Source organism: Kordiimonas aestuarii, from assembly GCF_025574465.1.
Classification (GTDB): Bacteria; Pseudomonadota; Alphaproteobacteria; order Sphingomonadales; family Kordiimonadaceae; genus Kordiimonas; species Kordiimonas aestuarii.
On the sequence record NZ_JAOBPP010000021.1, the window covers coordinates 1,031,845 to 1,262,530 of the forward strand.

The 230,686-nt window shown below is 57.0% G+C and carries 203 protein-coding genes, 4 tRNA genes and 1 pseudogene (2 of these 208 running past the window's edge); 89 read left to right on the forward strand and 119 right to left on the reverse strand.

Annotated features, from left to right (window positions below):
• The 6 genes from OEU85_RS17300 to OEU85_RS17325 form a co-directional block, all read right to left on the reverse strand.
• Positions 1–1,176, reverse strand: the 5' end (the start) of a protein-coding gene (locus tag OEU85_RS17300) for an efflux RND transporter permease subunit (protein WP_262692783.1). It extends 2,016 nt beyond the left edge of the window; 1,176 of the gene's 3,192 nt are visible here — the first part of the coding sequence; the start codon lies at positions 1,174–1,176; its stop codon lies off the left edge, out of view.
• Positions 1,173–2,336, reverse strand: coding sequence for an efflux RND transporter periplasmic adaptor subunit (locus OEU85_RS17305; RefSeq protein ID WP_262692784.1), 1,164 nt, complete (start codon positions 2,334–2,336; stop codon positions 1,173–1,175). Before OEU85_RS17305 ends, OEU85_RS17300 begins: the two co-directional genes overlap by 4 nt.
• Positions 2,337–2,520: 184 nt before the next feature.
• Complete coding sequence (locus tag OEU85_RS17310) at positions 2,521–3,585, reverse strand: NAD-dependent epimerase (RefSeq protein WP_262692785.1); 1,065 nt, start codon at positions 3,583–3,585, stop codon at positions 2,521–2,523.
• Between the two features lie 76 nt (positions 3,586–3,661).
• A complete protein-coding gene (locus tag OEU85_RS17315; RefSeq protein WP_262692786.1) occupies positions 3,662–6,004 on the reverse strand; it encodes an oxidoreductase in 2,343 nt (780 codons plus the stop codon).
• Positions 6,005–6,034: 30 nt separating this feature from the next.
• A complete protein-coding gene (locus OEU85_RS17320) occupies positions 6,035–6,430 on the reverse strand; it encodes a RidA family protein (protein WP_262692787.1) in 396 nt (131 codons plus the stop codon).
• Positions 6,427–6,855, reverse strand: coding sequence for an acyl-CoA thioesterase (locus tag OEU85_RS17325; RefSeq protein ID WP_262692788.1), 429 nt, complete (start codon positions 6,853–6,855; stop codon positions 6,427–6,429). The genes OEU85_RS17320 and OEU85_RS17325 overlap by 4 nt, the downstream gene beginning before the upstream one ends.
• Positions 6,856–7,073: 218 nt before the next feature.
• On the opposite strand from OEU85_RS17325, the gene OEU85_RS17330 reads away from it, so the two are divergent.
• From OEU85_RS17330 to OEU85_RS17340, 3 genes are all read left to right on the forward strand, one after another.
• Complete coding sequence (locus OEU85_RS17330) at positions 7,074–7,688, forward strand: hypothetical protein (RefSeq protein ID WP_262692789.1); 615 nt, start codon at positions 7,074–7,076, stop codon at positions 7,686–7,688.
• Positions 7,689–7,802: 114 nt separating this feature from the next.
• The gene (locus OEU85_RS17335; protein WP_262692790.1) at positions 7,803–7,925 is read left to right on the forward strand and encodes a hypothetical protein; all 123 of its coding nucleotides are present in this window, start codon (positions 7,803–7,805) and stop codon (positions 7,923–7,925) included.
• A 54-nt stretch (positions 7,926–7,979) separates the two neighbouring features.
• Positions 7,980–8,471 carry a hemerythrin domain-containing protein gene (locus OEU85_RS17340; RefSeq protein WP_262692791.1) on the forward strand — a complete coding sequence of 164 codons (492 nt, stop codon included), beginning with the start codon at positions 7,980–7,982 and terminating at the stop codon, positions 8,469–8,471.
• A 34-nt stretch (positions 8,472–8,505) separates the two neighbouring features.
• On the opposite strand, the gene OEU85_RS17345 is transcribed toward OEU85_RS17340, so the two are convergent.
• The 5 genes from OEU85_RS17345 to OEU85_RS17365 form a co-directional block, all read right to left on the reverse strand.
• Positions 8,506–10,110, reverse strand: coding sequence for an AMP-binding protein (locus OEU85_RS17345; RefSeq protein WP_262692792.1), 1,605 nt, complete (start codon positions 10,108–10,110; stop codon positions 8,506–8,508).
• A gap of 38 nt (positions 10,111–10,148) precedes the next feature.
• Positions 10,149–11,333 (reverse strand): acyl-CoA dehydrogenase family protein, encoded by a 1,185-nt coding sequence (locus tag OEU85_RS17350; RefSeq protein WP_262692793.1) that lies wholly within the window; start codon positions 11,331–11,333, stop codon positions 10,149–10,151.
• Positions 11,333–12,142: an enoyl-CoA hydratase family protein gene (locus tag OEU85_RS17355; protein WP_262692794.1), complete on the reverse strand. Its 810-nt coding sequence runs from the start codon at positions 12,140–12,142 to the stop codon at positions 11,333–11,335. The genes OEU85_RS17350 and OEU85_RS17355 overlap by 1 nt, the downstream gene beginning before the upstream one ends.
• 11 nt (positions 12,143–12,153) lie before the next feature.
• The gene (locus OEU85_RS17360) at positions 12,154–12,627 is read right to left on the reverse strand and encodes a MarR family winged helix-turn-helix transcriptional regulator (protein WP_262692795.1); all 474 of its coding nucleotides are present in this window, start codon (positions 12,625–12,627) and stop codon (positions 12,154–12,156) included.
• 89 nt (positions 12,628–12,716) lie between these two features.
• Complete coding sequence (locus OEU85_RS17365; protein ID WP_262692796.1) at positions 12,717–13,478, reverse strand: SDR family NAD(P)-dependent oxidoreductase; 762 nt, start codon at positions 13,476–13,478, stop codon at positions 12,717–12,719.
• A gap of 231 nt (positions 13,479–13,709) precedes the next feature.
• On the opposite strand from OEU85_RS17365, the gene OEU85_RS17370 reads away from it, so the two are divergent.
• From OEU85_RS17370 to OEU85_RS17390, 5 genes are all read left to right on the forward strand, one after another.
• Positions 13,710–14,336, forward strand: a complete 627-nt coding sequence (locus OEU85_RS17370; RefSeq protein WP_262692797.1) for a hypothetical protein — start codon at positions 13,710–13,712, stop codon at positions 14,334–14,336.
• Between the two features lie 178 nt (positions 14,337–14,514).
• Positions 14,515–15,288: a metallophosphoesterase family protein gene (locus OEU85_RS17375; protein ID WP_262692798.1), complete on the forward strand. Its 774-nt coding sequence runs from the start codon at positions 14,515–14,517 to the stop codon at positions 15,286–15,288.
• A gap of 167 nt (positions 15,289–15,455) precedes the next feature.
• Positions 15,456–16,751: an outer membrane beta-barrel protein gene (locus OEU85_RS17380; RefSeq protein ID WP_262692799.1), complete on the forward strand. Its 1,296-nt coding sequence runs from the start codon at positions 15,456–15,458 to the stop codon at positions 16,749–16,751.
• Between the two features lie 75 nt (positions 16,752–16,826).
• On the forward strand, positions 16,827–17,363 hold the full coding sequence (locus OEU85_RS17385; RefSeq protein ID WP_262692800.1) for a polysaccharide biosynthesis/export family protein: 537 nt from the start codon (positions 16,827–16,829) through the stop codon (positions 17,361–17,363).
• 22 nt (positions 17,364–17,385) lie between these two features.
• On the forward strand, positions 17,386–19,650 hold the full coding sequence (locus tag OEU85_RS17390) for a GumC family protein (RefSeq protein ID WP_262692801.1): 2,265 nt from the start codon (positions 17,386–17,388) through the stop codon (positions 19,648–19,650).
• 133 nt (positions 19,651–19,783) lie between these two features.
• Here OEU85_RS17390 and OEU85_RS17395 read toward each other — a convergent pair.
• A tRNA-Ser gene (locus OEU85_RS17395) sits at positions 19,784–19,872 on the reverse strand.
• A gap of 284 nt (positions 19,873–20,156) precedes the next feature.
• Here OEU85_RS17395 and OEU85_RS17400 point away from each other — a divergent pair.
• Complete coding sequence (locus OEU85_RS17400) at positions 20,157–20,552, forward strand: energy transducer TonB (protein WP_262692802.1); 396 nt, start codon at positions 20,157–20,159, stop codon at positions 20,550–20,552.
• 347 nt (positions 20,553–20,899) lie between these two features.
• Here OEU85_RS17400 and OEU85_RS17405 read toward each other — a convergent pair whose 3' ends face one another.
• Positions 20,900–23,197, reverse strand: a complete 2,298-nt coding sequence (locus OEU85_RS17405; protein ID WP_262692803.1) for a methyl-accepting chemotaxis protein — start codon at positions 23,195–23,197, stop codon at positions 20,900–20,902.
• Positions 23,198–23,456: 259 nt separating this feature from the next.
• Between OEU85_RS17405 and OEU85_RS17410 the strand changes: the two genes are divergently transcribed.
• From OEU85_RS17410 to OEU85_RS17420, 3 genes are all read left to right on the forward strand, one after another.
• The gene (locus tag OEU85_RS17410; protein ID WP_262692804.1) at positions 23,457–24,626 is read left to right on the forward strand and encodes a BaiN/RdsA family NAD(P)/FAD-dependent oxidoreductase; all 1,170 of its coding nucleotides are present in this window, start codon (positions 23,457–23,459) and stop codon (positions 24,624–24,626) included.
• A 332-nt stretch (positions 24,627–24,958) separates the two neighbouring features.
• A protein-coding gene (locus OEU85_RS17415) for an IS3 family transposase (RefSeq protein WP_262692805.1) occupies positions 24,959–26,310 on the forward strand; the annotation gives its coding sequence in 2 pieces (ribosomal slippage) (positions 24,959–25,295 and positions 25,295–26,310; 1,353 coding nt in all).
• 303 nt (positions 26,311–26,613) lie between these two features.
• Complete coding sequence (locus tag OEU85_RS17420; protein ID WP_262692806.1) at positions 26,614–27,843, forward strand: polysaccharide pyruvyl transferase family protein; 1,230 nt, start codon at positions 26,614–26,616, stop codon at positions 27,841–27,843.
• A 54-nt stretch (positions 27,844–27,897) separates the two neighbouring features.
• On the opposite strand, the gene OEU85_RS17425 is transcribed toward OEU85_RS17420, so the two are convergent.
• Genes OEU85_RS17425 through OEU85_RS17435 form a run of 3 tightly spaced genes read right to left on the reverse strand, consistent with a single transcriptional unit; the run spans position 27,898 to position 31,046 of the window.
• Positions 27,898–28,689, reverse strand: a complete 792-nt coding sequence (locus OEU85_RS17425; protein ID WP_262692807.1) for a phytanoyl-CoA dioxygenase family protein — start codon at positions 28,687–28,689, stop codon at positions 27,898–27,900.
• 14 nt (positions 28,690–28,703) lie between these two features.
• A complete protein-coding gene (locus OEU85_RS17430) occupies positions 28,704–29,564 on the reverse strand; it encodes a phytanoyl-CoA dioxygenase family protein (RefSeq protein ID WP_262692808.1) in 861 nt (286 codons plus the stop codon).
• Positions 29,565–29,597: 33 nt separating this feature from the next.
• Positions 29,598–31,046, reverse strand: a complete 1,449-nt coding sequence (locus OEU85_RS17435; RefSeq protein WP_262692809.1) for a hypothetical protein — start codon at positions 31,044–31,046, stop codon at positions 29,598–29,600.
• Between the two features lie 195 nt (positions 31,047–31,241).
• On the opposite strand from OEU85_RS17435, the gene OEU85_RS17440 reads away from it, so the two are divergent.
• Positions 31,242–32,906: a tetratricopeptide repeat protein gene (locus OEU85_RS17440; RefSeq protein WP_262692810.1), complete on the forward strand. Its 1,665-nt coding sequence runs from the start codon at positions 31,242–31,244 to the stop codon at positions 32,904–32,906.
• On the opposite strand, the gene OEU85_RS17445 is transcribed toward OEU85_RS17440, so the two are convergent.
• From OEU85_RS17445 to OEU85_RS17455, 3 genes are read right to left on the reverse strand one after another with little or no spacing between them, the layout of a single operon-like run.
• Entirely contained in the window at positions 32,903–33,775 is an 873-nt protein-coding gene (locus tag OEU85_RS17445) for a glycosyltransferase family 2 protein (protein WP_262692811.1), read from the reverse strand. The genes OEU85_RS17440 and OEU85_RS17445 overlap by 4 nt on opposite strands.
• A gap of 1 nt (position 33,776) precedes the next feature.
• Positions 33,777–34,031, reverse strand: coding sequence for an acyl carrier protein (locus tag OEU85_RS17450; protein ID WP_262692812.1), 255 nt, complete (start codon positions 34,029–34,031; stop codon positions 33,777–33,779).
• A gap of 13 nt (positions 34,032–34,044) precedes the next feature.
• Positions 34,045–35,754, reverse strand: coding sequence for an AMP-binding protein (locus OEU85_RS17455; RefSeq protein ID WP_262692813.1), 1,710 nt, complete (start codon positions 35,752–35,754; stop codon positions 34,045–34,047).
• Between the two features lie 129 nt (positions 35,755–35,883).
• On the opposite strand from OEU85_RS17455, the gene OEU85_RS17460 reads away from it, so the two are divergent.
• Positions 35,884–37,029: a cytochrome P450 gene (locus OEU85_RS17460; protein WP_262692814.1), complete on the forward strand. Its 1,146-nt coding sequence runs from the start codon at positions 35,884–35,886 to the stop codon at positions 37,027–37,029.
• Positions 37,030–37,055: 26 nt separating this feature from the next.
• Here OEU85_RS17460 and OEU85_RS17465 read toward each other — a convergent pair whose 3' ends face one another.
• From OEU85_RS17465 to OEU85_RS17480, 4 genes are all read right to left on the reverse strand, one after another.
• Entirely contained in the window at positions 37,056–38,294 is a 1,239-nt protein-coding gene (locus OEU85_RS17465; RefSeq protein ID WP_262692815.1) for a polysaccharide pyruvyl transferase family protein, read from the reverse strand.
• A 76-nt stretch (positions 38,295–38,370) separates the two neighbouring features.
• Positions 38,371–41,106 carry a glycosyltransferase family protein gene (locus OEU85_RS17470; protein WP_262692816.1) on the reverse strand — a complete coding sequence of 912 codons (2,736 nt, stop codon included), beginning with the start codon at positions 41,104–41,106 and terminating at the stop codon, positions 38,371–38,373.
• Positions 41,107–41,195: 89 nt separating this feature from the next.
• On the reverse strand, positions 41,196–41,924 hold the full coding sequence (locus OEU85_RS17475; protein ID WP_262692817.1) for a class I SAM-dependent methyltransferase: 729 nt from the start codon (positions 41,922–41,924) through the stop codon (positions 41,196–41,198).
• 81 nt (positions 41,925–42,005) lie between these two features.
• Positions 42,006–42,698, reverse strand: a complete 693-nt coding sequence (locus OEU85_RS17480; protein WP_262692818.1) for a class I SAM-dependent methyltransferase — start codon at positions 42,696–42,698, stop codon at positions 42,006–42,008.
• A gap of 318 nt (positions 42,699–43,016) precedes the next feature.
• Here OEU85_RS17480 and OEU85_RS17485 point away from each other — a divergent pair, with 318 nt between their 5' ends.
• The 4 genes from OEU85_RS17485 (at position 43,017) to OEU85_RS17500 (ending at position 47,935) form a co-directional block, all read left to right on the forward strand.
• Positions 43,017–44,957: a RiPP maturation radical SAM C-methyltransferase gene (locus tag OEU85_RS17485; protein WP_262692819.1), complete on the forward strand. Its 1,941-nt coding sequence runs from the start codon at positions 43,017–43,019 to the stop codon at positions 44,955–44,957.
• Between the two features lie 120 nt (positions 44,958–45,077).
• Complete coding sequence (locus OEU85_RS17490) at positions 45,078–45,734, forward strand: class I SAM-dependent methyltransferase (RefSeq protein ID WP_262692820.1); 657 nt, start codon at positions 45,078–45,080, stop codon at positions 45,732–45,734.
• A gap of 188 nt (positions 45,735–45,922) precedes the next feature.
• A complete protein-coding gene (locus OEU85_RS17495; protein WP_262692821.1) occupies positions 45,923–46,291 on the forward strand; it encodes a metallophosphoesterase in 369 nt (122 codons plus the stop codon).
• Between the two features lie 555 nt (positions 46,292–46,846).
• Positions 46,847–47,935 carry a hypothetical protein gene (locus OEU85_RS17500; protein ID WP_262692822.1) on the forward strand — a complete coding sequence of 363 codons (1,089 nt, stop codon included), beginning with the start codon at positions 46,847–46,849 and terminating at the stop codon, positions 47,933–47,935.
• Between the two features lie 6 nt (positions 47,936–47,941).
• Here OEU85_RS17500 and OEU85_RS17505 read toward each other — a convergent pair whose 3' ends face one another.
• The 4 genes from OEU85_RS17505 to OEU85_RS17520 form a co-directional block, all read right to left on the reverse strand.
• The gene (locus OEU85_RS17505) at positions 47,942–48,796 is read right to left on the reverse strand and encodes a MipA/OmpV family protein (protein WP_262692823.1); all 855 of its coding nucleotides are present in this window, start codon (positions 48,794–48,796) and stop codon (positions 47,942–47,944) included.
• A 96-nt stretch (positions 48,797–48,892) separates the two neighbouring features.
• Positions 48,893–51,403, reverse strand: a complete 2,511-nt coding sequence (locus OEU85_RS17510; protein ID WP_262692824.1) for a TonB-dependent receptor — start codon at positions 51,401–51,403, stop codon at positions 48,893–48,895.
• A 24-nt stretch (positions 51,404–51,427) separates the two neighbouring features.
• Positions 51,428–52,462: a FecR family protein gene (locus OEU85_RS17515; RefSeq protein ID WP_262692825.1), complete on the reverse strand. Its 1,035-nt coding sequence runs from the start codon at positions 52,460–52,462 to the stop codon at positions 51,428–51,430.
• Between the two features lie 68 nt (positions 52,463–52,530).
• Entirely contained in the window at positions 52,531–53,070 is a 540-nt protein-coding gene (locus OEU85_RS17520; protein WP_262692826.1) for an RNA polymerase sigma factor, read from the reverse strand.
• A 185-nt stretch (positions 53,071–53,255) separates the two neighbouring features.
• Between OEU85_RS17520 and OEU85_RS17525 the strand changes: the two genes are divergently transcribed.
• From OEU85_RS17525 to OEU85_RS17535, 3 genes are all read left to right on the forward strand, one after another.
• A complete protein-coding gene (locus tag OEU85_RS17525; RefSeq protein ID WP_262692827.1) occupies positions 53,256–54,419 on the forward strand; it encodes an inositol-3-phosphate synthase in 1,164 nt (387 codons plus the stop codon).
• A gap of 78 nt (positions 54,420–54,497) precedes the next feature.
• Positions 54,498–55,409 (forward strand): CDP-alcohol phosphatidyltransferase family protein, encoded by a 912-nt coding sequence (locus OEU85_RS17530; protein ID WP_262692828.1) that lies wholly within the window; start codon positions 54,498–54,500, stop codon positions 55,407–55,409.
• A complete protein-coding gene (locus OEU85_RS17535; protein WP_262692829.1) occupies positions 55,402–56,859 on the forward strand; it encodes a lipopolysaccharide biosynthesis protein in 1,458 nt (485 codons plus the stop codon). The genes OEU85_RS17530 and OEU85_RS17535 overlap by 8 nt, the downstream gene beginning before the upstream one ends.
• Here OEU85_RS17535 and OEU85_RS17540 read toward each other — a convergent pair.
• Together OEU85_RS17540 and OEU85_RS17545 are read right to left on the reverse strand one after the other, a co-directional pair.
• The gene (locus OEU85_RS17540; RefSeq protein WP_262692830.1) at positions 56,837–57,571 is read right to left on the reverse strand and encodes a phosphocholine cytidylyltransferase family protein; all 735 of its coding nucleotides are present in this window, start codon (positions 57,569–57,571) and stop codon (positions 56,837–56,839) included. The genes OEU85_RS17535 and OEU85_RS17540 overlap by 23 nt on opposite strands.
• Positions 57,564–60,017 carry an efflux RND transporter permease subunit gene (locus OEU85_RS17545; protein ID WP_262692831.1) on the reverse strand — a complete coding sequence of 818 codons (2,454 nt, stop codon included), beginning with the start codon at positions 60,015–60,017 and terminating at the stop codon, positions 57,564–57,566. The genes OEU85_RS17540 and OEU85_RS17545 overlap by 8 nt, the downstream gene beginning before the upstream one ends.
• Positions 60,018–60,456: 439 nt before the next feature.
• Between OEU85_RS17545 and OEU85_RS17550 the strand changes: the two genes are divergently transcribed.
• The 3 genes from OEU85_RS17550 to OEU85_RS17560 all read left to right on the forward strand — a co-directional run bounded on the left by OEU85_RS17550 (position 60,457) and on the right by OEU85_RS17560 (position 65,660).
• Positions 60,457–61,668, forward strand: coding sequence for a TolC family protein (locus tag OEU85_RS17550; RefSeq protein WP_262692832.1), 1,212 nt, complete (start codon positions 60,457–60,459; stop codon positions 61,666–61,668).
• Between the two features lie 98 nt (positions 61,669–61,766).
• A complete protein-coding gene (locus OEU85_RS17555; RefSeq protein WP_262692833.1) occupies positions 61,767–62,582 on the forward strand; it encodes an efflux RND transporter periplasmic adaptor subunit in 816 nt (271 codons plus the stop codon).
• A gap of 3 nt (positions 62,583–62,585) precedes the next feature.
• Entirely contained in the window at positions 62,586–65,660 is a 3,075-nt protein-coding gene (locus OEU85_RS17560; RefSeq protein WP_262692834.1) for an efflux RND transporter permease subunit, read from the forward strand.
• A 134-nt stretch (positions 65,661–65,794) separates the two neighbouring features.
• On the opposite strand, the gene OEU85_RS17565 is transcribed toward OEU85_RS17560, so the two are convergent.
• The 4 genes from OEU85_RS17565 to OEU85_RS17580 all read right to left on the reverse strand — a co-directional run bounded on the left by OEU85_RS17565 (position 65,795) and on the right by OEU85_RS17580 (position 70,986).
• Positions 65,795–67,207 carry a P1 family peptidase gene (locus OEU85_RS17565; protein ID WP_262692835.1) on the reverse strand — a complete coding sequence of 471 codons (1,413 nt, stop codon included), beginning with the start codon at positions 67,205–67,207 and terminating at the stop codon, positions 65,795–65,797.
• A gap of 119 nt (positions 67,208–67,326) precedes the next feature.
• Positions 67,327–68,295 (reverse strand): LysR substrate-binding domain-containing protein, encoded by a 969-nt coding sequence (locus OEU85_RS17570; RefSeq protein ID WP_262692836.1) that lies wholly within the window; start codon positions 68,293–68,295, stop codon positions 67,327–67,329.
• A gap of 157 nt (positions 68,296–68,452) precedes the next feature.
• Positions 68,453–69,823, reverse strand: coding sequence for a peptide MFS transporter (locus OEU85_RS17575; protein WP_262692837.1), 1,371 nt, complete (start codon positions 69,821–69,823; stop codon positions 68,453–68,455).
• 17 nt (positions 69,824–69,840) lie between these two features.
• The gene (locus OEU85_RS17580; RefSeq protein WP_262692838.1) at positions 69,841–70,986 is read right to left on the reverse strand and encodes a serine hydrolase domain-containing protein; all 1,146 of its coding nucleotides are present in this window, start codon (positions 70,984–70,986) and stop codon (positions 69,841–69,843) included.
• Positions 70,987–71,296: 310 nt separating this feature from the next.
• On the opposite strand from OEU85_RS17580, the gene OEU85_RS17585 reads away from it, so the two are divergent.
• The 7 genes from OEU85_RS17585 (at position 71,297) to sigJ (ending at position 81,333) form a co-directional block, all read left to right on the forward strand.
• A complete protein-coding gene (locus tag OEU85_RS17585; protein WP_262692839.1) occupies positions 71,297–73,411 on the forward strand; it encodes a TonB-dependent receptor in 2,115 nt (704 codons plus the stop codon).
• Between the two features lie 208 nt (positions 73,412–73,619).
• Complete coding sequence (locus tag OEU85_RS17590) at positions 73,620–74,360, forward strand: FMN-binding negative transcriptional regulator (protein ID WP_262692840.1); 741 nt, start codon at positions 73,620–73,622, stop codon at positions 74,358–74,360.
• Positions 74,361–74,541: 181 nt separating this feature from the next.
• Positions 74,542–75,915 (forward strand): aspartate aminotransferase family protein, encoded by a 1,374-nt coding sequence (locus tag OEU85_RS17595; protein WP_262692841.1) that lies wholly within the window; start codon positions 74,542–74,544, stop codon positions 75,913–75,915.
• A 304-nt stretch (positions 75,916–76,219) separates the two neighbouring features.
• Positions 76,220–77,740, forward strand: coding sequence for a glucan biosynthesis protein G (locus OEU85_RS17600; RefSeq protein ID WP_262692842.1), 1,521 nt, complete (start codon positions 76,220–76,222; stop codon positions 77,738–77,740).
• Positions 77,706–79,859, forward strand: coding sequence for a glucans biosynthesis glucosyltransferase MdoH (gene mdoH, locus OEU85_RS17605; protein WP_262692843.1), 2,154 nt, complete (start codon positions 77,706–77,708; stop codon positions 79,857–79,859). The genes OEU85_RS17600 and mdoH overlap by 35 nt, the downstream gene beginning before the upstream one ends.
• Before the next feature lie 87 nt (positions 79,860–79,946).
• Entirely contained in the window at positions 79,947–80,378 is a 432-nt protein-coding gene (locus OEU85_RS17610) for a carboxymuconolactone decarboxylase family protein (protein WP_262692844.1), read from the forward strand.
• A gap of 10 nt (positions 80,379–80,388) precedes the next feature.
• Positions 80,389–81,333 (forward strand): RNA polymerase sigma factor SigJ, encoded by a 945-nt coding sequence (sigJ, locus tag OEU85_RS17615; RefSeq protein WP_262692845.1) that lies wholly within the window; start codon positions 80,389–80,391, stop codon positions 81,331–81,333.
• Between the two features lie 24 nt (positions 81,334–81,357).
• Here sigJ and OEU85_RS17620 read toward each other — a convergent pair whose 3' ends face one another.
• Entirely contained in the window at positions 81,358–82,020 is a 663-nt protein-coding gene (locus OEU85_RS17620; RefSeq protein ID WP_262692846.1) for an FMN-binding negative transcriptional regulator, read from the reverse strand.
• Between the two features lie 606 nt (positions 82,021–82,626).
• Positions 82,627–82,968 carry a PilZ domain-containing protein gene (locus OEU85_RS17625; protein WP_262692847.1) on the reverse strand — a complete coding sequence of 114 codons (342 nt, stop codon included), beginning with the start codon at positions 82,966–82,968 and terminating at the stop codon, positions 82,627–82,629.
• A gap of 138 nt (positions 82,969–83,106) precedes the next feature.
• Here OEU85_RS17625 and OEU85_RS17630 point away from each other — a divergent pair, with 138 nt between their 5' ends.
• The 3 genes from OEU85_RS17630 to cysK all read left to right on the forward strand — a co-directional run bounded on the left by OEU85_RS17630 (position 83,107) and on the right by cysK (position 85,819).
• A complete protein-coding gene (locus OEU85_RS17630; RefSeq protein WP_262692848.1) occupies positions 83,107–83,874 on the forward strand; it encodes a lysophospholipid acyltransferase family protein in 768 nt (255 codons plus the stop codon).
• A gap of 121 nt (positions 83,875–83,995) precedes the next feature.
• A complete protein-coding gene (epsC, locus tag OEU85_RS17635; protein WP_262692849.1) occupies positions 83,996–84,859 on the forward strand; it encodes a serine O-acetyltransferase EpsC in 864 nt (287 codons plus the stop codon).
• Positions 84,860–84,904: 45 nt separating this feature from the next.
• Positions 84,905–85,819 (forward strand): cysteine synthase A, encoded by a 915-nt coding sequence (gene cysK, locus OEU85_RS17640; RefSeq protein ID WP_262692850.1) that lies wholly within the window; start codon positions 84,905–84,907, stop codon positions 85,817–85,819.
• Between the two features lie 31 nt (positions 85,820–85,850).
• Here cysK and OEU85_RS17645 read toward each other — a convergent pair whose 3' ends face one another.
• The 5 genes and pseudogenes from OEU85_RS17645 to OEU85_RS17665 all read right to left on the reverse strand — a co-directional run bounded on the left by OEU85_RS17645 (position 85,851) and on the right by OEU85_RS17665 (position 90,692).
• Positions 85,851–86,204 carry a hypothetical protein gene (locus tag OEU85_RS17645; RefSeq protein WP_262692851.1) on the reverse strand — a complete coding sequence of 118 codons (354 nt, stop codon included), beginning with the start codon at positions 86,202–86,204 and terminating at the stop codon, positions 85,851–85,853.
• A gap of 78 nt (positions 86,205–86,282) precedes the next feature.
• Positions 86,283–87,356 (reverse strand): AI-2E family transporter, encoded by a 1,074-nt coding sequence (locus OEU85_RS17650; protein WP_262692852.1) that lies wholly within the window; start codon positions 87,354–87,356, stop codon positions 86,283–86,285.
• A gap of 80 nt (positions 87,357–87,436) precedes the next feature.
• Complete coding sequence (locus tag OEU85_RS17655) at positions 87,437–88,201, reverse strand: SDR family NAD(P)-dependent oxidoreductase (RefSeq protein ID WP_262692853.1); 765 nt, start codon at positions 88,199–88,201, stop codon at positions 87,437–87,439.
• 87 nt (positions 88,202–88,288) lie between these two features.
• Positions 88,289–89,380, reverse strand: a complete 1,092-nt coding sequence (locus OEU85_RS17660; RefSeq protein ID WP_262692854.1) for a ZIP family metal transporter — start codon at positions 89,378–89,380, stop codon at positions 88,289–88,291.
• A 193-nt stretch (positions 89,381–89,573) separates the two neighbouring features.
• A pseudogene (locus tag OEU85_RS17665) lies at positions 89,574–90,692 on the reverse strand (serine hydrolase domain-containing protein).
• Between the two features lie 111 nt (positions 90,693–90,803).
• On the opposite strand from OEU85_RS17665, the gene OEU85_RS17670 reads away from it, so the two are divergent.
• Positions 90,804–91,034 (forward strand): winged helix-turn-helix domain-containing protein, encoded by a 231-nt coding sequence (locus OEU85_RS17670; protein WP_262692855.1) that lies wholly within the window; start codon positions 90,804–90,806, stop codon positions 91,032–91,034.
• Positions 91,035–91,212: 178 nt separating this feature from the next.
• Here the strand turns inward: OEU85_RS17670 and OEU85_RS17675 are convergent, their stop codons facing one another.
• On the reverse strand, positions 91,213–92,184 hold the full coding sequence (locus OEU85_RS17675; protein ID WP_262692856.1) for a GNAT family N-acetyltransferase: 972 nt from the start codon (positions 92,182–92,184) through the stop codon (positions 91,213–91,215).
• Between the two features lie 28 nt (positions 92,185–92,212).
• Between OEU85_RS17675 and OEU85_RS17680 the strand changes: the two genes are divergently transcribed.
• The gene (locus OEU85_RS17680; RefSeq protein ID WP_262692857.1) at positions 92,213–92,416 is read left to right on the forward strand and encodes a hypothetical protein; all 204 of its coding nucleotides are present in this window, start codon (positions 92,213–92,215) and stop codon (positions 92,414–92,416) included.
• Here the strand turns inward: OEU85_RS17680 and OEU85_RS17685 are convergent.
• Positions 92,413–93,381, reverse strand: a complete 969-nt coding sequence (locus OEU85_RS17685; protein ID WP_262692858.1) for an FKBP-type peptidyl-prolyl cis-trans isomerase — start codon at positions 93,379–93,381, stop codon at positions 92,413–92,415. The two genes, OEU85_RS17680 and OEU85_RS17685, sit on opposite strands and share 4 nt — an antisense overlap.
• A 98-nt stretch (positions 93,382–93,479) precedes the next feature.
• Between OEU85_RS17685 and OEU85_RS17690 the strand changes: the two genes are divergently transcribed.
• A complete protein-coding gene (locus OEU85_RS17690) occupies positions 93,480–93,737 on the forward strand; it encodes a DUF3253 domain-containing protein (RefSeq protein WP_262692859.1) in 258 nt (85 codons plus the stop codon).
• Positions 93,738–93,807: 70 nt separating this feature from the next.
• Positions 93,808–94,146 (forward strand): Hpt domain-containing protein, encoded by a 339-nt coding sequence (locus tag OEU85_RS17695; protein WP_262692860.1) that lies wholly within the window; start codon positions 93,808–93,810, stop codon positions 94,144–94,146.
• Positions 94,147–94,148: 2 nt separating this feature from the next.
• Here OEU85_RS17695 and OEU85_RS17700 read toward each other — a convergent pair whose 3' ends face one another.
• The 8 genes from OEU85_RS17700 to rpmH form a co-directional block, all read right to left on the reverse strand.
• Complete coding sequence (locus tag OEU85_RS17700; RefSeq protein ID WP_262692861.1) at positions 94,149–95,396, reverse strand: RNA polymerase sigma factor; 1,248 nt, start codon at positions 95,394–95,396, stop codon at positions 94,149–94,151.
• Positions 95,396–95,746, reverse strand: a complete 351-nt coding sequence (locus OEU85_RS17705; RefSeq protein ID WP_262692862.1) for a YciI family protein — start codon at positions 95,744–95,746, stop codon at positions 95,396–95,398. The genes OEU85_RS17700 and OEU85_RS17705 overlap by 1 nt, the downstream gene beginning before the upstream one ends.
• A gap of 99 nt (positions 95,747–95,845) precedes the next feature.
• A complete protein-coding gene (locus OEU85_RS17710; RefSeq protein ID WP_262692863.1) occupies positions 95,846–96,295 on the reverse strand; it encodes a hypothetical protein in 450 nt (149 codons plus the stop codon).
• Between the two features lie 31 nt (positions 96,296–96,326).
• Positions 96,327–96,980: a ribosome biogenesis GTP-binding protein YihA/YsxC gene (gene yihA, locus OEU85_RS17715; protein WP_262692864.1), complete on the reverse strand. Its 654-nt coding sequence runs from the start codon at positions 96,978–96,980 to the stop codon at positions 96,327–96,329.
• A 7-nt stretch (positions 96,981–96,987) separates the two neighbouring features.
• Positions 96,988–98,733 carry a membrane protein insertase YidC gene (gene yidC / locus OEU85_RS17720; RefSeq protein ID WP_262692865.1) on the reverse strand — a complete coding sequence of 582 codons (1,746 nt, stop codon included), beginning with the start codon at positions 98,731–98,733 and terminating at the stop codon, positions 96,988–96,990.
• Positions 98,726–99,094, reverse strand: coding sequence for a membrane protein insertion efficiency factor YidD (gene yidD / locus OEU85_RS17725; RefSeq protein ID WP_394805428.1), 369 nt, complete (start codon positions 99,092–99,094; stop codon positions 98,726–98,728). Before yidD ends, yidC begins: the two co-directional genes overlap by 8 nt.
• Positions 99,094–99,498: a ribonuclease P protein component gene (gene rnpA, locus OEU85_RS17730; RefSeq protein ID WP_262692866.1), complete on the reverse strand. Its 405-nt coding sequence runs from the start codon at positions 99,496–99,498 to the stop codon at positions 99,094–99,096. The genes yidD and rnpA overlap by 1 nt, the downstream gene beginning before the upstream one ends.
• A 133-nt stretch (positions 99,499–99,631) precedes the next feature.
• Entirely contained in the window at positions 99,632–99,766 is a 135-nt protein-coding gene (gene rpmH, locus OEU85_RS17735) for a 50S ribosomal protein L34 (protein WP_262692867.1), read from the reverse strand.
• Between the two features lie 293 nt (positions 99,767–100,059).
• On the opposite strand from rpmH, the gene OEU85_RS17740 reads away from it, so the two are divergent.
• Both OEU85_RS17740 and OEU85_RS17745 read left to right on the forward strand, forming a co-directional pair.
• Positions 100,060–101,460, forward strand: a complete 1,401-nt coding sequence (locus OEU85_RS17740) for a HAMP domain-containing sensor histidine kinase (protein WP_262692868.1) — start codon at positions 100,060–100,062, stop codon at positions 101,458–101,460.
• A gap of 1 nt (position 101,461) precedes the next feature.
• The gene (locus OEU85_RS17745) at positions 101,462–102,361 is read left to right on the forward strand and encodes a P1 family peptidase (protein ID WP_262692869.1); all 900 of its coding nucleotides are present in this window, start codon (positions 101,462–101,464) and stop codon (positions 102,359–102,361) included.
• A 20-nt stretch (positions 102,362–102,381) separates the two neighbouring features.
• Here the strand turns inward: OEU85_RS17745 and OEU85_RS17750 are convergent, their stop codons facing one another.
• Positions 102,382–102,948, reverse strand: coding sequence for a hypothetical protein (locus OEU85_RS17750; protein ID WP_262692870.1), 567 nt, complete (start codon positions 102,946–102,948; stop codon positions 102,382–102,384).
• A 125-nt stretch (positions 102,949–103,073) separates the two neighbouring features.
• Here OEU85_RS17750 and OEU85_RS17755 point away from each other — a divergent pair.
• Positions 103,074–103,150, forward strand: a tRNA-Arg gene (locus tag OEU85_RS17755).
• 200 nt (positions 103,151–103,350) lie between these two features.
• Here the strand turns inward: OEU85_RS17755 and guaD are convergent.
• The 4 genes from guaD to OEU85_RS17775 all read right to left on the reverse strand — a co-directional run bounded on the left by guaD (position 103,351) and on the right by OEU85_RS17775 (position 108,020).
• On the reverse strand, positions 103,351–104,652 hold the full coding sequence (gene guaD / locus OEU85_RS17760) for a guanine deaminase (RefSeq protein ID WP_262692871.1): 1,302 nt from the start codon (positions 104,650–104,652) through the stop codon (positions 103,351–103,353).
• A 186-nt stretch (positions 104,653–104,838) separates the two neighbouring features.
• Positions 104,839–105,849: a hypothetical protein gene (locus OEU85_RS17765; RefSeq protein WP_262692872.1), complete on the reverse strand. Its 1,011-nt coding sequence runs from the start codon at positions 105,847–105,849 to the stop codon at positions 104,839–104,841.
• Positions 105,850–105,966: 117 nt separating this feature from the next.
• Positions 105,967–107,178, reverse strand: a complete 1,212-nt coding sequence (locus tag OEU85_RS17770; protein WP_262692873.1) for a glycosyltransferase family 4 protein — start codon at positions 107,176–107,178, stop codon at positions 105,967–105,969.
• A 293-nt stretch (positions 107,179–107,471) separates the two neighbouring features.
• A complete protein-coding gene (locus tag OEU85_RS17775) occupies positions 107,472–108,020 on the reverse strand; it encodes a PAS domain-containing protein (RefSeq protein WP_262692874.1) in 549 nt (182 codons plus the stop codon).
• A 410-nt stretch (positions 108,021–108,430) separates the two neighbouring features.
• Here OEU85_RS17775 and OEU85_RS17780 point away from each other — a divergent pair, with 410 nt between their 5' ends.
• Entirely contained in the window at positions 108,431–108,622 is a 192-nt protein-coding gene (locus OEU85_RS17780) for a (2Fe-2S)-binding protein (RefSeq protein WP_262692875.1), read from the forward strand.
• 112 nt (positions 108,623–108,734) lie between these two features.
• On the opposite strand, the gene bfr is transcribed toward OEU85_RS17780, so the two are convergent.
• Positions 108,735–109,214: a bacterioferritin gene (gene bfr, locus OEU85_RS17785; RefSeq protein ID WP_262692876.1), complete on the reverse strand. Its 480-nt coding sequence runs from the start codon at positions 109,212–109,214 to the stop codon at positions 108,735–108,737.
• A 316-nt stretch (positions 109,215–109,530) separates the two neighbouring features.
• Between bfr and trhO the strand changes: the two genes are divergently transcribed.
• The 3 genes from trhO to OEU85_RS17800 all read left to right on the forward strand — a co-directional run bounded on the left by trhO (position 109,531) and on the right by OEU85_RS17800 (position 111,739).
• On the forward strand, positions 109,531–110,496 hold the full coding sequence (gene trhO, locus OEU85_RS17790; RefSeq protein WP_262692877.1) for an oxygen-dependent tRNA uridine(34) hydroxylase TrhO: 966 nt from the start codon (positions 109,531–109,533) through the stop codon (positions 110,494–110,496).
• A gap of 5 nt (positions 110,497–110,501) precedes the next feature.
• On the forward strand, positions 110,502–111,152 hold the full coding sequence (locus OEU85_RS17795; RefSeq protein ID WP_262692878.1) for a glutathione S-transferase: 651 nt from the start codon (positions 110,502–110,504) through the stop codon (positions 111,150–111,152).
• Between the two features lie 158 nt (positions 111,153–111,310).
• Complete coding sequence (locus OEU85_RS17800; protein WP_262692879.1) at positions 111,311–111,739, forward strand: OsmC family protein; 429 nt, start codon at positions 111,311–111,313, stop codon at positions 111,737–111,739.
• Positions 111,740–111,763: 24 nt separating this feature from the next.
• Here OEU85_RS17800 and OEU85_RS17805 read toward each other — a convergent pair whose 3' ends face one another.
• Together OEU85_RS17805 and OEU85_RS17810 are read right to left on the reverse strand one after the other, a co-directional pair.
• Positions 111,764–112,480 carry a metallophosphoesterase gene (locus OEU85_RS17805; RefSeq protein ID WP_262692880.1) on the reverse strand — a complete coding sequence of 239 codons (717 nt, stop codon included), beginning with the start codon at positions 112,478–112,480 and terminating at the stop codon, positions 111,764–111,766.
• A 24-nt stretch (positions 112,481–112,504) separates the two neighbouring features.
• Positions 112,505–114,295, reverse strand: coding sequence for an aminopeptidase P family protein (locus OEU85_RS17810; RefSeq protein WP_262692881.1), 1,791 nt, complete (start codon positions 114,293–114,295; stop codon positions 112,505–112,507).
• A gap of 179 nt (positions 114,296–114,474) precedes the next feature.
• On the opposite strand from OEU85_RS17810, the gene OEU85_RS17815 reads away from it, so the two are divergent.
• Both OEU85_RS17815 and OEU85_RS17820 read left to right on the forward strand, forming a co-directional pair.
• On the forward strand, positions 114,475–116,538 hold the full coding sequence (locus OEU85_RS17815; protein WP_262692882.1) for a S9 family peptidase: 2,064 nt from the start codon (positions 114,475–114,477) through the stop codon (positions 116,536–116,538).
• 105 nt (positions 116,539–116,643) lie between these two features.
• Positions 116,644–117,150: a cupin domain-containing protein gene (locus OEU85_RS17820; protein WP_262692883.1), complete on the forward strand. Its 507-nt coding sequence runs from the start codon at positions 116,644–116,646 to the stop codon at positions 117,148–117,150.
• A gap of 9 nt (positions 117,151–117,159) precedes the next feature.
• On the opposite strand, the gene OEU85_RS17825 is transcribed toward OEU85_RS17820, so the two are convergent.
• From OEU85_RS17825 to OEU85_RS17850, 6 genes are all read right to left on the reverse strand, one after another.
• The gene (locus OEU85_RS17825) at positions 117,160–117,639 is read right to left on the reverse strand and encodes a TIGR01244 family sulfur transferase (RefSeq protein ID WP_262692884.1); all 480 of its coding nucleotides are present in this window, start codon (positions 117,637–117,639) and stop codon (positions 117,160–117,162) included.
• A gap of 27 nt (positions 117,640–117,666) precedes the next feature.
• Positions 117,667–118,299 carry a DNA-3-methyladenine glycosylase family protein gene (locus OEU85_RS17830; protein WP_262692885.1) on the reverse strand — a complete coding sequence of 211 codons (633 nt, stop codon included), beginning with the start codon at positions 118,297–118,299 and terminating at the stop codon, positions 117,667–117,669.
• A gap of 30 nt (positions 118,300–118,329) precedes the next feature.
• Positions 118,330–118,590 carry a hypothetical protein gene (locus tag OEU85_RS17835; protein ID WP_262692886.1) on the reverse strand — a complete coding sequence of 87 codons (261 nt, stop codon included), beginning with the start codon at positions 118,588–118,590 and terminating at the stop codon, positions 118,330–118,332.
• 181 nt (positions 118,591–118,771) lie between these two features.
• Positions 118,772–120,400, reverse strand: a complete 1,629-nt coding sequence (locus OEU85_RS17840) for a serine hydrolase (RefSeq protein WP_262692887.1) — start codon at positions 120,398–120,400, stop codon at positions 118,772–118,774.
• A 79-nt stretch (positions 120,401–120,479) separates the two neighbouring features.
• Entirely contained in the window at positions 120,480–121,358 is an 879-nt protein-coding gene (locus tag OEU85_RS17845) for a MipA/OmpV family protein (RefSeq protein WP_262692888.1), read from the reverse strand.
• A 203-nt stretch (positions 121,359–121,561) separates the two neighbouring features.
• Positions 121,562–122,932 (reverse strand): MATE family efflux transporter, encoded by a 1,371-nt coding sequence (locus tag OEU85_RS17850; protein WP_262692889.1) that lies wholly within the window; start codon positions 122,930–122,932, stop codon positions 121,562–121,564.
• A gap of 153 nt (positions 122,933–123,085) precedes the next feature.
• Between OEU85_RS17850 and OEU85_RS17855 the strand changes: the two genes are divergently transcribed.
• The 5 genes from OEU85_RS17855 to OEU85_RS17875 all read left to right on the forward strand — a co-directional run bounded on the left by OEU85_RS17855 (position 123,086) and on the right by OEU85_RS17875 (position 128,737).
• A complete protein-coding gene (locus OEU85_RS17855; protein ID WP_262692890.1) occupies positions 123,086–124,825 on the forward strand; it encodes an OPT family oligopeptide transporter in 1,740 nt (579 codons plus the stop codon).
• Positions 124,826–124,839: 14 nt separating this feature from the next.
• Positions 124,840–125,385 (forward strand): hypothetical protein, encoded by a 546-nt coding sequence (locus OEU85_RS17860; RefSeq protein WP_262692891.1) that lies wholly within the window; start codon positions 124,840–124,842, stop codon positions 125,383–125,385.
• A 20-nt stretch (positions 125,386–125,405) separates the two neighbouring features.
• Positions 125,406–125,855, forward strand: coding sequence for a RidA family protein (locus OEU85_RS17865; protein WP_262692892.1), 450 nt, complete (start codon positions 125,406–125,408; stop codon positions 125,853–125,855).
• Positions 125,856–126,148: 293 nt separating this feature from the next.
• Entirely contained in the window at positions 126,149–127,429 is a 1,281-nt protein-coding gene (locus OEU85_RS17870; RefSeq protein ID WP_262692893.1) for a Xaa-Pro dipeptidase, read from the forward strand.
• A gap of 24 nt (positions 127,430–127,453) precedes the next feature.
• Positions 127,454–128,737 (forward strand): M24 family metallopeptidase, encoded by a 1,284-nt coding sequence (locus tag OEU85_RS17875; RefSeq protein ID WP_262692894.1) that lies wholly within the window; start codon positions 127,454–127,456, stop codon positions 128,735–128,737.
• A 149-nt stretch (positions 128,738–128,886) separates the two neighbouring features.
• Here OEU85_RS17875 and OEU85_RS17880 read toward each other — a convergent pair whose 3' ends face one another.
• Positions 128,887–129,990: a phospholipase D-like domain-containing protein gene (locus OEU85_RS17880; RefSeq protein ID WP_262692895.1), complete on the reverse strand. Its 1,104-nt coding sequence runs from the start codon at positions 129,988–129,990 to the stop codon at positions 128,887–128,889.
• 158 nt (positions 129,991–130,148) lie between these two features.
• On the opposite strand from OEU85_RS17880, the gene OEU85_RS17885 reads away from it, so the two are divergent.
• Positions 130,149–130,856 carry a class I SAM-dependent methyltransferase gene (locus tag OEU85_RS17885; protein ID WP_262692896.1) on the forward strand — a complete coding sequence of 236 codons (708 nt, stop codon included), beginning with the start codon at positions 130,149–130,151 and terminating at the stop codon, positions 130,854–130,856.
• Between the two features lie 42 nt (positions 130,857–130,898).
• On the opposite strand, the gene OEU85_RS17890 is transcribed toward OEU85_RS17885, so the two are convergent.
• Positions 130,899–132,470: an MFS transporter gene (locus OEU85_RS17890; protein ID WP_262692897.1), complete on the reverse strand. Its 1,572-nt coding sequence runs from the start codon at positions 132,468–132,470 to the stop codon at positions 130,899–130,901.
• A gap of 459 nt (positions 132,471–132,929) precedes the next feature.
• Between OEU85_RS17890 and OEU85_RS17895 the strand changes: the two genes are divergently transcribed.
• The 3 genes from OEU85_RS17895 to OEU85_RS17905 all read left to right on the forward strand — a co-directional run bounded on the left by OEU85_RS17895 (position 132,930) and on the right by OEU85_RS17905 (position 136,811).
• Entirely contained in the window at positions 132,930–133,364 is a 435-nt protein-coding gene (locus OEU85_RS17895; RefSeq protein ID WP_262693036.1) for a PAS domain-containing protein, read from the forward strand.
• A 121-nt stretch (positions 133,365–133,485) separates the two neighbouring features.
• Positions 133,486–135,069: a response regulator gene (locus OEU85_RS17900; protein WP_262692898.1), complete on the forward strand. Its 1,584-nt coding sequence runs from the start codon at positions 133,486–133,488 to the stop codon at positions 135,067–135,069.
• Positions 135,069–136,811, forward strand: coding sequence for a GAF domain-containing sensor histidine kinase (locus OEU85_RS17905; protein ID WP_262692899.1), 1,743 nt, complete (start codon positions 135,069–135,071; stop codon positions 136,809–136,811). The genes OEU85_RS17900 and OEU85_RS17905 overlap by 1 nt, the downstream gene beginning before the upstream one ends.
• A gap of 48 nt (positions 136,812–136,859) precedes the next feature.
• On the opposite strand, the gene OEU85_RS17910 is transcribed toward OEU85_RS17905, so the two are convergent.
• The 4 genes from OEU85_RS17910 to mobA form a co-directional block, all read right to left on the reverse strand.
• Positions 136,860–138,590 carry a dipeptidyl-peptidase 3 family protein gene (locus OEU85_RS17910; RefSeq protein WP_262692900.1) on the reverse strand — a complete coding sequence of 577 codons (1,731 nt, stop codon included), beginning with the start codon at positions 138,588–138,590 and terminating at the stop codon, positions 136,860–136,862.
• A 26-nt stretch (positions 138,591–138,616) separates the two neighbouring features.
• A complete protein-coding gene (locus tag OEU85_RS17915) occupies positions 138,617–141,892 on the reverse strand; it encodes a S41 family peptidase (protein ID WP_262692901.1) in 3,276 nt (1,091 codons plus the stop codon).
• A gap of 240 nt (positions 141,893–142,132) precedes the next feature.
• Positions 142,133–142,339, reverse strand: coding sequence for a cold-shock protein (locus OEU85_RS17920; RefSeq protein ID WP_262692902.1), 207 nt, complete (start codon positions 142,337–142,339; stop codon positions 142,133–142,135).
• A gap of 226 nt (positions 142,340–142,565) precedes the next feature.
• Complete coding sequence (mobA, locus tag OEU85_RS17925) at positions 142,566–143,105, reverse strand: molybdenum cofactor guanylyltransferase (protein WP_262692903.1); 540 nt, start codon at positions 143,103–143,105, stop codon at positions 142,566–142,568.
• Between the two features lie 585 nt (positions 143,106–143,690).
• Here mobA and OEU85_RS17930 point away from each other — a divergent pair.
• From OEU85_RS17930 to OEU85_RS17945, 4 genes are all read left to right on the forward strand, one after another.
• Positions 143,691–144,383 (forward strand): RNA polymerase sigma factor, encoded by a 693-nt coding sequence (locus OEU85_RS17930; protein WP_262692904.1) that lies wholly within the window; start codon positions 143,691–143,693, stop codon positions 144,381–144,383.
• 34 nt (positions 144,384–144,417) lie between these two features.
• Positions 144,418–145,416, forward strand: a complete 999-nt coding sequence (locus tag OEU85_RS17935; protein ID WP_262692905.1) for a FecR family protein — start codon at positions 144,418–144,420, stop codon at positions 145,414–145,416.
• A 92-nt stretch (positions 145,417–145,508) separates the two neighbouring features.
• The gene (locus OEU85_RS17940) at positions 145,509–148,694 is read left to right on the forward strand and encodes a TonB-dependent receptor domain-containing protein (RefSeq protein WP_262692906.1); all 3,186 of its coding nucleotides are present in this window, start codon (positions 145,509–145,511) and stop codon (positions 148,692–148,694) included.
• 73 nt (positions 148,695–148,767) lie between these two features.
• The gene (locus OEU85_RS17945) at positions 148,768–149,664 is read left to right on the forward strand and encodes a LysR family transcriptional regulator (RefSeq protein WP_262692907.1); all 897 of its coding nucleotides are present in this window, start codon (positions 148,768–148,770) and stop codon (positions 149,662–149,664) included.
• Here OEU85_RS17945 and OEU85_RS17950 read toward each other — a convergent pair.
• Positions 149,661–150,020 carry an energy transducer TonB gene (locus tag OEU85_RS17950; RefSeq protein ID WP_262692908.1) on the reverse strand — a complete coding sequence of 120 codons (360 nt, stop codon included), beginning with the start codon at positions 150,018–150,020 and terminating at the stop codon, positions 149,661–149,663. The genes OEU85_RS17945 and OEU85_RS17950 overlap by 4 nt on opposite strands.
• A 211-nt stretch (positions 150,021–150,231) precedes the next feature.
• Here OEU85_RS17950 and OEU85_RS17955 point away from each other — a divergent pair, with 211 nt between their 5' ends.
• The 4 genes from OEU85_RS17955 to OEU85_RS17970 all read left to right on the forward strand — a co-directional run bounded on the left by OEU85_RS17955 (position 150,232) and on the right by OEU85_RS17970 (position 154,662).
• The gene (locus OEU85_RS17955; protein WP_262692909.1) at positions 150,232–150,777 is read left to right on the forward strand and encodes an NAD(P)H-dependent oxidoreductase; all 546 of its coding nucleotides are present in this window, start codon (positions 150,232–150,234) and stop codon (positions 150,775–150,777) included.
• Entirely contained in the window at positions 150,770–152,566 is a 1,797-nt protein-coding gene (locus OEU85_RS17960) for a monovalent cation:proton antiporter-2 (CPA2) family protein (RefSeq protein ID WP_262692910.1), read from the forward strand. The genes OEU85_RS17955 and OEU85_RS17960 overlap by 8 nt, the downstream gene beginning before the upstream one ends.
• A gap of 71 nt (positions 152,567–152,637) precedes the next feature.
• Entirely contained in the window at positions 152,638–152,910 is a 273-nt protein-coding gene (locus OEU85_RS17965) for a hypothetical protein (RefSeq protein ID WP_262692911.1), read from the forward strand.
• A 198-nt stretch (positions 152,911–153,108) separates the two neighbouring features.
• A complete protein-coding gene (locus tag OEU85_RS17970) occupies positions 153,109–154,662 on the forward strand; it encodes a SulP family inorganic anion transporter (protein ID WP_262692912.1) in 1,554 nt (517 codons plus the stop codon).
• Between the two features lie 4 nt (positions 154,663–154,666).
• On the opposite strand, the gene OEU85_RS17975 is transcribed toward OEU85_RS17970, so the two are convergent.
• Positions 154,667–155,227, reverse strand: coding sequence for a PAS domain-containing protein (locus tag OEU85_RS17975; RefSeq protein WP_262692913.1), 561 nt, complete (start codon positions 155,225–155,227; stop codon positions 154,667–154,669).
• Positions 155,228–155,310: 83 nt separating this feature from the next.
• Complete coding sequence (locus OEU85_RS17980; protein ID WP_262692914.1) at positions 155,311–156,456, reverse strand: glycosyltransferase family 2 protein; 1,146 nt, start codon at positions 156,454–156,456, stop codon at positions 155,311–155,313.
• A gap of 116 nt (positions 156,457–156,572) precedes the next feature.
• Between OEU85_RS17980 and OEU85_RS17985 the strand changes: the two genes are divergently transcribed.
• Positions 156,573–157,787, forward strand: coding sequence for a M24 family metallopeptidase (locus tag OEU85_RS17985; protein WP_262692915.1), 1,215 nt, complete (start codon positions 156,573–156,575; stop codon positions 157,785–157,787).
• Here OEU85_RS17985 and aroQ read toward each other — a convergent pair.
• From aroQ to OEU85_RS18005, 4 genes are all read right to left on the reverse strand, one after another.
• Complete coding sequence (aroQ, locus tag OEU85_RS17990; RefSeq protein WP_262692916.1) at positions 157,784–158,308, reverse strand: gamma subclass chorismate mutase AroQ; 525 nt, start codon at positions 158,306–158,308, stop codon at positions 157,784–157,786. The two genes, OEU85_RS17985 and aroQ, sit on opposite strands and share 4 nt — an antisense overlap.
• Positions 158,308–158,817, reverse strand: a complete 510-nt coding sequence (locus OEU85_RS17995; protein WP_262692917.1) for a SixA phosphatase family protein — start codon at positions 158,815–158,817, stop codon at positions 158,308–158,310. The genes aroQ and OEU85_RS17995 overlap by 1 nt, the downstream gene beginning before the upstream one ends.
• Before the next feature lie 33 nt (positions 158,818–158,850).
• On the reverse strand, positions 158,851–159,738 hold the full coding sequence (locus tag OEU85_RS18000) for an alpha/beta hydrolase family protein (RefSeq protein WP_262692918.1): 888 nt from the start codon (positions 159,736–159,738) through the stop codon (positions 158,851–158,853).
• Between the two features lie 63 nt (positions 159,739–159,801).
• The gene (locus OEU85_RS18005) at positions 159,802–161,028 is read right to left on the reverse strand and encodes a TIGR03862 family flavoprotein (RefSeq protein ID WP_262692919.1); all 1,227 of its coding nucleotides are present in this window, start codon (positions 161,026–161,028) and stop codon (positions 159,802–159,804) included.
• Positions 161,029–161,292: 264 nt separating this feature from the next.
• Between OEU85_RS18005 and OEU85_RS18010 the strand changes: the two genes are divergently transcribed.
• The 3 genes from OEU85_RS18010 (at position 161,293) to OEU85_RS18020 (ending at position 164,365) form a co-directional block, all read left to right on the forward strand.
• Complete coding sequence (locus OEU85_RS18010) at positions 161,293–162,216, forward strand: hypothetical protein (protein ID WP_262692920.1); 924 nt, start codon at positions 161,293–161,295, stop codon at positions 162,214–162,216.
• Positions 162,217–162,350: 134 nt separating this feature from the next.
• Positions 162,351–163,403 (forward strand): pseudaminic acid synthase, encoded by a 1,053-nt coding sequence (pseI, locus tag OEU85_RS18015; protein WP_262692921.1) that lies wholly within the window; start codon positions 162,351–162,353, stop codon positions 163,401–163,403.
• Complete coding sequence (locus OEU85_RS18020; protein ID WP_262692922.1) at positions 163,403–164,365, forward strand: ATP-grasp domain-containing protein; 963 nt, start codon at positions 163,403–163,405, stop codon at positions 164,363–164,365. Before pseI ends, OEU85_RS18020 begins: the two co-directional genes overlap by 1 nt.
• A gap of 46 nt (positions 164,366–164,411) precedes the next feature.
• Here OEU85_RS18020 and OEU85_RS18025 read toward each other — a convergent pair whose 3' ends face one another.
• The 4 genes from OEU85_RS18025 to OEU85_RS18040 all read right to left on the reverse strand — a co-directional run bounded on the left by OEU85_RS18025 (position 164,412) and on the right by OEU85_RS18040 (position 167,330).
• Positions 164,412–165,602, reverse strand: coding sequence for a type III PLP-dependent enzyme domain-containing protein (locus OEU85_RS18025; protein WP_262692923.1), 1,191 nt, complete (start codon positions 165,600–165,602; stop codon positions 164,412–164,414).
• Between the two features lie 100 nt (positions 165,603–165,702).
• Positions 165,703–165,849 carry a hypothetical protein gene (locus OEU85_RS18030; RefSeq protein WP_262692924.1) on the reverse strand — a complete coding sequence of 49 codons (147 nt, stop codon included), beginning with the start codon at positions 165,847–165,849 and terminating at the stop codon, positions 165,703–165,705.
• A 269-nt stretch (positions 165,850–166,118) separates the two neighbouring features.
• Entirely contained in the window at positions 166,119–166,781 is a 663-nt protein-coding gene (locus OEU85_RS18035; protein WP_262692925.1) for an RluA family pseudouridine synthase, read from the reverse strand.
• 3 nt (positions 166,782–166,784) lie between these two features.
• The gene (locus OEU85_RS18040; protein ID WP_262692926.1) at positions 166,785–167,330 is read right to left on the reverse strand and encodes a GNAT family N-acetyltransferase; all 546 of its coding nucleotides are present in this window, start codon (positions 167,328–167,330) and stop codon (positions 166,785–166,787) included.
• 161 nt (positions 167,331–167,491) lie between these two features.
• On the opposite strand from OEU85_RS18040, the gene OEU85_RS18045 reads away from it, so the two are divergent.
• Positions 167,492–169,201 carry a formate--tetrahydrofolate ligase gene (locus OEU85_RS18045; protein ID WP_262692927.1) on the forward strand — a complete coding sequence of 570 codons (1,710 nt, stop codon included), beginning with the start codon at positions 167,492–167,494 and terminating at the stop codon, positions 169,199–169,201.
• Between the two features lie 119 nt (positions 169,202–169,320).
• Complete coding sequence (locus OEU85_RS18050; protein WP_262692928.1) at positions 169,321–171,378, forward strand: hypothetical protein; 2,058 nt, start codon at positions 169,321–169,323, stop codon at positions 171,376–171,378.
• A gap of 7 nt (positions 171,379–171,385) precedes the next feature.
• Here the strand turns inward: OEU85_RS18050 and OEU85_RS18055 are convergent, their stop codons facing one another.
• From OEU85_RS18055 to OEU85_RS18125, 15 genes are all read right to left on the reverse strand, one after another.
• Complete coding sequence (locus OEU85_RS18055) at positions 171,386–172,165, reverse strand: sulfotransferase (RefSeq protein WP_262692929.1); 780 nt, start codon at positions 172,163–172,165, stop codon at positions 171,386–171,388.
• Positions 172,166–172,264: 99 nt separating this feature from the next.
• Entirely contained in the window at positions 172,265–173,095 is an 831-nt protein-coding gene (locus OEU85_RS18060) for a hypothetical protein (RefSeq protein WP_262692930.1), read from the reverse strand.
• The gene (locus tag OEU85_RS18065; protein ID WP_262692931.1) at positions 173,088–173,906 is read right to left on the reverse strand and encodes a sulfotransferase family protein; all 819 of its coding nucleotides are present in this window, start codon (positions 173,904–173,906) and stop codon (positions 173,088–173,090) included. Before OEU85_RS18065 ends, OEU85_RS18060 begins: the two co-directional genes overlap by 8 nt.
• 5 nt (positions 173,907–173,911) lie before the next feature.
• The gene (asnB, locus tag OEU85_RS18070; RefSeq protein WP_262692932.1) at positions 173,912–175,657 is read right to left on the reverse strand and encodes an asparagine synthase (glutamine-hydrolyzing); all 1,746 of its coding nucleotides are present in this window, start codon (positions 175,655–175,657) and stop codon (positions 173,912–173,914) included.
• A gap of 3 nt (positions 175,658–175,660) precedes the next feature.
• Entirely contained in the window at positions 175,661–176,926 is a 1,266-nt protein-coding gene (locus OEU85_RS18075; RefSeq protein WP_262692933.1) for a glycosyltransferase, read from the reverse strand.
• Positions 176,923–177,816, reverse strand: coding sequence for an FkbM family methyltransferase (locus tag OEU85_RS18080; RefSeq protein ID WP_262692934.1), 894 nt, complete (start codon positions 177,814–177,816; stop codon positions 176,923–176,925). Before OEU85_RS18080 ends, OEU85_RS18075 begins: the two co-directional genes overlap by 4 nt.
• Positions 177,816–179,150: a glycosyltransferase family 2 protein gene (locus OEU85_RS18085; RefSeq protein ID WP_262692935.1), complete on the reverse strand. Its 1,335-nt coding sequence runs from the start codon at positions 179,148–179,150 to the stop codon at positions 177,816–177,818. The genes OEU85_RS18080 and OEU85_RS18085 overlap by 1 nt, the downstream gene beginning before the upstream one ends.
• A 5-nt stretch (positions 179,151–179,155) precedes the next feature.
• A complete protein-coding gene (locus OEU85_RS18090) occupies positions 179,156–180,283 on the reverse strand; it encodes a hypothetical protein (RefSeq protein WP_262692936.1) in 1,128 nt (375 codons plus the stop codon).
• Positions 180,283–181,212, reverse strand: coding sequence for a hypothetical protein (locus tag OEU85_RS18095; protein WP_262692937.1), 930 nt, complete (start codon positions 181,210–181,212; stop codon positions 180,283–180,285). The genes OEU85_RS18090 and OEU85_RS18095 overlap by 1 nt, the downstream gene beginning before the upstream one ends.
• A 5-nt stretch (positions 181,213–181,217) precedes the next feature.
• Positions 181,218–182,036 (reverse strand): class I SAM-dependent methyltransferase, encoded by an 819-nt coding sequence (locus OEU85_RS18100; RefSeq protein WP_262692938.1) that lies wholly within the window; start codon positions 182,034–182,036, stop codon positions 181,218–181,220.
• On the reverse strand, positions 182,036–183,304 hold the full coding sequence (locus tag OEU85_RS18105) for a hypothetical protein (RefSeq protein WP_262692939.1): 1,269 nt from the start codon (positions 183,302–183,304) through the stop codon (positions 182,036–182,038). The genes OEU85_RS18100 and OEU85_RS18105 overlap by 1 nt, the downstream gene beginning before the upstream one ends.
• Entirely contained in the window at positions 183,295–186,117 is a 2,823-nt protein-coding gene (locus OEU85_RS18110; protein ID WP_262692940.1) for a glycosyltransferase, read from the reverse strand. The genes OEU85_RS18105 and OEU85_RS18110 overlap by 10 nt, the downstream gene beginning before the upstream one ends.
• A 69-nt stretch (positions 186,118–186,186) precedes the next feature.
• Complete coding sequence (locus OEU85_RS18115) at positions 186,187–186,978, reverse strand: glycosyltransferase family protein (RefSeq protein WP_262692941.1); 792 nt, start codon at positions 186,976–186,978, stop codon at positions 186,187–186,189.
• Between the two features lie 103 nt (positions 186,979–187,081).
• The gene (locus tag OEU85_RS18120) at positions 187,082–188,716 is read right to left on the reverse strand and encodes a tetratricopeptide repeat protein (protein ID WP_262692942.1); all 1,635 of its coding nucleotides are present in this window, start codon (positions 188,714–188,716) and stop codon (positions 187,082–187,084) included.
• Between the two features lie 4 nt (positions 188,717–188,720).
• Positions 188,721–189,809, reverse strand: coding sequence for a class I SAM-dependent methyltransferase (locus OEU85_RS18125; RefSeq protein ID WP_262692943.1), 1,089 nt, complete (start codon positions 189,807–189,809; stop codon positions 188,721–188,723).
• A 262-nt stretch (positions 189,810–190,071) separates the two neighbouring features.
• Between OEU85_RS18125 and OEU85_RS18130 the strand changes: the two genes are divergently transcribed.
• On the forward strand, positions 190,072–190,857 hold the full coding sequence (locus tag OEU85_RS18130; RefSeq protein WP_262692945.1) for a hypothetical protein: 786 nt from the start codon (positions 190,072–190,074) through the stop codon (positions 190,855–190,857).
• A 25-nt stretch (positions 190,858–190,882) separates the two neighbouring features.
• A complete protein-coding gene (locus OEU85_RS18135; protein ID WP_262692946.1) occupies positions 190,883–191,515 on the forward strand; it encodes a class I SAM-dependent methyltransferase in 633 nt (210 codons plus the stop codon).
• 158 nt (positions 191,516–191,673) lie between these two features.
• Here OEU85_RS18135 and OEU85_RS18140 read toward each other — a convergent pair whose 3' ends face one another.
• The 14 genes from OEU85_RS18140 to OEU85_RS18205 all read right to left on the reverse strand — a co-directional run bounded on the left by OEU85_RS18140 (position 191,674) and on the right by OEU85_RS18205 (position 201,685).
• The gene (locus tag OEU85_RS18140) at positions 191,674–192,492 is read right to left on the reverse strand and encodes an SDR family NAD(P)-dependent oxidoreductase (protein WP_262692947.1); all 819 of its coding nucleotides are present in this window, start codon (positions 192,490–192,492) and stop codon (positions 191,674–191,676) included.
• Between the two features lie 242 nt (positions 192,493–192,734).
• A tRNA-Phe gene (locus OEU85_RS18145) sits at positions 192,735–192,810 on the reverse strand.
• Positions 192,811–193,024: 214 nt separating this feature from the next.
• The gene (locus OEU85_RS18150) at positions 193,025–193,198 is read right to left on the reverse strand and encodes a DNA gyrase inhibitor YacG (protein WP_262692948.1); all 174 of its coding nucleotides are present in this window, start codon (positions 193,196–193,198) and stop codon (positions 193,025–193,027) included.
• Between the two features lie 11 nt (positions 193,199–193,209).
• On the reverse strand, positions 193,210–194,625 hold the full coding sequence (locus OEU85_RS18155; RefSeq protein WP_262692949.1) for a ribonuclease E/G: 1,416 nt from the start codon (positions 194,623–194,625) through the stop codon (positions 193,210–193,212).
• Positions 194,589–195,161, reverse strand: coding sequence for a Maf family protein (locus OEU85_RS18160; protein WP_394805446.1), 573 nt, complete (start codon positions 195,159–195,161; stop codon positions 194,589–194,591). The genes OEU85_RS18155 and OEU85_RS18160 overlap by 37 nt, the downstream gene beginning before the upstream one ends.
• A gap of 112 nt (positions 195,162–195,273) precedes the next feature.
• Entirely contained in the window at positions 195,274–195,492 is a 219-nt protein-coding gene (infA, locus tag OEU85_RS18165; protein WP_020400497.1) for a translation initiation factor IF-1, read from the reverse strand.
• A 338-nt stretch (positions 195,493–195,830) separates the two neighbouring features.
• The gene (locus OEU85_RS18170) at positions 195,831–196,286 is read right to left on the reverse strand and encodes an arsenate-mycothiol transferase ArsC (RefSeq protein ID WP_262692951.1); all 456 of its coding nucleotides are present in this window, start codon (positions 196,284–196,286) and stop codon (positions 195,831–195,833) included.
• Entirely contained in the window at positions 196,283–196,780 is a 498-nt protein-coding gene (locus OEU85_RS18175) for a UPF0262 family protein (RefSeq protein ID WP_394805447.1), read from the reverse strand. The genes OEU85_RS18170 and OEU85_RS18175 overlap by 4 nt, the downstream gene beginning before the upstream one ends.
• Before the next feature lie 4 nt (positions 196,781–196,784).
• On the reverse strand, positions 196,785–198,086 hold the full coding sequence (gene hisD / locus OEU85_RS18180) for a histidinol dehydrogenase (protein ID WP_262692953.1): 1,302 nt from the start codon (positions 198,084–198,086) through the stop codon (positions 196,785–196,787).
• The gene (hisG, locus tag OEU85_RS18185; RefSeq protein WP_262692954.1) at positions 198,070–198,738 is read right to left on the reverse strand and encodes an ATP phosphoribosyltransferase; all 669 of its coding nucleotides are present in this window, start codon (positions 198,736–198,738) and stop codon (positions 198,070–198,072) included. The genes hisD and hisG overlap by 17 nt, the downstream gene beginning before the upstream one ends.
• Positions 198,739–198,854: 116 nt before the next feature.
• Complete coding sequence (locus OEU85_RS18190; protein WP_262692955.1) at positions 198,855–199,289, reverse strand: DUF2948 family protein; 435 nt, start codon at positions 199,287–199,289, stop codon at positions 198,855–198,857.
• 121 nt (positions 199,290–199,410) lie between these two features.
• Positions 199,411–200,691 carry a UDP-N-acetylglucosamine 1-carboxyvinyltransferase gene (gene murA, locus OEU85_RS18195; protein ID WP_262692956.1) on the reverse strand — a complete coding sequence of 427 codons (1,281 nt, stop codon included), beginning with the start codon at positions 200,689–200,691 and terminating at the stop codon, positions 199,411–199,413.
• Positions 200,692–200,804: 113 nt separating this feature from the next.
• Positions 200,805–201,359, reverse strand: a complete 555-nt coding sequence (gene dcd / locus OEU85_RS18200; protein ID WP_262692957.1) for a dCTP deaminase — start codon at positions 201,357–201,359, stop codon at positions 200,805–200,807.
• A 164-nt stretch (positions 201,360–201,523) separates the two neighbouring features.
• Positions 201,524–201,685 carry a hypothetical protein gene (locus OEU85_RS18205; RefSeq protein WP_262692958.1) on the reverse strand — a complete coding sequence of 54 codons (162 nt, stop codon included), beginning with the start codon at positions 201,683–201,685 and terminating at the stop codon, positions 201,524–201,526.
• A gap of 173 nt (positions 201,686–201,858) precedes the next feature.
• On the opposite strand from OEU85_RS18205, the gene OEU85_RS18210 reads away from it, so the two are divergent.
• Both OEU85_RS18210 and OEU85_RS18215 read left to right on the forward strand, forming a co-directional pair.
• A tRNA-Thr gene (locus OEU85_RS18210) sits at positions 201,859–201,933 on the forward strand.
• A gap of 238 nt (positions 201,934–202,171) precedes the next feature.
• Positions 202,172–205,594 carry a beta strand repeat-containing protein gene (locus OEU85_RS18215; protein ID WP_262692959.1) on the forward strand — a complete coding sequence of 1,141 codons (3,423 nt, stop codon included), beginning with the start codon at positions 202,172–202,174 and terminating at the stop codon, positions 205,592–205,594.
• A gap of 97 nt (positions 205,595–205,691) precedes the next feature.
• Here the strand turns inward: OEU85_RS18215 and OEU85_RS18220 are convergent, their stop codons facing one another.
• Complete coding sequence (locus OEU85_RS18220; RefSeq protein ID WP_262692960.1) at positions 205,692–206,231, reverse strand: methylated-DNA--[protein]-cysteine S-methyltransferase; 540 nt, start codon at positions 206,229–206,231, stop codon at positions 205,692–205,694.
• A 262-nt stretch (positions 206,232–206,493) separates the two neighbouring features.
• On the opposite strand from OEU85_RS18220, the gene OEU85_RS18225 reads away from it, so the two are divergent.
• Both OEU85_RS18225 and OEU85_RS18230 read left to right on the forward strand, forming a co-directional pair.
• On the forward strand, positions 206,494–209,271 hold the full coding sequence (locus tag OEU85_RS18225) for a response regulator (RefSeq protein WP_262692961.1): 2,778 nt from the start codon (positions 206,494–206,496) through the stop codon (positions 209,269–209,271).
• Positions 209,272–209,399: 128 nt separating this feature from the next.
• On the forward strand, positions 209,400–210,296 hold the full coding sequence (locus tag OEU85_RS18230) for an ROK family protein (RefSeq protein ID WP_262692962.1): 897 nt from the start codon (positions 209,400–209,402) through the stop codon (positions 210,294–210,296).
• A 7-nt stretch (positions 210,297–210,303) separates the two neighbouring features.
• On the opposite strand, the gene OEU85_RS18235 is transcribed toward OEU85_RS18230, so the two are convergent.
• Positions 210,304–210,723, reverse strand: a complete 420-nt coding sequence (locus OEU85_RS18235) for a DUF1801 domain-containing protein (protein ID WP_262692963.1) — start codon at positions 210,721–210,723, stop codon at positions 210,304–210,306.
• 131 nt (positions 210,724–210,854) lie between these two features.
• On the opposite strand from OEU85_RS18235, the gene OEU85_RS18240 reads away from it, so the two are divergent.
• Positions 210,855–211,757 (forward strand): diacylglycerol/lipid kinase family protein, encoded by a 903-nt coding sequence (locus OEU85_RS18240; protein ID WP_262692964.1) that lies wholly within the window; start codon positions 210,855–210,857, stop codon positions 211,755–211,757.
• Positions 211,758–211,797: 40 nt separating this feature from the next.
• Here the strand turns inward: OEU85_RS18240 and OEU85_RS18245 are convergent, their stop codons facing one another.
• On the reverse strand, positions 211,798–212,265 hold the full coding sequence (locus OEU85_RS18245; RefSeq protein ID WP_262692965.1) for a glyoxalase superfamily protein: 468 nt from the start codon (positions 212,263–212,265) through the stop codon (positions 211,798–211,800).
• 245 nt (positions 212,266–212,510) lie between these two features.
• Between OEU85_RS18245 and OEU85_RS18250 the strand changes: the two genes are divergently transcribed.
• On the forward strand, positions 212,511–213,794 hold the full coding sequence (locus tag OEU85_RS18250; RefSeq protein ID WP_262692966.1) for an NRAMP family divalent metal transporter: 1,284 nt from the start codon (positions 212,511–212,513) through the stop codon (positions 213,792–213,794).
• Between the two features lie 3 nt (positions 213,795–213,797).
• On the opposite strand, the gene OEU85_RS18255 is transcribed toward OEU85_RS18250, so the two are convergent.
• On the reverse strand, positions 213,798–214,166 hold the full coding sequence (locus tag OEU85_RS18255) for a DUF2794 domain-containing protein (RefSeq protein ID WP_262692967.1): 369 nt from the start codon (positions 214,164–214,166) through the stop codon (positions 213,798–213,800).
• A gap of 179 nt (positions 214,167–214,345) precedes the next feature.
• On the opposite strand from OEU85_RS18255, the gene OEU85_RS18260 reads away from it, so the two are divergent.
• The 8 genes from OEU85_RS18260 (at position 214,346) to htpG (ending at position 223,575) form a co-directional block, all read left to right on the forward strand.
• The gene (locus OEU85_RS18260; RefSeq protein WP_262692968.1) at positions 214,346–215,041 is read left to right on the forward strand and encodes a head GIN domain-containing protein; all 696 of its coding nucleotides are present in this window, start codon (positions 214,346–214,348) and stop codon (positions 215,039–215,041) included.
• 36 nt (positions 215,042–215,077) lie between these two features.
• Positions 215,078–215,779 carry a head GIN domain-containing protein gene (locus OEU85_RS18265; protein WP_262692969.1) on the forward strand — a complete coding sequence of 234 codons (702 nt, stop codon included), beginning with the start codon at positions 215,078–215,080 and terminating at the stop codon, positions 215,777–215,779.
• Positions 215,780–216,097: 318 nt separating this feature from the next.
• A complete protein-coding gene (locus tag OEU85_RS18270; RefSeq protein ID WP_262692970.1) occupies positions 216,098–216,784 on the forward strand; it encodes a glutathione S-transferase N-terminal domain-containing protein in 687 nt (228 codons plus the stop codon).
• 145 nt (positions 216,785–216,929) lie between these two features.
• Positions 216,930–217,910, forward strand: coding sequence for an ABC transporter ATP-binding protein (locus tag OEU85_RS18275; protein WP_262692971.1), 981 nt, complete (start codon positions 216,930–216,932; stop codon positions 217,908–217,910).
• A 1-nt stretch (position 217,911) separates the two neighbouring features.
• Complete coding sequence (locus OEU85_RS18280) at positions 217,912–218,649, forward strand: ABC transporter permease (protein ID WP_262692972.1); 738 nt, start codon at positions 217,912–217,914, stop codon at positions 218,647–218,649.
• A complete protein-coding gene (locus OEU85_RS18285; RefSeq protein ID WP_262692973.1) occupies positions 218,649–220,511 on the forward strand; it encodes a GldG family protein in 1,863 nt (620 codons plus the stop codon). The genes OEU85_RS18280 and OEU85_RS18285 overlap by 1 nt, the downstream gene beginning before the upstream one ends.
• 33 nt (positions 220,512–220,544) lie before the next feature.
• Positions 220,545–221,579 (forward strand): DUF4340 domain-containing protein, encoded by a 1,035-nt coding sequence (locus OEU85_RS18290; RefSeq protein ID WP_262692974.1) that lies wholly within the window; start codon positions 220,545–220,547, stop codon positions 221,577–221,579.
• Positions 221,580–221,691: 112 nt separating this feature from the next.
• On the forward strand, positions 221,692–223,575 hold the full coding sequence (gene htpG / locus OEU85_RS18295) for a molecular chaperone HtpG (protein ID WP_262692975.1): 1,884 nt from the start codon (positions 221,692–221,694) through the stop codon (positions 223,573–223,575).
• Between the two features lie 60 nt (positions 223,576–223,635).
• Here htpG and OEU85_RS18300 read toward each other — a convergent pair whose 3' ends face one another.
• From OEU85_RS18300 to OEU85_RS18320, 5 genes are all read right to left on the reverse strand, one after another.
• Entirely contained in the window at positions 223,636–223,899 is a 264-nt protein-coding gene (locus OEU85_RS18300) for a hypothetical protein (RefSeq protein WP_262692976.1), read from the reverse strand.
• A 276-nt stretch (positions 223,900–224,175) separates the two neighbouring features.
• Positions 224,176–224,346: a hypothetical protein gene (locus OEU85_RS18305; protein WP_262692977.1), complete on the reverse strand. Its 171-nt coding sequence runs from the start codon at positions 224,344–224,346 to the stop codon at positions 224,176–224,178.
• 461 nt (positions 224,347–224,807) lie between these two features.
• Positions 224,808–226,118, reverse strand: coding sequence for an HlyC/CorC family transporter (locus tag OEU85_RS18310; RefSeq protein ID WP_262692978.1), 1,311 nt, complete (start codon positions 226,116–226,118; stop codon positions 224,808–224,810).
• A gap of 43 nt (positions 226,119–226,161) precedes the next feature.
• Positions 226,162–227,283: a 3-dehydroquinate synthase gene (aroB, locus tag OEU85_RS18315; protein ID WP_262692979.1), complete on the reverse strand. Its 1,122-nt coding sequence runs from the start codon at positions 227,281–227,283 to the stop codon at positions 226,162–226,164.
• Positions 227,280–227,867, reverse strand: coding sequence for a shikimate kinase (locus OEU85_RS18320; RefSeq protein WP_262692980.1), 588 nt, complete (start codon positions 227,865–227,867; stop codon positions 227,280–227,282). The genes aroB and OEU85_RS18320 overlap by 4 nt, the downstream gene beginning before the upstream one ends.
• 238 nt (positions 227,868–228,105) lie before the next feature.
• Between OEU85_RS18320 and OEU85_RS18325 the strand changes: the two genes are divergently transcribed.
• The 3 genes in view from OEU85_RS18325 to xerD are tightly spaced (at most 14 nt apart) and all read left to right on the forward strand, a layout consistent with a single transcriptional unit that may run on beyond the window.
• Entirely contained in the window at positions 228,106–228,246 is a 141-nt protein-coding gene (locus OEU85_RS18325) for a hypothetical protein (RefSeq protein ID WP_262692981.1), read from the forward strand.
• Positions 228,227–230,323 carry a hypothetical protein gene (locus OEU85_RS18330; RefSeq protein WP_262692982.1) on the forward strand — a complete coding sequence of 699 codons (2,097 nt, stop codon included), beginning with the start codon at positions 228,227–228,229 and terminating at the stop codon, positions 230,321–230,323. Before OEU85_RS18325 ends, OEU85_RS18330 begins: the two co-directional genes overlap by 20 nt.
• 14 nt (positions 230,324–230,337) lie before the next feature.
• A protein-coding gene (gene xerD, locus OEU85_RS18335) for a site-specific tyrosine recombinase XerD (RefSeq protein ID WP_262692983.1) crosses the window boundary here: on the forward strand, positions 230,338–230,686 show its 5' portion. Its footprint extends 560 nt past the window's final position; the window shows 349 of its 909 coding nt (coding positions 1–349); its start codon is at positions 230,338–230,340; the stop codon falls past the right edge of the window.

Consider the following 230,686-nt stretch of genomic DNA (forward strand, 5'->3'; position numbering starts at 1 on the left):
CACCATGTTCAGCGATACACCCAGGCTGCCGAAAATCAGGAAGCCGCCCAGAAAGCTGATCGGAATACCCATGGCAACCCAGAAGGCCAATTTGAAATCAAGCGTGATCACCAGCATCAGGAACACAAGCGCAAACCCGAGCAGGGCGTTGCTGGTGAGGAGGCTGATACGGTCGGCAAGAATTTCGGTCTGGTCGCGAAAGATAATCAGGGCCTGGCCCTCGGGCAGCTTGACGGTTTTCACATAGGTCGCGACCTCTTCCTTTACGAGCAGGATGTCCTTGCTTTCGTTCCGGAGGATGTCGAGAAAAATAGCCGGGGCGCCGTTATAGGTGTTTACCAGCTCGTCGTCGGTAAGCCCGTCCTCAATGCGCGCGATATCGCCCAGGCTGATCAACTGGCCGCTGGTGGTCGAGCGCAGCGTGATGCTCTCGAACTCCGTGCCGATACGGGCCTTGGCATCGGTACGCAGGAGAATCTGGCCGCTGTCTGTTTTTATGGTACCGCCGGAAAGCTCGATCGAGGACTTGCGCACAGCGTCGGCCACTTCACCAAACGTCAGGCCATATTTACGCAGTGTGTCCTCACTGACCTCGATGGATATTTCCCGCGCCCTGGTGCCGCGCAGGTTTACGGCGGAGACAACTTCAAGGGTCAACAGGTCGCGTTCCAGCAGTTCAGCCGTTTCGCGCAGGTCTTCCTCCGCGGCTTGTCCGGCCAGCACAAGCGTCAGCACGTTTGATAGCGACTGTGTGACGTTGACAATGGGTTCTTCCGCGTTCCCGGGCGGGAAATCGATCAGCGCGTCAATCTCGGCCTGTACTTCGTCCTTGATGCGGTAGGCGTCGACAAAATCTTCCAGTTCAAGAACAACACTTGCGCGGTTTTCAAAAGCGTAGGAGCGAACCCGTTCCACCCCATTGATGCCGAGAACGGCCTCCTCCACCCGGCGGGTAATACTGTCCTCGACCTCAAGCGGGGTGGCGCCGGGGTAGTTGACGCTGACGGTAATTGTGCCGACATCAACCGTTGGAAACACTTCGGAGCGCATGGTAACAGCCGTCATCAGGCCGCCGAGAATCAGGAAGACCATCAGCAGGTTGGTCATCACCGGGTTTTCGAGGAAGTTGGCAACGAGCGAAAGTATGCCCCGCCCTTCAAGCTTCTCCTCTTTCATGAAGCGTCTCCAGCCCGGCGGCGTACCTTGACGGGTCTGTTGATAAAGCTTGTTGGAACCTCGGTTGTTACAACACCCTCACCGGCGTCGAACGGGCGAGTGAAAAGCTGGCCCGCTTTGATGTCGACAATATCAACTGTTACGCGCTTGAGTTTGCCGTTCGCGACGGTCCATACGGTGTTGGTTGTCGCAAGCGCAGAAGCTGGCAGCTCAAATACGTCACCGTCCACCGCCTTTGTTGCTTTTATCGTGGCGAAGGTGCCGGGTACCAGCGCGGTATCCCTCGGCAGTTCGATGAAGATATTTTGCAGCCGGGTTGTGCCGCTCAGATCGCCACCGATGCTGGTGATGGTGGCTGGCATGCCGCCATCAGTTGCGCGGTCCGGGACAATGGTAACCTGCGTGCCCTGGTTCAGGCCAAGCAGGGACAACTCGTGCGGGGTAATACTGGCGCGAATGCGCAGGCCGTCAAGCGCATAGAGGCTACCATACTGACCTGCCGCGCTTACCTGTTGGCCGCGCTCGATCCGGCTTTCGGTGATGCGGGCGTCGTAGCTGAGGCTGTACGCGGTGCGCGCCAGGTTGAGTTTTGCCTGTTCCACCATTGCCGTGGCAGACAGCAACTTGGCCTGAAGGGCCTTCACTTGCGGCTCCTTGGCAACAAGGGCGGGGGTCGGCTCATTGGGGAAAACGCGGCGCCAGTCCTTGATGTAATTGTCTGCCGTCGCCTCGGTCTGCAGCAGTTCTGCTTCCGCGCTGGCGACCTGAGCCTCCGCCTGCTTGAGTGCCAGTTCATAGTCGGTGGGATCGATGCGGAATAGCGTTTCTCCCGCGCGGACCACTTTGCCGGGCGCCATATTGGGACTGAGCTCTGTGATGCGCCCGGAGACCTGTGGGGCGATGCTTACACTGGCGCGGGCCTCTACTTCACCGGTCAGGGTGCGGGCGAGCGTATGGTTTGTCCGCTTGGGGGTAACCGTATCAACAACGACATTCTCAAGGATGCCGGAAATACCCGGGCCCGAAGCGGCGTTGTGACGGATCAGTCTGGTGATGCCGATGGTCCCGCCGATGACCAGAATAACAAGAAGAATTTGCAGGAAACCGGCAGTCCTTTCAGACTTGCGCTTGACATGGAAGGCCTCAATAACCCGTTTCATGAAAACCCCTTGATTAGCATCGTTTCAATTCAAACACCCCGAACCCGCGTTGCCGAACGCTGTGTTATATACGCACGGCAAATGCAATTCCGTCAAAAAAAGTGATAAAACGCGCGCGATTTGACTTTGTATATAAGGATGTAGCGCCGATCTGCGATGAAACCAGCCCGTGTGTCGGAGGGCGTTACAGGTAGTAGGCCCGGTACCAGTCGACGAAGTTTCTGATACCCACTTCGATCGAGGTGTCGGGGGTGTAACCGGTTGCGGCGGTGAGGGTTTCCACGCTGGCGCTGGTGTCGGGCACATCCCCTGGCTGCATGGGCAGGAAATTCTTCTGCGCCTTTTTGCCAAGGCAGTCTTCCAGCACTTCAATATACCGCATCAGCGGTTCGGGTTTGCCGTTACCGATGTTGTGAAGCCGCCAGGGGGCCGAAGACGATGCCGAAGCCGGGGCGTTGCTGTCCCATGACGGGTCTGTAGAGGCAGGGCTGTCCAGTGTGGCAACAACACCGCGCACGATGTCGTCCACATAGGTGAAGTCCCGCATATGATGGCCGTTGTTGAACACATTGATCGGCCTGTCGTTCAGGATCGCGTCGGTGAACAGGAACAGGGCCATGTCAGGTCGGCCCCAGGGGCCATAGACGGTGAAGAACCTGAGGCCGGTTGTCGGCATGCCAAAGAGATGCGAATAGCTGTGCGCCATCAACTCGTTCGCGCGCTTGGTGGCGCCATACAGCGCGACCTGATGGTCGGCCGGGTTATGCACGCTGAACGGCATATTGGTATTCGCCCCGTAAACCGAACTGGTTGAGGCATAGACAAGATGGCCAACCTGGTGGTGGCGGCAGCCCTCAAGCACACTCAGGAAGCCGGTGATATTGCTGTCAATATAATCAAAAGGCGCATTCAGCGAGTGGCGAACGCCGGCCTGCGCCGCAAGGTTGATGACGCCGTCGAACTTTTCGCGCTCAAACAGCCCAGCCATGCCCTCGCGGTCTTCCAGCGCCATTTTTTCGAAGCGGAACCGCCCGGTGGGTATGCTTTTTTGCCGGGCTTCCGGGTATATGGCGGCTGGGTTTTTTCCTGCGGCAAAGTCTTCGATCCGGGCAAGCCGGGCTTTTTTCAGGGCCACGTCATAATAGTCGTTCAGGTTATCGAGGCCAACGACGTCATCACCGCGCGCCAAAAGATAAAGCGCGACATGGCTGCCGATGAAACCCGCTGCCCCTGTAACCAAAACCTTCATATCTAAACCCTGATCGCTGTCTGGTAATGCGTTATTTGCCGCGCAGTCTCTACCGAAGATATGACAAGTTCAAGTCCTAACCTTGGGCGCGCACATAGTGCCGCCGCGCCGGGCGCAGTTTTTTTGCGGTCTCCGCCGTCTTCTCGTTTTCCTTCTCGGCCTCGCGCAGCTGCTGGAATTCGCCGGTTTTATACTGCATCGGCCAATGCGGGTCGGAAACACCGTAATGTGCCGCCGCACGCCGGGTGAAGGCCGGGTCGTTGAGGTGTGGCCGGGCCAGCGCCACAAGGTCTGCCCGCCCCGACGCCAGAATGGTGTTTATTTGTTCCGGCAACGTAATAGAGCCTACTGTCATCACGGGGATACCCACCTCATGTCGGATGAAGTCGGCAAAGGGCACCTGATACATGCGGCCATAGACCGGTTTCTGGTGGGGCACCGTCTGACCGGTGGAAACGTTGATCAGGTCAACGCCTGCCGCCTTGAAGGCGAGGCTGATGGTCTTCAGGTCATCCCAGGTCATGCCGCCTTGCGCCCAGTCCCACGCTGAAAGCCGAACTGATATCGGACGATCGTTCGGGAATACCTCGCGCATGGCCTGAAATACCTCGACCGGGTATTTTGCGCGGTTTTCCGCGCTGCCGCCATAGCCGTCGGTGCGGGTGTTGGTCAGCGGCGAGAGGAAACTGGCGATCAGATACCCATGGGCGGCGTGCAGTTCGATCATGTCAAACCCTGCGTTCGCGGCGCGCTCCGCAGCGTCCACAAACTCGCCCTTCACCCGGTTCATATCAATGCGGTCCATGGCTTTGGGTACCGCGTTGATTCCCGCCTTGAACGGGATGGCTGAGGCGCTGAGGAGGGACCAGTTTCCGTCCTCTTTTGGTAGGTCAGACCCTTCCTTTGGGTGTTTGGTAGAGCCTTTGCGCCCGGCGTGACCGATCTGCATGCAGACCTTCGCGCCTGAATTTTCATGAATGAAATCAACGATTTCTTTCCAGGCCTCCTCCTGCCGGTCATTCCAGATGCCGGGGCAGAAATCCGTGATGCGGGCATCGGGGGACGGGCAGGTCATCTCGGTGAAGACAAGGCCCGCGCCGCCGGTGGCTCGTGCACCCAAATGCACAGTGTGCCAAGGGGTAGGCATGCCGCCATGGGCCGAGTATTGCGCCATTGGTGCCACGACAACCCTGTTGCTCAAGGTAATGTTTCGAAGCCGTAACGGTGTAAACATGGGGGTGGGACGCTGTTGCACACTGTGCGAAAACTGTGCGGGAAGTGTGCGATAAAATTCGTCTTCCACATGAGCGAGAAAATCAGCGTCACGAAGCCCAACATTATCCCATGTGATGCTTTTTGACCGCGACATCAGCGCAAAGGCAAATTCATACCGACGTTTATCGAAATGCCGTGGCATATCTTCAAACCAGCGCAGGGATACGTCCGCCGCGTGCTGGATGATCTCCACCGGCGTACGGCGGTTTTTCTCGTACCCGGCCTCGACCGCGTCGATGTCATCCGGGTTTGCAAGCACGGCGTCCGACAGGCCGATGGCGCATTCCATGGCGAGCTTGGTGCCCGACCCGATGGACCAGTGCGCGCTTGCCTTGGCGTCGCCCAGGATGAGGGTCTTGCCAGCGCGCCAATTTTCGCAGCGTACGCGTGGGAATTGCCGCCAGATGGAACGGTTGGTGATCAGGCCGTGGCCAGCGAGCTCGTCGCTGAACACATCTTCGAGGTAGCGCGCGCTTTCATCCTCGCTCATGGTGGCAAAACCGCAAGCGTCGAAGGCCGCAGGCGTACATTCGATCACCCAGGTCGATTTGCCCACCTCATATTCATAGGTATGAGCGCAGAAATGGCCTTCGGTGGTTTCCTTGAAGAAGAAGGTGAAGGCATCCAGAGGTCGCGTTGAGCCCATCCAGGTGAAATAGTTTTTGCGCATTTCCACCGTGCGGCCAAAGGCTTCCGCGCGGGCTTCCCGGATGGCACTGCCGATACCGTCCGCCGCGACAATAAGGTCGCTTGCGGCATAGTCGGCCTCCACCGTCTCAGGGTTGATGCGTGTACCATACGACAGGGTGACACCCACGTCGCGGCAGCGCCGGGTGAGTATCTCAAGCAGCTTGAAGCGCGAACAGCCGGCAAAGCCATTACCGCCGATGAGGGTGCGCTCGCCGCCCTTTTCAACCACAATGTCCTGCCAGTAGGCGAAGTGATCGCGGATCAGGTCATAGCTTTCAGCATCGGCGGCAAAAAATTCGTCCAGGGTTTCGTCCGAGAACACAACACCAAAACCAAAGGTGTCGCCTTCCCGGTTCTGTTCAATGACTTCAATGTCAAAATCAGGCCGCGCCTTTTTGGTCAGAAGCGCAAAATAGAGCCCGCCCGGGCCGCCGCCGATCACGGTGATTTTCATGGTTTGCTCCTCCCCCGGCCGGTCTGGCCCTTACGCGTTTGGCAAAACGGCGGTGGTCTCAATTTCGATCTGTGCCTTGTCTTCCATCAGGCGGGAGACTTCCACACACGCCATGGCCGGATAGTTCCTGCCCATCAGCTCGCGCCAGATCTGCCCCATGCCGCGCAGGTTGGCGAGATAGTCATCCCTGTTGGTGACATACCACGTCATGCGGGCGATATGCTCGGGTCCGGCGCCGGCTTCGGCAAGCACAGCCATGGTATTCTCCAATGTCTGGCGCACCTGCCCCAGGAAGTCATCGGCTTCAAACACCATGTCTTTTGTCCAGCCGATCTGGCCTGCGACAAAGATCGTGCGGCCCTCCGCCATGACACCATTTGAATAACCGCTTGGGCGCGGCCAGCCTTCAGGGAGCAGGGTTTTCATGCGTCCTCTCCGGTCTCGTTGGTCCATTTGCCGATCTCGGCGCGAAGGGCATCCGGCCACGGCAGGCTTTTGCCAGTGTTCATATCCATATGGACCAGTATGAGTTTACCGCTCAGGCGCGTTTCCTCCCCACAGCGGGCAGCGATATTCAGGTCGCAACTGGTGCGGCCCAGCCTTGCAACCGAAAGCTCAAAAACCAGGTGGTCCTCAAGCTTGCTGGGGGCATGGAAATCCACCTCGATATGCGCGGTGGGGACCGCGCGCTTTTCCTTCAGGTGAAGCTGCCTGAAGCTGGTGCCAAGGCCGCCGGCGAACCAGTCTTCGACAAGGTCGTTGATCAGGCCGAAGTAGCGTGGGTAGAACATGATGCCCGCCGCATCCACATGGGCAAACCGTACTTGCACATCATTTTTGAACACTGCCATAGCCTGTCCCCTTGGTGTCGATCCGGCATTTATTTTAGCACTAAATTATTTTTCAGACAAGTATGGTGTCGAAGAAGCACGAGGGACAGCGAAACGCCGGAATGCCGGGGTTTCAGATAAGAAAAGGTGATTCGCGAGCGACAAGGTACCATGAGATAATTGGCGTATCTGGTGGGCCGCTGGTGTGGACCGGCGCCGCCATTGCGGAGCTTCATAACATGAGAATGGTTATCCTGGTGGCTGCCTTTGGTATGCTGGGGGGTACGCTTGTCCTGTCACCAGTGGCGAGTCCCGCAGTCCATGCGCAAACGGTCACGGCCGAACGGGCTGTGCAGGCGCAACTGATAGCATTGGCACAATCTGGTGATTGGGATGGTTTTGGTGACCTTGTCGATACACAGGTTGCCGCTGGCAACACTGCCATGCTGGTCCGGATTGCCGGAAATCTGGCGGATATGGGGCTGACGCTTGCTGACGCGGACGACGAAGCAGCTGTTGCGCTTGAGCTGGCCGCGCTGGCGCTGGCGGACAACGCCAGTATCGCGGGCGCGGATCAGGGACTTGCCGCACGGGTTGGCAGCGCTGCAGGGAAGGTACGGACCAAAATTGCAGGGCGTAACCCTTCGGGCGCAGCCGCACTTGCGTCAGCAGCAGCGCGCAGCAGCGCCACAGGGCTCTTTGCGGCCTACAGCAGCGGTGCGCTGGCCGCGCAGAACACGGGCAACACTTCCGCCACGGTGCTGACGCGTTTGAGCCCACCCCGTCCAGACCAGGAAGAGGTGCCTGTGATTGTGGAGGCCAACCCGTCACAATCAGGTAGCCCAACCTCATAGGCGGTCGGCTTTCGTCCCGAAGGTCGGGGCTATGCTCCGGCCTTTTTAATGGCAGCCTTCCCCAGAATGACTTTATCGCGCCATGGTTTTGCTGCGAGAGGGAAACGCGGGGGTATGGGTATGTTATCTGATGGCACCCTCAAGCGCCGGGCGTGGCTGAAGGCGGATAATGCCTCCTTTGATGCCGCCCTTATGTCTGCTTTACAGGGGCGGGCAGCTGCTCCCATCGATATTTGACGTGTGACTTGGCAGCATGTTCCTTCCAAGCCACAGACGATCGGGAGTATAGCCATGAGCATCTACACGAAAATCAAGGAAGACCACGACGAGATGCGCGATCTCTTGCAGCGGATTGAAGCCCTTGGCCCGCACGAGAATGACGCGCGTGATAACCTTTTCAATATGTTGAAGGAGAAGGCGATTGTACACAGCAAGGCGGAAGAGAAGGCTTTCTATAATCCGCTCAAGCGGTTCAAGGGCCTGAAGGAAGAGATCGAACACGGCAGGGAGGAGCATGAGGAAGCTGAACAACTGCTGGAGGAGCTGACAGACACGTCGCTCGGCGGTACAGCCTGGATGCAGAAGTTCCGCAGCCTTAAAGACTCGCTCGAGCATCACATGAACGAGGAAGAACGTGAAATCTTCCCCGATGCTGAGGAAGTTCTCTCCCGCGAGCGTGAAGAGAATATGGAGCAGGAGATGATCGAGCGGGAAGACAAGGAAAAGTACGACAGCGATATCGACCATCGCCGTCATGCCCATGTATGGGATAGCTTGCTCTAAAGGGTATATATTTTCCTCGTGAAAGGAGGCGCTGTCATTCGCACGGCGCCTCTTTCAGTTTGAAACGCTGCAGTTTGCCGGTCTGGGTTTTTGGCAGCGCCTTCTTGAATTCGATGGCACGCGGGTATTTATAGGGTGCAATGGTCTGTTTCACGTGAAGCTGCAGCGCTTCCTTGAGCGCGTCATCCCCGTTTGCCCCGGGTGCCAGTACCACAAAAGCTTTGACGATCTGTCCGCGGGCTTCATCAGGTACGCCGACAACCGCGCATTCGGCAACCGCAGCATGTGCCAGCAGCGCGGCTTCCACCTCCGGCCCGCCGATGTTGTACCCCGACGAGATGATCATATCGTCCGACCGTGCGATGAAGGTGAAATAGCCATCTTCGCTCTCATGGTAGGTATCGCCCGTGATGTTCCAGCCGTTTTGCACATAGCGCGCTTGCCGCTTGTCCGCCATATAGCGGCAGCCGGTTGGCCCCTTGACTGCCAGCCGCCCGGTGGCGGGCGGCGTGAGAATGTTGCCGTCCTCGTCCTGCACGCAGGCTTCATAGCCCGGGACCGGCTTGCCGGTTGATCCGGGACGGATTTCATCTTCCCGCGCGGCGATGAAAATATGGATCATCTCGGTCGCGCCGATGCCGTCCATCAGCTTGAGGCCCGTCTGGTCGAACCACGCCTGCCAAGTGGCTTCGGGCAGGCTTTCGCCGGCCGACACGCAGCGCCGCAGGCTTGAGATATCGCGCCCGTCCAGCTTGGCCAGCAGCGCACGGTAGGCGGTGGGCGCGGTGAACAACATGGTCACCCCGGCGTGCTCGATAATATCCATCAGCGCCTCAGGCGTGGGCGCGCCGGGCAGGGCGGTGGCAGCGCCAAAGCGGGCGGGGAAGACCACCAGCCCGCCCAGGCCAAAGGTGAAAGCGATAGGGGGCGAGCCGCAGAAAACGTCGGTCTCATTGGGGGCGAGGATATGGGCGGCGTATGTGTCCGCCATCGCCAGCACGTCGCGGTGGAAATGCATGCAGGCCTTGGGGGCACCCGTCGTGCCGGAGGTGAATGCCAGAAGCGCCACATCATCCTGCGCAGTATCGACCGGGTCAAAACCGCGGTCCTTGCCCGCCATGCGGGCTTCAAGTGCCGCGCCTTCTTCGCCAAATCCGATGACGACCACGCTGTTCCTGGCTTGTGTTGCGGCGGCGGACAGCTCGTCCATCAGGATATTTTCTGTCAGTGCAATGGTGACGTCGGCTTTGTCGCATATTTTCACCAGCTCCGGCGCGCGCAACAGCGGCATGGTCGCGACCGCCACCCCGCCCGCTTTGAGGGTGGCGTACCAGCAGGCGATCATCATCGGGGTATTGCGGCCACGCAGGAGCACGCGCCCGCCGGGCACAAGGCCCAGGTCTTCGGTCAGAACGCGGGCAATGCGGTTTACCGTTGCTGTCAGCGCCGCATAAGTCCACTGGCCCTCGGGCCAGATGACCGCAGGCCGGTCAGGCTTGCCGGTGCTCAACAGTTCATGCGCGGCGTTCAGCCGCTCGGGGTAGGCAAGGGTGGGCAGGTCGAACTTCAGTTCGGGCCAAAGCGCCTTGTCCGGCAGGTTGTCGCGCGTGAAGCTGTCTGTGTGCGCTGAGGTGTACATGGTTCCGGGCTCCCCTCCCAACATGTTTTTCCGGCGGTTTAATCCGCCAGTAGTTGCCTGGCGATCACCAGTTTCTGCACTTCTGACGCGCCCTCATAGATCCTGAGTGCGCGGATCTCGCGGTATAGTTCCTCCACCTTCACGCCCTTTGTGACGCCCATGCCGCCAAACATCTGCAACGCCTTGTCGATCACGCTTTGCGCGCTGTCGGTGGCGTATAGTTTGGCCATGGCCGCTTCGCGGGTGACGCGCGGGGCGCCGCTGTCCTTTGTCCATGCGGCGCGGTAGATCAGCAGCGCGCTGGCATCGATATCAAGCGCCATCTCTGCCAGCCGTTCCTGCGTGATCGGCAGGTCCGCGAGCGGAGCACCGAACAGCTCGCGGCTGCGGGTACGCGATAGGGCTTCATCAAGCGCACGGCGGGCAAAACCAAGCGCGGCCGCGCCGACGGTGGAGCGGAAGATATCAAGGGTGGCCATGGCCAGCTTGAAGCCTTCGCCGCGTTTGCCCAGAAGTTTGTCCGCGCCTACCTTGCAGCCATCAAACGTGAGGCGGCCCAAGGGGTGCGGCGCGATGACCTCAATACGTTCCTTCACCGCAAAGCCCGGCGTGTCGGCATCCAGCACCACGGCAGACAGGCCCCGCGCGCCCGGTGCTTCGCCGGTGCGGGCGAACACGCAGTAAAAGTCGGCAATGCCGCCATTGGAGATATAGGTCTTCTCACCCGTCAGCTTGAAGCCGCTTTTGCTTTCCTTGAGCCTGGTGGTGATCTGCGCCACATCGGACCCGGCCTCGGGCTCCGTGAGGGCAAAGGCGGCTATTTTCTCGCCCGACGCCACGTGTGGCAGATAGCTGGCCTTGAGGTCGTCGCTGCCCGCCAGCGTTATGGCACCGGAGCCCAGCCCCTGCATGGCGAAGGCGAAATCGGCAAGACCGGAGTGCCGTGCCAGCGTCTCGCGGATGATGCACAGCGAGCGTACGTCAAGCTGGTCGTGCATGCCGCCGTACGCCTTGGGCACGGCATATTTCAGCCAGCCACCGGCACCCAGTGTGTGCACAAGGATGCGGCAGGTGGCATCCACATCGTCATGGGCGTTGGGGGCGTCCACGATGGGCGGCAGATATTCGCTGGCCCATGCATCAAGCTCACGCGCCAGCACGCGGTGGTGGTCGTCGAAAAACGGCCAGGAAAGGAAACTTCTGTCTGCTGTCTGCTTTGCCATCAGTCGCCCTCAAACACCGGTTTCTGTTTGGCGACAAAGGCGTGGTAGGCGCGTTCAAAATCCTTGGTCTGCATGCAGATGGCCTGTGCCTGTGCCTCGGCCTCGATCGCGGTATCAAGGCTCATGTCCCATTCCATGTTCAGCTGGTTTTTGGTCATGGCGTTGGCGAATGTTGGCCCGCTTGCCAGCCGCGCGGCCAGTTCCTTCGCCTCGCTCATCAGCTTGGACTTGCTGACAACGCGGTTGAAGAAACCCCAGCGTTCGCCTTCCTCGGCGCTCATGGTGCGGCCGGTGAACAGCAGGTCCGACGCGCGGCCCTGCCCGATGATGCGCGGCAGGATGGCGCAGGCTCCCATGTCACAACCCGCCAGCCCGACGCGGTTAAAAAGAAACGCGGTGCGCGCCTCCTTGGTGGCCAGCCGCATGTCTGACGCCATGGAGATAATCGCCCCCGCGCCAACGCTGATGCCGTCCACGGCCGCGATGATCGGCTGCGGACAGCCGCGCATGGCCTTGACAAGGTCCCCGGTCATGCGGGTGAACTTCAGCAGGTCCGGCATGTCCATTTTTACCAGCGGGCCGATGATCTCATGCACGTCCCCGCCTGAGGAGAAATTGCCGCCCGCGCCCGCCATAATGATGGCCTTGACCTCGGGCACATACACAAGGTTGCGGAACATGTCGCGCATCTCGGCGTAGCTCTCGAACGTCAACGGGTTCATGCGGTCCGGGCGGTTGAGGGTGACGGTGGCGACACCGTCCTTGAAGTCCCACAGGAAATGCTCGGGGTTGAAAGTTTTCGGGTCCATCGGGCTGTCCTTTATTCTGTGCTGGCTGTAGGGGCGGCGGTGCCAAGTTTGTCGAGGATGCCTTGCAGCGTCCGGTGGTCTTTGTCGCTCAGCATGCCGAAGATATCGTCGACCCACGTGGCGTGCTCTGCCGCCATGGCTTCGAACATGGTGCGGCCGGCGTTTGACAATTGTGCGACAGCCGCGCGGGCGTCGTCGGGGCAGGGTTTGCGTTCCACCAGTCCCTCTTTCATCAAGGGCGCCATTACCTGGGTGACATTGCCGTTCGATACCATGAGCTGTTTGGAAAGCTCCGACAGGCGCACGCCACCCCTGGGCGCGCGGTAAAGGTTGGCAAGGATATCAAAACGCGAGAGCGAAACGCCGTGCGCGGCCTGCATGCGCGCCGTCAGCGCCTTCCTGATCGCATTGCTGGAGCCCAGAAGCTTCAGCCAGCTCCTCAGGGCCTGCTGCTGCTGTTCGTCTATCCCCGGATGATGTGCCATCAATTTCTCCCGCCTGATTATTTTATTTTAGCACTAAATTAAATGCGCATCAAGCGACGCTGTGTGCCGTCTTTTAGCTTGCTGGTGGCTTACATGACTTCGCCGCCTGCGACGGCGATTGCCTGCCCGTTCATGGCGGCGGCCCCGGCGCGCGCGAGCCAGTAGATAGTGTCGGCCACTTCCTCGGGGCGGATCAGGCGGCCTTCGGGATTGTGCTTGGTCAGTTCCTTCAAGGCCTCGTCAGCACCGCGACCGGTCTTTTCGACAATGTTGCTGACGGATGCGCGCACGATGTCGGTATCGGTGAAGCCGGGGCAGACGGCATTGACGGTCACGCCGCTGCCGGCCAGTTCAAGCGCCAGCGCGCGCGTCATGCCCACCACGCCGTGTTTCGCGGCGGTGTAGGCGCTGGTGTAGGCATAGCCCTTGAGCCCTGCCGTGCTGGCAACGGTAATAATGCGGCCAAAGCCCGCCTTTTTCATGTGTGGCACCACGGCGCGGGTGCACAGGAAAACCCCAGTCAGGTTGACATCCAGCGCCGCGCGCCAGTCATCCAGGCTGATACGGTGCAGCGGCGCGGTTTTGGCTGCTCCCGCGTTATTAATGAGCACATCAGGCATCATATTCTGGCTGTCCAGATTCTCAAATGCGACGGTCACGGCGGCTTCGTCCGTCACATCAAGCGGCAGCGCGGTGCTGCCGGGCAAATGATTGGTGGCAGCTTCAAGGCGGGACTTGCTGCGCCCGGCCAGGATAATCTTGTGTCCGGCGTTTGCGAACTGCCGTGCGGTGGCAAGGCCGATGCCGGAGCCACCGCCGGTGATCAGTACGACGTGTTGTTTGTCAGCCATTTTTGTCCTCCGGTCCGGCAATAGTTTAGAGCTAAATTATTATGCCTGCAAGCGCGATGGTCGGGCCGGGCGTGTGGCAAAAAGGCACCACGCGTTCGCATGTGCCGCTCATGTGCTTGATTTGCTGAATTTTTTTTTGACTCATGTCGGGCCATGTGGGAGACTTAAGCGGAATTTTGTCTACCGTGTACGTCCACCGTGATGGGGCGGTGAAATTTATGGAGCAAAATAATGCGTTTGGCAATTTTAGTTGCAGCACTTGGTATTGTGACCGGCCTACCGGCGCTTTCACCATCTCTTGCCCCTGCCGCGACGGCGCAGTCGACGGCAATGACGATGGAAGAGCGCGCCCTCCAGGCGCAGGTTGTCGCGCTGGCTCAGGCTGGTGACACAGCAGGCCTTCAGGCATTGATCAACCGGCAGGTTGCGGCAGGCAAAGCAGGGCTGCTGGCGAAAGTGGCAAAATCTGTTGCCGCGATGGCTGAACAGCTTGCCGAGAGCGACTCCGCAAGCTCAGCGGCGTTGGTTTCCGCTGCGGTTGTTGTTGTGTCTGACGCGTCGGTGTCGGCGTCTGATGAGGATGCGGCGACGGCGGTTGGGTCCTCTGCGTCAGCTGTCGTGACAGCGGTGGCTGAAAGTGATCCGGATGCTGCGGCGTCGGTCCAGATTGTGGTGTCGGCGAGCGGTAGCTCTTCCGTGCAGCAAGCGTTTATGGCGCCAACCACCACGACCACCACCACGCAGCAACAAACCGGGTCGACGCAGACGGTTCGGCGGAGTGGTCGTTTAGGGTCAACAGATTCGGAGGTGCCGGTTGCTGAAGAGCCAAGCCAGGCGCAGGCGGGTAGCCCGACCTAATCAGTTGACTTTGCCGTTTAGCGGTGGGGTGCAGACAAAGGTGAAGGTTGATGACCTTCGCCTTTTTTGTTGCTATGACGCCCTGATGTTATGGCTTTATGCCATACGGTGTGCGTATTGACGGGGTAGATGGTTGGCATCTTTTTGGCGAAAATTTCTCAGGCTTGGGGCGGGCGCAATGAACCCTGCACCGCATGCTGCCGGGGGAGCCGCGCCGGAGCCGGTCCGGCGTGACTGGCGGTTGCCGGAGGATGTACTGGTATATGCCATTGGCGATATCCACGGGCGACTTGACCTGCTTGAGCAACTGCTGGAGAAAATCGAGGCAGACAGGGCGGCCCAGTGGGGCGTATGGGATGCCTATGTCGTTTTCCTTGGCGATTATGTCGACCGCGGGTTCCAGTCCCGCGAGGTGATTGAGTATCTGTTGGCCTTCCGGCCCGCCGGGGTGACGCCGATTTTTCTGCGCGGCAACCATGAAGACCTGCTGCTGCGTTTCATCGATGACCCGATGATGGCGGAGGTCTGGCTGAATGTAGGCGGCGTGGCAACGATGTCGAGCTATGGTGTCGACATCCAGGCCCCTGATATCGCCGGGGATATTCTTGCGGCGTCTGACGGTTTTTCAAAGGCGTTTCCGGCACGGCACCGGGCGTTCCTTGAAGGGCTGCCGGTCAACTGGCAGAAAGGCGATTATTTTTTTGTGCATGCAGGCCTCAGGCCAGGTGTGCCGCTGGCGCAGCAGCGACCGCGTGACATGACCACGATCAGGCAGGATTTTACACTGACAAACCATGATTTTGGCGTGTGTGTTGTTCATGGTCACACAGGTGTCAGAAATCCAGAGCATAACGGCAACCGTATAGCAGTAGATACCGGGGCCTTTGCCACCGGTGTTTTAACTGCTGTTGCATTACAGGATGAAGATGTGCGATTTATCTCCACCACCTAAATAAAATAGTGTTGCATTAGCGCAACATCTGAAACTATTATTGTTTTCATATACTTCGGGCCCTGTTTGCATTGATTAAACAAGGTTTGATCCGTGTATATTGTGCAAAGATTCAAGACATTGACGCGCCCTGTATTTCAGGCACTCTTCCAACTGGGGTAAGATAGATGAAAAATCAGAAGACCATGATTGTGGCCTCCATTCTTATGGGCGGAACAGCATTGGCACCAGCCGCTTTCGCTCAAGACGCTACAGCTGAAGGCGACGCTGTACGGTCTGTTTATGAGCGTTACCGCCCGGACTATGATGCACCGGGTGTGCGATCGGGCAGCTTTCTCTTTTACCCCTCAGCAACAGTTGCGGGCAAATACAGCTCAAACATCTACGCGGAGGAGAGCGGTGTGACCGACGATTTCATCGTCAACGTCAAGCCATCGTTCAATCTTGTCTCGGACTGGAATACCAGCTATTTCAGCCTGTCGGCTAAAGCCGATATCGGGCGTTATGTTGATAACGGCTCGGAGGATTACGAGGACTACGGCCTGAGCATGAATGGCCGCAAGGATATCTCCTACGGCACGGACCTTCATGCCAGTGTATCCTATGACCAGTTGCACGAAGATCGTGGTTCGGCGGATTCGCCGGGTGCCGCGGCCGAGCAGACCAAATACAGCGTCTTCAAGGCGGGTGCTGGTTTCAAGCGTGACGTGTCTGTGATGTCTCTGGCTGTCGACGGCGAGTTTGCGAAGCGCGACTATGATGACAGCGCGGTATTTGGCGGCGGCACGCCAATCAACAACGACGATCGGGACCGTGATCGCTGGACCGGTAAGGCACGGGTTGGCTATGAAATGGCGAATGGCTATGAAGCCTTTGTTCGTGTCGTGGGCGACCGCGTGGAATATGACAATTCGAAAGAAGATGGCGGTCCAAACCGTAACTCCGACGGCTATGAAGCTGTTGCGGGTGCCGCATTTGACCTCACCGGCAAGTCCAAGGGCGAATTCTACGTCGGTTATATGAAACGGTCTTATGACTCAGACACCATCGGTTCCATCGACGGGCTGAATTATGGTGCCGACCTGCTGTGGAATGTGACCGGGCTGACCTCTTTCCGTGCGACGGTAAAACGTTCGATCGAAGAGACAACGGTTGGCGGCCTGAACGGCAATGGTGTGCCGACGCTGGCTTCAGGCGTTGTGACCAGCCTTTATTCGGGCCGCGTAGAGCATGAGCTGCGCCGCAACCTGCTGCTCAACGGTGTCCTGAGCTATACCACGCAGGATTATCGCCGGACGGTTCGGGAAGACGATATTATTGGTGCTAAACTCGGCATGAAATATCTGCTCAATCCGAATTTCAACGTCAATGCGGGTTATAACTATGATTACCGTTCGACCAATCAACAGGGCCAGGATTATCAGCGCCATTCGTTTATGGTTGGTGTAACGGGTCAATGGTAAGTATACTCCTCGACCATACTGAAAGTTTCATGGTTACGGTTGGTTGAGGTAATGCTTAAAACAAGAATCATTATAATGTTGTTCGTGGCGAATCTGTTTGGGTTCGCCACGACTGTTGCTGCGCAGGACGCATCGGCACAGGCGTTGGATGTTGCCCGGTATCAGTTGGGATCGGGCGACAAGATCCGTGTCACCGTTTATGGCGAAGAAGATCTCTCGGGCGAGTTCGAGCTTGATGGCACCGGGCTGGTGGCGCTGCCGCTGATCGGCCCTGTCAGCGTTGGTGGCAACGATGTTGCGACCGCTGAAAAAGCCATTGGTGAAAAACTGGCGGATGGCTACCTCGTCAACCCGCGGGTGAGTATCGAGGTTCTCAACTATCGTCCGTTCTATATATTGGGCGAAGTCAAGCAGCCGGGTAGTTACCCCTATGTGAACGGCATGACGGTTTTGAACGCGATCGCGCTGGCCTCGGGCTTTACCTATCGTGCAAACGAAAAAAAGATCGTGATTACACGAAAAGTGAATGGCGAAGAGAGAAAGGTTACCGTTGAAGATACGACGCTGGTCTATCCAGGTGACATCATCCGCGTGCCAGAGCGCTTCTTCTAAGCGTATAGTTAGGTGTTAACTCATGTACGACAATCCATATTCTGGCCCGGACAAAAGCTCCGCTGAAAGCGTGGCGCCGCAAGAAGAAACGCCGATCGATATCCGCGCCATTGCCCTTGTGCTCTGGCGGCGGAAATGGGTCATTGTCAATACGGCGATTTTGATAACCCTGTTGACAGCGGTTGTCGTCTTTCAGTTGAAACCCAGGTATACGGCGGCAACGATGCTCGCTATGGAAACACGGCAGAACCGCGTTGTGGACCTTGAGGCCGTGATGTCAGGCCTTGGCACCGACCAGTCGGCGATCAAAACCGAAATCGACGTTCTGAGCTCGCGGCGGCTTGCCGGCAAGCTTGTTGATACCCAGAAGCTGGTGGAAGACCCGGAATTCAACCCGGCGCTGAAAAGCAAGGGCGGGATACTTCATGCGCTGAACCCAATGACGTATCTGCCGGACGCCTGGCGTGATGCGCTGCTTGGCGGCGGCACGGACGGCCTGTCGGCGGCGGATATCCAGGCCGCGGAACGCGCGCAGGTGGTCAACAATGTACTGGCGGGTCTGACCGTTACAAACCCGCCGCGCTCCTACACGCTTATTATTGCGTTTGAATCCCTGAGTGCCAAGAAGTCGGCGAAGCTCGCCAACTCGCTGGCCAATCTTTACCTCACCGACCAGCTGGAAGTGAAATTCGAGGCGACAGAGCGCGCCAATGAATGGCTGAACGAGCGGGTTTACGAGCTGCGGGAGAAGGTGCGGATTTCCGAACAGGCAGCGCAGCAGTTTCGTGAAGTGAACAGGTTGGTTCAGACCCAGTCGGCCGGGCTTGTCAGCGAACAGCAGTTGGCGCAGCTCAATACGCAGTTGGTGACGGCCCGCACGGAACTGGCACGCATTGAAGCACGTGAGCGCCAGATAGAGCAGAATGTGGCGTCGGGGACAGTGGAAGAATCAGGGCTTCTTGAGGTTGTGCAGTCGCCGCTGATCCAGCGTCTGAAGGAACAGGAATCAGAGGTCCGCAGACGCCGTGCCGAACTGGCAACCCGCTATGGCCCCAAGCACCCCCGCATGATGAATGTGGAAGCGGAGCTCGGCGACCTCAAAAACAAGATATCGCTGGAGATCAACAAGATCGTTTCCGGTATTCGAGGCGAGGCTGAAGTTGCAGCCATCCGGGTACGTACCCTTGAGGAAAACCTGGAGGCGCTCAAGCAGGAAAGCTTCACGGTCAGCCGGGCTCAGGTCCAGATGCGCGAACTTGACCGCGAAGCGGAAGCCAACCGGCTCCTGCTGCAAACCTTCCTGACCCGCTTCAAGGAAACGTCAAGCCAGGACGGCATTCAGCAGGCGGATGCCCGGGTGATTTCGCAGGCAGATGTACCAACGTTCCCATCCTTCCCGAAAAAGAAGGTCATCCTTCTGGTGGCGATGGTGGCCGGTGTGGCAGCAGGCGTTGGCCTTGCCTTCCTGCTGGAGACGCTCGACAACGGCTACCGCAGCCCCGAGAACCTTCGCCAGGACCTCAACCTGCGGCCGCTTGGCATGATACCGCTGGTTGGCAAGGCTGTTTTGCAAAGCGGCGGGCCTGAGAAATATATCATTGCGAAACCCACGTCTTCTTTTGCGGAGGCTCACCGCAGCATCCATGCGTCGCTGATGTTCAGCGGCCCCGGCGGCATCACACCAAAAGTTCTGGCGGTGACCTCCTCCATTCCGGGGGAAGGCAAGTCGACGGCGACACTTTGTCTCGCGCACATACTGGGTCGCACCGGGATCAAGGTACTGGTTGTGGAGGCCGATTTGCGTCGCCCGGTCCTGCGCAAGCGTCTCGGCATCGACAAGGATGATTATGTCAGCCTGAACAATGTGATTTCGAGCGAGCCGATAAAGCCCGGCATGTCCATCTACAAGGATGAGACAAGCGGTATCGATGTGATGTGGGCCGACAAGGAAGACAACCCGCAGAAATGTTTTGCCGCACCTGAATTCCAGTCCTTTCTCAGTGAAGCTCGCCAGCAGTATGATCTTGTCCTGATCGATACCCCACCGGTTATGGCGGTTTCGGACGCGATGATCATCTCGAAATATGCTGAGAGCATCATGTTTGTGGTGCAATGGGAAGCGACCGCCAAAGGTATTGTGAAGACAGCCGTGAAGCAGCTGACACAGACCGGGGTACCGCTCGTCGGTGCTGTGCTCACTCAGGTGGATGTGAAACGTCACCGTGGGTACGGTTACGGCGACCAGGGCTACTATTATGGTGGCAAGAGCAACTATTATACAAACTAGCATGCTTGCTAAGGTGCTGGGGCGGCGCGCCTGCGCCGCCATGCGACAATATTCGCCACAGCGGAACGGGAAAGGCGCCATTCGGGCGTCTTTTTTATGGCTTCTTTTTGTCGGTTTCCTGAAGGCTGTGTGATGGCGGAGCCGGAGGGATTCGAACCCTCGAGGGGCAGGACCCCAACACGCTTTCCAGGCGTGCGCCTTAAACCGCTCGGCCACGGCTCCGTCTCAAGGCAGCCCCGGTTTCATCCTGCTCAACACCGGGTGCGGGGCGCACTATAGCCATGTTGTACTCAAAGGCAAGCGCGAATTTTACCTGCCAAATGATCGTCATTTGAGTTGCCGCGGTGGTGCGACGGGCCCAAGCGCGCGGCGGAAGATAACGGACGCGTGACAAGCGCTCCGGCTGCGTGGTAACCTTAACGCGCATTAACTATAATAATTATCACAGTTTTTACCGGATATGCGTATACCGGTTAGTGGGAGCAAAAATTTGGAGGAGGAATGGGATGGTTTTTGCAGTGTTATTAACTAGGTTAGCCCGTCAGTTTCGGGTTGTTTTGGGAGGGACAATCGCACTGGTGTTTCTTGCGGGGGCCACGCCGGCTTTTGCAGACGATATACAGGACTGGCAGCGCGAGATTGTTAAAAAAATCATCAAGACCCACATCTACCCAAGGTCTGCGATTGCGCGGGAAATCGAGGGTAGTGCCAAGGTACAGGTGACAATTGACCGGACCGGTAAAATCACCGCCTACGACATTCTCGAGCCGACCGGGGAAGATCAGCTCGACAAGGTTATTCCTAAGATGATGGAAAAGCTGGACCCCCTGCCGGAGCCCCCGGCAAGCCTGCCGGATGGCAACCTCCAGTTTGTTATTCCGATTGCATGGCGCCTGCAATAAAGCAGGAACATCACAGCAGCTGTCAAAAGGGCCCTCCGGGGCCTTTTTTTATTGCCGACCACGGCCACGCGGGCTGCCAGATGAAGATGGAAGATGGAAGATGGAAGATGGAAGATGGAAGAGGGTCGGGGGAGCCCGAAGCCTGCGCGGCAGGCAATAAGGTCGCCCAGCCTGCTTTTAAACGCATACGGGCTATGGATCTCCGCCCAACAGCGGCCCGGTGCTCTGTTTCCCGGCTGGCGCGCTGTTCGCCTGCTGCCCGCCGGGGGGGCGTCTCACCCAGAACCAAAAGAAAAGGGCCCGAAGGCCCTTTAATCAATCTGGAAATTTGGCTTGTCGCGCGCGGATTATTCTTCCTCACGGATGGTGCGCAGGAAGGCTTCTACCTGGCCACGCAGCTCATCTGATTGCTGTGTCAGCAGTTGCGCCGCGGTGAGCACTTCGGTTGCCGCCGCCCCTGTGGAGGTTGCACCCTGGTTCACGGCGTGGATGTTCGAGGTCACTTCTTCTGTGCCGGTGGAAACCTCGGATACGTTCCGGGCAATTTCCTGCGTGGAGGCGTCCTGCTCCTCGACAGCCGATGCGATGGAGACCGATGTTGACTCGATGGCACCGATGATGCCCTTGATCTCGTCCATCGCGCGCACCGCAAGGTTTGTCGCCTGCTGCATACCTTCAACTTGTTCGCTGATTTCCTGTGTGGCTTTCGCTGTCTGGTTCGCGAGGCTCTTCACCTCGCTCGCCACAACGGCAAAGCCTTTACCGGCGTCACCAGCCCTCGCAGCCTCGATGGTCGCGTTCAGGGCAAGCAGGTTGGTCTGTTCGGCAATGTCGTTGATAAGCTTGACGACATCCCCAATCTTTTGCGCCGCATCGACAAGTTCGGCGACATCCTTGCCAGCGTTTTCGGTACGGTTCACTGCGTCGCGCGCCGATGCGGAAGACTGGTTGGTCTGGCCGGTGATCTCGCGCACCGATGCCGACAGTTCTTCTGCGGCGCTGGCCACCATCTGCGCGTTCGAGCTGGCCTGCTGGGCCGCGTTAGCCACCACTTCCGACTTCTTGGACGTGTCGTCAGCGGTTTCGGCCATGCCGCGGGCCGCATTTTCCATCTCGGTCGCGGAGTTGGAGACACCCTGCACCACGGCCATAACAGACGCCTCGAACTTGTCGGCGAGGTCGAGCATGGCCTGACGGCGTTCATGGCGGGCTTTTTCCTCACGCTCCTGTTCGCGTTGGCGCTGCGTCTCTGCTTCTTCCCGTTTGGTGCGCTCTTCTTCCTCGGCACGCTCGCGCTCTTGCTCTTCGCGTTCGCGTTGTTTGGCTTCAAGCTCCTGGCGTTCGATGGCGTTCTCTTTAAAGATCTGCACAGAACGCGCCATATCGGAAACCTCGTCGCCACCCTCGGTATAGGGCACTTCCACATCGAGGTTGCCTTTTGACAGCACCATCATGGTATCGGAAAGTGCGTTAACCGGGCGAACAACCTTGAACATCACGACCCACACGGCCACGCCGCCGATCGCGATAACAAAGACCATAAGCACAATCGCAAGGGTCACATTGGCCGCCGCTGTGCCAACGGCCTCATCATTGAGGCTGGCGGACAGCTCTTTGGCGTAGGCGTTCATGTTCATGACCGGCTTGGCGGCGTTTTCGGCAAGGCGTACCCATTCAATTGGCGTAACACCATAGTCGACGATCGTCTGCATTTCCTCGTTTGGCTCGGCCTCGTCAGAAAGATCATAAAGGTCAAAGCGTGTGAGCTCAAAGTCGTTGAAAAAGGCTTTCTGGATGGCTTCGATTTGCGCGTCACGAGATTCCGGCGTGGTATCTTCGCGTGCGAAGGAGACCGAATTGGCAATCCCCATCACCTGCGACCACGCGGCCTGGCCATAACCGCCATAGCGAGAGCCCTGGTCGCGCTTGATTGAGGAAATCTGTTCACCGGAGGCGACGTTTTCACCAAGAGAGGCGCTTTCGCGCGTGGCATATTCAAGCATCAGCCACAGCTGGTGCTTGAGCCGGATAACCTGTGAAATGCGATCATCGCCGAAGTCATAGTTTTCCTCGAGCGCGATGCGCACCTTTGCGGCTGCTTCAACAAGGTCGGTCATCACGTTGGTCGCGCTTCGGCCGTTGAGGTCACGTGCGCCTTCCATCTTGCCGAGGTCCTCGTCAATGGTGGAGAGCTGTGATTCGTATTTACCGAAAGCGTCGCGGAACTTCTGTTTGGTCTCTTCAAACCGGGCGGTCACCCCTTCATAGATTTTTTCATTTACGTCTTGCCCGTCAAAGGGTTCGATCTTTTCAAGCTTCTCGACAATATTGCCATAGGCGTCATCCACGTCCTGGCGACTATTGCTGATGATCTTTTCAAAATCGCTGCTTGCTGGCTGGGGCGAACCATAGGACGTGTAGGTGGCGCCGCGTTCATCACTCAGCGCCAGCTTTAACTGGACAATGTCGTCGATAAGGGCGTTGACCTCCATCGAGCGTTCGGCGCGCGCACTATTCTCAAGGGCAGTATCCATCCGCGCCCAGGTGAGCGAGATAACAATGACCATGAGCGTCGCGGTGACGAACAGTAGAAGGTTTCGAATACTAAAGACTTTATTTTGCAGGATGTTATCAAGCGCCGCCATTGTGGAGAGCCCCTCGTTTTTCAGCAAGCCTAGCTTTAAGATTATACGCTAACGTGCTCAATTCATTGCATAGTACAGTTAACGAAACTTAAAGACGGTACAATATGGGTGACATTTTTCGACGCCACCTCCCCCTAGTCGCGATAGTAACGCCTGATTTCTTGTTATCAACCGTATCCTTCTATAAATATCGCTGCATTGCGCCGATTGTTGCACATGAAAGGCCATCCGTATCGCTATGGTTGATAAGATTGTAAAAATGCAAGATTTAGTTGTTGTTGGCGGTGGGGCGGCGGGCCTTATGTGCGCCGCGGTTGCGGCAGCGCGGGGCCGGTCTGTTGTGCTTTATGAGCATAATAAAAAACCGGGTGCCAAAATTCTGATCTCCGGTGGCGGTCGCTGTAACTTTACCAATGAGGATGCAACGGCGACGGCTTATCTGAGCGAGAACCCGCATTTCGCCAAATCCGCGTTAAGCCGCTATACGCCGTGGGACTTTATGGACCTGCTGGGCAGGCATGGTGTGACATGGCACGAAAAGACACTGGGGCAGCTGTTTTGTGACCAGGGCGCCCGCCGGGTGCTCGAGGTCTTGCTGGCGGAATGTGAAAGCGCGGGCGCGGACGTACAAACCGGCGTGGCGGTCAAATCGGTACGGTATGAAAGCGGTCGCTACGAGCTGGTGACAACATCCGGGCTGGTCTCGGCCGAGGCGCTTGTCGTGGCAACCGGGGGCTTGTCGATCCCGAAAATGGGCGCGACATCTTTTGCCTATGATATTGCCCGCCAGTTTGATGTGCCGGTCGTCGAACCGACGCCCGCGCTCGTCCCCTTCACTTTTGCCGACAGGGACCTTGCGTTCATGAAACCGCTTGCGGGGGTGGCGGCGGATTCCGTGGTGTCGTGCGGCAAGTCCAGTTTCCGCGAAAACCTGCTGTTCACGCACCGGGGCCTTTCCGGCCCGGCGATTTTGCAGATATCCAGTTATTGGCAGCCCGGGGAAGCCATCGCGCTGAATTTGGTGCCGGACGAAGCTGATATCGCGGGCTGGTTGAAGGCCGCGCGGGATAGCAGGCCCAAAGCCGTGCTCAGGACGGTCCTCAGCGAAAAGCTGCCCACCCGGCTTGCCGAAGCGCTGGCAGAAGCGTGGCCTGGGATCATGGCGTCCATGTCGAACAAGACGCTGGAGGCCATCGCGGAAAAACTGAGCCGCTGGCAGCTCGTGCCCTCAGGCACTGAAGGCTTTGCCAAAGCGGAAGTAACACGCGGCGGCATCGACACCGCCGCCCTCAGCTCCAAAACGCTTGAAGTCAAAAGCCAGCCCGGATTGTATTTCATCGGCGAATGCGTGGATGTGACCGGCTGGCTGGGGGGCTATAATTTCCAGTGGGCATGGGCAAGCGGCTGGGCCGCCGGTCAATATGGTTGATTTGTGTGTAGAAACAATAAATTATGAAAATTATTAATATTATTTGAACATTATGCTTAATATCTGAAAAAAGAATGAAAAATGAGTTGTGTTTTGGTATGCTTCCTGCCGGGAGTGCTCAGGAAACATGGCAAGCTATCGACAACTAAAGTCACTTGATGACTATCGTAGGGCGATCAGGAACGGTTATGGCTTGGGGTCTGGGGAAAACTATAAACCCTGGCTCCGGGTCCAAGATGTCAAAAGCTGTTCCCCATCAGCGCCTATGAGACAGATTTGAGATATTGTTAAAGGAGGATTTTGGTCTCATCGTAATGACGTAAGGAATGAGGATGAGAGCAAAATCAGCAAGTTCAAAAAGCGGCGCCGAGAAGGCGGTCAAGGACATCCGTTGGGCCAACCGGCGCAAGTTCAGCGCTGAAGAGAAGATCCGTATCGTGATCGAAGGCCTGCGCGGTGAAAGTAGCATTGCGGAGCTGTGCCGCAGGGAAGGCATCGCCCAGAGCCTCTATTATAGTTGGTCGAAAGAGTTCCTTGAGGCTGGCAAGAAGCGCCTTGCAGGCGACACTGAACGCGCCGCCACCACCGACGAGGTCAAAACCCTGAAGCGCGAGACACGCGACCTCAAGGAAGCGCTGGCGGAGCAGATGCTTGAGAACCGGTTGCTCAAAAAAAGCATGATCGGGGATGGGGAAGACCCCGCATGAGGTATCCCGGCGCTGAGAAGCGTGAGATCATCCGGCTGGTGGGCGAGAGCCACCTGCCGGTCAAGCAAACACTGGAGATGTTGGGCGTGTCGCGCCCGACGTTCTATCGCTGGCTGGACAAGCTGGAGACGGACGGCCCGGACGCACTGGATGACAAACCATCTGTGCCCGGCAAGGTCTGGAACCGCATACCAGAGAAAATTCGGCAGCAGGTCACTGACATGGCCCTTGAACAGCCTGATCTGTCACCCCGCGAACTGGCGGTGCGCTTCACTGATACACAGAGATATTTTGTCTCTGAGGCCAGTGTGTATCGCATGCTCAAGGAACAGGATCTGATCACCAGCCCCAACTGGGTGGTGATCAGGGCGGCTGATGAGTTCCGGGACAAGACAACGGCATCCAACCAGATGTGGCAGACGGATTTCACTTACCTGAAGGTCATTGGCTGGGGCTGGATGTATCTGTCCACCATCCTGGATGATTACAGCCGTTATGTGATCGCCTGGAAGCTATGCACGACCATGAAGGCCGAGGATGTGAAGGATACGCTCAAGCTGGCCCTGAAGGCGTCAGGCTGTGACAGAGCGAAGGTCAGCCATAGGCCGAGACTTCTCAGTGACAATGGTTCGTCCTATGTGGCGGAGGAATTGGCCCACTTCCTGGAACGCCAGAAGATGAGCCATGTGCGCGGTGCCCCCTATCATCCGCAGACGCAGGGAAAGATCGAGCGCTGGCACCAGACGCTGAAGAACCGACTTCTGCTGGAGAACTATTATCTGCCGGGGGACCTCAAGCGGCAGATCGCCAGCTTCATCGGGCACTATAATCACCAGCGGTATCATGAAAGCCTGAACAATCTGACACCTGCCGACGTCTACTTCGGTAGAGGACAAGCCATTCTGGAGAAAAGGAGAAAGATCAAGGAAGACACCATCAGGCAAAGACGCTTGCTTCACCAGATGCAAGCTGCCTAAACTGAAACACAAACCTGAGACCAAGCCTCCTGAGCAATGGGGAGAAAATGTCTCAAATGTTCTGACGACGGACATATACGAACCCCAAGCCATCGTTTTCACAGGGTTGCCTCTTGAAACCCCTTGGAACCCTCAGCCAATATGGCGTATGGAAGTTGATGCAACTACCGTAAGGCCGACGGGCCGAACGTTTCCGGGGGCCTTAAAGAATTGTTGTAAGATGCTTTTACGGCTGCAATTATGCTGTTAATTGTACGTTGTTTTCTTGCCCTTGTAACTCCTTGTGCAGAGGAAATCCCTTAGATGAGCTTTTCGAAACACCCCGTCGGCGTCGTGGGGACATTCGACGTTCCAAACTATGGGGATTTGCTTTTTCCATTGGTCGCATCCTTCAAGCTTGGTCTCGGGGATCACGAACTTCTCGCTGTATCACCCAGTGACAACAAAGTTTATTTCGAGGACGCGAAACCGGCAACCACGCTGGATAACCTTTTAAAGCATGACATCACCCCGACAGCTTTCTTGATTGGAGGCGGAAACATTGTTCATGCCGGTACTGCGAACATGCCCGAACATTATGCAGGTGACCTCGACCGATCCGCTTATGCGTCGTTATGGCTCGGCACTGCGACCATGGCCGCATTCTATAATTCTCCCTTGATCTGGAATGCTCCTGGCGTCCCTCTGCCGTTTAGCCAGATGGCAGGTCATGCAATGAAGCATGTCTTGAGAGCCAGTAGTTATGTTTCGGTAAGGGATCAGAAGAGCCTCGATAACCTTGACGCGCCAGAAGACGTGGATGTTGCCCTGGTGCCCGACACCATTTTCAGCCTGCCTGAACTTTGGCCCAAGAATGGCTTGAAGGAGCGCTTCCGTACGCTGGTGCGTGAACATGGCGGCTCGGTTGCAAAGAGATATATGGCTGTCCACGTAAAGGCACGTTCGCTGGACCGGGACTATAAGTTTATGGCCGAACAATTGGATGGGTTCTCCAGCAAAATGCAGGTCATACCGGTCCTTCTCGCGCTGGGTCATTGTCATGACGATCACCTGGCTGCGGATAAAATTTCTGGCCTGATGACAGCCAGTCATCTTAATTTCGCCCGGTTGACCAGCCTCGCGGACGTTGCCGCGACGCTTGCAGGCAGCTGCGCCTATGTTGGTGCGTCAATGCACGGGTACATAACCGCGGTCAGTTACGGGAATCCGGCACGGATTATCGGCAAGCCAGACCTTCCGAAGAACCGTGCGGTTACAAAAATGCTGAACAGGGAGCAGGATTTTCTGGGAAGCTGGGAGGTGGCGCTGGACCTACCCCTGTCCTGGATGCAGGAGGACGCGAGCGCGACACTCGCATTGATCGCGGACGATATCGTGCCGCGGCTGGATCAGCACTGGACTACAATCGGCCAGATCATCCGGGAAGGAGATGATGCAAGGGTTGTCTTCAGAAACAGGTTGGCGCGGTTGCTGCTCCGGTATCAGATCAGGCATTCGGGCATCAGCCAGTTTATGACCATCTTCACTGAGTAGGGCATCGCTGCTCAACATTGTCTGGGAGACTGAGGCGCTGTCTTTTGCGCCGGGTCAAAACGCGACCTTGAAGAAGCGGCGGGAAAGGTCAGTATAAGCTCGAATATCAGCAGGATTCAAGAGGCCTCGCGGCGCGGATTCAAGGTCGAATGTGCCGTGGTCGCGCCCCGAGATCAATGTTGCGCTGCCCCTTTGCTCGCCTGTCTGGGCAACACTTCCATCAATGTACCGAATGGTCAGGCCGATCCTGCGGTCTTCCCCTGCGGCCGGTTTTGATCCGTGAATGATCTGGCAGTGATGCAGGCTCATCTCACCGGGGTTGAGCACTAGTGGCGCGGCAGAACCGACTTCGCCGTCTGCAGCGACATGTTCGCCTGCGGGCAGCATGTTACTCGGTGTCGGGCTGTTGGTATGGGGCAGAAGTGACCGGTGGCTGCCCGGTATCACTTCGAGGCAACCGTTTTCCGGCACCGACGGAGTCAGTGCCAACCAGGCTGTCAGGCCCTTTGGTTCGGTCAGGTTCCAATAATACGCATCCTGATGCATTGATACGAACTGTCGGTCATTTGGCGACTTGGCAAAAAAACCGACTCCCCAGCACAACAGATCCTCGCCCAGCACGGCTTTGACCGGTTCAATAATGCGTCGGTCGTGAACCAAGTTCCATATCCAGGGCACCAGCAGGTGTATTTTGATATTCCACAGCGGCTTGATCCTGCCGTGCGATCTTGTTTCGAGTTCGGCAAACGCGGCCAGCACGCGCACTACCTCTTGCTCGTCGAGCACAGGATAGGGCGAAGCATAACCGTTCTCATGGAAAAATTCTGGTGTAGTGCAGGATTGCATATTGACTGCTCTGGTTACCACGTTGTTTCGGCTGTGCGCGTCAGGTGATAGGTTTGTTTGCTCTGCATCAAATGTTTCCCCAAACGGCGTACGCTTTCCTGGTGGCATGCTTTCGCTTGCTCAGGCGTCTGATTATCTGGTGCTGACGCATGTGCTGCCAGTGTGTTGTCGACGCCGGTGACTGGGGAACAGATCAGATCCCCAAGCATAGCTCCGGTTTCATGTTCAGCTGAGCTGACGAAACGCATGGAAAAGCCAACACGGTTTAACGCTGAACGATTTCTATCGGAGCCGTGAACTGTAAGGCTGTCATGAACCGATGCTTCGCCAGGGCGGAGTGTCATGGTAACCGTGCGGGTTTCGTCGGGTGACACGGACAGCACTTCGTTCAGGCCGAGCATGTTGGCGGCGGTGCGGCAGGTCTCATGGTCCAGGAGCTTGTTATGGCGTCCGGGCACCACCTGTACAGCGCCGTTTTCGGCTGTGCTAGGAGTTAGTGCGAGCCAGATCGTGATGGCGCGTCGTCCCCCTAGTCCCCAGTAGGTTGCATCCTGATGCCAGGCGACATGGCTGGTCTTATCCGCAGGCTTGTCGATGATACTGGTCGCAAAGCAAATAGCGTCGGGCCCGAGTATATGATCAACGATCTTCAGGACATTGGGATGGGAAACCACGTCCCAAAAAGGTTGAAACAGGATATGTGGATTGCGCTTTTGCAGCGAGGTCATTGGTTTTCGGCCAGAGCCATAACCTTCCAGCAGGTTGGTGAGTTCTGCCACATTGTGTTGGTCGACGAGTTGCAGTGGGAAACTGTAGCCCTGTGTGTTAACCTCATTTGCAGCCTTTTCGATCGCTGATATTTGTATACTGCTCATGTCATCAAGGTCCGTATGCGGGTGTAGCGGTGGTTACGTGGCAACCTTGTGCAATACCCAGCTCTGCCGTTTGCTTTCCACCTCGAAGCCGTGAGCGGCGGCGAGGTTCTTGACGATATCCTGCATGACAAACTTGCCGTTGGCATCCGGCCACAGCCAGTCATCCCCGCACAGAATAGCATGAGGAAACAATTCATGCGCTGTTTCGAGGTCGATACTGCGCTTGAACGCATCGATGTAGATAAGGTCCACTTTGATCCGTCGCTCTTTCAGGTAAGCAAGAGCCTCGGGCGAGAAACGCCGTACGGGGATGAACCTATCCCTATAGGCCCACATGTTATTCAGGCAGACCTGGTAATTTCCATATGTTCGGATATCTGACACAATTTTCGTAATCTCGTCCTCGGTGAAGGCGGAAAAACTGCGTGACTGAACCGGGTCTTTTGACGTGTCCTCGATATAATCGCCCCAGTTGTGGTTCCATGGGTCAACACCGATGACGATCAGGTCTTCCTTGGTGTTCAGCCATTGACGGGAGGACCCGCCGAGGAAGACTCCTATTTCCACCACTGTTTTCACATCATTCTCGAGAATAACCTTTTCGACGATCTCGCGACCAGCCTGACCGTTGCCATCGAGTGAAAGGTGAAAGGGCTTGATTGCACCGCACCTGAAGTCCGGCCAAGGATTGTCCCGCCGCAAACGCTCAAGGCCGTGACGAGTGTCGGTGTCGTGGCACTGGTGGGCCTTTGGGGTTGCTTTGTGCAGGACCCAACATTGGTGTTCGGCTTCAATCTCGAAACCGTGCTCGGCAGCGAAAGCCTTCACCATTTCCGGCTCGACCGGGCTGTCTAGCGTGCTCCGCGATAGCGCATACTCTCCGCACAGGATGGCGTCCGGAAATAGCTGATGTACCCGCTCGAGATCGCTGCTGCGCTTAAACTCACCAATATGAAGGAGATCCACCTTTACCTGCCGCTCTTTCAGGTAGGTAATCGCGTCTTGCGAAAAGCGGCGAACCGGGATGAATCTATCTTTATAAGCTCGCAGGTTGTTGAGGCAGGTTTGGTAATATCCATGGGACCTGACGCCAACTGCAATTTCGGCAATCTCAGCTTCTGAAAGGGCCGATAAACCGTATGGCGGGGGCGCATGTTTTTCCGCGCCCTCGATGTGCTCGGACCAGTCATCGTCCCATGGATCGACACCGATGACGGTAAGGTCTCCCTTGGTGTTCAGCCACTGAAGGCATGCCCCGCCGAGAAAGACCCCGATTTCCAACATTGTTTTCGCATCATTTGCGACAATGGCTTTTTCGATGATCCGGCGACCATCAAGGTCGGTGCCGGCAGAAAGGTCGAAGGGTTTGATCGCTGCATAGTCGATCGCAGGCCACGGATTGTCCCGTCGCAAATTTTCCAGACCCAGATTGATAGCCGCGTCGCGGTATTGCAGGAGCTTTTTGGAAACAACCCTTGTCATTAGCGGGTCCCCGCGCTGTTGAATTTATGTATTGCCAGTTGTTTTTTTTTCGGCACGATGAAGTATCCTTTGCGGAATGACGTGACCAAGGGCATGAGTCGCCGCGCCGCGACGATCAGGATTTTGGCCTATTCCATAGCAGGTTAAGCAAAAAAACTTTCAAGACCAACGGGATTTTTAGATGTGGGGAAACAAGTGAGCGATACGGCGATTTCGTTTGATCGGGATATTATCCAGCGGCAGATCCAGAACGGAGATTATGATCTCGCGCGTGCGGGGCTGGAGGGTGCGTTGGCCATTTCTCCGCAGTCTGTTGGCCTGACACTGACGAAGGCGGACCTGCATATCGCACGTGGTGATTTTTCTGACGCAGTCAGTGTGCTGGCAAGCCTCGTCCAAACGCCCTCCGCCATCCGTTGGGCGGTGCCAAGGGTATCGACGATGTTGGAGACCAAGCCAGACTTTTTCAACACCACAGGTTCACAACTACTCTTCCAATGCGTGGACGCCACGCAGAGCGCCGATATGCCGGCGATAGAGAAGAGAAATTTCTTTGATGCGATCCTTAGGGCACGGCTTGGCTGTGGAATTGACTTACTTGGCCGTATCGCCGCGCTCGCGGCAGACCCCAAATACTCCCTGCGGCTGGCGACCGCGTTGGCTGAGGCCGCACGAGTTGACGAGGCGATTGATGTTCTTGTTCGTTTGCAGCGTGGTGGGCACGAAAGCGATGAGGTGCTGATGATCCTTGCGGATCTTTATTACGTGGTGGGAGACAAGGGAAGGGCACGAGACCTTGCAGACGAACTGCTAAATAGAACAGATTTGCGCCCCCTGTATCTGGGCCGGGTCATTGCCTTGTTGCGCCGGTTGGGCCTGACTGAACTTGCACTGGCGCATACCATCAGGGCGCTGGAAGCAGGCAAGCTGGATTTCAGATTGATGGATCATGCTGTGCGTGTGGCCATGCCTGATCAGCAGCGTTCGGAAATGGTTCGGCTTCTGAGCGCCATTCCTGCCGCGATGAAACCCCCGCTCCTTTTTTATACGGCCATCGCACATTTGCTGAATGGCGATGTCGGGACAACTTTGAAACTGTTGAGTGAGGAGCTGCCGTCAGCGACGGAAGCCATGGCTGGACCCTTGCGTCAGATTCTGACCCAAAAATCTGTGGGGGACTGGAAAAGCGAAGAGCGTGCGGCAGTCAATTTCGGTCGTGATGTACAAGTGCGGAAAGGCTCTGCGGGGAGGCCGGTTGTTCTCTGGGTTTCGGGCGTCAAGGCGTCGCTCCTGCCCCAGTATGTTATTGACGCCGCGTTACAGGATTTGGACTATACGGTCGTGTATTTTAACCTGCACACGACAGTCCAGGGAAATCAAACAATCTCTACACTCCTGGAGCAGCACCGCCACGATATTGAGGAGTATCTCGGCTGCAGCTTGGCAGGTGCAAGCATGGTTGTCGGAGTATCGGGGCGAGTTGGGCTTGCGCTGGAGATGGCGCTCTTGTTGAAGGTGCCGACCGTGTTGGGTTTTGGCTCAATTATTGATGCGGATACTTATTATTCAGACACCAAACCTTCTCTCTGGAATCCGGAATTTTTGCGGGCCTTGGCGTCACGAATGGGAGACAACGTGGGCACCAATGTGCTGCGCCTGTTGACGGACAACCCTCAAACGTCGCTCATCAACTATCTTGGTGCAGACTATGCACGGGACGTGTCGCAAGCGCGCTTGCTGGACGGGTGCAAAAATGCGCGGTCGATATATGTCGAGGGTGTCGCCGACCATCTGATCCTCAATCATTTGTATGCGAGTGGCCAGTTGCTGGATGTTTTCCGCTCTCTCGTCGAGAGTTAGGATGGTGGCGGCAGATATTTATCTTTTTTCAGTATGATCCCGGGTTGCCGGACCATGCCCGCAGGCTTGCCCCGCAGGTGCCGGTATTTAACGCCTGCCTGTTTCAATAGGCTGATTAATCCTTCCTCTGTGCTGGTACTGATGCCTCCGTGGCACTGGTGGAACGTGCCTTCATCCACCAACTTCACCAGTTCCGTGTCCGGCAGGTCAACAGCCCGGCGCAATAGATCCGGATTGGCATAGCCTCCGCCGGGTTCATCAAATGCTTCGTCATAGCCGCCAAGCCTTATCCAGGTCGATTTCCTCATGAATATGCCATTGCTCTCAAGGAGCGGACCGGACGGCGACCGCATTTCAGACGTTGCGATATCAAAGAGCCTGTAACCGTCATCAGGCCAATTTATTGAGCCTAGTAAAGCGTCTTCCACTTCGCTGGAATAGGCTGCTGACTTTTGCGCGGCGTGGTGGGCTGTTCCCAATTGATAGTTTGGTGTGACAATCACTGGGTTTCTGTACTGTCTTGCAGCTGACAGGGCACCGGCAAGAACGCCTGGTGATGCCATGCGGGCCCCATCGATCCACACACCAACAAGGTCGCCCTGGGCCATAACGAGTCCCTCATTGATTGCATGAACCGGCGATGGCCGCGGATTGTTCGATCGCAGGTGGCGAAGCTCTGCGATCGGGGGCAGGGCAGCTGGCGCGTCACGTGATCCGTTGTCTATTGAAATAATCTCTATGTCCGAGGGTGCGATGCCAAGTTGATAGCCTGCGGACAGGCTATGGAGTGTGCGGGGCAACTCCCGAGCCATATTGTATGAGATGACAATGACGCTAAGGCGCGGGTTATTTATCGACAGTGACGGCATCTCAGGTTTTTTGATTTAGGGCGTCGGACAAGTACTGCGAAAACGTGCTGATGGTCGAATATTCGATAAGTATATGTGGATCTACCGCGATGTCGAAGTCATCCTCCAGCACGCCGGCCATGATAACGAGCTCCACCGAGTCCAATCCCAGATCAGTCCAGTCAGTGTCGGTTGGTAAGGCATCGGAGCCCGTTTCCAGTACTGACCGAATATATTTTTGAATCCAACCTTCAATTTCGACTTGTGATTTTCCCATTTTTTTTCCTGAATTAGTGAATTTTATTGGCTTGATACCAGTGCGCAGCCTCACCCCTGCCCAATTTGCCGCTGGAGGTTCGTGGCAGCGATTTGGTGACCTCCAGATCCATGGATATCCTGATCCCGAAATAACCCGCCAGATAGCGTTCGGCGCGCGTGCGTAAAGCAGATAGCTCGTCGGGGGGCAGAATGTTCCTGAGCCCTTCCGCGACGAGAAGGAGGTCCAGGGCGGTTGCGTTCCCAAAATTTATGATCAGGCAGGAAATGATGCGGCGTGACTTGTATCCCAGCGCGTCCAGTTCCTGCTGGAACCAATGCTCCATTGTTCGCTCAATATCGGCCAGGCCTATATTCTGGGCATTGACGCTGATCATGTTTGACTGGCGATCAAGTATGAAAAGTCCGGAACCGTCCATATAGCCTATATCGCTTGTCCTCAAATATGTCTGACCGTCACTATCGACAATTGATGCATGTGGCACCAATTGTTGGGGGTTGCCCGCCCGGACAAGGCCCGGCGAGACATGCCTGCCCGCAATGCATATTTCGCCAACGCCGTAATCGGACAGGAATTCAGCTCCCTCTCCAAGTATTTTGACTAGCCCGGGCGCTACGGGCGGGCCGCAGTTTACCACCGGCATATTCATGCCGAGTTCCCTCATGACTGCGGCGGGCATGGTGGATGGAGGCTGGCCCTTCCTTGAAACACTGATCATCAGGGTGCCTTCCGCCATACCAAAGCAGGGGCGAAATGCGGAGCGTCTCAGTCCGTGGGGTTCGAGGTGAGCAATGAGTGTCGACATGCTGTGGGCTGATATGGGCTCGGCGCCACAGAAAATATCGGTAAGGCTGGAAAGGTCCAGCTCCGAGATATCACTACTGCCTAGCTTGCGGTTTAGAATTTCGACGCCAAAGTTCGGCAGGGTCGCGGCTGTCGCGCGAACCCGGCTCATGGCGGCAAGCCAGGCCTGTGGCCGCTGAATAAAATGTTTTGGCGATGCACCATAGCATGTGCCGCCACTCATGAGAGGGGTCATCAGAGACCCAATCAATCCCATATCATGAAAAAGCGGCAGCCAGTTGACGAGTGCCACTTTTTCGCTGGTGTGAATTGCGCCAAGGATAATTTCTTCCACGCCGGATGTGATATTATCAAACGTGATGGAAATACCCTTGGGGCTGGACGTCGACCCTGAAGAAAATTGCACCACGGCAAGCTCCAAAGACGTGTCGTCGGCGCGCTCCTCGACCATGCGGGGCATGAACTCGGGTGCCTCTTCGGATAGGCCTATTTCATGGGTGAGTGTCTCAACGTCGCCAATATGCTGTTGAAAACCGATACTGGACAGCACCAGCGATGGGTTTACGGCTGCGATTATGCTCTTGAGCCGTGCACGGTGCAAATCACTGTCGGGGGCGGGACAAGGGACGGGAACTATGCCGGCAATCCAGCAGGCGATAAGGCTGACAGTGAAAACTGTGTGGTCCTGCTCGGCTAGGAGGGCAATACTCCCCGGCGCCGCGTTGGCCGCCAAAACTTGTGCATAATCGCAGGAATTACGGGCCAGCATTGCATAGGTCAGGTTGGAGCCCGGCTCATTGTCAGTCTGAAAGCGGCTATCGAGATTGCATACTGCCAATTGATCATGGTTCGCGGTCACCAAACCGAAAAATCGCTCAAGAAAAGCCAGCCTTCCGGTTTTGGATGGGGTACCGCTCATTTAGCGCTCGTTTTTTGTTTTTCTCTGTGAATCCGCCGGACATCGGCACTGACAGTTGATGTTCGAAAACCCAAGAAATGAACTCTAAAAAAACTGGCTTTCAATAACAAGAGTTGATTAGAGTAAAGGGTGCCTGAATACCTCAATTTCACGGTGGTAATCCTTTCCATGAGCCCTTCAAGTTTTTCGCAACAACGGCACTGTTCTTATGCCGACGCGGTCATGAACTTGAAGAATGGCGACAGCCTTCCATACCGCCCTTTGCGAGACATGGTCGAACGTGTCTCATCCCGCGCGTATAGCCCGCTCGACAGTCTTGTAAAGTTCGCGACATTGCTGCCCTGCGATATCGATGATCTTGGTGATCTTGATGTCGTGCAGGAGCGTTTGTTTTTGCGTCGAGCACTGATGGCTCTTGTCGTTGGCGCACAGCCAGTTGCTGACGACAGACTGCTGCCTCTCCTGGGTCAGCTGTTGCCTATGGATAGCGAGCAGACGGTCGACATCTCGTCGACCGTGGCACTGCCTGTTGCAGCTCTCATCCATGCCGCCCCGCTTGGAATTGCGTTCGAGGCCAGCCAGGAACTTTTTAAGTCAAAACTGGATGTCTTTGACCTTTTGGTCGAGGGGACGGGTCTGCAGCGTTTTCACGAGGCCGATCAGGCCGCGGCAAAATACATTAGTCTCAGCAGTTCTGCCGTTGAACGGGTCGAGAACATAGTGCGGGAGACATACGAGGCGCGGGAGTTCATGCCGGGTCATCCGTGGCGCGTATATAATATGTGGACCCTGGGCCTGTTCCCGCTCATCACGCTAATCTGCGACATGGTCCTTTGCCTTGGCGAACATCCTGAATTGCAGCTGGAGCTGAGGGACGATCGGAGTGGGGTCAGGCGTTTCATCGACGAATGCCTCAGATTGTACCCTGGAATACCAACTCTCTGGCGATCCAGCGGTGCCCCTCAGTCCGCGGCAGATAAACCGCCCTTGCACAGGATTGATATAAAAGGAGCCATGCGCGACGCCAGCCTATATGACCAGCCGGATGAGTTTATGCTTTGGCGCGACAGTCCGCGAGGACTGGCCTTTGGTGTGGGTGCTGCCGCTTGCCTCGGCAAACAGCTTTCCTACTCGCTTGCCCAGTCCTGTCTGGAGCATCTGCTGAACACGTTTGATATCAGTTCCTCTGCGGAACCGACCGAGCACTTCAGCTTCGATATGTTATCGTTTTACAGGAAATGCCCGGTTGTCCTGACGCCGAGGCATACACGTTAGCTGCAGATATTTGGCCAATCCAGACCTTAATAAATTGGAGAATATAGCCAGTTGGTGGCGTTGCCAGATTGCAAGTTTTCCTCGTAACAGGCGACGAAGTCCCTTTGGGGAATGGATTTTTCCTCCGGGGCATGCTGTGTCAGGCGGGTCGTCATGCATGAGAAATGCTGCTTGATTGCCCGTTTCAGAGCTTCATGGTTCCGGCGGGCGACAACGGCTTTACCCTCGTGTCGGGATTGGCCAAGCCTGGGAGCCAACCCTGCCAAACCAGTTTCCCAATCTGCAAATAGATTTTCGTATTGCTTGGAGTGGTCAAGATATCCGGCAAACTTTTTGTAGGCCGGTTTGCCGATCAAGACTGCCGGTTGCCCATAGGCCTCCGCCACAATGTAACCATGCAGGGACGAACCGATATAGGCTGCCGAGTTGGCCAACAAGCTGACGACTTCCCTCAGTGTTTCCGGCTGATCATAGACGATATGCCGGCAAGCCATGTTCCTACCCAATTTTTGGGCTGTCTCGTCATCCTTATGTGCCTGTCCCAATCCGTGCAATACAGGTACAAAATCGAGCTTCAGGGCCAGATCAGATACAGCCTTCGCAAGGCTCTCAGCGTCGCCATTGGGCAGTGATCTGTCTCTCGCATGGACAGAGACAAGGCGCTCGTCGCCTGACAAGCCTGTTCTGCGGCAGAACGCACGGAAATCGGCGGTCAGGCTTTCTCGCAGCCAAACTTCATCGATCAACCCTATTGTATCGGGAACGATCTCAATTTGGCCGGAGCCGGTCTGTAGCAGCATGTTGGCGCTACCTTTGTCGCGGACACTACAATAGTTGGCCGCCTGCATTGCCAAATTCGCAAGCTTGTGCCGGCTTTGTGGCAGAGGATGGGGCATGCCTGGGGCATTCCACAGGATTGGCAGATTCTTTTTTGCTGCAAGAAATGATGATCCGAGCCACAGGCCCGAGCCGGTCCACGAGGGCATGCGCTCCCGTGAGTCAATAAAGTGCTCGATCTGCTGGGTGTGGATCATATGGCCGCCACCAATCACGAGGCCCGAAAAATGATCGATCGACCGCTCGAAGTCATCAAGCCCGATGGGCCGCAAGGCATTCAATATTGCAGGCTCTTCCGCAGTGGACGCGACAGGCACAACCGAAAATCCCAGAGGGGCCAACATATGGTCGGCGACGACGGGAAACAGCAGATCGCCAAAGTTGTTCATGTTGAACATTCCGGCCAATGCAATTGCTTTGGTCATCATTCTTTTCCTACGGCGGGTAGGTCCTCAGACAATTGAAAGGCAATTGCGGCGGCGCCGGACAATTTGTTCGTGGATATCATCCCCCATTGGCGTCAGCCGTTTGCTCCTCCTCGGTGCTCACCTGTGCGGTACCTTCAAGGTGGAGCAATTTAATCCAGTAATTGTCCTCCTCTTTGAGGAGATATTCATCAATGATTGACCGATATTTTTTCGCTTCGTGCAGGGCAGAGCCCTCCTGAGGGATTGGCTGTATTTTGTCCCGCTCAAGGATAGTATTCAGGCGTTGAATCAGGTCGTTGTCATTTTCACAGATATGAGACGACCCATTTTGCAGTGTGATGCCCTCAATCTGCGCAGAAACCCAAGGCAGGCCGATTGCCTCATACATGAATACTTTCAGCGGGTTCATGAATTTGGATAGCTCATCGTTCTCGTGGCAGATGAGCGCTACATGCGCTTTTGAGGCCAGCTCAATTGTCTCATCTTCCTGCAGCATACCGTGGTAGACGCAGTAAGGGTGCGTTATGAGTTGTTCGAGGGGAGCCGGCTTTCTGCCACAAGGGCCAACCAAGTGCAGGGTGACACCCTCCCGGCAAACATTGTTCAGAATTTTGCTCAGGAGCGGCCAGTTAACCCGGTCGTTCATGTTGCCGGTATAGATAATCCGTTTTTCGAGCGCTGCCTTTTCGCGAGGAGTGGTAGAGATGCTGGGATGCCAATACCAATTGGTAATGACCATGCTCTTGTCCTCGGGAATGGCACCAGCCTCGACAAGGTGGTCCCGGTTATTTCCCGAGTTCAAAATTATTTTCTCCGCGATCGTCCCCATTTCATGGATCTGTTTTAGATATTGACGCTGGTCGTGCAATTTCCTCAGCCAGCCAGATTGGTTGTCGACAATGTCCACGAGTACCTTGAAGTATCCAAGAATGGCCCGCAGTGGGGGGAACTGTTGCAGGAACGGGTACAGGATGAAGACGCTGTTTGACGGGCGAATATCCTTGGCGTCGAGGAAATTTGTGAAGACGGTCGAAAACGACATATCTGCTTTGGCATCTCTGTATTCTATCGTGTGGTACCGGACATTATTTTGTTCATAGCCAAAGCTCTTGCGCCGCAGCATCGTGTTCTGCAATTCCACTTCATTCCCGAACGACGCCTCTCGGGAGAGGAAGGATTGGGTCTGAACATCTGACAATAGCTCAATGACATAGACTTCAACCTCGGGGCGGGTGCAGGCATAGTACCGGGCAATCTGGTCGATCCGTCGGCCATACATTGCGGCATCATGTTGTTTCCAGACCAACACCAGCTTTTTCTTCTTGGATGCCTTCTGAGCAGTAAGCTGTGACATCAGATAAGGGAAAACCTGTCCTGCGCGCGGCGATTGACGAGCGGCCCCCTCGAGGGCCAAAAAAGTATCATAGGCGTAGGGCGTGGAAAACTCCGGCGGCAGTTCAACTTTCTCACGAAGCTCGAGAACTGTGCACAGCTTCTCGACGAAATTATAGTCGGAAAACAAGATGATGCCCAAGTGGTCCAGGTCGGCAACGGACGGGGTGTCGGGAACGAGCGCTGGCAGGCCTACGCGGAGCGCGTCACCAATTTTGGACGAGATCTGGTAATCGGTTATGTCACGCTTTGCCGGGTGTGTGGGAAAGCCTGTTATGACAGCATCATAGTTTGCCAACAACCCAGGCAGGTCGCCCTCTTTCACCTTGTCAAGGCATGTAACGTTCAGACTTTCCAACTCGGTCTTCAGGTCCTTCGGTGTGAACTCGCCTCCCACAACAAGCTCGACCTTCTTGCTTGTGATGAAGTTGAAAATATTTATCGCATTTGCGAGTTCGATCAGGCCTTTATGAGGTTTCACGCTCCCAAAGAAGATCAGCCGGAAATTTTCCGACTCCTGCTGGTTCTCGAGGCTTTTGGGCGCGAGTTCTGTCTCGGCAAGTGGTGTTCTGACGTGTCGAACAATGGTGCCTTTGTATTTGTCGGCGAGAGATTTGCTGGCGCACGACCGGGTCGGGATGTGGCTGAGCAGGTTTTCCGCCAGGTTGATGGAGAAACGACCGTAGGGTTTCAGACGTGATGCATCAGAGCTGGCGAATAAAACCTCATTGTCATCAAGGTCAACAATACAAGCTGTTTCCCGATGGCTGATCGCCTGCGCCAAGTCAAAGCTATGCTTTCTGGGCTTGCAAATCCAAACCGTATCAAAGCGAACGCCTTCTTCGGCAAGGTAGCGGAAGACTTGGTCACGCTTGTGAAACGGAATTGTGACGACATTGGCACCCGACTCCCGGAGCGGCTCCCATAATTGGTGGCCAAACTCTGGGAAGAGAAACGAGAATATCACTGCAGGGCGCTTTTCCTGAACGATATCATACAACACTTTCGCCCGGCCGATGGGATTGTGGCCGCCATCCCAAACCGTTATGGCAACGGCGTCTTGCTGCCTTGCAACTTCCTTCGCAACTTTCAACTGGGCATACAGATGATTGGAGAGATAGTTGCCGTCGAGTGTGCGGACCGCCACGGGCACAACAGCATCATTCACGACAGCCAACAGCTCGACATGCAGTTCTTCGAAGGCTAGGGAAATGGGTTCTGCGATAAAGCCGCACAGATGGGTTATCCGTACAGCTTCTGCCACGTCTGGCCGGGGTACTGGATACTCTACTATTCTGGCTGGAAAGCCGTTGACGCGAATAATAGGGGCGACTTTCCCATGCGAGCTGTAGAGCCAGCCATGAATATGGCCGTCTTCAAAACCATCGATATAGCCAATTACGGTTTGGTGCTTTGCCATGGATTGCTGCCCTTATGAACCTATCCAGATAACGGTCAGAGTGTATCAGTATTAGTATTTGGTGCGGTTGGATTTCCGGTGTTGCATCTCTATGTCTTTATTGCTGCGAATGTGTAATTGCGCAGGCAAGTGTCGATAGGGGCGCTGCGTCGGCTGATCATCAGGCGCAGACCGGCTTGTTCCGCCAGCGTCGCAATCTCTTCACCAAAATCGGTAAATACAAGCGTTTTGCCCTTCGTCCCGGACACATGATAATGGGGCTCAGCGATATGATGTATGCTGCCTTCCCGCATGCAGGCTCGTATGAAATTCTCCTTGGGAATAGGATATCGCACAGGAATCGAAAAAACGTGAACGCCTCCCGGCTTCAGGACGCGACGGCTCTCGTTTAAGGCAGCGCTCACGTCTGGGACATGCTCAAGGACGTCGCTTGTTATGATGAGGTCCAACGAGTTGTCGTCGAAGGGCATGGACATAATGTCGACATGCATAACCTTATTCTGCTGGGCCTGCTTTTCCTCCTCGGATTCGAAGAAATAAGCCTGTTGGTAATGCGGAAGTCGATAGAGATAGCGGATGAAAGGGCCGCCTAAGGCGAATTCGACAATATGCTTTTCCTGCATTGATGGATGCGCGGCAAGCTTGTTGAAAGATTCAACTGCGCCATTGCCGAAAAAGTCAAGAATGACGGCCGCTTGATCCCTGTATCTGAGCGTGAAACGGCATTCAGGGCATGGATAACAATCGCGGGGGGAAGAATTGACCGGCTCAAAGGTCCCCCTGAATCCGCAAATTGAACACTGTCCCGAAAACGTCATCAAACTTTCCTTGTATCCTTGATACTGAACCCTGTGCTGTCTCGGGGCCTGATCTTCAAGTATTGAGCACCGCAGCGGCGCCTAGTTGCTATATCGAAAAAGCGAATGCCCGGACAACTGCGCGGGGTCGAACGGAAAACCCATCTGGCGCACCTCTTGAGGAGCAAACAGCGCCGAACTGTTGACAACTTCGACCTTGGGGCCAAGCCAGTCTTCAAAGATGGTCAGAGTGTCTGAACCAAACATCCTAACATGATCATGTTGACCGAACTGTCTTTGACGGTCTTCATCTGATAACTCCGGGCTCCAGTCCTCCGTTGTTAAGCTTGACATACGGAGCGGTACGGAAAAATACATTTTGCCACCCGTGTTCAATATCGAGACCAGATTTTTCACAACAGGCCCCAACTCACAGGGCACGTGTTCAAGCACGTGGTTATGGATGATAATGTCAAACTTGCCCAAGTGTTCAGGTTCAAAAGAACACAGATCAATTTGCTGTATCTCCGGGAGGAAATGTTGGTATTGCGCAATATTGATGTCGGCAGGAACATAGCGGCCAGCAAGGTCGCGCAATCTTTTGGCTAGGCCAGGCTCGGGTGCAAGGTGCAGGATCGAGATTCCCTTTTTCAGCACACCTTCCCGGTTCAGGATACCAAACAGCAGTCGGGTGCGTTCCATTGCACCACAGTTGCTGCAGCGCGCGGCACGCCTTCCATTAAAATCCCGAAACTCCTGAGAACCGCACAGAGGGCAAAAAACCGTGAATTTCATATCAAACCTTAGGTCGCCGTCACAAAATGCATTTGACGCGCGATGGAAAAATTGGAGTATCGATAAATCTAGTCAATTTTTAAATAATACGCAGTTCGTTGACGGCTGTGCAAGTACTGAAATTTGTTGATATTGCCGAGTGAGTATCCCTCTGGGGTCTACCCCGATTGGTAATAAATTCAGTGTTTTTATGGGATTATTGGGGTCGGGTGGATAGTTCCGCTGGTGGTTGGGTATCCAGTCGTGAAATACATTGCGGGCACCGGCTAAAGTGGGCATTTTGATTTCGGCGAATGAAGATGGGGGCGTTTGATTGCTATGACACACTTGCTGGTTGCGGCGCCTAGCGCCATGACGCGTGCTAAATCAGAGATTGATGTTGTCCTCGTCATGATGCCGTTCGGCCCGTCCCGGATGCCGTCTCTGGGGCTGTCGATGATTGCGCAGGTCTTGCGTGCGGCAGAGGTGTCGGTTCAGGTCTCATACCCATTGGTCGATTTTATCAAGGCGATGGGCGAGCGAGATTTTGACATGATCAGCAATGCCTTCGGCAAGCTCTCACTTGGTGAATGGCTTTTTTCCCGTGCCGTTGACCCGGTCGGATCGGTTGAGGACTTTCTCTCACTCTCCAATGAAAGCATCCGACCTGCACAGGTGCCGGTATTACGTCAACTGGTTGAAAAGGCTATTCCGATTGCGGCCAAGCTGGTTGAGGATACCGCGCAGCGTATCGTCAAGCTTGCACCCCGCATCGTTGGTCTCAGTTCGTCTTTTCAACAGCAGATGGCTTCAATTGCACTCGCCCGGCGGCTGCGTGAACTGATGCCGGATGTCATAATCGTTATGGGCGGCGCGAATTGTAGCTCCCCGATGGGTGAAGCCATGTTCAGGGCTTATCCGGAGCTTGACGGGGTTCTCGTCGGGCCAGGCGAGATTTCCTTTACACAGCTTGTTCGGGCGATCCTTGACGATGAGAAAAATATTTCCATTCCCGGCCTTTATTGGCGTGCTTCCAGCACCACGCCTCTGCAGGACCCAGGTATTGCGCCTGAGCCAAAGATGGATGATCTTCCGTTTCCCTATTATGACGATTTTTTTGAGGTATGGCCGCTTGACACCGCGACACCGCCAATGATCCCCTTTGAGGGGTCGCGCGGCTGCTGGTGGGGGCAGAAGCAACACTGTGTATTCTGTTCACTCAACCACTCAATCACTTACCGGGCCAAAAACCCGGAACGCCTTTATAGCGAACTTGTATACCTCAATGATCGTTTTCCCGGCCTGCAATTTTTTGCCACGGACGACATTTTGGACCACCGGATTATTGGAACAATCACGGATCGACTCGCGGCGCTGCCGGTACGTCCGAAGATATTCTATTCCGTGAAGTCCAACCTTAAAAAAGACCAGCTTCGTGCACTCAATGAGGCTGGCGTGAACGCCATTTTGCCAGGAGTTGAGAGCCTGGCGGACGAGGTGCTGACCCTGATGCGCAAGGGGGTTACCGGTCTTCGCAATCTTCAGCTGCTGAAATGGTCAAGGGAATTCGGCCTGCGTGTCAGTTGGTCGATCCTTTATGGCTTCCCTTTTGACAAGGCTGAATATTACCAGCGCATGTTGGATTGGCTCCCAAGTCTCACTCATTTGCCGGCGCCGAGAGGGTTGAACGACGTTCGTATTCAGCGGTACAGTCCGCTCTATTCGCAGGCCGAGCATTTTGGTGTCACAAACCTGCGCCCGCGCGCAGTATACTCGCTCATTTATAATGTCTCACCGGAACTCGTGGAGGAACTTGCCTATAATTTCGATTGGGATCCACCTGAGGATCAGTCGAGTTATATCGATCCTTTGCGCGTGGAAGTCATAGGCTGGATGGCGAACGAGAAGTCCGGCGCGTCCCAGCTTTTATTTGAGGAGACTGCGGGGGGAATGGTTATCGGTGACACCCGTAAAGTCGCTCCTCGTGCAGTCTACCGTCTGGACCCAGTGGATGCAGCGATTTGTCTGGCTTGTGATGGGGTCGCGAAACGTCATCAGATTGCAAGTGTGCTGGAGCACGCCGGTCACGTTCTGAATGCTGAAGCGCTAGAGCAACGCCTTATGCGCCTCGTGGAGGGTCGCCTGCTAATCGAACATGATGACTTCTTCCTATTTCTGGCTGTGCCTGTGCCTGAGGATGGGCCCGCCTCTTCGGTGGCGGCGATTGTTCAACAGATGCGTGCCGAAGTACAGCAAGGGCCCGCTTTGGTGATGGCTTAGGTCTGCTGGTGGGATGATTTTTCTGGTTTCCTGAAGCTGGAAAAGCAGTTAATTTTTTGTTTTGCAGACCTCTTGCATTGATACAAGGGCGCTTCTTCAGGTCAGTCCGGCGAGGTTGTGATGGAGGTAAGTGCTATTCGTAAGGATATAATCGATACCAAGTGTGAAGATGAAGAGCTCGGCATACTGCGTATCAAGATCTTTGTGCACTTGATGAGGACATTTTTCCCTTCCCCGATGCACCTTGCGGATCTCGGGGCGGGGCATTGCTCCTTTTCCCGTTGGGCCAGCCGACTTGGGCATGAGGTAACGGCTTTTGACGCCCGTACCGTCCGTAAGCCCGATGATACAGAACTGGGTACGATCCGTTTTGTTCATGCAGATGTCCGCGACGTTGACCTGGCACCCTTCAATCTCATCCTTGTTCTTGGGCTTTTCTATCACCTGACGCTTCAGGACCAGATTTCACTGCTCAAAAAATGTAGGGCAGCGGGGCCGGTCATTCTTGATACGCAGGTCCATGTACCGTCTGCCTTTCCGGGGAATAGTACACTGGAGCCCTGGCAGGCAGCGCTGCTGCAGGAGCAGGGGTATGAAGGCGTGCTCTATCCTGAGAAGGACAATCCCATGGCATCCGTCGGGAATGCGACATCGTTCATCCATACACCAGAATCTCTTGAGCGCCTTGTGGCGGAATCCGGTTACGCGCATATGACCTTCGTCAAACCCATGTATCAAACGCACCTGGGCGCCCGCAGTTTCTATCTCCTTCGCTAGGTTTGAGCAAGGACCATAGATGCGTGCTGGTCGGTCTACCGTATGATTGCGTCCACATCCGTGTGCATTTCCGGCTTGGAGGATGCTCCCCCTGACGTGCTCCCCAATGCGACCTCACTCAGATAGTCGGTCGCATATGTATTTAATCGGCACTAGAATACTGATGCACCAGCAAAGAGCCGATGACCATGAAAATAGCCTATGGCAGCGACCTGCACTTTGAGTTCGGCGGCCCGAGACCTTCCTATGAAGGCCTTGAAGACGCCGACGTACTCGTGCTGGCTGGCGACATTGCCAAGGGCCGGAGCGGTCTCGACGGCAACCCGCTGATCATCGATTATGCGCGTTCTTATGCCGACGATCTCGGCATCCCGATCATAGCGGTTGCCGGAAATCATGAGCTTTACAGCGAAGAATATTATTGTTTCATAGAGGACTGCCGTCAGATAGCTGATCTTGGCGGACCGGTACTCTTCCTTGAGAACAATGCCATCACGCTTGGCAATGTGCGTTTTCTTGGCAGCGCTTGTCACGTTCGACTTTGGGAAGGGCGATGATGGTGGAACACTGTTGACGCTTAGCAGGCAGGTAGTCACTTAATTCGGAAGGAAATAAAATTTCTTTTTTAACAATATTCTTATAGAAACGCCTCGATTTGATGCGCCTCAGAATGGTGCAAACCCTTCCTAAAATTACTCGCCCGTGAAATATCCTGAACCAGTGACCAAAGTCCGGCGGTCTCCCGCACACCATACTGTGATGTCATTTTCCATGAACCAACTTTATTGTTAGAGTATCGGTATTCTGAACCAACTTTATTGTTCCTATACAATTTGTGTAATGCGAACCAGGGTGTGAATCCAATTCAAGGGATTGTTTTTACCGCGCTTATTGTGGTTCAAGGCCCCACAATAAGGAGTTTTGTATGGCACGGCTTGATTTGCCAGAGCGCTATGTGAATAGCCCCCGGATTTGTAGACGCCTTACAGGGTAAAACTGAAGCAGGCCGACTCTATTTTGCCCCGCGGCGCAGATCCAGATGTGAAATCACTGCGCCTGATGTGGAGGTTGCAGGCAACGTGCAACGTCTTCTCCGTAAACAGGAGAAACCATTGCAAACCTCAGTACGCCTTTTCTTGCTCGTCCTCACAATCCTCAATAGCGGTACGAGCAGAGCCAAGGACGCCATTTCAGCGCCCCAATTAAGGGAGAACAGCAATTACAGCGAGTTCTGGGAAGCCCAGTTTCTGTTCGAGAGCGGCGCGTATTCGGCAAGTGAGTTTTTGATCACGAGTTTTCCTCTTAGCAAACATCATGGCCTGATGATCTCCACCCTCAAGCCGCCGCAGGGTACGGACGGCTTTGGCAAACAAATCATTATCAAGAACGGGCGAAAACGGTCGGGATGGCATTATGACGGCAGTGCCGACGCCCTTAATATCTATCAACATGAGTTGTCGGGCAGGCGGCCGGAATATCTCCTTCGTCTCAATAATACCGCGGCGGAGGTTGACATTGCTTTTAAAAGCGAATTGAGGTCCATTCCCATTATTCACTCTGACGCAGCGAACGGGCTGCCGGAAGTCACCCTGGTGGCGCCAGCCGCGTACGCCCTTGGACGGTGGCGTGCTGGGCCGGAGATCGGCGGCAAGGGGCATGCCGACCAGTGGCGGGAACTGGGCCACGGCGTCGGATATGCCTTGCACATCGTGCAGGACAGGGACCTGAGCGAAAGTCTGGTGCGCTGGCAGCGGTTCAGTTCTATACCGGCGTTTCGCACCGGTGGTGCTGCGGACCATACCATGCCTTTCCTCCATGTTTTCACGCGTCCGGACGATACCGTCGCAGCCGTTCTGGTTCTGGTAGGTCCGGACGGCACACATATGCGTTTTGATAACGTCAAGCTTGAACTGGTGCGCACAGGCACATGGATGCTTGTTGCCACAAGTGATGTTGCCATTGTGCGGGGCGAGATAGAAACCACAACGCCGATCGAAAAGTTTGTTTTGAAAGATCACCTGAACGGTATTGAGCGAATGATGGCCGGGACGCTGAGCACGATTGAACGTAGCCGGGACCAGGTGAACTATCGCCTTGAAATCTCGCAGGCAGGCAATACGGATGTCGTATCCGGTACAATGATTTATGAAGACATCACTCTCGAAGCGAAGAAAGAACGGCCGCGCCGGATGCGGCGCTAGCGGAGGCTAAAAGTCTACGGTGAAGCCTATGCCGGCTTTTATCTGGCGGGTACTACCGAAATCGCCTGACGCTAGGGGACTGTCGGCGGCGTTACCGAGGAGCCGCGTGTAACTCACAAGGCCAACCAGGCGATAACCTTCAGCCAATTCATAGCGACCAAAAATGTCTGCCGACACCTCTGATACGCCTCTCTGGGCGGCGTAGGCCGGGAGGCCTCTTTCGGAAGCTGCAGCTTGTTCCGGGGTTATGCCAAAATGGGTCTGCATCGCGGAGTTGGACATCCACTTACCTCGAAGCGCACCAGCGAGAACAAAATCGCCAGCCTTAAACAGGGCATGCCCGAGGGTGAGGCGTATGCTGTCTCCCTGTTCTTCTTTGAGGGCATGGCGATATTCGGCGCGAAACAGCATACGGTCGGTCCGGTATTTCAGGAAAGCTCCCAATTGTAGAGACGGATCAATGTCGCCGAGCCCCTGAAGAACAGCGCTTCGGCTTTCCTTCCGGCCAGCCTTGTATTTCACCATGGGACCGAATTGCCATGCCCCGCTGGACAGCGCCGAATAGGACAGGCTGTTGAAATTCAGGTGCCATCTTTCTCCGTACCGGATATCGACCACCGGAAGAAGCTTGAGCCGGTGCTCCTGCGCGCCGACGTAATCCGGGACGGTTCCCAGCGCGGCACCGAGGCGTATCCGCCAGCCGCGCCGCTTTAAATCGTCTTCCGTCAGGAGCTCGTTTGCCTCGCTGACCGCACTGAGTGCGGCTGCAGCTGAACCGGTAGACTCTGATGCGCTTGCGGGAACAACAAAACTCATGGTCCCGGCAGTCAGCATAACCCCCCTCAGAAATATATCTTTCATCGCTCACTCCGTGCTCAGCCCTTTGTTAAAAGAAACGGAGTGATAGCGTCCGCGCCTCCAGACAGAAAGGTACAAGGCGCCATTTGGGGAGTGGGCTTAAAATACATACTCGAGGAAGATCCCGAGCGTGCGGGGGCGCGGAGGTGTGATCTGATCGCTTTTGCCGAGCGTGAAGCTGTTGCCGTACGAGAAAGTGTTCGCTCTTGTGTCTGTAAGGTTCTGGCCATACAGACCCGCGCGCCATCGCTCGTGCGAGATGACAACTCTTGCATTGAGAATGCCGTATTGCCCCATCGCAGGCGAATGATCCTCATCAAAGGTCAAGGCGGACTTACCGATGTAAGAATAGTCGGCGCTGATTGTCGCATAGAGAGAGGCATTGAGCGGAAATTCATAGAGCGCTGCCACGCTTGCCGAGTTTTCCGCTATGGCTGGCAGATGGTCCCCTGCTTTAATGCCTAGATATGCATTGTCCTCCAACAGTTCGGAGTCGTTCCAGAAAAAGGAGCCCCTGATTTCAAGGCCTGCGAGCGGAAAGGCGGCAAACTCGATCTCGTGCCCCAGGTTCCTGGCATGCCCGACATTGGTGACATAGGGGAAACCTGCAGCACTGATCTGGTCAGACTGGATATCGTACCATTCCACGTAAAAGGCAGATACATTCAGTGATAACCGACGATCAAACCAATAGGTCTTGGCACCAATTTCAAAGTTGATCAGGGTGTCACTCTGAAAGTCTGCGGCCACATCGGTCGGCAATGTTTCATCCGGGTCGGCCGCCACAAGGGCCTCCAGCGGCGTGTTGATATTGAGCCCCCCGACGCGATAGCCGGTGGAAACCTGCATGTAGGTCTGCACATCGTCGGACCACTGATAGCGGGCGGCAACTTTGGGGATGAGCTTGTCCGTGGTTTTGGAGCCCTCAATCAACTGGGTATCTTCATCGAGTACGAAATTCGACATATAATCAAGTTTCAGGATGTTGTGAGAATAACGCACGCCAGCAGTCAGGCTGAACCGGTCACCGAACCAGTAGGTCGCTTCGCCGAAGAGCGCAATATCGGAAGTGGTCTCGATACGCCTTTGAGTTAAAGCCACCAAGGCTTCCTCATCATCAAAAGCTAGTGCAAGCACGCTATTCATCTTTTGCTGGCGGTGCAGGAAGAATCCGCCCAGCAACCATTCAAACGATGTGCCCGCTTTGGATTGCAGGCGCGTTTCATGGCTGAACGCCTGAATATTGTCGCGGGTGAAATAAGCGATAGCATCCTGCTGGAAGTTATCCAGAAAATCCTCAGCCCCAAAAAAATGGTCCAGATTACTTGGCGGCAGTGTTCCGTCCTGGAGGCCCTCCAGTTCGTCGAGAAATGGTAATCCCTTGCTGGCGTCTGCCGTTTCATGAATGTCCCGGTCGACATAGGTGTTTGCGCTGGTGAGCACGGCGGCCCCCAATTCACCGCGGATGGTCAGACCGGCATTGATAAAATTATCTACATACGGCTCCTGAACAAGACCAACCCGCCGGTCGCGGCCAAGGCCTGCTGTATAGTATTGAGAATCCTCATAGTCGATGGACTGCAAGGTTACCGTGCTGTCAACAGTCCAATCGTCGCTCAACCGCCAGCGTAAAGCCGGGCGGACACCATAGATCTGCAAATCGTTTATATTCTGGCGGGCAGGCTCGATATTATCGATGTAGCCGCCTCTGACGTCAGTATAGGTAGTCAGCCGGAAGGCAAGCCGGTCCTCCACGATCGGTGTATTGAAGACCGCGTCCAGCTGCTTGGTTGGCCCGCCTCCATGGGTCAGGGCAAAAGCCGCGCGTGTTTTCAGAAAAGTATCGGTCAGGTCAGGTTTATTGGTGATGACGCGGTAAATACCGCCAAGCGAGCCGGCGCCGTACAGTGTGCCCTGTGGCCCGCGTATCAATTCAATCCTGTCCACATCGAACAGCCGGATATCCGGGTTGGTGTCGTTGAAATTGATGGGAGCCTCATCGATATAGACGCCGACCATAGACTGCGTACGGTCCGCAAACGGTCCATCCGATAGGCCGCGAACAAAAATCTTGTTGCGTCCAGGCCCAAGGTTGGTGGTTGTCACGCCTGCCAGGTGAACGGAAAGGGACTGGAAATCATAGGCTCCCAGGTCGTCAATAGTAGTGGACGAAACCGCCGACACACTGACCGGAAGGCGAAAATTGGCGGAAGGTCGTTTCGCTGCCGTAACAACAAGATCCTCAATGACAGGCTCTGCCCCACCTTGCGCTATTTGACTTTCAGGTGCTGGCGCCACCGCATCCATGCTTGTTATAGGCAGTTTAAAGATTTTTCCCGAGCTCTCGTCCAGGATTTTAAATCCAAACCCGGTGTCCCTTAAGAGCATTCTGAGAGCCGCGCTTTTCGATAGTTGCCCCGAGGTGCCGGACGAAAAAACCCCTTTGAGGTGAACGCCGGAATAGTCAATCGACATATGCGCTTTTCTGGCAAATTCGATCAGGGCAGGTTCAAGAGGTTGCGGTGCTATTTCATAGGTCTGAAAATCTGCGTGAGCGGTTGCGGAGCAGCTTAGCGCGACGACTGTCAGCACAGATTGCCATAAAGGCACCCATTCCCCCACCGGCCCGGCCCCCTACCTTGCCGTAACGATAAATTCACTGTCGGTCACCGTCAGTGTCAGGGAAAGCAGGTTGGTCAGGTGTCGGAGCATGGTTTCAGCATCTGCAATGGCAATGGTGCCGGAATAGGTCCTGTCGGCAAGCGAGGGGTCAAGGGCAATCGGCTTTTCCGGATGCAGTTGATGTATCTCCTGCATGACCTCACCCAGGCGGCTGTCGGAGAAAACCAGCACGCCGCTGGCCCACGCGCCAACCTGATCCGGGCTTTTCATGGATATTTGAGGGTCTTCCTTGCCATCCTGATACAGGGCAACCATACCGGGTTCGATCATGATGCCGGCACGCGGCGTGCCTTCAGCAGCAGCGCGTTTATCGCTTACCGACACCAGCCCTTCATTGACAGCCACCCGGTCGAAGTCGGCTGCCGCGTAGACCTCAAAGCGGGTTCCCACAACGCGTACCAGGCGCTGGCCCGTGTCAACGTAGAAGGGTTTTGACTTGTCTGACACCACCTCAAAAAAAGCACGTCCGCCCTTGAGCGACACTTCACGCTTATCAGCCAGCATGCGTGAGGAGATCGTTGCACCCGGCATCAGCGAGACCCGGGAACCATCCGCAAGTTTTATCTGTTTCACGGCGCGCGCATCGGCTGAATATATATGCTCCGCTTCCGGTGCGTCATAAAAGGATGTGAGCGGCAAGACCGAGATAAAGGCCACTGCCGCGGCGACGGCAAGGGCAGTAGCAACCTGCGGCCATTCCCACTTTGGAAGCAGCTTGTGAAGGAAGGAAGCAGGTGTCTGCCTGTCTATCCCGCCGGCAAAATCGTCTGCAAACCGTACACGTGCTTGCGGCTCGAAGTCTGTGGCGTCACGAACCGTTGACGCAACAATCTCATAAGCATCTGCATGTAGCGGGTTGCCCAGTAACCAGTCCATATGACGTTCAATATCAGAATCAGACACGGTATCGCTGGTCATGCGAACATGCCATTCGGCAGCTTCCGCAAGAAGCTTCTCCGATAGTGTGTCTGATTTCTTTTCGTCCATTTAATTTACTCTTTTGTCCTGACCTAGTAACGGAATGGGCCGACTTTCGCCTCCACTCAGGCCGTGTTTTATTCGCGTTGCCGCAGCGGCGCCAGCGCCTTGATAGCGCGGATCATATGTTTCTCAATGGTGCTTTTGGGTATACCTGTGCGTGCCGCCACTTCCGCGTGGCTCAATCCTTCAAACCGGTGGAGGAGAAATATCTGTCTTGTTTTGGACGGCAAGGCCTCCAAGACCTGAAGCGCAGCCTGAACATCCTGCTTGGCGGCCAATGCACGCGCCGGGTCGAGGCTGGCGTCCTTGGCTGAACATTCGTCCGCGCCCTCGATATGTATCTTGCCCCAGTTTTCCTCTCGCGTCGCCCGCGCTCTCGCTCCCCGGACCCGGTCAATAACCAGATTGGAGGCGATTCTGGCCAGCAGTGCTTCGGGTGCCGCGACCTGAGCCGGATCATATGCCGCGCGAAATTTTATGAACACTTCTTGCACGATTTCTTCGGCTTCAGCTTGATTGTGTATCTTGGAATCGACAAAGCGCACTAGCGCCGCTCGACGCTTTTGAAACAGCTCGTCAAAGGTAGTGTGTTCCGAGCCCGAAACATCGGACACCCGCTGCCCTTCTTGCGCCTTCTGTTTGTTTTTTACCCGATCAAGCATGACCCAAGAGTATATAAAAGCAGCGTTGTCGCAATCCATATCGTGTTTGTTACAAAAAAAATCACCTCGACTGGAGGTGTGCGGCTGGTGGCTCCGTTTGATCTTTCAAGCATGTAATTTTGGCTTGGAGATATTATATGAGCTCAGATAACAACACCATCAACGTCGCCATCATAGGCCTTGGAAACTGCGCATGTTCGCTTATTCAAGGTATCCACTTTTATGGTGAGGGTCAGCACACCGACGCGTCCGGCCTGATGCACGCAGACCTGGGCGGATACCGCCCCTCCGACATCCGCGTTGTCGCAGCCTTCGACATCGACCGCCGCAAGGTCGGCAAGGATGTCTCCGAGGCTATTTTCAGCGCACCGAATTGCACCAAGGTGTTTCACAAAGATATTCCCCATATGGGGGTCGACGTGACGATGGGTCGTATCCTCGACGGGTACTCGGACCATATGGCAGCGCATCCGGAGCACCGCACCTTCCTTCCGCTTGAGGCGCCGGAACCAAGTCAGGCGGACGTGGTCAAGATCCTTCGGGACGCCAACGTGGATGTCCTGATGAACTATTTGCCCGTGGGCAGCCAGAAGGCGACGGAATTCTATGCCGAATGCGCACTTGAAGCCGGTGTTGCCTTTATCAACAATATTCCGGTCTTCATTGCCAGCAACCCGGTTTGGGCGGAACGCTTTAAGACGGCAGGTGTTCCGATTATCGGTGATGACATCAAGTCCCAACTCGGCGCGACGATTGTTCACCGCATCCTGACCGACCTTTTTGCCAAGCGGGGAGTGGCGGTTGACCGCACCTATCAGCTCAACACCGGCGGCAATACGGATTTCCTGAACATGAAAAACCTTGAGCGATTGGAATCAAAGAAGATTTCCAAGACCGAGGCTGTGCAATCTGTATCGGCTCATCGGATGGAAGATGAAAATATTCACGTTGGCCCCAGCGACTATGTCGCTTGGCAGAATGACAACAAAGTATGCTTCATTCGTATGGAAGGCAGGCTTTTTGGCGATGTACCGATGAACCTTGAGCTACGACTTTCTGTTGAGGACTCGCCGAATTCTGCTGGTGTTGCCATCGATACAATCCGCTGTGCCAAGGTTGCGCTAGACCGGGGCCATGCAGGAGTCATCGAAGGGCCGTCGGCATACTTCTGCAAACATCCGCTCACGCAGCATACAGACGACGAAGCGCGCCTGATGACAGAGGCCTTTATTGCGGGCTCCGCGCTCAAGGCAGTACGTAGTACAGTGGAAACCGAAAAATCGAAGGCCATGGCAGGTTAAACCTGCACCCAGCACCTCAAATCAGTAGATGCTGCAGCTTCATTGTTGTGGAGCTGCAGCGAGAACAGGAAGTGTGCAATGAACGAGAGCACTATACACCGTTCGAAGCAATCGCCCCCCAAAGCTCATGAATACGGCCGACCGGAGACCATTGAGGACGCCTCGAACCGCTATATTGTGCACCCCCTGTCCGATCAGGCTGTGAAAATCGCGTTGCGGCTTGGCTTTTCTCCCAATTTCGTGTCAATCCTCGGATTGTTGTGCGGTATTCTCGCCGGTTATTGCTATTATCACTTACCCCAGACATCCATGGTTTACGGCGGCTTTCTGGCGATGGTTGCATGGCATGTGCTTGACGGCGCCGATGGCCGCCTCGCTCGCGCAACCGGGCGCACCAGTGCCTTCGGTCGCATCATTGACGGCATTTGCGATCATGTGGTTTTTGCCGCCGTATATATTGCGCTCACCTTACACGTTATCGAAACCGGATACGCCCTGTCGGTCTGGTGGCTTGTGGTTGGCGCAGGTCTCTCCCATGCGGTACAAGCCGCGGGTTATGAAGAGCGGCGCCAGAAATACCAGCGACGGCTCAAAGGGGTCGCTCGCTCGAGCGCACAGGCCTCGCTCGTTGTGGTGGGCGGTAAGAAATCTTTCCTCGCCGGTTTGTATGACAAGGCACAAATGCTTGTTGCGGGCCGAGAAAGCGAATTTGACATTCGGCTGGAGCAACTGCGTAAGATTGGCAGTGATCGGCCTGCCATTGCACTTGTGGGGAAAACAGCGCCGATGGTTCGTGCGTGGGGCATCCTCAACGCCAACAACCGGACGCTGCTGATTTTCCTATTCTCACTTGTGGGGCAGCCGGCCTTCTATTTCGCTGTCGAACTCTTTGCCTTTAATGTCATTCTTGCCATCCTGATGTTCACCGAAGCCCAGCTTGAGAAAAAGCTGAGCGGTGAAGCCCGTGCGCTGATCGACGCCTGTGGGTAATATCTCGGACATACGTGATATTCTTCGCGGGGCGCTGGCGTCTCTTGGTGGCTTCGGTGGGCGCATGATTGCGCGGCTGATCCTGATGATTGTCGCCGGAAAGTTATACGGGCCATCGCCACTTGGCCTGCTTGGCCAGATTGCGGCAATTACGGAAATTTTGGCGGCGATCGCGGTACTGGGCCTGAAAAGAAGCTTGCCGGAGATGCTAAGTGCCATACAGGGCGAGGCACGGCAGGCAGTTGTGATCAAGGAAGCGTTGATCGCCTGTCTGGCCATCGCAACCCTGCTCACGGCTATTCTTGGCGTGGTATGGCCTTTTCTCTTCACGGATATTAGCATGCCGACGGCCCTCTACTTCGCTATTCCGGCCATTGCTTTTTCAGATACGGCGGGTGCGGCAATCCGCTTCAAAAGGATCATTCGCTGGGAAATTCTCGCCCGCTGCGTCATCGAACCATGGGTATTCCTTGGTGCCGCCGTCATCCTGTATTTGCTGAAGGTGCCAGAAACGGGTTTGATTGTCGCGTTTTCCCTCTCATGCCTCGGGGCGGCCGCGGGCATCTCGATTGGACTTGGCAATGCCTTCGGATGGCGCGGTATTCTCGCGGCACCCGTTCGGCTGACCTCTGTGCTTCGCATACCGCGAAAAAGTTTGCCTGTCGGCGTGACGGACATCGGCATCATGATGTTCAGAAGACTGGATATCCTCGTGCTGTCCATCGTTGCGGGCCACGGTACGACGGGCATCTATTATATGGCACAGCAGATTGTCACCATCCCACACAAAATATACCAGTTGTTTGAACCCATGATGGTTCCTGTACTGGCAAAACTTCACCACAGCCTTCGGACAGACATCATTGGAAGCAAACTGGCCGGGTTTTGTCGATGGACGTTCATGCTCCAACTGGCCATCACCATACCCTTCGCCATATTCGGCGGACAGTTGCTTGGCCTTTTTGGCGATGAGTTTGCATCAGGTGCGATTGTGCTTGCTTTTCTGCTCCTCGCCGAACTTTTTGACGGCAGCTTTGCGCTGACCGAGACAGCCCTATTGTATGCGAAACCCGGAATACCCCCAAGGCTTGTCATCGTCTCACTAGTCACGGAAGTAACTTTCATAGCGCTCCTCGCCCAGGTTTGGGGGGCAGCGGGGGCGGCCAGCGGTTTTATGCTCTCGATGGCGGGGTTGGCGCTAATGCGGCTTTTCATGCTGCGCCGGCATCTGGCTATTTCGATTCTGGATACCGGTTTTCTGCCACCTCTCATATTTGCCGGCATTCTGGCCGGCCCACTTATGATGATTAGCCGTCTCAGCGAGGCCGAGAATCTTTATGTATTTGGCCCGGCGATCCTGTTCTTCATTGGCGCCTATCTAGTAATGGTGCGTTTCCTCGCGCTCACAACTGCTGATAAAAAACTGCTCAAACGGCTAAGGGCTGGTTAGCGGTCAGCCAGCCGGTCGCCAGATCATACATCTCCGGGCTGTCCACATCGATCCAGAATTCACCGCCGACATCAATGGCGACGGCGTTTTTTTCGAGCGCCAGCTCGGCCATGCCGCCGGATATGGAGTAGTCGCCCCGTTCGCGTCCGCTTTTCGCAATGGCATCAAAGAGGGCCGGATCGGCGGCGAAAACCCCGGTATCAAACGCATTATAGACGGGAATTTCCTTGCCGATTTCAAGAATATGACGCCCTGCGTATCGTACCTTGGTCACATCATCCAGATCGACAAACCCATTGCCAAGAACGGTATCTATCGCAAGTGCTACCTCACCCTTCATACGGTCACCGGCCAACAGGGTCCGATACAAGGACGGAGCAACGAGGTGATCACACATGGCAAGGCAGAAGGGGCCGGATAGCGCGTTTCTCGCCTTGAGCACGGAAAGACCATTGGGGTGCTTGTATTCCGCATTATGCACTGTTTCTATTCGCCAGTTGTGCCGTTTTACCAACTGGTCCAGATGATCCTCCAGCACGGGCGCGTTATAACCGGTCACCACGGTTGCCCGTGCAAGGCCGGCCTTGAAGGCAGATGCCAAGGCCCGTTCTATCAAGCTGGTTCCGCAAATCTCGACAAGGGGCTTCAGGTCGCCTTTGGCTCTCAGCCGTGATCCTGTACCCGCGGCAACAATTAGTAGGTCTTCAATCATAGAGGATGCTTTCTTTCATGTTCGTGGGCATGCTTTGCGCTTTTTTTCTCGCGGTCAGCGGCAACAGGGCAGGTAACAAGAACCACGTCAGCAGCAGGCAGATGCTGAAGCCGATAAGGGCGAGGCATCCCATGGACCGGAGGCCACCCATTGACGCGGTGACAAGACCGCCGAAGCCCATCAATGTGGTGAGTGTAGTGAGGGTCGCGGCGCGGCCTGTCGTTGCCATGGTCTGGCCGATCCCTTGATTGTCTTCCTGAAACCGTTCAACGATATGAATGCTGTTGTCGACCGATATCCCGACAAGGGAAGGCAGAATGACCATATTGATGATGGAGAGCGGCAAGCCCGCAATCGACATGATCGCCAAGGTGAAGACCATGCCTATCGCCGTCGGGACCAGAATAACAACTGTCGACAGCACCGAACGGGTAAAAACCAGGACGGCAAGAAGAGTGACGATGCTAACCAGGCCGATAGCGCGAAGCGCATCCGCCTTCATAAGCGCAAGCATCTCGACAAAGATGAAGGCTTCAGATGCAGGGTGATATGTTTTTCCGTTTACGGTGAAACTGGATGCGTCATCGTAGAACTGGCGCGCAAGGTCTGCGTCATCCATCGTGACGGAATTATAGATATACATCAGGTAACCGGGCTTTTGGGCGTCGCCCAGGAACACCCGCTTCATGCCAGCCGGCAGATCGTTGGCATCCAAGGTTCCGATACGCAGATATTTAACCTTGTCGGCCAGATTATTCGGAAGCGGACCCCCATCGGAAACACGTTCCCACATGCGATTGATCACTCTGAGACGTTCTGCCTGCTCGGCCGGGTCCGGCACAAAATTGCGTATGCTCGTGATCTTCGCGACAGTCGGTGTATCTTTATCGTTCGCGGTATAGCTCTCAAAGTAGTTTTCAATCGCCTTCACTTCATCAAGCGTATCCACCACAAGGATTGCGCGGTCATGGCCGCCCTTGAAGATATTTTTTGAGCGCTCGGTCGCCCAGATATGTTCGGTGCTTCGCGCAGCCTGTATGTTTTTGAAATTCTTCTCGAATGCGAGCCTGCTTGCAAAGGGCAATGCCGCTGGCAAAAGCACACTCACAAGAACCGCCACACAGATAGCATGCTTTCTGCTTCCCAACTGCCGCATCCAGCCACGACCTTTTTGGGCATTTGCAACCTTCGGCCAGCTCATGTGACGGTGCACGACGGACAGAAAAGCGGGAAAGATGCTGAACATGGAAACATAGATCAGCACGACACCACTGCCGGCGATGAGTCCAAATTCTCGGAAAGCCCGAAATTCTGTGAAGCCCAAGACGAGAAAGCCTGCAGCAGTGGTGATGCCCGCGACAAGCGATGCCTTGCCGGTATGGCCGAGAATGGTTGCCAACGCTTCCCGGTGGCCCAAACCCTCACCGCGGCTCTCAGCGTAGCGACTGAAATTATGAATGCCGAAGTCGATACCAAGCCCAAAAAGAATGAGCGCCAGGAAAATGGTGATCAGATTGAGGCCACCAATAACCAGCACGGTGATCCCCACAGTCCACAGGATGCCGACCACAAGCGGCAATACAATCAAGGGAATAGCCATGAGGCGCCGGTAGTGCAGCAGTAAGAGCAGTATGATCAGGGTTACCGAACTACCAAGCCCGATTACCACATCATGAATAACTGCATCAAACTGGGCAACCTTGTTGCGAATTCTGCCCGCGATACCAACATGGATATCGCTATCCGGGCTGTTTAGCTCAAGCGCCTGGATAATGGCAGCGATGTCACCGATCATTTTCTTTGCAGCCGCCAAGCCCTCGTTCCCGGCCTTGGGCCATATTACGAGCGCCTGCGACCTGCCGTCGTCTGAGACGAATCGCCGTTCCGTCTCCACAGGTGCCAGCAAGGCGTCGACCGAAGGTTGGTCGTCGGGGGCGCGGGTTGTCGTCGCGCGACTGGGGACATGCTCCCCGGCCCCGCGGAGGGTGATGCTGATGGGAATTCCGGTCGTCGCCGTTATACTGTCGGCGGCGGCCTTCAGGCTTTCATGCTCCAGCTTTTGTTCCACCTGTTCAAGCTGCGGGACGCTGAGTTGCAACAGTTTATGCCGCTCCAGAACAGAGATATCTTCAAATGACTGCACACTCTCACTCCAGGCGAGTGGGCGCGTGACAGCCTCCAGCACCAGAAGGGTCTGCTCGACTTTTGTCCGGTTGTCTCCTTCAACGATCACTTGAACTGCGGAAAAGCTCCCGGCTTTTTCCATTGCGTCATTGAGGGTGCGCACGCTGGGCGCGCCTTCCGGCATCAGGGCTTCGAGTTTGGTGGAGACCTTGATCTGTTTGCTTGCCTGCCATGCGCACATGGACAGCACGCTCCCGATGATCAATATCAGCCACCGAAACCGGTCCATAAACGCAGCCAGTTGCGTGTTCCACCCTTTCACAAACATACTCCAGCCATTACAGAAGCGCGTATATTGTTGACGGAGCAAAGCTTGGGTCGCCTCCATGGGGAAGTGCAGATTGTTGCAAGGGGGAGGAGGCAGCGATCGGCAAGCGGGTCGTGCAGCAGTCGTGTCGCAGAAAACTTTTGGAGGTCATGGCTGGATGGTGTCGTTATGGAAATAACAGCGGGAGCACCGCGCGCGTATGCCTGACCTTAAGGACTTGTGCTCAATGATTTTAAAATGGTGCCAACGCCAGCCTCCTAATTGGGCCGAAAGCGCATTCCGCCGAGACCGGGCGTCCGCATTAACCGCCACCGTCGCGATCGCGCTCTGCTGTTTCCTCTGGGGCTGCGCGCACTACGAAGCGCAAAACGTCGACATCCGGGCATTCGCGGCTCTAACGCCTGAACCTGAGCTGGAAAATAACCACGGCCCGGTGGCATATACCGATTTGCTGGCTATTGCCGTCAGGCGCAGTCCCGGCATCAGCCAGGCGCAAAGCGAATACCGCGCCTCTCAGGCGCGTGCGGATGCCGCGGGGCAGATGCGACCTCTTGGCCTCACGTTGACGGCCGAATATTCAAAGGGTGCTGACGCTGCCAAGCCTTGGCTCTTTGGCACCTCAGTTGATATTCCGCTCGACCTTGCCGGGCAGAGGGAGGCGCGCATGGCTGAAGCGCGTTTCGTGAGCCTCAGTGCCCATTTTGTTATGGCTGCGGCGCTTTGGGACGTCAGGTCGCAGCTCAGGGCGGCTATTACCGAGGTTCATGCCGCGCGTCAAATACTCGTCTTCAGCCGGGACGCATACGATCTCCAACGCGCTCTCGCAGACCTTGAGCAACGCAAATTCGACGCAGGGGAAACACCGGTTGGTAGCGTTATCGCATCACAGCAAATGCTCGATGCGTCAAGGCAAGACCTTCAGCAGCAGCAGGTTGACCTGGTCAATGCCCAGATCCAACTGGCTGGCGTGCTCAATATACCCGTTGAACAGGCCAGAACTCTCGCTGTCGACAACATACCGTTGCCTGAGCTTGACCGGGAAACCATCGCTGACAATGAAGAGCGGTCCCTCTACACCCATAGCGAAATTTTTGCTGCCATCAGCGCCTATGACCTCGCGGAAGCACGACTAAAAAGTGAGGTAGCCAAGCAATACCCGGACATCCACCTCAGCCCGGGCATTGTCTGGGAACGCGGTGTCTTCAAATGGCCCCTCTCTGTTGGATTCTCCTTGCCACCGCTCGATATGAACAAGGCCAACATTGGAGCAGCAGAACAAGACCGGATAGCCGCTGCGGAAAAACTGGATGCCGCGGTCGATGCGCTTGGAAGGAACCAGCGTGTGGCCGCTGAAACATATTTTCAGCAGCGCCAGAATTACGACCTCTACAACACCCTAAGCGTAACGCTTGCGGCGAAAGAGCTCTCGAACGCCAAACATCTCGTTGCGTCAGGGTATAGCAGCGCAGACACGCTTCTCGCGGCGAAATACAAATACTATCAGACGCTCCGCACAGCGGCTCAGAAGCGCGCAGATTTTCTGCGGGCATCGAACGCCCTTGAAAACACCTGGAACCAGAGCGCAACGACAGAGGAAAACGATCAGTTGTCGCGGATTCTTTTAGACCTGGAGAACGATTTGTGAATGCTTCAAACCTGCATCGCCCCCTTTTTCTCCTGTTGTTTTTGGTTTTCACACACGCACAGCAAGTCTGCGCTGACGATGTGAAAATTGGGGTCGACATGCAAAAACGACTTGGCATTGTCACGATGCCTCTTGAGGAGCGACAGGTCTCGCATTCCTCGCCCATGTTCGCGACTGTGCTCGATCCGTCCCCGCTCGTTACCCTGTTCTCAGACCGGCGCATCGCCCGGCTCACACTGGTCAATGCCAGAACGGAAGCGGCGCGCACAAAGTCTCTCAACAAAAATGGCAATGCGATTTCTACCAAGGATATGGAAGCCGCTGGCCTGACCGCCGCTGTCGCCAGGGAGCGGTTATTATCCCTCAATCAACGCATCATGCTGGAATGGGGGCCTGCTGTTGGCAAAATGGATGAAGCCGAACAAACGCGGATCGTTGCCGCACTGGTTGATGGTAAAGCCGCGCTGCTGCGCGTGGATGCATCTGCAGGGCACGGTTTGACGGAAACAGAATTTGTGCGTCTCCGGTTAGCTGACGGAGAAACCTTGGAGGCACGAGTGCTCGGTCCGGCGCGGTCCGCCGACACCTATTTGCAATCGGCGGGTATAATCGCCCTTGTTGAGCAAGACAGGGTCTTGCCGCTCAGCGCAGGCCTGATGCTGAACGCCGCGACGAAGGCAGAGCAACAACGCGGTGTTTTTGTCCCTGAGACCGCACTTCTCTATATGGGAGGGCAAATTTCGGTTTACGTTGCAACAGGGCAAGAGAGCTTTGTTCAACACATTCTCACCAACTATCAGCCGGCAGCCGATGGCTTGCTCGTCAAAGCCGGGCTTAAAGCTGGCGATCTTGTGGTCACGAGCGGCGCCGCGATTCTCTACAGCACGGCGACACCCCAGGAGGGTGAGGACTGACCGATGCTGGAAGCAATTGTCAGCTTTTGCCTCAGGAAGGCAGGCCTTGTGCTCATCGCCACCGTGGTCGTCATTGCGGCAGGTTTTCTCTCGCTCAGGACCGTTCCTTATGACGTGTTTCCCGACTTTGTGCCGGCGCAGGCGGTTGTGCAAACGGAAGCGCCAGGCCTTTCTGCCACGCAGGTCGAGCAGATTGTGACCCGGCCCATAGAACAGTCCGTGAATGGGGCGGCAGGTGTTCAATCCGTCCGGTCTGAATCGATTCAGGGGTTGAGCATCGTAACTGTTGTTTTCAATAGCGACGCCGATCCCTTCAGGGCCCGACAGGTTGTTGCGGAAGGCCTTGGCGAAGTTACGTCCGCGCTCCCCAAGGGAGTAAAGGCCCCGAAGGTCAGTCCCCTTACTTCTTCTACGATGGATTTGTTGAAAGTTGGCTTTACCAGCGAAAAACTAAATCCTGCCGAGCTTAGGGACTGGGTACAGTGGGAACTGAAACCCCGGCTTCTTTCTGTGCCGGGCGTTGCCCGTGCGACGGTATATGGCGGTGTGGTAAGGAGGATCAACGTCATTGCAGATCCGGAGAAACTGGCCGCGAACCAACTCGGTTTCAATGATCTCATCAAGGCGGTTCAGGCCAGCGCGGTTGTCAGTGGCGGCGGCTTTGTCGATACCACGGAGCAGCGTATTCTGGTTGAACCAAGCTCACCAGTGAAGCGGCCGCAGGACATAGCCTCAGCCCTTATTCCGAGGATGGCAAAACCCGTCAGAATTGGGGATGTGGCCACTGTCGAGGAAGCCGCTGCTCCCGATTTCGGTGACGCAGTCATTATGGGCAAGCCGGGGGTTCTGATCAGCCTCTCAAGCCAGTATGGCAGCAACACGCTGGACACGACATACCGGGTCGAGGAGGCGCTGGCGGAAGTTGCCCCGGCTCTAGCGGGGCTGGGTATCGAGATGCATTCAGGGCTTCACCGGCCAGCAAATTTTGTGGAGACAGCCCTGAGAGGTATTGTAGAGGATCTTCTGATCGGGGCGCTTCTCATTGCCCTCATCCTGTTTCTGTTTCTCCGCAACCTGCGCACGGTGCTCGTTTCCTTCGTGAGCATTCCCCTGTCTCTCTTGCTCACCGTTATGCTGCTCACGAAATTCGGCATGAGCATCAATACCATGACACTCGGAGGCCTTGCGGTCGCTCTCGGGGTGGTGGTTGATGATGCGGTGATTGACGTTGAAAATATTGTCCGGCGATTGAGACAGCGGGGGCCTGAGGAATCTGTTCCTGGTGTTATTCTTCATGCGTCGATGGAGATACGTGGACCCGTCATATATGCCACGCTCATTGTGGCGCTTGTCCTGTTACCTGTCCTGATGATGACGGGATTGCAGGGGGCGTTCTTTGCGCCGCTCGCCACGGCCTTCATTCTGGCAACCCTTATCTCGCTCGTTGTGGCCATGACTGTCACTCCGGCCCTTTGCTATCTGTTTTTAAGAAACACCGCGCTGCCGAATGAAGCCGGGACCCTCTCTCGCTTCAAGGATTGGCACGGAAAGCTGCTGCAGTATTCTTTCCGGTTTCCCTGGCGTTTCATCGTGCCTGCCGGGTTGATATCGATGCTGTCGGTCGGGGCGCTGTTCCTGTTTAATTCCGAGCTTTTGCCCGCATTCAGAGAAGGGCATTACGTGTTGCAGGCCGCGGCGCACCCCGGAACCAGCCTTGCGGTCTCCCGGCAGTATGGCTCGGCGATCTCGCGCGACCTGCTGGATATACCGGGTGTTGCCACCGTCGAGCAACAGATTGGCCGATCCGAGGGAGGTGAGGATACATGGGGACCAGAAAAAAGCGAGTTCCATCTCGAGCTTACGCCTAACCTTTCTGCACAAAAGCAAGATGAAATTGAAGCGCAGATTCACAACGTGCTGGATAGTTATCCGGGCCTTCAGACAGAGGTGCTTACGTTTTTGGGCGACCGCATTGGCGAGTCACTGACCGGTGAAACGGCGGCGCTCGTTATAAATATTTATGGTGGTGACAGCGCGGCTCTGGAAAAAACCGCCAGTGCCATCGCGGCCAGGATCTCGACTGTCCCTGATGCAACTGACGTGAAGATCAAGACACCACCCAAGACGCCATCTATTCAGATTACCGTCAATCCTGATGCTGCGGCCTTTTACGGATTGACCCCCACAGACGTGCTGGATGCCGTCCAAAGTGTTTACGCGGGCAGCACCGCAGCTCAGGTTTTCAGGGGTGACAGGGTTATCGATATCGCCGTCACGGTTCCATCGTCTATTCAGAAAAGTCCGGAAAGTGTTCGGGATCTCTTGTTGCGGGGTGCCTCAGGCACACTTGCGCGGCTTGAAGACGTCGCGTCTGTATCCCTTTCGGAAAGCTCAACCTCTGTTTTTCATAGTGGCGGCCGGTTGGTCTTCACCGTGACAGCCAATCCGGAGCCGCAAAATGTTGCTATCGTAACCGGGGCAGTCCAGCGCGCGGTCCATGAGCTGACCCTGCCGCCTGGGGTGTATGTCGAATACTCCAGTATCGCGGACGATGCGGTGCGCGCCCGGAACGAGCTTCTCCTGCATTCCCTGCTGGCATTCGTCGGTATTGTCGCACTCCTTAGTCTGGCCTTCAACAGCAACAGGGCCGTTCTCCTTGTTATCAGCACGGCTCCCTTTGCGTTGGTGGGTGGCGTGGTCGCAATCGCCCTCTCGGGCGCCAATCTCTCTCTTGGCGCGCTGGTGGGCTTTGTCACGCTGTTCGGCATTGCCGCCCGCAACGCCATCTTGCTGGTTGATCATGCGGACCAGCTGGCGGTTGAAAAAGGTGAATGGTCACTTGCCGTTGTGCTTGTCGCCGCGCGCGAACGCGTCACGCCAATTTTAATGACGGCGCTTGTGACCGGTCTTGGCTTGTTGCCGCTTGCGATCGAGACCGGGCAGGCGGGCCGCGAAATTCAAGGGCCCATGGCCATTGTTATTCTAGCGGGTCTCGCAAGTTCCACGGTGATGAGCCTGCTGATCCTGCCTGCGCTCATATGGCGCTTTCGGCAAGCACATACTTCCTCGAAACCATAGCTGAGCAATGTTCCTGACGAGGAGACGGCGGGATGCTCGCGACGGTGCCGATGGCGAGAGGCACTAATTACCTTCTGTTTTTTTGGCCTATTCCGTTGAAGAACTCTTCGGCGGCTCGCCGGTGGCTGTCGGGTTCATTCGCTGGCGGTGCGGTGGCCGGTTTGCTCCCAGTGACCGGGGTTCAGCACAAGTGTTTGCGCATCGACGAATCGAAAGGTCAGCGGGTAGCGGCCCGGCACCATAAACTCGGTGTCGGAGACCGGTACAAGCTCTGTGGCCTCTTCATGCCCGATCCCGAAAACGGTGCGCTGGCCCGTTGCCCTTGCATGGAGTTTACCGTCCTTTGTGCCCACGTTCAGGCTGGCGAAGCGGCTGAATTCATAGTTACCCGCAAAGCCCTTGAGCGTGGCCGCGCTATAGTTCTGCGCCGGGTTCGGTATGGCGGTTACAGGTTGCGCGGGCACTGACCTCAAAAGCGCATCCCACATGACTTCCGAGGCAATCACACCAAGATCGGGCGACATGAAGGCAGGTTCCGCGAGTTCGCCTGTGGAGACAGCATAGAGCACGTCACCGTCAAACTGGGTGGCAAACGGCTGGATGCCGCGCCCCATGGAGGTATGCACCTGCACCGCAAGGCGCTTGAGGTCCGCCGGGTCCATCTTCTGGTTCACCACAATCAGGCTGACAGTGGTGTTTTTGGCGCTCGCGGTCTCTTCCACTGCAGCCGTGCCGGTCTCGCGGCTTTCCGGGAAGCCTTGCATCAGCTTGGTGGTTTTCACGTCGCCTTCCGGCCATTTGTCAGACGTGTAGCAGGCGGCGGCGTTGCCGTCCCGGTCGGTTATGACACCGTAGGGGTTCGCGATCACGAAGGCGGCGACCTTCAGGTCACCCACCTGCTTGAACGCGCCGCCCTGGCCAGAGAAGGCGTTGCAGCCAAAGAAACCACCACTTTTGGCGAAACGGCCGGCGCCATATGCGCCAAGCGGGAAGGTGCCTGTTTTCGCAGCGCGGAAGGCCGCCTGCGCCAGCCGTTTATCGGGGTAAATCTCGTTAAGCCGCCGGGTGCCGAAATCGAAGATGATCGAGCCCACAGACATGGCGATATTGACATCCTCGCTGAAGACGTTGCCGTCGCGGATGCCGTCATCCTTCAGCGCGGAGGCAACAGCCGTCACAGCTTCAAGCCCGTACCAGGAGCCGCCGGCGAATACCACCGTATCCAATTCGGCATAGTTATAGCCAAGGTCCATGTATGGCGCGTTCACGGTGCCGGGGCCGCCGCCACGCACGTCTGCCGCCACAAGCACTTTCTTGTCGAACTGGAAGACGGTGACACCCGTAGGCCCAGCCTCATAACTGCCGGTGCCAACCTTGAGGATCGGCCAGTCGTAGGAGAGCATGCGTTCGCTTTCCGCATTGATGCTCATGGGTTCCTGCTGCTGGTCGTCGACCGCAGCGCTGCTTGCGCTCAATACCGCTACCATGGCGAGGGCGGAAAGGCCTGCCTTGCCGAATGCCCCGATTGTGTGTGTCAGTCCCCGCATGGTTCGCTCCCCTTCTCAGATACAGGATCAATTGCTTGCCAGTTTCCGGCACCGGCATAAAAGGCGCAAGATGCGTCATGGGTCGGGGCCGGTGCACGGCAGGCACCATGGTGAAAGGCTCAGGGTAGTTCCTTGGTGATGGCGGTGTGCAGCCAGGTGCGGAAACGGCGGATTGACGGCAGTTCCCACCGGTCCGCGCGGGCGAGGAACAGATAGTCGCCCGGCGTTTTGCTGGCGAAGGCGTTTTTGCCCGCGCCGACCTCCACAAGCCGCCCGGCCTTGAGGTCTTCCGCCGCGACAAGATGGTTGCTGAGCGCGATGCCCCGACCGTGGCGCGCTGCGTCCATCGTCAGGTGTACTTGCCACAGAAGCGGCCCGCCAAGTTCACCCTCTCTCGTGACGCCATAAGCCGCGAGCCAGTCCCGCCAGTAAGAGGCATCTTCTTCGTGCAGCAGTTGGTGGGCCAGCAGGTCGGTGGGAGTCTCGAGCGCCGGGTTGTCGTCCAGATATTCGGGGCTGGCAACCGCGATGATGGGCAGCCGCGCGAGCTTGAGTTTCCTGATCCCCTGCGGCACATGAAAAGCGCCACCATATTGCGGTACAAACCGGATATCCACGTCTGCCTCGTTGGCGACAAGGTCCGGGCTGATGTCAGTCGGTCGCACCTCCGTCCGCACGCCGGGGTAGGCGGCTTCGAACGCGCCCAGCCTGCCCGTCAGCCAGTGAAAGGCGAGGCCGGGCATGCACCATATCTGCACAGGCTGGTTGTCGCTTTTTTTCATCATGTCGAGCGTGGCGTTGGCAAGCGCGTCGATCGCTTCCGCGATTTTTTCGTGGTATTCGCGCCCCTCGGGGGTAAGCGCAATGCCTGTCGGTGTGCGCTCGACAAGCACCGAGCCGGTCCAGCTCTCGATCGTACGGATATGGCGGCTGATCACTGCGTGGTCGCGCTCAAGCCCTTGCGCTGCCTTTCTGATGCCGCCAAGCCGCGCGACGGCGTCAAAGGCGCGCAACGCCTCAAACGGAGGCAGGGCCTTGCGGGAGGGCAGGTGCGGGCTTATGGCCGGTTTTTGGCTTGGAGCGGTCATATTATTTCTGGCAACTTCTTAAAAACTGATAACGACTATCAAGTGCAATATACGATATTGGTTGTGCTTGCCCGTCGATGTCAAGCGATTGAACCGGTGACACGAGTGCGAAATGTGTGCGGCAGGTGTGCGTGACCTGTGCTGGATGTGTGCAACATCAGTGCAGTTTCAGCACAGTCCTGAATGGACGATGCAATAGCAGCACCAGCACAGCGGCAAGCCCCACAATCGCGCCATGCATCAACCAGAAACCGGCGTCGGACATGGGCTCATAGAACCGACCCAGCCACCCGCTCGCGATACCGCCAAAGAAAAGTGACAGATAGTAAGAGCCGACCATCATGGCGTTCACGGCCTCCGGCGCGGTGGAGGACACAAGCGCGAGCATGATGGGCCCCACATAAAGGTAGCCAATCGCGCAGATGAAATGGAATACGACCGGCCAGAAGAGCGAGACCTGACCGCCCCCCGCCGCAAATTCACCAAGCGCCAGCCACACGCAGGCAAGGGTGAACACCGCGCAGCCAAGGATGACTTTCATCAGGTCACCGGGTTCGGCCTTGCGGTCGCGCTGGCGTTTCCAGTACCACATCACAAAGGGACCGAGTACGAGGACAGCAAGGCTGTCGAACGACTGGAACCATGTGACGGGGATGGTGAGATCAAAAATCTCCCGGTCCACCCGGTCACGAATCCACAAGGGGTAGGTGTTCCACACCTGTGTCTGCGCGGTCCAGAACAGGGCGGCGATGACGAAGAGCAGCAGAATGGCGGCGATGACTTTGCCGTCACCTTTCTGAAGCTTCGGCCTCGTGGCACCCGCATCCGCCATGGTGTCAGGCGGCAGGAAGTGCTGGCCGCGCAGGTAAATGACAATGCCGACCATCATGCCCACGCCTGCGGCGCCAAAGCCATAGTGCCAGCCGTAGAGCTCCCCCAGGGTGCCGCAGATAAGCGGGGCCACGAAGGCGCCCACATTGATCGACATGATATAAAGCGAATAGGCGGTGTCGCGGCGCTGGTCGCCCTTGGCGTACAAGCGCCCGACCTGTGCAGCGAGGTTGCCCTTGAGAAGCCCCGCGCCAAGGATGAGCGCAGAGAGCGCGAACAGGAAAACGGTCTCGAACGCCATCAGGAAATGCCCCAGCGCCATCAGTGCCGCGCCAAGCAGTACCGCTTTTTTCTGCCCCATTACCCGGTCGCCGATGAAGCCGCCCAGCACCGGCATGAAATAGATGAGGCCGATATAAAGCCCGAATATCTGGGTGGCGAGAGCCTGTGTGCTGAGCGGGCCGAACACTGTCTCAAGCAGGCTATGGAAGCCGCTGAACGCAATCACGCCCTCAACCGCGCCAGGCTTCAGGAGATGGCCAGCCATATAGAGAACAAGAAGCGCCTGCATGCCGTAGAAGGAGAAACGCTCCCACGCCTCGGTGAAGACGATATAGGCAAGCCCGCGCGGATGACCAAGGATATCTGTCCTGCCCGGCATGTCCTCCGCAGCGCTTGTGTTCAAGTCGTTTTGCATGACGTCTCCCGGCTGCCCTAGCCTATTGTTTTCACGACGGCGTTAAAAAAGTCATTATCCGGGATGACTTCGGAGCCAAGCGGCTTTGCCCGCGCGCTCCAGACCACAATGAGGATACGCCGCGCCGGGTTGATATACATATATTGCCCGAAGATGCCGCGTGCGCTGAAACCGTCCTCGAACCCCGTACCCGCAGGCGCGCGCACCGGCCACCACATGAAACCGTAATCAAGCGTTTGCCCGCCAATCTCGCGCGCGCTTCCGGCCTCCGTCACCCAGCCTTCCGGCAGGATGCGCTCACCCGCGATGACGCCATCATTCATGATGAAATGGCCGAAGCGCGCATAGTCACGCAGCGTGGCGGCCATGCCACTGCCGGCTACTTCAAGCCCATCTGGTGCTTCAAGCCACCATGTGGCGTCGGACTGCATGCCAAGGCGCGCCCATATCTTGCGCGTAAGGTAGTCCGCCAGATATTCCCCCGTCGCGGCATGAAGAAGTTCACCCACCACATGCGTCTCGCCCGTGCTGTAGTTCCAGTGCGTGCCCGGTGCCGCCACCCGCTTGAGGCCCGACATGAATTTGAGGATTTCGCCCGGCTTTTGTGCGAGCTGAAGGTCAAGGACGCGGCGGCGTTCGGAATTGGGGTCGGTATGTGTTTCATCCCAATGCGCGCCGGATGTCATCTGCAGAAGCTGGCGGATGCTCACCCCGTCATAGGCGCCGCCCTTCAGTGTTGGCAGGTATTTGGTGAGTGGGTCCTCAAGGCTGCCGATTTCCCGGTCATGGATCGCCGCGCCAACAAGCGTGGTGCTGACCGATTTCGCCATCGACATGGACATCCAGCGGGTATCGGGTGTGTTGCCATATTCATACTGTTCAAGGGCGATCTTTTCGTCCTTTGCGATCAGGAGGGCCGTCACCCGGTTGCGCGCAACATAGTCATAAAGGTCATAATCACCCTGGTCGGTCTCGATCGTCATGTCGTCAAGAGGCAAGGGACGGGCCTTAAGCTCGCTTACCGGTGTGCCGGTCCCGCGTGAGATGGTGCGGCTGGGGAACAGCCGGTCGATATGCCTGAAGGTTTCTATTTGTGCCGAGGGGAACAACCTGCCCGCATAGGCATCCGTCGCGGAGCCGATCTTTGACGCGCGTTTATTCATATAATACTTCCCATCTCCATTAGTCCTGATATCCCAGTTTCGACCCTAGCCCGGGCAGGGGCCAGCGTGACAGGTGCGAACGGGGCAATATGTGGTGCGCGCGTCGCACCAGTGCGGTGACGGGTGGATGACGGTGCTTTACGAACCGCCGTTTTGCGGGCGCTTCGGGGCTGGTGCCTCCTGCGCACCGTTCGTTGCACTATTGGCATCTGCCCTTGTGCCTGTCGGCTTGCATACTCTGGGATTGTGAGGAAATCCCGGGTAGCGCTTCCTGATGGCAGGTGCGGCTGACCGGTCACGGAGGGGAAACATGAAAAAATACAGCAAACATTATCTGGCTTCCCTGTCCACGCTGGCGCTTTTGCAGTCGCCCGTGTTGGCACAGGAGACAGTCGCAGACACCGCAGACTTCACCCTTGAAGAGATCGTGGTGACTGCCCAGAAGCGCGAACAGCGCCTGATTGAAGTGCCGATGAGCATCACCGCCCTTGGCGGCACCGAGCTTGAAGAGCGCGGCATCGACAGCATCCAGGACCTGTCGTTCGCAGTGCCGGGCCTGACGATGCGTGAGGATGGTCCGGGTAGCTACCAGATCTTCCTGCGCGGTATCGCCAACGCCTATGGTGGCGGCTCGCTCGTGAGCGTGTACCAGGACGAAGTGCCGATGAACCTGACGGGCTATGACGTGCTGCCGACCCGCACGCTGGATATCGCGCGTGTTGAGGTTCTGAAGGGCCCCCAAGGCACACTGTACGGCCAGGGCGCGGTTGCGGGCACGGTGCGCTATATCACCAACGACCCCAACCTTGAAGATTTTGAAGGCCATGTGGACGCGACGCTGACGTCTGTGGCAGGCGGCGAGCTCGGGACCGAGTTTACCGGCATCGCCAACGTGCCGCTTGTGCGCGGCAAGTTCGCCGTGCGCGTTGCCGCAACTGTGAAAAACGGTGGCGGGTGGCAGGATCAGCCCGAAGCCGGGATCGAGGACGGCAACGACGAGGAGCTGACCAACCTGCGCTTCAAGGCGCTGTGGCGCCCCAATGAGGATTTCGAGCTGATGGCGACCTTTGTGTCCTATCACGCGGAATATGAACTTGGGCAAGGCTACGAGCAGCCGGACCGCACGGTGTTTGTGGCCATCGATCCGTCCAAGGAACTGATCCCCAAAATCTGGGACTATGAGCTTTATAACCTGACCATGAGCTATGACCTTGGCGCTATGGAGATCATGAGTTCCACAAGTTATGTGGACCAGTATCACCAATACCCGTTTGCGTACCGTGGTGGTGAGGACACCATTTACCTCGGCCAGTATGAAGGCAATGACCTGCGCTATAACCCGGGCGAGCAGTTCACCCAGGAAGTGCGGCTGTCATCCACCGGCGAGGGGCCGTTCCAGTGGACTGTTGGCGGTTTCTACCGCGACATGAAACGCTCGCTGACCGCATATTTCGAGTATGACTATTTCGGCTTTGTGGTCACCGATCAGGAATTCTTTTCGGAAAACACGTCCAAGTCCTACGCTGCGTTCGCTAACGCGTCCTACAAGTTGACGGACCGTCTGGAAGTAGGTGCGGGTGTGCGCTACTTCGAAGACAAGGGCTCTGAGACCAATGGTTTCGCGCCAGCGGCGGTTACTGAGGAAGGCAAGTTCGACACGGTAAACCCGCGTTTCTACCTGTCCTACGCCGTGACGGATGACCTCAATTTCTATGCAAGCGTGGCCAAAGGCTTCCGCAGCGGCGGCTTCAACACCGGTGGCAACCCGCCGTTTAACCCGGAATCGCTATGGTCTTATGAGGCTGGCCTCAAGGGCACGGCACTTGACGGCGCGCTCTATTTCGATCTTGCCGCTTACTATACCGAATATAACGATATGCTGCGCCGGGGCCTTGTGTTCCTCGGGCCCGAGCTTGGGCTGCAACAGCTTGTCTCGAACGTAGGTGCGGCTGAGGTGAAGGGACTTGAGGCTTCCTTCTCATGGCGGGCGACGGATGCGCTGACCTTCAGTGCTTCCGGCACGGTGATCGACGCGGAAGTGACGGAGATTACGGCGGATGATACCGCGAATATCGTCGGTGACCCCATCGACTATGTGCCGGACTTCAGCTTCACCCTTGGTGCGAACTATGACTTTATGTGGTCGGCGGATATGCCGGGCTTCTTTCGGGTGGATTATAGCTACCGGGATGAAATGCCCTATGTGGACCGCACCAGCTTCCCGGGTGACAATGTACCGCAATATTCCGACAGCATCGGCCTTCTTGATGCGCGTATCGGGCTTACGAGCGGGAACGTGAAATTTGAGCTGTTCGCGCAGAATCTGACGAACGAAAACAAATGGATCGACCCCTACCACGAGTGGAACAATGCGAACCGTACGCGGCCTCGCACCATTGGGGTCAAGATAGGGCTGGATTTCTAAGGGCCTTCCCACCTCATCCAGCCGGTCCACCGCCATAGTCCCTGCCGCAGGCGGCGGCGCGCGGCGGTGGATTTGCCCTTTGTAGCCGGAAACTTCGGGAACCTCGGGGCGGTGTCTGCCGGTCACCGCAGAACGCACGGTTAGCGTCCCCCCCGGTGTCGCCGAGTGCGGCAGTTTTCAACCACCAACTGTCAGGACGAGGGTTAAAATGCCAGAGGAAACACCACCCTTACAATCAGGGCCAAAGGGGCAACCAGGGCTCGCGCGGTCATGGGACAATGTCGGCAAAAACACATTCGTGCCCGAGCATTATGAGTTTTCAAACCCGGATGCCCTTATGGCCTATATCGCCGCCAACCCGATGGCGCAGCTATCCTCGGCGGGGGAAGGCGGATTATATAGCTCGGTCGTGCCTTTTGTGCGGGCACCTACGCACGGTGGTAGAGCACTGCGCCTTGCCGGTCATATGGCGGTCCGAAACCCCCACGCGAGACATATAGCGCCGGGCGGGTGTGATGCCATTGCGCATTTTGTCAGCCCCGGCGCCTATATCTCACCGCGCTGGTTTCGCAAGAATATCACCGCCCCCACCTTCAGCTACGTGTCTGTGCAGGTGCGTGGGCGGCTTGTCCCCGTGCATGACCCGGACGAAAGCCTGCTCGTGCTTGCACGCACGGTTGACCATATGGAAGCCCTGACCGGTACGCAGGCGGATGATGAAGCCTGGAGCATGGGCGCGCTGACACCCGAACAGATCGAGCGTTACGTGCCGATGGTGCACGCCTTCTATCTGGAAGTGCATGACATTGAAGGCATTGCCCGGCTCAACCAGGAAAAGGAACAACCGGATATGGAGGGCATTATTGAGGGCCTGGCCGCACAACCGGGGACAGGTGCCCAGCATATCGCGGCGCTGATGCGGCGAAATTTGCGGCTGATCAGGGGATGAGCCAGCATTCGGTGCCCTAAGCGCACCGCCTGTGCCTTGCTTCGCACCTTCCGCGATGCAGCGAGTTTTTTTACCCCTGTTGATAGGGCTGTCGCCACCTCTGTCAGGAGAAGGGTCCGGGGTGCGGCGGATGGAGGGAAGCGCCGTATTCCGGCAACGATAATAAGAAGTGGAATGATCTATGTCTCGTCCCGAACGGAAAACAAAAGAGTGGCAGGCGCTTGATGTCGCGCACCATCTGCATCCTTTTACCGACCCGAAATATTTTGACACCAAAGGGCCGCTTGTTGTCACGCAGGCCCAAGGGTCGCATGTCTGGGATTCGGACGGCCGAAAGATCCTTGACGGTATGGCGGGCCTGTGGTGTGTGAATGTCGGCTATGGCCGCCAGGAACTTATAGAGGCATCGCACAGGCAGATGCAGGAACTGGCCTATTATAACGTCTTTTTCCAGAGCGCGACACCGCCCCAGATTGAACTGTCCCGCGTGCTGGCGGAGCTGACACCCGGCGGTCTCAATCATTTCTTTTTCACCAATTCCGGGTCCGAGGCAAATGACACCATCATCCGCATGGTGCGTCATTACTGGGAAGTGGAGGGCAAGCCCTCAAAGCAGATATTCATCGGCCGCACCCTTGGCTATCACGGCAGTACACTGGCAGCCACCAGCCTTGGTGGTATGTCGGCCATGCATGCGATGGGCAAATCGCTGCTGCCGGGGTTTGACCATATCATGCATCCGCACTGGTATGCGAACGGGGCTGACCTGACGCCGGAGGAGTTTGGTCTCAGGGCCGCGCGCGCGCTTGAAGACAAGATCCTCGCGCTCGGGGCGGACAATGTGGCCGCTTTTGTGGGGGAGCCGGTACAGGGTGCGGGCGGGGTGATCGACCCACCAGCCACCTATTGGCCGGAAGTCCAACGCATCTGCCGCAAATATGACGTGCTGCTGGTGGCTGACGAAGTGATCTGTGGGTTTGGTCGGCTTGGCCACTGGTTCGGGTCCGAAGCTTACGGTATTGAGCCAGACCTGATGCCCATGGCCAAGGGCCTGTCATCCGGCTACCTGCCCATCGCCGCTGTCGCCTATGGCGACCGGGTGCAGCGCGCCATGCAGCGTGGCGGGGTCTTTTCGCACGGGTACACCTATTCCGGGCATCCGGTTTCGTGCGCCGTGGCGCTTGCCAATATCCAGTTGATCAAAGACGAAGGGTTGATCGACCGCGTGCATGACGACACGGCGCCCTATTTCCGCAAGCGACTGTATGACGCGGTAGCGGACCATCCGCTGGTGGGGGAAGTACGCGGGGCCGGGCTTCTTGCCGGTATCCAGCTCGTGCAGGACAAGGCCACGCGGGCGTTGTTCCCGGCGGAGGACAATGTGGCGATGAAATGCCGTGACCATTGTCTGGATGGTGGTCTGATTATGCGCGCGGTTGGCCAGTCCATGGTCGCCAGCCCGCCGCTCATCATCAGCCATGAAGAGATCGACCGCATGGCCGCTATCCTGAAGGAAAGTCTGGACCGAACCGCCGCTGAAACAGGGGCCGCGTGATCGCGGTCCCGGCGGGCGGCGCTGCCTGCCCGTGGGGTGGTGGGTATTCAGGCTAAGGGGCTTTCGCTCACCAGCCACTGACCTGGCACCTATTTATCCTGCCATGCAGGTGACCGGCAGATCGCATGATTTTTCTATGATTGGCTTTACACACCCTGTACGCTAGAAAGCGGTACAGGCCAAATTTCCATACGTCCGTTTAGTGTCCGCTGGGCAAATGTGCCAAACCTCATTTTTTTGCCATGATGTAGAGGCATTTATCTAATTCTGACTTGATTTTAAGTATTAGATCCAGGGGCTAATCATGGGTAAACCACTGCCGCAGACCGCCTTCAAGGCATGCCTGACAGGCATCCATGCCGTGATGTTTTTATGCGGTGTTACACTGGCCGTCCAGGCCGAGCCAACGGCTTTTTCCCGTCAGGTGGTGCTGGATGAAGCAAAGAGATTGTCCGAGGACGCTTTCGTGCCGCCAGCCAAGGTGCCGGACGCGTTGCTGGGTCTCGACTATTCGGAATACCGGCGTATCAACTACCGCAAAAAAGCTGCAATATGGGGCGGCACGCCCACGCGCTTTTCTGTGGAGATGTTTGCACCTGGTAACCTTTATGCCAGCGGGGTTGATATCTCGGTCGTGGAAAATGGAAAGGCATTTCCGGCCCCGGTCAATGAAACCTCGTTTGATACGCCAAGGAAGGAAATCTCGGCGCTTCTGGCCAAGGTGGGGCAGCTTGCCGGTTTTCGCCTGCATTATCCGCTGAACCGCGAAGATTATGAGGACGAGTTTATAGTTTTCCAGGGCGCGAGTTATTTCCGTGCGGTGTCGCGCGGGCAAACCTATGGTTTGTCTGCCCGCGGCCTGGCCGTGGATGTGGCGGAACCCACAGGCGAAGAGTTTCCTATCTTTCGCAAATTCTGGATTGAGCGTCCCTCCTCCCATGCGGATAGTATTGTTGTGCATGCGTTGCTGGACAGCCCGCGGGTATCCGGCGCCTACCGTTTTGGTATTTACCCTGACGACCCGACGCGCATGGATGTGGAGGCAACATTGTTCCCGCGCGCGCCGCTTAAGCATGTGGGGCTTGGGGCGCTGACCTCGATGTTTTACTTTGGCAGCATTGATCGGTCAGACAGGCCCGACTACCGCGAAGCTGTGTATGATTCCACCGGGCTTGCCATACATACCGGCTCGGGCGAGCGGTTGTGGCGGCCGCTTAGCAACCCGAACGACCTGCAGGTCAGCGCGTTCATGGACAAAAGCCCTAAGGGGTTTGGCCTGATTCTCCGGGACCGCCGCCCGGAGGCGTTTGAAGATCAGGAAGCCGGTTATCATACCCGCCCATCCGCATGGGTTGTGCCCCGTGGCGATTGGGGCGAGGGGCATGTACAGCTTGTCGAAATTCCAACACCGTTGGAGACGAATGACAATATTGTCGCCTATTGGCGCCCGAAGGCACCGCTTCAGCCGGGCATGCCGTATCAGTTTTCTTATCGCCTGACGTGGCCGAATGACAATCCGTTGCCTGCGGGCTTTGGCCGGGTGCGCCGCAGTGCCTACGGTCTCAAGCTTGGGACAGAATACCCGCAGATGGTGATCGACTATCGCGGAATGCCAAAAAATGTGCCGATAAAAGAGATAAAGTTCGATAGAAGTGTCAGCCGGGGCCGCATTGTTGAGGTAGTTGCACAAAGGGTTGATGAGGAACACATGCGGGTATTTCTGACATTTGAGCCGGGCACTGCCGGGCCGGTGGAAATCAGGATCCAACCCAAATACCAAGGAGCGGCCGTTGGCGAAACCTGGCTTTACCGTTGGACCAGCTGAGATGGGAGTGGCGCCGTCTTTGAAGGCCTTGCCCGATGAGAACCGGCTTGAAATGCCGCGTCAGGGCGTGCATGCGCCGAAGTCAAAGGACCGGGGGCGTATGGCGCCTGTGCGCCTTGTGGGCACGCTGCTTGCCCGGATACTGTTGTTTGGTGGCACGGCGGCTGTGACCGCCTACGGCGTGCGAGAAATGTATGCCGTGATGAGTACCGGCGATATCACTTTGTTGCAGTGGCTGTTTCTTATCCTTTTTGCGCTTAACTTCGCTTGGGTCAGTTTTGCGGCCTGTCAGGCGGTGCTTGGTTTTTTGTTGATTCTCAAGCGCGATATTCTTGGTCGCCGCCATATCCACGAAAATCCCCCAGGTATAAAAACAGCGGTCCTTGCGCCGGTTTATAACGAGGATCCTGCGCGCGTGGCCGCGGCGATTGAGGCCATGGCGGAAGGGCTGGCCAAAGAGGCACCGGGGCAGTTCTGCTTTTTTATCCTGAGCGACAGCAACAAGCCGCGCGCCTGGCTTAAGGAGGAGCATGTTTTCCACCAGTTGATCGCGCGCGCGCCTGCTGAGTGCCCGGTTTATTACCGGCACCGGGCGCATAATACGGAGCGCAAGGCCGGCAATATCTCGGACTGGGTCACCCGCTGGGGCGGTGCCTATGACGCCATGCTTATTCTGGATGCGGACAGCATCATGAGCGCCGAAACAATGGTTGAAATGGCGCGCCGCATGGAGGCGGACGAGGGGCTTGGCCTGCTGCAGACCCTGCCGTCCATTGTACTGGCAGAGAGCCTTTATGCCCGCCTGCAGCAATTTGCCAACCGGGGCTATGGCCTTATTTTCGGCAATGGCCTGTCGGGCTGGCACGGCAACGGCAGCAACTTCTGGGGCCACAATGCGATCATCCGCACCAAGGCGTTTGCCAGCGCGGCACATCTGCCGATCCTCAAGGGCAAGGCGCCCTTTGGCGGCCATGTGATCAGCCACGATTTCATCGAGGCCGCGCTCCTGCGTCGGGCAGGATGGGGCGTACGCTTTGATACGGACCTCCAGCACACCTACGAGGAAGCGCCGCCGTCGGTCAGCGACGTTATCACGCGGGACCGTCGCTGGTGCCAGGGCAACCTGCAGCATATCAAATTCCTGTTCGCCCGCGGGCTGGCGGTGACTACCCGACTGCATATTCTATCGGGCATCATGGCCTATATGAGCGCGCTGTTCTGGTTTCTGCTGCTGGCGGTCGGTTTGACGCTTGCGGTGCAGGCAAGTTTCACGCGGCCCGAATATTTTGCGCGGCCATCGCTATTCCCCACATGGCCCGTGTTTGACAGCGTGCGCGCGGTGGAACTGTTCATCCTTTCGATGGGCATCGTGCTTGCGCCCAAGGCGCTTGCATGGGTATCGGCCATCGTCAACCCGATGCGTTGCCTGCGCTATGGGGGGCCGATCCTCGTGACCCTCAGCGTGCTGACCGAAGTCCTGCTCTCCGCGCTTTATGCGCCGGTGATGATGCTGGCGCAAAGCCGTATCGTTTGGGAGGTTATCACCGGCGGCGACAGCGGCTGGCAGCCACAGCGCCGGGGTGATGGGTCGATCAGTTTCGCAACTGCACTGAAGGCGCACAGGTGGCACACCGTCATCGGTGTTGTTGCTGCCATTGTGACCTTTTATCTGCATAAGGATCTCTTTTTGTGGATGCTGCCGGTTACGGGCGGTTTGATGCTTGCCGCGCCCTTGTCCTGGGTCAGCGGTCGCAGTGATGTGGGGCTTGCCCTGAGAAAAATCGGCCTCCTGCGCACACCGGAAGAAAAGCGCAAACCGCCTATTCTGGAAGCCGTGACAGCGCGGCTTGATGGGGAGCACCTGCGCACCGCCAAGTCCCCGCTTGGGGCTTTGGCTGCGGAGGATGACTTTCGCGCCTGGCACCGTGCGCAACTGATGGAACAGGAAGCCGACGGCGAGTTTGACCCGGACCTTATCCTGGCGGAAGCAAAGCTGGAGCGTGCAAAGACGGTGGCCGAGTTGGAAGAATGGCTAAACGACCGTGAAGAAATGGCACTTCTGAACAGCCCGGTGCTTGTCGATGCAGTGCCCGAATGGGTGAAAACCCATAACAGGTAAAAAACAGTCAGCCACGTCACAGCCCGTCAGGCTGGTTCGTCTCCTTTTTGAAAACGGTAGTGAAGCCGTACTGAAAAGGAGAGACCGATGTCACAGACAGCCCCTGTTAATATCTACCATCATGGCAAAACGATTATTTCAGCTCTCGCCGAAGTGGAAAAGCTGATTGCGGAAACCAACATTGATGAAAGCCTGCGCCATCTTTTGAAGTTGCGCGCTTCGCAGATGAACGGCTGTGGGTATTGCGTCAAAATGCACACCACCGATGCCCGCAGGCATGGTGAAAGCAACGAAAGGCTCGACCGCTTGGTTGTCTGGCGCCATGTCAATGATTTCACTGATCGGGAGAAAGCGGCCTTTGCCTATATCGAGGCCCTGACCGAATTGAAGCCGGATGCCCGGTTTGCGGACCATCGTGCCCGCCTGCGCGAGCATTTCTCGGATGAGGATATCACGGCGTTGACAGCCTTGTCGGCAATGATCAATCTGTGGAACCGTATCCAGGTTTCACAGCACTGATGGAAGCCAGATGAACACGGAGACTATCGAGATTTTTGAACAGCACCGGCCCAGCCTGATGGGGCTGGCCTACCGGGTTCTGGGCTCGGTGGCGGAAGCCGAAGACGTGGTGCAGGATACCTTGATCGCGTGGCTCGGCACGCGGGATGATGAAATTGAAAACCCGCAGGGCTGGTTGACCACCGTGTGCGTGCGCAAGGCGGTGGATGTACTCAAGTCCGCGCGGCATACCCGCACGAGCTATATCGGCGCATGGTTGCCGGAACCGATGCATACCGAAAATCTCGACGACCCGGAGGCACAATTGTCGCTTTCGGAAAGCGTAACCATGGCGTTCATGCTGGTGCTTGAACGGCTGGCGCCAAAGGAACGCGCGGCATTCCTGCTGCATGACGTGTTCGAGATGGACTATGCCGATATTTCGAAAAGTCTGGATGTCAGTGAAAACGCGTGTCGCAAGCTGGTGTCGCGCGCGCGGGCCAATGTGCAGCGCGAGGAAACCCCGCGTCATGCCCCGCCAGAACGACAGGACGCCTTCGTGGATGCGTTCATGACGGCGGTCAAAACCGGTACGACAGAGGGGTTGGTGCAATTGTTGGCTGAAGATGTAACATTGCATGCCGACGGGGGTGGCAAGGCCACATCTATCAACCGTAAGCTGGCAGGCAGGCGTGAAGTGCTTGCCTTTATCACCAGAGTGCTTGGCCGGTACTGGCAGCCCGGTACGGTGAGCGAGCAGGAGCTGAACTCTGGCCGTTCGCTCGTGGTCAGTGCAAACGGTGTGGTGGATACCGTTGTCACCTTTGGCTACACCGCGGACCTGACGGTCAACCGCATCTTCATTACCCGCAATCCGGACAAGCTGGCCCGGATTACCGGTAATGAAACCCCTGATGAAGCCCCCAACGAAGTCCCTGGCGAATCCCCTGATGGAACCCCTGCGGCGATGCATTGAGCCGGGATATACCGAAACCAGGCATCAGGCGGAACGCCGTGTCCCGCGGACGCCGGTTTTTTCCCGGATGACCTCCGCAATCAGCCTGCCGCCTTCGTCCTGGCTTTGCGCCAGGTGGTCGGCAACCAGAAGGGCGTCTTTGGGAGGAAAGTCCTGATGCACTTTTGAAATTGCCTCAACGCGGGTGACTTTAATTTCAAAACCTGTGAGGTGGGGAAACAAGCGGTCTACATAGGCCTCCGGCGCGTCCTCGAGAGTCCATTGCGGGTGCTCGGACAAAGCCTGGTATCGGTGCTCGGGCGGTGCCGCCAGATCACGGATCAGCGACGCAAAAAACGCTCGTTCCTGCCTGATGCACGCACGGCCCCACATATGTACAGCCGTATAGTCCCATGTCGCCCCGCGGGCACGGTCACCGCGCCAATTGGGGGACACATAGGCATGCGGCCCGGAAAACGCCACCAGCATATCGCCGCCATCAAGCTGGGCGCATTGCGGGTTGTTGGCATCCATATGGGCCCGCAAAGTGCCGGTGCCGTCGCCGTGATCGTCAAAGACAAATGGAAGCCGGGTTACACGTTGGCTCCCGGCTGCGCCGGAGAAGATGTGCGCAAAGGGCGCATCTGCCACCAGGCGTGTGATGCAACCCCAGTCATGTTCCACATGTGGCTTCGGGGGATAAGCCATGGTTTCTCCTTTTCAAATAAATATAAAGAAATCTTTATATTTATGATGATGGTGATAGCGCAAGCCACCCGAAAAGGCAAGATGCTGTGAAACCTTTCTCCGTCAGACTGTTCAAAAACGAACAGAAACCCTGTCCGATAATGAACAGTTCATAGATCTCTTGAAATGGAATAAATATTAAGTATTTGATTATAAATGTCTTTGTCATCTGGCACACCGCTTGCTGTTATCAAGGCAACAAAACAACAATCACAAGAATACAGTGACAGCGCAGGGCATAAGCCCGAACAAATAGATGACCGGCCCAAAAGAGGTACGGCAGCGAGGAGTAGAAAAATGGTATTCATCAATGAAGTTATGCCAGCAAGTCCAGCAATCGTCGTGTACGCCAGCTTTGGCGCAACCGAGGCAAAATACAGCCGCCGCCGTGAGCGCCGCAACAAGACCCGCCGTTAGAAGACGGGCACAGGGGCAAAAACGACACGATAATAACAATAAGACAATAGTGACCTAAAGAGCACTCAGCAGGATAGCACTCGGCAGTTTTGCTCACTAAAAAGGCGGTTTACCCTTGTGGTAGCCGCCCTCTTTTTTGGCGCATGCCCCCTAGCTTGCGAGCGGGTCTGTGCCCAGATCATGCGGGCTGTCAGAGACCTTGCCGCCAGCGCCTTCGGCAAATTTCTTCAGCACAAGGTCAGGCCCCGCGAGGATCATGAGGCCAAGGCCCTGCGAGCCCTGCCACTTGACCACGCTGGCGAACTCGCCGATCTTGTCAATGGTCAGAAGAAGCTCCTCACCCATTTTGATGTCTGCGTCGCAGGTGATCAGCGTGCCCGCGAGGCTCACGTCCCTGATCTGGCAATCAAATTCCCGATCATCCTCCGTGGTGAGCTTGCCGTGCCATAGCACTGGCAGCCGGTCGTCGCGGCGTTTATCCTGGTCCGTCACCTTGCATTCCTTCTTTGCGCGCTGGCTTACGGCATTACGCTAACTGATTTTTTTCTTGAGTTAAACCTGTGTAAAGTGGCAATGGCTAATCGGGCGCAAACTATTGTCGCCAAAACTACAATGAACGGGAGATATGAAGTGACAACTCTGATCAACGGCATTCGCTCCATCCTGTTCAATATAATCTTTTATCCCTTTACGGTGCTTTATTGCGGCGGGGTTCTGATGCCGCTGTGCCTTGCCAAGACGGATTATGCCGTTCGGCGCGGTATCCTTGGCTATTGCCTGTCATCGCTGTGGATCGCCCGTTTCACACTGGGCCTCAAGTATGAGTATCGCGGCGCGGAGAAGCTGCCGAAAGAGGGAGCTTTCATTCTGGCGGCCGCACACCAGAGCAATATGGACCCGATCCTTACCTTCCCTCTGCGCAATGATGTGACGGCGCTGGCAAAAAAGCAGCTCTTCAAGGTCCCCTTTATCGGTACGGCCCTGCGCAAGGCGAAAATCGTTCGGATCGACCGTGAAAGTCGGACGGCGCATAAAGGGATGGAAGATGTGGCGAAACACATTCAGGAGCTGGGCCGTCCGCTCATTGTGTACCCGCAAGCCACCCGCGTGCGCCCCGGCCATTACAAGCGGCTGAAAAGTGGTGCCTATTATCTGCAGGCCGACACCAGTCTGCCGGTATATACGGTGTCAACCAACACCGGTCTTTTCTGGACCAAAGGTTTCTGGCATCGCGGCGGTACAGCCGTATACGAGATTAACGGCCCGCTGCCACACGGTCTTGATAAGACTGAATTCATGGAAGCCATCGACAAGGCCGTGGTCAGGCGGTCTGATGAATTGATGCTGGAAGCCGGGTATGGATACCTGCTTGAGCAGCGTGTGGATGACGACGCCTGAGCCGCCTTTACCTCAGGCACAAGCTTTCCTCGCATGAAAGTGAAGAATTTCTCGCGCGCGCGGGGCTTGTAGATGGCCCCGGTCCTCCTAAACTGTTATACAGGAAAAAGAGGGCCAAGCCATGAGCACCAAGCCGATGACCGACACGAGCCTTGATCACATCGCAGCCAAACTGCAGGAGCATCATCAACGATATGGTGACTTGTCCGGCATGTCTCTGGCCAAAATCGGTAACCTTCTTAAAAAAACCGCCGCCGTCATGTTCCCGCACTATGCTGTGGCGGAAGATGACGACCTGACGCTTGAAGCACGCCTGTCGCTTCTCGAGCGGGAGCTTTATCAACTGGTGGAGCGCCTGTGCAAAGGCCGTGACGTGGGCTGTGAGCGGCTTCTGGTGCAGGGCTTCCTGTCAGACCTGCCGTCGATTGCGGATGACGCCTATCTGGACGCACAGGCAATTTTCGACAGTGACCCGGCGTCATCGTCCGTGGAAGAAGTGATCCTGTGTTATCCGGGCTTTTACGCGATCATGGCCTACCGGCTTGCACATGCGCTGCACAGGCGGGATGTGCCGTTGCTGCCGCGGATGATTGCGGAATACGCCCACCAGAAAACCGGCGTGGATATCCACCCGGGCGCGACCATCGGCAAATCATTCTTCATCGACCATGCCACCGGCGTCGTTGTAGGTGAAACTGCAATCATCGGCAATAATGTCAAAATCTATCAGGGTGTTACCCTTGGCGCACTGCGCGTTGACCGCGACCAGAAGTACCAGAAGCGCCATCCCACCATTGAAGACAATGTTGTCATCTATGCGGGGGCAACCATTCTGGGCGGTGAAACCATCGTCGGCAATAACTCGGTGATTGGCGGGAACGTCTGGATAACGCGCTCGATCCCGGCATGGTCGCGGGTGATGTTTCGCCCCTGTGACACCGATGAAATCGTTTCAATCAAATCGCGGCAGAAAGCGCGCGTCTGAGCGCGTCAAACTGCTGCAGTCATACACCTGAAGAAGGGGGACCTGATGAAAGCTGACTCCATTCTGGATACTATTGGCAATACACCGCACGTGCGTCTGAAAAAGCTGTTTCCGGACCATGAGGTCTGGATCAAGCAGGAACGAGTAAACCCAGGTGGCTCAATCAAGGACCGCATTGCACTGTCCATGATTGAGGAAGCCGAGAAAGACGGTTCCCTCAAGCCGGACGGCGTGATTATCGAGCCGACATCGGGTAATACCGGCATCGGCCTTGCCATGGTCGCCGCAGTGAAGGGCTACCGGCTGATACTGGTCATGCCTGAGTCCATGTCCATTGAGCGCCGCCGTTTGATGCTGGCGTACGGCGCGGAATTTGAGCTGACTCCCAAGGAATTGGGCATGAAGGGTGCCATCGCCAAAGCGGGCGAGCTTGTAGAGGCGACAGACGGTGCGTGGATGCCGCAGCAGTTCAAGAACCCGGCCAACGTGAAGGTGCACCGCGAAACAACCGCGCAGGAAATCCTGGCTGATTTCCCTGACGGGCTGGATTATATGATCACCGGCGTTGGTACTGGCGGGCATATCACCGGATGTGCGGCTGTCCTGAAAAAGGCATGGCCTGCGTTCAAGGTTTGTGCGGTGGAGCCGACCCTGTCGCCCGTGATGTCAGGTGGCGAACCCGGCCCGCACCCGATTCAGGGCATTGGCGCGGGTTTTTTGCCCGAGGTGCTGGATATGGACCTGATCGACGAAGTGCTGAAGGTTGAACCGGCTGATGCCAAGGACATGGCACGCCGGGCGGCGCGTGAGGAGGCGATGCTGGTGGGGGTTTCGTCCGGTGCCACATTGGCGGCCATTGCGTCCAGGGTGAAAGACCTGCCTAAGGGCAGCCGCGTGATTGGCTTCTGCTACGATACCGGGGAGCGTTATCTCTCCGTGCCGGACTTTCTGCCGGAATAGGCTGATAACGACAAAGAGATGAGGGCGAAGGCTATTCTTCGTCCTCGTCTATGCTTGAACTCATCGAGCCTGATTCCAGGCGCACGATCAGCGCGATATGCGAACCACGGATCGCCAGTTCCTTATAGGAACCACGCGGCAGCGGAATACCTTGGTCGATACAGTGGTTCAGCACTGCCGCCCCCACTTCCCGGCTGTTGAAAAACACGGGGTCGGACCCATCCGACAGGATGAAGCGCACAGTTACTTCGCCTTCGGCGTCGAGCTCTGATTGTATGGTCTTGATGGGGAGGTTGGCTGAAGAGCCTCGGCTTTCAAGCACGGGGCGCATCGCCAAAACCAGTTCCTCATCGGAGAAGATGATGCTGCGAGATTCCAGTATCATAAGTCGATCTTGCCAGTCCTTCTTTTGACGCACAGGTATTTAGGCAGAAATCGCCCCGGATGAAAAGGTTTTTTAAAATCAGACCTTAAAGGCTTCCGACGCTCCGGCGGACCGCTCTCGCCAGCCGCGCAGCACGGCATTGGTCACGGTGGCCAGCGGGATGGCGAAGAAAACGCCCCAGAAGCCCCAGATGCCGCCAAATACGAGTATCGCGATGATAATGGCGTTGGGGTGCAGCTTCACAGCTTCGGAAAACAGCAGCGGCACAAGCACGTTGCCGTCCAGCGCCTGCAGCACAAGGTAAGCGATGACAGCGACGGCCATCTCATGTCCAAAGCCCCAATGGAAATAGGCCACAAGCGTCACCGGAAAGGTGACGGCCGCCGCCCCAAAATACGGGATAATGACGCTAAGTCCCGTCGCGACGGCAAGCAGTGTCGCGTAGGGAAGGCCAAGCACGCGGTAGGTGACATAGGCCGCGAGGCCAACGATCAAAATTTCGTACACCTTGCCGCGGGCATAATCCCCGGCGCGGTCAAGTATTTCCCGCCATACCTGCTCCAGCAGGGGCTTGTCATTGGGGAAAAAACGGCCGAACCAGCCAAGGATCTGGCTTTTGTCCTTCAGGAAGAAAAACACCATCACGGGGACAAGAACAGCGTAGACCACAAAGGCGACAGCGCCGGTCAGGCCGGTGAGGGAGTATTGCACCAGGCGCGGCCCCAGGTTGGTTATCTCGTTTCCAAGGCCAGCGAGCCATGTTTCCACCTGCGCTTTGGAGATCAGGTCCGGGAAGCGCGCTTGAAGGTCCAGCAGCGCGTCCTGCACCGCGCCAACCATGGCGGGGGCATCGTTGATAAACTGGCCAACCTGTCGGAATAAAGGCGGCACGACGGCCAGCAAGGTGATGAGAGAGACTGCGAGGAAGCCGAGATAAACAGTAATGACCGCGACAAGCGGGTGCATGCCGCGTCGCTTGAGCCAGTTCACCGGGCCGTCAAGCAGGAAGGTAATGACAACCGCGGCAATCGCTGGCGCCAGCATATGCCCGAAAAAAGAGATGCCGATCAGCGCTATAATCAGCACGATGACGAGCAAGACCATCTGTGGGTCTGAGAAGGTTCTGCGGAACCAGTCGGTTACCAGTTTCATGATCGGTGCACTCCCATCGGCGCGAGCGCCATCCTGTTATCTGTCGGTAATGGCCTCGTGTTTCAAGGCCTTGCTTGTTTTTATCCGTGCTGGCCGGATGACGTGCCGCCGTCCACCACCACATTGGCGCCGTTCATATAGGCCGCCTCTTCACTGGCAAGGTATAACACCGTACGCGCCACGTCAGCGGGGTTCGCCGGTCCGCCTTTTGGCAGGCCGCCGGCGAATTTGCTCATATCACCGCCAATATCGCTGAGGGCGCGTTCAAACATGGGGGTCAGCATTGGCCCTGGCGAAACCGCATTGATGCGGATGCCATGGTCGGCGTAATCAAGCGCCGCGCTTTTGGTCAGGCCGATCACCGCGTGCTTGCTGGTGCCATAGGCTGCCATCCACTCCGCCCCCGACTTTGACAGGATGGAAGCGGTGTTGATAATCGCGCCGCCGCCGGACTTGAGCATCACCGGGATTTCATGACGCATGGCATGCCAGATACCCATGACATTGGTGCGCCAGACATCTTCCACCATTCTCATATCCTGGTCGGCAAAGCGGGCGGATGTATGGCTGATTCCGGCGTTGTTGACCGCAATATCGATCGTGCCTGAAGCGGCCGCCGCCTCCTTGACAAAGGCTTCCACGTCGGTTTCGACCCGTACGTCCGCGTGCTGGTACCGTGCGGTGCCGCCGTTTGCCTTGATCTCGTCGGTTACCCGTTGGCCCTCCGCGTCGATCAGGCCGCAAAAATGTACGGTTGCCCCCTCGCGCGCAAAGGCCTTGACGATGGCTTCGCCAAAACCTGATGTGCCGCCGGTGACAAGTACGGTTTGCCCGTCAAATCGCATGGGTAAAATCCTTGTGTTTGCTGGGCGCATGGCTAGCGTTCTTTGCCGCTTTGGGCAAGGAAAACCTTACGGTTTTGACCGTTTTGACTAGTGGCTGTGGCTATGGCCGTGTTTGTGCATGGTGACACGCGGCATCAAGGTGGTGAAAAAGGCGCGTGCCCCCATCTGGATCAATAGCGCACATACCGATATCAGCCACAGGGCAAAGAGCAGCAACCCGCCAGAGGTGCTGGGCACCGCAAACGGACTCAGTTCGACAAATACAGCAGTGCCAAGCCACAGCAACATGGTCCAGGGCGCCACTTTTTGCAGGCTCGCAAGCGTATTGCCCATGCCCTTGCCGTAAACGTGGGGCAGCACCGCTGCCACCAGCAATACCAGCAGCAAAATTGGTGCAATGAGCCGCCCGACAGCGCTTAGAAGGTCTACCGCATGATGCATGCCGTGGACCGGCATGTCGCCAAGCGGACCGGGGGTGTGGTGCAGATAATGTGCGCTGATGAGCGCCAGCACAAACACAAGGCCAAGGGCCGTGCCGATGCGGTGGGCGGGAAGGGTGTCTTTGCTGGGGGCTGCACTATGGTCTTCAAGCGGGTGTAGTACCACATGCAACAGCGACCCGGCGGCAAATGCCTGCCAGTAGCCGACAAGGGGGAAATTATACCATTCGCCAGCAAAGAGCGCGAGCAGGTAGCCAACAATGGTCATCGCGCCAAGCCCTGCGAGGACCAGCAGGCCACCACCGGTGGACAGCACTGGCCGCAACAGCCACCATACGGCCACGGCAACGCCTACGCGGTGCAGCAGTACGCCCACGGCAATAAAGTTACCGGTTTCGCTTTCACTGGCGAAGGCGAGGATGGCACCGTCAGATGCGGCATGGACCACAAGGGCCAGCGAGGCGACCAGCATGACCACGCGGTGGGTCATTTCTTCAGCACGGTGGAATACAAACTCTGTGATCCAGGGCAGCGAAAAACCGATCGCGGCGATGATCAGCCCCCAAAGACCGCCATGCGTCAGCGCTTCAGGCAAAAGAGTGAGCGTGATGAGGCCCAGCACGGTAATCAGCACAAAGCCGTCCAGCGCACCCTTTATGTGGGGCGCACGCGCAACAAGCCGCGCCAAAAGCGGTGCGGCCAGCAACACAACAACCGATAATACCAGTGCCCAGTCCAAAACTGTTCTCGTCTCGTTCGAAGATGCATAGTTATAATATCACAATTTGGAAAGCCAACTCAATTCTTGTGAAGGCGTACGATTTTTTTGTATTGGATGGGTATAGGGCCGCTGAAAACCCGTGGCACCACGGGCGCCACGGGATAGACGTTTATGACGGTTATTTAATTCAGGGGCTACCGCAATTCGCAATTCAGGGAGTTACCGGCTCCGGCGTTTTTCCATGCAGGATAAGCGCGAGACCGTCCGCGATTTTGTATGGCTCGACACGGGGATCGTGGGTCGCGACGAAAAAAGCGGTGCCATCTTCAGGGAATCGCCACAGCTCCGCCCGGCTGAAATAGCCGCCACCATTGTGCCAGACCAGTTTTTTGCCGTCATAGTTCGGCACGACCGACCAGCCATACCCATAGTGATACACGCCGTCCGCATCCTCTGGTACGTGCGCACTGAACAGAAGTTCCCTTGAGGCGCCCGACAGGATCTTGTCGCCAAGCAGGGCGCGGTGCCAGCGCAGCATGTCGCCTACTGTGCTTAATACACCACCGTTACCAAACAGATGCCAGGCATCGCCGTGGGTGCGGTCGAGCAGTCCTTCGCGGTGAACAGGCCTTCCACGGGTTTGCTGAGGTGTGGCAGTGTATGGCCCTGCCAGTCGGGGCGGTCATAGCCGGTGGTGAACATGCCCACCGGTTTCCACAGGTTCTCAAAAAGGGTAGGTTTCGTAACTTTGTGCCGAGACCTTCTCGATCACCGCAGCAAGCAGGCTGAAACCCACGTTGGAATATTCGTACCGCTCGCCAGGTTTCAGGATGAGAGGGGCTTTAAAGGCACGCGCCAGATAGTCCTGCCTGCTGATGGCTTCTTGATCCTTTCCGATCCCGTCGGGGAAGCCAGCGGTATGTGTCAGCAACTGATGAAGGGTAATTGCCGCCTTGTCCTCCGGCACCTTGGGGAAAAAACGGTCAAGCCGATCATCAAGGGCCAGTTTGCCTTGTTCCCTCAGCTTAAGAATGGCGGCACCTGTGAACTGTTTGGTGATCGACGCAATGTCGGCGATGGTACTCTCATCATAAGGTTTGCCCGCGGCCGCGTCGCCAAAACCGCGCATATAGACCGTGCCGTCGGCGTTTGAGACACCGACAACCCCAACGAAGCCTTTGCTGTTTGCGTCGCTCAGGAAGGAATCCAGTGCCTGGCGGTCCAGCCAGTCGTTGTCAGGGTTGTCATCTGCCGCCGAAGATAAGCTCGCCGCCAGCATGACCAGAAAAACGTAAGCAGTCGCATCATGTCCTCGCTTTATTTGTACCATTGCTCGTTTGACAGATCGGTAATACGCGCCGTATCTGTGTTGTAGAGGGCCCCGAAAGTGGCCGCTTTGTCCTGACGAAAAGGTTGAGAAACATTGCGAGAGATTGCGGGCATGGGCCGAAAACTGATCGGTGAGGTGGTTTTTGATCCAAACGGAAACCGGCTTCTGGTCGGCAGGGAAACAAGACCGCTTGAACCGCGCCTTGTGCGTCTTCTGGAAGAGTTATGCGCGGTCGGAGGTGAGCCGGTCACGCGCGAGGCGCTTTTGGAGGCGGTATCCAGCTTGCCTTATGCCGGGGACGAAGCGCTTACGCAGGCAATCTCGAAACTGCGGCAGGTCTGAAGTCTCGCGATATTTTTTGGTATTCCGCCACAGCGGCGGTGGTCTTTCTCGCGCTTTTGGTGGGGTATCTGCTGCATCTGTCGCGGACCTCGGAAATCGAAATTGAGTTCAACGAAAAGCCGCAGCAGGAATTCATCGAAAAAAAAGAGACAGAGACCGGCGAACCATCACCTTGAGGTCAGATATAGGTGCCGATAAGCGTGACCGGCTTTGCCCCGGTGCCCAGCTTAAAGCGCGCGATGCCTGCGCCGTCTGACGTGTTGATGCCGCCGAGGTCAAGGAAGCTGATACCACGGTCCCTGAGCGCTAGCATGCCTTCAAACAGCACACGGTTCTGGGCATGTACCGCGCGGGCCTCCTCGCCTGCCCAGCCAATGTGATAGGTGGCGCTGTTGCCGTGCAGCAGGAACAGGGCGCCGGCGATCTTGCGTTTGCCGGAAAGGGCGGTGACCGATAGCGCTGCCTGCGCCCCCGTATCCCCAAGAGCCCTGGCGAAAAGCGGGACCAGCCCAAGCGGCACGCCGTGATAGCCGCGTCCCTTGCGTTGCTCTGCCTCTTTTTCAATGAGCCAGCTGTATTGGTGGTCTTTCCGGCCACCAATGCTGATCGTCAGGTGTGCGTCTTCAGCGCGGCTCAACTGGTTCCGCCATTTGCCAATGAGGCTGGCACGCAGGTCTGAAACGGTCGGCCTGAGGTCTAGCCACGGGGTGGAATAGCCGGTGATGATACGCTTGAGTTTTGCGCGTTTCAACTGCTGCAGGGCGTCTTCCGACCGCTCGATTTCAGGTTGCTGCATCAGGAAACGCCACCGCCAGGGGTTTGCCTGCGCCTTGAGCGCTGCAAGCAAGGCGGCCTTGTCCTTTAGGCTGGTGTCGGGCGCCAGCCAGAGCGGCCCGCGCATGATGCTGGTGATTTTGATGACGCCCGCAAGGCTGCGCTTGGCTGCAAGGCAAAAAGCTGTTGGCTTGTCATCCATAGCCGTCTGCCACATCTCAACCGGTACGCCGATCGCCTCAAGCGCCCGGCCGTAAGCCCAGTGTTGTTGCAACGGAAGCGGCATACTCTCCGGCAAGGCACGCCAGACATCCGGCTCAATCGGTCCCTTGCTGATGTGGTATTCGGTCAGGGGATTGCGATCTGCGCTAGGCATGCTGTGTCGCCCCGGCTATGATCGCGGCATGATCAAACGTCATGACAATGCGGAAGAAGTAATGGGGCAGCGCATCGCGCCACCCCGTATAACTTTTGGGGCCGTGGGGGCTGTGCTCAAATATATTGCGCTGCCAGTTTTTCTGATACTGGCGCTGCTGGATATCGGATTTTACTTCTTTTTCCAGCATGTGCTTGAGCGTTGCTACGGCGTCCTCTGTTATTTCTCTTAGCTGTCCACCGAAACCAGTTCGACAGTAAAGACAAGCGTCGCATATGGCGGGATGGAGCGTGACCCTCGTTCACCATAGGCAAGATGATAGGGGATAAAGAGTTCGTATTTGGCGCCCTCTTTCATCATCTGCAAACCTTCGGTCCAGCCCTTGATCACGCCGTCCAGCGGGAATTTTGCCGGTTCGCCGCGCTTGTAGCTCGAGTCGAACTCTGTGCCGTCTGTCAGTTTGCCTGCGTAATGCACGGTTACCATTGATGTGGCTTCAGGCGACTGGCCTTCGCCTTCTTCGACCACCCGGTACTGAAGGCCGCTTTCGGTCTCTTCAACGCCGTCCTGCTTTGCGTTTTGCTCAAGGAAGGCAAGTTGCTGGATCTTGAACGCTTCAGCCTGCTTCTGTGCTTCGGCTTGTGCTTCCTCCAGTGTCATTACGCCAAGAAGTTCAACGTCAAACACAAGGGTCGCATCACCCGGGATGACGCCGCCGGCGCCGTCCGGGCCGTAAGCGATATCGGCCGGGATCGCCAGTTCCCACTTGTCACCAACCTGCATCATCTGCAGTGCTTCGGTCCAACCCTTGATCAGGCGGCCAGCGGGGAAAGTGGCCGGTTCGCCGCGTTTGTAGCTCGAATCAAATTCGGTGCCGTCAATCAGGCGGCCAGCGTAATGCACCGTGACAAAATCTTCGGCGGTCGGGCTTTTGCCGTCGCCGCTTTCGATCTCACGGTACTGGAGGCCGGAAGCCGTAACCTCTACGCCGTCTTTCTTTTTGTTTTCTTCGAGGTAGGCGAGGTTGGCAGCCTTGAACTCGGCTTGTTCAGTCATTGTATCAGGTGCTTTCTGGTCTTGGGTTTGAGGGGCGCCATCTTTGGCGTCTTCTGTTTTTTCGTTTTCGCTGCTATCGTTACTGCAGGCAGCAACGCCGAGGATTGCGGCGATCGCTGCGAATTTCAGTGCTTTTTGCATGAAAGACCCCTTATTGATCATTGGCGGACACTAGCCCGGCATGACCATAGGGGAAAGCAAAAAAGCGCCGAAAAGATGGTAATTTGAAGGGAAATAAGGTGACAGTGGCAGATACAGCGGTACGTGACGAGATTGTACGGCAGATAGGTGCCGAGAAAAGCGTCGCACCACGCGATGTTGCACAGGCGCTGGCCGGTGAAGACGAGGACTGGCGCAAGTATCTGCCGCGAATCCGTGCGGAAGCGACAGCGCTTTACCATGCAGGAGAGCTTTCCTTCCTGCGCAAACGCAAGCCCGTGTCGCCGGACGGCCTGAAGGGCGTCTACCGGCTGAGTAAACCGCTCGCGCCTGAGTAGCGTATACCTGAGCAGCATATAGCAGAGAGGGCCTGGTGTCCTTACTGCCATTTTAATGAGGGAGAGCATTATGGGGGGTCAGATGCCGCTTCTCGATCAGCCTACACTGGATAAACTCACGGCAGATGTCGGTGAGGAATCCGCGGCATTCTTGATTGGATCACTCAAGCAGGAAATTGAACGCACGGGGTCTGCCCTTGCCGAACACGCTTTGAAGGGCGAGCTTGAACAGGTGGAAATTCAGGCCCACGCCCTTAAAAGTGCAGCGCGCAGCTTTGGTGCGATGCGCCTTGGCGAGACCTGCCTGGCCATTGAAGAGGCCGCACGCGCCGCACGTGCGCCGGAAATGGAGGGCCTGATAAGCCGGTTTCGTTTAATCTCGGCAGAGACAATCGCCGCATTTGGCTAGCGTCAGTCGAAGCTGCTGAGGCGTAGGTCAAGATATCTCATGTCAGGGTCGCTGCCGCCGCTGAAACGGGCCTTGTTAAAGGCTACCCGTGCGTCATCACTGCGACCGAGGCGATGCAATATTTCCGCGCGTGCGGTGTGGAAATAGATATTTCCTACAAGTGCCTTTTGTTCGGACAGTGCTTCAAGCTTTGTTATGGCACCCGCGTTGTCGCCAGCCATTGATATGGCTACCGCATGGTTAAGGGCTACAACAGGCGAGGCAGTCATGTCCGAGAGAGCCTGATAATACTTCAGAATCTGCTGCCAGTCCGCCGCTTCGGCCGACGGAGCGAGCGCATGTAATGACGCGATGCCAGCTTCAAGGTGGTAGCGGCTCACTTCCCTTGCGGCGCTGGCACGACGCAGATGATTGAAGCCCCGGGCAATTAACCCTTCATCCCACCTTTTCCTGTCCTGGTGCTGGAAGGGTACAAATTTGTCCGCTGTGTCCGTGCGGCTTGCCAGCCGCGATGCCTGAAAGCTCAGGAGCGCGGCAAGCGCGCTTGCCGTGCCGCCGGATGTCTCGGGTATCTGCGTCAGGTTTTCCGCCAGCCGTAAGGCCTCAAAGGCGATGTCGCTGCGGACAGCCTTTGACCCATGCCCGGGGCTATAGCCCAGCGAAAAAGCCAGATAAACAACTTTCTGCACGGACGACAGGCGTGGGGTCAGCTCCCCTGCGGTTGGCATGTCGAAGGATAGACAGCGCGCCTTGATTTGATCTTTGGCGCGGGTGAGCCGCGCAGACATGGCAGCAGGCCCGGTATAAAACAGCCGCGCAATTTCCCGGGCGCTGAAGCCGAACGCGATATGGAGGGTAAGGGCAAGGCGATCTTGCTCGGGGATCGCCGTATGACAACACAGGAAGACCAGCCGCAACTCGGCATCGGTGATGCCGGCTAAAGAATCTGGCGTATGGGCTGTCGCGGTCTCAAGGGCAGGCATGGCGTTTTCCGCCACTTTCTGGTGCCGTAGCAGGTCAATCGCTTTCCTATAGGCAACGGTGTGCAGCCAGGCGGATGGATTGTCAGGGATGCCATCAAATGGCCAGCTACGGCTTGCTGAGAGCAGGGCCTCTTGCGCTGTGTCCTCAGCGAGTGTGAGGTTGTGGGCACCGAGCTTCCGGGTGAGCGTCGCAACCAGCCGTCCCGCCTCGCGGCGGAACAGCCGGTCCAGTGTTTGTTTTACCTCGGTGTCGGGCCCGGCGCTCATTATTTGATCGGGTCTATCTCGCGCAGTTCGATACGGCCATATTTGGCGTGTGGGCAGGTCTTGGCGATCTTGACCGCCTCGTCATAGTCGGCTGCTTCGATACTCATGTAGCCGCCGATCATTTCGTTGGTTTCAGTGAAAGGGCCTGCGTGCGTTTCGATGCCGTCCGTGCCAGCAAGTAGATTACGGCCCGGTTCGTCCTTGAGTTTCTCGCCACCCAGAAATCGGCCTTCGGCGATCATCTTCTCTGTCCAGGCGGTGTATTCCTTGATCACCGACATCATCTCATCGTGGGAAAGCGCTGAAAAGCCATCCAGCTTGTCGTGTAGCAGCATCATGAATTGTGCCATGGTCGTCTCCGGTACTGTGGGCGACGGGCGATATGCCCTTTTACCCCTTATACCGTGTTGACGTGTGGCAGGGATGTACTTTCGACATGGGCCTGTGTTTTATTTGCGTATCGCGGTCGCCAGCGCGCGCTCAACAGCGGTACTGTATGCTGCCTGTTCAAACACAAGGTCCGGGAAATCCCTGTAGCGCCAGTAGAGGCCGTCTTTTGCCTTGCTCTTGTCGTCTCGGTAGGGGTTTGACCATCTGTGCCAGCGCACAAAACCATATTCTGACGCGGCGTCAAAGGTGAGAAACCAGCAGAACGGTTCGCCGCAATCACAGGCGTAGGGCGTGATGCCATTTCGTGGAAGCTGCAGGAGCGCCCGTGTGTGTTCCAGCGTCAGGTAGGGCACATAAGCCCCGGCGATGGTGTCAGTATGGCCGGCTTCAAACGCCCTGACGCGTTCAAGGAAATTAACGCCGTCAACATAGATATCAAATACCGGGCCGTACGGACCACCCTCTGGTGAAAGCCTCAGCTCAAGCCTGTTAACGGGGGAAGCTGCCACGGTATTTCCTTGGCCCTAGCTGGTAGGGAGATCAGAAGGCCATTGTCTGTGCCAGCTCGGCCCGAAGCTCCGGGATACCCCAGCCCTTTTCGCTTGACGTGGCGAGGATGATCGGGTGGCAGGCGATGAACTTCTTGGCATCTTCCTGGGTTTTCTTCAGGATCTTGTCGCGGTCGGCGACCTTGAGTTTATCGAGCTTGGTCAGCACGATCTGATAGTTAACAGCGGCCTCATCCAGCATGGTCATGATCTCGCGGTCATTTTCCTTGAGGCCATGGCGGCTGTCGATCAACAGCATGATGCGCCGGAGATTTGGGCGGCCACGCAGGTAGTCTTTCACGAGCCGTGTCCAGGCGTGCACCTTCTTGCGTTCGATTTTGGCGTAGCCATAGCCGGGCAAATCCACGAGGTACGAAAGCTGGTCAGCTTCGCGGCCGATCTCAAAATAGTTGAGTTCCTGCGTGCGGCCCGGCGTGTTGGAGGTGCGCGCCAGTGTCTTGCGGCCTGTCAGCGCATTCACAAGGCTTGACTTACCCACGTTCGAACGGCCGGCAAAGGCAATTTCCGGACGGTCGGCGCCGGGCAGCGTTTGTAGGGATACAGCGCCCATGACAAAGTCCACGGGGCCGGCAAAAAGAAGCCGGCCACGTTCCATATCTGCCTGGGTAAAGCGCTCTTCTTCCATTTACGGCTTAGGCTTTCGTTTTTTCTTTGGCGGCCTGGCGGGCATCTTCCCGGCGCATGATCACCCATTGCTGTCCGATGGACAACGTGTTGTTCCATGTCCAGTAAAGCACAAGGCCTGCGCTGAACGGTGCCATGATGAAGGTGAAGATGAGGGGCAGGAAGCTCATGATCTTCTGCTGGGTCGGGTCCATGGCCGCAGACTGCGGGTTCAGCTTCTGTTGCAGCCACATGGAAATGCCCATCAGGATCGGCAGTACGCCAATGGCCAGGAAGGCGGGCGGGTTCCAGTCAAGGGCACCAAACAGCGTGATAGGAGTCAGCGGGTCAGGTGCCGAGAGATCCTGAATCCAGCCCACAAACGGCTGGTGACGCATCTCGATGGTGACATACAGCACTTTATAAAGCGCGAAGAAGATCGGGATCTGGACGAGGATCGGCAGGCAGCCCGCCATCGGGTTGATCTTCTCTTTTTTGTATAGCGCCATCATCTCCTGCTGCAGTTTCTGGCGGTCATCCTTGTAGCGTTCCTGCAGCTTTTTGATCTTCGGCTGTGCTTTTTTCATGTGGCTCATGGACACATAGGACTTGTTGGCCAGCGGAAACAGCGCAAGCTTCAGGATCACGGTCATCAACAGGATGGCGACACCGTAGTTGCCTGTGAAGTTGAACAGCATATGCAGCCCCTTGAAGATCGGACGGGTCAGCCAGTAAAACCAGCCCCAGTCGATCGTGCGGTCAAACAGCGCGATGCCGAACTTTTCCTGATAGTGGTCGATCGTGCCGACAATCTTGGCGCCTGCATAGAAATGGCTGGAGCTCTCAAGAGTGCCGCCTGCTGGCAGGGTTTGCCAGTTCTCAACATAGTCAACGCGGTAGCTGACGTCGCCACCTGTCGCGCGGCGGACAAAACGGGCGCGGGAAAGTTCGGCCTCCTGCGCCGGGATCAGCGTGGTCATCCAGTATTTGTCGGTGATGCCCATCCAGCCACCGGTGGAGCTGACTTCAAAATTGCCGTCGTCCTCAAGGTCGGAATAGGACTTTTCTTCAAGCGTGCCGTTGAAAACGCCGATGGGGCCTTCATGGAGGATATACAACCCGGCGGTATCCGGCTCACCGCGGCGGCTGATAAGGCCATAAGGCGCTATCTGCAAGGTGGCGTCAGTGGAATTCAGGACGCTTTGCGTGATGGTGAACATGAATTCCTTGTCGACTTCGATTTTCATGCGGAACTCAAGGCCTTCGCCATTGTTCCAGCTCAGGGTCACCGGCTTGCCGGGGGCCAGTGTGTCGCTGTCTGCGCTCCAGATGCTGCTGGCGTTCGGCACGGCATCCGGGTTCTGACCGGACGCGGACCAGCCGTAGCGGACGAAATAGGCGCCGGGTGCCCCAACGGGGGACAGCAGACGTACATTCTGTGCACCCTTTGCCTTGCTGACCTTGTGTTTGGTCAGCAACAGATCATCAAAGCGGGCGCCGCGCAGCGCAAGCGAGCCTGAAAGCTCCGGGGTTTCGATCCTGACGCTGCCAGCCTCTTCGAGAACCGGTTCGTTTTCCACCACCTCTGCTGTGGTGTCGTCCTCAGGGGCAACCTCGCGGGGGGCCAGCGCCTCTTCTGTGGCTGCGCTGGTGCGGGCTTCTTCCACTTCCTGACGAGCGGCCTCCATTTTGGGGCCAGCGTAAAAATACTGGTACCCGAGAAGGATCGCCAGCGATAGCGCGGCAAAAAGCACAAAATTCTTATTGTCACCCATGAGATGTCATACCCTGATCATGCGGCCGTTCCACTTCGGCCTCTTCACTCTTCTTTATTGTGCTGCATGCACACTCTTGCGACCCATCGGACGCGTTATAGCGTGCGCTTTGTGGCACAGGATCGTAACCAAATCCACCCCAAGGATGGCATTTGAGGATGCGACGAATTGTCAAGTACCCGCCCCGGATCGCGCCGTGCAGCCGGATCGCCTCAAGCCCATAGGCGCTGCAGGTTGGCTGAAAGCGGCAGCTCGGCCCAAGGATGGGGGAGATAAATAGTTGATAAAACTTGATAAAGCCAAGGATAACCCAACCCAGGGGTGAGGTGCGGGAGGTGCGTATGTTGCCAGTCTCCTGCATTATTTTCCCTTGCTGCGATTGTGGGGCCCGCCGCGCCGTGCTTGCCTTTTGTCGGACTTTAAGTCGGCGCCCGATGCCAGTTTTGCAAGAGCCCAGCGCATATCCGCGCCTAATTTCTCAAAATCATAGCTTATGGCAGCCTGCCGCCCGATGAACACGTAGGCCCATCCGGGGGTGCCGTGGGCCGGCAGCACAGCACGGGCGACTTCCTTGAGCCGCCTGCGCGCCCGGTTGCGGGCCACAGCGTTGCCAACTTTCTTCGAGACCGTGAACCCGGCACGGGGAGGCTCATCCGATTCGCCCGGCATGGCCTGAACGATAAAAGCCGGGGTCACCCACTTGCGCTGGGTGTCTGCTACCGCCAGATATTCAGGCCGTTTTTTGATGCGGTCGAATGGTGCCATGTCTGTCTTGCTTTGTCTGGGCATTCTCAGCCGGTCGGCCAACATAAGCCCAAAAACAACGAAAGCCGACCGGATATCTCGCGGTCGGCATTTCATCTGTGTTACGCGGTACGCGTGAGCGCCCCAAAGACCTCTACGCCGAAAGGCGTTTCCGGCCTTTCGCGCGGCGTGCGTTCAGCACCCGGCGACCACCAACGGTTGCCATGCGGGCACGGAAACCGTGACGACGTTTGCGAACGAGCACACTTGGTTGATAGGTCCGTTTCACTTGTCTTACTCCAGCTTTATCGCCTAGCCTTGTATCTCAGTCACGGCCCGGCGTTCAAATTTCGAGCGCGCTGTATACTCGCAGGTCAGCCCCAAGTCAACAGCGCATGACCGCAGTTATTAACATAATTTCGGCGCCTTTTCGCGAAATTTTGGTTGTAGGCCACAAAAATGTAGCCAAATCTACAGGAGGGAAGGACTTCAGCCGGGATTGTTCAAGCGAAGCCAGCGCCGATTCGCGTGGTGACATTAGTTTACTTGCAATTACAGGCAGGATGGGATTCAAGACATTTTATGCCCGAGCATTACAGACCATTTACATCCAGTCTCAGGTCTCGCCTGCTGATTCTCACCTTTATCTTTGTGATGGGGGTGTCGGTCTTTGTTTATTTGCCGTCCATCGCCACCTTTCGCCAGGACTATATAGAGACACGGCTGGAGAACGCGCAGATCGCTGTACTCGCGCTTGAGGAAGCGCCCAATAATATGGTCAGCCCTGATCTGGAGCAGCGGCTTCTCAGGCAATCAGGTGTGATCGCTATTATCGTCCGGCGGGAGGACAAGAGCCTTGTGCTGGGTTTTGATGTGATGCCGGACGAGGTGAACGCGACCTATGACCTCAGAAACCCGTCGCTTGGCATGTTGATCATGGAAGCCTTTGACACACTTGAAGCCGGGGGCAACCGCGTGATCCGGGTGATCGGGGACCCCATGCTGCCGGGTACCCGGCTTCTGGAAGTCACGATGGACGAGGCGGGGCTGTACCGGGCGCTGGCCAATTATTCCAACAATATACTGGTGTTGGCGATTCTCACGTCACTTTTCACCGGTATCCTTGTGTATCTGGCGCTGCACTGGATGCTTGTGCGCCCCATGCGGCGGGTGAAAGACCGAATAGTCGCGTTCCGACGCCAGCCCGAAGCGGTGCCTAAACGGTCCCGTGAAAGCCGTCGCCCGGACGAGATTGGCCTTGTGGAGCGCGAGCTTGTCCGTATGCAGGATGAACTCAGGCAAAACCTTCGACAGAAATCCCACCTTGCCGCCCTGGGTGAGGCAGTTGCCAAGATCAATCATGATCTCAGGAACATCCTCGCGACCGCACAGTTGGCGTCGGACGCGTTGCAACGGGTTGACCACCCCGGCGTGCAGCGTGTGTCGCGGCGCCTTGTGTCTGCCGTCAGCCGGGCTGTGGCGCTGTGCGAAAGCACGATCAGGCACGGCAAGGCAGACGACCCGTTGCCGGAAAAACGCTGGAGCTCGCTGCTTGATATTGTGCGTGATGTAGCCATGTCACTGGGTATTCTTGACGCGGATGAGTTCACCTTCGACTGCGCGGTTGACGACGACCTCCAGATTTACGCAGACCCCGAACAGTTGCACCGGGTGCTTCTGAACCTGTGCCGGAATGCCCACGAGGTGCAGGGCGCAGGAGGGCGTGTTGCGGTCAGCGCGCGCCGCGATAGCGACGGGACTGTGCACATCACGGTAACGGACAGTGGCCCGGGCATCCCGGAACATGTGCGGCCGAGCCTCTTCAAGGCCTTCTCCAGCGCGCGCGCGGGCGGCACGGGCCTTGGCCTCGCCACCGCACGCGATATTGTGCTGGCCCACGGCGGTCAGATCGGGCTTGAAGAGACCGGCCCCGATGGCACCACCTTCGTTATGTGCATCCCCGGTGAGGAAGCGGACGACTGACATGCGTATCCAAGCACAACCGGGACCAACAGATTCGCTCACGGATGTGGGCGGGCTGAAGGTCGGGCAAGCCCATGATGCGGATGCCTGCACCGGTGTGACGGTAATTGTGCCCGACCGACCTGCCGCCATGGGGGTGGATGTGCGGGGTGGCGCGCCCGGCACGCGGGAGATTGAGGCACTTGACCCCACTTGCCTTGTCAGCCACGTCCATGCGGTTGTGCTGTCGGGTGGTTCAGTGTTTGGTCTCGCCGCGGCTGACGGGGTCACGGTGGCACTGTCGCAGCGGGGGATTGGTCTGAAAGTCGCACCGCAGGCAGTGCCGGTGGTGCCTGCGGCGATCCTTTTTGATCTCACCAATGACGGGAACAAGGATTGGGGCCTGGAGCCCCCATATCGCCAGTTGGGCATCAAGGCGGTTGACGCGCTGGCGACCGAGGTAGAGCAGGGCCGCGTTGGTGCAGGCTTTGGCGCCCGGGCGGGCGGTGTGCAAGGCGGTATCGGAAGCGCCAGTTATGTAATGGATGATGGCACCGTGGTCGCGGCCCTTGTTGCCGTAAACAGCTTTGGGCGCGCCGGGGACGGCGAACCCTTTGAGGCCGGTACCATTGATATGCCGAAGGTTGGTTTTGTTGGTACCAACACCACAATCGCTGTAATTGCCACGAACCTGACGCTTGACAAGGCAGCCTGCAGGCGACTTGCGATCATGGCACATGATGGTCTCGCACAGTCCATCAAGCCCATTCATTCCCCCTATGACGGCGATACGATCTTTTGCGTGGCAACAGGCGAGGCGCCGGTGCCTGAAAATCTTGCCGGCTGCCTGACCGTTGTCGGCACGCTGGCCGCGGACTGTATGGCAAGGGCAGTACAAAAGGCGGTCATGGCAGCAGGTTGAAAAGCCTTTTTTGCCGGCGTTTACTGGGGTTCGCTATCGGCAAGACGCTGGCGTTCGCCGACCACAAAACGTTCGATAATATCTGCCTCGGTTAAGGCTTCGCTCTTCACCCTTGGCATTTCCAATTCCGTCAGCGGATCAAGGCGGGACGCTGTGCGGCTAAGACGCGTGAGCGCAAGCTGGGCACTGAACCACGCATCCTGCACATCACCGTCTGCGACAGTGCCCAGTTTGGCGACAGCCTGCCGGTATGCCAGTGTTTCTTCCCTGAGGGCTTTTTTGATGTCCTCGAGGAGGATGCTGGCTTCATCGGCGGTTTGCGGCACAGGGTCCTGTGCGTCCGGCAGCGCTGCGGCTTCACCGGACAGCACCGGGCGTGGCGGAGCAGGGGGTTTAACGCTCGGTGTAATAGACGCTGTTTCCGTTTTATTGCGCGCTTCTGTATCGGGCAGCGGGTCCGAAAGATTCGGCCAGTTGTCATCCTTGTGCGAACAGGCGCCGAGGACGGAAAGTGAGATAAAAATTGAAACGTATTTTAAGCCAATTTTCACTGTAAAAGCCTTATTTTCCGGGTAGTTGCGATGCATACGCTACGCCTGATTTGTGGCAGAAACAAGAAAAACAGATTTCTCACTTGCAATATAAATTTAATCTGATTAGGTTGCGCCGCACACCGCAACCACACCCGGTTGCGTGACTGTTTTGATGGCGTGCACCGGTAGCTCAGCTGGATAGAGCACCAGACTACGAATCTGGGGGCCGGGGGTTCGAATCCTCCCCGGTGCGCCACTCAAAAACAAGGGCTTAGCTGAAAAGCGAAGCCCTTTTTTGTTGCCTGATCAAAACAGGCCTCCCGCATGGCAAGTTGCCAATTCCTGAAGTTTCATATCTTTAAGATCTGGCCGGTAAGCCGCGCCGTTCTTGAAGGTATAGGCGAGGGCGTCGTTGCCAAGCACACCGGCGATAGCCGCCAGCAAGCCGCCGGAGATCTAGTCTCGGCTGTGCACACACTCTCCCGCTACATAGGTGTGGCTGATGGCCCGGTCATCGCCCAGCATCGAGAGGACAAAGAGCGTTTCGTCAACGCCGGAACAGTTCTTCAACCGGCGTTCAAGAAGCGGTGTTGCGGACCCGTCGATGACCAGGAAGTCAGCCTCTTTGCCAGGTTCGAAGTTGCCTATCTTGTCCGCTATATTGAGCGCCTTTGCACCGCCGAGCGTGGCAAGGTAGAAGGATTTGAACGGGTCAAGCCGGTGGCCTCGCAGGTGGCAGATCTTGTAGGCTTCGTTCATCGTCTCAAGTATCGAGAAGCTGGTGCCGGCCCCCACATCCGTGCCAAGCCCTACCGTTACCCCGTATTTTTCAGCCTCGCTCAAGTTAAACAGGCCACTGCCGAGGAACAGGTTTGAGGTTGGGCAATAGCTGATGGCGGCATCTGCCTCGGCCATGCGCTGGAACTCTTCGCCCTCAAGATGCACACAATGGGCAAAGACGCTGCGGTCGGTCAGAAGACCAAAGCGGTCGTAGACGTCCAGATAATCCTTTGCTGTCGGATACAGCTTTTTCACCCAGTCGATCTCCGATGTGTTCTCCGACAAGTGGGTATGCATCAGCACATCCGGGTGTTCAGCCAGCAGCTTGCCTGCAAGGGTGAGCTGCTCGTCAGAGCAGGCCGGGGCAAAGCGCGGCGTGATAGCATAGCCGATACGCCCCTTGCCATGCCAGCGTTTGATCAGGTCGCGGTTGTCCTTGTCGCTGCCTGCTGCGGTGTCGCGCACGCCCTCGGGCACGTTGCGGTCCATCAGCGCCTTGCCGGCGATGAGCCGCATATTGCGTTTGTAAGCTGCCTCAAAAAGCGCCTCGACAGACTGCTTGTGCACGGTGCCATACACCAGCGCACTCGTGGTGCCGTTGCGCAGTAACTCTGTGATAAAAAATTCTGCGCACTCCCCGGCGTGGGCCGGGTCGGCGAACTTGGCTTCTTCGGGGAAGGTGTAACGCTCAAGCCAGTCGAGCAACTGTTCGCCAAATGAGGCGATCATGTCCAGCTGCGGGAAATGGATGTGGGTGTCGATAAAACCGGGGATGATCAGGTTGCCACTATGGTCAACAACCGGGGTGTCCTCAGGCAGCTTTGTGGCAAGGCTCGTCCGGGGGCCACACGCTTGTACGGTGCCGTCGTCGATGACCAGCATGCCGTCGGCTTCATACTGGAAGGATGCCTCTGCCCCGACAACGGCCGGATCGTCCGTCATGTGAAAAACCGCACCGGTATACGCAACTAAGGACACTTTACTCACCCTGATTTGCGCGCGGGTAACGACGCCCGCGCCTGTTTCTTGCCAAACACGATATGACCCGGATATAACCTTGCCGGAAGTGTCAGAAAAGCCGATCCGTCAATCCTGACCATTCAGTCAGCTTATTGCGGAGGGCGTGATAATCCAAGTCTTAATATGCCACGCCATGTGGCCCGGTCAGATAGATTTGGTTGAAAACTTCTCATCATCCAGTTCCATGCCATCGTCGTCGTCCTGTTGTGTCCCAGGCCGCTGGCGCGGTGCATAGAGGCGGACGGAGGTCGCGAGAAAAGCAGCAAAGTTCATCACTTGCGACAAGGCACCCGCGGCAAGGAACATGCTGGCAAGGGTGGCCTGCGGCGCGTCCACATAACCCATGAGCGTGAGGCCAAGGCCTGCAACCAGAAGGTCTGTGTTAGGCAGGAAGGGTACACGGGTTAACACCAGTTGGGCGGTGAGGAACAAAAGCCACATGTTGAAGGGCACATCCGGCAGGACCACGCTCCATTGCAGGGTCTGCAACAGCAGCAGCAGGACAAGCCGTATCAGGTGAATAAGGAAGACCTTTTTCGCCACATCTGGCTTAAGCGAGATAATGTGTTTGCGGAAGCGCAATACCACCGGCACAAGGATAAGCCCCACAAGCACCGCCAGCAGCAGATAGCTTTTATAATCCGGGGCGGCGTTGGTGATAACACTTAACTGCCCGGTCAGGAAAAAGATCGCCAGCATAATGACGGTAAAGCTGTTGGAGGCGAGGCCGGACAGTATATTGCTGTCCTTGATGGTGGAAAAGATCACCCGGTCCCGAAGGTTGAGCCTGCGCCGGGCCCAGAAGGCCATATAGGCTTCGCCTGAGTAGCTGAGCACCGCATAATTGTAGACACGTTTGCGGACAAACATGCCGAATTGGCCTTTGAAGTCCACGCCCCACATCAGCCGGTAGATCAGGAGTTCCGCAACGGGGAAGGCAAAAAACATCACAATGAAAATGATGTAAAACCACGGCGTGGTCGGCAGAGATGCCCATACCTCCTGCCAGCCGACGGTCGCCAGCTTGTTGCCAAGGTACAGCACCACAGCCACCATGAAGAGCACCTGAAGCGCCTTCAGCGTGAGCATAAGCGGTCGGTTGGACTGCACCCGTTCAAATGTCGCGGTGGAGAATAGGTTTTTTATCGCCTGCACTCGGTAGCCTTCATGATCTCATACCTGTGCCTCATCAATCCTGAGGGTCAGGGGTGTGTGAAACGCCCGCTTTATGGGCTATGTGGGCACCCGCCGTCAAATCTGCGGGTAGAGGGTTTATTCCGCCGCCGACAGGTCCTGCCGCCGATCGCTCCGCCACACTCGCCTGGGGTATTTTGTGACTGCCTCGCTATAGTTATCAAGCAGACGGTTCAACACGGCGTCCCATGTGCGGTCCCGGCTCATGGCATAGCCGGCTTTTGCCATCGACTTGCGAAGTGTGGGGTCGTGGATCAACCGCTCAAGCTTGTCGGCAAACGCCGGGATATTGCCGGGTTCGACAAGGAAACCGTTTTCGCCCGGCGTAACCAGTGAGCGGCTGCCGGTGGCGTCGGCACAGACGGCAGGAACGGCGGACGCCATGGCTTCCAGCGTTACGTTCCCGAATGTTTCTGTAATGCTGGCATTGAAAAATATATCACTGCTGGCATAGGCGCGGGCGAGCTCGCTACCTTGCAGATAGCCGGTAAAAACCGCATCAGGCAGTTTTTGGGCAAAATGCTCCCGTTCGGGACCGTCACCGACAATCAGCGCCTTGAAAGACACGCCGCGTCTTTTGAGTTCATCCAGCGTATCGGCAAAGACATCAAGACCCTTTTCCAGCACAAGACGGCCGACGAAGGATATGACCACATCACTGTCGGCAATACCCATTACCCTTCGCCATGCCATGTCACGGCGTGCCGGATTAAATTGCCCGGCGTCGACACCTCGGCTCCAGATACGGATATCCTTGGCCATTTTCTGTTCCGAGAGGATGGTCTTCATGCAGTCGCTTGGCACATAGACTTGCTCGCAGCGGTGGTAAAATTTGCGCATGAGGGCGGTGACATATTTTTCAAGCCATGCCATGTGGTAATAGCGGCCATAGGTGTCGAAGCGTGTATGGAAAGACGCGACCGTGGGCACATGGTTTTTCTTTGCCCAGGCCTGCGCCCGCCAGCCAAGAATATCGGGCGCCGCAAGATGAATGAGGTCCGGCTCAAAAGCGGCCAACTGTCGCTTGATCCGGCGCGGCAGGCCCAGGCCCAGGCGGTATTCGCTCCGGCTGCCTGGCAGCGCGACAGAGGGTACGGACACGAGTGTGCCGTTGTGGCGGAACGCGGCTTCCTTGGCTGTCGGCGCGAACACAAGAACCTCGACCCCCTGCGCCTCGAGAAAACCGACAAGGTGGTTGAGAGCCCGGACCGGGCCATCCATCACATAATTATAGTTGCCGGAAAACAGGGCGATACGTTTTGGGCGCAGGTTACGAGTATCGAAGGGCATATCCATTTCCAAAAACTGAAGGAACAGAAACGCGAAACCTTCAGCAGTCTAACATATTTTGCCGCCTGACACGGAGGATTTCTCAAACTGTCACTCTCTCCTCGCAGCGCATTTTGAAACTTTGATGAATCCAACAAAATAAGATTCAGCCTAGCAAGCCATACCAGCATGGGGGCGTGGCAAAAATACGGCAGAATTTCAGCCGGGAGTTGAGACGGCCGATGAGGGAAATGAGTGTGGAGCGGGTGATGAAGCCGATGGGGGTATTGCCCGCGGCGCGGCGTCTGGTCAGGTCACTCGGGCAGTCCCGCGCCGACGTCAACATACCCGAACCGGTCGATCTGGCGATGTTCGATAACCGATATTGCCTTGAATTCGTCGTCTTCAAACCCGTTTCGCGATAGCGCATACTGGCCAATGGTGAACCGGGCCGCGCCATCAGCTGCAGCCAGCGGCAGCACAAGAGCGCCGAGCGTATATTTTTTGCCATCCTTAACCCGGATGGATTCCGAGATATGGAAACCGCATGGCACGGTGAAAAGGTTGGCATACACCCGCCTGATGCGGTCTCTCTGGGTGGGGGGGGTGAGATCCAGGAGGTTGAGGCCGGCGAGCGGTTGCCCCGTGATGTTTTCCACGGCGGTGCCGGCAAGGCGGATGATGACATTGTCGTCGTCCAGGCGTTCGCTCAGGACAATATTCGGCAGGGTGCTGCCAAGGCCGCTAATGCTGATTTCAGACTTGAGTGGTATACTGCCACTGCCCGTCTTCAAAAGTTTGCGCCAATACAGCCACAGGATATCAAGCGGCCGCTTAACCGGTGTTGGACCCGCCGCAGTCATTGTAAGGTTATGGAGGTTTACAATCATGTTATCCTGTGCCGTGCTCGTGCGCCTTGCCCGTACGCGCAATAATAATAGACAGATATTGGGGGAATGACATCTTGTTTCGGACTGACGCGGGCTTGCGGCGAGCACCGACCCCGCCCTCTGCCCGCACCGGGCAGGCCGCCCCTCAGCCAGTTGCCCCCTGCCGCGCTCCGCCGCCTGATACAGCACAACGATATCAATCTCCCGTGCCTGCTGTGCCGAGAATTTTCTATATAAATACTATATTTAGCGCCGCAGTTGTCGAAAATTCTCTCTCATAATGAACGCAAAGCCATGCTGAGTGCGGGTTTCGCTTGACCGGGGGTTTTTCCTGAGGTATTGATACTGCGAATTGTTCGCAATCGCAGAGAGAGCAAACGCCGATGTATGTATGTTTGTGTAATGGCTATACTGACCGCGATATCCGTTCCGCCGTGCGTGAGGGTGGCGTGAACACGGCTGAGGAAGCCTATCTGTCGCTCGGTAACGGGTTCTGCTGTGGCGCGTGCCGCGACTGCGCGACAAGCGTGGTTGAGGAAGAGATGCCGTCCCGGCGCATTCTGGCCGCCGAATAGGGCAAACCGATATTTCAGGACACCCCAGGGTGTATGGTTGGGGAAACAGAAAAGCCACCGTGCGTGCGGTGGCTTTTTTTATGCGTTTAGGGCCCGTGGCCAGTATGCAGCCTTAGTCTTCGGCGGGCGGTGTTTGCAACTGAACATAGTTCTGGTAGCCCATTTTCTCGAGCAGACCCAGTTGTGTCTCAAGCCAGTCGATATGCTCCTCCTCTGATTCAAGGATACTTTCAAGCAGCTCGCGCGAGCCATAGTCGCGTACTTCCTCGCAATACTGAATGGCGTCCTTGAGGTCCTTGTGCGCTGTGTGTTCAACGCCCAGGTCGCAGGTCAGGATTTCTTTTACATCCTCGCCGATCATCAGTTTGCCGAGGTCTTGCAGGTTGGGCAGCCCCTCGAGGAAGAGGATGCGCTCAATGAGGCTGTCGGCGTGCTTCATCTCATCAATCGACTCTTCATATTCCTTGTCAGCCAGCTTTTTCATGCCCCAATCCTTGAGCATGCGCGAATGCAGGAAATACTGGTTGATCGCCGTGAGCTCGTTTTTCAGAATCACATTGAGATGCTGGATGACTTTTTTGTCGCCTTTCATGACGAACCTCCTTCAGTATGTCACTGGTATCGCTATCGCTGATTGCGCGTCACTATAGGCGCACCATAGCATATTTCCAAGCCTTTTTCCTAGTTGCTAACTCTTATTAATATCATGAAATTAAACGGTTTTTTGGCGTTATAGACTAGAATCAGTCTGACTATCATTCGCAACAATTGGCGGCGTCCAGCGGTGAAATTTCTGTCGCGAAAATTGTGTTTGGTCGTGCTGGTTTTACAAAGCGGCGAGACGCCTGTATAAGGCACGCGATTTTTGGACCCGGCTTTGCGAGTCGGCTAACTGAAATGGAAAAGACATGTCGAACTATCTGGTTGCGGCCCTCTATAAGTTTGTGAGGTTGCCGGAGTATGAAGCGCTGCAGGCGCCTATCACTGAAATCTGCATTGAAAACAACGTCAAGGGCACCCTGCTACTTGCCGCCGAAGGCATCAACGGCACCATTGCTGGCCCGGAAGATGGGCTGAGGCGTGTGCTGGCCTACCTGCGCACTATTCCGGCCTTTGAAGGCCTGGTGCACAAGGAAAGCTGGGCCGACAAGGCGCCCTTCCTGCGCATGAAAGTGCGGCTCAAGAAAGAGATTGTCACCATGGGGGTGGAAGGCATCGACCCAAATCGCACGGTGGGCACGTATGTGCAGCCCGGCGACTGGAACGCCCTGATCTCGGACCCGGACACCATTGTGGTTGATACCCGCAACGACTATGAGGTTGCGATAGGGACCTTCAAAGGGGCGGTTGATCCCAAGACCAAGTCTTTCCGCGAGTTCCCGTCCTGGGCCGCCGAGAACAAGGATCTTCTCAAAAAACCCAAGGTCGCCATGTTCTGCACGGGCGGTATTCGCTGTGAAAAATCAACGGCTTATATGAAAGAACAGGGGTATGACGAGGTATATCACCTTGAGGGCGGCATCTTGAAATATCTTGAGGAAGTGCCCGAGGATGAGAGCTTGTGGGAAGGGGATTGTTTCGTGTTTGACGAGCGGGTTTCCGTACGCCACGGGCTGGAGCCGGGTGACTATCACATGTGCCGCGCCTGCCGCCGCCCGGTGGCGGAGGAAGAAATGGCACTGCCTGAGTTTGTCGAGGGTGTGAGCTGTCCTTATTGCCATGAGGAAACCTCGGAAGAGCAGAAAGAGCGCTTTGCCGAGCGGCAGAAGCAGATCATGCTGGCCAAAAGGCGTGGTGAAAAGCACATCGGCATCACCAAACCGCGCGCCCCTGAAGACGAGGCTGAACAGCCGCTTAAAGCGGAGGGGGCGTGAGTCCGATGACCGGCGCGCGCCCGATACTCTATAGTTTCCGCCGCTGCCCCTATGCGATGCGGGCGCGGCTGGCCATTACAGCGGCAGGCGTGGGCGTGAACCTGCGTGAGGTGGTGCTGCGTGCCAAGCCGCAGGCCATGCTGGACGCTTCCTCCAAAGGCACGGTGCCGGTGTTAGTGCTTGAAAACAATAGCGTAATTGACGAAAGCCTCGATATCATGCGCTGGGCGCTTGGCCAGAACGACCCGGAGGGCTGGCTGGCTCCTGAGAGCGGCAGCCTTGAAGACATGCTGGACCTGATCGGCCAGAATGATGGTGACTTCAAGCATGATCTGGACCGCTTCAAATATGCCACGCGCTATGAGGATGCCGACCCCTTTGAGCACCGCGCGGGCGCGGAGGAATTCCTGAGGGTGCTGGAGGCACGTCTGGCGCAGAATACCTGGCTTTTTGGGGGCAGGGCGTGCCTTGCGGATTATGCCATACTGCCCTTCATTCGCCAGTTTTCAGGCGCGGCCAATGGCTGGTGGGAGACAGCGCCCTATCCGCACGTGCGGGGCTGGGTTGATGCCTTCAAGGCCAGCGATTTTTTTAGATCGATAATGAAAAAATACCCGCAGTGGCAGCTAGGCGACACAAGTATAAAATTCCCGTAATACGCGAAATTTGGCAATAAATCTGTGCGGAAACTGTGCGAGAACTGTGCGGGAAAATGCCGGTTTTGTCGCATTTCTGTGCGATAAGTGTGCCATATGTTGCACCCGCGGGAGTGAAGGACTACAAGCAGTTAAAGTTTAGCATAGGGAGCAGTAAGATGGCAGACAAAACCGCACGCGTAAAATGGGCAGGCGACATGACTTTTGTGGGGGAAAGCCTGTCCGGCCATGCGGTGGTGATGGATGCCGGCGCCGAGAGCGGGGGCCGCGACCATGGCATCCGTCCGATGGAAATGCTGCTTCTGGGAGCGGGCGGCTGTTCCTCGATCGATGTGTTGATGATTCTGCAGAAAGCCCGCCAGAAAGTCACCGACTGCTGGGTTGAGCTGACAAACGAGCGCGCAGAAGAACACCCGCGCCACTTCACAAAAATCCATATGCATTTTGTCATCACCGGCGTTGGCGTTGATGACAAACATGTGGAACGCGCCATTCGGCTGTCGAAAGAAAAATACTGTTCGGCCTCTGTCCAGCTTGGAGCGCTTGCCGCCATCACAACGGATTTCGAAATCCGCGAGGCGGAGTAGGTCGGCACGGCCTAGCCTCTCTCCTCAATAAAGCTGCACGATATTGCGGCCCAGTTGCGGGTGCCTGAGTGCCGCTGACACTTCGATGAAGGTCAGTTGGCCACCGTGCACACAGCCGGTATCGATGAACAGCGCGCTGCCCAGCCGGGTGGCCGCCTTCAGCGGCGTATGACCATGCACAGTCAGCGCGGCCCCCGGGTCTTCCGTGGTCTTGTGCTTCAACAGCACGGTCCGGCCCCATAACATCTGGTGCCTGATCCACGGCACCTCCAGCATGTCTTCAACCTCGTCCCAGTTGTCGCCGGGCCATTCTGCGTGGCAAATACCAACCGAGCCACCTTCTTCGCGCTCAAGCGTAATGGCATACGGCAGCGCTTCGGCAATGGCGATGCAGACGGCCTGCTCCGCGTGCGGCAACGTGTAGAACCATTCGCCGCCGTTCTGTTGCCACATCATGCGGGTGCGGCGGTCACCGGCCTCCAGCATCATGATTTCATGGTTGCCAAGGGTGGAGAAAAACCACGGTTCACGCACCAGTTTCAGCGCGTCATGGGAACGTGGGCCCCGATCGATCAGATCGCCAACGGCGATAACGCGGTCCCGGTGGTGGTCAAAGCCCACCCGGATCATGGCATCTTCCAGCGCCCCGACACAGCCGTGCAGGTCACCCAGCAGGAAGTCCCGGCCCCCGGTGTTCGGGGGCAGGACAAGGTGGCGCGCTTTATGAGGTTTGTCAGGCAAGCTATCCCTTTCCGGTGACAGCCCTTACATCACCATGATCGGGGCCGTTTGTACCTGAAGCCAGTCGCGTGTGGCATCGTCCACGTGCGGGCTGACAAGTTCAAAAACCCTGGCGTGATAATCGTTCAGCCACTTCAGTTCCACATCGTCAAGCAGTGTCGGTTCAATCAGATTGCGGTCGATCGGTACCCAGGTGAGGTTTTCAAATTCGAACACCTCACGTTCGGTATCTTCGTCTACCTTCTTGACGAGAATAAGGTTCTCAATACGGATGCCGTATTCACCTTCCTTGTAGTAGCCTGGCTCGTTCGAGAGGATCATGCCCGGCTCAAGCCAGATATCGCTCGAATATTTGGCGATACGCTGTGGCCCTTCGTGCACGGCAAGGAACGAACCCACACCATGTCCGGTGCCGTGGTCATAGTCGCAGCCGATGGCCCACAAGGGGCGGCGTGCCATTGCGTCAAGCGCCATGCCCGGCGTACCCGCGGGGAAGCGTACGGTTGAGAGCGCGATATGGCCCTTCAGCACGCGCGTGAAGCGGTCTTTCATCTCGGCCGTTGGTGTGCCCACAATCACCGTGCGGGTGATATCGGTCGTGCCGTCCAGATACTGCCCGCCGCTGTCGACGAGGAAAATCTCATCCATCTTGAGCGGGCGGTTGGTTTTCTTCGTCGCGCGGTAGTGCACAATCGCGCCGTTCGGCCCCGCGCCCGAGATGGTGTCGAAGCTTTTGTCCTTCAGGCCACCATGGCTTTCACGGCACTCCCACAGCTTTTGCACGGCCTTGAGTTCGTCCACCGTACCCTTGGGCGCCTCGACAGAGATCCAGTGCAGGAATTCAGATACGGCGGCACCGTCGCGGATATGACAGTCGCGCGCACCTTGCTGTTCGGTGGTGTTTTTCACAGCCTTCGGCAGGATGCAGGGGTCCGCACCCTCCACCAGCTTGGCGCCCGCGTCGCGCAGCGTTTTGAACACCTTGGCGTTGTTGGTTGCCGGGTCCACCAGCACGGCTTTGCCATCCGCGCCCAGGGTTGCCAGTGTTTCATAAAAGGCTTCGCGTGGTTCAACCTGCACGCTGTTGCCCAGATGCTGCTTCAGTTCGGACGATACCTTCTGCTCATTGATGAAAAGCGTGGCGGTTTCATCGGCGTTCATGATGGCGAAGGCGTGGGTGACGGGCGTGTTCATTACGTCCTTGCCGCGGATATTGAAGGCCCAGGCCACGCTGTCCAGCATGGTGATGACGGCAGCGTCAGCGCCCGCCTCTTTCAGCTCAGCGGCCACCTTGGTGCGTTTGTCGCGCGCGTCTTGCCCGGCATATTTGCTGTCATGCGCCACCGCAGGAGCCATCGGCTCGGACGGTTGGTCCGTCCAGACAGCGTCAACCGGGTTACCGTCCACGGCTACCAGCTCAATGCCTTTGCGTGCGCAGGCTTTGCGTGCGGCGTCTTCCCAGCCCACGGTGGCAAGCTCGGGGTCATAGCCAAGCCGCGCACCTTTTGGCAGGTTGTCGGTCGTCCATTTGAGAAGCGGCAGTTTGGTGAACAGGTGATGTTCAAACAAGGCCGGGTCCAACTCGGCTGCGGCCTGAATGGTGTAACGCCCGTCAATGAACACCGCCGCCTTATCCAGCAGCACCACACCATTGCCCGCAGACCCGGTGAAACCGGTGATATAGTCGAGACGGCCCGCGTAAGCGCCGACATATTCGCTCATATGTTCATCCGTCAGCGGCAACACAAAGCCGTCCAGCTTGCGGGATTTCAGCTCGGCGCGCAGGGCGTTCAGGCGGTCCTTGTGCTCACTCACGGTATCGTCTCCTTGGATTTCAGCTTACTCATACACATATATTCTGGCGTCTACATGGCAGGCCACCCCCCTTTTGACAAGGGGCAGCGTTGACGCGGTGCAGCAAGAATGTAAGCCCTTTACAGGCTTCTCCCTGCCCCCTAGAGCTAGGGCATCAATAAAAGGACGGACCTCACTGTATGCTGAAAACACCCGCAAGCCCCAAAGCCCCTATGGCCAACACCAAAGACTATAGCGCAAGTCATCATGGCTTTACGATCACAGACCCCTATTTCTGGCTGAAGGACCGGGGCTACCCTGAAGTGAAGGACGAGGAAATCCTCGGCTATCTGACCGAGGAAAACAGCTATTTCAAAGCGGTGATGAAACCGCAGGAAAAATTGCTGGATGCGGTGTTTGAAGAGATCAAGGGTCGTCAGAAAGAAGATGATGAAAGTGTACCGTGGAAAAATGGCGCCTTCGAATACCGCTGGGCATTCGCCAAGGGCGCGGAGTACCGCACATGGTACAGAAGGCCCGTGGGCGCGGATGATTGGGACGTGCTGCTTGATGAGGTGACAGAAGCCGAAGGCGCGGAGTTTTACCGCCTCGGTGGCCTCAGCGTCAGCCCTTGCGGGCGCTACCTCGCCTATAGCGCGGATAAAAACGGCTCTGAGCGTTTTACCCTACAGGTGCGTGAGCTGGACAGCGGTAAACTGCTCAAGGACGAGATCACGGAGACCTCGGGTGAGATCATCTGGGCAGCAGACAGCAGCGGCTTCTTTTATGTTGAGGTCTCTAAGGAATGGCGGCCCTACAAGGTGTGGTTCCACACACTGGGGCAGGCCGAAGACCGCGTGGTGTTTGAGGAAAAAGACAGCAGTTTTTTTGTTCATATCAGCCGCACCAGCGACCGTCAGTATTTGACCATCCGCAGTGCCGACCATGTGACGGCGGAAAACCACATCCTGAAGCTGAATACGCCCGAGGGCACGCCAGCCGTCGTGGTGCCGCGCCGGGCCGGGCACGACTATACGGTCGAGCATGGCAATGAGGGTTTTTATTTCCGTTCCAACCGCGCCCATAAAAATTTCTGCGTTTACCGCGCCGATGACGGCGACATGCAGGAAGACAAATGGCAACTGGTGCTGGCAGGCGATGACCGCCATTATCTCACAGGAATGCAGGCGTTTCAGGGCCTCTTGGCTATTGAGGAACGCAAGGACGGGCTGGACCAGATCCGCCTGCTGACGGCAGATGGTGGCGACAGCTATATTGAGTTTCCGGAACCTGTTTATGAGGTTGGCCTTGGCACCAATGCGGAATATGTGCCGGACCATATCCGGCTTGGTTACTCAAGCCTTGTCACCCCACCCACGGTGTTTGACTATGACCTTGCCACATGTGAATTAATCCGCCGCAAGGAACAGGAAATTCCATCAGGCTACGACCGCACGGCTTATGCGTCAGAACGCCTGATGGTGGCAGCGCGCGACGGCGTGATGGTGCCGGTCAGCATTGTCTACCGGAAGGACTGGAAGAAGGGCACGGGTGCGCCGCTGCATCTCTATGGTTACGGGGCGTACGGCCTTGGCATGAGCCCGTCTTTTTCCGCTGCGCGCCTGTCGCTTCTCGACCGGGGTTTTGCTTATGCTATCGCGCATATTCGGGGCGGTGACGAATTGGGCTACGGCTGGTACGAAGACGGCAAGCTTGAAAAACGCACCAACACCTTCAATGACTTTGTCGACGTGGCCCGCTTCCTTACCGATGACGGATACGCGGCGAAGGGCGGTATCTCCATCTCGGGTGGCAGCGCGGGCGGCGAGCTGATGGGCGCGGTGGTCAACCAGGCGCCGGAGCTGTTTACAGCCGCCGTGCTGCATGTACCATTTGTCGATGTGCTCAACACCATGCTGGATGCCGACCTGCCGCTGACGCCCATTGAGTGGCCGGAATGGGGCAACCCGCTGGAGGACAAGGCGGCATATGAGACCATCGCGGCCTATTGCCCCTATTCGAACATTGAGGCGAAGGATTACCCGCCCATGCTGGTCACCGGTGGGCTGAACGACCCGCGCGTGACCTATTGGGAACCGGCCAAGTGGACTGCCAAATTGCGGGCGACCAAAACGGACGACAATCTCTTGTTGATGAAGATCAACATGGGCGCGGGCCATGGTGGCAAGTCAGGCCGTTTTGAACGGTTTCATGAAGTGGCGGAAGAATATGTTTTCATCCTGATGGCTTTTGGATTGGCGTGATACGTTTCCCAACCGGCTGATTGGGAAAGGGGTTCGGTGAGTTTCGAGTATCCAGCTTTTATTATTGTTCCGCATGCGGAATAACATATGAAAAGGGCCAAAACGATGAAACCGATCATTAACAAAGCCGATGCTGAGACCACAAGGGTTGCGGACGGCGAATATTTTGAAGCCAGCATGAGCCATCTCGCCGCTGCCGTGGGGGCGCAACAGATTGGTGCCAATGTCACCACGGTGCCGCCGGGCAAGGCGGCGTTCCCGTTGCACCATCATTATGCCAATGAGGAACATTTTTATGTGCTGTCGGGCGTGGGAAAGGTACGTATCGGGGCGCAAGTCCATGCCATTAAACCGGGGGATTATATCTACAGCGCGCCTGGCGGCCCGGAACATGCCCACCAGATGATCAACACGGGCGACGCGGATCTTGTGTATCTTGCGATCTCTACCAAACAGTTGCCGGAGGTAGTAGGCTACCCGGATAGCGGCAAGACCGGTATACGCACCACACCGGAGCTTGACGGTCGTTTCCTGCTTGAGGATACCAACAAAGACACCGTCACCTATTGGGACGGGGAAGACGGTGCCACGGTCGCCAGCATTGCCGGATAACCGGGTGTGTCAATCTTGACCGGTGCCAGAATCGCCATCGGAATCGTTGCTGGCGTGCTGCTTCCTCAATTCCTCAAGTGTGCCTGCCATGTGTGAGAGGTCATAACCGACATCCGACGCCGCGCCGATAATCTCTTCAACGCTATAGTCGTCCGACAGGTTCTGCGCCAGCGCCCACAAGGTGCAGGACCGGGTGCCCGACCGGCAGAAGGCGAGGATCGGCCCCTCGGCACTGAAGATGCACTCCGCCATCTGGCCTACGGGCTCAAACGACAACGCGCCCCCGGCCACCGGGATATGCTGCCACTTGATGCCCTTGGTTTTGGCGTAGGCTTTCAGCTCGTCATTGGTTGGCTGGCCGGCTTCTTCGCCGTCCGGGCGGTTGTTGATGATCAGCGTCACGCCGGCCTCCGCTGCCTCGTCAATATCGGCTGTGGTAATCTGCGGTGAGACGGCGACGGTGCCGGTCAAAATCCTGAAGTCGCTCATGAACTGTTCCTCGGTCCTGCCCGCGCGTCAGATCGCGGGCGCGTTTGAATAATAATGCCAGGCGAGAAGGGCCATGACGCTGCGGTGGGGGCGCCAGCGCTCCCCGATCTCTTCACACTGTTTCTCACTCGGGCGGTCGTCAAGCCCGACAATGCGGCCCACGCCGACGCGGACCGCAAGATCACCTACCGGCCAGATGTCTGCCCGACCGAGCGAGAACATCAGATACATATGTGCCGACCAGACGCCAAGGCCCTTGACTGCCGTGATGGCGCGGATGGCGTCTTCGTCCGACATGGTGGGCAGCGCCGCGATATCGAGCGTGCCGTTTTCAACCACCTCGCACAAGGATCGTGCGTAGGATATTTTCTGGCGGCTCAGGCCAGCGCCGCGCAGCGCTTCGTCTGATACGCGGGCATAATCCGCCGGCCCCGCGCCGGGGCCTACCAGCGCTTCCACCCGGTCACGGATGGTGGCGGCGGCCTTGACGGAAAGCTGCTGGCCGACAATCACCCGCATGAAGGTGTGGAAACCCTGTTCGCCAGGACGCGCCGCCGGAATGCCGACAAGCTTGACCGCGCTGGCCACATGTGGGTCACTGCCTGCAAGCTCGGTCAGTCGGGTGTTGATGCCTTCTGTATGAAGGTGAAAATTATCCATATGCCGCCCCCGGATGTTATTCCCAGTCCGTCAGGGCCAGAAATGTTCCAGCCGGGCGTCAAACACCCGGTCGTTTTTCTTCAAGGCATCGTGGATAGCACGGGCCCTGTCTTCGGCCAAGCGCTTGACGATCACTTTCACCACCAATGTGCCATCGGCATGGCGGGTTGTGCGAACGGTCGAACGGTCAAACGGGGTTTCATCAAAATGGGCGAGAACAGCCTCAAGCGTGTCGGGCTTCAGGTCGACAAGAATGTCAAAGCGATTTGCAATTTCCAAAGGCGCGGTCATGGCGCGCGGCTCCTATAAACGATTTGGTGATGATGCGAACAGATACGTCCCGGCTTCCCATGGAAACCGGGGACATCATTCGCCATCCCATTCGTTTATATGCGCAGCAATCTGTCATGGGCGGGACCCTAATGTGGCAGCGGTGTGAAATCAAGCGGGTTTTTGCTTGGCCAGGCGCGGTCTAAAGCGCGCTGAAATCACCGGCAAGGCCAAGGGCCACGGTGATGAGAAAAAGCGCCATCGCCGCGAACGAGAGCAGCGCCAGATGCGGCCCGGCGACCAGGATGGCAACACCTTTTTCCGGCATCAGCCCGCGCCGCACAAATGACATGGCCAGCAGGGGGATGGCCAGTATCAACATCAGCCCCACGTTCAGGCCGATACGCCACAGCGTGACAAGGATAGGCAGGTCGAGCGCGTACATGACACCGGGCCAGGCATACCACTCGGCCAGCAGTGCGCCGCCAATTAGCCCGGTGCCGATGAGGGCGAAAGCCGCCATGCGCCGCCAAGGCCGCCCGACCGGGCTTTTCAGATGAAAGGCGGCGGTCAGAAGGGCGGCGAACACCCAGGGCGCGATGCTGGCGATAAAATCCATATGACCCAGGGGGCCGGTATAGCGGTAAAGCGCATCCCCCAGATAGGCGTAGCCACCCATGCGGTAGGGGCTGAGCGTCAGCACGTCGCCGGTCTTGTTTTCATAGCGGTAGGGCACGACCTCGTGGAAACTGCGGTCAAACGGCTGTGGCGCGGCATCCCCCCCGCGGTCCGGTATTTGGGCGAGGCTGAGCGTCAGGCTGCCGTCATTTTCCTCGCTCAAGGTCATCCAGTCCGCCGCCATGGTGCGCGCCCGTGACTGGAGCCATGCCGATGGTTTGTCCGAGCGTGTGTAGCGTCCGCCAACCTCTGTGGGGGGCACCATGCGCCGGGCTTCCTCACGCGGGCCAGTGATGGTGTGGGGCGGGAAATTCTCGCGGGCGATCTGCATGACGATGTTGTGGAAGCGCTGTTTTGCCTCACCCGGGATGCCCGGCGCCATGAACACCACCCCTTCGCGCGGGAAGGCGATAATGCCCGGCGCAACTTCAAGCCATGCCAGGCCGTGTGAGACCTTGATGGCACCCACGGCACTTTTCAGTGGCCCCATGGGGTGCAGTCGCCACAGGCTTTCAGCGGCGATGAGCCGGTATATTTCAGGAGTGAGAAACGCCTGGCCGCCCGCTGTTTCATTGTGCAGCAGCACCCGGCCCAGCGCAGGCGCCAGCGGACGCCCCAGCGGGATGTGCAGTTGGGCGTCGAAGACATTGGCAAGCGGTTTCCCTGAAGCCTGTTCAAGCAAGGCGGCCAGAACTGCGTCGCCCACAATGTCATCTGTGGCTACCTGCCCCGGCGTACGCAATTCAATAGTATAGGACCGGAGGGTGATGTCGGGTTGGATCAAGCCGCCTGGCGGTGTCGCAAACCCCGCAGTGCCGGTCAGGAGATGCCGGAGTGTCAGCGCGACCTTGAAGGGATAGTCGTTGACCATGTCTGGTAGAAATTTTGCAACTGGCTCGTCCATGTCAAGCAGGCCTTCGGCCACGAGGCGAAGGGCTGCAAGGCGTAGCATCAGGCGCTTGAGGTCGGCCTCTCCGTTTTGCGTCTGAACAAAACCGTATGTCTGGTCGCCATTGACAAAAAAAGCCTCCACCTGCACGGCCTTCAGGCGCGGCAGCACATCATCGGCACGCAGCACAATGGCTTGTGCGGATATCCCGCTTGTGAAAACAAGCATGAGAAAAATGGTAAGCGCGGCGCGTTTCACAACCATAAGGCCTTGGCGTTATTGAACTTCCAGCTAATTAAAGCACGGAACGTCCGCCCTTGCCATAGGCCAAAAAGGAGCGCGATCAGAACTGGAACTGCAGCCCCGCCCCGCTTACCAACTGCGTCGCGGAACCGTAGCCGCCGCCTGACAGCGGGCTGTCACCTGCGCTACCGAACAGGCGCCCGAGGGCGACAAGCCCCAACAGGCGAACGGATTCGTTTATCTTATAGGCACCAATCACGTTCAGCGATACTTCCGAGAACCCGGCATCGGCATCAAAGGCGGGCAGGTTCAGCGCTGAATTGGCTGACTGCGTCGGTGTAATGCCATAGTTGGTTTGCATGGCCTTTTCCGACATCCATTTGGCGCGGATGCCGGCCCCCATGGCGAAATCACCGGCCTTGAAGATGCCGTGCCCTGCGGTCAGGCGGATCTGCATGCCCTGTGCAGCGCCAAGGGCTTGCCGTATCTCGGCGTTGATCAACATGCTTTTGGTCGAATAACGCGCAAAGGCCCCCACATCAATGGTGGTCGAAATGTCGCCAAGGCCAGCAAGCGCCTTGTTGGTATCCTCGCCACGACCGCCATGCAGGTTCAACAGCGGCCCGGCTTCGAAGTCGTCTTTTTTATAGGCCGAATAGGTGAATTTCCCGCCGTTGAGCCGCCATACTTCCTTGTAGCGAATGTCAATAAGCGGAATGGCGCGAAAGCGGTAATTGTTTGACCCGTCGTAATCGGGGGTCCAGCCAATACCAACGCCGATGCGGGCTTTGACGTCCTGGCTGTCAAGGTCACCGGGCAGCAGAAGGTCGATACCATCCTGCACGGCCTCAAGCGCATTGTTGAAGCTGTCCGCCATGCTGAAGCGGTCCGCATTGGCGCCGCCTGACGGGATGGTCATCAGCGTGGCAGCTGTAAGTGCCCCCGCCGTGTTCTTTATCTTCTGTCTCTTGTGCAACACAGGTCCCCGAGCTCCTGCAAAAAATGCGTCCAAAACGGACGCAAAGTCCTGTCGTGTCATTGTTTTATTGTCTCAGACAAAAAGGTAAAATTAAGGCGCCTTTGTGCCCGGAAAAATCTTATTGGTTGCATTGAGGATAGCCGCTGCGCTTTTGAATGGAAACGCAAATCATTGTCAGGGTGGATTTTAGAGGCCAGGTCGCCTTACGGCTTGGTGCGGCTCAGGTGATAGAAACGTACCATCTGCAGCGCAAAGGAAATCACCACGCCGATCAACATGCCCTCCATCAACCCCTGGAGGCCGTGGCCCATGGGAAACGCCAACACATAACAGGCCGGCAGCATGACAAAGGCGAAAGAGAACCCCTGAAGCACCGTGGGCCACCATGTCTCGCGGTAGCCGCGCAACACAGCGGACGCCACCATTTGCGCGGCGTCAAATATCATGCCGAAGGTGTAGACGATGGCGAAAGGCAGTAACAGCACGACGATGCGTTCATCCTTGGTGAAAATGCCCAGAAGCGGCCCGGTATAGACATAAATGCCAAGGGCAAAAAGGCCGGTGACGATAAAATTCAGCACCACGCCTGACAGCCCGGCAAGGGCGGTGTCCGCCCGGTCACGGCGGGAATAGGCAATACCTGTGCGTACGCTGGTGGCAACACCGATGCCGATGGAGATCATCAGCGGCACTCCCAGCACCTGATAGACAACACCGTGGGCCGCCAGCGGCACGGTACCGAGCCAGCCCGCGAAGACCGCAAGAGCGGAGAAGGCCAACACCTCCGCCGCCAGCGAGACGGCGCTGGCATACCCCATATGGCGCTGGTCGCGCCATTCTGCCCACTTCTGGCCGTGGGGTTTGCGGGTGCCATAACCTCGCACGCTGGGCGCATACCAGACATAGGTGAAGGCCGCGCCCGCAAGACACCAGCGGATAACGGTGGACGTCCATGCGGACCCCGCGGCACCCATTTCCGGGAAGCCGAAGGCGCCAAAGATGAGCACATAGTCGAGGACAAGGTTGATCACATTTGCACCCAGCATCAGGTAAAACCCGACCTCGGCGCGCTTGATACCCTCCAGGAACATGGTGGAGTTGAGGAACAGCAGGTGCCCGGGCACCCCGACCGCAAGGATGCGGATAAGGTGGCCTGCCTCCCGCGCTTTCTCGTCCGTCTGGCCAAGAAGCGCAAGCCAGTAGTCAGCGGGCCAGATGGCTGCAAGAATAAGGAACCCCACGATAACCGTGAAGGGCAGGTTGCGTCTCCATACGCGCCCTGCCTCGCGGGGGTTATCTTCGCCAATGGCGTTCGCCACATACACCGTGATGCCGCCAAGAAGGCCAATGCCAACCACAAGGGCAAACATGATCACCGACTGGTTGGCTAGGTTAAGCCACGCCAGATGCTCGGTCGCATAGTGGCCGACAAGGGCGGTGTCGACCATCGACAAGCCCATGACACCAATGCGCATCATCACCGCAGGCAAGGCAAGCCGGGAAAGCTCGCTGAAGTGGCGCTTCAGGCGGTCCTTGAGCCACTCAGGGCTGATGGTTTGGCCGGTATCGGACATGCGGTATAAACCTAAATGCTACGGTCGTTTTGGGCAGGATCGACTAGACTGAACCCAAAGGATACTGCTAGGCTGGTTTTTACAAACTGGCAAGCGCTAGAGCAAATGCCGCCAAAAAAAGAAAAACAATCCAAATCCTTGGGGGAGGTACAGGTGTCACAAGAAAATCATGCTAGCCAGGGGCCGATAACACACGGCGCATATCCTGAGCTTTCATCCTACGCCATTGCCGTAGGCTATTTTTTGGGCGTTATCATTGCCATGTCCATTGGCTTTGCGGCCCTGAAACTCGGCTTCTCGATTGAAGGGTCGGAACTGGCCGCCATCCTTGGCTTTGGCATTCTGCGCGGCATCCTGCGTCGTCGCTCGATTGTTGAGAACAACGTTACACAGACAGTGGCCAGCGCGGTCAACGGCGCATCGTCGGGCATGATGTTTTCGGTACCGGCCATTTTCATTCTTGGTTTTGGCAATGACTTCAATCCCTACGTGCTGACGTTTGGTGCCATCGCCGGTGCCTTCCTTGGTATCGCCTTCATCATCCCGCTTCGGAAACAGATGATCGATTTTGAGCGCCTGACCTATCCGGGCGGCGTTGCCGTGGCGACCATCCTCAAGTCACCGGGGGCGGGCATTGAAAAAGCAAAATTGCTGGTCATTGCCATGCTGCTTTCCGGTGCCCTGCATGCCATCAGTCTGGCAACAGGCGTGGAAAACTGGCCGCTGTTCGAGCAACTTGGCCTGCCTGCCTATATGAACGGCACATGGTACCTGTCGCTGATGACCATCGGCGTTGGTTACATCGCCGGGCGTGGCGGCGTGGCCTTTATCATTGGCGGTTATGTTTGTTACTTTGTGCTGGCACCCATGTTGTCGGCGACCGACCTGTTCCCCGTGGTCAATGGTGTGCTGGTGAATGAACCTGGGCCTCTGCGCACGTTGCTGTTCCGGCCCGTGGGTATCGGCATGCTGATTGGCGGTGCGGTGATCGGGGTGCTGTTTGCCTTTCCGCTTATCCGGTCCGCCGTGTCGTCCATGCAGTCCTCCGCCAAGGTGGACAGCGCTATGAGCCGCGACGAGATGCCGATCAAGCTTTTGTATATCGCCATTGGGGGTGCGGCAGTGTTGCTTGGCATCATGGCCATCACCTCGGCTGAGCAGGTGGGTATCGTGCGTGGCCTGATGATGGCGGTTCTCGGCACGCTTTGGATATGGATGGCAGGCATCATTCTCTCGGAAGCCATTGGGCGGACCAACTGGTCACCGTTGTCGGGCATGACGCTGGTCGCGGTCACATTGTTGATCGTGATCACGCAAAGCTTTGGCGGCATGGACAAGATGCAGGCCATCGTGGCGGCGGTCACTGTGGGCGCCGCGACATGCGTGGCGATGAGCCAGGCAACAGACCTGATGCTTGACCTGAAGACAGGCTATCTTGTCGGCGCTACGCCGCGCATGCAGCAACTCGGGCAGTTTGCCGGTGCATGGCTTGGGCCCTTGGTGATCATCGTGCTGATTTATGTGCTGCATGATGCCTATGGCCTTGGTTCAGACAAGTTGCCAGCCCCGCAAGGACAAGCGCTGGCAAGCATGGTGAACGGTATTCTGGGCGGTGATGTACCGACCGAGAAATATATCGCCGGGGCCTTGATGGGGGCGCTGCTCTCCGCCGTTCAAGGCGGGCTTGGCATCACGGTGGGGCTTGGTTTCTACCTACCGTTCAACATTGTGCTGACCTATTCCATCGGCACCTTGCTGCGCGAAATTACTGACCGCAAGGCAGGCCACGCGTGGTCCGACAACAAGGGCATTCCCATTGCGGCGGGCCTGATTGTCGGTGAGGCACTTGTAGGCGTGGGTTACGCCGTTAACATCATCATCAGCGCCAATTAAGGGAGGGCTTCAAGATGAAAAAGATTGCTTATCTGATCGTTGTGTTGGCGTTCCTCGCGGGCGCGTTCCTGGCATCCCTGCATCCAACGGAGATGGATTGGCCAAGCTTCCTGCCGGTGATGCTGGCGGGGGTGATCGGCGTGGTGCTGATCAAGCGATCCGAAAGTGCGGAGGCACGGTCTTCGGACAAACTGGCGCGCAACCGTGTGCTACTTGAGGAAAGCCTCGCTAACATCGTCACCAACCTGAAAGCGCTTGATGGCCGCAAGGACAAGGTGCCGACATACGACATGCGGTTCGAGATCGACAAATTGTTCCGTGATGACCTGACCAATTTTGCCGATGCACGCGACAGCATGAAACACCTGTTTGGCCTGCAGTCCTATGCGGACGTGATGTCCAGTTTCGCGGCGGGGGAACGCTATATCAACCGCGTGTGGTCTGCCTCGACCGATGGGTACATCGATGAGGTGCTGGCCTATGTGGAAAAATCCCTCAGCCAGTTTGAACACGCGCAGGAAGAGTTCCAGAAGGCAGCCACGGCTGCCGCGCCGGTCTGAACGGTGTCAGGAGAGGGTGCGTGAAACTTGTATTGGCCACCGCACTGGCGCTGGCAATGAGCCTGCCTGGCATGGCAGAGGGTGCGCGTGACCGTGCCGATGTGATTGTGCCTGAAGGGTGGCAGAATGCCTACGAGAACTGGCACTATGCACCGGCGGTGAAAATCGACGGCCGGATTTATGTCTCCGGCGTGGTAAGCGTGCCGCGTGACGGCGATATGAAAGCAGCTTACCGGCAGGCATGGCAGGCGATCGGCTCGCTCCTCGAGGAAGCTGGTTCCAGCCTTGATGACATCGTGGATATCACCACATTCCACACCAACCTGCGCCCGGAATTCCCTGAGTTTACCGCCGTGAAGGATGAATTCATCCGCAAACCCTATCCTGCCTGGACCGCGATCGGTGTGGATAGTCTCCTCATGCCGGAGGCCAATGTGGAGATCAAGGTCATCGCTCACCTGCCCGAATAAGGCGCCCTGTGAGACAGAGAAACAGGCCGCAGTCCGCGTGAAAGTCCAATTGGACAAGGCTGGGAAATCAGGCTGCGCTCACTGCCTGTTTTCTAACGTATAAAGGGACGTTTGCACGCCTGCTCATCAAGGCGGCCCTGTGCCGCCGGTTTTCTTTTGTGCGTTACTGCGCGCGCTAGGCCGTCTGTCCGGGGTTCATTGCATCATAGACTGCAACACATAATCGCATTGGACATGATGCCGATTTCGGCCTACGGTCACCGCCTGATTTTGTGGCATAAAAGGGGATATTTATGCGTAAGCTTTGGGCTGTAGCCTTGGTGGCTGCCGGGGTAGTGGGAATGGCGGCGCCAGCCTCTGCGGCGGAAATTGTCATCACCGCCGATGCAATGATTGACGTTGTCAAAGGCAAGCGGGTTGAAAAGCCGATGATTGTGGTGCGCGATGACCGTATCGTCGCCATTGGCAAACAGGGCACCTTCACCGCAGCGGAAGATGCGCAGGTCATTGCCCTTGACGGCATGACCTTGCTGCCCGGTTTCATGGACATGCATGTGCACCTCTCTGGCGACGCGGAAACGCCATTTTACATGTCCATGGGATATTCGGTGCCGCGCCAGACGGTTGTCGCGGTCAAGAACGCCCAAAAAACGCTGATGGCAGGTTTCACCACCGTGCGAGACCTTGGCGATGAAGGCTATGCGGTGATTGGCGTGCGCGACGGCATCAACGCGGGCGACATTGTCGGGCCACGCATTTTCTCAGCCGGGAACGCGCTTGGCATCACCGGTGGTCACTGCGACAATAATTTCCTCGCGCCTGAAATGCAGGCCGTGTCAGGCGGTGTGGCGGATGGCCCGTGGGCCGCGCGCGAAAAGGTGCGCGAGAATATCAAATACGGTGCCAACGCCGTTAAATTCTGCGCCACAGGTGGTGTGTTCTCCAAGGGCACCAAGGTTGGTATCCAGCAATATACGCTTGAGGAAATGAAGGCGATCGTGGACGAAGGCCACCAGCGCGGCCTTGTGGTTGCAGCGCACGCGCACGGCACCAGCGGTATTAAGGCGGCGATTGTAGCGGGCGTTGATTCGGTTGAGCATGTCAGCTTCCTGGACGACGAGGGAGTGGCGCTGGCCAAGAAGTTCGGCACCTATTTCTCGATGGATATCTACAACACCGAATATACGCTGACCTATGGCGCGGAAAACGGTGTGCCGGAAGAAAACATCAACAAGGAACGCCAGGTGTCTCAGCGCCAGCGTGAAAGCTTTACCCGTGCGGTGAAGGGCGGCGTGAAAATGGTCATGGGCACCGACGCGGCCATCTACCCGCACGGCGATAACGCCAAACAATTCTCCCGCATGGTTGAATTTGGCATGACACCGATGCAGGCCCTGCAGGCGGCAACCATCAATGCGGCGACCCTGATGAAACAGGAAAGCGACCTTGGCGCGTTGCAGGAAGGTTTTCTGGCGGACATCGTAGCGGTGAAGGGCAATCCGCTTGATGACATCACGGTCACGGAGAAAGTGATTTTCGTCATGAAAGACGGCGTGGTTTATAAGGGCGAATAACAAAAGCCAGAGGGAGGCGAGGGCATGACTTTATCCAAACGTGATTTCCTGAAATTTGGTGCTGGTGCCGCGGTGGGCACGGCGCTCGCGGGGACAGCCGCGCGCGCGTCAGGCGCCAGTGGTAGCACCAAGCCGGCGACGGGGTTCAAACCTATTACCGGAGACGTGAAACCGATCACGGTGGAGGAGCGTCTTGCTCGTATCGTAAGGGCGCAAAAACTGATGCGGGATGAAGGCCTTGCCGCCATCCTGCTGGAGCCCGGCCCGGCGATGCTCTATTTTACTGGTATCAGTTGGTGGCGCAGCGAACGGCTGACTGCGGTTGTCATTCCAGCGGAAGGTGACATCGCGGTTGTCACTCCGTTTTTTGAAGAGCCCAGCGTGCGCGAAAGCATGAGCTTTGGCGACGACGTGCGTACATGGCACGAACACGAAAGCCCGTTTGAGCGTGTGGCAGGTATACTGAAGGACCGGGGCCTCGTAAGCGGCAAGATCGGGTTCGAGGATACCGTGCGCTATTTTGTGGTTGAGGGCATGAAAGCCGCAGCACCGGGATTTGAGATCACCAGCGCGCTGCCCGTTACCCTTGGCTGCCGCATGTATAAAAGCGAAGCGGAACTGGCACTGATGAAAAAAGCCAATGAGGTGACGCTGAAGGCTTATGAACATGTCTGGGGCACGCTTGAGGCCGGTATGGCGCCTTCCGATATCACGTCATTGATGGGCGCGGCACAGGCCGCGCTTGGTGGCAGCGGCATCTGGAACATGGCGCTTCTCAATGAAGCCAGCGCCTACCCGCATGGCACCAGCCAACCACAAACACTGGCGGAAGGCGGCATCGTGTTGATGGACTGCGGCTGCGCGGTAGAGGGCTACCAGTCTGACATCTCGCGCACCTTTGTGTTTGGTGAGCCGTCAAAACGCCAGCGCGAGGTGTGGGACACTGTGCGCAAAGGCCAGGAGATTGCTTTCGAGACGGCGCAAATAGGCACGCCTGCGGGCAAGGTGGATGATGCAGTGCGCACTTATTATGAAAGCCTTGGGTATGGCCCCGGCTACCAGACACCGGGCCTGAGCCACCGCACCGGTCACGGCATTGGCATGAAGGGGCATGAGAGTGTCAATTTTGTCCATGGCGAAAAAACACCACTTGCCACCGGCATGTGTTTCTCCAACGAGCCGGGCATCTACATCTTCGATGAATTTGGTGTGCGGCTTGAGGACTGCCTGTATATGACCGACAGCGGCCCGAAGTGGTTCACGGAACCGCCTGCAAGCCTTGACGATCCGATTGGCAAGCTCGGTTAAGTAGGCGATTTGCAACCTTATTGTAGCGAATACCTAAATTTTTTCTAGGTAGGCGGGCACCCTCTTTCGCGGCACAGTACCCTGGTCGACTGGTGATCGACAGACTGCATTGGGGCGTGCCATCGATGGGGGTGGCATGTCCCGTTTTTTTACATATACCGACGGAACGGTCGCAACAGCGTGCCGGTTATTTTTTCGGACAGAGGCCGACCATGCCAATCATCGGTGGTGAACGGCCTGCTGCGCGTGCGGTCTTGTTCAAACTGTTCCTGAAGCTCGGCGATAAAATTGCTGTCGCCGGTCGTGATCATCACTTCCTCATTTTGTTTCATGCTCAGCCCATCAAGGTTGAAACTGCCGATAGCACACCAGCTGTCGTCAACGATAACCTGCTTCAGGTGCAACATGGAGGGTTCGTAATAATAGACCTTTGCACCGCGTTCGATCAGTGGTCCGCACAGCTTTTTGCCCACGACATAAGGTGCATATTTGGAATAGTCCGACAGGATTAGTTCCAGTTCGACACCCCGGCCCAAAAGGTTGAAGAGCGGCTCAAGCACGTCGCTCACTGGCGCAAAATAAGGGGTGGATAGCCGCACGCACCGGTGTGCCTTTTCCAGCTCTTCCCTAAAGACTTTGGTGAAGTCTGCGTTGCTGGTGTGTGGCGCGTTTGCGATGACCGCATAGGGTTTATCGCCGGAAAAATCCACACCGTTTTCCGCGATCGGCGTGCCATCTTTGACAAAATTCCAGGTGGTATTGAAAAGTGTGAGGAACTGGTCAGTAACCTCGCCGTCAAACTCCACCATGCTGTCGCGCCAGTTGTGGATTTTGTCGAGGATGCAAACACCGCCCGCAAAGGTTTTATGGTCGTCCACAATCAGAACCTTGCGGTGGTTACGCGGGAAAAATTTCAGCGGCGCAGCGCTTTTAAGGGTTGGCGCCCGGTAAAATCCCACCTCAGCTCCCGCAGCAGTGAGTTCCTGTGGTGCACTGGAATAATAGAAATCGCTGCAGCCCCACCAATCCAGCAGCACCCGCACCTTGACGCCTGCTTTTGCCCGTTCTTTCAGCACCTCGGTGAAGCGGTCGCCAATCTCGCCGGGCAACAGGATATATTCTTCCAGGTTGATGGATTTTTCGGCACCCTTGCAGGCCTCCAGCATGGCTTCCCACGCACCGGTGACGGTGTGGTGAAAGCGGTAAGGTCTGTTTGTGCTGCTCGCGGCCTCAATGCTGTGGCTGGCGTTCATTTACCCATCCTCCTTAGGTCTGCGACCATTATGTCCGGAACAGCATAAGGATTCGATTGGGCTCAGCGGCGGCATGAATAAATGCCCGAACTTATTGAGGCTTGTATTTCCCGGTTTTTGAATTAGTTACGTAATAACGTTTATACGGGAGCAAGCAGATGAGCGAGAACAACGCCGAGGCCAAAGCCGCATTTGAGGGCGAGAACGCCAGGAATTATGACAAGACGCGGGCGCGTCTGATGGCAGTGAAGGACGCGCTGCATTTCTGTATGAAGCATGTTTTGGCGACATTGCCTGTCGACGCACGTATCCTTTGTGTCGGCGCGGGCACGGGGGACGAACTGTTTGCATTGGCTGACATGTTCCCGACCGCACGATTTACAGTGGTGGAGCCGTCTGCCGGCATGGTCGCGGTGTGCCGTGACAAGGCGGCCGCGAGGGGTGTTGAGGGCCGTTGCCACTTTCACACCGGTTACCTCGACAGCCTTGAAGACAACGGCCCATTTGATGCTGCCACGGCTATCCTCGTTTCCCAGTTCTGCGTTGTGTATGAGGAGCGCGTGGCCTTCTTTCGCGGCATCGCAGACCGGTTGCACAAGGGCGGTATCCTGGTCAATGCTGACCTGAGTGCGGATTTGAAAAGCGCGGAGTTTCAAGGCCTGTGGTCAGTGTGGGCCACCATGCTGCACGGGGCGGACATGCCGCCGGGCACGGCTGAAAAGTTTCTTGAGGCTGCGGGGCGTGGGATTGCGGTCTCAACCGATGGTGAGATCAAGGCACTGTTGACCGAAAGCGGGCTTGAAGACCCGGTTCATTTTTTCCAGTTTTTGATGATCCATGGCTGGTTCAGCAGAAAACCAGAGTGAGAAACCGCCGATATTGACGATTTCCCACCTCTGCTGTCAGGGCTATTTTTCCTGCATCATGGCGATGCGGTAGGTCCACCGGCCATAGGCATACAGACCGATGGCTGACACAAGGCCTACTGCTGCCATCAGGTACCAGACAGCGCCTATATTGTTGGCGGCATACAACTGTGTGGTCAGCGCGTCGGCACTCTGGCCGGTGACCTCGATGAGTTTGTCGAAGGCTTCTCCGTTTGGCACGGCGGCGATCTGGTCTGCGTTCAACCCCTCATTCGTTAACATACGACGGGAGATCTGCTCCTTGGACGCCAGTTCGCCATAGAGGTAAAAGCCGATAAAGCTTTCACTCATCCAGCCGATGGCAAGGGGTAGCTGGCTGAATCCAAGATACATGGCCTTCTTCTGGGCGGGTGCGATGTTGCCGATATATTCAATGGCCTTGGGGGCAGCCAGCATCTCGCCGATGGAGAAGATGACAATGGCCAGCACAATCAGCCACGCATAGTTAAACCCGCCGAAGATCAGCAGTGCTGCGGACGCGCAGAATGTGCCCAGCGCCATGGCGTTCGCTGCCTTCAGGCGTGCGCCTACGCCGGCAACGAGGAAACAGACAATCATGATCAGCAGCGAGTTCAGGTTCACCATGCCTTCCGGCATGATACGGGTGCCCTCGTTGTTCATGGCAAAGAAGCGAATCGCCCAGTCACTGGGGCCGTCTGCTCCCCAGACGTCACGCACGATCACGCCAGTGTCCACCCAGTCGCGGAAGAAAAGCGGACCGATATCCCAGAAGATATAGAGCATGAACCAGAAACCGGAGAAGAGCACGATATACCAGACAAGATAGGGGTTCGCGAGTTCCGTCAGACTATCGCGCCAGAGTGGTTTTTCGCTGATCTCCCCGCTTTTGACCTTGGCACGGTGGGCGAGACGTTCTTCCTTGTCGACTTCCTTATAGGTCAGCAACAGCAGAAAATTGAGTGAGATGATGCCCGCGCAGGCATAAAATACATAGGCCCATTCCATTTGCCGCATATAGGCCGCGAGTACCGGCCCCAGGAAGCCCCCGATGTTCACCGTCTGGTAAAACACCCCCCAGGCAATGGAACTGTTCTGCCGGTTGGTTGCCTTGACAATGGTGCCCTGAATGCCTGGTTTGAAGATACCGGTGCCAAAGGCCAGTACAACGGCACCAGCCATAAAGCCCCAGAAGCTGGGGAAGACAGCCATCAGAAGGTAGCCGGCAATTTTGATTCCGGTGGAAGCAAAGATGGTTTCCTTATACCCGGCGCGGTCGGAGATACCGCCGGTAAACACCGGGACAAAGGTCTGGGTGATCACCCAGACGGTCATGATAATGCCAACTTGCGCTTCCACCAGGCCCAAGCCGCCATTTGATGCCGCGTCGGTGCCGTAAAGCCCGGCAACCTGACGGGTGCCGTAGAAAGCCAGCCGCTCCACCATTTCCATACCGCCACATATCCAGAAGACATATGACAGGCTTGCAAGAGCTGCAAAGGTTCCCAGTTGTTTGACATCGGTGACGGCATTTGTATGAAGGTTGGCGTGGTCATCGGCCAAGCTGCCGCCCTGATCTTCAGGATTACCTGACATACCTCTCCCCTTTTATATCTTGTTGGTCCGCCGTTTATGGCGTGACGTTATTGTTTGGCACATTCGCGCGGTGCCCCTAGCGCGTGTCCGCCCAAAGTTGCGTCATTAGGGCGGGGCATGACTGGTCCGTCAATCCCTTCGGGTCAAAAAGTGTGCCCTGCGCGACAAGATGAAGCGCTTTGTGTCCACCGCATGTGATCCTGATCATTGTCAGCCTTGTTGTAGGTGGCAGTACATGTTTTGCCGGTTGCCTTTCGCTCGGCGCTTGTGCATGTGCTGAAAAGCTTCCTGAAATGGGCTTAAACGGGTACTATTGCCCGGTAGCACGGGAAGGATACAGCGATACATTCTCTGTCAGATAGCGGACTGCCGCTGAAGCGGCTCGATCAGGATCTTGACTGGTTTTGTCTCAATGATGCTGAGGGCAAGCGTGCGGAATGCCCTCATGTTGACAGTATACTGTCCTACTTCGAAGCCAAGACCGGCGGCCAGCGGCTGGCAAAACGGGGTGATATCAGCCCGGTGGAACTCAAGAGCTATCTGTCGGAAATATGTATCTTCGGCGCGCTCTATGATGGCGACAGCCTGGAGGACCTGGTGGTGCAGTTGATGGGCACGACCGTGGCCAGCTTTTATGGCGAGATCACCGGCCAGACCGTCACCGAAGGCGCAGCGAGTGCCGAAATTGCGGAGCGCATCCTTGTCAGTTGCCGCCGAGTAGTCGAAACAGGTTGCGCGGTTTTGGCTGAGGCGGCCACCTTGTCGGAGGAGAAAAACCACCTGCGTGTCCGAGTGCTGTACGTGCCGCTTTCCGAAGACGGCCAGCATATCGATCGTATTTTTGGCCATGTCCGCGTCCGCCTGCGTTCCGCCGCCCATCTCTCAACTTCCTGACAGCATTAACAAAACGTAAAAGGATTTCTGGCACGCTTGAAGCTTGGGTGTCGAGTAGCGATGCACCGGTCTTGATAGTATCGGTGGCACCGCGGGAAAACCTCCCTCCGGAGGGGTCGAAGTGTCCGATGACTTTCTGATCTTGGAAGAAGATGATGAACCGGCTCGCGATGCCGGAACCCCTGAATTTGAAGGTCGAGCACCTTGGCGCATCCTGATTGTGGATGATGAGCCCGATGTGCATATGGCGACCAAGTTTGCCCTGAAGGGGTTCGAATTTGATGATCGGCCACTTGAGTTTTTACAAGCCACATCGGGGGCTGAGGCCCGCGAAACCCTGAAGCGCGAGTCGGGTATTGCCGTCATCCTCCTCGATGTTGTGATGGAGGCGGATGACACGGGCTTAAAGCTTGTAGAATTTATTCGCGAGGAAATTGGCGACCACATGGTGCGTATCGTCTTGAGGACCGGCCAGCCAGGCCAGGCCCCTGAACGTGATGTGATCGTTCGCTATGACATCAACGACTATAAGGAAAAGACCGACCTGTCGGCCACCAAGCTGTTTACGCTGATGTATGCCACGCTGAGAAGTTTCCGCGATATCAACATCATCGAGTCAAGCAGGCGCGGCCTTGAGCGGGTAATTGGTGCGTCCGCGCAGATGTTCAGGGAGCAATTCCTCGACAACTTTGCCCGTGGCGTTCTGGAGCAGGTTTCGTCCCTTATCATGGGAGGGCTTGATGTAGCTTTCTCGCTTGAGGAGGCCGCGGCTGCGACCCATGACCGCAAGGAGATGACACTTGTAGCGGGCACAGGGCGGTTTGAGCACAGTGTTGGCGAATCTGCCTGGGGTGTGTTTCCCGGCCGCGTGGCCTCCGCCATTGAAGAGCACCGCGAACGGGGGCGTGGAGAATACGGCTTCTGGGTCGGGGGCTCTTACGTGGGCATGGTGGTAGGCAATTCCGGCCGCGCAAGCATCTTGTATCTTGTCGGCGAAGGAACACCCAAGAAGATAGACACCCAGCTTATCCAGATATTTGTACGCAATGTCTTGATTGCAGTGGAGAACCTCTATCTTAGGAATGCGCTGGTTGATACCCAGCGCGAGGTGGTCTTTCGGCTGACTGAAGCGGTGGAAACCCGTAGCAACGAGACAGGGAACCACGTGAAACGGGTTGCTGAGCTTTCCAAGCTGTTGGGACAGGCCATGGGCATGAATTCGCACGACGTGGAAGTGCTGCGTCACGCGTCGCCCCTGCATGATATTGGCAAGGTGGGCATTCCGGATGCGATTCTCAACAAGCCGGGCCCCCATAATGAAGATGAGACGGTCATCATGCGCACGCATGCGGTCCTCGGCTATGAAATATTGCAGGGCTCTGACCGGGAGATGCTGCGCATGGCAGCTGACGTGGCTCGCGATCATCATGAAAAATGGGATGGCAGTGGATATCCGCGTGGCCTGAAAGGGGAGGAAATCTCCCTCGTCGGGCGCATCACAGCCATCGCCGACGTGTTTGACGCCTTGCTGTCCGAACGGTGTTACAAACAGGCTTGGGACGAGGCAGATGTCATCAAACTCCTGAAGGAAGAACGTGGCAGGCATTTCCAGCCGGAGTTGGTGGATGTATTGTTGGCGCGCCTGCCTGAAATTCGGGAGATTTATGTTCGCTACCGGGACGAGCCGATGCGGGAGGATAGCTGATGCTGTCCCGGGACGCATCTGATGGCAAGCTGGTCGCCGTGTCGGTTGCCTATCTTGTGTATGGGCCGGATGAGCGATTGCAGTATTATAACGATGGCGCAGCCGAGGTTTTCCCGGTTTTCAAGGGCCGGGAGGTTATCGGCCTGAGCCGTGATGAAGTGCGCGACATATTGCGGGCAGAAGACGATTTTCGTGAAACCGTCGATGAACTGACCGCACGCTCGAAGGGTGGCAAGCTGCTGTCATCGGACATGGGCGGGTTTCGTTTCGGCAAGGACGGCGTGTTTGCGCTCGACGATCTCGTACTACCGGACGGTACGGTGGTAACGGTGATCCGTGACCTGTCGGCAAAAAAGCGGGCGATAGATGCCGTCTTGCGCCTGGATGGCGCGCTGACCCGCCTCGCCAATGAAGAAGCCATCTATAACGGCACCAAAGCGCGTGCCTACGAGATTATTACCGAGGTGGCGTGCGAGGCGCTGGGGGCATCGCGCACGGATATCTGGCTTCTGAATGTGGACGGCACATCGCTTTATGCGCAGGAAAGCTATTGGGCAGACAATGGCGGGCACCAAGACCTTGGTCGGGTAGATGACACGGGCTGTGCGGGGCTTTTTTCCGTCGTCAAGAAACTGGAGCCCTACGCGGTCAGGAATCCCTCCAACGCCCCTGAATTGGCAGGGTTTGACCTCTACGCAGGCGGGAAGGTTGAGTTTTTGTCCGCGCTTTTGGTGCCGATTTGCCGGGGCCCGCGTGCCATTGGCGTCGTGCTTGTCGCGCAGTCGGAAGACGCCCGTGAATGGAACGCCAGCGAGATATCCTTTGTTTCCTACCTGTGCGGGTTGATTATCCGCATGCTGGAGGCCCATGACCGGCAGGTTGCCGAAGAGGGGCTGCGAGATTTCAACGAAATGCTCGAACAGCGGGTGAAAAGCCGAACGCGTGAACTTGAAGATGCGATGGCGAACCTGCATCTGGCACAGGATGAACTGGTGCGCTCAGAGAAAATGGCATCGCTTGGGGGCCTTGTTGCCGGCGTCGCGCACGAGATCAACACACCGCTTGGCGTGGCGCTCACGGGTATCACCCATATGTCGGAAGAGCTGACGACCTTTCGCCGTGCGGTGGAGAGCGGTCAGATAAAACGCTCGGACCTGTCGACTTTTATCGAAGCCGTGGGTGAGGGCACGGCGATGGCGGAACGCAACCTGGAGCGCGCCGCGCATCTTATTCGGAGCTTCAAGATGGTAGCGGTTGACCAGGCCGCCGACGACATCAGAGAGCTGGACGTGGGGGCCTACCTTGGAGAAATTGTCGACAGTCTCAAACCGACCCTGCGCAAGAGAGGTGTGCAGGTACGCGCGAGCGCTGAAGGCGATCTTCACATGAATACGGTCGCGGGGGATATTTCACACATCCTTACCAACCTGATCATGAATGCAGCACTGCATGCTTTTCCCGAGGGCCATGGCCGGGCGAAAGAGATCACCGTTTCCGCCCGCCGCGCAGAAGACCGTGTGATTCTCGAAGTGATCGACAATGGCATGGGTATCCCTGAGGAAATCCGCGACAAGATTTTTGAACCCTTTTTTACCACGGCGCGCAACAAGGGTGGTTCAGGCCTTGGCCTCAACATCGTTTTCAATACCGTTTATCAGAAGCTGAAGGGCGGCATCTCGCTTGGGGACGCGGCAAATGGCGGCAGCCATTTTACCATCCAGCTTCCGTTGGATGTTTCATAAAAAAAAGGCGCCCGGGTGGGCGCCTTTCTCAAATATTTTGGGTCTTGATCAAAGCTTTTCCGGATATACAGGCTGTATATCGACCGGGATATCAGACGTGCGCTTGATGGCGGCTTTGGCGGCACCATCAAGGGACGAATAGCTGTCGAGGAATTTTTTCGCGGCGGCATAGTCTCCGTCACCCTGCAACATCACTACCGCACGCACGATATCTGTGACCGCAGCTTCAAGCTTGTCGAAATCCAGTGTGTAGAGACCCGTTTCCGCATCGACCGTGAAAGCCTCTGCTTCCTTGAGCTTGGCATACTGGAACGCCGCGCCCTGGCCGTGGGCCTCGTCGGTGCCAAAGCGCATGGCGCGGAAAATGCCGACAAAATAGCTGGCCAGCAGGTTGTCACGCTCGGCTTTCGGCAACTCACCCTTTTCCATCATGAAAAGGATATTATAGACGCCCATGACGTCTGCCTTGCCTTCTTCAATCGCGGAATAGAGTTCTTTGAGTTCAGCACCCACGGTGGTTTCGACACCGCCTTTCGTGATGGTGCCCGGCCCGAGGCTGTGGCTCAGTTCATGGAACAGGGTCTCAAGCGCCATATATTTGGCCATCAACTTGTCGGCCTGGGCCGGCACGAGGATATGTTCCGCCATCGGCGCGAGGATCAGCTTGAACTTGGCCTCCAGCACGTTGTTGAGCAGGACCTTTTTCGCGCCTTTGGCTTCGCGCACGCGTTCGTCATTTGGCAGGTTGAAGGCGATGGTCTGCACACCCGGCACATTGTCGCCGCCGCCGTGGATCTGTTCTGTTGCTGCTATCGGGCTTTCGAAGCCACGTTTGAAGTTTTTGTAAGCGTCATCTACCGGCAGGTTGGCTTCCATGTCACGCAGGTAGTTTTTATAGCGGGCGACCGCTTCGCTTTCTTGCGGGTTCCTGATGGTGATGAAGGCTTCATAGGCTGCCTTGTAGCCAAACAGGCCGTCGGTATAGACCTCATATGGGCCGATCGCGACTTCGATGGGCGTGCCGTCAAGGTCCATCCAGGCGATTTCACTTTCGAAATATTCATCCGACAGGAAGCTGTCGGCGCGTTTGGCGAGGAAATCTTTCAGGCTCGGGTTCGATGTGATTTCAGCTGCCTCACGCAGAGCTTGAGCGGCGGGTTCAAGCCATTCCTTATAATGCTCACGGTAAGGGATCGCCACCAGCTTGTCACCGTCGCGGCGGACAACGGTATAGAGGCTGGTGAAGGCTTCCTTGTCCTCTGGGTGCGCCGCGATCCAGCTGTTGAACTCTTCCTTACTCATATCTTCAGGGTAAAAGGCGGCGCCTTTGGGCATTTCTTTGGTGCCATAGAAAGGGTGTGCTTCATCAAGCGTGTCCCAGGGGCCGAAATGCAGGTCGAACATGTTGAGAAGCAGGTCTTTGTTTGGCAGGTCAGAGGCGGCGATTTTGGCGCGGACCTCCGGGTTGTCCTCATTACGTTGGCGCAGGTAGATTTCGGACATATAGTTGGCCGCGATGATCAATTTGTTGATCACAGCTTTTTCCTCGTCCGTCAGGAAGCTGGTGTCGGTGTCCATGTCGATGCGGGCGATTTTCGCGCGCTGTTCGGCCAGGTTATAACCACCGTCATGCGCGTTTTCATCTACCGCCGGCATGGCAACTTCTTTCGTCACCGGCGCCGGTTCCGGCGCGCAACAGGTTTTTTGCTGCTCAACATAATAGTAGGCACCCGCCGCCACTGCTGCGACAGCGACAAGCCCGATTATGGCTTTAGACATGATAGTTCCCTTCAGTGTTCGGTCTTTTATTGTTGTTTTGCATCCAGGTCTGCGAGCATCACTTCCACAGCTTTTTCAAGTTGCGGATCGCGGCCTTCGTCAAGGCTGTCTGGGTCGTTTTTGACCTCGATGGTCGGCTCGAGTTGTTTGTTTTCCATCCAGTCGCCGGAGCGGTCCTTGATACCAAGCTGCGGGATACCGAAGACGAGGTCTCCGCTCATCAGCCGTTCCCACCATACGTAGGTGCAAGTGCCCGGTACCGGCATGCCAACGGTTTTGCCCATCTCAAGCGCGCTGTACCCGGCGGGGAAGCAGTGCCCGTCCGAATAGTTGCCCTCGTTCATCAGCACAATGGATGGTTTGGTCCAGCGGGTTAGCGGTTCGCCCTGTGCTTCCCGCCCGTTGGGCATATTGGTCATATATTGTTTGCCGCCCAGAAGCTGGACAAGATCGTCCGTCAGATCACCGCCCCGGTTAAACCGGGTGTCGACCACGATCGCCTCTTTTGACATACCGCGACCAAACATCTCGCGGTACACACCGCGGTAGGTGCGGTCGCTCATGTTTGGCACATGCACATAAGCAAGACGCCCGGCCGAAAGCTTGTCGACAAGGGCGCGGCGGCTGTCGACCCAGCGGTCATACATCCAGTCGCTCTCATCACCCAGACTTGCGGGTTTGACGACGATATCAAACGCATTCCCTTTTTCAGGGGCGAACGTCAGGCGGGTGCGCTCACCCATCTTGCCATTCAGAAGGGCGGCATAGTTGCTGTCTGCATCAATGGCCGTGCCGTTAATGGCCTTCAGTACCATGCCAGCCGTGACGGGTTTGTCCGCGTCGGCGACCGGCCCCTTTTCCAACACTTCAGCGACCCTGAGGCCTGTTCCCTTATAAGTTGGGTCAAACAGCAAGCCAAGGGATGCTGTGCTGTCGCCGCCGAGGTTGGCGAAATAGCGCCCACCGGTGTGCGACGCATTCAGTTCACCCAGCATTTCATCCATCAGGTCGGCGAAGTCGCGGTTATTGTTGGTGCTGGCTACCTTCCGGGCGTAATCAAGCCGCATGGCATCCCAGTCAACGCCGTGGAAATCAGGTTTGTAGAATTTATCATCCACCTGCCGCCAGATGTGCCGGAACATATAGTCCCGCTCCTCGGCCTGGTTGACCGTGAGCATGGCCGATACCTTCACACCTTCCGGCGCGCCTTTTTCAAGGTCAATCTTGCGCAAGCTCCCGTCCGCCAGCAGGAAAAGGAATTTCCCGTCATCAGACAATTGCATGGAGGCACGATCAGCACCGAGCGGCACCAGCTTTTTGGTCTCGTCTTCGCGGAAGTCATGAACCCAAAGGTCATAGCCGCCTTCAAAAGACGAGAGATAATAAAGCTTGTCAGCGTCTTTCGAGAGTGCTGCGCCAGCGAGGTTGGAGGAATGAATGGTCAGGCGTTTCTGGCGGTCTTCGATGCGTTTCCAGTCGAACTTGATCGGCTCGACGGTTTTCTCCGCATCCTCGTCCTTTTTCTCTTCGTCTTTTTTGTCTTTTTCCTCAGCCTTCTTGGCTTCTTCGTCCGCCTCTTTCTTCAGCGCGAACTCTTCTTTGGAGAGGTTGAATTCCTCCCATGCCTCCTTGTTAAGAAAGGCGGCATAAATGTCGAACTGGGTACCATGGCTGCCATGGTCACGCTGGCCGAAGCGCGCGGTTGCCCATGTGACAATGCCGCCGGACGGGTGCCAGCTCGGCGCCGTATCTGTGTAACCCGAGAGGCTGATGTCGCGGGCTTCACCGCTGCCGTCTGCTGCAACCACGGCGATGTTGGTGAAAAACAGTCGGCCATTTGGCGCAAAGTCGATGGTCAGCCATTCGCTATCGGGGGACCAGTCATAGGTGATGTCACCATCGACATAGGAATAATTATAGCCATCCGCCAGCGCTGTGACAGTTTTGCCGCTACCGCGATCATAAACTTTGAGCGCATCCCGCCCGGCGATGAAGGCAATCTTTTTACCGTCGGGTGAGGCCTGTGGCTGGAAGACGTCTTCGTCAGAGTCGAACAGCAGTTTTTCATCAAGCTTTGTCGCAGTGAAGAAATATTTTTCGCTCTTGTCGGCGCGTTTCGTCTCATAAATGCGCCACTCGCCGTCGCGTTCGCCAGCATAAAGCAGGCCATCTCCGTCCGGGGTAAAGCTTACGTTACGTTCGGCTTCCGGCGTGTTTGTGATGCGGCGTGTGGTGCCATAATCTGTCGCCGTTACAAACACGTCACCGCGCGCGACAAAGGCAATCTCTTTCCCGTTTGGCGACACGGCAAATTCGCCAATATTGTCCGCCACCGGCAATGGTTCCTGCTTGCGACCGTGGCTATCGGTGGCGAAGTCGATATCCACGCGTTTCGGACGGCTGTCGCCTTTCATGGTGTAAAGGTCACCAAGGTATAGATATGCGAGGGTTGGCCTTTTGTCGCGTGAGGCTGTGAGGGAACGCACGGCATGCGGACCGTGGTTTGTCAGCCGCTTGTCGTCACCGTTTGTGTCATGGTGCCATACGTTGAAGGTGCCGCTGCGATCACTAAGAAAATAGAAACCACCGTCTTTGTCCCATACCGGAGTATGATCGCCTGCCGGATCGGCAGTCATTTGGGTATGTTTGTTGTCCTTGGCATCATAAAGCCAGATATCCCGCGCGAAGGCGGACTGGTCGTGTTTACGGTTGGCGGATTCGTATGCCTTTTCCTCGCGGTACAGAAGCTGCGTGCCGTCGTTGTCCCAGACCGCATCCATCGCGCCTGTGGTCGATAGCTGTGCAGGGGTGCCCCCCGTGACGTTGACTTGGTAAAGCTCGGGCAGGCGCGTTGTGGGAAACTGTGCCGTCGCGGCCGATTTTGTGCGACCGCTTGAGAAGACGACCTTGTCCCCGCTGGCGCTGAAGTCGCTCGGGATATCGTTGGCGCTATGGAAGGTCAGGCGTGTTGCGTCCCCGCCGGCCGCAGGCATGACATAGATATCAAGATTGCCGTTGCGGTCGCTCGCAAACGCGATTTTTTTGCCGTCGTGCGACCAGACCGGGTGCCCCTCCCACGCCGCGTTCACCGTAAGGGGCACAGCGGTGCCACCGTTGGCCGGAACCTTATATATATCACCGTGAAAGCTGAACAGGATGCTATTGCCGTCAGGGGAAATGGCACTGTGGCGCAAATAGTTCGGCCCCAGTTCCGCCGCGCGTTGTGCGGTCGCGCTCAGGCTGGTGCCCAGCATGAGAAGAGTAAGTGCGCCTGCTATGCGCATCAATGACGTGCGAGCCATAAGTTCCCCCTTTATTTGGCCGCCCCCGCGGCCCGATTCTTTTATTCGCTGCCTATGGGCAGGGCTTCATATTCCTGCCACCGGGTCGTTACTTTTGCAACTGATCATTCGCTATGGGGCCGCGTCCAGGCGGAGTGTGACCGGTGGCCACTTGGGGGAAGAGGGAAGGGTTGTGCCGCTGCAAAGCAACAAAAAAGGGGCGGTAAAACCGCCCCTTCCTGCAATCAGTTATGAAACTGATTAGAGAACTTCGATGTTGCCCGCAGACATACGACCGCGACGGTCTTCAACGAGTTCGTAAGAAACAGCCTGGTTATCATCAAGAGATTGCAGGCCAGCGCGCTCAAGCGCAGAGATGTGTACGAATACATCATCGCCACCGGCTTCCGGCTTGATAAAACCAAAACCTTTTGTGGTGTTAAACCACTTAACAGTACCTTTTGCCATAATCATGGTCTCCATATATCGCGAAGTCAGTCATGGCATCGGTGTCGGTTAACAGGTCGGTACCAGGCAGATCAGTCGCAGTCCGCATGCAGAAGCCAGCCAACCAAGCTCAGCCTCCATGCAAGACGCACCCTACAACAACCGTCGGTACTGTCCAGCGGAATCAGGCGACAGTTTGGTTAAATTTTCGTTTCTGTGATGTAAATAGCGCAGGTGTCCAAAGACTTTATCCGCAGTTGTTCGGTTTTGTAACAGCTTCAAGCTGTTCCAAAGCGCCCGGTGTGTTCACATTTGTCAGCTGCTGACGAAGGTGTGAAGGGATGTCCAGTGCCTTGAGTCGCAAGGCTTCAACAAGGTGAAGCATGCGCGCAGGTGGCGCCTCATGGGCAGGCAATTGTGCGCAGGGAGCATAAAAGGGAAGATACTGGTTTTGGAAATAGGCCCCGCCGGGGACGGAACGCAGCAGCGCCAGCGTTTCTGGCTTAAGTGCAGGCATATCAACGGGTATTACCAGAATGTCCTGCGTGTTTACTTGCGCTTGAAGCCAGTTGCAGATCGCGCGGGCCGGGCCGGGGTATGCATCCTGATGTAACCGGTCGGAGGGTGGACCGAGGACAATAACGTCGTGGATGCCTGCCAGCTCGAGTAATTTCCGTGCTCGCGCCAGCATGGGTATTCCATGGAAGCATATCCGGGCTTTGTCTTCTCCCATGCGTTGCGACATGCCACCCGCGAGGATAAGACCGACAGGCTCTTTTGGTATCATGGCTTTCCTCCTCTCAAGTACAGCGTGGCATGCATTTATTTGGGCTATTGTCGTCCCGCGCGGGATAAAAGTGTCTGCTTATGGTCGGAATCGGTATTGAATATCAGGTTTCCGAATCACTTTTTCCTGTTTCCCGCCATCCGCCAAAGCGCGCTATATCTTTGGTTTACGATATTTGGTGGTCGGTGGACAAGTGGCGTGCTGTGGGTAAAACTGACGCCAGTTTTCACAAGTATGTTGTAAAATTGTAACAGCTGTAGCGGTGTGTCGAAATTCGAGTAATAAAATTTCAAAAACACAGTAAAATTCAATAATATATGTGTGATGCTGCTGTAAAAAGAAATAAAAAGTGGGGCGGAGAAAGTAAATACTCGCTCCGCGACCAAGTTGAAACATGAGAGGAAACACCAAATGTGTTTCACAGCTTATGACAACGCTGGCTTTGCTCTCCCTCAAGTTTTTTTTGTTGATGGCATATTTCCTTAGACCTATCACCATTCGGATCGAAAGATTATCGCGGGTTTCCGGCGATTATTCCGCACGTTTAGGCGGGATGTCGTGGAAGCCGGAAATGGAGAGGACTTCGTGGTTTTGCTTCAACGAGCACCACATATCAGTCTCGTCACCGACGAGCCGGTGGAGCGCGGGTCAATGACTGACGCCCGGCCAACTGATACGTGCACGGTGCTTGATGATGTGGCGAGAAAGCGCAACGTACGTGCGCTGGAAAAGGCTATCAAGGCAAATCAGGGGGTGTTGATCGGCTGGCTGACCAAGAAATTGAACAGCGCCGCCGACGCAGCGGACATAGCCCAGGATGTGTATATCCGGGTTTACAAGTTTGCGGCGGTGGAACAGATCGACAATCCGCAAGCTCTTCTTTTCAAGACCGCGGCGAATCTCGCGATTAATGAGTTGAAACGGCGGGGCCGTGTGCTGAGGCGCCAGGTTCGGACAGAAGACGAAAACATGGCTGATACGGTGGAGGCCGTGCCTTGTGGCGGACCGACACCAGAGGAAGTTGCCGGGCACCGGCAGGACGTTATCGCCATGATGGCTGCAATCCGGCAACTGCCGGAGAAAGCTCGGGCTGCTTTCGTCAAAAACCGTTTTGAAGACAAGACCTATGCGGACATAGCCCGGGAGCTGGGAGTGTCGGAAAGCACGGTCGAAAAATACATGATGGACGCTCTGAAAAGATTGCGGGCGCGCCTCATGCGTAAACCACAGGCCAGTGTCTTGCCGTTACCACGCAAGGCAAGGCGCGGCAAAAGTTAATTTACCTGTGGGGGACAGGCTAGAGGGCCTAGAAATGATGACGATGAATGAACGGTTGGACATAAACGAACAGGCAATCGCCTGGGTTTCAAAGCTTCTGGGTGGCACAGGCTCGGACGCGGATAAACATGCATATGCCGACTGGAAGGAAAAAGACAAGCGCCATGCGGCGGCGAGCCATGAGCTCGACCGTCTACTCGTGGATTTTGACGCTGCGGGTAAACAGGCGCTTGAAGACGAAATGGTGCGCGAACTGGAAGCGGCTGCTGCTGAGAAAACGCGACGCCGCTTCTTCGCTGGTGTATCCTCTATCGCGGCAGCCTTCATTGCAGCGGTGATGATCACGATTACCATGTGGTCGCCCGTACCGGAAGCACAGCTTTACCAGACCGCGATTGGCGAACGATCCACTGTAACACTTGAGGACGGCAGCAAGGTGCAGCTCAACACCGGCACGCGCATCAGTGTCGTGATGCAACGGGATGAGCGTCATATCACCATTGATGGCGGCGAAGCTTTCTTTGATGTAACGCGCGACGAGAGCCGCCCATTTGTGGTGACGGCGGGGAAAAGCGAAGTGCGGGTGCTGGGGACAAAATTCAGCGTGCGGCTTGGTGCCTCGTCTAATGTGATTTCGGTGCTGTCGGGCCTCGTGTCTGTTGCTCAGCATCAGGACGGTGATGGTGAGAGCAGGGAAGTTGCCAGGCTGACCGCGGGCCAGCAGGTGGTACATGCCGCGGCTATAGACCGTGCCGTGGTTGACGATTTTGACGAAAGTTCCGTTTTTGCGTGGCGCACAGGCAAAGCTTTCTATAGTGAAACGCCACTTGCCGAAGTTGTAACTGATCTTAACCGTTACTTTGACGACCCCCTTGAAATCGCTGACGTTGAACTTGCAAGCCTGCCGGTATCGGGTACCTTCAACCTGAACAATCAGGATGTGGTGATTGACGCACTTGAATCAGCCTTCTCTATTATGGCAGTTAAGCGCGTTGACGGTGTGATACTGCTTTACGCGCGGCAGGAAGACTGAACCCGGCAACATCAGGAAAACAAGACCAATGTGTTGGGTGTCAAAGGCTCGGGATGGCGCTAAAACTAAAAAGAACAATCTCAGCGGGGATTATGGGTTCGCTTGTGATGGGCGTATCCACCTTTGGCGTGGTTGCGGCGACGGACTTCGCTGGCCTTAACACACTTGTACAATTTGACTTTCCCGAGCGCCCCCTCTCTGATGCCTTGCTCGAGTTTACCGACCTGACAGGTCTTGCCCTTGTTTTTGACAGCCGGGTGGTGGGCGGTAAGCTATCACCGCCGGTGACTGGCGAATATTCGGCTCAAGTTGCGCTGGACCTGCTGCTTCAGCGCTCCGGCCTCAGGGTTGTGGACGTTGGCGGCGATACGCTGGCGATAGTGCCGGCGAAAATGCGCAAGGCCGTGGTGGAAAAAGTCCGGGAAGAGGAGGCCGCTGAGGCGTCCATTGAGCCGGTGAGCGTCAGCGCCAGCACAGTTGTGGACGAACTGCTGATTGTCGGGACCCGCACCAGTAATCCGCCTTATTTCAAGTTTAAGCCCAGTATCGCGCTTGAAGGAACACGCATTCAATTTGGCGGCACCATCAACGTGTCTGACTATCTGTTCCAATTGCCCGCGATGTTGAGCGATGTGACATCGGCCAATACCACGCTTTTTGGCACACCCGCCGGGCTGAACCTGGCCGATCTGCGCGGTGTGGGCCCGGAACGCACGATGGTGCTGGTGAACGGTCGTCGCTTTATCCCGACCTACGGGGGTAATCAGGCGCTTTATGGTGTCGACTTGAATGCCATTCCGGCGGCGCTCGTGGAGCGCGTCGAAGTTGTGGGGGGTGGTGCTTCATCCTCTTTCGGCGGGGAGGCGGTCAGTGGCGTGGTAAATTTCAAGCTGCGCGATAATTTCGAGGGCTGGTCGGCAGCATTTCAAACAGGGCTGACCGGGCGCGGTGACCGCGAGGAGGTCGTGGCGTCGCTTACCTATGGTACCAAATTTGCCGGTGGGCGCGGCAGCCTTGTCGCCAGCCTCACGCTCGACGACCAGGCCGGGCTCAAGCTTGGTGACCGGGCCCTGACGGCGAATCCCAGCGGCTTTTCGCTTAACGGCAGGCAGGTGAGTCCGTCAACCCCCGGCGCTGTATTCCGGCCAGGCTATGGTGGCAGCGCATTGGGCGGACGCGGCGCGTTCGGGTCTGTTATCTCTTCTGACGGCAGCGAAGTTGACCTCGATGGTGCCTATATTTTTAGTGAGGAGGGAACATCTATTCAGCCGTTTGAAGGGCGGCTTGACCAGCTTTATAACTATGCAACGGACCAGACGCTGCTGACCCCGCTTGAACGGGTTTTTGCCACCGTGAACTGGAAATATGACTTTGCGTCCGGTGAGCGGCTCGTGTTTGAAAACAGCGTGGCGTCCACGGCGATTGCGTCCACGCTGGCGCCGATGCCGCTTTTCCATACCAGCGGACTGGTTCTGGGGCTCGACGAGACAATCATGGTGCCGCTGACCAACCCTTATGTGCCCGATGATGTGCGTGCGCTGCTTGCTGGGGTGCCGGATGCTGAAGGTATCGTGTTGCAGCGCCGGATCGTTGAACTGGGGCCGCGCCGGACCGAGATCGAGCGACGCACGTATCGTTCGATGATCGGCCTTCAGGGCACTATGGGGGGCGAGTGGACCTACGACGCTTATTATCAGTACGGTCGCAGTCAGGTGCGCGAGGAACGGTCCGGCCTTCTTGACCTGCTTAACTATCAGGCGGCGCTTGATCCTGCGCGTTGTGTGCAGGTGGTGGATTGCTCTGTCATCAACCCCTTCGGCAGCGAGGGATTCACCACCGAGGATATCGCCTTTTTGACAGCGCCCAACGCGGTGCGGCGGTTGCACGCTGACCAGCATATTGTCAGCCTTGCATTTGCGGGGCCCGCGGACATTCTGACCGAAGAAGCCACTCGGCTTTCCTTCGGGATGGAATACAGGTTTGAGACCTTGAAGGACACGCCCGACGAACGACTGAATAGTCGCCCTGTGTCGGGTTCGCTCAACTTTCCCGGTTCTTCAGGGTCATTTGGTGCGCTTGATGTCTATGCCGATATCACGCTGCCCCTTCTGAGCGATCTACCTGGTATTGACGAACTGACCGCTACCGCTGGCGTGCGCGTGTCGGAAGTGTCGACGGTCGGTACGGTTGTTAACTGGCACGTGGGCGGAATCTTGTCGCCGGTCGGCGGGCTGAGTTTCCGGGCCTCCTACCAGGGTGGCCGCCGCGCCCCGAATATTGCGGAGTTATATTCGGCAGGCCCCAGCACCTATGGTTTTTATACCGACCCTTGCGTCTTTACCGACACAACGCCTGATGTGGTGAAAGAAAACTGCTCTGCCGACGGCCTTCTGGGTACGGGCGGCAGCCTTCCTTATACGGCATCCCCGATCGAAAGCCTGATATTTGGTAACCCCAACCTGCATGAGGAGCGCTCGTCCAACTTCACATTGGGCGTGGTTTTCGACACCGAGGGCACTTACGACTATTTCCCAGGCCGGTTGCGTGTTGGAGTCGATGCCTACCGGATGGTGATTGACGATTATATCGTATCCGTGGACGCAAGCCGGATCCTTGCTGACTGTTATAACAGCGAAGATCTTAGCCACACCTTCTGCGGCCAGAGCGCGTCCACCCGCAAGCTGATGATCCAGCGTGATCGGAGCACCGGGCGGCTGATGTCGGTTGAAAGCACCTACATCAATCAGGGGCGGCAAACGCTGGAAGGGCTCGATATCGACGTCCAGTATGTTGCCGACCTGCGTGATGATGGACTGCTTGGCCTGATCGATGAGATTTCCTTTGTCGGCCGGTACACCCTGAACCACCGGGTTGACTGGCAACAGTCACCGGACAGTGAGGTCATCGACTTTCTGGGCACTGCTAAGTTTCCCCGGCACAAATTCCAGTTTGGTGTCAGTATTGGCATGGGCGATGTAACGGTGGACTGGGACACCCGTTTCCGCAGCAGCGTCGTATCAAGTTACGAAGCCCTGCAGTTTTTTAACGTGCTGAGCGATGCAGCGGACATACCGGAAGTCAATATTGGCTCGATCTGGTATCATGACCTTTCGGCGCGCGTGCGTATCCACGGCAATTCCACGCTTTATGGAGGGGTGCGCAATCTTTTTGATGCCCAACCCAATCACATTTTTGGCGGGTCGGTTGGCGATACATTTCCGGAATATTATGACGTTATCGGCCGCCGCTTTTACATGGGCGTGGTTATCGACTTCTAAACACGCTCATGTGATCAGGATGGCCCATATTTCCAGTTCAACATGACGATACTTGGTGCAAATATGCACCGCTATGAACTGGGATGATTTAAAGATTTTTCTGGCGGTCGCGGAAGCGCCGTCCATGCGGGCGGCAGCGCAGGCGCTGAAGGTCAGCCACAGCACCGTTTCGCGTCGGATAGATGCGCTTGAAGGGGCACTTAATGTACGCCTTTTTGACCGGATGCCGGATGGGTACCGGCTAACGGGAGCAGGTGAAGAGCTTTTGCCCGTGGCTCTTCAGACCGATGAATGCCTGCACACCTTTGGGCGCAGCGTGGCAGGACGCGACGATATGCTGTCAGGTCAGGTGCGGCTGACGCTTCCGGACCCGATCGTTGCCACCGGACATTTTGGCGATATTTTCCTTGGCTTCATGCGGCAATATCCGGAGATTCAGCTGCGGATCGACTCATCCATGGAACTGTTTGATCTTTCCCGCCGTGAGGCTGATGTAGCCCTCAGGTTTACCAATACCCCGCCTGTACACCTGATTGGCCGCAAGCTCGGTAACATGCATCAGGCAATTTATGGCACTCAGGAATATATCAGGGCACACCCTCCCGAAGGCCCGGAGAGTGACGCCCGATGGGTCGGGTGGGGCGAGCCTGATCACTGCCCGGAATGGATTGCGCGGTCCCCTTATCCGCATCTCAAGGTGCTCGGCCATTTCGATAGTCTGGATATACAGTTGGCGATGATCAAGCAGGGTGGCGGCATCGGCTTTATTCCATGCCTGGTGGGGGACTGTCAGCCTGACCTTGTACGGTTGAGCGAACCGGTGGCCACCATTGATGTCTGGCTGTTGTCGCATGGCGACACAAGAGGAGCCGCGCGCATGCGCGCGTTCCGACAGTATCTGCTGGAACGGGCCGCAGACATTGAAGCCGCGCTGGCTGGGCGGCTTCACGACAAAAGTCTACAAGGTTAGTCGAGCGACCAGGTCAAGGGCAGCACGAACGAGAGTTCGTTCTGTCCACTTGGAAGGGGCGGCAGCGGATTGAGGCGATCCATCAGTTTTGGAATGGCCTTGTCAAGGACATCTTCACCCGTCGCTTCTACAATCTCGAAAGTGCTGATGGTGCCATCTGCGGCAACAGTCAGGCGTACCTTGGCGGAACCCTCAAGCTGGCGTGCCACCGCCATACGCGGATAGCCCTGTTTGGCGGCTACTTTTTGTACGACCTCGCGCTGCCAGTCTTGCATGGCGTCAGCAACGGCAGTGTTGCTGGTTGCAGAGATGAATACCAGCCCGACGAAGGCCAGCAGATATGCTGAAAGTTTCATTATGCCACCCATCCTCATTTGACGCGAAAAGGAAACGACGCTGCACAGGAACAGTATAAGGCGCAGACGCGCGCCGGGAAACTGTTATCAACAATGCACATTATCTCTTAATAACAGTTTAACCCTGGTTTAGAGAAAATTGCCAGACATGGCTGGCGTCGCCCGGAAACGGGCATTAAGCTCGGGACCTAAATGCAAAGGCTAGGCTTTCATGCGGCACCTCCTTCTCATCTATGCTCACCCGACACCACGCGGGTCATACCTGAACCGCTATCTTACTGAAAGACTGGGGGATATGCCGAATGTCGAACTGCGGGACCTTTATCAACTGTATCCCGATTTTTATATCGATGCAGCGCAGGAGCAGGAAAGCCTCGGCAGGGCAGATGTCGTGGTGATGCAATTTCCTATCCGCTGGTTTAGCGTGCCGTCTATCATTCGGGAATGGCAGGACAGTGTGCTGACCAAGGGTTTTGCCTTTGGGCCGGGCGGCAACGCACTCAAGGGTAAACGTTTCATGGCTGCGGTCAGCACCGGCGGGCAGGAAAGGTCATATGAGCAAGGCGAACCGCACGGTGCCGGGATTGATGCCTATCTGGCACCAGTGGTGCAGACGGCGGTTTTTTGCGGTATGGAGGTGGTTGAACCTTTTGTGGTGCACGGGGCGCGAGACCTTGATACCCGGAAACGCGATGACGTGGCACAAGCCTATATGGAGCGGCTCAGGGCCCTGACGCAGGGGGAAGATCATGGCTGAACAGACATTCTTGCAAAGCGCATTGATTTATCTGAGCGCTGCCGTGATTGCCGTCCCCATTTTCAAAAGGCTGGGGCTTGGTGCAGCACTCGGGTATCTGGTTGCAGGTATGGTGATCGGCCCCTGGGGGTTGCAGCTCATCAGCGACGTGGACACCATTCTGGACTTCTCCGAATTTGGTGTGGTGCTGCTGATGTTCCTGATAGGGCTTGAACTCAATCCATCGAAACTATGGCAACTGAGACGTCCGGCCATTGGCCTGGGCGGGCTTCAGGTCGTCGGCACAACGCTGTTGGTTGCGGTGGTTGGCATGGGTTTTGGCCTGACGTTGCCAGTGGCGCTGATTGCAGGGGCCGCGATGGCCATGTCGTCCACACCTATCGCCCTTCAGGCGCTTGAGGAGCGTGGGCTTGGGCGTGCCTCCGTTGGCACCTCGGCTTTTGCAGTGTTGCTGTTTCAGGATATTGCAGTGGTGCCGTTATTGGCAATTGTGCCGCTTTTTGAAGCCGGGGTCCATGACAGCCGGACAGAAGGATGGGTTGCCGCAATCCAGATTTTTGCTTTCTTCGCGCTTATCGTACTGGGGGGGCGTTTTGCGCTCAGGCCCATTTTCCGCATCATCGCATCGACCCGGCTCAGGGAGATATTTACAGCCTTCTCGCTGTTTCTTGTGGTTGGTGCCGGGCTGCTGGCCGAGGCCGTGGGCATCTCTATGGCGCTTGGCACTTTTCTGGCGGGTGTGTTGCTGGCGGAATCTGAATATCGCCATGAACTTGAACTGAATATCGAACCATTCAAGGGGTTGCTTCTTGGCCTTTTCTTTATCGCGGTGGGCATGTCTGTCGATTTCTCGCTGTTGATCGCGAAGCCCTTTGTGGTGGTTGGTCTTGTCATGCTGCTGGTGACCCTCAAGATCATCGTGCTTTTGCCGGTGGCCCGGTCCGGAGGGCATGTGCCGGCGGAACAATTCCTGTTTGCCACAGTGCTGTCGCAGGGTGGTGAATTTGCTTTCGTACTGATCTCGGTTGCGCTGGGCGCAGGACTGATCGCACCCGAATTTGCGGCGATGATGGTCGTGGTCGCGACCTTCTCGATGCTGGTGACCCCGCTTTTGCTGTTTCTCTATGACCGGTATCTATACACGCGCCTGTGCAAGGCGGAACAGCAGACGAGCGATGTGATTGGCAATGAGAACCACGTCATCATTGCGGGGTTTGGCCGTTTCGGCCAGATCGTTGGGCGTTTTCTCATGTCCTTCCGTGTGCCGATGACGGTGGTGGACCATGACCCCAACCATATCGAGTTCATTCGAAAATTTGGCTACAAGGTCTTTTATGGCGATGCATCAAGGCTTGACCTGCTGCAGTCAGCGGGGGCGAGCAAAGCCCGGTTGCTGGTGTTGGCGATGGATGACAGCGAAGCCGTGCTGGAAGCTGCGCGTGTCGCACGCGAGCACTTTCCCAATCTCACTATCCTTGCGCGGGCGAGAAATCGTCCGAACGTGAATGACCTGAGGGAACTGGGTGTCGTGCTTGTGCGCCGTGAAACCTTTTCGTCGGCCCTTGAACTGGGGGAGCTGGCGCTGAGAGAGCTTGGTTTTGGTGCCCACGAAGCGCACAAGGCAGCAAGAAAGTTCCGCCACTATGACGAGAAGATGATAGCGGCATCTGCCGCTTTCCGCGGCGATGAAAAAAAGGCGGTTGATTTTGCCAAAAAATCCCGGGCGCAGTTGGAGCGCATCATGAGCGCGGATGAGGAAGAAAATACATCAGACCCCGGTTGGCATTGACAGCAAAGGTGCCAAGCAGGCAGTAAAGACATTGCCCGGTCTGACCCATAAGCCGAGACTAAGGACTTTCCATGCCCAGAAGCCTTCATGTCGCCGTTGTGAAAGACGGCCAAACCTTCCTTCAAGGAACCTTTGATGTCTCCGACACCGATTATGACGTCGTCAGTAAGATGCTGAATGAGGTTGAGATGGACCACGGCCAGGCGGCAAGCCTGATAAGTGGCTATATGCATGCCCGCGATGTCGGTCAGGTGACCGAAGACATGGGGAAGATCGCCATGTTTGCGGTAGTCTATATGCTGCAGGCGGGCGAAACCAATATTGAGATACCGTTCGAGAGCTAACGCGCGGGCCGGTTTCACAAGTCCAGACTTGCATTCAGAGGCAAAATGCCGCAGAAGGCACCCTCAATTTACGCGGCAGGCGCAGCCTCCGCCTTGTGCCGGGCGTGACAAGACTGTCCGCCAATTCTTGTAAGCGATGATATAATCGGCGTCTGTTGGTATGGTCTTCCATGCCACCGCGCCTGAGAGAGCAAAGCCATGACCGTGCCTTTCACCCCAGCCCGCATCAAAACCGAACTGCTGTCCGGCCTGACGGTCGCGCTTGCGCTTGTGCCCGAAGCCGTTGCTTTCGCGTTTGTGGCCCATGTACATCCCCTCGTTGGGTTGTACGCTGCGTTTATCGTGGGACTCGTTACGGCACTTTTTGGCGGCCGCCCTGGTATGATCTCAGGCGCGACAGGTGCGCTTGCCGTGGTGATGGTTACCCTGGTGATCAATCACGGGGTCGAATATCTGTTCGCGACCGTGGTGCTTATGGGAATTATTCAGGTGTTCGCGGGGATTGCGCGGCTTGGCAAGTTCATCCGTATGGTGCCATACCCGGTGATGCTGGGGTTTGTGAACGGCCTTGCGATAGTGATTTTCCTCGCCCAGCTTGGCCAGTTCAAGATCGCGGGCCCGGACGGCACCCTTTCATGGCTGACGGGCAGCGCGATGTATCTGATGCTGGGCCTTGTGGGCGTGACCATGGCGGTGATCGTCCTTGCTGGTCGGTACCTGAAGTTTATTCCAGCTCCGCTGGTCGGCATTTTGGCAACCACGGCGCTGGTAACCTTCCTCGACCTCGATGCACGCCGCGTTGGCGATCTTGCGTCAATCGCCGGTGATCTGCCGAACTTCCACATTCCGTTGGTGCCCTTCAATCTTGAGACCTTGACCATTATCTTTCCATACGCTGTGATTCTCGCGGCAATTGGCCTGATCGAATCGCTCCTGACCCTCAACCTGGTAGCGGAGATCACCGAAACCCACGGTGGCGCCAGCCAGGAATGTGCGGCGCAGGGTGCGGCCAACATCATCACCGGTTTTTTTGGCGGCATGGGGGGCTGTGCGATGATCGGCCAAAGCATGATCAATATTGAATCAGGGGGGCGTACCCGTCTGGCCGCCAGCGCCGCCGCGCTGTTCCTTCTTGGCTTTATCTTGTTTGGATCTGGTGCGATTGAACAAATCCCACTCGCCGCGCTTGTTGGTGTCATGTTCATGGTTGTCATCAGCACCTTTGCGTGGTCCAGCTTCCGCATCATGCACAAAATCCCGCGCTCCGACGCCTTTGTGCTTGTGCTTGTATCTGCCGTAACGGTCATCAGCGATCTCGCCATCGCTGTTGTGGTGGGGGTGATTTTTGCCGCGCTAGTCTTTGCCTGGAAAGCATCGCGCCGTATTGCTGCGCAGACGGAGATAGATGACGCAGGCCGCAAGATATACAAGCTCAGCGGTCCATTGTTTTTTGGTTCGATTGAAAGCTTCGCAGCCCTGTTTGACCCCAAGACGGACCCGGACGAGATCATCGTTGATTTTGCTGGCTCTCGCGTTCTGGATCACTCCGGCCTGCAGGCGATCGATTCGCTGGCGGAGAAATACGAGCGCGCGGGAAAAAGCCTTCAGATGCAGCACCTGAGCGGTGACTGTCGCAAGCTGCTCAAGAAAGCTGGCAGCCTTGTACGTGCCTCAGAGGTGGAAGATCCGAAATACGGCGTTGCGGTCGATTACGGCCATACCTTCGACGACGAGCAGCCAAAAGGCGTTTGACCGCCTAGGCGGATTGCGCCGCAAGGCCTTGCAATGAGGGCAGGCCGAAACCGATATCTATATAGTGCGGCGGCTGCATTTGCCGGGTGCCATAGTCAGCTGTGCCGCTGTCATCAATGATGGCCGCGGCCCCTACGCTTTCCATGCGACTGCAGCCAAGAAGCATCCAGCGCCCCTCTTTTTCGTGGGCGAGCGGAAAAAAGGTTGTGTGCAGTTTTTTCGCGTTGCTGCCAAGGGGGCTGACAATCCTTGTCAGCTTCACCCCGCAGCGGTCTTCATAACAGGTACGGTAGACCTCCATCATATAAGGCCGTTGGTCTTTCGGTATGCGGGTGTTGAGGAAGTCCTCGCTCGTGGTGTCCCGACCGCCGAGGCGGGTAACTTCGGTGCCCATGAACTTGATGTACATATGAAACGGGGGCGCATATTCCAGCACCCATACATGGCGCATCACCGATGTCAGGTGTTCGGCTTTGATGTCTTGCCAGAATGGCAGTGGCTGGCCCACCCGGCGGGGGAGCACTTGCCAGGTTCCAAGCAGCGTTTGTCCCAGAGTTACTACCATATACTACACATCTCACCTTGAGGACCCCGCCAATATCATAATGGGAAAGTGTAAACGACAGGTATATGGGGAAAGAACGTGCCCTAGTAGCCGGACCGGCTTGGTGCACGCCTCAACGGAAAGCGGGTGAGGGCTGAAGGTACACCGCTGTCAGCGGCTGCCAGGTTTTGAGCGGCGTCCAGGTAATTTGGCAGCAGGCCCTGCGCCTTTTTCCACAGAATCTTTGCTTCATCCCGGTTGCCGAGATGCCAGCAGATGAGTGCCAGATTGTTCAGGCTGTCTGCGCCCGACGCGGCATCGATGATCTGCAGGTGGGAGAACGCCTTTTCAGGGTTCCCAGCCTCCATCATAGCTGAGGCCATCAGATAGTGCGCCATCCACTGTGTCTCTCGGTCATAGGGCGGCACATGGGCAGTGATGGCGCACAGTTGATCGGTGTGTCGTTTGACCGCGACAAGGTCAGCACGGTTCAGGGCAACACAGGCCAGGGTGAATAGTTTTTCGGCGTCCGTAAGTGCGGTACCGGTTAGCGTGGTCTCGAGGGAACTCAAGCGATGTTTTTTTTGCGCCGCAATCGTGAATTGTTGCGAGGATGCCAGGTCGCGCGACAAGGAATGCGGAGAGTGTGCATAACGATAACCGACATCGTCCAAAAGGGTAACTGCGGCACCCGCCATAAGGCCACGCAGCAGAAAATCATAATCCTCCGCCCGTAGAAAGCTGAGATCGTAACCCACTTGCCGCGCGAGGCCGGTTCTGAACCCGCCCGCCAGCATTGGAATCCAGTTGCGTTCAAAAGAGCGCCAGATACCGCCGTTTTCGCGTATGAAGTCAGGTATCGGCAGTTCCTTGATATCGGCGCCGGTTTTTCCGTCAAACAGCATAACTGGATCAAAGACCAGATCAGCACCAGCCCACAGGGCCTTTATCATGTTGTCTGCCCGGTCGGGCAGAAGTTCGTCATCGGCATCCAACCACATGCCATAGGGTGTGGTGATGTTTTCAAGCGCTGTTTGCCGTGCATTGCCGACGCCCATGGATTGCGCGGTTTTGACAACGGTCAGCTTGTCACCCAGAACCCCTTGCGCGATAGCGGTCGTTTCGTCATCGGAATGATCGTCCACCAGTAGCACAGGATACGCCCCGCACGCATGCGCCGAAGTTGCGGCCCGTGTGATGGTGCCCGCAGCGTTTTTTGCGACGATGACGATGCTAAGTTCGGAATTCATGAATGCCTTCCCTGTTTTCATACAGTTAGCATCAACTTTGCGATGGGCCTACAAGCAAGTGATACTTCATGATAGAAGAGGCGGCATAAAAATTTGCGATGAGAAGGGACAGGTAAATGGCGATTGGCGTTGGTGGCTCGACGGAGGCGGTGGAACTTTCGAAACTGCAGGACATGACGGCAGACGTGGTGCCGATTTCCGAAGCCGAATTCGCAGCACGTGTTGAAAAAGCGCAGGCGCGTATGGCGGCGGAAGGCATTGCCGCCATTTATGTCAACGCGGGCACAAGCCTTTATTATTTTACCGGCACACGCTGGTGGCCAAGTGAGCGTATGGTCGGAGCCCTGATCCCTGCCTCAGGGCCGGTCACATATATCGCACCCGCTTTCGAGATCAGCACAATCAATGATTATATGTGCCTTCCGGGGGACGTGCGCGGATGGCAGGAACACGAAAGCCCCTATGTGCTATTCGCTGATATGCTCAGGGGCGCGGACATCAGCGGCAAGGTCGGGCTTGACGAAGCCTGCCCATTTTTCCTGACGGATGGATTGGCGAAAGCGGCGCCCGCCGTTGATTTTGTCGACGCGCGTGGTGTCATCGCCCATTGCCGTATGCGCAAGTCAGAAGCCGAAATCGCCTTGATGCAACGCGCGAAGGACATGACGCTTGAGGTTCACAAGGCGGCAGCAGCGATTTTGCGAGAAGGTATTACAACGACTGAGGTCACAGGCTTCATTCATGAAGCCCACAAACGCGAGGGCGCACCTGGCGGCTCTTTCTTCTGTATCGTGCTGTTTGGTGAGGCAACGGCCTATCCGCACGGTGTGAAAGACCCGCAAACCCTGAAGGACGGTGATATGGTGTTGATCGATACCGGCTGTGATTTGCTGGGTTACAAGTCAGATATTACCCGGACTTATGTATTTGGCGAGGCGAGCGAAAAACAGCGCACGGTCTGGAACCACGAAAAGGCGGCGCAGGTGCGCGCTTTTGAGGCGGCCAGGCTGGGCGTGCGCTGTGGCGATGTGGATATTGCCGCCCGTAGCCTGCTGGAAAGCTTTGGCTATGGCCCGGGCTATGACGTGCCCGGCCTGCCGCACCGCACCGGCCATGGCATCGGGCTGGATATCCATGAGTGGCCCTATCTGGTGGCGTCGGACGACACCCCGCTTGCAGCAGGTATGTGTTTTTCCAACGAGCCGATGCTGTGCCTGTACGGCGAATTTGGCGTGCGGCTCGAGGACCATTTTTACATGACCGGCGATGGCCCCAGATGGTTCACCGAACCAAGCCATAGTATCGACGACCCATTCGGGCTGAAGGCTTAGGGTCTCGATGCCGCGCAGTTGGCGGGGATCAGGCCTGCCAGCGCTATCTGCCATATGTCAGCACCGACAGTCTCTGGTTTTTTTGGGAGTATACAGGCGGTAAGGGCGGGCTGTGCGCTTTTAAGGGCGGACAGAAAGTCAGTCGTCAGGCGGTTGATCCGGGGGCGAATGTCGTCCTTCAGGTCAGGCGCCCGGCCACGAGGGGGCGACCCCGCTTTCCATGATATGATCAGGCGGCGCTGTACCGTTCTGGCAGCCTCCATTTGTGCGGTAACCGCGCGTCTGGCGGCCTGCTCATCAAGGCCAAGGGCGGCTGCTTTCTCCACGGTAGCCTTGATGACCTCCGTCTCCCGTGCGGGCGCTTCGACGGGGATATTGTGCAACCATTTGTAATGGGCGACCTGCTCCATCACCTGCAGTCGGTCTGCGATCGCGGCCGACAGATTATCCAGCCCGTCATCCGCCGATGCGGCAGGTTTAGCGAGAACAAACAGCAGCAACAGGTAACGGAAAACCCTCATCAGTTGCCATCCGGCAGCGGGGTTTGAGGCTCGCTGTATGCCATGCTGGATACGAGCCTCCGGCCCTTGGGTGTGACCATGTAGATATGGTCATAAACGCGCTCGTCCAGTTCCTCATGCTCTTCATTGGTCAAAAGGCTGACGAGCGTCGGCGTGGTGTTGCTATGCCCGACGACAAGGACAATACCTTCCATGTCCCTGAGGCTTTTGGCGAACTCCTTGAGGTGTCGCGGGTCATAGGTTTGCACTGGAAGTGTCGTCATTTTCGCGGTTGGTGCCGCGGTTTGTTGGGTGCGCTGATAGTCGGTGGAAAAGATAGCCGTCAGACCTTTTTTCTTGAAGTATCCAGCGAGCCAGTTTGCCCGCGCCCGACCAGCCTCGGTAAGGTTCGGGTCGTTGCCGCCATCAGCTTCTTTTTCCGCGTGACGAACCAGATAGATTGTCGGTTCCGCCAATGCGGACGGAGAGAAGAACAAAAGGCAAAGCGCTAGGGCTTTCAATTTCAGCATGGGATTTTCCTTATGGGCAATTCTACGATGACTTTACTGGCAATTTTCCTGCATCCAGGAGGTGACTTTCTGCATAAAAGCGATGCGGTTCCATGAGAAGCCGTGGTCTGCATCCATGATCGTATGCTCGAACGGCGCTGCACCAGCATCCGTAGCTGCATTGGCCAAGGGTATCTGGTCCGCCAGCGGCACGGCGCTATCTTTGTCGCCGGAGATGACCAGCAAAGGGCGGTCATGAAAGGCGGCCATTTTCCTGGTGAGGTCAAAGTCTTTCATATTAGCCTGTGTTTCGCTGACGAGATCAGCAAAAGAATATCCGTCAAGCCCGGGTACTGGTGCTTGCGCTTCAGTGCTGACAACGGTTTCGCTGGACGCAGATTTGATAAAATTCACCAGGTCGGCGGGCGCTGCCGCCACGGTGCAGCGTACCCGGGTGTCCGCCGCGCCCGTATAAAGTGCGGTGAAACCGCCAAGACTGTGGCCAAACAGGCTGATGCGGTCGGCATCAATCCGCATATTGCCTGCCGTGCCCTCTTTGCGCAGGAAGGCAAGGGCCGCGGCCGCGTCTTCGGTCACGTGGCGAAGGCTGTATTTGCCTTCGCTGCCCCACGCGCCGCGATAGTGAAAATAAAGCGTGTTGAAGCCCGCGCGCCTGAGCGCTTGTGCAAGGTCGAGGTTTTTTTCATTGCCCGGAAAGCCATGCAGCATCACCACCGTCGGGTGCGGGCCGGGGCCATTAGCTGTGTAAAGGTGGCCATTCATCTTGGCGCCGTGGCTTGGCACCACCAGTTCAACCATGCCCGGTGGATTGTCGCGGTCAATGCGCGCCGGATCCTCAAGTACCGGGCTTGCCGATGCCGTGGCCATCAGGCTTGAGGACAGAAAAGCGGCTGCCGCGAATTTGTGGATAAGCTTTTTCATAGGTCTCCCCAGGATCGTTCCGTTACCAGCTTCTGCAATTCGCCCGCCCTGTCAATGGGCTTGTCACGCGCGCGCCAGTTGTTTCAGGATGCTGCCAGCCGCCAGTTTGCCCTGCGCGAAACAGGCTGTCAGCAGGTATCCCCCTGTGGGCGCTTCCCAGTCCAGCATCTCGCCAGCGACAAATTGGCCCGGCAGCGATTTCAGCATCAATCCGTCATCAAACTCGGAAAACGAGACGCCGCCTGCAACGCTGATCGCCTCCTCAATCGGCCGGGGAGATTTAAGCGGCAACGGCAGCGCCTTGATATGGCTGACGAGAGTGTGCATGTCGTTGAATATGTGAGAGGGCAAAAGCTCCCGCAACAGGTTGGCTTTTACGCCGGTCAGGCCCGCCGCGCGCTTGAGATGGGTGGATAGGGTTTTTTTGCCACGCGGCCGCGTGAGCGCCTGTTCCAGTTGGTTCGCGCTGCGGTCGGGCGTCAGGTCCAGGATAAGGGTGGCGCTAGCTTGCGTTGAAAGCGCATCACGAAGCACGCTTGAAAGGGTATAGACTGCACTGCCCTCCACCCCATATTGGGTGATGACAAAGTCACCCTGTGTGGTCTGGTCGCCAAAGCTGAGCCGAACATTTTTGACCGGTTCGCCCGCGAAGCGGTCACGGAAAAAGCTGCTCCAGTCAACATTGAAACCACAATTGGCGGGCTGAAAGGGAGAAACCCTGATTCCCGCAGCTTCAAACGCAGGCACCCAGTTGCCGTTGCCGCCAAGCCGTGGCCAGCTTGTGCCGCCAAGGGCAAACAGTGTGGCGCGCGCGCGTATATATTTGCCGCCGTCCGGCGTTTTAAAAATATGGCTGCCATCCTGTGCCCACCCGGTCCAGCGGTGACGGCTATGCAATTTGGCACCCGCCACGGCGAGACGGTCAAGCCATGCGCGCAACAATGGAGCTGCCTTGAAAGCTTCCGGGAACACGCGGCCAGAACTGCCGACAAATGTCGGGCTGCCAAGTCCCTGCGCCCATGTTCTTACTGCTTCTGGGGGGAAAGTCGCTACAGCGTCCTGAAGGCCGGGCTGGACATCCCCGTAGCGGGTGAGGAAGGTTTCAATGTCTTCGCTATGGGTAATATTGAGGCCTGATTTTCCTGCCATCAAAAGTTTGCGTGCTGGCGTGGACATGGCGTCAAAGATTTCGACCTTCAGCCCGGCGCGGCACAGTTCTTCGGCAGCCATAAGGCCAGCAGGGCCTGCGCCGATAATCGCGATCTCTACCTCAGGAACGGGGGTGGTCATGAAGCCTCACAAAGCGCTCAGGGACTGGCGCGCACCCTAGCGGCAATCGGTGGACGCGGCAAGTCTGACCATGTGGCGAGCAGAAAAACGGCAGAATTTGCTAGGTGTTACGTGCCGATTAGAATGCTGATTCTTGATTTTGTGCTTTAACTATATGTTATTAACGTTTGGCATATAGTATGCATGGTTGCGTGCACTATTTGGGTGCAATGGGGCGAAGCCTGTGTCAAAGGTTCGGAAACCCTATGTTGATGGGAGAGTATATTGGCGCGGGCGTCAATCATCATTGAATGTGGCAGGAAGTCGGGTCTCGGGCGCGTCAGGCGTACACTGACGCTTGCGCGGGCGCTGACCGCACAGGGCATCGGTTGCGAGGTATATGTCACCAGCGATGAAGGCAGTGACCTTATCGAAGCCATGGGGTTTGTGGCCAGGCCCATCGACCAGATACCGGGTCATTTTGATTTCCTGATCATGGACACCTGCAGCTTCACCTCTGACGAGGTGTCAGCACTGTGTGCCAAGGCGCGCACCAGTTGTGTGATCGACGACCTTGCCGAACGTCCTATCGTTTGTGATTTTGTTATCAACCCCAACCTTTATGCCACTGGCCTTGATTATTCGGCTTACAAGGCACGTGAGGTTTTCCGCGGGCCGTCGTGTGCGCTGGTGGATGACGTATTCTTTTCAAGCGCGAAACCAAGCCAAAACCGCAAGGGCTTTGTGGTCAGCTTTGGTGGCACGGATGACGGCAGTCTGGCTGCGCCCGTCGCGGCTGAGCTTCACGCCCGCACCGGCGAGCCGGTTTATGTGCCCATCCCTGCTTATCAGGAACCATGTGCGGCGCTTCTGGCATTGGATGGTGACCAGATCACAATCCTGCGCGGCGCTGATATGCCGGTCCTTCTGGGGGGTGCCCGGACCTATGTAGGCGCAGCAGGCGCCACCGTGCTTGAGGCGCTTGCAGCTGGCTGCAAGGTCTGCGCGGCAGCCACACAGGAAGACCAGCATAAAAATGTCGGTTTCCTGCCCGAGATCGGTGTGGCGACGCTTGATAGCTATGATGCTCACAATGTCTCAGTTATGGCATTGTTGCAGCATCATGCAGCGGGCGGCGGTAAGGCACTACAGTCTGGTGCAGCGGGTAAGATTGTCGCTAGAATGACGGCACTGATGGTCGCCGGCTGACGCAGCTCTGCGCCCCGCCACACAATGACTACCTCAAGCCCGAAACAAACTTGCATTTATGAGCGGTTCCAATGAATTATGGCAGCGGGCACCAGTGGTGACGGCCGCAAGATTGGGAAGTGAAACGGGGGCATATGTTTAACCGCACCTTCAACATTGAAGGCAGAATGATCGGGGATGGCGCGCCGCCACTCGTGGTCGCGGAAATCTCCGGCAACCATGGCGGTTCGCTTGAGAACGCGCTTGACCTTATTACCGCCTGTGCGGATGCCGGTGCCGAAGCGGTCAAGTTCCAGACCTATACACCAGACACAATTACCCTGAAAAGCGACGCGCCCGCCTTTTGCGTGCAGGGGAAATTATGGTCAGGCCGCACGCTTCATGAGCTTTACCAGGAGGCCCATACCCCGTTTGAGTGGCACGAAGCGCTGTTTTCCCATGCCCGTGCACTGGGTCTGATTGCCTTTAGTGCACCCTTTGATGAGACGGCCGTTGACCTTCTGGTGGGCCTGCATGCTCCCGCCTATAAAATTGCGTCCTGCGAACTGCCTGATGTGGGGCTTATCGCGAAGGTGGCGAAAACGGGCAAGCCCGTGATGGTTTCCACAGGTGCCGCCGACGACGCAGAACTGGCTGAAGGCCTGGCTGTCCTCTCTGGGGCGGGTGTGCGGGATGTGTGCGTGCTGCACTGTGTCAGCAGTTATCCGACAGCGCTTGAGGATGCCTCGCTTTCATCCATTCCCTATATCCGGGAAAAGCATGCTGTCAGTGCGGGCTTTTCTGATCACACCTTGGGTCTGTCGGCGGCATTGGCATCGGTCCCGCTTGGCGCGTGCGTGATTGAAAAACATGTTTGCCTGTCCCGCGAGGATGGTACAGTCGACAGCGCCTTCTCGCTTCAGCCAGACGAGTTGAAAGCGTTGGTTGCCCAAACGCGGCAGATATTCAGCATGATGGGTAAGCCCAAAACAGCGCCGCTTGAGGCAGAAAAAGAGAGCCTGCGTTTCAAGCGCTCGCTTTATATTGCCAAAGACCTTAAGAAGGGAGACAGGCTTGATGCCGCAAGTGTGCGGAGCGTTCGGCCGGCAGGTGGACTGCATCCCCGGCATCTACCAGAAGTGCTGGGGAGAGAGATAACACGGGACGTGCCACAGGGCAGCCCGCTTGGGTGGGATATGCTGGACTGATGACAACTGCAAAAGCCATCAATTGCCTGATTACCAGCGCGTCAGCGAAGGTCCTGCTGGTGGAGGCTTTCCAGAAAGTGTTGCATCCGTCCGGGGGCAAGGTGATTGCTGCGGACATGGATGCAAATTGTTGCGCAGGCTATTTCGCTGATGCTTTTGAACGCATGCCGCGCGATGACGCACCAGACTATGAAGCCTGCCTTCTGGATATGTGCGAGCGGCATGATATTTCGCTGCTGATCCCCACTCGGGACGGGGAATTGCAACAACTTGCCCGCATGAAAGACAAACTCGCCGCCATCGGCGTCACCTTGCCATTGCCGGATGCATCTGTACTGGCCCTGTGTCAGGACAAAAAACATTTTCAGGAATATTGCCTGAAAAAGGGCTTTCCCGTGCTGCCCATTGCCGACGTGACGTTGGAAAATGCCTTCCCGATTTTCATGCGGCACAGAAACGGCACCTTCACAGGGGGCGGTGTGATGGTTGAAAGCCTTTCTGCCTTCAAACGGTTGGGCGTTGATGTGAATGATTATGTGCTGCAGCCCTATGTGTCGGACTGTGAACTGAGCTGTGACCTGATGATGGATTTCGACGGCAAGCCAGTGCAGGCTGTTGTGCGGGAACGGCTTAAGCTCGTGAACGGGGAGAGTTGGCGCTCGCAGATCGTTGACCTGCCAGCCGTTGAAAAACTGGCGCTGGATCTCGCGACCGACCTTGGGCTGCGGGGTCATAACCTTGTGCAGTTTTTCTATAACCAGGAAGAAGGGCCACGTGTGATTGAGGTGAACGCGCGCTTTGGCGGCTGTTCAAACCTCAGCATACAGAGCGGCCTTGCATCCCCTGAACGGCTTGTTGAACTTCTGAGGGGCGATGACGCAGCGCGCACACGCCGTCACATCAAAACCGGGCTCATGTCCCTGCGCTACGCGACCGACCGTCTGGTTATGCCGTCCGACTGAGGGGGCGGTGGCACCTTTTTGAAGTACCACCAGCTTGCACGTGATATCAGGTGGGTGTCCCCGATACAGCGACCAACGTTTCCGAATAAAAGCCGTTAAAGCGCGCCTGCATTGTCAATCCATATGCACCGAGATGCTCAAACACCACCCAGTCTCCTTCACGCGCATCCGCGGCCAGCGGGAAAGGTCCGGCCATCTTGTCACAGCTGTCACAGGTTGGGCCATAGGCACGGTAGCCAATCACTGCTTCGCCAAAGGTGCGGTCGTCGCCTGCGACCAGATCCAGCGGGAAAGGCCACTCAGGCACACCGGCGTCGAACAGCGCGCCGTAGGTACCGTCATTGAGGTAGAGGTCCGTACCTTTGCGCAGTTCGATACGGGCAGCAACGGCTCCAGCTTCGGCAACAAGTGCACGACCGGGTTCGCACAGTGTCTCGGTGTCCTCAAAACCATGGGTGTCGAGCGCAGCGTGGATCACACGGAAATATTCCTCAAGCGCAGGGGGTTCCATGCCGGGATAGGCCACGGGGAAGCCGCCACCAACATCGATAATATCCAGTTTCACATCGGCTGCTTTTATGGCCGCCGCTGCCTGACCGATGGCGTCCGCGAAGGCTTCGGGCCGCATGCACTGCGAGCCGACGTGGAAGCAGACGCCAAGGCGCTGCGCCGAAAGGCGGGCACGCTGAAGCATTAGCGGCGCCAGAGCGAGCGGCGCGCCAAATTTGCCGGACAATTCGTATGCCGCGCCCTGCACAGCAACACCAAGGCGCAGGAATAGTCTGAGGTCGGTCGCGCCGCTGGTTTCCTCTTCAATTTTCAGCAGTTCATCAAGCGTGTCGAAGGAGAAACCGCGCACGCCCATCGCGTAGGCATAGCGGATGGCCTGCCGACTTTTGACCGGATGCATGAAATAGAGGTTGGCGCCCGGTAGCGTTTTGCTGACCAGGTCAACCTCGCGCAATGACGCGACGTCAAAATCACGGATACCCGCCTGCCACAGACTTTTCAGGATTGCCGGGTGTGGATTCGCTTTCACCGCGTACAGATTGGTGCCGCGAAATCCATTAAGGAAACGCGTGGCCATCTCAGCCAGTTTTTCGGGGTAAAAAACGTGGACCGAGTCGTTGCAGTCTTCCGCAGCGATAGCGTCGCGGACGCTGGCATATGTGTTCAGCCCTTCAAGGGCCCAGTTTTCGTTAGTAGGGCTACGGCGGAGAACTTCGAGTACCTGCATTGGCCAAAATCCTGATCAAAAAGGATGACAGCTCGTGGCTCAACACCACCATGGTGCGAGCCGGGGACAGGACCGCCAGCTTGGGCTGGCGTTTGGCGCATCAGAAACGATGCGCGGTGATATAGGTAAGTTCTATGACGCTCGAAAAATAATCAAACATCTCGCGCGGCAGGAACTGCCGGTTGGCTTCAAATTCGTGGGAGGCGGCAAGCAGCGAGAGCGCGCCCATTTTTTTCGTGCGGATCATTCCGGCAAACCCCTTCAATCAACCTGGGTAACAGCCAAAGCCATACCCCAATCAACAAAGGACGATTTGCGTCGTTACCCGTACGTGTCTGCCGGTCTGCAGTTGCAGTAAGCCGGGAGTCGTGGCACGTGCGCTTTTTACGTCTGAGGCCGCATATGTGGCTTTTTGGTTTCCGATGCAAGTGTTTTTTTCCGGCCGGTTTCCGGGTGTAAAAAAATGGCTTTATTGGGCCACTTTGAAGCGGCGGATTTCCAAAGCCGATCAGTCCCTTAGAAGGGAACCGGTGCGTTAAATGTGAGTGACTCGCCACTTTCAGGGTGTGCAACGGTCAACTGCCGGGCATGCAGGCACAGCCGGTCGGCCATCGAAAGGGCTTCGCCTTCGGCATACAGATTGTCGCCTAAAATGGCGTGGCCGAGGCTCAACATATGCACCCGAAGCTGGTGGGACCGTCCGGTAACGGGAAAAAGTGCAACGCGGGTGGTTTTTTCATCGCGCTCCAGCACCTTGTATCGTGTGAAGGCGGACCGGCCGTTTTCAAAGTCCACCCGGTGTTTTGGCCGGTTGGGCCAGTCGATCAGTACGGGCAGGTCAATTTCACCCTCTTCGCGGGCGACATGGCCGTAGACGCGAGCTTCATAAATCTTGTCGGTCTTGCGGTCCTCGAATTGGCGACCCAGATGCCTCAGCGCATCCAGATGGCGAGCCATGATGATCACGCCTGAGGTTTCCATATCCAGCCGATGAACGATGCGTGCGCCGGTGAACTGTTTTTCCGCGCGGGTGGCCAGGCAATCCTGCTTCTCAGGCGTCCGGCCCGGCACAGACAGAAGGCCGCCGGGTTTGTTGAGCACAAGGATATCGTCGTCGACATAAAGAATGTCGAGCGGCACGTTGGGCGGTTCATAATCTTTCAGGATCGGGGCACTCATATCTCAGCGATGTTTTTCCATTTTGATCAGTGGAACCGCGACGCCCATTGACGTCGGTACAACTTCATGCACGACCGGCAGGTAGCCACAGGCACGGTATAGCGGTTCGCCCGACAAGGTTGCCATCAGCTCATACCGTGTGAAGCCTTCTTCCGCAGCCTTTTTTTCGCACAGGTTCATGATCAGGCGGCCGATACCACGGCGGGCATGACCGGGGTGCGTATACATGGCACGGATGCGGGCGGCGTCTGTGTGCGGGTCCAGCAGGGTCGCATCACGGCCTTTGGTATGGTTGGCGCCATAGAGAGTTGCGCGGCGGGACCAGCCGCCGCAACCGACAATCTCGTCGCCGTCCATAATGGCATAATAGGTGCCGTCATCAATAAGCTGGGTATCCATGCCCATCAGCTCAAACGACGCTTCGACCTGTCTCGGCGAAAGGAAGCCCTGCTGCAAACTGGCGATAGACGCATTCATGATGTCTGTCAGCGCGGGGATGTCGCTGTGCGTGGCAACCCGGTGGGTGAAGGGGGTGGCTGTGTCGGCCATGGCAAAATCCGTTGTTGTTTCCACGTTCTTGATACCGGGGTCGAGGGCTGCGGGCAATCAATTGAGTGTTTGACTTGCTCTCAGGCTGTAACCACACTGGCGGGAAGGGACAAACAAGGGCGCCGCCAATGAGTGCCCGTTAATCCAGGGAGTATGCACGGGTGGCAGACACATCGGCAAACCAGCACGCACAACCAAAATCCGACATTGAAATCGCCCAGGCTGCCCGCATGAAACTCATTGCGGATGTTGCGCGGGACCGCCTTGGCGTCGACGCAGGCGAACTTGAACCTTATGGCCACTATAAAGCCAAGTTGTCGCTTGAGGGTATCAAGGCGCGGGAAGGCAACAGGGACGGCAAGCTGATCCTTGTGACCGCTGTCACGCCAACGCCTGCGGGCGAAGGCAAGACGACCACAACCGTTGGCCTTGGTGACGGGCTGAACCGGATTGGCAAAAAGGCAATGATCTGCCTGCGCGAACCCAGCCTGGGGCCCTGTTTTGGCATGAAGGGCGGCGCGGCCGGTGGCGGCTATGCACAAGTGGTGCCGATGGAAGATATCAACCTGCACTTCACTGGAGACTTCCATGCCATTGGCGCGGCGAACAACTTGCTGGCGGCGATGATCGATAATCATGTTTACTGGCGAGAGAATGACAAAACCGGCCTTGATAACCGACGCATCACCTGGCGACGCGCGGTGGATATGAACGACCGGTCGCTGCGGCAGATCACCACCTCGCTTGGTGGTGTGGCCAATGGTGCGCCGCGTGAAGCCGGGTTTGACATCACAGTGGCGTCGGAGGTGATGGCCATCCTGTGTCTTGCCACCGACTTCAAGGACCTTGAGCGCAGGCTGGGCAATATTATCATTGGCTACACGCGGGAGCGTAAGCCCGTGTTCGCGCGTGAGATCAACGCGCATGGCGCCATGACCGCGCTTCTCAAGGACGCGATCAAACCAAACCTCGTGCAAACGCTTGAGGGCAACCCCGCCTTCATCCATGGCGGGCCATTCGCCAATATCGCTCACGGTTGCAATACCCTGATTGCGACAAAAAGTGCGCTTAAGCTTGCCGACTATGTGGTCACTGAAGCCGGGTTCGGTGCGGACCTGGGGGCTGAGAAATTCTTCGATATCAAATGCCGCAAGGGCGGCTTGAAGCCGGATGCAGCGGTCCTTGTCGCCACCATCCGTGCGCTTAAGATGCATGGCGGGCTGGAGAAGGACAAGCTGGGGGAAGAGAATCTTGATGCGCTCAAGCGTGGCTGTGTGAACCTTGAGCGACACATCAGGAACCTCAAGCATTTTGGCATGCGGATCGTCGTGGCTATCAACCGGTTTTCGGCAGATACAGAGGCCGAGCGCAAGCTGGTGAAAGATATATGCAAAGGCCTGCATGTGGATGCCGTGGACGCCGACCACTGGGCGCGCGGTGGGGAAGGCGCGGAGGATCTCGCCCGCAAGGTAGTTGAAATTGTTGACGGTGAGGGCAGTAACTTCAGCCCGCTTTATGAGGATGATGAGCATCTGTGGAACAAGATCCACAAGGTGGCGACCGAGCTTTACGGCGCGAGCGACATTATCGCCGACAAAAAGGTGCGCGAGCAGATTCGCGCCCTGGACGCGGATTACGGCCACTTCCCGGTTTGCATCGCCAAAACACAATATAGTTTCTCCACCGACCCCAACCTCAAGGGCGCACCAACGGGGCATGTGGTGCCAATCCGCGAGGTGCGGTTGTCGGCTGGCGCGGAATTCCTTGTAGTGGTGTGCGGCGACATCATGACCATGCCGGGTCTGCCAAAAGTCCCTGCCGCCAATAACATCCGCGTTGGCGACGACGGCCGGGTTGTCGGGCTGTTTTAGCCGACGCTTCACGGGTGATGGTGGCCCGTATTGGTCCGCCTTTGTTTTCGATTGATTTGCAATCGATTGCAAATCGCGTAATATCGCGGCTTGCGCCATGTGTGTTGAGGGAGGAAAGAATGGAAATCCGGTCACTTGTTACGCCGTTGCTGGGGTTTGCACTCCTGCTGTCTGCGTGTGCTGACAGGCAGGCGTCGCCGGACGTGCCAGAGCCGGAGCTGCATTTTTCCATTACGGAAGGCAATATCTATAACGAGTTTTACCGTGACGGTGCGGTTGCGGCCCATACGGTGCTGACATCGGGCGCGAAACCAAGGCTGATCGTTGCTTATCCTGCGGGGAATAGTGGTGTCAGTTTGTGGTTCGAGGAAGCCGAAAGCATCGCCACATGGGCCAAGCCGACACATATGCGGCCAGTAACAGAGGCGAGGCAAACCGGCACGCTTTATGGCGTGGCAATGGACCTTCGTGTTGACGCACCTTCGCTCGCACTTGAAAATGTTGTGCTGGGGAATATCCGTGTGATCCGCACCTATCTGCATGAAAAGACGCTGGACGCGCGCCTATCGGTTAAGCCGCAGCGCGACGGGGATGCTTTTGTCTGGTCGCGGGCACGGCTTGATGGGGTTGGCGGCTATAAAATTGCGCTTACACCGACAGGCGACACCCGTGTGGAAAACGAAACGGGTTCGTTTCGACTTGTCGCGGGTAGTAGTGGACAGCTGACATTTCATCTGACGGCGCTGACGGGTGACACACCGCTGACACCGCTCACCAGAAACAGGCTTCTGTTGCCGTCTGCCGCGCAGGACGAATTGTCGCGCGATATTCTGGCTTTCCTGAGCTATGAGGAAAAGCTGCTGGCGGGGTCATGGCGATTTAACACCTATTTTGGCCGCGACACGTTGCTGACGACGGCCCTCCTGATGCCAGTACTGCAAGACAGCGCGGTTGATGCAGCGATTGGCTCCGTCATCGACCGGCTCGCGGATACGGGCGGGGTAGCGCATGAGGAAGACATCGGCGAATTTGCCGTGATTCGCCAGTTGGAGCTCGGCGGCCTCGCAGAGGCCAAACCGGTCTATGACTATGCCATGGTGGATGAGGATTATATGCTCACCCCTGTGCTGGCGCGGTATGTGTCCAGCAAACAAAACGGACCGAAAAATCTCGCCACATTGCTGGCAGATAAAACGGCAACTGGTGAGACTTATGGCGATGTGTTGATGCGCAATGTGGGCCTGGTGCTTGCCAGCGCAAAGGCCTTTGCCAGCACCCCGGTGGCGACAAACCTGATCTCTATCGAAGAGGGCATGCGGGTGGGCGAATGGCGCGACAGCCAAGAGGGCCTTGGCAATGGCAAATACGCCTATAGTGTTAATGCCGTGCTGGTGCCCGCAGCACTTGAGGCCATTGCCCAACTAAACGAAGCTGGCGTTCTGGCCCCGTATGCGGAAGTTGACGCCGTGACTGCCGCGGCAGATTACGCGAGAGTTTGGGCAGACAAGGCCCCCGAGCTTTTTGATGTGAATATCATGGCTGATCAGGCGAAAGCAGAAGTCTCGGCCTATGCCAGGGCGCAAGGCGTCCCATCAGAGGAAGCCCAGGCGCAACTTGGGGCGGACGGTGTAAGCTTCCCGGCACTTGCGCTTGATGCGAGTGGCCAACCGATCCCCGTCGTGCATTCGGACCCCGGCTTCCTGTTGTTTTTCCGTGACCCATCGCCTGAGTTGATCGAAAGCTCGCTGGTGGATGTGTTCCGGCCTTTCCCGGCCGGGCTTATGACCCCCGTGGGCATGGTGGTGGCAAATCCTGCCTTTGCCAGCGACGAACTGGAGGCCATTTTTACCAAAGGGCATTATCACGGGCCGGTCGTCTGGCCATGGCAACAGGCGATGATGGCGGCGGGGCTGAAGCGGCAATTGTCACGCGACGACCTGCCGCGTGCAACGCGGGAAAAGCTCGCGGCATATCAGGATGCCCTCTGGCAGGTTATCGATGCAGGCCACAACGTGAAAACGGCGGAGCTGTGGTCGTGGGAATATCAGGACGGCGCCTATCTGCCGGCAGCATACGGCCAAGGTGCCGGGCACCTGACGGAATCAAATGCTGCACAGCTCTGGAGCACGGTATATCTGGCGGTGCAAAAGCCTGAGGCTGGCCTGGCGATGAAGTAAGCCGGTGTTAGGTGCCGATATCTTCAAGGATCATATCGAGATAATCCAGCCGGGCGAGTTCGTCGCGGTGATATTTGACGAAGTCTTCAATCTTGTTGCGATCAAGATACTCAAGATAGTTGCCACGCTGCATCTTCCAATAAAATTTGCCGTCCGGCTGGATGCGCTGTTTGATGGTATCCGCTGATATTTTCAGCCGGTTTTCAGGCAGGCCACATGCGGTCCAGGCTGGCCCCAACGTGGCGGTGAAGTCCTCTAGCAGGTCTTCATACCTGACGGAGAAGATGCGTTTCTGCTGGCTTTCGTTTGCCTGGGTTGTCCACCACAAATTGCTGCCGAAATAGGTGCCTTGACCACCGAAGCCCCTGGGGTCGATCTGGCCAAGGGTCAGAAATGCACCAAAATAATGGTCGATCAGTCCGGACTTTGTACAGTCATCGACATCCTTGAATTTCACCGGTGCCGCGTCATGCAGGTTGCCGGACAGGTAATTCAAATGAGAGACAAAAACATCCAGCGGGTTACGCCGTATGTGAATAATGACGTCATTTTCAAAAGAGTGCCCGCGGCTTTGGGTGATTTCATACCATGAGTGGGATTTATAGAAGAGGTAAGGCTGGTTCTCATGCTGGACGATATTGTCACCAAAGGGTTCAACCGCGATATCAGGCACGGACACCCGCAGGGCTTCGTAGCCGCGCAGTTTGAAGAAATTGCCGACCACCTGTCGCACCCAGGTGTTGCCGGATTTGGGGTAGGAGTAGATGCCGACAATGGTTGGTTTCATGGTGCAATGATCCTGTGTGCTTTCTTGCGCGATACCGTGCCCACGCTGTAGTTTTCAACATACTGTTTTAAAAGAGCTTTATAAGCAAAGCTTATGCCACTATCCGTGATATTTGATCGGGCCGATGTACCCGTTTTCTGCTTCCGTCAAAGGATGGCCGACATATGTGGGTACGACAGATTCGAACATCTGTTGCTCTTCTGGTGTGGCGACATCTTTCTCGGCAAGTTTCATTTCATCGAGAAGGTTTTGTGCGACAAGGCCGAGGCGTTTGGCATCTACCTGCGGAGTGCCCGCAAAGTGCTCAGCTTTTTCGCACGCGGCAAGGGCAACCCGGAAGTCGCTATCCTTGGGTGCCAGCGCCTTAAAACGCGCCAGCATCAGCTCCCGCTTCTGGGGGAACTTATGATACTGGACCATGACCTTGCGGGCGATGTCGGTATAGGACTGTCCATAGTCATGGATGCCGACGAGAATATCTGATTGATACCAGCCGTGGCCAAGGCGGACCATTGACCATAAGGTGTCGCTCTCTGGTCGTAGACTGCCCGCATTGGCGGGCAGGCATGTCAGCGCCTTTTCAAAAAGATCCGTGCGGTAGATGTGATTGCCTGCAGGTCTGCGGACACCAAAAATCTTGTCGACAACCAGTCCTTGGGCTTCAAAAAGGCGGTCTTCACCCTGTTCTGCGATGGTGACGAGTTGGTTCACGCAGTCGGCGGTCGGGATGACATCGGCGTCTATGCAGAGTGTCCATTTTTTTCCTGCCTTGATTCCGGCCTCAAAAGCCTGACGGACCGTTTCACTGAAGGGTACGGCTGATATCAGTTCAACATTTGCAGGTGCCTGTTTCTCAAGCACAGACCGGCAAAGCGCCAGCGTTCTCTCACCAACCTGTCGTACGATGATATGGACATCCTGCTCAGGCATGGCGAGCCTCACTCAGCTGCGCGGTGTCATAGCCAAGGGCGTCGGCTACAGGCCCAACGTGGCGCAGTACTTCCTGATGGTCGGTGGCGGTCCACTGCCCGGTGGTGGGAAGGTTGCTGAAAGCGTTTGGCTTGCTTTCTATCAACTGTGTGACATCAGCTTTTGGCAAGGGGCTGTCGGCGCCAAGGAAAGCCGCAAGATCGCTGTAGCTGTCATGGCTCAGGTCCTCCAGTTTCTGTACCCGGCATCTCTCGGGCCCGAGAGATTGGAATGCGCCGAGCACGGACGCATTGAGCGTTGCCCAATACCAGGCCAGCTTGCCGGGGCGCCCCATCGCCCGCCATTCTTCCAGTTCGCTCTTGTGCGGGATGGGACGTCCGAGGAAATGGTGGAATTCGGCGGTTGGCTGAAACCCGGGGGCTAGGTCCGGGTTGTCGATGACGGGGGGGGCCAGATACCAGCCCTTTTTGAGGTAGCTGTTGATCACCTGCTCGGGATGACGCACCATTAGCACAAACTGCGCGTCGTAATGGCGCGCGAGTGTCTCGACCGAAAGCGACAGATACGCACTGGATTCAAAAAACAACCGGCCTGCTTCATGGCTGGCCTTCATTTCCAGGTCTTTCTGATACAGGAAACCGGCATCGTCCACCGGAAGCTCGTTCCATCGGCAGTAGCGGTGAAAAGTTTCATTGAGCGGGTTGAGTTCATGAAAGGAATCAATATTGTCGTGCATCTGCATCAGGCGCGCCATCAATGTTGTACCGCACCGTCCTGTCCCTACCGCAAAGCTGGCTTTTACTTTGGCCATAGCTGTCACAGCCCCTTCATCCATTTACTGTACCACGCGTCAAAAAACCTGAGCGCCAAGAGTGGCCGATAACGCCCCTGCTGTACAAATATTTCAACGCTGTGTCGGTTGATGACGTCATCGCGGATCGCTTGCCCATCCAGCACACTGCGAGAGAGAGTACTGAAGGGGATATAGTTTTCAAGCGGTGCGCTGAAGCCCTGTTTGGGCCGCGCCGCAAGCATGTTCCCGAGGCGGGGGGCCACAATATTTTGCAACGTCGGCTTCTGTTGCCCCGGTTTCTTATATAGCGACGCATTGGCAGAAAACACGAGGTCTACAAGATCCGGGTCAAGGAAAGGTACGCGCAGCTCAAGGGCATGTGCCATCGCCGCGCGATCAACCTTTGCAAGCACGACGTCGGGTAAAAATGTTTCAAGGTCCAGCTTTTGCAACGCCTTAACACTTTTGATCTCCGAATCAACCCGCTCGCGCAGCAGTGTGCCGGGCGCGGATCGTTCCGCACACGGCAGGAAACAAAGCGCGGCCACTTCATCCTTGGTCATCAGTCCCCAGTCCATATGGGTCAGGTAAGCGGTGATGCTATCGTCATCGAGGGTTGTACCGTCGGGGTACCAGTTGTAGCCAGCGAAGATCTCATCGCCGCCATCACCGCCCAACGCAACGGTGATGTCCTGTCTGGCCACCTGCGCGAGGCGTTTGGTTGGCCAGAAGGATGTGCCGCCAAAGGGGTCGTCATAACACTGGGCGCCTTCCTCGAAGATGTCCTGCACTTCCACATCCAGCATGGTGGTGTGATGGCGGGTGCGAAGGCGCGCTGCCGTCTCGGCCGCATAAGTGTGTTCGCTGCGCTCCCAGCCGGTGAAGCCGATGCTGTAGCTGTTGATATTATCGTGGCGGCGAGTGGCAAGGTCTGTAACGGTGGCGGAGTCGTAACCCCCGCTCAGGAAAATGCCCATCGGCACATCGCTGATCAGATTGTTTTCCACCGATGTGGTAAGCAGTTCTTCCGCCGCCCGCTGGAAGGCGACTGGCTCGTAGTTTTCCTCTCCCACTGCGGGGGTCCAGTATTTCCGCTGGGCGACAGCAACGAGCTTGTCGCAGGCCGCGTTGAGCTGGAAGCGCATGTAAGTGGCTGGCGGTATTTTCTCGACTGCCTGCAGCATGGTCCGTTCGTACGGCACGTATCGGTAGTAGAGAAAATCACGAAGTGCACCGGTACTGAGGCGCCGCTCCACCTCGCCGCTGGCGAGCAAGGCCTTTACCTCCGAGCCAAAAACAAGGTTGTCTGGTGTGCGGGACATATACAGTGGCTTGATGCCAAAATGGTCACGGACAAGGAACAGGGACCTCTCGGAATTATCCCACATGGCAAAGGCAAACATACCGCGCAGGCGGCGGAAACTGTCCGTACCCCAGGCTTTGTAGGCGGCAATGATAACCTCCGTATCACCGTTGGAGCGGAATATGTAACCGCCCTCCGCCAAGTCCCGCCGTAGGTCGCGAAAGTTCGAGATCATGCCGTTGAAACTGAGCCAGACGTCACCGCTGCCGTCGCTCATGGGCTGGGCCGCGGCGTCGCTGAGGTCAAGGATGCTGAGGCGGCGGTGCGCAAAGCCGATATGATTGTTGCCGAGGAGCTTCTGGCCCGCGCCGTCCGGCCCCCGGTGTTGCAGGCTGTCGCCCATGGCGGCGAGCGCTGCAGGATTCACCGTGCCGTTCCATGTCGCGATGCCTGCAATGCCGCACATACCCTACTCTCCGTCGTTGCCGCTTAGCAGGCTGTCATAGAGCTTGATATATTTGTGGGCTTCGCAGTCGAGCGAAAGATGTTCAAGGCAGTAGGTGCGGGCGCGTTTGCCCAGCGCCTCGCGCGCGGTGGCGTCGCAGGTCAGGCGTTTGAGTGCTTCAGCCAGTGCGGCCACATCTCCCGCGGGGACGAGAAGGCCGGTTTCCTCGGGATGTACAATATCTGCGATACCCCCGACATCTGACGCAATCACGGCGGCGCCACAAGCCATGGCTTCAAAAATGACGTTGGGCAGATTGTCTGCAGTCGACGGGACAACAACGATATCGGAGGCGCAGTAAGCGTCCCGCATTATGCTGGTATCGTCGATATGGCCGGTGCTGACGCATTTGATGTCGGGCAGGGGTTCTGGCGGTACGTGGCCAATGAAAACCAATGTGATGTCGAGATCAGCCAGTGTCTGTGCAGCCGCCAGCAATATATCAAGGCCTTTGCGGGCTTCCGGCAGGAGGAAGGCAGCAAAGGTAATGACGACACTGTCGCCACTGATATCGTGCTGGTCGCGAAATGCGCTGTCCGCTGTTGGTTTGAACAGGTCGGTATCAACACCATTGTGAACAACGGAGGTTGTGTAAGTCCGGGTGAGCGGACTCGACTGGATGGTTGTTGCCATCCAACTGCAGGGGCCGACGAAGTGAATGGGCCCCTGATAGCTGCCAAGCGCGTGCCTGCGCCGCTCAAAAACCTTTGCGCTGAGGTCATTTTCATCATCGCTTTCAAGCACGGGGCAGGCGCCACAGCCGGTAAGAAAGCGGGTGCAGCTTGCGGTGAAATGGCATCCGCCGGTGAGCGGAGCCATATCAGGCAAGCGCCAGACAACCGGCTTTTTCATCGCCTTGGCAGTGAAAAACAGGGTTGGGTCGAAAAAATTGTCCGCAACCCAGTGCAGGTGCACGATATCGGCATCTGCAATATGGCGCATCAGCGCCAGCCCTTCCTTGCCGTGATCGGTATAAAAAGCGAGCGAATAATCAAGATGCGCCATCCAGCGCTGGCGGGCTTCGCTTATCCGGGCGGCCTGCATATCAAAAAAATCATGCTCTTCCGGTGATTGGGGGCTGACGGCCGTTACGCTGGGATCGTCGCTGTCTTTCCTGCGCACATACATATGGGACTGCACACCAAGACGCCGCAGCGAAGCGTGGATGCGGTACGCCGATTTTGCCGCGCCACCATATTGGTCCGCCGTGCATAGGTGGGCGATCTTCATGGGCGGCTCATTGTCTGAGGTGCGGCATCAAGCTGAATTGCCTCACGCCAGTCATCCAGGGTGAACGGCCCTGCCGCACGCTTAAGCGCGATATAGTGAACCCAGGCAGCGAGGCCCGCCAGCTCACGCGGCAGGGCGACAAGTTCAAAAAAGTGCGGGCGATTGGCTCGGGCCCAGTATTCAGGTGTCAGCTTGTGGCCGGAAATGAAATGGGGAACATAGTCGATCTCATCAAAAAGGCTAAAAAAATCATCGGCGCTGTAGCCATACTGTGCGGCCGCGCGCTCAAGACCATTTTCAAACGCCATAACTGGCCGGTGCTGTGAGATCAGCTCGCGTGCGCCTTTGAGGGCATGAAATTCACCGCCTTCGATATCAAGCTTGATAAAACGAACGCGCCGCTCCCGCGGGATAACAAGATCCAGCGGGGCACACTGTACGGTCATGGTCGATGTACCCAACTCCTCGTCAGTGTGCGGGAGCTTGGCGGGTAGCAGGCCGCTGTAACCCGGTATCTTGCGGTAATAAGTAAAGGTTGCTTCGCCTGCCTTGTCGGACGCTGCGATATTCATCGCTGTGATATTATAGCGGCCGTGCCGGGCGGCGTATTGAAGCAGGGTCATATAGACCACGTCGATCGCCTCGACCGCGAAGACATGTCCTTGAGGCCCGACAATGGATGACATCGGGAAGGTGTGGTGCCCGTCGTGTGCGCCGACATCAACTGCTATATCCCCCGGTTTCAGGATCGCGGCATAAAGGCCAAGGACAATGTCCTCATAAAGCGGACCGATATGTTTGCCCTCCTCGGCGGCACGCGCGGCCAGAAGGTCGTAGGTCTCAAATAGCCCAAGGGCAGTGTGCAGAGGCGGCGGTGGTATCCAGACCATTATACTGCTCCTTTCCTGGGCGTGGATCTGAGCCATTTATGGTTTTGCAGGCCCTTCCGTATAATTGTCCACAGCAGCCGTTTTCTCGCACTCCGGTTATGTCTGGCGTGGAACCGCCAGGCAAACTTCAGGTTTCCAAGGCTTTTTATATCGGTGAAATAGTTCCAGACCTCACGCCATGAGCGGCCACGGTCAAAAAAGTCAATATGTGTGCCGGTGGTGTCCGGGTCATGGTGGAGCCGTACATAGGTGCGCCCTGTAATGGCCGTGGCGTATCCCGCGGCCTTGGCACGCAGCGAAAAGTCAGAGTCTGACCAATAGTGCTGAAACAAGGTGGTATCGATGCCCGGTACCACTGCAAACAGCTCCACCGGCATGATGGTGGTGCGGCCAAAAAGATACGCCACCTCTACGCTCTGTTGGTGACGCGAGAGCAGGTCCAGCATCCATTCGAAGCGGTAAAGCGCGTGCCCACGTTCGCCACTGGCGACGGCATTTTCCCGTGTCACCGCAGCGGTAGCCCAGCAGGTTGCCCGGTCTTTCAGCGCCAGAAGCAGGAGTTCCTCAATGGTGGTGATATCCATCATCACATCGTTATTGAGGAAAACCACAAAGTCCTCCGGTGCCATAATCTGGCGGACATGATCCAACCCCATGTTAATTGCGCCGCCCCACCACAGGCTGCCGTCACCGGTAAGTACAGTCATATGGGGATAGCTGTCGGCCATCATCTCAGCGACGCCGTCTGTGCTGCCGTCGTCTATCACGATGCAATGAATCAAGTGGGAGACGGATTGGCGGTCCACATGCGCCATGCATTCGCGCAAGAGATCACAGTGATTATAGGTGGGGACGATGATGTGGATGCGGCCCTCATAGTCAGCGGGCGTGACGTCACGCCGGTAAATAGCCCAGCCAAACAGCGTCGCCTCAAGCGTGAAACCGGACGGGAAGACCTCAGGCTTTGTCGCGGCAGGCGGCAGAAGCAGCCAGCCGTTTGGTCTGACCCGCTCAAATCCGACGCTGGCGGACGCGCTGCCTGAAGCAAGGACAAGATCACAGTCTTTTTTGCCGCGCTCGGGCGCAGGGCAGGCACCAAGATAGCGAACGGCGCCTTCGAGAACCGCCTCGATGCCGGGCGTCAGCGGTATTGTCGCGGCATATACCGGCGATTTGACATGAGACAACGCGTTGAAAATGAAACGGGCTGCTGTCGCCTCATCAAATGACGCACCATGCAGGTGTTGCCGCATGGCACTGTCGGCTTTGGCGATAAAATCCGCAAACAGATGTTCGTCGGTATTCAAGGTGGAGTTGACAAAGGTAAAAGCCATGGCCGTCAGATCCTCCGCGCGCATGGAGACGGGCGGGTCGTCTCATCGAGGAAAGACTTGATCTCGCCAAAGAAGCCTGGCCAGCTACGATGCTCTTGCCGGTAAAGGATAGTGGTACGAGCACTGTACCAGCAATGATCCGGGTTCAGGGTGCTTTCATTGTTGCCTTTGGCTTCACTGCCGCCCAGCTTTGTGGTCGGGATACCGTGAAACCGTATGGTTGGCACACCCAGCGCTGAGGCGAGGTCGGCCACCATTGTGGATGTGGCCAGCACAAGGTCAAGCGACAGGATTGTGTGCGAGAGCGCGAGGAGGTCGTCAAAAAAGTCGCCTTCGGGATAGCTAATCACCGGGTGCGCAAAGCGCTGGTTCGCGGCCGCCAGTTCACCGGGGTCGTCGCGATACTGCAGGCTATGACACTGGTACCGGCTGTCTTGGAAAATGGGAGCCAGGGTCTCAAGCGTGGTGTAATTGATATTGCGGTCCGTTGACAGTTTTGTGGACCGTGAACAGACCCCGACATTGATAGCATGTGCCGCAGTTTTTGGCACCATCGCGCCTATAGGCTGCGGCCGCAAATACCCCGCGCCTTGCGGGTTTTCGGTTGGGTGCCAAAACAGGCCGTCCAGCGAGCCGGAGGGAATGTGCCAGTCACATTTCGCGATGTCCGCGTGTTCAGCCGTGGTTTGAATGGAGGGGAAACAGGCCTCAAGAAGTGGCAGGATTTTCGCCGGGGCATGCAGTGTAACGCTATCGGCGTCGTTGATAACCCGGTCAAGGTGGTGGGCGTGGCGGATAAAATCGCCAAGGCCGTCTTCCGCCCATATGGCGATGCGGCTGCTCCCTAGCGGTTCACCGTGCCAGCGTTTATTGGACGGCCTGTAGTCAGGGTGGCGCAAGCCACAGTCAAAACCTGCCTCAAAATCCGCCGCCCATGTGTGCCCGGGTGCAAGCTGGTGGCGCGCGATGAAGCCACGCAAATACCTGAGGAAGGGATCGGTTGGTGCCTCCGCTTCCCATGTGGCGACAAAATCGGCAGTGGCGTCGCGGCGACCGGAAAAATACATGGCCTTGAGCACGGCAAAACGTTCCGCGCTGGACTGGATTTCCAGAATATCGCCCGCCACGTGCATTAATCGACCCGTTTCATTTTGGGGAAGGCGATATAGGCCTGCGGCGGAATGATATATCCCCCCGCATGCAGATGATCGGTTACCTCTTCCGCCAGTTGGTGCGCGGTGCCGCTGTCTCCCCACTGGTGATACATCCATGGCACCAGATAACGCAGCAGGGGTTTTTCCATTTTGGCAGATCCCGTCACGACATCGTCCAGAGCTTTCACGATGGTTTCGCGGTCATAGGCATAGTCAATCACTTCCTGCAGGACATGCGGAGGGATCGCCTTTTTCAGCACATAGACCCGGCTGGCCGCCATGCCTGAGACGATGGTCTCAAAATACTCTTTCAGCAGTTCCATGGTCACATGGATATAGGGATGAAAGATGTGGTGAAAGTCCTGTTGGATCAAGACACTGCGCCCCGGTATCAGGGCGGGGAAAAAATGCTCAAGCACAAATTGATTGAGTGGCAGGGTTTTGCACACGTCAACGAACAATACATCGATGGGTTTTGCGGTGTCCCACGACTGCGCCAGCAGCGAGCCTTCGATCGTCGTGACATAGTCTTTTACCGGAGCGACCTGCCGGTCATAAAGGTGGCGAAACGAAAAGGTTTTGCTGACATCAATGGTGCTGTCGGGGAAATGGTCTTGCAGATATTCCCGCAGGTAGGGTTCGTCGGCCAGAAACTGATCGTAGCTCATCACGCTGCCGTGGAAACTGCCGGAATCGGTGCGGTCGCGCAGGCCAGCAGCAAAGGCATATGTCGAGCCGCCCAGAAAGGCGCCTGCATCAATGATGGCGTGGCCCGGTTTTACAAAGTCACGTGCCAGCCGGTAGAGAATGGCCTGCTCGCCTTTTGCCAACATGGTTTTCAGGTTGAAAACATCGGACGGTATTATATCCAGATGGCGTTCGACATCGTTGAGGCTAAATAAGTCCATCGCGATTATTCCTCTATATTTTCCCGAGCGTAGGCCTGAAGCGACGGCAAATCATCAAACCCTATATTGACGAACGAATATTTGGGCAGCCCGTATTCGCGGGCGCTGATGCCGACATAGGCCGGGTCCAGGCGACGATGGCTGAAGGCGCAGTTATATTTGTGAGTATCGTCCTCAAGCTGGTCGATCACCGTGACGGCAAAATCCCGGTAGTTGGCATGGGCGTCCGGGCGCGCGAGATAACACTTGTTGAAGGCAAAGAGAAAGGGCTTCAACTGGCAGGCGGAGCGATTGATATATGAAAACAGGCCGTGGCTGACCTGCGGCGTGTGAAAATAAAGCATATCGTCAACAACCACAATGCCGTCGTCCTGTAGCAGCCCATCGACCAGTTCAAGGTCGTTCTCCACCGCTTCACGGGAATGCTCGCCGTCGATATGGACAAAGCGCAGCTTGTCCTGACAGGGGGTGAGCCTGCCGTCCTTCTTCAACTCGAAGGAATCATCGGGGAAGAACCTGATGGGGGTATCCACCTCACCCAGCAGCTTATTGAATGTGGGGCGGAAATGTTGTTCTCGCATGAACTTGTCCACCAGGACCAGTTCTTCATCGGCGCTCAGATGGCCACAGATATAGGATGCCGAAAAGCCGTGCCAAACGCCGATCTCAAGCGCACCCCCCTTTGTGCCGTTTTGCCGCTGCAGCTCAAAAAGCGCAGCCCAAAGACGCACGTTTTCATCCCCTAACCCTCCCCCGGGTACATTATCGGCTGCGATGCGTTTGTAGGCGCGGATTGCGTCTTCCGGTGTTTTGAATAAAGACATCAGTTTTTCCCGTTCGGTATGGGGTTTGTCCGCTGGTTGTGCTGCGGGCCCGCGGTCATCAGTTTATACAGGCTCTCAAGGGAGTTTGCGTGTTGGAACTGTTTTGCGGCCATGGCTGCTTTCGCGCGCTGGGCGGCAAAGGCATTGACGACCTCCCCGAAAGCCTCAGTAATAGTATCGGGCCCGTCGCCATCATAGGCCAGACCGGCGCCCTGCCATGCTGCCAGTTCCTTATCAAGCCAGCAGTCGTTTGGGCATAAGACCATGCTACCGGCGTTCAGGGCTTCCCATAGGATGCCAGACGACTTTCCCCGGTAATGTTCACGGTCATATGGGATGAGTGTCACGTCGGCGGCGGCGATGATCTGTCTGTATGTCACCGTTGGCAGGTATCCGTCATGCAGGACAAAGTTGCTGTATGTCCCGGCATGTTGCCTCAGCGTTTCCGCTGTATCAAGCGCGCTTCCCCATGCGGCGCGGGCGTTGATATGGGCTATAAATGTCCAGTCTCGACAGGTGGTGCAAAGCGACTCCACGACCCGAGGTAACAGATTGAAGCCTTTTTCCGCCTTGCAATCGCCAGCGTATAACACGGCGACCTTTGCCGCGGGCGCAATGCCAAGCGCGGCGCGGGCCTTGGTCTGGTTAAGCGTTGTGTCGGCCATCAGCGCATAGGCCGGGATGCTATGCCCGATGATTTCGCTATATTCCCGCGCGTGCTCATGCCCGGTGCCGATCAGGGTAACCGTGGAGTCCGCCTGCCGCAGGGCAAGGCGGTAAAACATCGCTGTCGCGGCATCGATGATTGTTGGCTGCGGGTCGGTGTCATTGAAATACAGCCCGGACGGCATCATCAAGAATACCGTCATCGGCAACGCGTCATCCGTTGTCGTCCTGTGCCTCAGTTGCGCATGCCAACGCAAAAGGCCCTCCAGTATTTTTTCGGTGACTGTCGGTGCGAACAGTAGGTCGCCGGGCTGGAAGAAGTCATCTGGCAGCGCGCAGAGGTCTTCAAAAATGCGGTCGTTGAAATGGACAAATTCGTCGTGGGCGCGGGCATATATGTTCGTATCAAGGGCACCATAGGCCGTATCCCTGAAATGAGCCCGGATCGGCACGCCTTCCACTTCTGCGTCAGGGAAAGCACGGTGGCCAATAATCAGGCATTCCGCACCATTTCCGCCGAAATGATGGGCAACCTTCAGGTCGAGGCTCAGGTGATGGCCTGAATAAGCATCGAGGCTCGGGTCGATGATGATCAGTCGCATGGTAACACGCTTCCCAAACGGCTCAGCGCCAGCATAACGGCGTATTTTTCAATGGCCTGTAACGAGCAATGATCCTGTAACAGGAGCTGCGCTGAAGTTTGCCGCGTCGCTGTGCTCAGTTCCGATTTACGGATGACGCAGCGGTTGATGTCATCAAGCAATGCCGCATAGGGATGGCCGTCGAACAGGCGCGTGTTCCACGGCAGTATATCAGCGGTCGGCGCCTTGGGGTGCGGGGCGGCGGATAGCGCGGTGTCATATAGCGCCGTCATCTTTTTAGCGGTGGCGCGCCAGCTGAACGCTTCGGCGCGAGAGCGCGCGGCGTCTCCCAGTCGCTTCTGTATGGCGGGGTCCGCCAGTAGGGAGATGATGGCGGCGCTATAGTCATCCGCCACGCCGGGCTTGCACAGAACGGCGGCATTGTCGCCGACCATTTCGTGCATACCGCCTGTGGCGGTGGAAATGATTGGCAGGCCGCAGGCCATGGCTTCCAAGATGGCATTGTTGGCCGTGGAGGCCTGAAGCGGCATAAAAAACGCATCTGCCTGATGATATTCCGTGCGCAATTCCTCGTCCGAAAGATCGTGCAGCGCGGTGACAAAGCCTGGGTATTGCAGGCCCCTCTGTGCACCAACGATGTGATATTCAATATCATGTCCCTGGCGGATGAGGGCGTCGATGGCCTTGAAGGCGGTCTCATAGTCGCGCAGCCAGTGCCCGACGGCCAGCAGGCGTATACGGATTTTGCTGCCTTTCGCGTCCTGGCTGGTTGCCGGATAGAAAAAGTCCGTATCGACACCGTGTTCGGTGACGGTGAGGCTGCCTGCGGGCCTGATGTGGCTGAAAACCTGGGCCTGCGTGTGTGACATAAGGCAGATATGATCAAAACGCGAAGCCAGCGCAGGCGCGGTGGCCGACGCAAGCGTGGCCGGCGGCTGATGAAATGTGCTGAAAAAACGCGGCAGGGGGGCGCCGAGTGCCCGAAGCGCGGCGGGTGCCAGCCAGCCGGAATGGTCGCCATCGATGAAATGGATGATATCCGCGAAGGACGGCCGGGACAGCACCCCTTGCACAATATGCAGTTCCGCCATCAGGGCACCAATCTGGCTCGCCAATACAGGCAGGTTCCAGGCCAGAAGCTGGGCCGACACTTGCTCAAAGCGCTCAGGCTCTTCCGCCAGATAGTCACCCAGCGGTATCCGCATGTACCGCCAGTCAAAACGGTCGTGGGGCAGGTGGCGCGCATATTGAAGCGGGCCGGAGTGTGCGGCGTGGTGTTCGTGGTGGGTAGCGACCAGCAGGATTTTGTTTTTTTTTGCCTCGTCAATTTCGGTGTGTACCAGCTCTGGCTGGCGCCATAATTTCTCGCGCAGGCGCGGGTTCTTGCTGCCGTTCCATTCAAGATATTTTTCAAGTCGCGCGTTCAGCGGGAACCCCCAGAAGGCGTCGCTCATCACCGGGGTCATCTCTGCGGACAGGGATTTGGTGCAACGGTCCTGCAGCGAACCTGCCGGTGGGAAGCGGGTCCAGCCTCCGGTGGCGGCGCCATCCGTTTTGAAGGCCTGCTGTATGGTTTCATAGAGGCTGCGGTACCGCTGGCCGACCACAGCCGGGGCGTTCATGAGACTGGCCCGGGCACGGGTTTTGTGCCGCATGGCCTCATCGCCGAAATGGTGGTCGTGGAAATATTTGATGGCATCCTTGAAGGCTGTCGCGCACGCGACCTTGTCCACCAGAAGGCCGGTTTCACCGTTCACCACCATTTCCTGCATGCCGGCGGAGCGATAGGCAATGGTGGGCGTACCAAGAGCGCCAGCCTCAATAATCGAGTTGGGGTAGTTGTCTTCAAGTGAGGGAAAGCACAGCACATCGGCAATGCCGAGTATATCGCGCAGCATGGCGTCGTCCTGAATGGAACCCAAGGTCATCAACTTGATGTGGCGGCTGTCCGGCATGTTGTGCCCGGTGCCGAAGGTGATGACGGTAAACTTGCGTGAACCCAGCTCATTGCGGTCAAACAGCAGGTTCAGGGACCGCTGCAGGAGATCCCCGCCTTTCCGTACCTCGGCGTTGTGATAGTTTCCGAAAACAAGCACACATTCGTCCGGCTCAACGCCGAGGGAAGCACGTGTTCCGTCACGGTCCTCAAGGGGGGAAAAAACCTCAAGATCAATCGGGTTTTCGATATGGCTGATGTTCTTGTCACCGAAGATGCGGCTTGTTTCGACGCTCTCTTTCAGGAACCGGGAGGGTGTGGTGACATGCAGCGACGGGATACCGGACAGATTGAGCCGCTTGTCACGAAAACTGGCGCTGACAACGCCCAGTTTGTCGTTGACCTGCGGGCAGGAAAAGCAGTCTGTCTGGAATTGCTCGCAGCCACTGGGGTAATGGCAGCCGCCGGTCACCGCCCAATAGTCGTGCATTGTCCACACAACAGGCTTTTCAAGGGCGAGCTGCCGAATATGCGGGGGCGCCAATACCCATGTTACCCAGTGTAGGTTTACAATATCGGCCGCTTGGACAAGGGGGTGAGAGAGCAGGTCAACCGCAGGGTACGGCAGCGAGAAAAGCGAGTTGCTTTTGCCCTGTGACTGACGCTCGATATATTTCCAGGACAAGTGAAAATCCATGCACTCGCCAGCGGAGAGGATCTTGCACCGCTTCGCCTGATAGACGCTGTCCCGCTCGGCAGGATTTGCCACATTCAGCACGGCAGAGGATAAACCCGCCACCTGGCAGGCCTGATTGATGCGCAGGGTTGCGCGCCCTGCGCCCCCACCGGTGCCGTGGGTGAGATGCAGAACCTTCATGCCAGCCCCCGCATACAGGGTGTGACACCCCGTGGTTTTGTGTGTTTGCCTGCCAGTAACAAAGCGTTCCTACCCGGATTTTTTGTTCTGTTTGATGCTGTGTCGAATCAGATCCATTTTGGTGTCATGCCAGTGCTGTGCCAACCCCGCGTTAAGGGCCTGAATTTCAGGTGTTTTATCAAGAATTTTCACCACATCCTGCCATGTGGCGCTGCCGCTTGCGACCTCGGGCACCGCGAAAATCTTCTGCAGGAAATCGTAATCTTCGGGGTAGTCCAGCACCCAGCGATATTTGAGCGGCATATCGGGGTTTGCTGCGGTGACCTTCTGATCCGGACGCACGGGCAGTTTTTTGATGTCGGTCGCTCCGTTCACCCAGAGTGTTACGTGCTCCCGGTCCGCGCTGTCGGTGGTTGATGCGTCAATGCGGTCCAGCAAGGCTTTGGTGAAGACTTCGCAGTCAAGGCCATGTGGCCAGCCCACCGCTGTCGCATAGTCCGCCTGCTGACGCGCGCGCTCATTGACCACCAGTTCACACACATTGCTGTCCAGCAAGGGGCAATCCGCGGTGACACGCATGACAATATCGGCACCATGGGTATCGGCAGCCAGTTTGTAGCGCGAGACCAGATCATCAGCCGACCCCCGGACATAGGCCACACCCATGCCTTTTGCGATCTCGAACAGCGGTTCTTCAAAGGGGTCGTCGATGCCTGCCAGCACAACCTGATCCACGTTGCGGATGCGCCCGCACCGCGCCAGCGTGTGCGCGAGGGCGGGCATGCCGGCCAGCGGCGCAAGCACCTTGTCAGGCAGGCGCTGCGACTTCCGGCGAGCCTGAACAATACATACAGTTTTCATCTATTTGCCTCCCCCGTGCGACACCCGTCGGCGCCACAAACCTGAACCAACGGAATATATGCATTATAATAAACAGGACTTGCAACCTGCCACTGGGCACTCGTCAATCGCGCGCGGACAATTGCATGATGTGGCTGGCGAGCCTTGGCAGCAATTCAGCCTCGTCCGTGAAGTCGAAATAGCGGCTGCCGGGGGCGAACGTTGCCTCCATCTGCGTTGATCCGAACATGGTCCATGGCAGGCCTTTATTGACCAGTGCCACCGGGCAGCCTGCGGCCATGGCAAACATCTGTGTTGCGGTAGGCGGGCCTACGGACACGTCCATCAGCTGTAAAAGCGCGATATTGGCTTCAATGTCCTTCTTGAGGTCGACATCGTCAAAAAAGTGTATGTTGGCAATGTCTTCAAGCGCGGCAGCCTCCTCCTCCGTATAAGAATACTGAAGGACGTAAAAGTCCGCGTCGACCATGCGCGCCAGATTGGCCACTGCCGATGCGTCGAGATAATATCGTTGCCGTTCCTGGCTCAGGTTGCCGCTGCGCCAGGAAATCGCAATTTTCAACCGTTCGCCCGCGCCAATATGCTTTGCAAACTCTTTTAAGCGCGCCGGGTCCGCCTTGGCAAAGCCGCCTTTGTATCCGCGATATCTGGCAATATCATTTGCCAGATATCGCGGGAGCGATGCAAGCGGCGCCGCATAGTCGATCCGGGGGGCTGATGTGGTGAAAGCTTTTTCCACGTCAGGGAAGCTGCGCCTGCGGTAGCGGTAGTTGCGGCTGTCCTCGAACGCGATGGCGGTCGCAGCGGGGAAGGACCGGTTATAAAGCGGTACAAGCCGTGGATCACAGCCGACATAAACCTTTTCGGCTTCATCAATTATTTTCTGGATGAAGACGCCAAACATAACCTCGTCACCGATGCCTTGTTCCGCGCACAGCAGAATTGATTTACCGGCCAGACTGTTGCCCCGCCATGCGGGTAGGCCATGGGTATAACTGGCGGCCTTGGTGTAGCCCAGTTCCGGGTCCAGCCGATATTCATAGTGTCGCCACGCGCCTTCCAGGTCGCCCCGGCCCATCAGGTACAAGGCATAGCTGACATGAATCTGGGCGTTTCTTGGCGCGAGCTTGAGCGCTTTTTCATAATAGGGTTGTGCAGCGGGCTGTGCAAAATGCATCAAGGCCATATTGTGCAGGAAGGCCGCGCTCTTCGGCGCATGTTTGATGGCTTCCTGCTGGAAAATAAGAGCATTTTCCCGATCCGCAAGATGGTGCAAGGTCAGTTGCGCCAGCGAATTCCACATGCCCGCATGGTCGGGGAAATGCGGCAGGCTGCTTTGCAGCAGGTTGATGGCAGCGTCGGGCTTGTCGCCCAGCTTCAGGCTCTCCGCCAGATTGACGATGTGGGAAGGCTCGCCCGGGTTGAAGTCAAACGCGCGGGAGAAGGCTTTTTCCGCAACGCTGGCGATCTGCATCCGAAGCGCCATTTCCCCGATGATCTGATACAGGGCTTCGGATTCGCCCTGATGGACGATCGCGTCCTGCAAGATGGCATAAGCTGCGTCGTCTTCGCCGATATCAACAAGCGATCCGGTGACGGCGGTCAGCACTTTTTTACTGCTCTTGCAGTGTTCCCACGCCTTGCTCAGAAGTGTTTTGACCTCGCCCGCACCGGCACCGGCACGGGCCTGCCTGACCAACCTGAGGCTTGTGGCTTCACTGTTGGAAAGGCCGGCCACGATATTACACTCCCTCCGTGGGAGTGGAGCCAGCGGCAGCTTTATTGTTTTTCAGATATATGGCAAACGCCTGATGGTTTGTTCGCCGGAATGTGTCGTCATAGCCGTCTTTCCATATTTCGAAATTGCCCGCCTGCGGGACCAGCCCCGCCCGTTCAAAAAAGCGCAGCAACTGCTGTGGCGAATAGTGGTCGGCAATCCGTGGGCCGTACCAGTCAAACATATGGTGATCGGTGGGCATGATATTCATGTTCTGGAAGATGAACTTCCGGAAGCCGGTTTCGCGTCCCGGCCATATCCAGCGCCCGAACCGGGAGAAGGCCGCGGCAAGCGTCTGCTGTTGCGTCCGTGGCAAGCGGGTGGTGACGGCGCGCAGCATAAGGTCAAGCGTCTCGTAAATCACGGTGCCCGTGCCGTAACAGTTTACCGAGACGGCACCATCGGGCTTGGTGACCCGTGCCATCTCATGCAACAGTTGCTGTGGCCCGCCGGTGTGCTGCATCACCCCGATAGTAAAGGCATAATCAAGCGCATCGCTGCGCAGAGGCATGTTAAGGACATTGCCGCGTACGAAAGTGACACCGTCAATGCCGCGGTCGAGAAAGTTTTTCCGCGCCACATAAACGGCCTCGCTGGCGTCCATGGAAATAATGTTCCGGATACCAGCCTCGCGCGCCTGAAAACTGTGGCGCCCGTTGCCGCAGCCCGTATCCAGCACCAGCGGGTTGTCGGGCAGGTCGATATGGTCAAACTGGGTTTTCAATTTGAAAAACATGCGCGAAAAGCTGAGCAGCCCGCCGATATATTGCAGGGGTTCATCGCCCTCCGGCACGTCGTCCAGCCAGCCCCAGTAATTGTATTTCTGCCATTCCGCACCAAAGGTGCTGATACTTTGCCGCTGGTCATGGTCGGCTAGCGCGGCAATGAAATTCGGCACACCGTAGGACACCGAATATTTTTGGCTGTTTTCCGTGCCCGTCGTCGTCAGGATAGCTTCGATGATTTCCGAGCCGTTCCGTTCCTCCACTGACAGAATTTCCAGCGGCGCACCTGTATTGGGGCATTGCAGAAACTCAAGTACATCTTCGCGCATCAATCACTCTCCTGTGCGCACGGGCATCTGACAGGTCTCTTGCATGCCAGCACGCTTTGAGAAATCAGGTTAGTATGTAAGCGGCTAAAAAGGCTAGGAAAAATAGCTTGGGACATTATGTGGTGAAAGGAGAGGGCCTATGTCTGGGGGCTGGTGTCGCCACGTTTTTCAACGCTGAAAGGTGACGTAAGGCAAGAAATTGACAGCGTTCATCAATGACCCTACGGTCGCTTGTATTCGACCCTGTTGAGGAAGTGCCAAAATGTTTGCCCCACTCCATAAAGCCGTTTTGTCAGATGAGGAACTGGTCAAGATCCGCCGGGAACTGTATCACAGCGAAGGCCCGGGCTATCACATCTTCAGAAGCTTCCTCAGCGACTATGAAGTGCAGCATATCAGACACGTCTGGACCCAATATCCGTGGGAGATGACCCATATCCGCCACCCGGGCAAGGACAATCTTGTATCCAACTCCCCGGACCTTTACCTGAAGGAACTGCCGGGCAGTGAGTCTTATTGGAACTTTCACTGGAACATCTCAAGGCGCTGCACCTTCACGCAGGAGGCCTGTGCCGCCGCCCATATGCTGCGGAATACCCTTATGGGCAAGGCGCCGTTTTTTGAGTTGTCGCCGACCGACCTCCAGGGGCAGCTTTATGCCACGTCCTACCGGGTTGTGATGTCCACCGACGCAGAGGAACTCGTGAAAGAGCATGCAGACTGGGGCCCGCGGGAGAATATCCTCGATAAACGCTATCAGTTGCAGCGGCTTCAAAACACGCTGTTCCTGTCAGAGCATGGGGTGGATTATACCGGGGACGGATTTTACATGGTTGGCCGTGACGGAGTGAAACGGCACATCTGCCAGCAGGAAAACATCCGCCCGGGCGATTTGCTTGTCTGGGCTTATAACACTCCGCATGGGGTTGGCAGTGTCAAGGCCCTTGGCGAGGATGGTCCCGGATACATGAGAATTGTCATGCCGTCCGAACGGCTGGACAGAAAACGCATCTACACCGGCGGCCGCACCGCCGTGCCAGCATTTTGATCGCGCCGGGATAGGAGAGGAACCCATGTCTGAAATGTATGAACCCTCCCTGCAGACTCTGGTAGATATCGCGGCAGAACACGGTATTCCGCCCCATGTTCACTTTACCCAGTGGCATGTTATGGCGGACGCGCAGTTCGACGCCCTGCTGACGATAGGCCTCAAGCCCGAGCACGCCTTGCTCGACATGGGATGCGGCATGGGACGCCTGGCCACCAAGACGGTCCAGTATCTTGCTGCAGGTCACTATGCCGGGATCGACGGGGACGAGATATATATTGGCATTTGCCGTCATCTGCTGGAGCCGGTGAACAAGCCGTTTCAGTTGCTTTTCAACCGGGATTTTGAGTTCGAGCGCTTTGGTATGATGTTTGATTATGGTATCGCCCAGTCCGTTTTTACGCATTTGTCAGATGCACAGGTGACGCTTTGCATCAAAAACCTCAAGGCTGTGATGCAAAAGGGCGCGCGTTTCCTCTTCACCTATATTCCACAGACACTGCCTATCGGCTTTGTCTATGAGGGTAGCTACCCGATGTTGCACCCCACCCATCAGGACGCCGGTTTTTTCGCCGCACAGGCCGAAAACCATGGCATCAAATTCCAGGACCTTGATATTCCGCATCCGTCCCAGCGCTGGGCCGAACTGGTGTTCTAGCGGGTGCCCCGGCGGCGCACCCGCTCCGCCGCTGAACAGCTTTTCCTGCCTGGCCCCGTAGAGGCCACAAAAAAAGCCACCCGTAAGGAGTGGCTTTTTTGGGTGGTGCCGGGGGCGGGTTTTTAAGCATTGGAAGCTTTCGTTGGTGCAAGATAGGGCTACTTATGGTTTTCATTTTGGTGTGGCAGCTCTTTTCCATTTAAACTCACTTTAATTTCTTGAATGGTGTTGCCCCCGTCCACCACAAGCATTTGTCCAGTTATGTAGCTTGCTTCATCGCTTGCCAGAAAAAGGGCGGCAGGAGCCACTTCTTCAGGTGTTCCCGGGCGACCAACCGGTGTGTAATTGCCTGCCATGATTTCTTCATCGGTGCTTGACCCAGTTTTGATCCAGCCTGGTGCTATTGAATTTGCAGTAATATTGTATGGGCCTAGCTCCAGGGCCAGTGTCCTTACCATGCCCATCATGCCAGCTTTAGCGGCTGCATAAGGGGCGTTTTCGGGCATGGCAACGAGCGGACCTGTTACAGATGACATATGGATGATTCGACCATGCCTTTGTTCTCGCATGCTGGGTAAAACAGCTTTTGTAAGCATGAAGGCACTTGTGAGATTGAGAGTGAGCCCTCGCTCCCAAGCGGATATCGGGGTGTCGGCCAATGTTGAGTAGGGCTCTTCAATCCCGGTTTGAACCATGCCAGCATTGTTTACCAAGACATCAATAGAGCCCAGCTCCGTCTGTGTTGCTGTTACAAGTTTAAGCACATCTTCTGAGACTGTCAGGTCCGCAGGCAAGGCAAATGTGTTGCCGGATGCCAATGCTTCCAGTTCCTTCTGGCGTTCGAAAATGCGTTCTGTTGTTGAGGATATCGCAACTTTTGCGCCGGCTTTCAGAAAAGCCTTTGCTATTGCAAAGCCGATTCCCTCCTTGCTGCCGGCCCCCGTAACCAACACTACTCGATTTTTGACACCCGTCATGCAACGCTCCATTTTTCGGTTCGGGACCACTATGTTTGCAAGCCAAGGATTTGACAACCTTGGCATTGTATTGCCTGCCAAGTGGTTTCACCGGCAAGACGGCACCCTTGATGGTTGGTGTTGATAGTCCAAAACAGAGTATTTTCTTGAGGATAGGTAATGTGACCGGGCTTGCGGCCCATAGGGCTAATGCAATAAGAACCAGAAACGCAAAAAGCCGCAGATGACTGCGGCTTTTGAAGTGGTGCCCGGGGGCGGATTCGAACCACCGACACGCGGATTTTCAATCCGCTGCTCTACCAACTGAGCTACCCGGGCAGGGTGCAGATGACGCGTGGCGTCATGCGTTAGCGAAGGGGCTTATAGGCAATAATTCGGGGCCTGTCCAGCGCTGAATGTTATTTTTTTTACATTCCCCAGCGGGTGGGAGACCGGGCGGAAAACCGTGCAAAATGTGTGCAGAAAAGCACGGATTTTGTGCGAATTCTGTGCGAAATGTGAGCGAGAACTGTGCCCCGGTTGAGCAAGCGGCTCAGTCGCGGTCTTCCGGCAGGCCTACATCGTCTGGAATTTCGCTGTCGCCGGGCAAAGTATACTCTTCATTGAACCAGCGGCCAAGGTCCAGGTCCGCGCAGCGCTTCGAACAGAAGGGGCGGAATTTAGAGTCCACCGGTTTTCCGCATTCAGGGCATTTGGGTGTTGGCATGGACTGGCCTCCTACTTGAGCGTAACATCCGGGGCGCCGCGTTCGAATGTCACGCTGCGTTGGGTCTGCAGTTTGAGGTCATCTATATAGGCGGTGTTGGTCTCAAGCCAAGAGATGACAGTCTCATTTGCGCTGATGACAAGACTGCCGGTCGCAGGGGTGCGGCCAAGCTTGCGCGCGCGCCGCAGGAGGTCAAGCGCTGTGGCGTCCGCGCGTGCGACAGGCGCGCGGGACGTCGTCAGGCGGTCGCGCAGTGAAAGCCCGCGCCGTCTGCGGTTGATCTCAACAAGGCCGAACTGCGAAATGCCGGTATGCTGCACCGGCACCGGGTCACCGTCAAAGGCGGCATCGAGCGCGCTCATCAGGTCGCGCGCCGCGCCTTTGGCCGACATGTCGATAAAGTCCACCACCACAAGACCGCCGATGTCCTGAAAGCGCAGGTGATAGCCCACGGCCATTGCGGCTTCCATATTGACAATCAGCTTGGCGTCGCCAGCCGACCGGCCCTGAAGTGCGCTGCCCATGTTCACGTCCACCACAGTCAGGGCGCGGGTCTCATGGACCGATATCCAGCCGCCGGACGGCAGCAGGATCTTGTCGGCCAGGGCTTCCTCGATCGCTTCTTCGACGCCAAAATGCTCAAAGGCCGCGCCGTCGCCCTCATAGGCGGTGATGCGACCGTCAAGGTCCGGCCAGTGTTGGATGACGGCAGCGCGCACGCTGGCGAGCGCCCCCCCACCTTCAACCATCACCGGGCCTTCCGCGCCTTCTACCGCCACCAGCGCCTGTTCCATCGGGGAGAAGGCGAACATCAGGCCGGGCTTGTCGGGGGTGGTACGGAGCGCGTCGGTAAAGCGTCTGGCCTCGGCCGCTACAGCTTCAACGGGCACGGTATCCGCGCGGGAGCGCACGATGATCGCACCGTCTGTCGCCATGGGCTGCAACAAAGGTTCAAGCGTCTTGACTGTTTTGGTGGCAATGTCCTTGGAGAAATTGAGCCGTGCACCGCCGTTCTCCACCACCACATAGCGGCCCATCAGGCGCGGGCGCGGGGTGACGACAAAGGCCTTGCCTTCGCCGACTGGCGGTTCAGCCACCACCTGAACGGCCAGCATCTGGCCTTCGGTCAAGCAGTCGCTGATACGGTCCGCCCGGCCCTTCACGAGAAGTTTGGCGCGGCGCAGGTTCATGGCACCCGGGCGGCCATCGCCCAGGTCAAGGAACGCCATGTCGAGCGTGGTGTCCACGCGGGTCACGCGGGCGTAAAACACCGCGTCTGCAGGGCTTAAGGCCACGTCGTCATGGAAGGCGAGGGTCAGCGGCAGGCCGTCTTCGTCAAGGCTTGCGCTGCGCCACTGGCCGATGCCGGGCTCGATGATGGTGTCAAAACTCATGATGCGGATGTCTTCCGGTGTGCGTTCAGCCAACCACCGACTTCAAAAAGCGGCAGGCCAACAACATTGCTATAGGATCCTTGCAGGAAACGAACATACATGGCGGCCAGTCCCTGAATGGCGTAACCACCCGCCTTGCCGTGCCATTCGCCGCTTGCAATATACTCATTGATCTCACCGGGAGCGAGCACCTTGAACGCCACCGTGGTGGTGACCGATTTCGTCAGCTGCGTGCCGTCAGCGCGCACAAGCGAGATGCCCGAGGTGACAGTGTGCCGCCGCCCGGACAGGAGCACGAGGCAATCGCGCGCCGTGGCTTCATCTTCTGCCTTGGGCAGGATACGCCGCCCGCAGGCGACCACCGTATCGGCGGCCAGTATCACGGCGCCCTTGTGCGCAGGGGCAACCGCTGCCGCCTTTTCCCGCGCCAGCCGTTCGGCATAGGCTTTCGGCAACTCACGCAGGTGCGGGGTTTCGTCAAGGTCAGCGGGGGCGATTACATCGGGCGTGATGCCGATTTGCGCCAGAAGGTCCCGCCGTCTCGGGGATGCGGACGCAAGTACAAACATGTCAGCCTTAATGGTCCTGGGTGCAGGATCGGGCGCGGGGCCGGGCTTGGTGTCGGACTTTTTGTCCGGTGCGTGCGTGGAGGGTCCAGCAGCCATCAAGCCACCCTGCGCCTTATTTGAAGCGGTAGGTGATGCGACCTTTGGTCAGATCGTAGGGTGTCAGCTCGACGAGCACTTCGTCGCCTGCGAGAACACGGATACGGTTCTTGCGCATCTTGCCAGCGGTGTGACCGAGAATTTCGTGGCCGTTTTCAAGCTCAACGCGGAACATGGCGTTCGGCAACAGTTCAGTTACCGTGCCGCGCATTTCCAAAACTTCTTCTTTAGCCATTTTATCTCCTTGGTATGGCTTTCAATTCGCGCACATACATGAAGCGCTTGCGGCAGAAATGCAACAATTTTGGCCGAAATCCCACGATATTTGTGCGAATAGCGCACATTTTGCCACAAAAGGTCGAGGCTGAGGCGGGCAAAGCTGCCCCATCGGTGCCGACAAGCCACGCAAGTGGCGCTGTCCCGGAAGCCGGACAGCAGCAGATGCCGGCTGACATGTTGGCCGGATTCCCGTCGTTGCGGGAATGACGCCAAAGGGCGAAAGTGGTGCAAGGTGGCGGGAATGAAAGCTGTGGATGGGGGAGACGTGACTGTCAGGCGGGTGGGATCTTGGCTTCAGAACGGAAAGCGGTCTGCTATGCGGACCTCAAGGTGGTCGCGCACAAGGCGGTAGCTGTCCATGATCTGGTTTCGGTTGCCTTCACTGTCTGTCGGGTCGGGAATAGCCCAAAGTTCAAGCGACTCGGGATTTTTCAGGGCCTGGCGTTCCAGGTGAGCGTGCGATTCGGCGGTCAGCGCGATCACCACATCAAAGGCGGTGAGGTCCACATCGGCAATGGTCAGTGCCTTGTGGGACGAGAGGTCGATCTTCTCTTCCGCCATCGCGGCGACGGTGAAGGGGTCCAGCGCACCGGCGATCAGTCCGGCGGATTCAACAAACAGCCGCCGTTTGCTGTGACGTTTCGCCAGCGCCTCGGCCATCGGGCTTCTCACCGCATTCTGGTTGCAGACAAACAGCACACTTTTGGCCGGCGGCTTGGCCGGTGGTGTTGCGGGTGCGGTGTCTGTCATCGTGGGCCCCGTCCGTCCTTGAGGTGCAACACGCAAACGAGGGTGAAAAGCCGCCGGGCGGTCTGCATATCCACCCTGATCTTGCCCTCAAGCCGCTCCATCAACAGTTCACTGCCCTGGTTATGGAGGCCGCGCCGACCCATGTCGATGGCTTCAATCTGGCTTGGGCTTGCCGATTTGATCGCCTCATAATAGCTGTCACAAATGGCGAAATACTCGCGGATGATACGGCGAAAGGGGGTAACAGCGAGGCGAAAGCTCATCAGCACATCGTCGCCAGTGCTTTTCACGTCAAACGCCAGTCGTCCCTCTGATATGGCCAGATGCAGCTTATAGGGGCCTTCATAGCGTTCGTCGGCTGACTTCAGAAGTGCAAAGCTGTTTTCTTCCAGAAGGTCAAAAATCGCGATGCGGCGCTCATGCTCCACATCCGCGCTCCAGCGCGTGATGGTGGATTGATCGAGCGTCACATCTACAAGTTTGTGCTTGGCCATAGTGCTATTGTTGAAGGTCTTGCAGGCGAATGGCAACAGAAAGAGCATGTGCATCAAGCCCTTCTTCCTCGGCCAGCCTTACCGCAGACGGGCCGATCATGGCCAAGCTCTCTGCCGTGCAGCCGACAAATGTGGTACGTTTCATGAAATCATAGACACTAAGGCCCGATGAAAACCGCGCCGTGCGCGCCGTGGGCAGCACGTGGTTTGGCCCGGCAACATAATCGCCAATGGCTTCCGGTGTGTAGCGACCAATGAAAACCGCACCCGCATTACGAACCTTGAGCCGCATGGCATCGGCATCATCGGTGGCAAGCTCTAGGTGTTCGGGCGCGAGGCGGTTGATCAGCGGGATGGCATCGGCCAGCGCATCAACTGTGATGATGGCCCCATATGTGTTCCAGCTCTCCAGCGCGATGCCGGCGCGGGGCAGGGTGGCGAGGTGATCCTCAACCGCTTGCGCGACCATCTCGCCATAGCGTGCGTCATCGGTAATAAGGATGCTTTGCGCCGCCGTGTCATGTTCGGCTTGTGACAGAAGATCAGCCGCGATCCAGCGCGGGTCGTTCCGGTTGTCGGCCACGACCAGAATTTCACTCGGGCCCGCGATGCTATCGATGCCAACCTTGCCAAACACCTGCCGCTTTGCTTCGGCGACAAAGGCATTGCCGGGGCCGACGATCTTGTCCACCGGGGCGATTGTCTCAGTGCCAAACGCCAGCGCCGCCACGGCCTGCGCGCCGCCGATGCGGTAAATCTCTGTCACGCCTGCCAGCTTCGCCGCTGCCAGCACCAGCGGGTTCAGGACATTATCGGGTGTCGGCACCACCATGACCACACGGTCAACGCCTGCCACACTTGCCGGGATAGCGTTCATCAGCACGCTTGAGGGGTAGCTGGCCGTACCGCCCGGCACATAAAGCCCGGCGGCTTCGACCGCCTGCCAGTTCTGGCCAAGGCGCACGCCCGCGTCGTCGGTATAGTCAAGGTTAGCGGGGATTTGTTTTTCGTGGAAGGCGCGAATGCGCGCGGCCGCCACTTCCAGCGCGGCCATGGTTTCCGTGTCGACCTGAGCGCAGGCCGTGTCAACTTCCGCCGCGCTGATTTTCAGGCCACGGGTGCGGGCGTCGAAACGGTCAAACTTTGCCGTCAGGTCATAAAGCGCGTCGTCACCGCGCGCCTTTACGTCGTTGATGATGCCGGTGACCACGTCACGTACATCGGTCGTGGTTTCACGTTTGGCGTGCAGCAGCTTTTCAAACTCGGCTGCAAAATCGGTGGCGGAAGACTTAAGACGCAGAACCATTTTTCACGGCCTCCCTGAAACGTTCGATCCAATAACTGACCTCGCGCGGGCGGGTCTTGAAGGCGGGGCGATGCACCACAAGGCGCGAGGTGATGTGGGTCAGCACCTCCACTTCCTTCAGCTTGTTTGCCTTCAAGGTGCCGCCGGTTGATACAAGGTCAACAATGCGGCGTGACAGGCCAAGCTGTGGCGCCAGTTCCATCGCGCCATTGAGCTTGATGCATTCGGCCTGCACACCGCGTTCGGCATAATAGCGGCGTGTGAGGTTCGGGTATTTGGTCGCCACACGGATGTGGGACCATTCGCGCGGGTCTTCGTCTGCTTCATCTTCGGGCATTGCCAGCGACAGGCGGCAGTGGCCGATCTCAAGGTCCAGCGGGGAATAAAGGTCCGAATAGCCAAATTCCTGCAGCACATCATTGCCGACAACCGCGAGATGCGCGGCACCGAAGGCCGCAAACGTCGCGGCATCAAAGGCACGTACCCTGATGATCGACAGGTTACGCACATTGGTGTCAAACTGCAGCGCGCGGGATTTGGGGTCATCAAAAGCCGGTTCCGGATGGATGCCCGCCGCATGCACGAGAGGCATCACTTCTTCAAGGATGCGGCCTTTCGGGAGGGCGAGCACCAGTTTGTCACTGAGTTCCATGATCTTTGGTCCGGTTGTTTGGCTTTGATGTCGGGATTTGTTCCATAGGCTGTTTATATGTCGGTTTTGATTGCCGACAATATTTTGACCCTCACGCAGGCGTATTTGCGTGTGGCTTAGTCGGTATGATGAGGGCGTGCGAGGGCTTCCCAATCATCGCTCAGGTCGCTCATTACCGCGTCAACACATTCAGCCGACAGCTTCAAGGTGGCACCACCGGCGAAGTTCAGGAGGATATCAAACGCCTCGTCGCGCTCATGGGCTTCCATGCTCAAGAGGTCCAGCACGTCTTCCCTGGCACCCATGTCGATGCCCTGCGCCTGAACCTTCGTGATGCTGTTCAGGTGCACGCCGGTGCGTACGCGTTCGCCCTTGGGGCGGAAGAACTTGCGTTTCTTCTCCCAGCGGAAGCGGTTGGCGACAAAGGCAAGCCGATGTGAGGTGGCCATATAGTCGATATCGCCTACACGCACGGTGGCGTCCTGCATCAGGCTTGACATCACCGTCAGGTCTTCCGCGCTTTGCGCCAGCAGTTTCAGGGTATCGCTCATGTTGCTCGGCCTAACGTTCATATTTGTGCGCAATGTACGGGCACACCCCGCGCGCTTCAAGTGCTTAAACGCCTGCATGGGCGCAGAAAATCTGATTAGGGGCTAAACCCTTGGTTACGTGCTAGCCCGGCATGCGCTCAATTCTGGCGCCGACGGCCTTCAGTTTCTCCTCAAGCCGCTCATAGCCGCGGTCCAGATGGTAAAGCCGGTTCACTGTGGTTTCGCCTGCCGCCACAAGCCCTGCCAGAGCAAGCCCCATGCTGGCGCGCAGGTCTGTGGCCATCACGGGCGCGCCCTTGAGCTTTTGCGTGCCGCGCACCGTGGCGGTGGAGCCCTTGACGGTGATATTGGCGCCCAGGCGGGTAAGCTCGGAGACGTGCATGAAGCGGTTCTCGAAGATGGCTTCGGTGATGACACTGGCGCCGTCGGCCACACATGCGAGCGCCATGAACTGCGCCTGCATGTCGGTGGCGAAACCGGGGAAGGGCTGGGTAACGACGTTAAAGCCCTGCACGTGGCCGTTAGCTTTCACTCGCACGCTGCCGTCTTCTACACTGACAATGCCGCCTGCTTCCGTGAGTGTGTCAAGGGTGGCCTGCATGTCGTCGGCCTTCGCCCCTTCAAGCAGCAGGTCGCCTCGGGTCATCAGCGCGGCCACCGCGTAGGAGCCAGCCTCGATGCGGTCTGGCATCACCGCGTGGGTGCAGCCGTGCAGTTTCTCGACACCTTCCACCGTGATGGTCTCATGCCCGGCGCCTGTGATGCGCGCGCCCATGGCGTTGAGGCATTTGGCAAGGTCGACAATTTCGGGTTCGCGTGCGGCGTTCTCAATGGTGGTGGTACCCTTGGCCAGCGCTGCTGCCATGAGGATGTTTTCTGTCGCACCAACAGACACAAACGGGAAGCGCACACGTCCGCCCTTGAGGCCACCGGCGGCGGTGGCGCGCACATACCCCTGTTCCATCTCGATCTTCGCGCCCAGCGCCTCAAGCGCTTTCAGGTGCAGGTCAATCGGACGGTTACCGATGGCGCAGCCGCCGGGCAGGCTTACCGTCGCCTCGCCCATGCGCGCCACAAGGGGCCCCAGCACAAGGATGGACGCGCGCATTTTCCGCACAATGTCATAGGGTGCCACGGTATCGTTGATGGTGTGAGCATCGAACGTCAGGCTGCGGCCCGTCAGCATGCCGCCGCGGCCGCCCTCAATGGTGACTGTGACGCCAAGGTGGTTAAGGAGGTCCGTGAGCGTGGTGATGTCCGCCAGCCGTGGCAGGTTCTCAAGCGTGACCTTGTCTTCCGTCAGCAGGCAGGTACACATCAGCGGTAGCGCAGCATTTTTCGCGCCCGAGATGGGGATGGTGCCGTGAAGCGGTGTGCCGCCGCTGATGACGAGTTTTTCCATGGGGGTCGGACCTTCAGAATAGTCATAAACAATGCCCGCACCGTGGCGGAAAAAAAAGGCAGCAAGGCGGCAGACGCGGGTACCTTTTCAGGTTTTAGACCCGGAGCCTCGGCTTAAAGCTTGGGAAGCGTTACGCCCCGCTGGCCCTGGTATTTACCCTGCCGGTCAGAATAGGCGGTCTCACACGGCTCATTGCCTTGCAGGAACAGGAACTGGCACGCGCCCTCGTTGGCGTAAATCTTGGCCGGCAGCGGCGTGGTGTTCGAAAACTCAAGCGTCACATGGCCTTCCCAGCCGGGCTCAAGCGGCGTCACATTCACGATGATGCCGCAACGCGCATAAGTGGACTTGCCGAGGCAGATGACCAGCACATCCTTGGGGATGCGAAAATATTCCACCGTGCGCGCGAGCGCAAAGCTGTTCGGCGGGATGATGCACACGTCCGTGTCGCGGTCGACAAAGCTTTTTGGCGAAAAGTCCTTGGGGTCGACAATGACCGAATCGACATTGGTGAAAACCTTGAACTCGGGTGCCACACGCGCGTCATAACCATAGGAGGACAGCCCGTAGGAGATATTGTCCTTCCTCACCTGGCCATCCACAAACGGTTCGATCATGCCGTGTTCCTGCGACATTGTGCGAATCCATTTATCAGACATGATGGACATGGTCGGCGCTCCCCCTTTTATCTCAGCTTACTCACTGCGTTGACAGGCGCCAGCTGGCGCATTTCCCGCATTAGTAAGGCAATCCTTGAGGGCGAACAAGCACCAATCTACAAGATATTGGGGGTGGAGGAGTTTTATTGGCGTGGCGGCACAGCGCGCGCTATTCAGCTGTTGCCGGACGGTGTGCTTTTACGGTCCCGCGCCTGTTCCTTGCGCTTTCGCAGGTTGGCGCGCAGGGCTTCGGCCAGCCGTGCCTGCTTCTCGGCGTCATGCAGCTTGCCTGGATCCTGTTTGATATCGGTCGTTTTGTCAGCGTCTTTGCCCATGGTGTGAATAGATGCCGCAAAAGGCGAGGCCTTTTCAAGCGATAAATGTTAGGCTGTGCGCGGCACATTCGAGCCGAGCGGCAAAATTATTGCTGTTTTGGCTTGCATCAAATGCCCGCCTGTGGCAATAGCCCCGGCGTGCGGCGCACCATCGCCCGCGCCCATATGGTGACGCTGCTGTAGCTCAGGGGTAGAGCACTCCCTTGGTAAGGGAGAGGCCGGGAGTTCAAATCTCCCCAGCAGCACCATTTTTCCCTCATTTCCAATATTTGTATGTCGCCTGCACCTCTTGCGAGCTTGTAGTTTTCTGCGTTCCGTGAAACACTCACATACGCGATAGCATTTTTAAAGCACGGGCATCGCAGCGCCCACACTTGGGCGGCACACGGGGGTGTATTTTTATATTTGTTGTTCTCTGGCTTCGTTTTCGGGGCCGGCTCCGTCCTTGTTCCGGCACTACTTCCCGTGCGATTGGGGAGCGAGATCATGACCACCTTTACCGTTGATACCATATCTGGCAGTGCAACCGACGCCTACGGCGGCGGTAACCTTGCCTCCGAAAGCGCGGACGGCCTCGGCCTGTCGCTCCTTGAGGCCATCGGCCTCGCGCAGGACGGCGACACCATCGTCTTCGACGCGTTGCTGAGCGGCGATACAATCACCGATGCGGTCACCTATGAAATCGACAACTCCATAACCATCAACGGTGATATCGACGGTGACGGTACGCCCGATATAACCATTGATGCCAATGGCTATAACACCTTTTTGTTCGAGGTTTATTCGTCGGGCACCGATGTCACGCTGAATGGCCTGACCATTACAGGTGTAGATGGGGGTATCGCGGTCTATGCTGGCACCGGGACCGACCTGACGATCAGCGATAGCGTCATCACCGGCAACACTGCCATCACACCCGGTATTGTTTCAAACGGGGCCGATGTCACCCTTGATGGTGTACGCGTTGAGGGCAATATGGCGATAGGGGCGGTTGTCGATATTCGCAATGGCACGGTCTCGATCACGAACAGCAGCATCAGCGGCAATACGGGTGACGGTATGCTGCTGGACGCCAATACTGTGACGGCCTTTGACGGCGTGACAATTGCAGACAACACTGACAATGGCCTGCGGGTCGAAGACATGACCCTGACCATCAGCAACAGCGTGTTCAGTGGCAATGGCACCGTCGAGTTGAGCATCCGGTCCGACGCATTTGTAACGCTCGAGAACAGCATCCTTGCTGGCAGCAACACGGCGGTCTCCTTTATCGGCAGCGGCCAGGTCCTGACCTTCAGCGGCACCAACGTGCTGGATGACCTGTCGCAGCTTTATGCAGGTGACAATCCGACGATCGAAAGCGACCTCAGCGAGATTTTTGACAGCCTCTCGGGCGACGGCGGCGCGCTGACCCTTTATACCCTGCCGTCGGGCGCGCAGGTTTACGTGGCACTTTCAAACCCGGACGGTGTGGCATCGGGCCTCGGGCCTGCCTTCGCACCTACAATCGGCGGTGACATAGCGGACAGCATCAGCGAAAACGACACCTCTGTTTCCGGCAGCCTGACGATCAGCGACCTGAACGGCGCGGCGCATGAGCAGTTCAATAACGATACGATCACCGGCAGTTATGGCGAGATGGACATCGCGGCGAACGGTGACTGGACCTATACGGTCGATACCGTGAATGCGACGGTGGACGGCATGAATGTGGGCGACGACCTGACGGACATTATCACCGTCAGCTCCGCCGACGGCACCACGCAGGACATCACTATCACCATTGACGGCGCGAACGATGATGCCACCTTCACCGGAACGATCGCGGGCAACGTGGACGAGGGCGACGTGGGCGACGCGCCAGTTACCGCGACCGGTTCCGTGACGGTGGTCGATGTGGACGATGACCCCGCCCCAACATTGCCGGATGTTGCCAGCACAGCGGGTGATAACGCCTACGGCAGTTTTGCGCTGAGCGCGGGCACCTGGACCTATACGCTGGACCAAAGCGCGGTGCAGGACCTCGACGCAGACGACACGGTCGCGGACACCATTACCTATACCGCGTCGGACGGCACAGCCACCCAGCAAATTACAGTAACGATCAACGGCGCGGAAGACGCGTCTGAAGTGAGTGGCACCTTCAGCGGCGACGTGAACGAAGGCGATTTGGGCGATAGCGCAGTGACCGCAAGCGGCAGCCTGACCATCAACGATGTCGACGCCGATGATAGCCCCAGCTTCAGCGATCAGGGCGCGACCACAGGCGACAACAGTTATGGCACTTTTGCGCTCACCTCCGGCACCTGGACCTACACTTTGGATGAAAGCGCGGTACAGGACCTTGATGCCGGTGACATGGTGACAGACACCATCACCTACACCGCGTCCGACACAACCACGCAGCAGATTACTGTCACCATCACCGGCGCCGATGATGCATCTGTCATCTCGGGCACATCCGCGGGCGCGGTGACAGAGGGAGACGTGGGCGATGCGGCAGTCACAACAGCGGGTAGCATTACCATTAATGATGCCGACGCTGACGACGCGCCAATCCTCTCGGACGTTGCGTCCACGGTCGGTGATAACGCCTACGGCAGCTTTGTACTCACCTCCGGCACCTGGACGTACACCCTTGACGAGGGTGCAGTGCAGGATCTCGACGCGGGTGACACCGTCACAGACACCATCACCTTTACGGCAAGCGACAGCAATACCCAGCAAATTACGGTGACCATCACGGGTGCCGATGATGCTTCTGTGGTCAGCGGTACCTTCTCGGGCACCATCGTGGAAGGCAGCGGCACCAGAACGTCCGGTACGCTCAGCATTTCGGACGTGGACGCGGACGATAGTCCAGGTTTTGCCGACGTGGCTGCAGTTGCTGGCGACAACGCTTATGGCCAGTTTGTGCTGACATCAGGCACGTGGACCTATGTCGCGAACGAGGATGTGCTGGCGGAACTCGGAGACGGCGCAACCCTGACAGACAGCTACACCTTCACGGCAACAGACAGCACCACGCAGGTTGTTACCGTGACCCTCAGCGGTGGGGAAAGCCCGCCTTCCGCCCCGCGCCTCGCCAGTGACGGCGTGCGCGAGAATGAGGCAGGCGCTTTTGTCGGCCAGCTTTCTGCGACCGACCCGGACGGCGCCGATGTCAGCTTCTCGGTCACAGATGCGCGCTTCAGGGTGGAAGGCGACAGCCTCTATTTGAATGAGGATGTCACCCTCAATTTTGAGAGCGGTGATGAGATCGCGGTGCGGGTCTACGCTGAGGACAGTCATGGCCTGCGCACCAGTGCGTTCCTGCGTTTCGGTGTGATCGATGTGCGGGAAAGCGTGATGCTACCCGGCACAAGTGCTGCCGACACGCTGACCGGCAGTGATGAGGCTGATGGCATCTGGGCACGTGGCGGCAATGACCATGTGTTCGCTTTGGGTGGCAACGACCGGGTTGGTGGCGGCGCGGGTGATGATACGCTTGAGGGCGGCGACGGCAATGACAGCCTGTGCGGCAGTGAGGGGAGCGATAGCTTGCTTGGCGGCGCGGGCGACGACACACTTTATGGCGGCGTTGGCGACGACGTGGCCATCGGTGGGGCCGGCGATGACGTGCTGTGGGCCGGTGCCGATGATGACATGCTCACGGGCGGGGTTGGCGCAGACCAGTTCATCTTCGGCGCGGTCAGCGGCAATGACATGATCACCGACTTTGATGTGGATGATGATACCCTCAACCTGACGGCGCGCGGCTTTGCCGATGTTGCTGCTGTAGAGGCCGCAGCGAGCGATGGTGTGCAGGATGGCGAAACCGGCCTTTTGATCAATCTGGGCGGTGGTGAAAGTGTCTTTCTCGGAGGGCTCAGCGTTGCCGATATGAGCGTCATGAATATTGTGACTTAGCCTTTCACAATCGTCAGGTCGGTCTTCAGTTCATGTACACATTTCTCCGCCGTATTGCCAAGAAGGGCGGCGCGCAGACCCGTGCGCCCGGCGCCAATCAACAGAGCGTGAAGCCACTCGTTCGGGCCTCATGTTCAAGCAGATATGCCTTGGCCTCAAGCCCGCCGGCAAAGCCCGTGAGGCAACCCTGTTTGCCCACCAGTCGGTGGCAGGGGATGATGACCGAAAACGGGTTCAGCCCGTTTGCGCGCCCGACTGCCCGGCTTTTGGCGCGGTCACCAAGAGTGATGGCAAGGTCTTCATAGGACATGCGCCTGCCATGGGGAATGCGTGTCAACGCTTGCCAAACCGACTGCTGGAACGGTGTCCCAACGGATGCCAGCGGCAAGTCAAACACAGTACGTTTTTTGCAAAAATATTCACCCAGTTGACGAGCGGTGTCCGTGAGTACGGGGTGCCCATGCGTTTTGGGCAGGTTGTTGATAACCGCGCGGGTGCCTGCATCCTCAAGATCGCGCTGCCATAAAACGGCGTGGAGCGCGCCTGCGTCCGCCACCAGATACATCACGCCGACAGGGCTGGTGATAGACTGGCATACAGCGTCGTGAGCCAGGTTTTTAAGGGCGGAAATTCTCAACGGCTGTTTCCCGGGTTGACGAGGGGCGGGTTTGAATCGTCGCGAATTGCGGTTGCCGGGTCAAGGGCTTTTGCTGCGGGTTGACCTGTTTACATAGTTGCCTGCGTTGACGGGTGTGAGGGAATGCGTGTCATTACTGCTCGCGCCTGGCGCGAGGTTGATTTATAATCCGTTAATTATAAAGCATTATGATTGAGCGCAGGTGGAGGGCTAAACGATTTCTCAGTCGAAACACAGGATGGTAAGCTTAAAGCTGAAACACATGCTTGTTGCGGCGTTTGTTCTGGTGGCGGTGGTGCCGCTTGTTATCAGCTTCGAGTTTCTTATGGGCAGTGTTGCCCAGCACCAGCGGACACAAATGGAAGGCAAGCTGTCCGCCCTATCGCTCATTGCGAAAAAACGGCTTGTGACCGCTGTGAACCGGGTCAGGGACAATACGGCGCTACTTGCCAGCCGAACCCTTTTCCGCGAAAGCCTTGCCCGTTGGGACGATGAGGACGACGGTGTGATGAAAGAGCGGCTTGAACGCTCGTTGCGCGCTGCAAATGCCGGTCTTGTACACCTGAACTCGCTTATGATTGCGGATGCCGATGGCCGGATTGTTGCGTCTGACACGATTGGCCCACCGGTATTTCCCGATGTGGCGCTCCCGGTGACGGAACCATGGATAAGGCTTGTGAAGCAGGATGGGCTTGTCCTTAAAACCATATATCCTCTCGTGCACGACGATGTCATTGTCGGTTATGTCAGCGCGGATTTTGGCGCGGATTTTCTGCTTGATCTTGTTGGTGACCGCACGGGACTGGGCGAAACCGGCGAATGGCTGTTTGCGGTAAGGGCGGAAAATGGCGATGCGCTGTTCGCTGTGCCGCTGAAATATGATCCGGCTGCTGCCTTTCAGCGTCGGGTGGGGCATGACAGGCTGGATGTCCCTATCACGCAGGCTCTTCTGGGCAATGAAACGATTCTTGAGGATGCTCCGGACTATGTAGAGCGCCCTGTGCTCGCGTCCACGCGCTATATTTCCGAGCTTGATTGGGGCCTGGTGGCCAAAATCAATGAACAGGAAGTCAGCGCACTGGTCGCAGAGGCGCAAAGCTTTTATGTGATTCTGGTGCTCGTGCTGGTGGCGATCGCGACGCTCGCGGGCTACGGCATTGCGCTATATATCGCGCGACCGGTAGACCGGTTGAAGCGGCAGGCGGATCAGTTGACGCAGGGCGACTTCGCCATCAAGCCGGTGCGTGGGGGTTGGCGTGAGGTGAGTGATCTGTCAGACGCCTTTGGCACCATGGCGTCCTCGTTGTCGCAGCTGAATGAGAACCTCAACAGTCTGGTTGAGGAACGCACAAACAAGCTTGATGCAGCCTATCAGGAGCTTGAGCTCAAGAATGCGGCGCTTGACCACGCGGTGGTGGAGGCGCGGGCTGCCAATGAGGCCAAGTCTGAGTTTCTGGCGAATATGAGCCACGAAATTCGCACGCCGATGAATGGCATTATCGGCACCACCGGGCTGTTGCTTGATACTGACCTTTCACCAAAACAGCATAGCTTTGCCGAGACCACTATGCGCTCGGCGGAAGCCTTGCTGGAACTGATCAATGACATCCTTGATTTCTCCAAGATCGAGGCGGGCAAACTTGAGCTGGAAGAAATGGATTTTGATCTCCAGCAATTGCTGGAGGATGTATCGGGGCTGATCGCCCCAAGGTGCAGCGAAAAAGATGTGGAGCTCCTTGTCAGGCTCCCACTCGAGACCCAGCGCTTTTTGAAGGGGGATCCCGGACGGCTGCGTCAGATCCTGCTGAACCTGATGGGGAATGCCGCCAAGTTTACAGAGGCAGGTTATATTCTGCTCACCACTACATCCAGCACAGAAGCCGACGGCCGCATACGCCTGCATTTCGAGATTGAAGACACAGGCATCGGGATACCGAAAGACAAACAGGCCGTGATCTTCAACAAGTTTGATCAGGCGGATATTTCCACCACGCGGCAGTATGGCGGTACGGGTTTAGGCTTGTCTATCTGTCAGGAGCTGATCGCCCTGATGGGCGGCGCGATCTCGGTATCAAGCAAAGAAGGCACGGGAACAGTGTTCCGTTTTAACGTCTATATGGCGCGGGCTGACAGTATGGCGGATCGTTTGATGCCAGACGTGGATGAGTTGAAGGGGCTGAAGCTTCTGGTGGTCGATGATAGCCGGGTTGCGCAGGAAATAGTGGCCGAACAACTTGCGCCGTACGGCATGGTCGTTGAAATGGTGTCGCGGGCCAAAGCCGCTCTTGAGCGACTGGGAGCCGCCAAGGCGGAAGGACATGCGTTTGACCTGTTATTGACTGATTATTGCATGCCGGAAATGGATGGTCGTGCCCTTGTGCAGGCCGTGCGCGATGACCCGGCGATAGGCTCAATGCCGATTGTGCTCGCGACGTCGTCGCCCAAGAAGGGGGACGGCAGCTTCATGCGGCAGATTGGCGTGCGCGGATATCTCACCAAGCCGCTTTTCCCAGGGGAAATTGAAGCTGTTCTTGCCACAGTATGGAAAAAACGCAATGAATCCGAGGCTGGTGCAGACCTGGTAACGCGCTACTCTTTCCGCAAGCACGAAAAGAAAAGTGACGGGCCGGTCAGCTTCAGGGGCGCGCAGATTCTGCTGGCTGAGGACAACCCGGTTAATTGCATGGTTGCCACCAATATCCTGAAGAGGCACGATTGCCTTGTCACCCCGGCAGGCAACGGTATTGAAGCGGTGGAGCAGATTAAGAAGCGGCGCTTCGACCTGATCCTGATGGATTGCCTCATGCCCGAGATGGACGGTTTCGAAGCGACTCAGGCAATCCGCTCCATGGAAAGCGATACGGGCGCGCGGCGTACCCCCATTATTGCCTTTACCGCAAATGCCATGGAGGGAGACCGCGAACAATGCTTGAAGGCCGGGATGGATGATTATCTCTCCAAGCCCGTACAGCCCGAAGAGGTCGTGCGTGTGCTTAATCTTTGGCTGCAGCCTGATACGGACAAGGGTGCAAAGCTATAATCTCCTAAGCAATTGAAATATAGTAGCTATAGCTTATAGTATCCCTATGTGCGGCCCAAAATGCACACCGGAGGGGATAGGCGTGCTTCAGTCTTGTCAGCAAAATTTTAGTCCGGTCAGGCGCTGAGATGCTCGCGGCGATTGAGGCTGGCGGCACCAAATTTATCTGCGCGGTGGGCGGTGCTCACGATGACATCTGGGCGCAAAAGACGATCCCCACCAGTACACCGGATGAAACCCTTTCTGCCTGCGCGCGCTTCTTTCAGGACGCACAGGTGCGTTTTGGTGTGATCACGGGGCTCGGCATCGCCAGCTTCGGCCCGCTGGACCTCACCCGCAGCGCAACCTATGGCTCGCTACTCGCAACCCCCAAGTCCGGCTGGGCGGGGACCAATTTTGCCCACTATTTTGGCCATCAGGTTGGCGTGCGGGTGGCGCTGGATACCGATGTGAATGCCGCCGTGCTGGCGGAGGCCCGCGTGGGCGCGGCGCGCGGTGCGCGGGACGCGGTCTATATTACCGTTGGCACGGGCATTGGCGTGGGGGTGATGTCCGGCGGCCAGCTTTTGCACGGCACCTTGCACCCGGAGCTGGGTCATATGCCGGTGCCACGCGCACATGGCGACGAGAAATTTGAAAGCCAGTGCCCTTACCACAGCGACTGTGTGGAAGGCCTGGCGTCGGGCCCGGCGATTGCCATGCGGGCATCGATGCCGGCGTCGATCCTGCCGTCGGACCATCTGGCATGGCAGGCGGAGGCCTATTATCTGGCGCAGTTGTGCCGTACCATCACCCTTGCTTACGCGCCAGAGCGTATCATCATCGGCGGGGGTGTGATGGCCCAAAAAAGCCTGATCGGCAAGGTGCGACGCGAGGCGGAACGCCTGATCGCGGGGTATGTGCCTGTCGCCACCCGAAGCGGCGGGATGGAGCGCTATATCGTCGAACCCGCGCTTGGCAAAATCTCCGGCCTTGTCGGGGCGTTTCTCCTTGCGCAGCAGAACAAGCCAACGGGCGGGCGGTAGGCGTGCCCTATCCGGGGTATTTTTCCTGCATGTAGGCCAGCGCCCGTTCGATCATTTCCTCGATGACCATCATGTCCACATCCGCCAGCTTGTTGATATATAAGCAGGATTTTTCGGTTTTGTGTTTACCGAGGCGTGCTAGCAGGTCGTCAGTGTCCGAGAAGCCTGGCATGATATAGAGAACAAGGGATGTCTTGCGCGGGGAGAAGCCGATGCGACACATGTCCCCTTCGCGGCCACTTTCATAGACATAATGATAGCTGCCAAAGCCAACGATGCCGGGCCCCCACATCCGCGCGCTGTGGCCACTCATGCGTTCCATCAACTCCAAAATGGTGATGGCGTCCTTGCGCCGGGCTTCCGGGCTGACACCGCTCAGGAATTCAGCCACGCTGGCATCGGTCTCCCGGGTCTTGTTTTCAGCCATCTCATCCTCCCGTGCTGTGGTGCCATGGTAGCTAAAAACAGCGGATGTGTCCGCGAAATTTGATCGCAGCTGTTGCAAACCGGCGCGATATGGCCTTTTCTCTAGCCACAAGCCAGGGAGCCGCATCACACATGGGCGAACGTGTCGTCATCATCAAAAACCCGATCTCCGGCGGGGGCAAAGGGCCATTTATCAGTGCGGTGGCTGAGCGGCTTTTGCGTGGTGGCCAGCAGGTGACCATTGTGCCCACTGAAGGCCCGGTGCATGCAAGTAAGATCGCGGAAGAACTGGCAATTGCCGGCGAGGTGGATGTGATCATCGCGGCGGGCGGTGATGGCACCATCCGCGAAGTGGCTGAAGGCGCTTTTGGCCACGGTGTCGCGCTGGGCATTATTCCGGCAGGCACGGCCAATGTGCTGGCGCGCGAGCTTGGGTATATGCCCCATGGGCGCATTGGTGCGCGCCATGTCTCTGATGTGCTGCTATCGCGGTCCCTGAAGGACCTTTATCCGTTTGATGTGCATTTTGGCGGCGAAAACCACATGGGGGTGTGCTGGCTGGGTGCTGGGTTTGACGCCCGGGTGCTGGAGTATGTCTCCCCCGCGCTGAAGGCCAAGGTGGGGCGCATGTCCTTTGTACCGGCGACGTTCAAGGCGCTTTGGCGTGAACGCTCGGCGAACAGTATCAGTTGGACAATGGAAGGCGGTGGCGCGGGTCATGCATACTGGGCGGTGATCGCCAATATACAGCGCTACGCTGGCCCGTTTATCCTGACGCGCCAGACAAGGGTCAACAGCCCAGGCCTTGCCTGCCTGATGATGGAAGGCAAGGGGCCTCTGGCACGCGCCGTGGACCAGATCGCGCTGTTGTTCGGGCGGCTCGACCGGCGCGCAGGCATCCGGCAACTGGGCAATGGCAGCCTGAGCCTTGGCGATGAGGATACGCCCCTGCAGCTTGACGGTGATTTTATCGGGTATGGCGGCGCAACCATTACCCCGCGCCTGGTGCCTATCGCCTTCCGCGCGCATGTTTGACCTGAAAGGGTAGGGCAGCGCTATTGCGCTGCCCCGGTTGTCACAGGTGATGCATCTGCATCTGGCCATCAGGTGTACCCTTGAGGTTCACTGATGTACCGTCGGTGTTTATCATCAGCCTGACCCGCAGGCGGGTTAGGTTGAGGGCCGCGCTGGTCCCGATCGCCACAGGCGCGTCAAACTGGATCTTGATCCGCCACACAGGGCCTCCGTCGGTTTTCTCAAGCCCCAGTATGGTGCCCGCAAAATTGCCGCCACGATAGGTACCGCCAACGCGGTCCCCCACATGGAAGGCAAGCCTGTGTGCCGCGTTTTGTTCCTCGCTGTGTGGCCGGGCCGGGTTACCTGCGGCCGCAAGCGTGGCCGACAGTGTGTTCCAGTCTCGCATGCCATCTTCTTTTGCTACGGCTTCAAGGCTTTGGGCGTGGGTGATGGGTATATCTTGCGATGCCAAATAGGATCGGAGCCGTTTGGCACGGCTCTTGGTATGTTTGAGTATGTCACTCATGGTTCGCCTTTCCGCGAACGGCACAGTCATCAAGCGGGGCCCGCGTTGCCGCCCGGTGCCGCTCATGGGCTTTGGGCGAACAAAATGTTCCGAGGCCTTCACCATGCATATGCGCGGGCGGCAGGCGGCCTCTGCCTTGTGCGCTTTTTGTCATGGGCCGCGCGGCAGGTCAAGAAGCATATGCTGACTTGGCGTCGTGAAAACCCGGTGCTAGTCTGCCGCCACAGGACAAGGGGGAGGATATCTTGCGAACATCATCAATGAGCTGGCTGCGTCAGCTTGGGCCGGGTCTTTTATTCGCTGGCATGGCGATTGGTACCTCACATCTGGTGCAGTCCACCCGAGCTGGGGCCGTTTTTGGGCTTGGCCTCGCGGGGGTGATCCTCCTTGCCAATATCGCCAAATATCCCGCGTTCCGCTTTGGCGCGCAATATGCCGCTGCCACCGGCGAGACGCTGATCGCGGGCTACCGGCGTGTAGGGCTTCTGCCGCTTCTGTTTCTGATGGCGGTGTTTGTTTTTGCACACGGTTTTGCGGTGGCCGCCATATCGCTGGTGACGGCAGGCATGCTGAAAGCGGTGTTGGGAGTCAGCCTGCCGCTGATGCCGACCATCGCGCTGGTGCTGGTTGGCTGCACGCTGTTTCTGGGGCTCGGGCGCTATAAGCTCTTGGAACGGGTGAACCGCGTGTTCATGGGGCTACTGACCACCGCAACCCTGATCGCCACCGTGCTGGCGCTGCCGAGCGTGGACTGGTCCCTGTACCCCGAAACCGCACCGTCCTTCGACCTGACGGCTTTCCTCTTCATCGTAGCACTTGCGGGCTGGATGCCGACACCCATTGAAGCTTCGGTGTTCTCGAGCCTGTGGACATTGGCAAAAAAACAAGCTGGCGGTACCGTTGTGCCCGAGGACGAGGACGCGCGCAAAGCTGCTGTGCATGACGCCGTGTCCGACTTCAATGTCGGCTACATTGGCACCACCATCCTTGCGCTGTGTTTCATGTTGCTGGGCGCCGGGGTCATGCACTCAAGCGGCGTGATCCCGGAAGACACGGCACCCGGTTTTGCAGCCCAGCTTGTGGCGCTTTATGCCGGTACGCTGGGTAGTTGGTCCGCGCCAGTCGTGGGTTTTGCAGCACTCACCGTGATGTTCACCACGGCGATTACGGTGCTGGATGGCCTGACGCGTGCGCTTGTTGTCAGCTGGGCGACACTTCGAGCGGTGCCGGAAGCCAATACGCAGGCGGGCACTGGCCGAGCCTATATATATGTGCTGATCGGCCTTGGCGTGGCCGCCATGCTGCTGATCGGCTTTTTCATGCAGGGCTTCCGGGCCTTCATTGATCTCGTGACCTCGATCGCTTTCCTCACCGCGCCCGTGTTTGCCTATCTCAACCACCGGGTGATGATGCAGGATGCGGTGCCGGACATGGCCAGGCCAAAAGGTGTGATCAGGCTATGGAGCTACGCCAGCATCATCACGCTTGCGGTGTTTGCGCTAGTTTATATCTGGCTTCTGGTGGGCTAGTGGTCAATCGACCACCCGCACCAGTTGGCGGTCGAAATATTTCAGCAATTGGCTGAGATCCTTGCCGCGTTTGAGGATCTGGCCATCCATGCCCATGATGCGCCACATGCCCTGCTGCTTGGCCAGCGTGGGTTCCTTGATGATGCGATACAGCGGCATTTCGCTTGCACGGCGGAAGATCGAGAACATGGCCTCGTCGCGCAGGTGGTCGATCGCATAATCGCGCCATTCGCCCGCCGCGACCATGCGGCCATAAACATTCAGGATTTTGGTAAGTTCGGGCCGGTTGAAATATACGATTGCATTTGCTTGCCTGCCGCTGCTGCGTGGCAGGCCTCCCCCGAAAAGCGGAATATAAGACGCTTCGTCCATGCACTCCTCTACGGCCCGAAGGTGGGCACTTCCTCTGGCCCCATTGTGCGGCTTTTCGCGCGCCAAGGCAAGCCGCGAGATCACCCCTTGATTCGCCTTGACGAGTGATTACATGAGTGAGACTATAACGGGCCGATATATAAAAAGCGGCATATAAAAATAACAGCGAGGAATATCTCATGAAAAAGACCAATTCACTCCGTCATGGTGTGGTTGCACTGGCTATTGCAGGCAGCGTAGGTGTATTTGCATTTGCCCCGACAGCACCCGCGTTTGCCCATAACGATCATGGTGACCGCAAGACCGAGACCCGTGAGGTGAGTACGTTCACCCGCATTCAAGTCAAAGGCGGGATCGAGCTGGACCTGACCGCCGGCAAGGACCAGAAAGTCACCATCGAGGCCTATGAAGGCGATATGCGCGATATAAAAACCTATGTGCGCGGTGATACACTTGTGATCGATCTTGATGACGATGATGACGACAACAATATGTCGTTCCACTCCGAAGATGTGAACGTCACCATCTCGATGAAAATGCTCGAAGAGCTTGAAGTCCTGGGCGCCGTGGATGCGGACCTGCGCGGTATCGACAGCAAAGAGCTGACAATCGATATCAAGGGCGCCGCCGATCTTGAGGCTGAAGGCACTTGCGGGTCGTTGCGGCTTGAGATCAAGGGCGCAGGCGATGTCGATACTGAAGAGCTCAGATGCGAAGACGTTGAAGTCAGCGTCAGGGGTGTTGGCGAAGCCAAGGTGTTTGCCAGCGAAAGTGTGGACGCGAACGTCAGCGGCATCGGCTCGATCACCGTCTATGGCGAGCCAAAGCGTGTGCGCCAAAGCGATGGTTTCCTTGGCAGTATTCGCATCAAATAACAGAGAATAACAATTCACTGAACGGAGGATAGGGTGATGAAAAAACTACAGACAACGGTGGCTGTGGCCGCGATGTTGCTTGGCTTCGGCATGACTGCGCAGGCGAAAGACACATCCGAGGAGATGCGCGATGTCGCCTCCTTTAGCGAAGTGCAACTCAATGGTTCGATGGATCTTGAAGTCACGGTGGGGGGCAGTCAGTCTGTCAAGGTGATCGCGGACAGCGATATCATGAGCCACATTGAAACCGAAGTGCGCGGTGATACACTTCGGGTTGGGCTCGATAACGGCCATTCGCACCGCAATATCAAGATGATGCGAGTCATTGTCACGGTGCCGGAACTGAGGGGAGCGGGCCTGCGTGGCTCCGGTGACCTGCATGTGACGGCTGCGGCTGCGGACGACTTTGACCTCGGGCTTCAAGGGTCTGGCGATGTTTTCTTCAGGAAAGCCAAGTTCGGCAAGCTGAAGATTGAATTGCAGGGCTCGGGTGATATCGACATGGAAGGTACATGTGATGACCTCGATATCGAGCTTCAGGGCTCCGGTGACATCGACGCAGGTGACCTGAAGTGCAACACCGCCGAGGTTGATCTGCGTGGCTCTGGCGACATTGAATTTTTCGCCAGCCAAAGTGCGGATGTCGGTGTACACGGCTCTGGCGACGTGGTCGTGCGCGGTGAACCCGCGAAGTTAAACTCCCGCGTGCGGGGGTCCGGCGACATTGTCGTGCGCTAAAAAACCCGAGTATAAAAAACGCAAAACCCCGGTTTTCTGCCGGGGTTTTTTATTGGCGGGCCCACTTTTTTCACCTGCCGCGAGATTGCCACATTTGAGCCGCTTCCCGGCCAAAATGCAGGATCAGATTTTAATCGTTGGCCTCGTCTGGCCCGGCTGCTTGCGGAGCTCTGAACCCCTAGCCCCCTCATCTTCGCACCCTGATGCAGCCGGGCCAGTTTTATTCTGGCCCTATCTCCGGACAGCTTCAGATTACCCTCGACAAGCGATTTCCCGCGCGGCACCCTGTCGCGCAGAAAAAATGACGGGAGATCAGGCATGCGGCAACTTTTTGAGCTTTGTGGGGAAAACCGGGACGTACGTTTCAGCCCCTATTGCTGGCGGGCGCGGCTCGCGCTCAAGCACAAGGGGCTTGAGTTTGACAGCGTGCCCATCACCTTCCTGGAGAAGCAACCGCTTGAAAACGCGTCGTCGAAAACCGTGCCGGTGCTCAATGACGACGGCACATGGGTGAAAGAGAGCTTCGATATCGCCTGTTATCTGGATGACACCTACGCTGACAAGCCGCTTTTCGGCAGTGCGGACGCCCGTGCGCAGGGTGTCGTGCTCAATGACTGGCTGAACCGCACCCTGCTCCTTGGCCTCTTTCCGATGATCGTAGCTGACATCCACAGGCATCTTGACGCTAAAAACGCCGCCTATTTCCGCGACACGCGGGAGAAATTCCTGGGCTGCACACTTGAAGATGCGCAGGGAACGCGTGCCGAGCGGCTTGCTCCGTTCCGGAAATCACTCAGCCCGCTCAGGGCAGGGCTCAGGGCGAATGACTATCTGTCGGGCGATGCCCCGGCGTGGCTAGACTATGCCGCCTTTGGCACCTTCATGTGGGTCCATCTCGCCAGCGACTTTGAGCCGCTTGAAGCAGACGACCCGCTTTACGATTGGCGCGAGCGTATGTTTGATCTCTTTGATGGCTATGGCCGTGGCATGCCAAGGGCTGTATAGAGGGGTGTGATGGGGCGGCGCATGGTCGCGCGGCTTGCATGAACGGCTTTATACTATTATCTAGCGGGCAAAGACGCGTTCGCGCGTATATGCTGGCAGGACAAGCGGAAACATGATCGCCACACGGCGGCGGGGGACACTTTTGATGGATATTTTACTGGAGGCGAAGGAGCTTACCAAACGCTTTGGCGCTTTCACGGCGGTGGATGGCATATCGCTGCAGGTCAAAAAGGGTGAGGTGCTTGGTTTCCTTGGCCCAAATGGTGCCGGTAAAAGCACCACCATGAAAATGCTGACGGGGTTTCTTGCGCCGTCGTCCGGGTCTGCCATCGTATGTGGCGAGACAGTCACAACCGGCAATGTGGCCGCCCGCGCCCGTATCGGTTACCTGCCCGAGGGCGCGCCGCTTTATGGTGATATGACCTCTCGAGGGTTTCTTGCTTTTGTCGCGGCCGCGCATGCCATCCCTGCGGCTGAAATTCCCGACGTGGTGGAAAGTGCGGCAGGCGCCGTACATCTTCAGGATGTGATGGAGCAGCGTGTCGAGACATTGTCGAAGGGTTTTAAACGCCGGGTGGGGCTTGCCGCCGCTATCCTGCATGCGCCCGATGTCCTTATCTTGGATGAACCGACGGACGGCCTGGACCCCAACCAGAAATTTGAAGTACGGCGGCTGATTGAAGCCATGTCGGTTGACCGGGCGATTATTATTTCCACACATATTCTTGAGGAAGTGGATGCCCTGTGTCACCGCGCGGTGATTATCAACCGCGGGCATATCGTGGCGGACGGCACGCCGTCTGAACTGCGAGCCCGGTCCAGGTACCGGAATGCAGTGACCATGCTGGTGCCCGGCGAGAATGCGGAGCGCGTTGCCTCCGCCCTCAAGCGTATCGGCGGCGTCGCGAAAATCGAGGCCGCAAGCGAGGGCAACAAGGTCCGGTTGACAGTGGTCCCGGTGGGTAATGCTGACATCGCTGAGGCGATTGGCGACATCGCAGCCGTCAGCAATTGGCAGGTCAGCCAGTTCTCGGTCGACCCCGGGCGCCTTGATGACGTGTTCCGGCAGGCCACGGAGGGCGACGGCCTGAACGGCAATAACCATAATCGTGGTGGGGAGGCCTAATATGAAATCAGTCATGACCATTTTCCGCCGCGAGTTTGCCAGCTATTTTGCCACTCCCGTGGCCTATGTTTTCCTCGTCATTTTTCTGGTGATGCAGGGTTTGTTCACATTTTACATTGGCCAGTTCTACCAAAGGGAGCAGGCCGACCTTGTCGCTTTTTTCACCTATCAGCCATGGCTATATCTTTTTCTCATGCCTGCGATCGCCATGCGGCTTTGGGCCGAAGAGCGCAAGAGCGGCACGTTTGAGCTGTTGCTGACATTGCCGGTGCCGGTGGGCGCCATCGTTGTTGGCAAGTTCCTCGCTGCCGTTGCATTTGCAGGTGTTGCCCTTTTGCTGACGGGGCCAATCTGGATTACGGTCAACTGGCTTGGTGCTCCTGATAACGGGGTGATCGCGACAGGCTATCTGGGCTCGCTTCTGATGGCATCGGCCTATCTGGCGATTGGCAGTGCCTTGTCGGCGACGACCAAAAATCAGGTGGTGGCTTTTATTCTGGCTGTGACCGTTTGTTTCCTTTTCCTCGTCTCGGGCCTGCCGATGGTGCTGGATGTGTTTACCGGCTGGGCACCGGACCCGGTGGTCGAGGCGGTGGCCAATCTGTCGTTCCTCACGCACTTCAATAACCTGCAAAAAGGTGTGGTGGTGCTCTCCGACGCGTTTTACTTCCTTGCGGTGATTGCCCTGTGGCTGTGGATTGGCCGTATCGTGATTGAAAGCAAGCGGGAGGCAGGATAATGGCGACTTCGCAGACGAATTTCATGCATCGACCCGCGGTCCAGATCACCCTGGTGGTACTGCTGTTCCTGTCGCTGACGGTGCTGGCGGACCGCTACCTCAGGGCGGTGAAGCTCGACCTGACGGACGAGGGGCTCTACACGCTTTCCGACGGCACGCAGGATGTGCTCAAGGCGCTGGATGAGCCTGTTGCGCTGACCTTTTATTTCTCGCGCTCCCTGGCAACGCCGTATCCTCAGCTGTTGAGCTATGGCAAACGGGTTGAGGATATGCTGCGTGCCTTTTCGGCAGAAAATCCGGGTAAAATTCATCTGTCGATCATTGACCCGGAACCATTCTCAGAGGCCGAGGATGAAGCCGTGGCTGCCGGGCTCAAAGGTCTGCCGCTTATGGACCGCTCCATGCTCTATCTTGGGCTGACGGCCAGCAATGCGCTCGACGGAGAAGGGGCGATCCCCTATTTCTCGGAAGAGCGGGAAAAATTTCTCGAATATGACCTCGTCAAGCTGATTACCAGCCTTGATACCGAACCGCGCCCACGTCTGGCGCTGCTGACCCGGTTGCCGATGCAGTTTGGCCCCGGCGGCCCGCAGGCCATGATGCAGGGCCGGTCACAGCCCTATGTGATTTATGAACAGCTGGAAGAGTTTTTTACGGTCGAAGAAGTGGCGCCCGACTTTACCGAGCTGCCGCTTGAGACCGAAGTGCTGATGCTGGTACACCCGCCCGCGCTGAACGCAGACCAGCTTTTTGCCATTGATCAATACGTGCTCAGGGGTGGTCGCGCGCTGATCTTCCTTGATCCGCATTCTGAAGCCATGGACCCACGAGCGACTAAGCCGAATGCGTCCTCGCTGTCGCCCCTCCTTGGCGCATGGGGCGTGTATATGCCTGACGGCAAGGTGGTGGGCGACGCCGCGCAGGCGCAGCGGGTGCAGATGGGTGGTTACGGCCCGGATTCGGTGAAGGATTATATCTTCTGGCTGTCGGTTGGTGGGGATTTTCTCAATCAGGATGACGTGGTCACCGGCGCCATCGACAATATCAATGTCGCCAGCGCCGGGGTACTGGAGCGCACGGAAGGTGCGACAACCACCTTTACCCCGCTCATGACCACAAGCACGGTCGCCATGCTGTATGACGCGTCGCGCGCTGTAGGCATGCCAGACCCGGATGCGCTGCTGCGGGAACTGGAGCCATCGGGCCAGAGCTATACACTGGCGGCGCGGATTTCAGGCCGTGCCTCAAGCGCGTTCCCGGAGCGTGTGGCAGCGGCGAGTGCGCCAAACGCGAATCCAGCAGTGACCGAAGGCGATATCAATGTAGTGGTTGCCAGCGACAGTGACCTGTTTGATGACCGTTTCTGGGTACAGTTGCAGGAGCTCCTGGGCCAGCGCATTGTGGTGCCTCTTGCGGGGAACGGCAGCTTTGTGCTGAACCTCGCCGACCATATCGCGGGGTCCGAGGCGCTTCTGGCACTGCGCGGGCGCGGCATTTCCAAACGCCCCTTTGAGGTGGTGGACAAACTGCGCCGCGAAGCAGAGGCCAAATATCTGGCGGAAGAACAGCGCCTGCAGGACGAACTGACAGCCATGGAAGACCGGCTCGCCCAGCTTGAAGCCCCGGAAGGTGACGGTGCGCAGGTGCTATCCAACGATACGGAAGCCGAGAAGGAGCGTTTCCGCGCGAAACTGCTGGAGACACGCAAGGCGCTGCGCGAGGTGAACCGCAGCCTGAGGGTTGATATAGAGCGGCTTGGCAGTTGGCTTGCCGTGATCAACATCATGGCTGTACCGTTTCTCCTTATTGTATTTGCGCTCGTCCGTGTATATGTGCGGCGGCGCAGGACGCTTAATCAGTAAGGCAAAATAAATCAGGGAAGTAAAAGGTTAGGCATGTCTCAAAGACTGACCAACATTTTAGGGTATCTGACGCTGATCGCCATCTTGGGTGCGATCTGGGTCATGTTCGGAGAAGATCCGTCACGCGATCAGGGCGCGCGCGGAGAGACCACATTCGAAGGCCTCGTCGACCATATCAACGACGCTGCGGGCATCGCCATCAGACACGGCGACGTCGCGACGCATCTGAACAAGGTGGGTGGCGATTGGTTTGTGATCGAACGGGACGGCTACAAGGCCGACCGCGCCACTGTGCATGATTTCCTGCGCGGACTTGCGCTTTCCGAGCGCCGCGAACCCAAGACCTCGAACGAGGACCGGTTTGATAAACTCGGGCTCGGGGAAGAAGCGCTGGACATCAAGGTCCAAGACAGCCAGGACAGCATGCTGGCGGCTTTCCTGATGGGAACCCGCAAGGACAGCCCCAATGGTCGTTCGCTCACCTATATTTTCCAGCCCGAGGATACACGTAGCTGGCTTGTCACCGGGCTTGCGGAAACGTCCGCTGATCCGGCCTGGTGGCTCGACGCAGCGGTGCTTGATATTGCGGAAAGCCGTTTTTCGAGCATTGTCTACGGCGATATTGCCATCACGCGTCCGCTTGGGGACAGCAAATACAAGCTCGAGAAGCTTAGGGAAGGCGAGGTCGCACAGGCGGACTGGCAGCTTCGTGATCCTGCGCGGGTGCTCTCGAACCTTAACCTTGATGACGTGCGCAAAATGGCCAACCCGATCAGCGACCCCGTCGCTGTGGTAGAGGCGGTAACCTATGATGGCCTTCGCCTCACCTTCACGCTGTTTGAATTGGAAGGCGCAACATGGGCGCAGGTTGCTGCACGGTATGAGGACACGCTGGCCGACGCGGGAAAGGGAGGTGTGATGCCCGATGCACCAATGGATGGCGAGGCCGAAGCAGCAGCGATCAGCGAACGCTGCAGGGGCTGGCTTTATAAGCTGAGCGACTATGATGCCAAGGTCCTGAAGCGCGTCCGCGTCGATTTCCTTGAACAAAAGCCGATAGAAGAATAAAGCCTGCCTCTTGACGTAGGCGCGGCTGTCCCTAAATGAGGGGCTGCAAGGGGTGCGTATCTTCTGAATGCGTGCCTGAAATGAAATGCATAAAAACAAACTGAGGGTAAAGATGTCTGACGGTAAGACGGAAAAAATGGGCTTTGAGGCGGAAGTATCCCGCCTGCTGCACATGATGGTGCATTCGGTATATTCCGAGCGTGAGATATTCCTGCGCGAGTTGATCTCGAACGCGTCCGACGCGTGTGACAAGTTGCGCTACGAGGCATTGACGAAAGCGGACCTGAAGACCGGTGACTTTGGCATTGCCATCACTGTGGACCCTTCGGCCAAGACCATTACCGTGGCCGATAACGGCATCGGTATGAACCGTGAAGATCTGATCGCCAACCTTGGTACCATCGCACGGTCCGGCACGGCCAACTTTGTTGACCAGTTGACCGGCGACAGCAAAAAAGATGTGCAGCTTATCGGCCAGTTTGGCGTGGGCTTCTATTCCGTTTTCATGGTGGCGGACAAGGTGCGTGTGACGACCAAAAAGGCGGGCGACAAGGAAGCCTGGCTCTGGAGCAGCGACGGCCTCGGCGCTTACGAGATTTCGCCTGCTGAAAAAGAGGCCGTGGGCACCGAAATTGTGCTGCATATCAAAGATGACGCTGCCGAATTTATGGAGCGGCATCGCCTGCAAACCATAGTCACCACCTATAGCGACCATATTGCCGTGCCGATCACACTTGCCATCCTCGGCGGGGACGAGGAAGCGGCGGAACCGAAAATCGTCAACGAAGGCTCTGCCATCTGGACGAGGGCCAAGTCTGACATCACGGACGAGCAGTATACCGAGTTCTACCGCCACGTAGGCCACAGCTTTGACGAGCCGGCCTATACGCTGCACTACAAGGCCGAGGGCATGCAGGAATATACGGTGCTTCTGTTTGTGCCGTCCCAGCAGCCGATGGACCTGTTTGACCCGGCGCGCAAGAACCGCGTGAAGCTTTATGTGAAACGTGTGTTCATCACCGACGACAGCGACGACCTGCTGCCGGGCTGGCTGCGCTTCATGCGTGGGGTGGTTGACAGTCAGGACTTGCCACTCAATGTCAGCCGCGAGATGCTGCAAAACAACCCGACGGTCACACGCATGTCGAAGGCGATCACCAAGAAGGTGCTGTCGGTCTTTGAAAAGATGGCCGAAAAGGACACCGACAAGTTTCTCTCGATCTGGGAAGAGTTTGGCGCGGTGATCAAGGAAGGCATCTACGAGGATTTTGAGCGCCGCGACGATATCCTCAAGCTGGCGCGCTTCAAATCAACCGGTGTGGATGGCTGGACGACGCTGGCGGACTATGTCTCGCGCATGAAAGAGAAACAATCCGCTATTTATTACGTTACCGGAACAGATGCCGAGGCCGTGAAGAAAAGCCCGCAGCTTGAAGGTTTCCGTGCCAAGGGCATCGAGGTGCTTCTGCTGTCGGACGCGGTGGATGACTTCTGGCTGCAGATGGTGGGTGACTTTGAAGGCAAGCCGTTCAAGTCGATCACCCGTGGCGCAAGCGAACTCAAGGACATCGCGGGCGACGACAAGGCGGACGAGAAAAAAGACAGCGCCAGCGAAGGCCAGATGACCACGCTTGCCACGCTGATGAAAGAAGTGCTGGGCGACAAGGTCAAGGAAGTGCGTGCGTCCGACCGCCTGACTGAAACCGCCGCCTGCCTTGTGGCGGATGACACCGGCATGGACATGCACATGGAACGCATCCTGAAGGCGCACAAGCAGCTGGATGCGATCTCCGCCAAGATACTGGAAGTGAACCCGTCGCACCCGATGATTCGCAAGCTTGCGGACAAGGCTGCCGAGAAGGGTGCCATTGATACGCTTGGTGACGCGGTGTGGCTGATCCTCGATCAGGCGAAAATCCTCGAAGGAGACCCGCTTGACGACACCGCCGCCTTCGCGCGCCGTATGTCAAGTGTGCTCGAACGCGGCCTGATGTAAGCGACCGGAAAGACTAAAAAAAGGCGGCGAGCTGGAGCCGCCTTTGTATTCAGGGGTCACTTATTTTTGGGCGATGAGAATTTTTAACACCGGCACGGCGATGAATTCGTAGGGTGTCAGGGTATATAACATAACCGCCCCACCCATGGTTTGTGTCATCTCATTAGGGACCAACGCGTCTTCTACCGACTGATGTCTTTTGACGTCGCCTGTAAATGCTGTGTCACCATCCTTGCTGGTGATCCGTTCAAGGCGGTGGGTCTTGGTATCTAGCCAGAAATCGACCGGTGGACAGCCTTTTTCTTCTACCTTATACCACGTCATAGTTTTTCCCTGCGGCGTTACTGTTGCCCAGATAGTCTGCCTCCATTGGGAAGCTGTCTGGGTAAAAATGGCCGCCAATGGTCAAGTGGGTGCTCAGTTTCTCGCTGGCGACGGCCTTGGCTGAGACATCTACCCTGACCGATCCATCAGAGCTCTGCGTTCAGGCAGCCTCGTCGTCAAAGCCGCGTGTCATGGCCATGCCTTGCAGTGTCATTTTGCTGACGCTGCACAACGCGTGGAAATCGCCCCAGGTTCATGGGGTCGGATTTCATTGCCTTATGTCAATGTCCCCGTTTCATGAAAGCCTTGACGACGGTCGAGCGTGACACCACCTGAAGCCACTTTCATTTGCGCTGTCAGCCGCTTGCCAACTTCATCAGCGTACGCGCTGTTTGAGCCTATCAGCACCGAAATGGATACGTTTATAAGTGCAGTATTTCCTGTCATCGCAGAACCCGAAAATCCATGCTCATGTGAGGCAGGCAATCGAGGCCATTCTGAAGCATGGGATTACAGGGGTGATAAAGCAGAAAGGCCCCGACATGCCGTCCGGGGCCTTTCCTTTTGTCTAGCTTTGACCTTTGGGCTGATGCCCGGCGCTTTGCTATGCTGCCGGGCCGGTGCGTCTCTCAACTCTTACACAGTACACTGCATTGAGGAGGCGCGGGCCTTTGTCAGTCCATCGGCAAAATGCCTGTTACTTCTTGCCGCCCTTGATGGGGCCTTGGGCAGGTTTGCCGGCAGCAGGGGCAGGTTTTTTCACGTTGGACGTGGAAGCAGTTTTTGACATTTTACCAGTAGTGGACATTTCATCTTGTCTCCAAAAAACCTCAACCATTTGAGGCATGACAAGATGTGGGATGCCAAGGCACGCCTTCAAGCCACATTAGTTTATTTCATGTGAGATTTCAGCGTTTCGCGGCGTGCGATGCCTTGCGGATTTTAATGCCGGTAATCTGGTTGCGCGTGCGCGCCGTAATCTCGAACTGGAAACCATGGAACTTATATTTTTTCCCCACGATGGGGATGGTCTCCGCCTCATGGATGACAAGCCCGGCGATCGTCGTGGCTTCGTCGTCCGGCAGATGCCAGTCCATCAGGCGATTGAGGTCGCGCAGGCTGACAGTGCCTTCCACCTGCACACCGCCGTCCGGCAGGGGGCGAACGCCGGGAACCTCAAAATCATGCTCGTCGGCGATGTCGCCCACGATCTCTTCCAGAATATCTTCAAGCGTCACAAGACCCTGAATGGCGCCATATTCATCAACCACCAGCGCGAAGTGGGTCTTGCGCTCAAGAAAGGCGTTCAGCTGTTCCTTGAGCGTGGTCGTCTCGGGGACAAACCATGGCTTGACCATGATGCGGCGTACATTGAAGCGGTGGGCCTGGCCGCCCGCACGGCGGATCGCCCGCAGCACGTCTTTGGCATGCAGCACACCAACAATATTCTCTGGATCGCCGTCATAGACCGGCAGGCGGGTATATTGACTGCGCACCACCTGAGTGATGATCACATCGGGGCTCATCTTGATGTCAATGGCGTGCATTGATGACCGGTGCACCATCACATCCTCGATGGTGATTTCGTCAAGGTCGAGGATTGAGCCCAGCATATGGGTGTCTTCCTTGACAAGACCGCCTTCCTTGCGGTGCAGATCGATGGTGCCACGGATTTCCTCATGGGCGGTCAGTGCGCTTTCAATGTTGGAGATATCAACCCCGAACACGCGAAGTGTGAGCCGCACGATCGACCGCACCAGATGCACAACGGGCGCAAACAGCGCGACGATGATCTGGATGGGCAGCGCCACCGTCAGGGCCATTTTGTCCGGGTTGGCGATGGCATAGGACTTGGGCAGAACCTCGGCAAAAATCAGCACAAGGGCGGTCATCACAAGGGTGGCGTAGACAACGCCCTCTTCCCCTACAATACGCATCAACAGGCTGGTCGCCAGCGCTGACGCAAGGATGTTGACGAGGTTGTTGCCCAGAAGGATCGCGCCGATCAGCCGCTCGGGGTCTTCAATCAGCTTTGAGACGCGTCTGGCACCCTTGTTTCCTTCCTTGGACATGTGATGGATGCGGGCACGGCTCGCCGCGGTCAACGCGGTCTCGGAGCCCGAGAAAAAGCCCGACAGCCCGAGCAGCACAAAGATAATGCCGGCGGTGATCCAGAAATCCGTATCAAAAAGCGAGGCGGCGTCTGTGGCCACGTCCATGGTTGTTTGCTCCGGTTAGCAATAATAACGGCGGCGGGAAGTTCTAGCCCTTGATGGAAGAATGGAGAACCTGTCGCACAAGATCAAGGTCAATGCCTTTATGCGTGCCAGCACCGCCGATGGGGCCGAGGATAAAAACAATCTCGCCCGCATCGACTTTTTTGTCCTGCGCCATATGGGAGAGCAGCTTGTCGGCGTCAAGGGGCCTGTCAATCTGGGCGGCTTTTGTTTTTAAGCCCACGGCTTCAAGATGGCCGATGGCGCGGGCGAGGTCGGCCTGGTCCGCAAGGCCCATGCGCATGCTCAATTCCAGTGCCATCATCATGCCAATGGCCACGCCTTCGCCGTGCAGTAGCGTACCGTCATAGCCACATTCGGCCTCAAGCGCATGGCCGAATGTGTGACCAAGATTCAGGAGTGCACGTTTGTTGGTCTCGAATTCATCCTCGGCCACGATACGCGCCTTGGCCTTGCAGCTTTCAGCCACCGCATAGGCTTGGGCGTGGGTGTCACCATCCACGACCGCTTCGCCGTTTTCTTCAAGCCAGGAGAAGAAACCTGGGTTGTCGATCAGCCCGTATTTTACCACTTCTGCATAGCCTGCCTGCAGTTCGCGGTGCGGCAGCGTTGAGAGCAACGCAATGTCGATGATCACGCGGCGCGGCTGGTAAAAAGCGCCGACGAGGTTTTTCCCGAAGCTGGTGTTGATACCGGTTTTACCACCGACAGAGCTGTCCACCTGCGCCAAAAGGCTTGTGGGCACCTGAATGAAATCCACCCCGCGCCTGAGCACCGCCGCCGCGAAGCCGGTGATGTCGCCAATTACCCCGCCACCAAGGGCGAGAAGTGTGTCCTTGCGCTCGACTCCTGTCGACAAAAGCGTATCCAGCAGCTTGCCAAACTGATCATAGGATTTTGTGGCTTCGCCTGCGGGCAGGATAATGTCGTCCACCTTGATTTCCGCGCCCTCAAGCGCCTTGCGTGCAGCATCTAGATGCAGGGCCGCGACATTCTCGTCGGTGATGATGGTAACCCGTTTCTGTCGGATGACCGGGCTTGCGAGGACGCCAAGCGCCCCCAGCAGGCCATCGCCGATCAGGATATCATAGGACCGGTTGCCAAGATCTACCGGGACGGTGTGCAGGATATTGTCATTCTGGCTCATGCGCGTGATCTCCCGAGCGCGTGGACGGCTTTCACAATACGCTCCACCACGTCTTCATGAGGGCCGTCGCTTGATGCGATGCGAAGATCGGCCTCGGCATAAAAAGGCGCGCGTTCCGCGGCGAGACGCCCTAGAATTTCACGCGGGTCGCCGGTTTTCAGGAGCGGACGGGTATCGCGCCGGGCCGTGCGTTCCACCAGCACGTCTATATCGGCGTCAAGCCATATAGAGGTGCCCTTTTCCTTGATCAGCGCGCGGGTCTCCGCATTGATGAAGGCACCGCCGCCGGTTGCTACGACTTGTGGCTTGCCGTCCAGCAAGCGGTCGATCACCCGTCGTTCGCCAGAACGGAAGTCATCCTCGCCAAAACATTCAAAAATTTCGGCAACCGACATGCTGGCTGCTTTTTCGATCTCGTGGTCTGAATCGACAAAGGGCAGCCCCAACTTTTTCGCCAGCCTGCGCCCGACCGTAGTTTTGCCTGCGCCCATCAGCCCGACAAGCACGATGGTGCGCTCCGGCCCCGTGTTGGCCGGCTGTTTTTTTGGGGGCGCTGACGCCCGATTTACGGTTTTCTGTGCCATGTCACGCTCTTTACACGCGGGGCGGGGCTTCGCCAATGGTTTTTATGGAAACCAGTTCCATATTTCCGCCGCAAAAACCGCCAAGAGTGAAGGCTCTTGGCCTCTAATAAAGAATGTAACTTACCGCGGCGTGCGCAATGTGACGCGTGGCTGGACTTGGCGAAACTGGCGTCCTATAACACGGTCAGGATACATGGCCGCGCGCGCTGCGCGGCTAACGGGTAAAAAAGGGTGGTTCATGTCAAAACTGACAAAAATTTTAGTGCTTCTTGGCGTTGTTGCGGTTGCCGGTGGCGCGGTTTTCCTCATGACGTGGGATATTCCAGCCCCTTCTGAAAAAGTGAGCAAAACGCTAAGCAATGACCGTTTCCCGTCCTGATAGGAAGTTGCGCCTGAACGCGACAATACTGGGTGTGACGCTCGCGTCTGTACTTGCCGTTGCCATGCCCGCTTTTGCCCTTCAGGAAGAAGAGCAAGCGGAAGACCCGGCAGCAGAAGCACAGACCGCTGAGCAAACACGGCAAGCGCGTGAGGCCGAGGCCCGCCGTCGCTATTATCTTGGCCGGGCGCCAAAGTTGAAACGGCAGATGGGGCCTGCGCTTGGCAGCCCGCGATCGATCCTGCCACAGCCCTATGTGCCCAGGGGCAGTGTTGAGGTGCCACCCCCATCAACGGGTGCGTCGGATGCGACGGGCCCGATGCCTGATGCCATGGCTGATGACGGTATTCCTGACACCTATACAGATCCGCTGTCGGCGGAACCGGACAAGGTTACGGGCCAGATGCCTGAAGTTGGACAACTGGATGGGGGGCAACCGCCGGAAGGTGCTGCTGTCCCTACAGGCGCAGGGCAAACCTATTCCGACGGCACGCCGATTACCGCTGGCGAACTTGCCATGATCGACCCTTCAGGCACTGCGGTGCTGGGGGTGGGTGAGGGGTTCCCCCGTGATTTCTGGGTCGGGCAGTCGCGCGCTTATGTGCTGGCTGCGCTCAAGCAGCTCGCTACACCGTCGACATCAAGCGCGCTCAATGATGCCGCGCGCAAGATTGCCTTGTCTGGCTTCCTTTTGCCCGCGCCGGCAAATGAAGCAGACGTTGATGCTTTTGTTGAGGCCCGGTTGAGCCTGCTGGCGGCCTATGGTGACCATGAGGGCTATCTGGCCCTTCTCTCGCGCCTGCCCCAAGACCGGGACTGGGGTGGGATTGCCCGGCACACGGCGAACGGATACCTGCTCGCGGGCCGGATTGATGACACCTGTGCGTTGGCCAGCGAACAGCGCGGCGCGGACGGTGATCCCTATTGGCTTCGTATTGCTGCTTTCTGCCGCGCGGTGAGGGGCGACCGCCGGGGGGTTGATTTCCAACTGGGCATTCTTGAAGAGGCCGCTGCGGTCAAGCCAACCTTCTATGCTCTTCTTGACCAGATTTTGATTGAAGCGGAGCAACAGCCCGGTTCGGTGATGACGGAAGCGCCGACGCTTTCGTCCTCCCTGCAGGTGGATGTGCTTGAGGCAACCATGGCGCGGCTTGCGAAAGTCACCGTGCCTGAATTGTCGCTGGACGAGGTGAATCCGCTGGCGGTTGATGCCATGCTCAGCCTGCCTGGCGTAACCCAGGAAGCCAAAATTACCCTGATGGGCGAGGCGCTCCAACACGGCTGGATTTCGGGCGCGCGGTTTGCCGCTTTTGTCAGGACCCTTGATATCAGTCAGGACGAAGGCATAGCTGCTTTTGAAATTGCGGAGACCGATGACCGGTTCGAGGTTGACGTGGTGCTGGCGGCCCTTGCTGCCAGCAGCACAGACCCGAGCCAGCGCGAAGCGGCACTGCGGACATTCTGGCAGCGCTCGCTGGCGCGGGGCACGGCACAAACGGTGGCGTCTGGCATGCTGGTGTTGGCGGACAAGCCTCTGGGCCTGATGGTACGGGCGGCCCTGCTCGCCGGAGACAGCGAAGCAGCCGCACGCATTTTCACAAGTGTGCGAGCCAATGTGGCAGGAGAGAACCCTGCCGCGGATGACGTTTTGCTTGGCAGTTGGCCTCTTGTGGCGGCAGGTGGCATTGTCTCGGCACCAGAGATAACCGCTGACCGGCTTGACGCATGGTGGCAAAGCCAGATGGGAACAGACGATCGTTATGCCCACGCAGGCTTGCTGTATGCAACGCTTGAGGGGCTTGGCGCCGAGGTGCCGGAGTATCTGTGGAACGCATTGGATGCAGGCCCTGTTCGCACGCAAGGCTCGCAGGTTGCAATCGGCCCGTGGCGGGCTTTCCTGCGCGCCGCGCGGAATGACGACAAGGCCGGGGCTCTGGTGGCAGCCTACCGCCTGATGGGCGAGGGTGACGTACCGCCAACCTTGGCGGGGTCCCTTGTGGGCACACTCAATGACCTTGGCTTCAAAGCTGAGGCACACCAGCTGGCGGCTGAAATCCTTGTCCAGCAGGGTTTGTAGGACAGCAGGCCGCCATGTCCGACGCGGGCTTTATTGACGGGTTTCTGGAAATGTTGGCGGCGGAGAAGGGCCGGGCTGCCAACAGCCTGATGGCCTATCGCCGCGACCTTGAGGACTTTTGTGAGCATTCAGCTGCCAAGCTTGAAACCGCCGAAGCAGAAGACCTGCGGGATTATATCGCCGGGCTGCAAAAACGCGGCATGAAAGCGGGCACGGTAGCCCGGCGGCTGTCTGCGCTCAGGCAGTTTTATCTCTTCCTTTATAGCGATGGCATTCGCAGCGATAACCCGGCTAAAAATATTGAAAGCCCAAGACAGGCGCAGCCCCTGCCCAAAGTGCTGTCGGAAAGCGATGTTGATCGCC

Excerpts from the sequence above, each read along its gene's own strand:
- OEU85_RS17420 (WP_262692806.1), top strand. The coding sequence starts at position 26,614 with ATGAGCTTTTCGAAACACCCCGTCGGCGTCGTGGGGACATTCGACGTT.
- OEU85_RS17455 (WP_262692813.1), bottom strand. The coding sequence starts at position 35,754 with ATGAGCGGTACCCCATCCAAAACCGGAAGGCTGGCTTTTCTTGAGCGA.
- OEU85_RS17380 (WP_262692799.1), top strand. The coding sequence starts at position 15,456 with ATGAAAAATCAGAAGACCATGATTGTGGCCTCCATTCTTATGGGCGGA.
- murA (WP_262692956.1), bottom strand. The coding sequence starts at position 200,691 with ATGGAAAAACTCGTCATCAGCGGCGGCACACCGCTTCACGGCACCATC.
- OEU85_RS17570 (WP_262692836.1), bottom strand. The coding sequence starts at position 68,295 with ATGACCGCTCCAAGCCAAAAACCGGCCATAAGCCCGCACCTGCCCTCC.
- OEU85_RS18030 (WP_262692924.1), bottom strand. The coding sequence starts at position 165,849 with ATGATCCGCACGAAAAAAATGGGCGCGCTCTCGCTGCTTGCCGCCTCC.
- OEU85_RS18085 (WP_262692935.1), bottom strand. The coding sequence starts at position 179,150 with ATGGCTTTTACCTTTGTCAACTCCACCTTGAATACCGACGAACATCTG.
- OEU85_RS17485 (WP_262692819.1), top strand. The coding sequence starts at position 43,017 with ATGACACACTTGCTGGTTGCGGCGCCTAGCGCCATGACGCGTGCTAAA.
- OEU85_RS18160 (WP_394805446.1), bottom strand. The coding sequence starts at position 195,161 with ATGTTTGTACTTGCGTCCGCATCCCCGAGACGGCGGGACCTTCTGGCG.
- OEU85_RS17650 (WP_262692852.1), bottom strand. The coding sequence starts at position 87,356 with ATGAAACTGGTAACCGACTGGTTCCGCAGAACCTTCTCAGACCCACAG.
- OEU85_RS17980 (WP_262692914.1), bottom strand. The coding sequence starts at position 156,456 with ATGAATTCCGAACTTAGCATCGTCATCGTCGCAAAAAACGCTGCGGGC.
- OEU85_RS17495 (WP_262692821.1), top strand. The coding sequence starts at position 45,923 with ATGAAAATAGCCTATGGCAGCGACCTGCACTTTGAGTTCGGCGGCCCG.
- aroB (WP_262692979.1), bottom strand. The coding sequence starts at position 227,283 with ATGAGCCAGAATGACAATATCCTGCACACCGTCCCGGTAGATCTTGGC.
- dcd (WP_262692957.1), bottom strand. The coding sequence starts at position 201,359 with ATGTCCATCATGTCTGATAAATGGATTCGCACAATGTCGCAGGAACAC.
- OEU85_RS17950 (WP_262692908.1), bottom strand. The coding sequence starts at position 150,020 with ATGAAACTTTCAGCATATCTGCTGGCCTTCGTCGGGCTGGTATTCATC.
- OEU85_RS17825 (WP_262692884.1), bottom strand. The coding sequence starts at position 117,639 with ATGAGCGACTTCAGGATTTTGACCGGCACCGTCGCCGTCTCACCGCAG.
- OEU85_RS17335 (WP_262692790.1), top strand. The coding sequence starts at position 7,803 with ATGGGTATGTTATCTGATGGCACCCTCAAGCGCCGGGCGTGGCTGAAG.
- yidC (WP_262692865.1), bottom strand. The coding sequence starts at position 98,733 with ATGGGTGACAATAAGAATTTTGTGCTTTTTGCCGCGCTATCGCTGGCG.
- OEU85_RS17505 (WP_262692823.1), bottom strand. The coding sequence starts at position 48,796 with ATGAAAGATATATTTCTGAGGGGGGTTATGCTGACTGCCGGGACCATG.
- OEU85_RS18150 (WP_262692948.1), bottom strand. The coding sequence starts at position 193,198 with ATGCCAACACCCAAATGCCCTGAATGCGGAAAACCGGTGGACTCTAAA.
- OEU85_RS18130 (WP_262692945.1), top strand. The coding sequence starts at position 190,072 with ATGTTTGCCCCACTCCATAAAGCCGTTTTGTCAGATGAGGAACTGGTC.
- OEU85_RS18050 (WP_262692928.1), top strand. The coding sequence starts at position 169,321 with ATGGAAATCCGGTCACTTGTTACGCCGTTGCTGGGGTTTGCACTCCTG.
- OEU85_RS18075 (WP_262692933.1), bottom strand. The coding sequence starts at position 176,926 with ATGAAGATCGCCCACCTATGCACGGCGGACCAATATGGTGGCGCGGCA.
- OEU85_RS17590 (WP_262692840.1), top strand. The coding sequence starts at position 73,620 with ATGCCAGAGGAAACACCACCCTTACAATCAGGGCCAAAGGGGCAACCA.
- trhO (WP_262692877.1), top strand. The coding sequence starts at position 109,531 with ATGTCGAACTATCTGGTTGCGGCCCTCTATAAGTTTGTGAGGTTGCCG.
- OEU85_RS17945 (WP_262692907.1), top strand. The coding sequence starts at position 148,768 with ATGAACTGGGATGATTTAAAGATTTTTCTGGCGGTCGCGGAAGCGCCG.
- OEU85_RS18025 (WP_262692923.1), bottom strand. The coding sequence starts at position 165,602 with ATGCAGGTACTCGAAGTTCTCCGCCGTAGCCCTACTAACGAAAACTGG.
- yidD (WP_394805428.1), bottom strand. The coding sequence starts at position 99,094 with ATGCAGGAGACTGGCAACATACGCACCTCCCGCACCTCACCCCTGGGT.
- OEU85_RS18115 (WP_262692941.1), bottom strand. The coding sequence starts at position 186,978 with ATGAAAACTGTATGTATTGTTCAGGCTCGCCGGAAGTCGCAGCGCCTG.
- OEU85_RS18190 (WP_262692955.1), bottom strand. The coding sequence starts at position 199,289 with ATGAGCGATACCCTGAAACTGCTGGCGCAAAGCGCGGAAGACCTGACG.
- OEU85_RS17425 (WP_262692807.1), bottom strand. The coding sequence starts at position 28,689 with ATGCAATCCTGCACTACACCAGAATTTTTCCATGAGAACGGTTATGCT.
- OEU85_RS18285 (WP_262692973.1), top strand. The coding sequence starts at position 218,649 with ATGGCGACTTCGCAGACGAATTTCATGCATCGACCCGCGGTCCAGATC.
- OEU85_RS17995 (WP_262692917.1), bottom strand. The coding sequence starts at position 158,817 with ATGCTGAAATTGAAAGCCCTAGCGCTTTGCCTTTTGTTCTTCTCTCCG.
- OEU85_RS17835 (WP_262692886.1), bottom strand. The coding sequence starts at position 118,590 with ATGACCGCGCCTTTGGAAATTGCAAATCGCTTTGACATTCTTGTCGAC.
- OEU85_RS17905 (WP_262692899.1), top strand. The coding sequence starts at position 135,069 with ATGCTGTCCCGGGACGCATCTGATGGCAAGCTGGTCGCCGTGTCGGTT.
- OEU85_RS17375 (WP_262692798.1), top strand. The coding sequence starts at position 14,515 with ATGAACCCTGCACCGCATGCTGCCGGGGGAGCCGCGCCGGAGCCGGTC.
- OEU85_RS17985 (WP_262692915.1), top strand. The coding sequence starts at position 156,573 with ATGGCGATTGGCGTTGGTGGCTCGACGGAGGCGGTGGAACTTTCGAAA.
- OEU85_RS18090 (WP_262692936.1), bottom strand. The coding sequence starts at position 180,283 with ATGCACGTGGCGGGCGATATTCTGGAAATCCAGTCCAGCGCGGAACGT.
- OEU85_RS17770 (WP_262692873.1), bottom strand. The coding sequence starts at position 107,178 with ATGCCCTTCGATACTCGTAACCTGCGCCCAAAACGTATCGCCCTGTTT.
- OEU85_RS18215 (WP_262692959.1), top strand. The coding sequence starts at position 202,172 with ATGACCACCTTTACCGTTGATACCATATCTGGCAGTGCAACCGACGCC.
- OEU85_RS17370 (WP_262692797.1), top strand. The coding sequence starts at position 13,710 with ATGCGTTTGGCAATTTTAGTTGCAGCACTTGGTATTGTGACCGGCCTA.
- OEU85_RS17585 (WP_262692839.1), top strand. The coding sequence starts at position 71,297 with ATGAAAAAATACAGCAAACATTATCTGGCTTCCCTGTCCACGCTGGCG.
- OEU85_RS17350 (WP_262692793.1), bottom strand. The coding sequence starts at position 11,333 with ATGGCAAAGCAGACAGCAGACAGAAGTTTCCTTTCCTGGCCGTTTTTC.
- hisG (WP_262692954.1), bottom strand. The coding sequence starts at position 198,738 with ATGGAACTCAGTGACAAACTGGTGCTCGCCCTCCCGAAAGGCCGCATC.
- OEU85_RS18000 (WP_262692918.1), bottom strand. The coding sequence starts at position 159,738 with ATGAAAAAGCTTATCCACAAATTCGCGGCAGCCGCTTTTCTGTCCTCA.
- OEU85_RS18270 (WP_262692970.1), top strand. The coding sequence starts at position 216,098 with ATGCGGCAACTTTTTGAGCTTTGTGGGGAAAACCGGGACGTACGTTTC.
- OEU85_RS18325 (WP_262692981.1), top strand. The coding sequence starts at position 228,106 with ATGTCAAAACTGACAAAAATTTTAGTGCTTCTTGGCGTTGTTGCGGTT.
- OEU85_RS17850 (WP_262692889.1), bottom strand. The coding sequence starts at position 122,932 with ATGTCCGATACCGGCCAAACCATCAGCCCTGAGTGGCTCAAGGACCGC.
- OEU85_RS18105 (WP_262692939.1), bottom strand. The coding sequence starts at position 183,304 with ATGCGACTGATCATCATCGACCCGAGCCTCGATGCTTATTCAGGCCAT.
- OEU85_RS18205 (WP_262692958.1), bottom strand. The coding sequence starts at position 201,685 with ATGGGCAAAGACGCTGACAAAACGACCGATATCAAACAGGATCCAGGC.
- OEU85_RS17610 (WP_262692844.1), top strand. The coding sequence starts at position 79,947 with ATGTCACAGACAGCCCCTGTTAATATCTACCATCATGGCAAAACGATT.
- OEU85_RS18330 (WP_262692982.1), top strand. The coding sequence starts at position 228,227 with ATGACCGTTTCCCGTCCTGATAGGAAGTTGCGCCTGAACGCGACAATA.
- OEU85_RS17325 (WP_262692788.1), bottom strand. The coding sequence starts at position 6,855 with ATGGCAGTGTTCAAAAATGATGTGCAAGTACGGTTTGCCCATGTGGAT.
- OEU85_RS17670 (WP_262692855.1), top strand. The coding sequence starts at position 90,804 with ATGGGCCGAAAACTGATCGGTGAGGTGGTTTTTGATCCAAACGGAAAC.
- mobA (WP_262692903.1), bottom strand. The coding sequence starts at position 143,105 with ATGATACCAAAAGAGCCTGTCGGTCTTATCCTCGCGGGTGGCATGTCG.
- OEU85_RS17890 (WP_262692897.1), bottom strand. The coding sequence starts at position 132,470 with ATGTCAGGTAATCCTGAAGATCAGGGCGGCAGCTTGGCCGATGACCAC.
- yihA (WP_262692864.1), bottom strand. The coding sequence starts at position 96,980 with ATGGAAGAAGAGCGCTTTACCCAGGCAGATATGGAACGTGGCCGGCTT.
- OEU85_RS17940 (WP_262692906.1), top strand. The coding sequence starts at position 145,509 with ATGGGTTCGCTTGTGATGGGCGTATCCACCTTTGGCGTGGTTGCGGCG.
- OEU85_RS17450 (WP_262692812.1), bottom strand. The coding sequence starts at position 34,031 with ATGGGAAAATCACAAGTCGAAATTGAAGGTTGGATTCAAAAATATATT.
- OEU85_RS17975 (WP_262692913.1), bottom strand. The coding sequence starts at position 155,227 with ATGGTAGTAACTCTGGGACAAACGCTGCTTGGAACCTGGCAAGTGCTC.
- OEU85_RS17480 (WP_262692818.1), bottom strand. The coding sequence starts at position 42,698 with ATGAAATTCACGGTTTTTTGCCCTCTGTGCGGTTCTCAGGAGTTTCGG.
- OEU85_RS18265 (WP_262692969.1), top strand. The coding sequence starts at position 215,078 with ATGAAAAAACTACAGACAACGGTGGCTGTGGCCGCGATGTTGCTTGGC.
- OEU85_RS17655 (WP_262692853.1), bottom strand. The coding sequence starts at position 88,201 with ATGCGATTTGACGGGCAAACCGTACTTGTCACCGGCGGCACATCAGGT.
- OEU85_RS17830 (WP_262692885.1), bottom strand. The coding sequence starts at position 118,299 with ATGGATAATTTTCACCTTCATACAGAAGGCATCAACACCCGACTGACC.
- OEU85_RS17580 (WP_262692838.1), bottom strand. The coding sequence starts at position 70,986 with ATGAATAAACGCGCGTCAAAGATCGGCTCCGCGACGGATGCCTATGCG.
- OEU85_RS17705 (WP_262692862.1), bottom strand. The coding sequence starts at position 95,746 with ATGGCACAATTCATGATGCTGCTACACGACAAGCTGGATGGCTTTTCA.
- OEU85_RS17795 (WP_262692878.1), top strand. The coding sequence starts at position 110,502 with ATGACCGGCGCGCGCCCGATACTCTATAGTTTCCGCCGCTGCCCCTAT.
- OEU85_RS17600 (WP_262692842.1), top strand. The coding sequence starts at position 76,220 with ATGGGTAAACCACTGCCGCAGACCGCCTTCAAGGCATGCCTGACAGGC.
- OEU85_RS18235 (WP_262692963.1), bottom strand. The coding sequence starts at position 210,723 with ATGGCTGAAAACAAGACCCGGGAGACCGATGCCAGCGTGGCTGAATTC.
- OEU85_RS17435 (WP_262692809.1), bottom strand. The coding sequence starts at position 31,046 with ATGACAAGGGTTGTTTCCAAAAAGCTCCTGCAATACCGCGACGCGGCT.
- OEU85_RS17470 (WP_262692816.1), bottom strand. The coding sequence starts at position 41,106 with ATGGCAAAGCACCAAACCGTAATTGGCTATATCGATGGTTTTGAAGAC.
- OEU85_RS17695 (WP_262692860.1), top strand. The coding sequence starts at position 93,808 with ATGGGGGGTCAGATGCCGCTTCTCGATCAGCCTACACTGGATAAACTC.
- OEU85_RS17885 (WP_262692896.1), top strand. The coding sequence starts at position 130,149 with ATGAGCGAGAACAACGCCGAGGCCAAAGCCGCATTTGAGGGCGAGAAC.
- OEU85_RS17955 (WP_262692909.1), top strand. The coding sequence starts at position 150,232 with ATGCGGCACCTCCTTCTCATCTATGCTCACCCGACACCACGCGGGTCA.
- OEU85_RS17920 (WP_262692902.1), bottom strand. The coding sequence starts at position 142,339 with ATGGCAAAAGGTACTGTTAAGTGGTTTAACACCACAAAAGGTTTTGGT.
- OEU85_RS17565 (WP_262692835.1), bottom strand. The coding sequence starts at position 67,207 with ATGCGGGGACTGACACACACAATCGGGGCATTCGGCAAGGCAGGCCTT.
- OEU85_RS17645 (WP_262692851.1), bottom strand. The coding sequence starts at position 86,204 with ATGATACTGGAATCTCGCAGCATCATCTTCTCCGATGAGGAACTGGTT.
- OEU85_RS18095 (WP_262692937.1), bottom strand. The coding sequence starts at position 181,212 with ATGGACTTATTTAGCCTCAACGATGTCGAACGCCATCTGGATATAATA.
- OEU85_RS17620 (WP_262692846.1), bottom strand. The coding sequence starts at position 82,020 with ATGGCTTATCCCCCGAAGCCACATGTGGAACATGACTGGGGTTGCATC.
- OEU85_RS17430 (WP_262692808.1), bottom strand. The coding sequence starts at position 29,564 with ATGAGCAGTATACAAATATCAGCGATCGAAAAGGCTGCAAATGAGGTT.
- OEU85_RS17800 (WP_262692879.1), top strand. The coding sequence starts at position 111,311 with ATGGCAGACAAAACCGCACGCGTAAAATGGGCAGGCGACATGACTTTT.
- OEU85_RS17515 (WP_262692825.1), bottom strand. The coding sequence starts at position 52,462 with ATGGACGAAAAGAAATCAGACACACTATCGGAGAAGCTTCTTGCGGAA.
- epsC (WP_262692849.1), top strand. The coding sequence starts at position 83,996 with ATGAGCACCAAGCCGATGACCGACACGAGCCTTGATCACATCGCAGCC.
- OEU85_RS18055 (WP_262692929.1), bottom strand. The coding sequence starts at position 172,165 with ATGAAACCAACCATTGTCGGCATCTACTCCTACCCCAAATCCGGCAAC.
- OEU85_RS17685 (WP_262692858.1), bottom strand. The coding sequence starts at position 93,381 with ATGCAAAAAGCACTGAAATTCGCAGCGATCGCCGCAATCCTCGGCGTT.
- OEU85_RS18100 (WP_262692938.1), bottom strand. The coding sequence starts at position 182,036 with ATGTCTTTATTCAAAACACCGGAAGACGCAATCCGCGCCTACAAACGC.
- OEU85_RS18040 (WP_262692926.1), bottom strand. The coding sequence starts at position 167,330 with ATGGCCGACACAGCCACCCCCTTCACCCACCGGGTTGCCACGCACAGC.
- bfr (WP_262692876.1), bottom strand. The coding sequence starts at position 109,214 with ATGAAAGGCGACAAAAAAGTCATCCAGCATCTCAATGTGATTCTGAAA.
- OEU85_RS17780 (WP_262692875.1), top strand. The coding sequence starts at position 108,431 with ATGTATGTATGTTTGTGTAATGGCTATACTGACCGCGATATCCGTTCC.
- asnB (WP_262692932.1), bottom strand. The coding sequence starts at position 175,657 with ATGTGCGGCATTGCAGGCATCGCGACATGGAACGGCACGGTGAATCCT.
- OEU85_RS17475 (WP_262692817.1), bottom strand. The coding sequence starts at position 41,924 with ATGACGTTTTCGGGACAGTGTTCAATTTGCGGATTCAGGGGGACCTTT.
- pseI (WP_262692921.1), top strand. The coding sequence starts at position 162,351 with ATGTTTAACCGCACCTTCAACATTGAAGGCAGAATGATCGGGGATGGC.
- OEU85_RS17555 (WP_262692833.1), top strand. The coding sequence starts at position 61,767 with ATGCAAAAACGACTTGGCATTGTCACGATGCCTCTTGAGGAGCGACAG.
- OEU85_RS18060 (WP_262692930.1), bottom strand. The coding sequence starts at position 173,095 with ATGCCTGAGCAGGATGTCCATATCATCGTACGACAGGTTGGTGAGAGA.
- OEU85_RS17880 (WP_262692895.1), bottom strand. The coding sequence starts at position 129,990 with ATGAACGCCAGCCACAGCATTGAGGCCGCGAGCAGCACAAACAGACCT.
- OEU85_RS18305 (WP_262692977.1), bottom strand. The coding sequence starts at position 224,346 with ATGACAGGAAATACTGCACTTATAAACGTATCCATTTCGGTGCTGATA.
- OEU85_RS17870 (WP_262692893.1), top strand. The coding sequence starts at position 126,149 with ATGCGTAAGCTTTGGGCTGTAGCCTTGGTGGCTGCCGGGGTAGTGGGA.
- OEU85_RS17970 (WP_262692912.1), top strand. The coding sequence starts at position 153,109 with ATGACCGTGCCTTTCACCCCAGCCCGCATCAAAACCGAACTGCTGTCC.
- OEU85_RS18260 (WP_262692968.1), top strand. The coding sequence starts at position 214,346 with ATGAAAAAGACCAATTCACTCCGTCATGGTGTGGTTGCACTGGCTATT.
- OEU85_RS17490 (WP_262692820.1), top strand. The coding sequence starts at position 45,078 with ATGGAGGTAAGTGCTATTCGTAAGGATATAATCGATACCAAGTGTGAA.
- OEU85_RS17910 (WP_262692900.1), bottom strand. The coding sequence starts at position 138,590 with ATGTCTAAAGCCATAATCGGGCTTGTCGCTGTCGCAGCAGTGGCGGCG.
- OEU85_RS17390 (WP_262692801.1), top strand. The coding sequence starts at position 17,386 with ATGTACGACAATCCATATTCTGGCCCGGACAAAAGCTCCGCTGAAAGC.
- htpG (WP_262692975.1), top strand. The coding sequence starts at position 221,692 with ATGTCTGACGGTAAGACGGAAAAAATGGGCTTTGAGGCGGAAGTATCC.
- OEU85_RS17675 (WP_262692856.1), bottom strand. The coding sequence starts at position 92,184 with ATGCCTAGCGCAGATCGCAATCCCCTGACCGAATACCACATCAGCAAG.
- OEU85_RS17315 (WP_262692786.1), bottom strand. The coding sequence starts at position 6,004 with ATGAAAATCACCGTGATCGGCGGCGGCCCGGGCGGGCTCTATTTTGCG.
- rnpA (WP_262692866.1), bottom strand. The coding sequence starts at position 99,498 with ATGGCACCATTCGACCGCATCAAAAAACGGCCTGAATATCTGGCGGTA.
- OEU85_RS18065 (WP_262692931.1), bottom strand. The coding sequence starts at position 173,906 with ATGGCCAAAGTAAAAGCCAGCTTTGCGGTAGGGACAGGACGGTGCGGT.
- OEU85_RS17740 (WP_262692868.1), top strand. The coding sequence starts at position 100,060 with ATGCCCGAGCATTACAGACCATTTACATCCAGTCTCAGGTCTCGCCTG.
- infA (WP_020400497.1), bottom strand. The coding sequence starts at position 195,492 with ATGGCTAAAGAAGAAGTTTTGGAAATGCGCGGCACGGTAACTGAACTG.
- OEU85_RS17840 (WP_262692887.1), bottom strand. The coding sequence starts at position 120,400 with ATGGTTGTGAAACGCGCCGCGCTTACCATTTTTCTCATGCTTGTTTTC.
- OEU85_RS17575 (WP_262692837.1), bottom strand. The coding sequence starts at position 69,823 with ATGCAAAACGACTTGAACACAAGCGCTGCGGAGGACATGCCGGGCAGG.
- OEU85_RS17465 (WP_262692815.1), bottom strand. The coding sequence starts at position 38,294 with ATGATGACCAAAGCAATTGCATTGGCCGGAATGTTCAACATGAACAAC.
- OEU85_RS17775 (WP_262692874.1), bottom strand. The coding sequence starts at position 108,020 with ATGACTGCGGCGGGTCCAACACCGGTTAAGCGGCCGCTTGATATCCTG.
- OEU85_RS18125 (WP_262692943.1), bottom strand. The coding sequence starts at position 189,809 with ATGCGCGAAGATGTACTTGAGTTTCTGCAATGCCCCAATACAGGTGCG.
- OEU85_RS17745 (WP_262692869.1), top strand. The coding sequence starts at position 101,462 with ATGCGTATCCAAGCACAACCGGGACCAACAGATTCGCTCACGGATGTG.
- OEU85_RS17560 (WP_262692834.1), top strand. The coding sequence starts at position 62,586 with ATGCTGGAAGCAATTGTCAGCTTTTGCCTCAGGAAGGCAGGCCTTGTG.
- OEU85_RS18240 (WP_262692964.1), top strand. The coding sequence starts at position 210,855 with ATGGGCGAACGTGTCGTCATCATCAAAAACCCGATCTCCGGCGGGGGC.
- OEU85_RS17330 (WP_262692789.1), top strand. The coding sequence starts at position 7,074 with ATGAGAATGGTTATCCTGGTGGCTGCCTTTGGTATGCTGGGGGGTACG.
- OEU85_RS17595 (WP_262692841.1), top strand. The coding sequence starts at position 74,542 with ATGTCTCGTCCCGAACGGAAAACAAAAGAGTGGCAGGCGCTTGATGTC.
- OEU85_RS17680 (WP_262692857.1), top strand. The coding sequence starts at position 92,213 with ATGATCAAACGTCATGACAATGCGGAAGAAGTAATGGGGCAGCGCATC.
- OEU85_RS18035 (WP_262692925.1), bottom strand. The coding sequence starts at position 166,781 with ATGAGTGCCCCGATCCTGAAAGATTATGAACCGCCCAACGTGCCGCTC.
- OEU85_RS17355 (WP_262692794.1), bottom strand. The coding sequence starts at position 12,142 with ATGGACCCGAAAACTTTCAACCCCGAGCATTTCCTGTGGGACTTCAAG.
- OEU85_RS18020 (WP_262692922.1), top strand. The coding sequence starts at position 163,403 with ATGACAACTGCAAAAGCCATCAATTGCCTGATTACCAGCGCGTCAGCG.
- OEU85_RS18135 (WP_262692946.1), top strand. The coding sequence starts at position 190,883 with ATGTCTGAAATGTATGAACCCTCCCTGCAGACTCTGGTAGATATCGCG.
- OEU85_RS17700 (WP_262692861.1), bottom strand. The coding sequence starts at position 95,396 with ATGAGCGCCGGGCCCGACACCGAGGTAAAACAAACACTGGACCGGCTG.
- OEU85_RS18110 (WP_262692940.1), bottom strand. The coding sequence starts at position 186,117 with ATGAAGGTTCTGCATCTCACCCACGGCACCGGTGGGGGCGCAGGGCGC.
- OEU85_RS17935 (WP_262692905.1), top strand. The coding sequence starts at position 144,418 with ATGATGACGATGAATGAACGGTTGGACATAAACGAACAGGCAATCGCC.
- OEU85_RS17410 (WP_262692804.1), top strand. The coding sequence starts at position 23,457 with ATGCAAGATTTAGTTGTTGTTGGCGGTGGGGCGGCGGGCCTTATGTGC.
- OEU85_RS17965 (WP_262692911.1), top strand. The coding sequence starts at position 152,638 with ATGCCCAGAAGCCTTCATGTCGCCGTTGTGAAAGACGGCCAAACCTTC.
- OEU85_RS18275 (WP_262692971.1), top strand. The coding sequence starts at position 216,930 with ATGGATATTTTACTGGAGGCGAAGGAGCTTACCAAACGCTTTGGCGCT.
- OEU85_RS17915 (WP_262692901.1), bottom strand. The coding sequence starts at position 141,892 with ATGGCTCGCACGTCATTGATGCGCATAGCAGGCGCACTTACTCTTCTC.
- sigJ (WP_262692845.1), top strand. The coding sequence starts at position 80,389 with ATGAACACGGAGACTATCGAGATTTTTGAACAGCACCGGCCCAGCCTG.
- OEU85_RS18140 (WP_262692947.1), bottom strand. The coding sequence starts at position 192,492 with ATGACGGGTGTCAAAAATCGAGTAGTGTTGGTTACGGGGGCCGGCAGC.
- OEU85_RS18245 (WP_262692965.1), bottom strand. The coding sequence starts at position 212,265 with ATGAGTGACATACTCAAACATACCAAGAGCCGTGCCAAACGGCTCCGA.
- OEU85_RS17305 (WP_262692784.1), bottom strand. The coding sequence starts at position 2,336 with ATGAAACGGGTTATTGAGGCCTTCCATGTCAAGCGCAAGTCTGAAAGG.
- OEU85_RS18225 (WP_262692961.1), top strand. The coding sequence starts at position 206,494 with ATGCTTGTTGCGGCGTTTGTTCTGGTGGCGGTGGTGCCGCTTGTTATC.
- OEU85_RS17815 (WP_262692882.1), top strand. The coding sequence starts at position 114,475 with ATGCTGAAAACACCCGCAAGCCCCAAAGCCCCTATGGCCAACACCAAA.
- OEU85_RS17875 (WP_262692894.1), top strand. The coding sequence starts at position 127,454 with ATGACTTTATCCAAACGTGATTTCCTGAAATTTGGTGCTGGTGCCGCG.
- OEU85_RS18080 (WP_262692934.1), bottom strand. The coding sequence starts at position 177,816 with ATGGTCTGGATACCACCGCCGCCTCTGCACACTGCCCTTGGGCTATTT.
- OEU85_RS17320 (WP_262692787.1), bottom strand. The coding sequence starts at position 6,430 with ATGAAAACCCTGCTCCCTGAAGGCTGGCCGCGCCCAAGCGGTTATTCA.
- OEU85_RS17345 (WP_262692792.1), bottom strand. The coding sequence starts at position 10,110 with ATGTACACCTCAGCGCACACAGACAGCTTCACGCGCGACAACCTGCCG.
- OEU85_RS18290 (WP_262692974.1), top strand. The coding sequence starts at position 220,545 with ATGTCTCAAAGACTGACCAACATTTTAGGGTATCTGACGCTGATCGCC.
- OEU85_RS17860 (WP_262692891.1), top strand. The coding sequence starts at position 124,840 with ATGAAAAAGATTGCTTATCTGATCGTTGTGTTGGCGTTCCTCGCGGGC.
- OEU85_RS18170 (WP_262692951.1), bottom strand. The coding sequence starts at position 196,286 with ATGACAGACACCGCACCCGCAACACCACCGGCCAAGCCGCCGGCCAAA.
- cysK (WP_262692850.1), top strand. The coding sequence starts at position 84,905 with ATGAAAGCTGACTCCATTCTGGATACTATTGGCAATACACCGCACGTG.
- OEU85_RS17360 (WP_262692795.1), bottom strand. The coding sequence starts at position 12,627 with ATGGCACATCATCCGGGGATAGACGAACAGCAGCAGCAGGCCCTGAGG.
- OEU85_RS17540 (WP_262692830.1), bottom strand. The coding sequence starts at position 57,571 with ATGATTGAAGACCTACTAATTGTTGCCGCGGGTACAGGATCACGGCTG.
- aroQ (WP_262692916.1), bottom strand. The coding sequence starts at position 158,308 with ATGAGGGTTTTCCGTTACCTGTTGCTGCTGTTTGTTCTCGCTAAACCT.
- OEU85_RS17445 (WP_262692811.1), bottom strand. The coding sequence starts at position 33,775 with ATGCCGTCACTGTCGATAAATAACCCGCGCCTTAGCGTCATTGTCATC.
- OEU85_RS18320 (WP_262692980.1), bottom strand. The coding sequence starts at position 227,867 with ATGGCACAGAAAACCGTAAATCGGGCGTCAGCGCCCCCAAAAAAACAG.
- hisD (WP_262692953.1), bottom strand. The coding sequence starts at position 198,086 with ATGGTTCTGCGTCTTAAGTCTTCCGCCACCGATTTTGCAGCCGAGTTT.
- OEU85_RS17340 (WP_262692791.1), top strand. The coding sequence starts at position 7,980 with ATGAGCATCTACACGAAAATCAAGGAAGACCACGACGAGATGCGCGAT.
- OEU85_RS17960 (WP_262692910.1), top strand. The coding sequence starts at position 150,770 with ATGGCTGAACAGACATTCTTGCAAAGCGCATTGATTTATCTGAGCGCT.
- OEU85_RS17750 (WP_262692870.1), bottom strand. The coding sequence starts at position 102,948 with ATGCATCGCAACTACCCGGAAAATAAGGCTTTTACAGTGAAAATTGGC.
- OEU85_RS17530 (WP_262692828.1), top strand. The coding sequence starts at position 54,498 with ATGAACGAGAGCACTATACACCGTTCGAAGCAATCGCCCCCCAAAGCT.
- OEU85_RS18005 (WP_262692919.1), bottom strand. The coding sequence starts at position 161,028 with ATGACCACCCCCGTTCCTGAGGTAGAGATCGCGATTATCGGCGCAGGC.
- OEU85_RS18300 (WP_262692976.1), bottom strand. The coding sequence starts at position 223,899 with ATGACGTGGTATAAGGTAGAAGAAAAAGGCTGTCCACCGGTCGATTTC.
- OEU85_RS17365 (WP_262692796.1), bottom strand. The coding sequence starts at position 13,478 with ATGGCTGACAAACAACACGTCGTACTGATCACCGGCGGTGGCTCCGGC.
- OEU85_RS17820 (WP_262692883.1), top strand. The coding sequence starts at position 116,644 with ATGAAACCGATCATTAACAAAGCCGATGCTGAGACCACAAGGGTTGCG.
- OEU85_RS18280 (WP_262692972.1), top strand. The coding sequence starts at position 217,912 with ATGAAATCAGTCATGACCATTTTCCGCCGCGAGTTTGCCAGCTATTTT.
- OEU85_RS17525 (WP_262692827.1), top strand. The coding sequence starts at position 53,256 with ATGAGCTCAGATAACAACACCATCAACGTCGCCATCATAGGCCTTGGA.
- OEU85_RS18175 (WP_394805447.1), bottom strand. The coding sequence starts at position 196,780 with ATGGCCAAGCACAAACTTGTAGATGTGACGCTCGATCAATCCACCATC.
- OEU85_RS18230 (WP_262692962.1), top strand. The coding sequence starts at position 209,400 with ATGCTCGCGGCGATTGAGGCTGGCGGCACCAAATTTATCTGCGCGGTG.
- OEU85_RS18310 (WP_262692978.1), bottom strand. The coding sequence starts at position 226,118 with ATGGACGTGGCCACAGACGCCGCCTCGCTTTTTGATACGGATTTCTGG.
- OEU85_RS18255 (WP_262692967.1), bottom strand. The coding sequence starts at position 214,166 with ATGGACGAAGCGTCTTATATTCCGCTTTTCGGGGGAGGCCTGCCACGC.
- OEU85_RS17310 (WP_262692785.1), bottom strand. The coding sequence starts at position 3,585 with ATGAAGGTTTTGGTTACAGGGGCAGCGGGTTTCATCGGCAGCCATGTC.
- OEU85_RS17400 (WP_262692802.1), top strand. The coding sequence starts at position 20,157 with ATGGTTTTTGCAGTGTTATTAACTAGGTTAGCCCGTCAGTTTCGGGTT.
- OEU85_RS17405 (WP_262692803.1), bottom strand. The coding sequence starts at position 23,197 with ATGGCGGCGCTTGATAACATCCTGCAAAATAAAGTCTTTAGTATTCGA.
- OEU85_RS17385 (WP_262692800.1), top strand. The coding sequence starts at position 16,827 with ATGTTGTTCGTGGCGAATCTGTTTGGGTTCGCCACGACTGTTGCTGCG.